The sequence below is a fragment of the Comamonas sp. 14P8.1.4 genome (assembly GCF_057799285.1).
In genome coordinates, this window is sequence record NZ_JBYOKN010000001.1 from 455229 (window position 1) to 683774 (window position 228546).

At 60.5% G+C, this 228546-nt stretch carries 206 protein-coding genes and 3 tRNA genes (1 of these 209 cut by a window edge); 129 read left to right on the forward strand and 80 right to left on the reverse strand.

Translation table 11 applies throughout. The features are described 5' to 3' along the window. The 19 genes from AC27VO_RS02115 to AC27VO_RS02205 all read left to right on the forward strand — a co-directional run. Positions 1-1186, forward strand: the 3' portion of a protein-coding gene (locus tag AC27VO_RS02115) for a glycosyltransferase family 4 protein (protein ID WP_488665051.1). It extends 62 nt beyond the left edge of the window; 1186 of the gene's 1248 nt are visible here — the last part of the coding sequence; its start codon lies off the left edge, out of view; it ends in the stop codon at positions 1184-1186. Beyond that, the gene (locus AC27VO_RS02120) at positions 1183-1821 is read left to right on the forward strand and encodes a sugar transferase (protein ID WP_488665052.1); all 639 of its coding nucleotides are present in this window, start codon (positions 1183-1185) and stop codon (positions 1819-1821) included. The genes AC27VO_RS02115 and AC27VO_RS02120 overlap by 4 nt, the downstream gene beginning before the upstream one ends. 216 nt (positions 1822-2037) lie before the next feature. Beyond that, positions 2038-2697 (forward strand): acetyltransferase, encoded by a 660-nt coding sequence (locus AC27VO_RS02125; RefSeq protein WP_488665053.1) that lies wholly within the window; start codon positions 2038-2040, stop codon positions 2695-2697. Positions 2698-2747: 50 nt separating this feature from the next. Then, positions 2748-3926, forward strand: a complete 1179-nt coding sequence (locus AC27VO_RS02130; RefSeq protein ID WP_488665054.1) for a DegT/DnrJ/EryC1/StrS family aminotransferase — start codon at positions 2748-2750, stop codon at positions 3924-3926. A 29-nt stretch (positions 3927-3955) separates the two neighbouring features. Then, positions 3956-5962, forward strand: coding sequence for a polysaccharide biosynthesis protein (locus AC27VO_RS02135; protein WP_488665055.1), 2007 nt, complete (start codon positions 3956-3958; stop codon positions 5960-5962). Positions 5963-6087: 125 nt separating this feature from the next. Beyond that, positions 6088-6978, forward strand: coding sequence for an acetylglutamate kinase (gene argB, locus AC27VO_RS02140; protein ID WP_488665056.1), 891 nt, complete (start codon positions 6088-6090; stop codon positions 6976-6978). Positions 6979-7175: 197 nt separating this feature from the next. Then, complete coding sequence (locus AC27VO_RS02145) at positions 7176-7898, forward strand: response regulator transcription factor (protein ID WP_488665057.1); 723 nt, start codon at positions 7176-7178, stop codon at positions 7896-7898. Between the two features lie 111 nt (positions 7899-8009). Beyond that, positions 8010-9083, forward strand: a complete 1074-nt coding sequence (locus tag AC27VO_RS02150) for an ATP-binding protein (RefSeq protein WP_488665058.1) — start codon at positions 8010-8012, stop codon at positions 9081-9083. Positions 9084-9173: 90 nt separating this feature from the next. Further along, the gene (slmA, locus tag AC27VO_RS02155; RefSeq protein ID WP_488665059.1) at positions 9174-9863 is read left to right on the forward strand and encodes a nucleoid occlusion factor SlmA; all 690 of its coding nucleotides are present in this window, start codon (positions 9174-9176) and stop codon (positions 9861-9863) included. 196 nt (positions 9864-10059) lie between these two features. Further along, positions 10060-10752, forward strand: a complete 693-nt coding sequence (locus tag AC27VO_RS02160; protein WP_488665060.1) for a TetR/AcrR family transcriptional regulator — start codon at positions 10060-10062, stop codon at positions 10750-10752. Positions 10753-10793: 41 nt separating this feature from the next. Further along, entirely contained in the window at positions 10794-12590 is a 1797-nt protein-coding gene (locus AC27VO_RS02165) for an acyl-CoA dehydrogenase C-terminal domain-containing protein (RefSeq protein WP_488665061.1), read from the forward strand. Between the two features lie 57 nt (positions 12591-12647). Further along, complete coding sequence (locus AC27VO_RS02170; protein ID WP_488665062.1) at positions 12648-13082, forward strand: DUF2147 domain-containing protein; 435 nt, start codon at positions 12648-12650, stop codon at positions 13080-13082. Between the two features lie 88 nt (positions 13083-13170). Beyond that, the gene (locus AC27VO_RS02175; protein WP_488665063.1) at positions 13171-15573 is read left to right on the forward strand and encodes a 3-hydroxyacyl-CoA dehydrogenase/enoyl-CoA hydratase family protein; all 2403 of its coding nucleotides are present in this window, start codon (positions 13171-13173) and stop codon (positions 15571-15573) included. 20 nt (positions 15574-15593) lie between these two features. Beyond that, complete coding sequence (locus AC27VO_RS02180) at positions 15594-16787, forward strand: acetyl-CoA C-acyltransferase (protein WP_488665064.1); 1194 nt, start codon at positions 15594-15596, stop codon at positions 16785-16787. 4 nt (positions 16788-16791) lie between these two features. Then, complete coding sequence (locus tag AC27VO_RS02185) at positions 16792-17811, forward strand: alpha/beta hydrolase family protein (RefSeq protein WP_488665065.1); 1020 nt, start codon at positions 16792-16794, stop codon at positions 17809-17811. 1 nt (position 17812) lies between these two features. Beyond that, on the forward strand, positions 17813-18670 hold the full coding sequence (locus tag AC27VO_RS02190; RefSeq protein ID WP_488665066.1) for an acyl-CoA thioesterase: 858 nt from the start codon (positions 17813-17815) through the stop codon (positions 18668-18670). A gap of 78 nt (positions 18671-18748) precedes the next feature. Then, positions 18749-19546 (forward strand): enoyl-CoA hydratase, encoded by a 798-nt coding sequence (locus AC27VO_RS02195; RefSeq protein WP_488665067.1) that lies wholly within the window; start codon positions 18749-18751, stop codon positions 19544-19546. A gap of 327 nt (positions 19547-19873) precedes the next feature. Further along, a complete protein-coding gene (locus tag AC27VO_RS02200; RefSeq protein WP_488665068.1) occupies positions 19874-20365 on the forward strand; it encodes a thioesterase family protein in 492 nt (163 codons plus the stop codon). Positions 20366-20538: 173 nt separating this feature from the next. Further along, a complete protein-coding gene (locus AC27VO_RS02205; RefSeq protein ID WP_488665069.1) occupies positions 20539-21114 on the forward strand; it encodes a bactofilin family protein in 576 nt (191 codons plus the stop codon). Positions 21115-21225: 111 nt separating this feature from the next. Here AC27VO_RS02205 and AC27VO_RS02210 read toward each other — a convergent pair whose 3' ends face one another. Beyond that, positions 21226-21678: an acyl-CoA thioesterase gene (locus AC27VO_RS02210; RefSeq protein ID WP_488665070.1), complete on the reverse strand. Its 453-nt coding sequence runs from the start codon at positions 21676-21678 to the stop codon at positions 21226-21228. A gap of 43 nt (positions 21679-21721) precedes the next feature. Between AC27VO_RS02210 and AC27VO_RS02215 the strand changes: the two genes are divergently transcribed. The 3 genes from AC27VO_RS02215 (at position 21722) to AC27VO_RS02225 (ending at position 26498) form a co-directional block, all read left to right on the forward strand. Then, positions 21722-23542 carry an ABCB family ABC transporter ATP-binding protein/permease gene (locus AC27VO_RS02215; protein WP_488665071.1) on the forward strand — a complete coding sequence of 607 codons (1821 nt, stop codon included), beginning with the start codon at positions 21722-21724 and terminating at the stop codon, positions 23540-23542. A gap of 43 nt (positions 23543-23585) precedes the next feature. After that, positions 23586-24527 (forward strand): 2-hydroxyacid dehydrogenase, encoded by a 942-nt coding sequence (locus AC27VO_RS02220; RefSeq protein ID WP_488665072.1) that lies wholly within the window; start codon positions 23586-23588, stop codon positions 24525-24527. Positions 24528-24665: 138 nt separating this feature from the next. Continuing rightward, positions 24666-26498 (forward strand): Na/Pi cotransporter family protein, encoded by a 1833-nt coding sequence (locus AC27VO_RS02225; RefSeq protein ID WP_488665073.1) that lies wholly within the window; start codon positions 24666-24668, stop codon positions 26496-26498. Between the two features lie 71 nt (positions 26499-26569). Here AC27VO_RS02225 and AC27VO_RS02230 read toward each other — a convergent pair whose 3' ends face one another. From AC27VO_RS02230 to AC27VO_RS02245, 4 genes are all read right to left on the reverse strand, one after another. Continuing rightward, a complete protein-coding gene (locus AC27VO_RS02230; protein WP_488665074.1) occupies positions 26570-27067 on the reverse strand; it encodes a hypothetical protein in 498 nt (165 codons plus the stop codon). 324 nt (positions 27068-27391) lie between these two features. After that, positions 27392-28429, reverse strand: coding sequence for a DctP family TRAP transporter solute-binding subunit (locus tag AC27VO_RS02235; protein ID WP_488665075.1), 1038 nt, complete (start codon positions 28427-28429; stop codon positions 27392-27394). A 165-nt stretch (positions 28430-28594) separates the two neighbouring features. After that, positions 28595-29893, reverse strand: a complete 1299-nt coding sequence (locus AC27VO_RS02240) for a TRAP transporter large permease (protein ID WP_488665076.1) — start codon at positions 29891-29893, stop codon at positions 28595-28597. Next, complete coding sequence (locus tag AC27VO_RS02245; protein ID WP_488665077.1) at positions 29890-30447, reverse strand: TRAP transporter small permease; 558 nt, start codon at positions 30445-30447, stop codon at positions 29890-29892. Before AC27VO_RS02245 ends, AC27VO_RS02240 begins: the two co-directional genes overlap by 4 nt. Positions 30448-30645: 198 nt before the next feature. Here AC27VO_RS02245 and AC27VO_RS02250 point away from each other — a divergent pair, with 198 nt between their 5' ends. The 5 genes from AC27VO_RS02250 to AC27VO_RS02270 all read left to right on the forward strand — a co-directional run bounded on the left by AC27VO_RS02250 (position 30646) and on the right by AC27VO_RS02270 (position 35120). Continuing rightward, the gene (locus tag AC27VO_RS02250) at positions 30646-31596 is read left to right on the forward strand and encodes a LysR substrate-binding domain-containing protein (protein ID WP_488665078.1); all 951 of its coding nucleotides are present in this window, start codon (positions 30646-30648) and stop codon (positions 31594-31596) included. Between the two features lie 318 nt (positions 31597-31914). Then, positions 31915-32811, forward strand: a complete 897-nt coding sequence (locus AC27VO_RS02255) for an amino acid ABC transporter substrate-binding protein (RefSeq protein ID WP_488665079.1) — start codon at positions 31915-31917, stop codon at positions 32809-32811. Positions 32812-32916: 105 nt separating this feature from the next. After that, a complete protein-coding gene (locus tag AC27VO_RS02260; RefSeq protein WP_488665080.1) occupies positions 32917-33672 on the forward strand; it encodes an amino acid ABC transporter permease in 756 nt (251 codons plus the stop codon). 3 nt (positions 33673-33675) lie between these two features. Further along, positions 33676-34347 (forward strand): amino acid ABC transporter permease, encoded by a 672-nt coding sequence (locus AC27VO_RS02265; RefSeq protein ID WP_488665081.1) that lies wholly within the window; start codon positions 33676-33678, stop codon positions 34345-34347. Between the two features lie 32 nt (positions 34348-34379). Beyond that, positions 34380-35120 (forward strand): amino acid ABC transporter ATP-binding protein, encoded by a 741-nt coding sequence (locus AC27VO_RS02270; RefSeq protein ID WP_488665082.1) that lies wholly within the window; start codon positions 34380-34382, stop codon positions 35118-35120. A gap of 140 nt (positions 35121-35260) precedes the next feature. Here the strand turns inward: AC27VO_RS02270 and AC27VO_RS02275 are convergent, their stop codons facing one another. Further along, on the reverse strand, positions 35261-36043 hold the full coding sequence (locus tag AC27VO_RS02275) for a siderophore-interacting protein (protein ID WP_488665083.1): 783 nt from the start codon (positions 36041-36043) through the stop codon (positions 35261-35263). Between the two features lie 86 nt (positions 36044-36129). Between AC27VO_RS02275 and pyrC the strand changes: the two genes are divergently transcribed. The 6 genes from pyrC (at position 36130) to AC27VO_RS02305 (ending at position 41554) form a co-directional block, all read left to right on the forward strand. Further along, positions 36130-37182: a dihydroorotase gene (pyrC, locus tag AC27VO_RS02280; protein ID WP_488665084.1), complete on the forward strand. Its 1053-nt coding sequence runs from the start codon at positions 36130-36132 to the stop codon at positions 37180-37182. Positions 37183-37532: 350 nt separating this feature from the next. Further along, positions 37533-38207 (forward strand): hypothetical protein, encoded by a 675-nt coding sequence (locus AC27VO_RS02285; RefSeq protein ID WP_488665085.1) that lies wholly within the window; start codon positions 37533-37535, stop codon positions 38205-38207. A gap of 55 nt (positions 38208-38262) precedes the next feature. After that, a complete protein-coding gene (locus AC27VO_RS02290) occupies positions 38263-38661 on the forward strand; it encodes a hypothetical protein (RefSeq protein ID WP_488665086.1) in 399 nt (132 codons plus the stop codon). 122 nt (positions 38662-38783) lie between these two features. After that, positions 38784-39653 (forward strand): NYN domain-containing protein, encoded by an 870-nt coding sequence (locus AC27VO_RS02295; protein ID WP_488665087.1) that lies wholly within the window; start codon positions 38784-38786, stop codon positions 39651-39653. Between the two features lie 224 nt (positions 39654-39877). Then, positions 39878-40753 carry a protease HtpX gene (gene htpX / locus AC27VO_RS02300; RefSeq protein WP_488665088.1) on the forward strand — a complete coding sequence of 292 codons (876 nt, stop codon included), beginning with the start codon at positions 39878-39880 and terminating at the stop codon, positions 40751-40753. A 150-nt stretch (positions 40754-40903) separates the two neighbouring features. Continuing rightward, positions 40904-41554, forward strand: a complete 651-nt coding sequence (locus tag AC27VO_RS02305) for a YXWGXW repeat-containing protein (protein ID WP_488665089.1) — start codon at positions 40904-40906, stop codon at positions 41552-41554. Positions 41555-41651: 97 nt separating this feature from the next. Here the strand turns inward: AC27VO_RS02305 and AC27VO_RS02310 are convergent, their stop codons facing one another. Next, positions 41652-42569 (reverse strand): LysR family transcriptional regulator, encoded by a 918-nt coding sequence (locus AC27VO_RS02310; RefSeq protein WP_488665090.1) that lies wholly within the window; start codon positions 42567-42569, stop codon positions 41652-41654. Positions 42570-42695: 126 nt separating this feature from the next. On the opposite strand from AC27VO_RS02310, the gene AC27VO_RS02315 reads away from it, so the two are divergent. From AC27VO_RS02315 to AC27VO_RS02360, 10 genes are all read left to right on the forward strand, one after another. Further along, complete coding sequence (locus AC27VO_RS02315) at positions 42696-44810, forward strand: 3-hydroxyacyl-CoA dehydrogenase NAD-binding domain-containing protein (RefSeq protein ID WP_488665091.1); 2115 nt, start codon at positions 42696-42698, stop codon at positions 44808-44810. Positions 44811-44999: 189 nt separating this feature from the next. Then, complete coding sequence (locus AC27VO_RS02320) at positions 45000-46196, forward strand: acetyl-CoA C-acyltransferase (protein ID WP_488665516.1); 1197 nt, start codon at positions 45000-45002, stop codon at positions 46194-46196. A 23-nt stretch (positions 46197-46219) separates the two neighbouring features. Then, positions 46220-47416 carry an acyl-CoA dehydrogenase family protein gene (locus AC27VO_RS02325; protein ID WP_488665092.1) on the forward strand — a complete coding sequence of 399 codons (1197 nt, stop codon included), beginning with the start codon at positions 46220-46222 and terminating at the stop codon, positions 47414-47416. A 24-nt stretch (positions 47417-47440) separates the two neighbouring features. Continuing rightward, on the forward strand, positions 47441-48577 hold the full coding sequence (locus AC27VO_RS02330) for an acyl-CoA dehydrogenase family protein (protein ID WP_488665093.1): 1137 nt from the start codon (positions 47441-47443) through the stop codon (positions 48575-48577). Positions 48578-48704: 127 nt separating this feature from the next. Further along, on the forward strand, positions 48705-49493 hold the full coding sequence (locus AC27VO_RS02335) for an oxepin-CoA hydrolase, alternative type (protein WP_488665094.1): 789 nt from the start codon (positions 48705-48707) through the stop codon (positions 49491-49493). A 41-nt stretch (positions 49494-49534) separates the two neighbouring features. Beyond that, a complete protein-coding gene (locus AC27VO_RS02340; RefSeq protein ID WP_488665095.1) occupies positions 49535-50776 on the forward strand; it encodes a CaiB/BaiF CoA transferase family protein in 1242 nt (413 codons plus the stop codon). A 107-nt stretch (positions 50777-50883) separates the two neighbouring features. Next, positions 50884-51885 carry a Bug family tripartite tricarboxylate transporter substrate binding protein gene (locus AC27VO_RS02345; RefSeq protein WP_488665096.1) on the forward strand — a complete coding sequence of 334 codons (1002 nt, stop codon included), beginning with the start codon at positions 50884-50886 and terminating at the stop codon, positions 51883-51885. Positions 51886-51914: 29 nt separating this feature from the next. Next, on the forward strand, positions 51915-52898 hold the full coding sequence (locus tag AC27VO_RS02350) for a Bug family tripartite tricarboxylate transporter substrate binding protein (protein WP_488665097.1): 984 nt from the start codon (positions 51915-51917) through the stop codon (positions 52896-52898). 129 nt (positions 52899-53027) lie between these two features. Beyond that, positions 53028-53777: an electron transfer flavoprotein subunit beta/FixA family protein gene (locus AC27VO_RS02355; protein ID WP_488665098.1), complete on the forward strand. Its 750-nt coding sequence runs from the start codon at positions 53028-53030 to the stop codon at positions 53775-53777. 20 nt (positions 53778-53797) lie between these two features. Continuing rightward, positions 53798-54730 carry an electron transfer flavoprotein subunit alpha/FixB family protein gene (locus tag AC27VO_RS02360; RefSeq protein WP_488665099.1) on the forward strand — a complete coding sequence of 311 codons (933 nt, stop codon included), beginning with the start codon at positions 53798-53800 and terminating at the stop codon, positions 54728-54730. A 256-nt stretch (positions 54731-54986) separates the two neighbouring features. On the opposite strand, the gene AC27VO_RS02365 is transcribed toward AC27VO_RS02360, so the two are convergent. Together AC27VO_RS02365 and AC27VO_RS02370 are read right to left on the reverse strand one after the other, a co-directional pair. Beyond that, positions 54987-56069 carry a porin gene (locus AC27VO_RS02365; protein WP_488665100.1) on the reverse strand — a complete coding sequence of 361 codons (1083 nt, stop codon included), beginning with the start codon at positions 56067-56069 and terminating at the stop codon, positions 54987-54989. Between the two features lie 153 nt (positions 56070-56222). Continuing rightward, entirely contained in the window at positions 56223-57200 is a 978-nt protein-coding gene (locus AC27VO_RS02370) for a GMP reductase (RefSeq protein ID WP_488665101.1), read from the reverse strand. 288 nt (positions 57201-57488) lie between these two features. Here AC27VO_RS02370 and AC27VO_RS02375 point away from each other — a divergent pair, with 288 nt between their 5' ends. Further along, complete coding sequence (locus AC27VO_RS02375) at positions 57489-59927, forward strand: UvrD-helicase domain-containing protein (protein WP_488665102.1); 2439 nt, start codon at positions 57489-57491, stop codon at positions 59925-59927. Between the two features lie 76 nt (positions 59928-60003). Here the strand turns inward: AC27VO_RS02375 and AC27VO_RS02380 are convergent, their stop codons facing one another. The 3 genes from AC27VO_RS02380 to AC27VO_RS02390 all read right to left on the reverse strand — a co-directional run bounded on the left by AC27VO_RS02380 (position 60004) and on the right by AC27VO_RS02390 (position 62364). Continuing rightward, a complete protein-coding gene (locus AC27VO_RS02380; protein ID WP_488665103.1) occupies positions 60004-60846 on the reverse strand; it encodes a BPSS1780 family membrane protein in 843 nt (280 codons plus the stop codon). 138 nt (positions 60847-60984) lie between these two features. Beyond that, entirely contained in the window at positions 60985-61956 is a 972-nt protein-coding gene (locus AC27VO_RS02385) for a homoserine kinase (RefSeq protein ID WP_488665104.1), read from the reverse strand. Between the two features lie 69 nt (positions 61957-62025). Continuing rightward, complete coding sequence (locus AC27VO_RS02390; RefSeq protein ID WP_488665105.1) at positions 62026-62364, reverse strand: hypothetical protein; 339 nt, start codon at positions 62362-62364, stop codon at positions 62026-62028. A 148-nt stretch (positions 62365-62512) separates the two neighbouring features. Here AC27VO_RS02390 and polA point away from each other — a divergent pair, with 148 nt between their 5' ends. From polA to AC27VO_RS02410, 4 genes are all read left to right on the forward strand, one after another. Further along, positions 62513-65335 (forward strand): DNA polymerase I, encoded by a 2823-nt coding sequence (gene polA, locus AC27VO_RS02395; protein ID WP_488665106.1) that lies wholly within the window; start codon positions 62513-62515, stop codon positions 65333-65335. A gap of 189 nt (positions 65336-65524) precedes the next feature. Further along, positions 65525-66199 (forward strand): AzlC family ABC transporter permease, encoded by a 675-nt coding sequence (locus AC27VO_RS02400; RefSeq protein WP_488665107.1) that lies wholly within the window; start codon positions 65525-65527, stop codon positions 66197-66199. Further along, positions 66196-66501 carry an AzlD domain-containing protein gene (locus AC27VO_RS02405; RefSeq protein ID WP_488665108.1) on the forward strand — a complete coding sequence of 102 codons (306 nt, stop codon included), beginning with the start codon at positions 66196-66198 and terminating at the stop codon, positions 66499-66501. Before AC27VO_RS02400 ends, AC27VO_RS02405 begins: the two co-directional genes overlap by 4 nt. 191 nt (positions 66502-66692) lie before the next feature. Then, on the forward strand, positions 66693-67532 hold the full coding sequence (locus AC27VO_RS02410; protein WP_488665109.1) for a ZIP family metal transporter: 840 nt from the start codon (positions 66693-66695) through the stop codon (positions 67530-67532). Between the two features lie 82 nt (positions 67533-67614). Here the strand turns inward: AC27VO_RS02410 and AC27VO_RS02415 are convergent, their stop codons facing one another. Together AC27VO_RS02415 and AC27VO_RS02420 are read right to left on the reverse strand one after the other, a co-directional pair. After that, complete coding sequence (locus tag AC27VO_RS02415) at positions 67615-68394, reverse strand: LytR/AlgR family response regulator transcription factor (RefSeq protein ID WP_488665110.1); 780 nt, start codon at positions 68392-68394, stop codon at positions 67615-67617. A gap of 30 nt (positions 68395-68424) precedes the next feature. Further along, the gene (locus AC27VO_RS02420; protein WP_488665111.1) at positions 68425-69414 is read right to left on the reverse strand and encodes a sensor histidine kinase; all 990 of its coding nucleotides are present in this window, start codon (positions 69412-69414) and stop codon (positions 68425-68427) included. A 142-nt stretch (positions 69415-69556) separates the two neighbouring features. Here AC27VO_RS02420 and argH point away from each other — a divergent pair, with 142 nt between their 5' ends. The 4 genes from argH (at position 69557) to AC27VO_RS02440 (ending at position 78808) form a co-directional block, all read left to right on the forward strand. Next, the gene (argH, locus tag AC27VO_RS02425; RefSeq protein WP_488665112.1) at positions 69557-71014 is read left to right on the forward strand and encodes an argininosuccinate lyase; all 1458 of its coding nucleotides are present in this window, start codon (positions 69557-69559) and stop codon (positions 71012-71014) included. Positions 71015-71317: 303 nt separating this feature from the next. Beyond that, positions 71318-72241, forward strand: coding sequence for a Bug family tripartite tricarboxylate transporter substrate binding protein (locus AC27VO_RS02430; RefSeq protein WP_488665517.1), 924 nt, complete (start codon positions 71318-71320; stop codon positions 72239-72241). Between the two features lie 279 nt (positions 72242-72520). After that, a complete protein-coding gene (locus AC27VO_RS02435; RefSeq protein ID WP_488665113.1) occupies positions 72521-78424 on the forward strand; it encodes an alpha-2-macroglobulin family protein in 5904 nt (1967 codons plus the stop codon). A gap of 81 nt (positions 78425-78505) precedes the next feature. Continuing rightward, the gene (locus AC27VO_RS02440; RefSeq protein ID WP_488665114.1) at positions 78506-78808 is read left to right on the forward strand and encodes a YciI-like protein; all 303 of its coding nucleotides are present in this window, start codon (positions 78506-78508) and stop codon (positions 78806-78808) included. Between the two features lie 120 nt (positions 78809-78928). On the opposite strand, the gene tenA is transcribed toward AC27VO_RS02440, so the two are convergent. Further along, positions 78929-79591 (reverse strand): thiaminase II, encoded by a 663-nt coding sequence (gene tenA / locus AC27VO_RS02445; protein WP_488665115.1) that lies wholly within the window; start codon positions 79589-79591, stop codon positions 78929-78931. A gap of 147 nt (positions 79592-79738) precedes the next feature. Between tenA and AC27VO_RS02450 the strand changes: the two genes are divergently transcribed. The 9 genes from AC27VO_RS02450 to AC27VO_RS02490 all read left to right on the forward strand — a co-directional run bounded on the left by AC27VO_RS02450 (position 79739) and on the right by AC27VO_RS02490 (position 94303). Then, positions 79739-80641 (forward strand): endonuclease/exonuclease/phosphatase family protein, encoded by a 903-nt coding sequence (locus tag AC27VO_RS02450; protein ID WP_488665116.1) that lies wholly within the window; start codon positions 79739-79741, stop codon positions 80639-80641. A 218-nt stretch (positions 80642-80859) separates the two neighbouring features. Further along, positions 80860-83022 (forward strand): penicillin-binding protein 1C, encoded by a 2163-nt coding sequence (gene pbpC, locus AC27VO_RS02455; protein ID WP_488665518.1) that lies wholly within the window; start codon positions 80860-80862, stop codon positions 83020-83022. A 71-nt stretch (positions 83023-83093) separates the two neighbouring features. Further along, on the forward strand, positions 83094-84995 hold the full coding sequence (locus AC27VO_RS02460; RefSeq protein ID WP_488665117.1) for a bifunctional diguanylate cyclase/phosphodiesterase: 1902 nt from the start codon (positions 83094-83096) through the stop codon (positions 84993-84995). Positions 84996-85114: 119 nt separating this feature from the next. Next, positions 85115-86293, forward strand: coding sequence for an alpha-hydroxy acid oxidase (locus AC27VO_RS02465; protein ID WP_488665118.1), 1179 nt, complete (start codon positions 85115-85117; stop codon positions 86291-86293). Positions 86294-86453: 160 nt separating this feature from the next. Beyond that, positions 86454-87575: a YidB family protein gene (locus AC27VO_RS02470; protein WP_488665119.1), complete on the forward strand. Its 1122-nt coding sequence runs from the start codon at positions 86454-86456 to the stop codon at positions 87573-87575. A gap of 385 nt (positions 87576-87960) precedes the next feature. Next, positions 87961-88893 carry an EamA family transporter gene (locus AC27VO_RS02475; RefSeq protein WP_488665120.1) on the forward strand — a complete coding sequence of 311 codons (933 nt, stop codon included), beginning with the start codon at positions 87961-87963 and terminating at the stop codon, positions 88891-88893. 63 nt (positions 88894-88956) lie between these two features. After that, positions 88957-90159 carry a DNA polymerase IV gene (gene dinB / locus AC27VO_RS02480; protein ID WP_488665519.1) on the forward strand — a complete coding sequence of 401 codons (1203 nt, stop codon included), beginning with the start codon at positions 88957-88959 and terminating at the stop codon, positions 90157-90159. Positions 90160-90374: 215 nt separating this feature from the next. Continuing rightward, positions 90375-91931 carry a methyl-accepting chemotaxis protein gene (locus AC27VO_RS02485; RefSeq protein WP_488665121.1) on the forward strand — a complete coding sequence of 519 codons (1557 nt, stop codon included), beginning with the start codon at positions 90375-90377 and terminating at the stop codon, positions 91929-91931. Between the two features lie 104 nt (positions 91932-92035). After that, a complete protein-coding gene (locus AC27VO_RS02490; RefSeq protein WP_488665122.1) occupies positions 92036-94303 on the forward strand; it encodes a hypothetical protein in 2268 nt (755 codons plus the stop codon). Positions 94304-94367: 64 nt separating this feature from the next. Here AC27VO_RS02490 and AC27VO_RS02495 read toward each other — a convergent pair whose 3' ends face one another. The 8 genes from AC27VO_RS02495 to AC27VO_RS02530 all read right to left on the reverse strand — a co-directional run bounded on the left by AC27VO_RS02495 (position 94368) and on the right by AC27VO_RS02530 (position 105065). Then, positions 94368-95423 (reverse strand): hypothetical protein, encoded by a 1056-nt coding sequence (locus AC27VO_RS02495; RefSeq protein WP_488665123.1) that lies wholly within the window; start codon positions 95421-95423, stop codon positions 94368-94370. A gap of 194 nt (positions 95424-95617) precedes the next feature. Then, entirely contained in the window at positions 95618-96703 is a 1086-nt protein-coding gene (locus AC27VO_RS02500) for a ribonucleotide-diphosphate reductase subunit beta (protein WP_488665124.1), read from the reverse strand. Between the two features lie 132 nt (positions 96704-96835). Next, positions 96836-99724 (reverse strand): ribonucleoside-diphosphate reductase subunit alpha, encoded by a 2889-nt coding sequence (locus tag AC27VO_RS02505; RefSeq protein WP_488665125.1) that lies wholly within the window; start codon positions 99722-99724, stop codon positions 96836-96838. A 496-nt stretch (positions 99725-100220) separates the two neighbouring features. Next, on the reverse strand, positions 100221-100811 hold the full coding sequence (ampD, locus tag AC27VO_RS02510) for a 1,6-anhydro-N-acetylmuramyl-L-alanine amidase AmpD (RefSeq protein ID WP_488665126.1): 591 nt from the start codon (positions 100809-100811) through the stop codon (positions 100221-100223). Continuing rightward, the gene (locus AC27VO_RS02515; RefSeq protein WP_488665127.1) at positions 100801-102258 is read right to left on the reverse strand and encodes a sigma-54-dependent transcriptional regulator; all 1458 of its coding nucleotides are present in this window, start codon (positions 102256-102258) and stop codon (positions 100801-100803) included. The genes ampD and AC27VO_RS02515 overlap by 11 nt, the downstream gene beginning before the upstream one ends. Positions 102259-102266: 8 nt before the next feature. After that, the gene (locus tag AC27VO_RS02520) at positions 102267-103994 is read right to left on the reverse strand and encodes a sensor histidine kinase (protein WP_488665128.1); all 1728 of its coding nucleotides are present in this window, start codon (positions 103992-103994) and stop codon (positions 102267-102269) included. A 28-nt stretch (positions 103995-104022) separates the two neighbouring features. After that, the gene (locus AC27VO_RS02525) at positions 104023-104253 is read right to left on the reverse strand and encodes a PP0621 family protein (RefSeq protein WP_488665129.1); all 231 of its coding nucleotides are present in this window, start codon (positions 104251-104253) and stop codon (positions 104023-104025) included. Next, positions 104250-105065, reverse strand: a complete 816-nt coding sequence (locus AC27VO_RS02530) for a cytochrome C assembly family protein (protein ID WP_488665130.1) — start codon at positions 105063-105065, stop codon at positions 104250-104252. Before AC27VO_RS02530 ends, AC27VO_RS02525 begins: the two co-directional genes overlap by 4 nt. A gap of 247 nt (positions 105066-105312) precedes the next feature. On the opposite strand from AC27VO_RS02530, the gene ffh reads away from it, so the two are divergent. From ffh to AC27VO_RS02545, 3 genes are all read left to right on the forward strand, one after another. Beyond that, on the forward strand, positions 105313-106704 hold the full coding sequence (gene ffh / locus AC27VO_RS02535; RefSeq protein WP_488665131.1) for a signal recognition particle protein: 1392 nt from the start codon (positions 105313-105315) through the stop codon (positions 106702-106704). A gap of 195 nt (positions 106705-106899) precedes the next feature. Then, on the forward strand, positions 106900-107478 hold the full coding sequence (locus tag AC27VO_RS02540; RefSeq protein ID WP_488665132.1) for a C40 family peptidase: 579 nt from the start codon (positions 106900-106902) through the stop codon (positions 107476-107478). A gap of 74 nt (positions 107479-107552) precedes the next feature. Continuing rightward, the gene (locus AC27VO_RS02545; RefSeq protein WP_488665133.1) at positions 107553-107966 is read left to right on the forward strand and encodes a hypothetical protein; all 414 of its coding nucleotides are present in this window, start codon (positions 107553-107555) and stop codon (positions 107964-107966) included. 58 nt (positions 107967-108024) lie between these two features. On the opposite strand, the gene AC27VO_RS02550 is transcribed toward AC27VO_RS02545, so the two are convergent. The 6 genes from AC27VO_RS02550 to AC27VO_RS02575 form a co-directional block, all read right to left on the reverse strand. After that, a tRNA-Met gene (locus tag AC27VO_RS02550) sits at positions 108025-108101 on the reverse strand. Positions 108102-108107: 6 nt separating this feature from the next. Continuing rightward, positions 108108-108184: transfer RNA gene (locus AC27VO_RS02555), tRNA-Met, on the reverse strand. A gap of 26 nt (positions 108185-108210) precedes the next feature. After that, on the reverse strand, positions 108211-108990 hold the full coding sequence (locus AC27VO_RS02560) for an enoyl-CoA hydratase (protein ID WP_488665134.1): 780 nt from the start codon (positions 108988-108990) through the stop codon (positions 108211-108213). Between the two features lie 66 nt (positions 108991-109056). Continuing rightward, the gene (locus AC27VO_RS02565) at positions 109057-110811 is read right to left on the reverse strand and encodes a M61 family metallopeptidase (RefSeq protein WP_488665135.1); all 1755 of its coding nucleotides are present in this window, start codon (positions 110809-110811) and stop codon (positions 109057-109059) included. An 89-nt stretch (positions 110812-110900) separates the two neighbouring features. Then, entirely contained in the window at positions 110901-111614 is a 714-nt protein-coding gene (locus AC27VO_RS02570; RefSeq protein ID WP_488665136.1) for a DsbC family protein, read from the reverse strand. A gap of 79 nt (positions 111615-111693) precedes the next feature. Further along, a complete protein-coding gene (locus AC27VO_RS02575) occupies positions 111694-112833 on the reverse strand; it encodes an FAD-dependent monooxygenase (protein WP_488665137.1) in 1140 nt (379 codons plus the stop codon). A 108-nt stretch (positions 112834-112941) separates the two neighbouring features. Between AC27VO_RS02575 and AC27VO_RS02580 the strand changes: the two genes are divergently transcribed. The 4 genes from AC27VO_RS02580 (at position 112942) to AC27VO_RS02595 (ending at position 116540) form a co-directional block, all read left to right on the forward strand. Next, the gene (locus AC27VO_RS02580) at positions 112942-113835 is read left to right on the forward strand and encodes an MOSC domain-containing protein (protein ID WP_488665138.1); all 894 of its coding nucleotides are present in this window, start codon (positions 112942-112944) and stop codon (positions 113833-113835) included. Between the two features lie 50 nt (positions 113836-113885). Further along, positions 113886-114191: a hypothetical protein gene (locus tag AC27VO_RS02585; protein WP_488665139.1), complete on the forward strand. Its 306-nt coding sequence runs from the start codon at positions 113886-113888 to the stop codon at positions 114189-114191. A gap of 330 nt (positions 114192-114521) precedes the next feature. Beyond that, complete coding sequence (gene ychF, locus AC27VO_RS02590; RefSeq protein WP_488665140.1) at positions 114522-115616, forward strand: redox-regulated ATPase YchF; 1095 nt, start codon at positions 114522-114524, stop codon at positions 115614-115616. A gap of 15 nt (positions 115617-115631) precedes the next feature. Beyond that, complete coding sequence (locus AC27VO_RS02595; protein ID WP_488665141.1) at positions 115632-116540, forward strand: NUDIX hydrolase; 909 nt, start codon at positions 115632-115634, stop codon at positions 116538-116540. 68 nt (positions 116541-116608) lie between these two features. Here the strand turns inward: AC27VO_RS02595 and AC27VO_RS02600 are convergent, their stop codons facing one another. Continuing rightward, positions 116609-117139 carry a YqaA family protein gene (locus AC27VO_RS02600; protein ID WP_488665142.1) on the reverse strand — a complete coding sequence of 177 codons (531 nt, stop codon included), beginning with the start codon at positions 117137-117139 and terminating at the stop codon, positions 116609-116611. A 60-nt stretch (positions 117140-117199) separates the two neighbouring features. Between AC27VO_RS02600 and AC27VO_RS02605 the strand changes: the two genes are divergently transcribed. The 7 genes from AC27VO_RS02605 (at position 117200) to AC27VO_RS02635 (ending at position 124103) form a co-directional block, all read left to right on the forward strand. Continuing rightward, positions 117200-117748 (forward strand): M15 family metallopeptidase domain-containing protein, encoded by a 549-nt coding sequence (locus tag AC27VO_RS02605; protein WP_488665143.1) that lies wholly within the window; start codon positions 117200-117202, stop codon positions 117746-117748. A 138-nt stretch (positions 117749-117886) separates the two neighbouring features. After that, complete coding sequence (dusB, locus tag AC27VO_RS02610) at positions 117887-118942, forward strand: tRNA dihydrouridine synthase DusB (protein ID WP_488665144.1); 1056 nt, start codon at positions 117887-117889, stop codon at positions 118940-118942. Further along, positions 118939-119187, forward strand: coding sequence for a helix-turn-helix domain-containing protein (locus AC27VO_RS02615; RefSeq protein WP_488665145.1), 249 nt, complete (start codon positions 118939-118941; stop codon positions 119185-119187). Before dusB ends, AC27VO_RS02615 begins: the two co-directional genes overlap by 4 nt. Positions 119188-119271: 84 nt before the next feature. Next, complete coding sequence (gene purH, locus AC27VO_RS02620; protein ID WP_488665146.1) at positions 119272-120870, forward strand: bifunctional phosphoribosylaminoimidazolecarboxamide formyltransferase/IMP cyclohydrolase; 1599 nt, start codon at positions 119272-119274, stop codon at positions 120868-120870. Between the two features lie 233 nt (positions 120871-121103). Continuing rightward, positions 121104-121553, forward strand: coding sequence for a c-type cytochrome (locus AC27VO_RS02625; RefSeq protein ID WP_488665147.1), 450 nt, complete (start codon positions 121104-121106; stop codon positions 121551-121553). A gap of 301 nt (positions 121554-121854) precedes the next feature. Then, a complete protein-coding gene (locus AC27VO_RS02630) occupies positions 121855-123330 on the forward strand; it encodes an amino acid permease (protein WP_488665148.1) in 1476 nt (491 codons plus the stop codon). A 167-nt stretch (positions 123331-123497) separates the two neighbouring features. Next, entirely contained in the window at positions 123498-124103 is a 606-nt protein-coding gene (locus tag AC27VO_RS02635; RefSeq protein ID WP_488665149.1) for a DNA-3-methyladenine glycosylase I, read from the forward strand. A gap of 57 nt (positions 124104-124160) precedes the next feature. Here AC27VO_RS02635 and hemL read toward each other — a convergent pair whose 3' ends face one another. Further along, positions 124161-125465 carry a glutamate-1-semialdehyde 2,1-aminomutase gene (gene hemL, locus AC27VO_RS02640; RefSeq protein WP_488665150.1) on the reverse strand — a complete coding sequence of 435 codons (1305 nt, stop codon included), beginning with the start codon at positions 125463-125465 and terminating at the stop codon, positions 124161-124163. Next, complete coding sequence (gene thiD / locus AC27VO_RS02645) at positions 125449-126438, reverse strand: bifunctional hydroxymethylpyrimidine kinase/phosphomethylpyrimidine kinase (protein WP_488665151.1); 990 nt, start codon at positions 126436-126438, stop codon at positions 125449-125451. The genes hemL and thiD overlap by 17 nt, the downstream gene beginning before the upstream one ends. A 109-nt stretch (positions 126439-126547) precedes the next feature. Between thiD and AC27VO_RS02650 the strand changes: the two genes are divergently transcribed. The 15 genes from AC27VO_RS02650 to arsC all read left to right on the forward strand — a co-directional run bounded on the left by AC27VO_RS02650 (position 126548) and on the right by arsC (position 143788). Then, positions 126548-126700: a rubredoxin gene (locus tag AC27VO_RS02650; RefSeq protein ID WP_488665152.1), complete on the forward strand. Its 153-nt coding sequence runs from the start codon at positions 126548-126550 to the stop codon at positions 126698-126700. A 62-nt stretch (positions 126701-126762) separates the two neighbouring features. Then, on the forward strand, positions 126763-127161 hold the full coding sequence (locus AC27VO_RS02655) for a response regulator (protein ID WP_488665153.1): 399 nt from the start codon (positions 126763-126765) through the stop codon (positions 127159-127161). Between the two features lie 28 nt (positions 127162-127189). Continuing rightward, on the forward strand, positions 127190-127561 hold the full coding sequence (locus AC27VO_RS02660; protein WP_488665154.1) for a response regulator: 372 nt from the start codon (positions 127190-127192) through the stop codon (positions 127559-127561). Between the two features lie 11 nt (positions 127562-127572). Continuing rightward, positions 127573-128115 (forward strand): chemotaxis protein CheW, encoded by a 543-nt coding sequence (locus AC27VO_RS02665; protein ID WP_488665155.1) that lies wholly within the window; start codon positions 127573-127575, stop codon positions 128113-128115. 24 nt (positions 128116-128139) lie between these two features. Further along, positions 128140-130374 (forward strand): methyl-accepting chemotaxis protein, encoded by a 2235-nt coding sequence (locus tag AC27VO_RS02670; RefSeq protein ID WP_488665156.1) that lies wholly within the window; start codon positions 128140-128142, stop codon positions 130372-130374. 56 nt (positions 130375-130430) lie between these two features. Continuing rightward, positions 130431-136409: a hybrid sensor histidine kinase/response regulator gene (locus AC27VO_RS02675; RefSeq protein WP_488665520.1), complete on the forward strand. Its 5979-nt coding sequence runs from the start codon at positions 130431-130433 to the stop codon at positions 136407-136409. A gap of 189 nt (positions 136410-136598) precedes the next feature. Then, complete coding sequence (locus AC27VO_RS02680; protein WP_488665157.1) at positions 136599-137198, forward strand: YqgE/AlgH family protein; 600 nt, start codon at positions 136599-136601, stop codon at positions 137196-137198. A 53-nt stretch (positions 137199-137251) separates the two neighbouring features. Then, the gene (ruvX, locus tag AC27VO_RS02685) at positions 137252-137668 is read left to right on the forward strand and encodes a Holliday junction resolvase RuvX (protein WP_488665521.1); all 417 of its coding nucleotides are present in this window, start codon (positions 137252-137254) and stop codon (positions 137666-137668) included. Next, positions 137665-138174: a bifunctional pyr operon transcriptional regulator/uracil phosphoribosyltransferase PyrR gene (gene pyrR / locus AC27VO_RS02690; RefSeq protein ID WP_488665158.1), complete on the forward strand. Its 510-nt coding sequence runs from the start codon at positions 137665-137667 to the stop codon at positions 138172-138174. The genes ruvX and pyrR overlap by 4 nt, the downstream gene beginning before the upstream one ends. Before the next feature lies 1 nt (position 138175). Further along, a complete protein-coding gene (locus AC27VO_RS02695; protein WP_488665159.1) occupies positions 138176-139138 on the forward strand; it encodes an aspartate carbamoyltransferase catalytic subunit in 963 nt (320 codons plus the stop codon). 216 nt (positions 139139-139354) lie between these two features. Next, complete coding sequence (locus AC27VO_RS02700) at positions 139355-140650, forward strand: dihydroorotase (RefSeq protein ID WP_488665160.1); 1296 nt, start codon at positions 139355-139357, stop codon at positions 140648-140650. A gap of 62 nt (positions 140651-140712) precedes the next feature. Further along, positions 140713-141516 carry a lysophospholipid acyltransferase family protein gene (locus AC27VO_RS02705; protein WP_488665161.1) on the forward strand — a complete coding sequence of 268 codons (804 nt, stop codon included), beginning with the start codon at positions 140713-140715 and terminating at the stop codon, positions 141514-141516. A gap of 46 nt (positions 141517-141562) precedes the next feature. After that, on the forward strand, positions 141563-142978 hold the full coding sequence (locus AC27VO_RS02710; protein ID WP_488665162.1) for a dihydrolipoyl dehydrogenase: 1416 nt from the start codon (positions 141563-141565) through the stop codon (positions 142976-142978). Between the two features lie 73 nt (positions 142979-143051). Continuing rightward, positions 143052-143426 (forward strand): DUF423 domain-containing protein, encoded by a 375-nt coding sequence (locus AC27VO_RS02715; RefSeq protein WP_488665163.1) that lies wholly within the window; start codon positions 143052-143054, stop codon positions 143424-143426. A gap of 11 nt (positions 143427-143437) precedes the next feature. After that, positions 143438-143788, forward strand: a complete 351-nt coding sequence (gene arsC, locus AC27VO_RS02720) for an arsenate reductase (glutaredoxin) (RefSeq protein WP_488665164.1) — start codon at positions 143438-143440, stop codon at positions 143786-143788. Between the two features lie 164 nt (positions 143789-143952). Here the strand turns inward: arsC and AC27VO_RS02725 are convergent, their stop codons facing one another. The 6 genes from AC27VO_RS02725 to ureE all read right to left on the reverse strand — a co-directional run bounded on the left by AC27VO_RS02725 (position 143953) and on the right by ureE (position 147988). Further along, positions 143953-144417, reverse strand: a complete 465-nt coding sequence (locus AC27VO_RS02725) for a hypothetical protein (RefSeq protein WP_488665165.1) — start codon at positions 144415-144417, stop codon at positions 143953-143955. A 116-nt stretch (positions 144418-144533) separates the two neighbouring features. Then, positions 144534-145607: a DUF697 domain-containing protein gene (locus AC27VO_RS02730; RefSeq protein WP_488665166.1), complete on the reverse strand. Its 1074-nt coding sequence runs from the start codon at positions 145605-145607 to the stop codon at positions 144534-144536. Between the two features lie 72 nt (positions 145608-145679). Further along, positions 145680-146342, reverse strand: a complete 663-nt coding sequence (gene ureG / locus AC27VO_RS02735) for an urease accessory protein UreG (RefSeq protein ID WP_488665167.1) — start codon at positions 146340-146342, stop codon at positions 145680-145682. Then, complete coding sequence (locus AC27VO_RS02740) at positions 146339-147046, reverse strand: urease accessory protein UreF (RefSeq protein WP_488665168.1); 708 nt, start codon at positions 147044-147046, stop codon at positions 146339-146341. The genes ureG and AC27VO_RS02740 overlap by 4 nt, the downstream gene beginning before the upstream one ends. Positions 147047-147050: 4 nt before the next feature. Continuing rightward, the gene (locus tag AC27VO_RS02745) at positions 147051-147377 is read right to left on the reverse strand and encodes a DMT family transporter (protein WP_488665169.1); all 327 of its coding nucleotides are present in this window, start codon (positions 147375-147377) and stop codon (positions 147051-147053) included. Continuing rightward, positions 147374-147988, reverse strand: a complete 615-nt coding sequence (gene ureE / locus AC27VO_RS02750) for an urease accessory protein UreE (protein ID WP_488665170.1) — start codon at positions 147986-147988, stop codon at positions 147374-147376. Before ureE ends, AC27VO_RS02745 begins: the two co-directional genes overlap by 4 nt. 87 nt (positions 147989-148075) lie before the next feature. On the opposite strand from ureE, the gene AC27VO_RS02755 reads away from it, so the two are divergent. Next, positions 148076-148555 carry a gamma-glutamylcyclotransferase family protein gene (locus tag AC27VO_RS02755; protein ID WP_488665171.1) on the forward strand — a complete coding sequence of 160 codons (480 nt, stop codon included), beginning with the start codon at positions 148076-148078 and terminating at the stop codon, positions 148553-148555. Here AC27VO_RS02755 and ureC read toward each other — a convergent pair. From ureC to AC27VO_RS02775, 4 genes are all read right to left on the reverse strand, one after another. Continuing rightward, positions 148540-150258 (reverse strand): urease subunit alpha, encoded by a 1719-nt coding sequence (gene ureC / locus AC27VO_RS02760; protein WP_488665172.1) that lies wholly within the window; start codon positions 150256-150258, stop codon positions 148540-148542. The genes AC27VO_RS02755 and ureC overlap by 16 nt on opposite strands. Beyond that, the gene (locus AC27VO_RS02765; RefSeq protein ID WP_488665173.1) at positions 150258-150563 is read right to left on the reverse strand and encodes an urease subunit beta; all 306 of its coding nucleotides are present in this window, start codon (positions 150561-150563) and stop codon (positions 150258-150260) included. The genes ureC and AC27VO_RS02765 overlap by 1 nt, the downstream gene beginning before the upstream one ends. Positions 150564-150719: 156 nt before the next feature. Next, on the reverse strand, positions 150720-151337 hold the full coding sequence (locus tag AC27VO_RS02770) for a HupE/UreJ family protein (protein ID WP_488665174.1): 618 nt from the start codon (positions 151335-151337) through the stop codon (positions 150720-150722). Between the two features lie 49 nt (positions 151338-151386). Then, complete coding sequence (locus tag AC27VO_RS02775; protein ID WP_488665175.1) at positions 151387-151689, reverse strand: urease subunit gamma; 303 nt, start codon at positions 151687-151689, stop codon at positions 151387-151389. Between the two features lie 353 nt (positions 151690-152042). On the opposite strand from AC27VO_RS02775, the gene urtA reads away from it, so the two are divergent. From urtA to urtE, 5 genes are all read left to right on the forward strand, one after another. Next, complete coding sequence (urtA, locus tag AC27VO_RS02780; RefSeq protein WP_488665522.1) at positions 152043-153311, forward strand: urea ABC transporter substrate-binding protein; 1269 nt, start codon at positions 152043-152045, stop codon at positions 153309-153311. A 104-nt stretch (positions 153312-153415) separates the two neighbouring features. After that, positions 153416-155020, forward strand: coding sequence for an urea ABC transporter permease subunit UrtB (gene urtB / locus AC27VO_RS02785; protein WP_488665176.1), 1605 nt, complete (start codon positions 153416-153418; stop codon positions 155018-155020). 171 nt (positions 155021-155191) lie between these two features. Then, positions 155192-156337 (forward strand): urea ABC transporter permease subunit UrtC, encoded by a 1146-nt coding sequence (urtC, locus tag AC27VO_RS02790; protein WP_488665177.1) that lies wholly within the window; start codon positions 155192-155194, stop codon positions 156335-156337. Next, complete coding sequence (urtD, locus tag AC27VO_RS02795) at positions 156334-157206, forward strand: urea ABC transporter ATP-binding protein UrtD (RefSeq protein ID WP_488665178.1); 873 nt, start codon at positions 156334-156336, stop codon at positions 157204-157206. Before urtC ends, urtD begins: the two co-directional genes overlap by 4 nt. A 287-nt stretch (positions 157207-157493) precedes the next feature. Next, a complete protein-coding gene (urtE, locus tag AC27VO_RS02800) occupies positions 157494-158186 on the forward strand; it encodes an urea ABC transporter ATP-binding subunit UrtE (RefSeq protein ID WP_488665179.1) in 693 nt (230 codons plus the stop codon). 46 nt (positions 158187-158232) lie between these two features. Here the strand turns inward: urtE and AC27VO_RS02805 are convergent, their stop codons facing one another. The 7 genes from AC27VO_RS02805 to AC27VO_RS02835 all read right to left on the reverse strand — a co-directional run bounded on the left by AC27VO_RS02805 (position 158233) and on the right by AC27VO_RS02835 (position 163916). Beyond that, entirely contained in the window at positions 158233-158481 is a 249-nt protein-coding gene (locus AC27VO_RS02805) for a putative hemolysin (RefSeq protein ID WP_488665180.1), read from the reverse strand. A 108-nt stretch (positions 158482-158589) separates the two neighbouring features. Next, positions 158590-159204: a M48 family metallopeptidase gene (locus AC27VO_RS02810; protein WP_488665181.1), complete on the reverse strand. Its 615-nt coding sequence runs from the start codon at positions 159202-159204 to the stop codon at positions 158590-158592. Between the two features lie 406 nt (positions 159205-159610). After that, the gene (locus tag AC27VO_RS02815) at positions 159611-159982 is read right to left on the reverse strand and encodes an Hsp20/alpha crystallin family protein (RefSeq protein WP_488665182.1); all 372 of its coding nucleotides are present in this window, start codon (positions 159980-159982) and stop codon (positions 159611-159613) included. 276 nt (positions 159983-160258) lie between these two features. After that, positions 160259-161248, reverse strand: a complete 990-nt coding sequence (locus AC27VO_RS02820; RefSeq protein ID WP_488665183.1) for a TauD/TfdA dioxygenase family protein — start codon at positions 161246-161248, stop codon at positions 160259-160261. Positions 161249-161280: 32 nt separating this feature from the next. Continuing rightward, positions 161281-162333 carry a Bug family tripartite tricarboxylate transporter substrate binding protein gene (locus AC27VO_RS02825; protein WP_488665184.1) on the reverse strand — a complete coding sequence of 351 codons (1053 nt, stop codon included), beginning with the start codon at positions 162331-162333 and terminating at the stop codon, positions 161281-161283. Positions 162334-162471: 138 nt separating this feature from the next. Beyond that, on the reverse strand, positions 162472-163302 hold the full coding sequence (locus AC27VO_RS02830; protein WP_488665185.1) for an urease accessory protein UreD: 831 nt from the start codon (positions 163300-163302) through the stop codon (positions 162472-162474). A gap of 38 nt (positions 163303-163340) precedes the next feature. Next, positions 163341-163916, reverse strand: a complete 576-nt coding sequence (locus AC27VO_RS02835; protein WP_488665186.1) for a nucleoside deaminase — start codon at positions 163914-163916, stop codon at positions 163341-163343. A 641-nt stretch (positions 163917-164557) separates the two neighbouring features. Here AC27VO_RS02835 and AC27VO_RS02840 point away from each other — a divergent pair. Further along, a complete protein-coding gene (locus tag AC27VO_RS02840; protein WP_488665187.1) occupies positions 164558-164731 on the forward strand; it encodes a hypothetical protein in 174 nt (57 codons plus the stop codon). Further along, positions 164728-165885 carry a hypothetical protein gene (locus AC27VO_RS02845; protein ID WP_488665188.1) on the forward strand — a complete coding sequence of 386 codons (1158 nt, stop codon included), beginning with the start codon at positions 164728-164730 and terminating at the stop codon, positions 165883-165885. The genes AC27VO_RS02840 and AC27VO_RS02845 overlap by 4 nt, the downstream gene beginning before the upstream one ends. A gap of 274 nt (positions 165886-166159) precedes the next feature. Here the strand turns inward: AC27VO_RS02845 and AC27VO_RS02850 are convergent, their stop codons facing one another. From AC27VO_RS02850 to AC27VO_RS02860, 3 genes are all read right to left on the reverse strand, one after another. Further along, positions 166160-166936: an ABC transporter permease gene (locus tag AC27VO_RS02850; RefSeq protein WP_488665189.1), complete on the reverse strand. Its 777-nt coding sequence runs from the start codon at positions 166934-166936 to the stop codon at positions 166160-166162. Positions 166937-166951: 15 nt separating this feature from the next. Then, positions 166952-167779, reverse strand: coding sequence for an ABC transporter ATP-binding protein (locus tag AC27VO_RS02855; protein ID WP_488665190.1), 828 nt, complete (start codon positions 167777-167779; stop codon positions 166952-166954). A gap of 67 nt (positions 167780-167846) precedes the next feature. Further along, positions 167847-168875 (reverse strand): ABC transporter substrate-binding protein, encoded by a 1029-nt coding sequence (locus AC27VO_RS02860; RefSeq protein ID WP_488665191.1) that lies wholly within the window; start codon positions 168873-168875, stop codon positions 167847-167849. A 247-nt stretch (positions 168876-169122) separates the two neighbouring features. On the opposite strand from AC27VO_RS02860, the gene AC27VO_RS02865 reads away from it, so the two are divergent. After that, complete coding sequence (locus AC27VO_RS02865; protein WP_488665192.1) at positions 169123-169572, forward strand: acyl-CoA thioesterase; 450 nt, start codon at positions 169123-169125, stop codon at positions 169570-169572. A gap of 102 nt (positions 169573-169674) precedes the next feature. Here the strand turns inward: AC27VO_RS02865 and AC27VO_RS02870 are convergent, their stop codons facing one another. Then, the gene (locus tag AC27VO_RS02870) at positions 169675-171054 is read right to left on the reverse strand and encodes an 8-oxoguanine deaminase (protein ID WP_488665193.1); all 1380 of its coding nucleotides are present in this window, start codon (positions 171052-171054) and stop codon (positions 169675-169677) included. 192 nt (positions 171055-171246) lie between these two features. Here AC27VO_RS02870 and AC27VO_RS02875 point away from each other — a divergent pair, with 192 nt between their 5' ends. Both AC27VO_RS02875 and AC27VO_RS02880 read left to right on the forward strand, forming a co-directional pair. Further along, positions 171247-171756 (forward strand): MarR family winged helix-turn-helix transcriptional regulator, encoded by a 510-nt coding sequence (locus tag AC27VO_RS02875; protein ID WP_488665194.1) that lies wholly within the window; start codon positions 171247-171249, stop codon positions 171754-171756. After that, positions 171753-173123: an MATE family efflux transporter gene (locus AC27VO_RS02880; protein WP_488665195.1), complete on the forward strand. Its 1371-nt coding sequence runs from the start codon at positions 171753-171755 to the stop codon at positions 173121-173123. Before AC27VO_RS02875 ends, AC27VO_RS02880 begins: the two co-directional genes overlap by 4 nt. Before the next feature lie 86 nt (positions 173124-173209). Here the strand turns inward: AC27VO_RS02880 and AC27VO_RS02885 are convergent, their stop codons facing one another. The 8 genes from AC27VO_RS02885 to AC27VO_RS02920 all read right to left on the reverse strand — a co-directional run bounded on the left by AC27VO_RS02885 (position 173210) and on the right by AC27VO_RS02920 (position 183577). Next, positions 173210-174232, reverse strand: a complete 1023-nt coding sequence (locus AC27VO_RS02885; RefSeq protein ID WP_488665196.1) for a patatin-like phospholipase family protein — start codon at positions 174230-174232, stop codon at positions 173210-173212. Positions 174233-174380: 148 nt separating this feature from the next. Further along, positions 174381-174455, reverse strand: a tRNA-Arg gene (locus AC27VO_RS02890). Positions 174456-174523: 68 nt separating this feature from the next. Continuing rightward, complete coding sequence (locus tag AC27VO_RS02895; RefSeq protein ID WP_488665197.1) at positions 174524-178597, reverse strand: translocation/assembly module TamB domain-containing protein; 4074 nt, start codon at positions 178595-178597, stop codon at positions 174524-174526. A gap of 4 nt (positions 178598-178601) precedes the next feature. Beyond that, positions 178602-180461, reverse strand: a complete 1860-nt coding sequence (locus AC27VO_RS02900; protein ID WP_488665198.1) for an autotransporter assembly complex protein TamA — start codon at positions 180459-180461, stop codon at positions 178602-178604. Positions 180462-180465: 4 nt separating this feature from the next. Further along, positions 180466-181653 carry a vWA domain-containing protein gene (locus AC27VO_RS02905; RefSeq protein WP_488665199.1) on the reverse strand — a complete coding sequence of 396 codons (1188 nt, stop codon included), beginning with the start codon at positions 181651-181653 and terminating at the stop codon, positions 180466-180468. 71 nt (positions 181654-181724) lie between these two features. After that, on the reverse strand, positions 181725-182351 hold the full coding sequence (locus AC27VO_RS02910) for a GNAT family N-acetyltransferase (RefSeq protein WP_488665200.1): 627 nt from the start codon (positions 182349-182351) through the stop codon (positions 181725-181727). An 11-nt stretch (positions 182352-182362) separates the two neighbouring features. Continuing rightward, entirely contained in the window at positions 182363-182611 is a 249-nt protein-coding gene (locus AC27VO_RS02915) for a hypothetical protein (RefSeq protein WP_488665201.1), read from the reverse strand. 123 nt (positions 182612-182734) lie between these two features. Then, a complete protein-coding gene (locus AC27VO_RS02920; protein ID WP_488665202.1) occupies positions 182735-183577 on the reverse strand; it encodes an AAA family ATPase in 843 nt (280 codons plus the stop codon). Positions 183578-183685: 108 nt separating this feature from the next. Between AC27VO_RS02920 and AC27VO_RS02925 the strand changes: the two genes are divergently transcribed. After that, a complete protein-coding gene (locus AC27VO_RS02925; protein ID WP_488665203.1) occupies positions 183686-184339 on the forward strand; it encodes a c-type cytochrome in 654 nt (217 codons plus the stop codon). Between the two features lie 76 nt (positions 184340-184415). On the opposite strand, the gene AC27VO_RS02930 is transcribed toward AC27VO_RS02925, so the two are convergent. Beyond that, positions 184416-184853 carry a DUF1841 family protein gene (locus tag AC27VO_RS02930; protein ID WP_488665523.1) on the reverse strand — a complete coding sequence of 146 codons (438 nt, stop codon included), beginning with the start codon at positions 184851-184853 and terminating at the stop codon, positions 184416-184418. Positions 184854-184969: 116 nt separating this feature from the next. Here AC27VO_RS02930 and AC27VO_RS02935 point away from each other — a divergent pair, with 116 nt between their 5' ends. Beyond that, a complete protein-coding gene (locus AC27VO_RS02935; RefSeq protein WP_488665204.1) occupies positions 184970-185608 on the forward strand; it encodes a LysE family translocator in 639 nt (212 codons plus the stop codon). A gap of 150 nt (positions 185609-185758) precedes the next feature. Beyond that, positions 185759-186241 (forward strand): MaoC family dehydratase, encoded by a 483-nt coding sequence (locus AC27VO_RS02940; protein WP_488665205.1) that lies wholly within the window; start codon positions 185759-185761, stop codon positions 186239-186241. A 24-nt stretch (positions 186242-186265) separates the two neighbouring features. Here the strand turns inward: AC27VO_RS02940 and trmL are convergent, their stop codons facing one another. Further along, positions 186266-186748 carry a tRNA (uridine(34)/cytosine(34)/5-carboxymethylaminomethyluridine(34)-2'-O)-methyltransferase TrmL gene (gene trmL, locus AC27VO_RS02945; protein ID WP_488665206.1) on the reverse strand — a complete coding sequence of 161 codons (483 nt, stop codon included), beginning with the start codon at positions 186746-186748 and terminating at the stop codon, positions 186266-186268. Between the two features lie 41 nt (positions 186749-186789). Continuing rightward, positions 186790-187515 carry a ComF family protein gene (locus tag AC27VO_RS02950; protein ID WP_488665207.1) on the reverse strand — a complete coding sequence of 242 codons (726 nt, stop codon included), beginning with the start codon at positions 187513-187515 and terminating at the stop codon, positions 186790-186792. A 71-nt stretch (positions 187516-187586) separates the two neighbouring features. On the opposite strand from AC27VO_RS02950, the gene AC27VO_RS02955 reads away from it, so the two are divergent. The 7 genes from AC27VO_RS02955 (at position 187587) to AC27VO_RS02985 (ending at position 194178) form a co-directional block, all read left to right on the forward strand. After that, on the forward strand, positions 187587-188495 hold the full coding sequence (locus AC27VO_RS02955) for a class I SAM-dependent methyltransferase (protein ID WP_488665208.1): 909 nt from the start codon (positions 187587-187589) through the stop codon (positions 188493-188495). A gap of 481 nt (positions 188496-188976) precedes the next feature. Then, positions 188977-190563 (forward strand): cytochrome c oxidase subunit II, encoded by a 1587-nt coding sequence (coxB, locus tag AC27VO_RS02960; protein ID WP_488665209.1) that lies wholly within the window; start codon positions 188977-188979, stop codon positions 190561-190563. 35 nt (positions 190564-190598) lie between these two features. Further along, the gene (gene ctaD, locus AC27VO_RS02965) at positions 190599-192245 is read left to right on the forward strand and encodes a cytochrome c oxidase subunit I (RefSeq protein WP_488665210.1); all 1647 of its coding nucleotides are present in this window, start codon (positions 190599-190601) and stop codon (positions 192243-192245) included. A gap of 31 nt (positions 192246-192276) precedes the next feature. Then, complete coding sequence (locus AC27VO_RS02970; RefSeq protein ID WP_488665524.1) at positions 192277-192405, forward strand: cytochrome oxidase small assembly protein; 129 nt, start codon at positions 192277-192279, stop codon at positions 192403-192405. Positions 192406-192420: 15 nt separating this feature from the next. Then, the gene (locus AC27VO_RS02975; protein WP_488665211.1) at positions 192421-193041 is read left to right on the forward strand and encodes a cytochrome c oxidase assembly protein; all 621 of its coding nucleotides are present in this window, start codon (positions 192421-192423) and stop codon (positions 193039-193041) included. Positions 193042-193082: 41 nt separating this feature from the next. Beyond that, positions 193083-193241, forward strand: a complete 159-nt coding sequence (locus tag AC27VO_RS02980; protein WP_488665525.1) for a DUF2970 domain-containing protein — start codon at positions 193083-193085, stop codon at positions 193239-193241. A 55-nt stretch (positions 193242-193296) separates the two neighbouring features. Then, positions 193297-194178, forward strand: coding sequence for a cytochrome c oxidase subunit 3 (locus AC27VO_RS02985; RefSeq protein ID WP_488665526.1), 882 nt, complete (start codon positions 193297-193299; stop codon positions 194176-194178). Between the two features lie 152 nt (positions 194179-194330). On the opposite strand, the gene AC27VO_RS02990 is transcribed toward AC27VO_RS02985, so the two are convergent. Next, positions 194331-194552, reverse strand: a complete 222-nt coding sequence (locus tag AC27VO_RS02990) for a DUF2909 domain-containing protein (protein WP_488665212.1) — start codon at positions 194550-194552, stop codon at positions 194331-194333. 24 nt (positions 194553-194576) lie between these two features. On the opposite strand from AC27VO_RS02990, the gene AC27VO_RS02995 reads away from it, so the two are divergent. The 4 genes from AC27VO_RS02995 (at position 194577) to AC27VO_RS03010 (ending at position 198601) form a co-directional block, all read left to right on the forward strand. After that, the gene (locus tag AC27VO_RS02995; protein ID WP_488665213.1) at positions 194577-195341 is read left to right on the forward strand and encodes an SURF1 family protein; all 765 of its coding nucleotides are present in this window, start codon (positions 194577-194579) and stop codon (positions 195339-195341) included. After that, entirely contained in the window at positions 195331-196026 is a 696-nt protein-coding gene (locus AC27VO_RS03000; protein ID WP_488665214.1) for a hypothetical protein, read from the forward strand. Before AC27VO_RS02995 ends, AC27VO_RS03000 begins: the two co-directional genes overlap by 11 nt. 76 nt (positions 196027-196102) lie before the next feature. Continuing rightward, entirely contained in the window at positions 196103-196717 is a 615-nt protein-coding gene (locus AC27VO_RS03005) for an SCO family protein (protein WP_488665215.1), read from the forward strand. Positions 196718-196837: 120 nt separating this feature from the next. Next, positions 196838-198601 carry a putative bifunctional diguanylate cyclase/phosphodiesterase gene (locus AC27VO_RS03010; RefSeq protein WP_488665216.1) on the forward strand — a complete coding sequence of 588 codons (1764 nt, stop codon included), beginning with the start codon at positions 196838-196840 and terminating at the stop codon, positions 198599-198601. Positions 198602-198667: 66 nt separating this feature from the next. Here the strand turns inward: AC27VO_RS03010 and AC27VO_RS03015 are convergent, their stop codons facing one another. Both AC27VO_RS03015 and rpoH read right to left on the reverse strand, forming a co-directional pair. Continuing rightward, positions 198668-199672, reverse strand: coding sequence for a Bug family tripartite tricarboxylate transporter substrate binding protein (locus AC27VO_RS03015; RefSeq protein WP_488665217.1), 1005 nt, complete (start codon positions 199670-199672; stop codon positions 198668-198670). A gap of 126 nt (positions 199673-199798) precedes the next feature. Continuing rightward, positions 199799-200743 (reverse strand): RNA polymerase sigma factor RpoH, encoded by a 945-nt coding sequence (rpoH, locus tag AC27VO_RS03020; RefSeq protein WP_488665218.1) that lies wholly within the window; start codon positions 200741-200743, stop codon positions 199799-199801. Between the two features lie 328 nt (positions 200744-201071). Between rpoH and AC27VO_RS03025 the strand changes: the two genes are divergently transcribed. From AC27VO_RS03025 to AC27VO_RS03035, 3 genes are all read left to right on the forward strand, one after another. Then, on the forward strand, positions 201072-203453 hold the full coding sequence (locus tag AC27VO_RS03025) for a membrane-bound PQQ-dependent dehydrogenase, glucose/quinate/shikimate family (RefSeq protein WP_488665219.1): 2382 nt from the start codon (positions 201072-201074) through the stop codon (positions 203451-203453). A 192-nt stretch (positions 203454-203645) separates the two neighbouring features. Then, on the forward strand, positions 203646-204692 hold the full coding sequence (locus AC27VO_RS03030) for a porin (RefSeq protein ID WP_488665220.1): 1047 nt from the start codon (positions 203646-203648) through the stop codon (positions 204690-204692). 264 nt (positions 204693-204956) lie between these two features. After that, entirely contained in the window at positions 204957-206207 is a 1251-nt protein-coding gene (locus AC27VO_RS03035; RefSeq protein WP_488665221.1) for a CaiB/BaiF CoA transferase family protein, read from the forward strand. A gap of 25 nt (positions 206208-206232) precedes the next feature. Here AC27VO_RS03035 and AC27VO_RS03040 read toward each other — a convergent pair whose 3' ends face one another. Further along, the gene (locus tag AC27VO_RS03040) at positions 206233-206922 is read right to left on the reverse strand and encodes a GntR family transcriptional regulator (protein WP_488665222.1); all 690 of its coding nucleotides are present in this window, start codon (positions 206920-206922) and stop codon (positions 206233-206235) included. A gap of 159 nt (positions 206923-207081) precedes the next feature. Here AC27VO_RS03040 and AC27VO_RS03045 point away from each other — a divergent pair, with 159 nt between their 5' ends. Further along, positions 207082-207978: a DMT family transporter gene (locus AC27VO_RS03045; RefSeq protein ID WP_488665223.1), complete on the forward strand. Its 897-nt coding sequence runs from the start codon at positions 207082-207084 to the stop codon at positions 207976-207978. A gap of 88 nt (positions 207979-208066) precedes the next feature. Then, positions 208067-208405 carry a divalent-cation tolerance protein CutA gene (gene cutA, locus AC27VO_RS03050; protein ID WP_488665224.1) on the forward strand — a complete coding sequence of 113 codons (339 nt, stop codon included), beginning with the start codon at positions 208067-208069 and terminating at the stop codon, positions 208403-208405. 129 nt (positions 208406-208534) lie between these two features. Here cutA and ftsY read toward each other — a convergent pair whose 3' ends face one another. Further along, on the reverse strand, positions 208535-209695 hold the full coding sequence (gene ftsY / locus AC27VO_RS03055; protein WP_488665225.1) for a signal recognition particle-docking protein FtsY: 1161 nt from the start codon (positions 209693-209695) through the stop codon (positions 208535-208537). Between the two features lie 27 nt (positions 209696-209722). Between ftsY and AC27VO_RS03060 the strand changes: the two genes are divergently transcribed. From AC27VO_RS03060 to coaD, 4 genes are all read left to right on the forward strand, one after another. Then, complete coding sequence (locus AC27VO_RS03060; RefSeq protein ID WP_488665226.1) at positions 209723-211186, forward strand: M16 family metallopeptidase; 1464 nt, start codon at positions 209723-209725, stop codon at positions 211184-211186. 7 nt (positions 211187-211193) lie between these two features. Next, positions 211194-212546, forward strand: a complete 1353-nt coding sequence (locus tag AC27VO_RS03065; RefSeq protein WP_488665227.1) for a M16 family metallopeptidase — start codon at positions 211194-211196, stop codon at positions 212544-212546. Further along, positions 212546-213268, forward strand: a complete 723-nt coding sequence (rsmD, locus tag AC27VO_RS03070) for a 16S rRNA (guanine(966)-N(2))-methyltransferase RsmD (protein WP_488665228.1) — start codon at positions 212546-212548, stop codon at positions 213266-213268. The genes AC27VO_RS03065 and rsmD overlap by 1 nt, the downstream gene beginning before the upstream one ends. 122 nt (positions 213269-213390) lie before the next feature. Further along, a complete protein-coding gene (gene coaD / locus AC27VO_RS03075; RefSeq protein ID WP_488665229.1) occupies positions 213391-213885 on the forward strand; it encodes a pantetheine-phosphate adenylyltransferase in 495 nt (164 codons plus the stop codon). A gap of 82 nt (positions 213886-213967) precedes the next feature. On the opposite strand, the gene AC27VO_RS03080 is transcribed toward coaD, so the two are convergent. The 5 genes from AC27VO_RS03080 to AC27VO_RS03100 form a co-directional block, all read right to left on the reverse strand. Continuing rightward, positions 213968-215056 (reverse strand): zinc-binding metallopeptidase family protein, encoded by a 1089-nt coding sequence (locus tag AC27VO_RS03080; RefSeq protein WP_488665230.1) that lies wholly within the window; start codon positions 215054-215056, stop codon positions 213968-213970. A 117-nt stretch (positions 215057-215173) separates the two neighbouring features. Next, a complete protein-coding gene (locus tag AC27VO_RS03085; protein ID WP_488665231.1) occupies positions 215174-215494 on the reverse strand; it encodes a BON domain-containing protein in 321 nt (106 codons plus the stop codon). An 85-nt stretch (positions 215495-215579) separates the two neighbouring features. After that, complete coding sequence (locus AC27VO_RS03090; protein WP_488665232.1) at positions 215580-216017, reverse strand: hypothetical protein; 438 nt, start codon at positions 216015-216017, stop codon at positions 215580-215582. Between the two features lie 62 nt (positions 216018-216079). Continuing rightward, a complete protein-coding gene (locus tag AC27VO_RS03095) occupies positions 216080-216247 on the reverse strand; it encodes a DUF1328 domain-containing protein (protein ID WP_488665233.1) in 168 nt (55 codons plus the stop codon). Between the two features lie 233 nt (positions 216248-216480). After that, the gene (locus AC27VO_RS03100; RefSeq protein WP_488665234.1) at positions 216481-217848 is read right to left on the reverse strand and encodes a CHASE3 domain-containing protein; all 1368 of its coding nucleotides are present in this window, start codon (positions 217846-217848) and stop codon (positions 216481-216483) included. Positions 217849-217998: 150 nt separating this feature from the next. Here AC27VO_RS03100 and AC27VO_RS03105 point away from each other — a divergent pair, with 150 nt between their 5' ends. Further along, the gene (locus AC27VO_RS03105; protein ID WP_488665235.1) at positions 217999-218631 is read left to right on the forward strand and encodes a response regulator; all 633 of its coding nucleotides are present in this window, start codon (positions 217999-218001) and stop codon (positions 218629-218631) included. A gap of 80 nt (positions 218632-218711) precedes the next feature. Here the strand turns inward: AC27VO_RS03105 and AC27VO_RS03110 are convergent, their stop codons facing one another. The 4 genes from AC27VO_RS03110 to gpmA form a co-directional block, all read right to left on the reverse strand. Further along, the gene (locus tag AC27VO_RS03110) at positions 218712-219080 is read right to left on the reverse strand and encodes a response regulator (RefSeq protein ID WP_488665236.1); all 369 of its coding nucleotides are present in this window, start codon (positions 219078-219080) and stop codon (positions 218712-218714) included. An 89-nt stretch (positions 219081-219169) separates the two neighbouring features. Beyond that, positions 219170-219919: a HesA/MoeB/ThiF family protein gene (locus AC27VO_RS03115; RefSeq protein WP_488665237.1), complete on the reverse strand. Its 750-nt coding sequence runs from the start codon at positions 219917-219919 to the stop codon at positions 219170-219172. A 138-nt stretch (positions 219920-220057) separates the two neighbouring features. Next, on the reverse strand, positions 220058-221509 hold the full coding sequence (locus tag AC27VO_RS03120; protein ID WP_488665238.1) for a S41 family peptidase: 1452 nt from the start codon (positions 221507-221509) through the stop codon (positions 220058-220060). 104 nt (positions 221510-221613) lie between these two features. Continuing rightward, positions 221614-222354, reverse strand: a complete 741-nt coding sequence (gpmA, locus tag AC27VO_RS03125) for a 2,3-diphosphoglycerate-dependent phosphoglycerate mutase (RefSeq protein WP_488665239.1) — start codon at positions 222352-222354, stop codon at positions 221614-221616. 141 nt (positions 222355-222495) lie between these two features. Here gpmA and AC27VO_RS03130 point away from each other — a divergent pair, with 141 nt between their 5' ends. The 4 genes from AC27VO_RS03130 to AC27VO_RS03145 all read left to right on the forward strand — a co-directional run bounded on the left by AC27VO_RS03130 (position 222496) and on the right by AC27VO_RS03145 (position 224956). Then, positions 222496-222903: a rhodanese-like domain-containing protein gene (locus AC27VO_RS03130; RefSeq protein WP_488665240.1), complete on the forward strand. Its 408-nt coding sequence runs from the start codon at positions 222496-222498 to the stop codon at positions 222901-222903. Between the two features lie 99 nt (positions 222904-223002). Then, positions 223003-223260, forward strand: a complete 258-nt coding sequence (grxC, locus tag AC27VO_RS03135; RefSeq protein WP_488665241.1) for a glutaredoxin 3 — start codon at positions 223003-223005, stop codon at positions 223258-223260. Between the two features lie 114 nt (positions 223261-223374). Beyond that, positions 223375-223830 (forward strand): protein-export chaperone SecB, encoded by a 456-nt coding sequence (secB, locus tag AC27VO_RS03140; RefSeq protein ID WP_488665242.1) that lies wholly within the window; start codon positions 223375-223377, stop codon positions 223828-223830. A 109-nt stretch (positions 223831-223939) separates the two neighbouring features. Beyond that, entirely contained in the window at positions 223940-224956 is a 1017-nt protein-coding gene (locus tag AC27VO_RS03145; protein WP_488665243.1) for an NAD(P)H-dependent glycerol-3-phosphate dehydrogenase, read from the forward strand. 201 nt (positions 224957-225157) lie between these two features. Here the strand turns inward: AC27VO_RS03145 and AC27VO_RS03150 are convergent, their stop codons facing one another. After that, the gene (locus AC27VO_RS03150) at positions 225158-227218 is read right to left on the reverse strand and encodes a TonB-dependent receptor domain-containing protein (RefSeq protein ID WP_488665244.1); all 2061 of its coding nucleotides are present in this window, start codon (positions 227216-227218) and stop codon (positions 225158-225160) included. Positions 227219-227411: 193 nt separating this feature from the next. Continuing rightward, on the reverse strand, positions 227412-228443 hold the full coding sequence (locus AC27VO_RS03155) for a helix-turn-helix domain-containing protein (protein ID WP_488665245.1): 1032 nt from the start codon (positions 228441-228443) through the stop codon (positions 227412-227414). Positions 228444-228546: the final 103 nt, after the last annotated feature.

The following is a 228546-nucleotide window of genomic DNA, read 5'->3' on the forward strand; positions in this document are numbered from 1 at the left end:
TCACTTTCACTTGGCAGAGTATTTGCAAAAGTTTGGCTGGCAGGCGACGGTGATTGCTGCCAGTGTGGAGCACCAAAGTGGACATCAGCGGCTACAAGCAGGGGAAGAGCAGCGCTGTGATGACTTCAATGGAGTGCCGTTTTTATGGGTTCGTACACCAGAGTACCGTGGTAACGGCGGAGGCCGCATGCGCAATATGCTGCACTACACATGGCGTGTGATGTTGCCTCGTACGACGCGTGCGCTCCGTAGCCCGGATGTGATCATTGGCTCTAGCGTTCACCCTTTTGCTGCGGTTGCAGGTGCCTTGCTGGCGCGGCGGTTCAAGGTACCGTTTGTTTTTGAAGTGCGTGACTTGTGGCCGCAAACGCTGGTGGATATGGGTCGGCTGCGGGACGATGCCTTCGTCACCAAGGTGTTGCGCAAACTAGAAGTTTGGTTGTACCGGCGTGCGGCACGCACGATCGTGCTGCTGCCGCAGGCTTGGCAATACATCGTTCCACTGGGTATAGCCAGGGAGCGCGTGGTGTGGATTCCAAACGGGGTGGACTTGTCGCTGTTTCCACGTTTGAATCCAAGCGTGGATCGCCCCGACAAGGGTTTTACCCTGATGTATTTTGGCGCACATGGGCAAGCCAATGGACTTGATAACGTGCTGCAGGCGATGCAGCTTGTGCAGCAAAGTGCTGCTGGATCAGGTATTGGGCTGCGCTTGATTGGTGATGGGCCTTTGAAGCCCGAATTGCAAGCCCGGGCGGCGGCTATGGGCCTGAGCAATGTGACGTTTGAACCCTCAGTTCCCAAGAGTCAGATTCCGGCTTTGGCCGCGCAGGCGGATGCATTTGTGATTGCAGTGCTTGATTTGCCGCAGTTATATCGCTTCGGTATCAGCATGAACAAGTTATTTGATTATCTGGCGGCGGAGCGCCCCATCTTGATTGCCTCGAACGCTGTGAACAACCCTGTTGCGGATGCCAAGGCTGGCATTTCAGTGCCAGCAGGCCAGGCTGATGCGCTTGCTGGCGCAATTTTGAAATTAGCGGCAACACCCCTGGAGGAGCGAGAGCGCATGGGGCGTGCAGGGCGTGAATACGTGGAGCAAAACCATGGCTTTGAGCAGCTTGCCGGGCGATTGGCCATGACGCTAGACGCTGTGCATGCAGAGCAGGCGGCGGGGCATTCATGAAACGTTTGTTTGACTTTGCGGCGGCATTGCTGGGCTTGATGGCTTTAGCGCTTCCACTGTGCGTCCTGGCATGGCTGGTGCGGCGCAAGCTGGGCAGCCCTGTGCTTTTTCGGCAAGTACGCCCTGGCTTGCATGGGCAGCCGTTTGAGATGGTGAAGTTTCGCACCATGACAGATGCACGTGGCCCAGATGGCGCGCTACTGCCTGACGCTGAACGCATTACGCTTTTTGGCCGTTTTCTGCGTGCCAGCAGCTTGGATGAATTGCCCGAATTGTGGAACGTCCTCAAAGGCGATATGAGTTTGGTGGGGCCGCGGCCATTGCTCATGGAGTATCTGCCGTTGTACACGCCAGAGCAGGCGCGTCGGCACACGGTGCGTCCAGGAGTGACAGGCTGGGCACAGGTCAATGGCCGCAATGCGATCAGTTGGGAAGAGAAGTTCGCGTTGGATACGTGGTATGTGGATCACCAGTCTTTGGTGCTGGATATCAAGATTTTGTGGCTCACGGTCAAAAAGGTGCTGGTGCGCGAAGGTATCAGTGCAGTAGGTGAGGCAACCATGGGTAAGTTCACTGGGAGTGCGAGGGCGGGAAATCAGGCGCAGCCTGGAGCGAGCACAGGGCCGTTGCCTTAGAGTCGTGCCTGTCCCCTGGTACGTCGTTGCTTCACCTTGCAGTACTTTGGTGCTGTATTTGCGCCTCGTTTCAAGCGCATATCTTCAATTGCCTGCTCGTGTTGAGCGCTCTTAGGCTCTGGCAATACTTTCTTCGTATGGCTGAGTACTTTGAATGAAAAATGACTTCTGTGATTATTCAGTCAGCGTAACTAGCTATTTTTAAAATATCTAACCATGCAACAAGAATTGTTTGCTGTTTACGGTGTCAGTGGTTGCGGCCGTGGGGTAATGCCATTGGCGCGCGCCCAACTGGCGTGCAAGGGCGTAGCACCGGAGCAGTTGGTGTTTGTGGACGACGCGCCGGGGCCAGCACTGGTCAATGGGCAGCGGCTACTGACCTATGCCCAGTTCTTGGCAGAGCCAGCCAGCAATCGTCACGCCGTTCTGGCGATTGCCAATAGCGCCGTGCGTGCAAAGTTGGCGCTGCGTCTGACACAGGATGGTGTGCAGCCCTGGACGGTGTCTGCTGCCAACGCTGTCACCATGGATGCCGTAGAACTTGGTGAAGGGGCAATTTTGAGTCCATTTGTTACATTGACCAGCAATATCCGAATTGGTCGATATTTCCATGCCAATCTCTACAGTTATGTGGAGCATGATTGCGTAATTGGTGATTTCGTCACCTTTGCACCGGGCGTACAGTGCAACGGCAATATCGTGATTGAAGACCATGCTTACATTGGCGCCGGTGCCGTCATCAAGCAAGGGCAGCCGGGGTGTCCGCTGATCATCGGGCGCGGCGCGGTGGTGGGGATGGGGGCAGTCGTGACTAAAAGCGTAGCACCAGGAACGACAGTGGTTGGCAACCCGGCCAAACCTTGGATGAAGTCATAAAAAGCCCGGGCCTGTCGCTGAATGCGCGCCTATTTTTTAGAAATACAAAGATGTTGAATACCCCTTTTTCACCTTGGCCCAGCTTTACTGAGCAAGAGGCCAACGCTGTGCGCGATGTGCTGCTGTCTAACAAAGTGAATTACTGGACGGGACAGGAATGCCGCATTTTTGAAAAAGAATTTGCAGCGTGGGTGAATGCCCGCTATGCGGTTGCACTGGCCAATGGCACGCTGGCACTGGATCTTGCCTTGAAGGCACTGGGTATTGGCCCAGGTGACGAAGTTGTAGTGACACCCCGGACTTTTATTGCCAGCATTTCCTGCGTGGTGAATGCCGGGGCCGTGCCTGTGTTTGCGGATGTGGAGCTGGATAGCGGCAACATTTCTGCAGAAACCATTGCCAAAGTGCTGTCACCACGAACGCGCGCTGTCATTTGTGTGCATCTGGCCGGATGGCCTTGCGATATGGATCCCATCATGGCGCTGGCTGCACAGCATGGGCTGAAGGTGATTGAAGACTGTGCCCAGGCGCATGGTGCCCAATACAAAGGGCGTAGCGTAGGGAGCATCGGGCATGTCGGGGCCTGGAGCTTTTGCCAGGACAAGATCATGACCACGGGGGGGGAAGGGGGCATGGTCACGACCAATGACGAAGCCTTGTGGCGTGCCATGTGGAGTTTCAAAGACCACGGCAAAAGCTACGCCGCCGTGTACGAGCGTGAGCATGCACCGGGCTTTCGCTGGCTGCATGAGAGCTTTGGCACGAACTGGCGCATGTTGGAGATGCAGGCGGCGGTGGGGCGCATTCAACTGCAACGCATGGCCGAATGGACGGCTACACGCACACGCTATGCAGAGCAGATCAGGGCTGTTTGCGGCGGTTGTCCAGCGTTGGATGTTCCCGCAGTCCCTGCCGATGTGCGGCACGCGCACTACAAGTGCTACGCCTATGTGCGCCCGAACAAATTGGCTGAAGGCTGGAACCGTGACCGCATCGTTGCTGAGATCAATACTCTGGGTGTTCCGTGTTATCAGGGCAGTTGTTCTGAGGTTTACTTGGAAAAAGCTTTTGATGGCACCGGCTGGCGGCCTGCGGCCCCCTTGCCCACAGCGCACGTCCTGGGCGCGACAAGCATGATGTTTCTGGTACACCCGACGCTGACGCAGGCCGAAGTGAAAAAAACCTGTACGGTGATTACACAGGTCATGGCACAAGCGACTGCCGTGTAATCCGGCTGAGCTTTTATTTAGAGTAGGCCATGTCTGTGAAAACTCTTCTCGCGCCAGTGCTCTCCTGGTCACGCCACGCCAAACAAGCTCTGGCTTTGCTGGCGGATGTCCTGGTGGCCCTGGTCGCCGTCTGGATAGCGTTTTACCTGCGTATTGAACAAGTGGGTATGCCCGTCCAGCAACAGCTGAATGCCTATGCAGCAGCCTTGCTGTTTTTGCCCATCTTCATCCGGCTGGGGCTGTACCGGGCGGTTTTTCGGTACACCGGTATGCGGGCGCTGGCGACTACGGCTCTGGCCATCGGGATCTATGGCTGTTTATTTTTTGCTCTATTACTAGTAGCCCACTGGCCTGGGGTACCGCGTAGTTTGGGGCTGATTCAGCCGCTGGTGTTTTTGCTGCTGGCCGGGGGCTGGCGCGTACTCGCCCGGTACGGGCTGCTCCAAGTGGCCGGATCAGGGCAAGAAAGGGGCAAAGGGCAGTTATTGATTTACGGCGCTGGCGCAGCAGGGGTGCAGACTGCTTTTGCCATGAGCGTGATGCGCGAGTTTGTCGTGCGCGGTTTTGTCGATGACGATGTGCAAAAAATTGGCCGATCGATTAACGGTCTGCCCATCATTGCCCCCAATGGCCTTGAAAATTTTGTGCAACGGCATAGCATTACAGATATCTTGCTGGCCATTCCGTCCCTATCGCGCCAGCAACGTCACGCCATCATTGCCCGGTTGCAGCCTTTAACCGCCCATGTGCGTACTTTGCCGGGCATGGTGGATCTGGCTTCCGGGAAAGTATCGGTAACGGATTTTCAGGAACTGGATATTGAAGACTTGCTAGGCCGTGCGCCCGTGCAGCCTGATACTGCCTTGCTGGCCAGGAATCTGCGCGGCAAAGTGGTACTGGTCACAGGTGCTGGCGGCAGCATTGGCAGCGAACTGTGCCGACAGATTGTTCAGGAACAACCGCGCCAATTGGTCTTGCTGGAACACAACGAGTTTGGTTTGTACGCCATTCACCAGGAGCTAAGCGTCCTTTGCGCTCAGCAGGGGCTGACCGTCGAGCTTTTGCCCAAATTGGCGAGCATTCGCAATCTGCGCCGTTTGCGGGCCGTTTTTACACAGTACCAGCCGCAATCGGTATTCCACGCCGCAGCGTACAAACATGTGCCTTTGGTCCAAAGCAATCCTTCCGAAGGAGTGCTGAACAATCTGTTTGGTACCTTGAACGCTGCACGAGTGGCAATGGAAGTGGGGGTGGAGAATTTTGTTCTGATCTCCACCGACAAGGCCGTGCGCCCGACCAATGTTATGGGTGCTACTAAGCGCATGGCAGAACTTGTCTTGCAATCCCTGGCCGATGCCCAAGCCGTCAACTTCAGTGCCATTGATGAAACGCAGGGGCGCCCCCTTACCTTCAACCGCACGCAGTTTTGCATGGTGCGCTTTGGCAATGTACTGGGCAGTAGTGGCAGCGTCGTGCCTTTGTTTCGGAAGCAGCTGCGCCAGGGGGGGCCGCTGACCGTGACCCATGCTGAGGTGACACGCTACTTTATGACCATCCCCGAAGCCGCACAGCTGGTCTTGCAAGCCGGGGCCATGGGGCAGGATGGCGAGGTGTTCGTGCTGGACATGGGGCAGCCCGTAAAAATAATTGATCTGGCCCGGCGCATGGTCGAGCTTTCCGGCTTGCAGGTGCAGGATGCCAGCCACCCTGAAGGTGATATCGCCATTGAAGTGGTGGGACTTCGCCCTGGTGAAAAGCTCTACGAAGAGTTGCTCATTGGTAATAACCCTGAGACGACATCGCACCCACGGATCATGAAAGCCCATGAGCAGTTTTTGACATGGGATGATTTGTTGCCGCATCTGCTGACTTTGCGTGCGGCTGCGAAGGCAGCAGATAGCCAAGCCATCAATGATGTATTGGCACAGCTTGTCAGCGGCTATGTTCGATCCGATGAGGTTGATGCGCTGCGCCAGGGATCAAGCGCAACCCAGCAGTTGATGATGGGACGAGGCGGCCTTGGCCATACGCAGTGAAACGCGGCAATGACTTGCTCCCTGATTTAGTTGAGGCAGAATTTGCCTTCTGAGCAAGGCCGCTAAAAAAAACGGCCTTTCCATATTTAATTTGCACCTGGCCTGTAGCTCAGGCGTTGATATCCATGACCACTCTCTCCCACATCACTCCCCGTGACAAAGCCGAAATCCTGGCTCAGGCATTGCCCTACATTCGCAAGTTCCATGGCAAGACCATGGTCATCAAATATGGCGGTAACGCCATGACCGATCCTGCGCTGCAGGCAGACTTTGCGGAAGATGTGGTGTTGTTGAAGCTGGTGGGGATCAACCCGGTAGTGGTGCACGGTGGGGGGCCGCAGATTGAGACCGCTTTGAACCGATTGGGCAAGAAGGGCGAGTTCATCCAGGGCATGCGTGTGACGGATGCCGAGACCATGGAAGTGGTTGAGTGGGTGCTGGCCGGCGAGGTGCAGCAGGACATCGTGGGCTTGATTCACCAGGCGGGCGGCAAGGCGGTGGGCCTGACCGGACGCGATGGTGGTTTGATTCGTGCCCAAAAGCTGAAGATGCTGGATAACAAAGATCCATCGATCGAACACGACGTGGGTCAGGTGGGTGATATCGTGGCGATTGACCCGAGTGTGGTGAAAGCGCTGCAAGATGACGCCTTCATTCCGGTGATTAGCCCCATCGGCTTTGGCGAAGAGAACGAGAGCTACAACATCAACGCCGACGTGGTGGCTAGCAAGCTGGCGACCGTGCTGCAGGCTGAAAAATTGGTGCTGCTGACCAATACGCCCGGCGTGCTGGACAAGAGCGGCAGCTTGCTGACCGATCTGACTGCGCGCGAAATTGATGGCTTGTTTGCGGACGGCACCATCTCTGGCGGCATGCTGCCGAAGATTTCCGGTGCACTGGATGCGGCCAAGGCGGGCGTGAATGCGGTGCACATCATCGACGGCCGCGTGCCGCACGCGATGCTGCTGGAGATTTTGACGGACCAGGCCTACGGCACCATGATCCGTAGCCACTGATCGCCCACAACGTTGAGAGCCCCAAGCCTCAGCGTTTTTTTATGCCTGGGTGCTGAACACGCTGGCGGCTGCGGTCACAAAAAGTCACTAATATGACTGCAGAGATAGATACGAGAGGCAGTTCCGCGTGCGGATTGCACCATCTGAGGCAAATGCAGCGCTGGGCACAGACACCGGCGCGCATAAGGGGGCATGGGATGCGGCTTTTGCTGGTTGAAGATGATTTGATGGTGGCCAGTGGCATGAAGCTGGGGCTGACCGATGCAGGCTACGCCGTGGACTGGGTCAGCAGCGCTGAGCGGGCGCTGGAAGTGCTGGGCCAAGAGTCTTTCGATATTGCAATATTGGACATTGGCCTGTCGGGCATGGACGGGCTGGAGTTGCTGCACCGCATGCGCGGCAAAGGCATGGTCTGCGCCAGCATGCCGGTGCTGATGCTGACAGCGCGCGATGGCTTGCACGACCGGGTGCGTGGGTTGGACTTGGGCGCAGATGACTACATGGTCAAACCCTATGAGCTGCCAGAGCTGCTGGCGCGCCTGCGCGCCTTGCTGCGCCGCTCACAGGCCGCCAATAGCGCGCTGTTGAGTTTTGGACCGCTGGCGCTGGACACGGCAGCCCGCAGTGCCGGTGTGTGGGCAGGCGGGCAAGAGGGCGTGGGCGAGCTGCAGAACATTGACCTGGGTCCGCGCGAATGGACGGTGCTGGAATATCTGCTGATTCACGCTCCCAAACCCGCCAGCAAAGACAAGCTGCTGCAGGCGTTGACAGGCTGGGACAAGGAGATCACCCCCAATGCGGTGGAAGTCTATGTCTCGCGCCTGCGCGCCAAGCTGGAGCCGCACGGCGTGGCTTTGCGCTCCATTCGTGGTTTTGGTTACCGCCTGGATTTGCTGGTGCCAGAAGCAGTCGCTGATTAATCGCTCTTTTTTTTAATAGCTGCCAGCGCTTGATAAATCTATGTTTGGAAGTGTAAACATGGTGAATATCAAGATAATCAAGCGCTGCTAGCTCTACTTTTTGAATTTCCCATGCAACTGCCTGTGCGCAAGCGCCTGCTCACTTTGATGTGGCCCATGCTGCTGCCGGTGCTGGGGTTGGTGGTCGCTGCGGCGTGGCTGGGCTACAGCGTGGCAGCGCAGATTGCGCTGCACCCGGGGCAGCCGCCCAGGCTGGGCGATGTGCTGGTGGCGGCTTTGCCGGCGTTGGTCATGCTGCTGCTGTTGGCGGTGATGGCGCACCTGGCGGTGAGCAAGGCGCTGGCCCCGTGGGTGACATTGGCGCAACTGGTGCAGTCGCGCTCACCCAAGGACTTGCAGCAGATCACGATTGCGCCCGATGCGCCCACCGAGGTGCGGGCCATGGCCGATGCGCTTAACCGCCTGTTTGCGCGCGCTACTGCCGAAAGCGATACCCAGCAACGCTTCATTGCCGATGCCGCACACCAACTGCGCACGCCGCTGGCAGCGCTGCAGTCGCAGGTGGAAGCCTGGGCCCTGATGGCACAGGCCGCACCGGAAAAAAGAATTCAGCTACCTGCCCACCAGGTGGACCAGCTGCGCAAAGCCACGCGCCGCACCACCCAGCTGGCCAACCAGCTGCTGGCACTGTCGCGCATTGACAGCGGCTTGGGGCAGGGCGAGAGCGCACAGCGTGTAGATCTGAAAAGCCTGTGCGAGACGCTGCTGACGTCTTTTCTGGACAGCGCATTGGCCAAAAATTTGGACTTGGGGCTGGAAGCCCAAGTGGCACACGTCACGGGTCACGAGTGGCTACTGCGTGAATTGATAAGCAATCTACTGGATAACGCTATCAAGTACACCCCCAGTGGCGGGCAAATTACCTTGCGATGTGGCAAACGCATTTCGGATGAGTGGGGGATGCGTGCCTATGTCGAAGTCGAAGATGATGGCCCCGGTGTGCCTGTTTGTGAGTACACACGCTTAACCCAGCGCTTTTACCGTGTGCCTGGGGCGCTGGCGGAAGGCACTGGTCTGGGGCTGGCGATTGCCGAAGAAATTGCCCAGGAGCATGGCGCCGCCTTGCGTTTTGCCCAGGGTGCAGACCAGCGCGGATTGAAAGTGCAACTCATATTTGCTGAGTAGCATCTTTTGATTCTCTGGGTCTGACAAACGGTTACTTGCGCGATTCTCTGTGAGAGAATGAATCGGTTTACCTGTTGATTTGCTTGCCCTATGTCCGAATCTGAAGTTCTGAGCCCTCTGACCGAAACAGCCGAGACCGTAGTTGCTAACGCTACGTTGGAGGAGCAACCTCGTACGCGCAAGCGCCCTAAACCTGGCGAGCGTCGCGAGCAGATTCTTCAGGCACTGGCTGCCATGCTGGAAAAGCCGGGTAGCGATCGCATCACCACGGCAGCCTTGGCGGCCAACCTGTCGGTCAGCGAAGCTGCCTTGTACCGCCACTTTGCCAGCAAGGCCCAGATGTTTGAGGGGCTGATCGACTTCATCGAACAATCCGTCTTCACCCTGGTGCAGCAAGTGGCAGGCCGCGAAGGCGAGGCCATCGCGTTCTCACCCGAAGACGGCCCACGCCGTGCGGCGCGCATTGTTTCCCTTGTGCTGCAGTTTGGCGAACGCAATCCTGGCATGGTGCGTGTGCTGGTGGGCGATGCGCTGCTGCTGGAGCACGACCGCCTGCAGGCGCGCATGAACCAATTCTTTGACCGCATTGAGTCGACACTGCGCCAGTGTCTGCGCCCAGCAGCCGGTGCACTGGGCTCGGCCACCCCGACGGTGGACGCTCAGGTGGCTGCCAGCGTGCTGATGTGTTTTGTGCAAGGCCGCTTGCAGCGCTTTGTGCGAACAGGCTTCCGCCGCCAGCCTACCGAGCATCTGGAGGCCAGCCTGGCCATGATGATCTGAGCGTCCGCACAGAACCTACACCTCGCAAGGGTGGCAGCATGGCTGTCACCCTTTTTTATTGGTGTAGCAACGGGTGAGGTGACAGCGGCAGTACGGTTGAAAAAACCGCAAAGTCAAGGGTTTGCACCTATGCTCAAAGTCAAGGGATGTTTTTACGATTAAAAAAGAACGAACGTTCGTTTTTAATTGGTAATGCATGTCCTTGACACCCCATCTTTTCCCCACGGTTCCCACTTCTTCATCGCTGACGCGCAAACAGCGCGGCGCAGCGGCGGGGCACCGTGTTTCCCCCAAAGGCAAGCAGACCAAGGCGCACATCATTGATGCAGCCTTGCAACTGGCCATGCACAACGGGCTGGAAAGCCTGTCGATCGGCGGTTTGGCCGAAGCCACGCAGATGAGCAAATCGGGCGTGTTCGCCCATTTTGGCTCGCGCGAAGAGCTGCAGATCTCCGTCATCCGCGAATACCACCAGCGCTTCGAGCAAGAGGTGTTCTACCCCGCGCTGCAAACCGGGCGGGGCTTGCTGCGCCTGCGCGCGCTGTTTGATAGCTGGATGAAGCGTACCAGCATTGAGCTGGATTCGGGCTGTATCTATATCAGCGGTGCGATTGAGTTCCAGGACAACATCGGCCCCGTGCGCGAGGCCTTGGTCAACTCTGTGGCCACCTGGCATGCCGCATTGCGCCGCTCCATCGGTCAGTGCAAGGAGCTGGGGGACTTGCTGCCCCAGGCTGACGAAAACCAAATCCTTTCCGAAATTCACGGCCTGATCCTGGTGCTGCATTACGAGGCGCGTTTCATGCGCAGCCCTGGTGCCATGCAGCGCGCCCTGACAGGTTTTGAAAACATTTTGCTGCGCTATGGCGCACACCCCGCCAAGGCGTAAGCCACACCTAACTTTGATCACTGATTCACGAGGAGACAACCATGCCCAGCTATAACCCGCCACTGCGCGACATGCAATTTTTGATGCACGAAGTATTCAAGTTGGAAGAGGAATACAAAGTGTTGCCCAAGCACGCAGAGGTGGATACCGACACCATCAATGCCGTGCTGGAAGAGGCGGGCAAGTTTGCTGCCAACGTCACATTCCCGCTGAACATCAGCGGTGACGAAGAAGGCTGCCAGCTGGACAAGACCACGCACGAAGTGACCACACCCAAGGGTTACAAAGAGGCTTACCAGCAGTTTGTGGAAGGCGGCTGGCCTGCGCTGTCGTGCGACCCCGCCTATGGCGGCCAAGGCCTGCCTTTTGCCATCAACTCCGCGCTGTATGAAATGCTCAACAGCGCTAACCAGGCGTGGACCATGTACCCCGGCCTGTCGCACGGCGCCTATGAAGCCCTGCATGCCCATGGCTCGCCCGAGCTGCAAGCCAAGTACCTGCCCAAGCTGACCAGCGGCGAATGGACCGGCACCATGTGCCTGACCGAACCCCATTGCGGTACCGACCTGGGCCTGTTGCGTTCCAAGGCAGAACCCCAGGCCGATGGCACGTACAAGATCACCGGCAACAAGATCTTCATTTCGGCGGGTGAGCATGATTTCACCTCCAACATCGTGCACCTGGTGCTGGCGCGTCTGCCCGATGCACCGGCTGGCTCCAAAGGTATCAGCTTGTTTGTGGTGCCCAAGTACCACGTGAATGCCGACGGCAGCCTGGGTGGCCGCAACGGCATCTACTGCGGCGGTCTGGAGCACAAGATGGGCATCAAGTCCAACGCCACTGCACAGATCGTCATGGAAGACGCCGTCGGTGAGATGGTGGGCCAGCCCAACAAGGGCCTGCAAGCCATGTTTGTGATGATGAACGCCGCCCGTCTGGGTGTGGGAAACCAGTCGCTGGGCCTGACCGAAGTGGCCTACCAGAACGCACTGGCCTACGCCAAGGACCGCCTGCAAATGCGCAGCCTGTCGGGCACCAAGGCGAAAGACAAGCCGGCTGACCCCATTATCGTGCACCCCGATGTACGCCGCATGCTGCTGACTGCCAAGGCCTATGCCGAAGGTGGCCGTGCGCTGTCGACGTTCTGCGCACTGCTGATCGACAAGGAACTGAACCACCCCGATGAGAAGGTGCAAAAAGACAGCGGCGAGCTGGTGGCCCTGCTGACGCCCATCGTCAAGGCTTTCCTGACCGACAACGGCTGGATCTCCACCACTGCAGCGCAGCAAGTGTTTGGCGGCCACGGCTTCATCAAGGAATGGGGCATGGAGCAGTACGTGCGCGACAACCGCATCAATATGATCTATGAAGGAACGAACGGCGTGCAGGCGCTGGACTTGCTGGGTCGCAAGGTGCTGGGCAACCAAGGTGCCACGCTGCGCAAGTTCGGCAAGCTGGTGGCGCAGCTGGTGGAAGAAGAGGGCGTGAACGAGAAGATGGCCGAGTTCATCAACCCGATCGCCATGCTGGGCGACCAGATGACCAAGTTCACCACCGAAATCGGCTTCAAGGGCATGCAAAACCCCGACGAAGTAGGCGCTGCTTCGGTGGACTACCTGCGCGTGGCTGGCCACCTGGTGTTTGGTTACCTGTTTGCCCGCATGGCCCAGGTATCCCTGCGTGCGATTGCGGCGGGTAACACCGATCCGTTCTACGTGGGCAAGCTGCAGACGGCACGTTTTTACTTTGCCAAACTGTTCCCAGAAACCGTCACCCTGATGCGCACGGCCCGTGCTGGCAGCAAGGTGTTGATGGATACCGATGCTGCTCTGAGTTGAGTAGCTGATTGCGTGCGTATTTCCTTCAGTGTGAAAGACTTTGATACGGAGGTTCTTATGAATAAAGCGTTAGCAGCTCTGATTTTCGTAGCTTTCGGTGCGCCTGCCATGGCACAGATGTCGCCGGTCGGGTTGTGGAAAAGTCTGGATGACAAGACCCAGGCGCCCAAATCGGAAGTGCGCATCACCGACCACGGTGGTGTGCTGACTGGCAAGGTGGAGCGCGTGCTGCGCGAGGGTGCAGACCCTCAGGCGGTGTGCGACAAGTGTGCCGATGACCGCAAGGGCAAGCCTGTGGTGGGTCTGGAAATCATTCGGGGTGCCAAAAAGGCCGAAGGCAAGGACGTCTGGGAAGACGGCAAGATCCTCGACCCCGAAAACGGCAAGACCTACACCCTGCGCCTGACCCCCGTGGAAGGCGGCAGCAAGCTGGAAGTACGCGGCTCCATCGGCCCCTTCGGTCGCACCCAAACCTGGGTGCGCGTGCAGTAAAGAAGAACAACGCTGACCCGGCCTGCACGGCGCTATCCTGGTGGGGCGCTGTGCAGGCCTGTGGGGTCAGCATTCCATGGAACATCTCATGTCCCGATTCAATGTGAAGAAAGTCGCCGTGCTGGGCGCCGGCGTGATGGGTGCGCAGATTGCGGCCCATCTGGTGAACGTGAAAGTGCCGGTTATTCTGTTTGACCTGCCCGCCAAAGAAGGCCCCAAGAGCGCGATTGCCGAGAAGGCGATTGCCAACCTGAAAAAACTCAAGCCATCGCCGATTGGCGTGGCGGAAGATGCCGACCTGATTCAGGCGGCCAACTACGAAGAGCACCTGAAATTGCTCAAGGGCTGCGACCTCGTCATCGAGGCGATTGCCGAGCGCATGGACTGGAAGCTCGATCTGTACACCAAGATCGCACCGTTTGTCGCCAAGCACGCGCTCGTCGCTTCCAACACTTCGGGTCTGTCGATCACCAAGCTGTCTGAAGCGCTGCCTGAAGCCATCAAGCCACGCTTTTGCGGCATTCACTTCTTCAACCCACCGCGCTATATGCCGCTGGTGGAGTTGATCAACACACCCACCACGAACCCCGAGGTGCTCGACCAGCTGGAAACTTTTGTGACCAGCGGCCTGGGCAAGGGTGTGGTGCGCGCCAAAGACACGCCCAACTTCATCGCCAACCGCATCGGCATTGCCGGCATGCTGGCCACCATGAAGGAAGTGGAAAACTTCGGCCTGACCTATGACGTGGTGGACGATCTGACCGGTAAAAAGCTGGGCCGTGCATCGTCGGGCACCTTCCGCACCGCCGACGTGGTGGGCCTGGACACCATGGCCCATGTGATCAAGACGTTGCAAGATACCTTGAGCGCCGAGACCGATCCTTTCTACGACAGCTTTGGCACGCCACCCGTGCTGAAAAAGCTGCTGGAGCTGGGCTATCTGGGCCAGAAAACCAAGGGCGGTTTCTACAAAAAAGTGGGCCGCGATATTTTGCAGTTTGAGCTGGACAGCGAAGACTACGTGCCCGGTGGCCAAAAGGCCGACGAGGTGTATGCGCGCATGCTCAAAAAGCCTGCGGCAGAGCGCTTGAAACTGCTGCGCAACGCGGAAGGCGCGCCGGGCCAGTTCCTGTGGGCCATTCTGCGCAACAGTTTCCACTACGCCGCCGTGCATCTGGAGACCATTGCCGAATCCGCTCGCGATGTGGACCAGGCCATGCGCTGGGGCTTTGGCATGAAGCAAGGCCCTTTCGAGCTGTGGCAAGAAGCGGGCTGGCTGGAAGTGGCCAAGATGGTGCAAGAAGACATCGATGCCGGCAAAGCGCTGTCCAAAGCGCCGCTGCCCAAGTGGGTGTTTGAAGGCCCGGTGGCTGCAGCCGGTGGCGTGCACACTGCCGAAGGTTCGTGGAGCCCTGCGCTGGGCAAGTTTGTGGCTCGCCGCGTGCTGCCCGTGTATGAGCGTCAGCTGTTCCCAGAGGCACTGCTGGGTGAAACCAGCCTGCCAGACTGGAAGACCGCGGGCACCACGTTGTTTGAATCCAAGGCACTGCGCACCTGGACGTTGGATGGCGAAGTGCTGATTGCCAGCATCAAGAACAAGATGCACGCCATCAGCCCTGAAGTGATGGAAGGCCTGATGGAAGCCGTCGACACGGCCGAGCAAGACTTCCAGGGCATGGTGATCTGGTCCGGTGATGCCCCGTTCAGCGTTGGCGCTGATTTGGAAGCCACCATGCCTGCTTTCCTCGTGGGTGGCGCAGATGCCATCGATAGCATCGAAAGCGAGCTGCAAAACCTGATGATGCGCATCCGCTATGCGCAAGTGCCTGTGGTGGCTGCCATCCATGGCATGGCCCTGGGCGGTGGTTGCGAGCTGGCCGTGTACTCGGCCCGCCGCGTGGCGCACATGGAAAGCTATATCGGTCTGGTGGAAGTGGGCGTGGGCCTGATCCCTGGCGCTGGTGGCCTGACCTATATTGCCCGCCGCGCTGCAGAAAACATGGCCAAGAGCACAGGCAAAGATGTGCTGCCGTTCCTGACCGAAGGCTTCACGGCTGCGGCCATGGCCAAGGTGGGTACCTCGGCGATTGAGTCGCGCAAGCTGGGCTATTTGCTGGAGAGTGACCTGATCGTTCCGCACAAGGACGAAGTGCTGTTCACGGCCATCAACGAAGCCAAGAGCATGGCTGCGAGCGGCTGGCGTCCCCCGCTCAAGCGCACCTTCCCCGTAGCCGGTCGCAGTGGCATTGCCACCATCAAGGCCCAACTGGTGAATATGCGTGACGGTGGCTTTATCAGCGCGTACGACTTCAAGGTGTCGGTGCTGATTGCAGAGATCGTGTGCGGTGGCGACGTGGAAGCCAATTCACAGGTGACCGAGGAATACCTGCTGGCGCTGGAGCGCAAGGCGTTCTGCCATCTGATTGGTCAGCCCAAGACCCACGAACGTATCTTGGGTATGTTGAATACCGGCAAGCCAGTGCGCAACTGATCGGCCAGGAGAGAAGAACTATGAAACAAGTACAAGACGCGTACATCGTTGCCGCAACACGCACGCCCATTGGCCGTTCGGGCCGCGGTTATTTCAAAAATACCCGCCCGGATGATCTGCTGGTCTCGGCCATCCAATCGGCCATGACGCAAGTGCCAACGCTGGACCCTAAGGCGATTGAAGACGCCATCATTGGCTGCTCCTTCCCCGAAGGTGAGCAGGGCATGAACATGGCGCGCATTGCGGTGGGCTTGGCCTTCAACCACCCGGTGGGTGGTATCACGGTCAACCGCTTTTGCGCCTCGGGCATTTCTGCCATTCAGATGGCAGCAGACCGCATCCGTGTGGGTGAAGCCGATGTGCTGATTGCCGGTGGTGCCGAGTCCATGAGCATGGTGCCCATGGGCGGCAACAAGCCTTCGTTCAACCCTGCCGTGTTTGCGCAGGATGAGAACGTCGGTATTGCCTACGGCATGGGCTTGACCGCTGAGAAGGTGGCGCAGCAGTGGAAAGTGACGCGCGAGCAGCAAGATGCGTTTGCGCTGGAGTCGCACCTGCGTGCTATCAAGGCGCAGCAAGCCGGTGAGTTCACCGATGAAATCACACCGATTGAGATCGTTGAACGTTTCCCGAACCTGGCCAATGGTGGCGTCATCACCAAGACCCGCACGGTCAATTTGGACGAAGGTCCGCGCCCCGATACCTCGCTGGAAGGTCTGGCCAAGCTGCGCCCTGTGTTTGCCGCACGTGGCTCGGTCACGGCAGGTAACTCCTCGCAAACCAGTGACGGCGCAGGCGCGTTGATTCTGGCCAGCGAAAAAGCTGTCAAGCAGTTCGGCCTGACGCCTCTGGCGCGTTTTGTGAGCTTTGCAGCACGTGGTGTGCCGCCCGAAATCATGGGTATCGGTCCTATCGAGGCGATTCCTGCCGCGCTACGCTATGCCGGCATCAACTCGCAAGACATTGACTGGTACGAGTTGAACGAAGCGTTTGCGGCGCAATCGCTGGCCGTGATGAAAACGCTGGGTCTGGACCCTGCCAAGGTCAACCCCATGGGCGGCGCGATTGCGTTGGGTCACCCCTTGGGCGCGACGGGGGCGATCCGTGCAGCGACCGTGGTACACGCACTGCGTCGTCACAACCTGAAGTACGGCATGGTCACCATGTGCGTAGGTACAGGTCAGGGCGCTGCCGGTATCTTCGAGCGCGTGTAAAACCATGGCTGATGTGACAGCGGGCCGCGTGGTCGAGGTGCGCTGGCAAGCGTCAGCCCTGGAAGTTGCAGGTGCCGCAGGGCCATTGGCGCTGCGGCATTGCTTGCCGGTGGACCTGCCGGTAGATGCACAGGTGGTGATTGCGCCAGCGGTGGGGGTGCCGCAGCGCTTTTACACGGCATTTGCACAGTGGCTGGCGGCCCATGGCTATGCGGTCACCATGTTCGACTACCGAGGGCATGCCGAATCCTTGCACGGCCCTCTCAAACACGCACAAGCCAATTTGCTCGATTGGGCGGCCGATTGCGCAGCAGTCGCTACCCAGCAGCGGTTGCAGATGCCAGGCTTGCCTCTGTACTGGATCGGGCACAGCGTAGGGGCTCAGCTGCCGGGGGTCGCTGCGTTGCCGATTGATGGTTTGCTGGCGATTGCCAGCGGCAGCGGCTACTGGCGTGACAACGCGCCGCCCACGCGCCGCAAGGTGCTGCTGTGGTGGTATTTGATTGTCCCGGTGGTGACGGCGCTGTATGGCTGTCTGCCTGGAAAAAAATGGGGGCTGGTGGGTGATTTGCCAGCGGGGGTGGTGTGGCAATGGCGGGCCTGGTGCCTGCACCCGAACTATGGCATCGGTGTGGAGGGCGAAGCTCTGCGCAAGGCCTATGCGGCAGCGCGCTACCCCTTGCATGCGTTCTCGGTTGAGGACGACGAGATGATGTCCTGGCGTTCCACGGCATCGCTGGTCAGCTGGTACCGCAACAGCCCACAAAGCATTGAGCGTGTGCGCATGCTGGAGGCTCCGGGGCGGCGTATTGGGCACTTTGGTTTTTTTCGCAGTGAGATGGAGTTCTCGCTGTGGCCACGCGCACTGGCGGTGCTGGAGCGCTGGCGTGGCGTGGGGATGCCACTGACACCTAAGGGTCAGCGATCTACGGGCCCCGGCGCTACATTCACTAAGATGGAACGCAGAGCCGTGGCAGCGCCCCCGCAGCCCGGGCAAGGTGAGCTTTTCTCGGAGATCCCATGATATGAGCGCCCCTCAAGACTCTCACAAGGATGCAGTGGCACAGAACCACCCACTGGACGTGGCTGTGCGCATGACCCCGCAGCACGATGGCAGCGTGCAGACCCAGGCGCCTGCCGCATACTGGAACATGGTCGGCCCTTATGGCGGCATCACCATGGCGCAAATGCTGCAGGCCGTGCTGCAGCACCCCGAACTGCTGGGAACGCCGGTCTCCATCACGGTGAACTTTGCCGGCCCGGTTGAGGCGGGTGATCTGCGCATTGAAGCCACACCGGTACGCACCAACCGCTCCACCCAGCATTGGAGCGTGGTCATGGGCCAGCGTACGGCAGAGGGAGAGCTGGTGGTTTGCACCACCGCCACTGTCATCACTGCGGTGCGCCGCGAAACTTTCAGCCAAGACGACGTCACGCACCCGGCCATGCCTGATCCGGAGCGCTGCGAGCGCTTTGACACGCGCGGAGCCATGGAGTGGCTGCAGCGCTACGACATGCGGGTGGTGCAGGGTGCAATCCCCAAAACCTGGGATGACAGCGAGCACGAAACACTGTCGCAGCTGTGGGTGCGCGATGAGCCGCCACGGGCGCTGGATTTTCCGGCACTGGCGGCACTGTGCGATGTGTTTTTTCCACGCATCTGGTTGCGCCGTGCACGCCGGGTACCTGCGGGCACGGTAGGTATGACCGTATATTTCCATGCTGACGCTGAGCAACTGCTGGGCCAAGGTGACCGTCACCTGCTAGCGCAGGCCAGCGGCCAGGCTTTTCGCAATGGCTACTTCGACCAGACCGCCCAGCTGTGGGATGCCGAAGGCAGCTTGCTGGCGACCAGCCACCAAATCGTTTACTACAAGGAATAAGGCGGCACGCGCTGCATGCCCGGTGCATGGTCACCGGGGCAGCGCTGCGTCGCCGTGCCTTCATTCGCAGGAAATTACATGACCGAAACCGCCAACCAAGACATTCTGGTGCACACCGAAGCGGGTGTGCGCACCATCACGCTCAACCGCGTGGACAAGAAAAACTCCATCACCCAGGCCATGTACGGCGCCATGGCTGCAGCGCTGACCAGCGCAGTAGATGATGCAGCCGTGCGCGTCGTGGTGCTGCAGGGCGATGCCACCGTGTTCAGCGCGGGCAACGACATTGGCGACTTCTTGGCCCGTGGCCAAGGCGCTGCGACCGAAGGTTTGCCGCAGCACAGTCCCGTGTTCCAGTTTTTGCATGCCTTGGCAGACTTTCCCAAGCCACTGATTGCAGCGGTGGCAGGCCCCGCCGTAGGCATTGGCACCACCATGCTGCTGCACTGCGATTTGGTCTATGCCGGCGATAACGCTGCCTTCGCTTTGCCGTTTGTGAATTTGGGTCTGTGCCCGGAAGCTGCATCCAGCCTGCTGCTGCCCCGCCTGATGGGCTACCAGCGCGCTGCTGAGGCATTGTTGCTGGGCGAGCCCTTCATGGCCGAAGCGGCGCTGGAAGTGGGGCTGGTCAACCGCGTGGTGCCGCCCACCGAAGTGAATGGTGTGGCGCAGGCCCAAGCCGCCAAACTGGCTGCCAAGCCGCTGTCGGCTTTGATCGAAACCAAGCGCCTGATGAAGGGCGGTCAGCGTGCCGAAATCAAGGCCCAGATGGCTGAAGAAGGCCAGAGCTTTGGCAGCATGCTGACCCAGCCGGCCGCCCGTGAAGCCTTCACCGCGTTCATGGAAAAGCGCAAGCCAGACTTCAGCAAGTGCTGAAGTCTCTAGCACGGCATAGCGGTGCAGCGGAGCAGGCGAGCGCTTGGGCTAAAAGCGTCAGCCCAGCTTCCGTAACGGCTGAAGCCTGGGCCGAGATCGTCTGCGCCGTAGCACCCGGCGCTGCGGGTTTCAGTCCGAACCACAAGCCACAGCGTGTTTTGCGCTGCGGCGCCGTGTACCGGTGCATGCCCCCGCAGACACAGACGCTGTGGGTGCTTGATTAAAAATAAGAGCTGTTTGCGCTTGATTCCATTGAGTTTCTGCTTGTTTTTAATTGGAAATGAAAGCAAATCAAGCGTTGATAGCTCACTTTTTTGGTGATTCTGTATGTCCCCCAAGCCCTCTGTGCCTGCTGCTGAGTTTCAGTTTGAGCCCGAATTCATGGCCGTCCTGCAGCACGTGACGGAAGAGTTCATCCCTTTCAACAAGTTGCTGGGGCTGAAGCTGGAGAGCGCCAATGCCACCACCGTTACCGCTCGGTTGGAGATGCGGCCGGAGCTGGTGGGGCATGCCACGTACAACCGCATACACGGCGGTGTGATCAGTGCTGCGCTGGATGCCATGGCCGGTGTGGCGGTGATGTGCGCCATGGGCGCCAAGCACATGGACGAGCCCGTGGCCAAGCGCGCGGAGCGCATTGGGAAGCTGGGTACGATTGATCTGCGTGTGGACTATATGCGCCCCGGCATTGGGGAGCGCTTTGTGGTGCGCGCAGAAGTGCTGCGCCTGGGTTCGCGCGTGGCCACCACGCGCATGGAGTTTTTAAGTGAGCAAGGCGAGGCGCTGGCGGTAGGCATGGCGGCCTATATCACCTCCTGAAAACGGTGCCGCACCGATCGGATCAGGGCCGCGACAGCGGCCCTTGTTGTGAATGCTGGCAACAGACGTAAGCAGACGCCACAAAAGACGTTTTTGCTTACGCATGTTGCGAAACGAGGGCAAAGGTATCTGCCGTGGCTTTCTAAGCTCATGACTTTCAATCTGGAGGATGCATGGCCGTGAACAGTCCCTTTTTTACCAAGCGTGAGCCGCAAACATTTTCAACCCGTCCCAGCACCCCTGTAGGTGGTTTGGGCAGTACCAGCAGCACGGCATCCAGCAGCGATACGGCCAGCAGCACCAGCGTGCGCCCCGTCGAAACCGCCAGCACAGCGGCGGCCTCCAGCACGACCACCACCACCGAGCATGGCGGCAGCAAGCTGACCGTGGGTCCCAACATCAAGCTCAAGGGCGTGGAGATCACCGATTGCGACACCTTGGTGGTGGAAGGCACGGTTGAAGCCACGATGGACTCGCGCGTGATCCAGATTGCGCAGCAGGGCGCGTTCCACGGCTCGGCCGAGATTGATATTGCCGAGATCCATGGTGAGTTTGAAGGCTCGCTCACCGTGCGCCAGAAGCTGGTGATTCACAGCACGGGCAAGGTCAGCGGCAAGATTCGCTACGGCAAGATCGTGATTGAAGAGGGCGGCCAGCTCTCCGGCGAAATTGAAGTGGGTGTCGGCACCCGCAGCAGCAAGTCGGCATCGTCGTCGTCCAACACATTGTCCACCGCAGTGGCTGCGTGAACGCATCGGCGTGTGCCAGCTGCGCACCGCACAAAAAAGCCCAGTCACTGCCGTGCTGGGCTTTTTTTATGGGCAGCATGGCGGCCACCCGCACAGGGCAGCGCGCGTGGCTCAATCCTGCTGGGGCAGGATGGACGTTGGCTCTTCTTCCGGCGCAGGCGTATTCAGCGGGCGGGGATTGCCTTCGGCATCAATGGCCACATAGGTCAGCACCGCCTCGGTCACCTTGACGTATTCGCCTTGGCGGATCATGCGTTCGGCAAACACCTCGATATCGACCGTCACCGAGGTGCGGCCCACGCGGGTCACGCAGCCGTACAGCGACACCACGTCGCCCACGCGAATGGGCTGCTTGAACACAAACTCTTTCACCGCCACAGTGGCCATGCGGCCGCCAGCCAGGCGCATGGCCAGGGTGCAACCGGCCAAGTCCACCTGCGACATGACCCAGCCGCCAAAAATGTCGCCATTGGCATTGCAGTCGCCGGGCATGGGGACCACTTTGAGGATCAACGCCTTGTCGGTGGGCAATGCGACGCTGGGCAGAACGGGAGAACGGGGCATGGGAGACAATCCGGGCAACTAAAACAACCCAGAATTGTCCCCCATGCGACGCAGCGGTGAAGCACATTCTTCAGAACCCTCAGCAGCGAACGTGGCTAATGCCGCCGAATGGTCGGCGCTGCGCCGTTTATTGCCCTATCTGTGGCACTACAAGTGGCGGGTGCTGGTTGCGCTGCTGCTGATGGTGGGGGCCAAGCTGGCCAATGTGGGCGTGCCCCTGCTGCTCAAGCAGCTGGTGGACGCGCTGGATGTGAAAGCGGGTGATCCCACAGCCCTGCTGGTGGTCCCCGTGGGGTTGCTGCTGGCCTATGGCGCGCTGCGCTTTGCCACCTCGCTGTTTACTGAGCTGCGCGATCTGGTGTTTGCCAAGGCCACGCAGGGCGCTGCGCGCTCGATTGCGCTCACCACCTTCCGGCATTTGCATGCGCTGAGTCTGCGGTTTCACCTGGAGCGCCAGACCGGCGGCATGACGCGTGATATTGAGCGCGGTGTGCGCAGCACCGAATCGCTGGTCTCGTATTCGCTCTACAGCATCTTGCCCACGCTGATTGAAATGGTGCTGGTGCTGGGTATTCTGGCGTTCACCTTTGATGAGGGTTTTGCCGCCATCACGGCCGTGGCGCTGCTGTGCTACATCACCTTCACCGTGAAGGTGACCGAGTGGCGCACGCAGTTTCGCCGTGCGGCCAATGTGCAGGACTCGGCCGCGCACAGCAAGGCGGTGGATGCGCTGCTGAACTACGAAACCGTCAAATACTTCAACAACGAAGACTTTGAAGCGCAGCGCTACGACGAAAACCTGCGTGAGCTGCGCCGTGTGCGCCTGAAAAGCCAGCGCACGCTGAGCATGCTCAACAGTGGCCAGCAGCTCATCATCGCCACTGCGCTGGTGGCCATGCTCTGGCGTGCCACGCAAGGCGTGGTGGCCGGTGAGATGACGCTGGGTGACTTTGTCATGGTCAACGCCTTCATGATCCAGCTGTACATTCCGCTGAACTTTCTGGGCACGCTGTACCGCGAAATCAAGCAAAGCATGGCCGACCTCTCGCGCATGTTCACGCTCATGGACAAAGAGCGTGAGGTGGCTGACGCACCTGGCGCGCAGCCTTTGCAGCTGCAGGGCCAGCCCAGCGTGCGTTTCGAGCATGTGGCATTCGCCTATGATCCGGCACGCCCCATCTTGAAGGGCTTGAGCTTTGAAGTGCCCGCAGGCAAGACCGTGGCCGTGGTGGGGGCCTCGGGGGCCGGCAAGAGCACGCTGGCGCGGCTGCTCTACCGTTTCTACGACGTACAGGGCGGGCACATCACGATCGCGGGCCAGGACATCCGCGAGGTCAGCCAGGACAGCGTGCGCCGCGCGATCGGCATCGTGCCGCAGGACACGGTGCTGTTCAACGACACCGTGGCCTACAACATCGCCTATGGCCGCAGCGGGGCCACCCAGGCGCAGGTCGAGGCCGTAGCCAAGGCCGCGCGCATTCACGACTTCATCGCCTCCACCCCGCAGGGCTATGGCACCAAGGTGGGTGAGCGGGGCTTGAAGCTCTCAGGCGGTGAAAAGCAGCGTGTGGCCATTGCGCGCACCTTGCTCAAGAACCCCCCGATTCTGATTTTTGACGAAGCCACGTCAGCGCTGGACAGCCGGACTGAGCGCGCCATCCAGCAAGAACTGGCCAGTGCTGCGGAAGGCAAAACCACGCTGGTGATTGCCCACCGCCTGTCTACCGTGGTGGATGCCAACGAGATTCTGGTCATGGATGCCGGGCAGATTGTGGAGCGCGGCACACACAGCGCTTTGCTAGAACAAGGCGGCCGCTATGCCGAAATGTGGGCACTGCAGCAAAGCGCAGAGGCCACAGAATAAGCCTTCACCTCTTTTGAATATTTGATAGCTGAAAGCGCTTGCCATGTCTGCCTCTAAACCCGATTTGTTGGTTTTGCATGTTTTGTCCACCGAGCACCTGGCGCAGCTGAGTCAGCAGTTCGTGGTGCACTACGCCCCCACGGCGGCGCTGCGGGCGCAGGCGGTGGCGCAGCACGGTGCCAGCTTTCGGGCGGTGCTCACCGTGGGCGCGATCGGTCTGACGGCGGCAGAGATTGATGCCATGCCACAGCTGGGCTGGATCGGCTCTTTGGGTGCCGGCTATGAAAATATCGACGTGGCCCATGCCAAGGCCCGCGGCATTGCCGTGAGCAACGGGGCGGGCACGAACGACCACTGCGTGGCTGACCACGCGTTTGGGCTGGTGATCGCTGCCGTGCGCGGCGTGGTGCGTCTGGACAAGCTCACGCGCCAGGGCGTGTGGCGCAATGACATTCCGCTGCCGCCCAATGTGTCGGGCAAGCGCCTGGGCATTCTGGGCCTGGGCACCATTGGCCAAAAGATTGCCCGCCGTGCCGAGGCGTTTGACATGCCCGTGGGCTATCACAACCGCCAGCCTAAGGCTGGCATGCCTTACCCTTACTTCGACAGCCTGCTGGCGCTGGCCCAATGGGCCGATGTGTTGGTGGTGGCGACACCGGGCGGTGCAGGCACCCGGCATCTGGTGAACGCGCAGGTGCTGGAAGCGCTGGGTCCCCAGGCCTATGTGGTGAATATTGCGCGTGGCTCGGTCGTCGATACGGCGGCGCTGGCTGCCGCACTGCATGACGGCCGCTTGGCCGGCGCAGGGCTGGATGTGTACGAGAGCGAGCCGCTGCCGCCTGCTGCGCTGCTGGACAGCGACAAAGTCGTGCTCACCCCGCATGTGGCGGGATGGTCGCCCGAGGCCGTGCAGGCCACCGTGGATTTGTTCCTGGACAACGCTTTGCACTATTTCGCCGGCCAGCCCCTGGTGACCCCGATTTAAAAACGGCCTGCGCCCTACACTGCGAAGCTTTGCGACGTAGAGGGCTTGAACACCGGTGCACACCTGCGGGGAGCGGGCGGCGGCGGCCAAGAGCGGCGTCGCACTCGCTTCAATAACGTTTCATTGCAGAGGTGCGACGTGCTCAGCCCCGTCTATTCCAAACACTCCTTGGTGCTGCTGGCCTTTGCGGCGCTGGCCTGGTCATTCTGGTACAGCACCGGCTGGCTCGTGCTGTGTGCCGGTCTGGCCTTATTTCTGTTTGGCATGCAGAACCTGGAGCATGGCCTTAAAAGCCTGGCGGGTGGCAAGCTGGAGCAATGGCTGTCCCGCAGCACGGCCACGCCGTTCAAAGGTTTGCTGTTTGGCATGGTGGCCACATTCGTGTTGCAGTCCAGCACCCTGGTGTCACTGCTGACCATTGCGTTTCTCAGCACTGGTTTGATCACCCTGGTGGGCAGTATTGCGGTGCTGCTGGGGGCCAATCTGGGCGCGACCAGTGGTATCTGGCTGCTGGCATTGGCCGGGCAAGACATCAGCATGGCCAAGCTGGCCATGCCACTACTGGTCTTTGGTGTGCTGCTGGGTTTTTCGGGCGACAAGGGCAAGGCCATTGGCCGTTTGCTGCTCGGTATTTCGCTGATCTTTTTCGGCATTGACCAGATCAAAGAAGGTTTTTCCAGCTTCGGTGATCTGCGCCTGGACCGCTACAGCGCTGAAGGCACGCGCGGGGTGCTGCTGTTTATTGCCGTGGGCACGCTGATCACCGTGGTGCTGCAGTCCAGCCACGCCACCTTGATGCTGACGCTGGCCGCCTTGGCCAGCCAGCAGCTGGAGCTGACGCAGGCGCTGTCGATTGCGATTGGCTCCAACGTAGGCTCGGCCGTTTCTACCGGTGTGATGGGCATGATTGGCAGTGCCCGCAGCGGTCAGCGCCTGGCCGTGGCGCATGTGGTGTTCAACGGCACCACGGCGGTGATTGCGTTTTTCCTGCTGGCACCCATGACGTGGGCGGTCACGCTGGCCACGGGCTGGATGGGCATGGGCCACAACACCCTGATTCAGCTGGCCATGTTTCACACGCTGTTCAACCTGATGGGAGTGCTGGTGTTCTGGCCTTTCCAGCCGCAGCTGGCGCGGGCGCTGGAGCGCTGGCTGGCCGATACGCAGGAGCCCGCCGTGCTGATTGCCACGGGCAGCCCCCAAGTGGCGCACACCACGCGGGCCCGCTACCTGCAGCCAACAGCGCTGCAAACCGTGGAAAGTGCCAGCAGTGCCGTCTCTAAAGAGCTGCAGCATATGGGGCGGCTGGCCCTGGAGGTCGTGGCGCATGCGGTGTACGCACCGCATACGGCTCTCGGCACGCTGGAGCGCGAAGATGCCCAGCTGCGTATCCGCCTGCAGCAGCAGGCCATCAACGCCGATGTGCTCTACCAAACCCACATCAAAGGCGTGTATGCCGATCTGCTGGAATTCATGGGCAGCATGGTGCAGCCGCTGGATGGGGCGCAGCAGGCGTTCTGGCAGCGCAGCCAGGTGGCCGCGTTTCAGCTGGTGGATGCGGTCAAGGATGCACACCGCTTGCAGCGCAATATGCACCGGTTTTTGCAAGCCCCTGATGATGATGCCGCGCGCAGCAGCTACCTGGAGCTGCGCATGTACATGTTGCAAACCTTGAAGGACATGCGTGTGCTCAGCGTGTCAGAGCTGCCGCAGGCGCAGTGGGCACTGGAGCTGCAGGCCCTGGATGCCTCGGTGGCGGCTTTTGAGTCTCAGTTCCGCAAGCACCTGTTTGCGTCGATTCGGGGTGGTTTGCTCGACGGCCTGACGGCCAGCTCACTGATGAACGATCTGGGCTTTGCCCAGACCATCATTCAGGGCCTGCGCCAGGTGCTGTTGCTGGGCGAAGGCCACGAGTTGGCGCGCCAGCAGCAGTTGCTGATGGGCGATGCGCCGCTGATTCAGCCGCTGTGAAGTGCGGGCACTGGGTTCAGTGCCCAAAGAAGCTGTCAGCGCTTGTGTATCAAGCGTAGGCAGCTATGGTTTTAGTGGTCCAGCAAGCTGCGCGACGCCGATTGGTGGGCACCAAACAGTGACACCGGGCGCTGTGGGGCAGCGCGCACAGTGCTGGGCGCGGGCGTGCTGGCGGACGCCGTGTGAACGGGCGCAGGCACGCGCGTGGCAACTGCTGAGGGGTGGCCCCAGAACGCATGCAGCTCCCAGGGCTCCTCATCCTCGGGCATGAGGGGTAGTCCAGCATGCAGGCTGTGCGCATGGGGCTGTGTCTTGCGCTGGTATTTTTTCAGCGCCCAGGCACCCAGCCCAAACCACAGCGGCATGGCCAGCATGGCGACATAGGACAGCAGCACCATCTCATTGCTCAGCTGCGGCGCATAGCCGACACCGAACAACGCCACCAGTGCCAGCGCACAGCCCACCATCAGATACACCGCCAGCAGGGCCGACGAGGTGAAGCGGCCCTCTTGCAGCGCACGCTGGGGTGCAGGAGACGCGGTGGTGATGGGGGACGGGGCGGAAGACATCCAGAACTCTCAGAACAGGGGAACAAACACCGCGCCAGACGCCAAGCGGGGGCGATGCCACTGCGGGAATGCAGCACTGGGGGGTTGATGTATATCCGGCATGGGAGCGAAACTATAGTGAATATAGGTAAATACCCTTGTTTGTAGGGAGATGCATGCGCGATGGCGTTCGAAGCCGTTATGCATGAAAAGTGGCGCAAGTCTTGGTGCAGCAAGCGCTACCAGCTACGGTTATTGCGGCAGCAGTCCACCGAAGCCTCGGCTTGCCACGGGTGAAAAAAAGGGAGCCAGAAGGCTCCCTTGTCTGTGTGGCGCTGTGCGCAATTACTTCTTGCGCCCAGCAATGGCTTTCTCGGCCATATCGACCAGGTTGGTGCCAATCTGGGGCTTCCACTTGGTGTAGACGCCCTTGGTGGCATCGGCAAATGCCTTGCGCTGTTCGGCGTTCAGGTCGGTCACCTGCACACCCAGGCCGGCCAGGTCTTTGATCAGCGGCTTGTCAGCTTCCATCGTGCCCTTGCGCGAAATGGCGATCTGCTCCTTGGCGGCATCCAGCGCGGCTTGCTTGACGATGGCCTGGTCTTCCGGTGTCCAGCTGGCCCACACGTCCTTGTTCACCACGTAGATCAGCGGGTCGTTCATGTAGCCCCACAGGGTCATGTATTTTTGACCCACGGTGTTGAGCTTGGCGGCCATGTACACGGGCACGGGGTTTTCCTGGCCGTCGACAGCACCGCTGGCCATGGCGGGCTGCGCATCGGCCCAGCTCATCTGCGTGGGGTTGGCGCCCAAGGCGGTGAAGGTGTCCAGGAACAGTGGCGAACCGACCACGCGGATCTTCAGGCCCTTCAGATCTTTAGGCTTGGCAATCGCGTGCTTGGAGTTGGAGATTTCGCGGTAGCCGTTCTCGCCCCAGGCCAGTGGCAGCACACCCGCCTTGTCGATGGTCTTGAAGATTTCCTGGCCGACCTGGCCTTGCACCACGGCGTCTACTGCCGCGTAGTCGGGGAACAAGAAGGGCAGCGAGAAAAGATTCAGCGCCTTCACCTGGGGCGACCAGTTGATGGTGGAGCCCACGGCCATGTCGATCACGCCCTGGCGAATGGCGCTGAATTCGCGCGTCTGGTCGCCCTGTACCAGCGAGGTGCCGGGATAGAGCTTGATGTTGATGCGACCCTGGGTACGCTCACGGACCTTGTTGGCCCAGATTTCTGCGCCCTTGCCCCAGGGGAAGGCCGTGCCCAGCACAATGGACAGGCGGTATTCGCTCTTGTACTTGGCCTGGGCGTGCGCTGCGGGCAGGCCGAGCGTGAGCAAGGTGGCAGCTGCCGCCGTAGCGGTCAGAAAGGTACGCAGTTGCATGGGGGTCTCCTGGGTTAAAAATCGTTGTGTTGCGTGAAACCACGGCACGGAAAAGTACGGCGGCCCCTTCGCAGACACCGCGCCAGGGCCGCCCCGTTGCGCTGGTGTGAACCCTCTACCGCGTGCGAGGCAGAGGGCACGGTTCAATCGATCCATCGCGGTGGCTCAATAGCCCAGTTGGGCTGGCAGCCACAGCGCCAGTTGCGGGAAGGCAATCACCAGCAGCATCACCACAAACATGGCCAGCAGCATGGGGATGACCCAGCGGATGGTGGACTCCATCTGCACATTGGCAATCCGGCAAGACACCATGAGGTTCACCGCCAGCGGCGGGGTGAACTGGCCCAGCGCCACCTTCAGCGTGAGGATGACGCCAAACCACACGGGGTCCCAGCCGTAGTGCTGCATGATGGGCAGCAGCAGCGGCACAAAGATCAGGAAGATGGAGATGCCGTCCAGGAACATGCCCACGGTGATGAGCAGCAGGATCAGTAGCATCAGCACGCCGTATTCGCCCAGACCGGAGTTGACGATGGCCTTGGCCACCGGGTCGATCACGCCCAGGGTGGACAGTGAGAAGGCAAAAATACCGGCCAGCGAGACCACCAGCAAGATCACCGCCGACAGCTCGCCCGCCTCGCGCAGGATGGGAAACAGATCACGCACTTTGATGGTGCGGTGAATCACCATGCCCACAAACAGACCGTAGAACACGGCGACCACTGCGGCCTCAGTCGGGGTGAACCAGCCGGCGCGCATGCCGCCCAGAATCAGCACCGGTGCGGTCAGGCCCCAGATGGCTTCCTTGAAGCTTTTCCAGAGCGCAGGGCGGGGCAGGGAAGCCTCCAGCGCGCCCATCTTGTGACGGCGCGACATCCACACAGCGGGAACGATCAACGCCAGGCCCGCGAGCACGCCGGGAATCATGCCCGCCGCAAACAAGGCCGGCACGGAGGCCCCTGGCACCAGCACCGAGTAAATGATGAAGGCCACCGAAGGTGGAATCAGAATATCGGTGGCCGCTGCTGCGCCCACCACGCTGGCCGAGAAGCTGTTGGGGTAACCGGCGCGTGCCATGGCCGCAATCATCACCCCGCCCACGGCAGCGGCATTGGCCGGGCCGGAGCCCGAAATACCGCCCAGGAACATGGCCACGGCAATCGCCACCAGCGGCAGCATGCCCGCACCACGGCCCACAATCGCAATCGCAAAATTGACCAGCCGCGCGGCGACGCCCGAGCGGTCAAAGATGGAGCCCACCAGCACAAACATGGGAATGGCCAGTAGCGGGTACTTGCCCAAGCCTGCGTAGAAGTTCTGCGGCACGGCCAGCAGACCGAACCACTGCACATCGGCATTCGCCAGCGCGATACAGGCTGCGCCGGCCAGGCCCAGGGCAGCGCCGATGGGCACGCCCAGAAACATCAGCACCAAAAAGGCAACAAACAGCAGCGTGGCGATCATGCTTGCTCCTTGTCGGTGGCGGTGTCCGTGTCTTCCACGGTGTCTTCGTACGTGGCACGGCCCTGGCGCAGCCACAACCCCAGTGCGCGCGCGGTGATGGCCAGCGAGCAAATGGGCAGCCAGATGGAATACCACCACTGCGGCACGCCAATGCCGGGCGAGCTCTCCTCATGGCGCCAATCGTCCCAGACGATGCGCGCGCTGAGCACCGCAATCAATATGAAAAGCAGAGCTACCATCGCAGAGCCAAGGCGGGCTAGCGCCTTTTTTCGTGCTGCACTGCCGCGGCGTGTCAGAAATTCGATGCGGATGTGCAGATCGCGCGCCACAGCGGCGCCACCGGCCACCATGGCCAGCAAGATCATGAGGAAGATGGAGATTTCTTCGGTCCACGCAAACGAGGCGTCGGTGAAATAGCGGACCAGTACGTTGGCAAACGTGATCAAGGCCAGCAAGGCCATGATGATGACGGTGAGCCAATCTTCAATGCGCAGGGCACGTGGCTCGTCAGCGCCTTCGGCTTCAGGAGCCGGGCTGGGTGTGGGATGGGGCATGTCGCGGAATCGGTAACAGAAGCAATACGGGAAGCTAGTGCGATTCCGGAACAGGTGGTGTTGTGCACGCGCCGCCGGACGCTGAGCCCTAGCACGGATGGGTGCCAGAACGCGTAATGCATTATTGGAGCTTTCCTTGACCTTGCCTATGCGGAACGTCCCCAAGCGTCAGATTGCGGCAAGGCGATAATCTGCGGTATGGAAACAAAATGGCTTGAAGACTTTGTCAGTCTGGCTGAAACGCGCAGTTTCAGCCGCTCCGCCCAACTGCGCCATGTGACGCAGCCCGCGTTCTCACGCCGTATTCAGGCGCTGGAAGCATGGGCGGGCACCGATCTGGTGGACCGCAGCTCTTACCCGACGCGTCTGACGTCTGCGGGAAAGACCATGTACGACCAGGCCCTGGAGATGCTGCAGTCGCTGCAAAGCACGCGCTCGATGCTGCGTGCCCACTCCAGCAGCGACAAGGGCATGGTCGGCTTTGCCGTGCCGCATACGCTGGCCTTCACCTTCTTTCCCTCTTGGGTGTCACAGGTGCAGGAGCAGTTCGGTTCGTTCAAAAGCCGCCTGATTGCGCTGAATGTGCACGACGCCGTAATGCGCCTGGTGGAAGGTGGCTGTGACCTGCTGATTGCCTATCACCACAGCTCACAGCCTTTCCAGCTGGACACCTCGCGCTATGAAATGGTGCGCCTGGGTGAAGAGCTGCTGGCACCGTATGCCAAACCGGATGCCCATGGGCAGCCCATGTTCATGCTGCCGGGTACGGCGGGTGAGCCGCTGCCCTTCCTGGCTTACGGCCCTGGCGCCTATCTGGGGCGCTTGACAGAGCTGCTGCTGAAAGAAGCCGACATGCCGGTGCACCTGGAGCGTGTCTATGAAACCGACATGGCCGAAGGCCTGAAGGCCATGGCCATCGAAGGCCACGGCGTGGCATTTCTGCCTTACAGCGCCGTGCGCAACGAATTGGCCAGCGGGCGCCTGGTCAGTGCCGTGCCAGCTGGCTCCAGCAAGTTCCAGCTGCCCATGGATGTGCTGGCGTACCGCGAAAAGCCCACCGGCAAAGACGCCGCCAAGACCGTGGTTGAGGCGCTGTGGAGCTTTTTGCAGCAACTGGCGGCGGAGCAGGAACAAGGCAAAGCCAGCTAGCTGGCACAAAGCTTGCAAAAGCTGGGGTATACCCCTCTCTGGCACAGCGACTTCCCGAGGCGATTGGGAGGTCGCTTTTTTTATGGCCCGGTGTTTGGACAGAAAAAATGCGCCAACCAAGGGTTTGTACGGAGCAAACTTGTGCGTGAAACAAGTTTGAACCTTTTACGATGGAAGTCATTCCGCTTGGCGATGTGAGAGGGCGGTAATTCCTGTCACACATATGACAATGTGTGGCAGATTATGTACAACATGCATGACCCTATGCTGCGAGCGCAGGGCCGGCTGGTTCACCAAGATTGATTTGAGGAGCACTGTATGAAGAAACATTTGCTGGCTGTAGCTGTGATGGCACTGGCAACGGGTAGCGCCATGGCGCAGGCGAATGACACGCTGGCCAAGGTCAAGGGATCTGGCAGCATTTCGCTGGGTGTGCGTGAATCCTCGGGCGCGCTGGGTTACACCCTGGGCGATGGCAAGTACGTGGGTTTCCACACGGAAATGGCCGAAAACGTGGCTGCGGACATCGCCAAGCAACTGGGCGTGAAAGTGGAGAAGAAGTACCAGCCCGTGACTTCGCAAAACCGTATCCCCCTGGTGGTGAACGGCACGGTGGATCTGGAGTGCGGCTCCACCACCAATGACCTGAATCGCCAAAAGGATGTGGACTTCGCCAACACCACTTATGTGGAGCAAGTGCGCATTGCTGTGAACGCCAAGTCGGGCATCAACGATGTCAAGGACCTGAACGGCAAGACCGTGGCCACCACCACAGGCACCACATCGGTGCAACTGCTGCGCCAGAACAAGCGCGCTGAAGGCATTGAGTTCAAGAACATCATGGGCAAGGACCACGCCGACAGCTTCCTGCTGCTGGAAACAGGCCGTGCCGATGCGTTTGTGATGGACGGCTCCATCCTGGCGGGCAACATCTCCAAGTCCAAGAACGCCAAGGACTTCAAGATCGTGGGCGAGCCGCTGTCCACCGAGCCAATCGCTTGCATGGTGCGCAAGAACGACCCCGCTTTCCTGAAGGCCGTGAACGATTCGATCGCTCGCCAAGTCAAGGATGGCACGCTGGCCAAGCTGTGGGACAAGTGGTTCATCCAGCCTATCCCTCCAGCGAACGTGGCGGTGGGCCTGCCTTTGTCGGAAGCGACCAAGAACGCCTGGAACCATCCCAACAACAAGCCTAAAGAAGATTACAACCAGTAATTTTTGATCCGCTGAACGCCCCGACTGCTGCTCTGCGGGTCGGGGCGTTTTCTGTTGGACGGCATGTCCCCACATGCTGCTGCTGGGTAATTGGAAGGAAATCCTATGAATTGGGATTGGCAAATGTTCTGCCAGGACACGCTGGACCGCGAATTGCGCGAAGGCTGCTTTGGCAAAGATGGCGACATCACCTATTTGGACTGGATGTTGTCGGCATGGGGCTGGACGGTATCCGTCTCGCTCCTGGCCTTGATTTTGGCTTTGGTCACGGGTGTGGTGATTGGTACGCTGCGTACCCTGGAAAACCGCCCCTGGACGGTGCGTTTTGGTAATGCGTGGGTGGAGTTCTTCCGCAACATTCCATTGCTGGTGCAAATTTTTATCTGGTACCACGTGGTGCCAGCGATCTTCCCGTCGATGAAGTCCGTCTCGGGCTTTACGCTGGTGGTGATTGCGCTGGGTCTGTTTACGTCGGCACGTATTGCGGAGCAGCTGCGCTCGGGCATTCAGGCACTGCCACGTGGCCAGCGCTATGCGGGCATGGCCATGGGCTTTACCACCTGGCAAACCTACCGCTATGTGCTGCTGCCCAACGCGTTTCGCATCATCATCCCGCCGCTGACCAGCGAGACGATGAACATCTTCAAGAACTCATCGGTGGCGTTTGCCGTGTCGGTGACGGAGCTGACCATGTTCGCCATGCAGGCACAGGAAGAGACTGGGCGCGGCATTGAGGTGTATCTGGCGGTGACGGGTCTGTACATCATCTCGGCCTTCACCATCAACCGCATCATGGCCTTCATTGAAAAACGCTCGCGCGTGCCCGGCATGGTTGCACCGACTGCGTCGGGAGGTCACTAAGCCATGAACTTCTCTTTAGATTGGTCTTTTTACAACTGGGACCTGATCAGCAATTTCGTGATCAAGGGTCTGGGTTTCAGCGTGATGCTGACGGTGATCGCCACCTTGGGCGGCATCTTCTTTGGCACGTTGCTGGCACTGATGCGTTTGTCGGGCAAGAAGTGGCTGGATGTGCCCGCCACCATCTATGTCAACGGCATGCGCTCCATCCCGCTGGTGATGGTGATTCTGTGGTTCTTTCTGCTGGTGCCGCTGGTCATTGGCAAGCCCATCGGGGCGGAGCTGTCGGCCATCATCACCTTCATCGCCTTTGAGGCGGCGTACTTCTCCGAAATCATGCGCGCGGGCATCCAGTCGATTCCGCGTGGTCAGGTCTATGCAGGCCAGGCCATGGGCATGACGTATGGCCAGAACATGCGCTTGGTGATCCTGCCCCAGGCTTTCCGCAACATGCTGCCGGTGCTGCTGACGCAGACCATCATCTTGTTCCAGGACACATCGCTGGTGTATGCGATTGGCGCTTACGACATGCTCAAGGGCTTTGAAGTGGCGGGCAAGAACTATGGCCGCCCCATGGAAGCGTATTTGGCTGCCGCTGTTATTTACTTTGTGATCTGCTTTGCCCTGTCGTATCTGGTCAAGCGGCTGCACAAAAAGATCGCCATCATCCGTTGATGCGCGCGGTCTGAAAGATTGAGGATTTATTCATGATCGAACTCAAGAACGTCTCCAAGTGGTACGGCAACTTCCAGGTGCTCAATGACTGCTCCACCAACATCCAAAAGGGTGAAGTGGTGGTGGTGTGCGGGCCTTCGGGCTCGGGCAAGTCCACGCTGATCAAGACCATCAACGCGCTGGAGCCTATCCAGCAAGGTGAGATCTGGGTCAACGGCACGGCTGTGCATGACACCAAGAAAACCAATCTGCCCCAGCTGCGCTCCAAAGTGGGCATGGTGTTTCAGCACTTTGAACTGTTCCCCCACCTGACGGTGACGGAGAACCTGACGATTGCGCAGATCAAGGTGCTGGGCCGCTCGGCCGACGACGCCAAGGTGCGTGGCCTGAAGATGCTCGACCGCGTGGGCCTGACGGCGCACAAGGACAAGTTCCCCGGCCAACTCTCCGGCGGTCAGCAGCAGCGCGTGGCGATTGCCCGTGCGCTGTCCATGGACCCCATCGTTATGCTGTTTGACGAACCCACATCGGCCCTGGACCCCGAAATGGTCGGCGAAGTGCTGGACGTGATGGTGGGCCTGGCCAACGAAGGCATGACCATGATGTGCGTGACGCACGAAATGGGCTTTGCCAAGAAGGTGGCCAGCCGCGTGATCTTCATGGATGTGGGTGGCAAGATTCTGGAAGATTGCACCAAGGAAGATTTCTTTGGCAAGCCCGACGAGCGCCAGCCGCGTACCAAGGACTTCCTCAGCAAGATTCTGCAGCACTGATCGCTGCGGTCATCGCGCAAAAAAGCCGCTGGAGTCAGCGGCTTTTTTATGCATCAAATTGGCTGTTAGCGCTTGTGCAGCAAGTGCTCATAGCTATGAATGCAGTAGTTGATGCGGCGCAGCTGCACGCGTGGCGTGGCTTACCCCTGCTCGGCCAGCTCTTCGTGGTGATCGGCAGCGCCGTGCTTCCAGTAGGCCGAAATGCGCATGACCTTGGGCGATGCGCCCTTGGCCACCACAATTTTGCGTAGCGCAGCCATGTCGCTGTGCTCGCCAGCGGCCCAGATGAAACCGGGCGTTTGCGGCAGGCTCAAGGCATCAGCCGCTGCAGTGAGCGCGTCGACCCATTGCAGATCCACCTGTGCTTCAGAGGGCAGGGCGCGGCGGTCGGCCTCGGGTACGGCCAGGCGCACGGTGACCTGGGCACTGGCAGGCAGCTCAGCCAGTGCACGCTCAACGGCGGGCAGACCGCTGCTGTCGGCCAGCATCCAGTACCAGTCAAAGTCTTTGCGGATCACCATGGAGCCGCGTGGGCCGGCCACGCCCACCCACGAGCCCATGGGTGCAGTGCGGGCCCATTCGGTGGCGGGGCCCTGCTCATGCAGGGCAAAGTCGACGGTCAAGGTGTTCGTGGTCCAGCGCAGCGGGGTGTAGTCGCGCATGGCAGGGCGAGGGCCATCGATGAAGGGCTTGCCATCCATCATTTCGGGCAGCAGCGGCTTGTCGTAGCCTGGTTGGGGCAGCAGCAGTTTGAAGTGATCGTCGAAACCGTCACTGGCAAAGTCGCGCAGCTCACCCACCAGGGTCAGGCGCACCAAGTTGGGGCTGATTTGCTCGCGCGAGAGCAGCTGCAGGTGGCGCGCCTTGAAAGGGTGGCGCACGCGTTCAAACGCGGGGGCGGTGTGATGGTTGGCTGTTGTCATATGTAGTTTTTTTAAATGAGAGTATTTCTCATTATGCACAGACTCGCGCAGCTTGCAGGCTGTGCAGTCAATGGGAAAATAGGGGCATGACTGCCACCACGACCCCCACCACCCTGACGATCACCCGCCCCGATGACTGGCATTTGCACGTGCGCGATGGCGAAGCCATGCGCTGCGTGGTGCCCCACAGCGCACGCCAGATGGGCCGCGCCATCATCATGCCCAACCTCAAGCCGCCCGTCACCACGGCTGAGATGGCGCTGGCCTACCGCGAGCGCATTCGCTCGGCGGTGCCCGCAGGCAACCGTTTTCAGCCCCTGATGACGCTGTACCTGACCGACAAGCTGGGCCCCGATGAGATCGTGCGTGCCAAGGCCGCAGGTGCCGTGGCTTGCAAGTTGTACCCTGCCGGTGCGACCACCAACTCCGACCACGGCGTGACGGATCTGCGCAAAATTTACCCCACGTTGCAAGCCATGCAGCGCGAAGGCCTGGTGTTGCTGGTGCACGGCGAAGTCACCGACCCCAGCGTTGACCTGTTTGACCGTGAAGCCATGTTCATCGAGCAGCAACTGCAGCCGCTGCGCAAAGATTTTCCGGAGCTGAAGATCGTCATGGAACACGTGACCACCAAGGACGCAGCCGAGTACGTGGCCGCCGCCGACGGTTTTCTGGCTGCCACCATCACGCCCCAGCACTTGCTGTTCAACCGCAATGCCATCTTTTTGGGCGGCGTGCGCCCGCACTTTTACTGCCTGCCCGTGCTCAAGCGCGAAACCCACCGTGTGGCCCTGGTGCAAGCGGCCACCAGCGGCAGCAAGAAGTTCTTCCTGGGCACCGACAGTGCACCGCATGCAGCCCACCTGAAGGAAGCGGCCACGGGCTGCGCCGGTTGCTACAGCGCGCATGCGGCCATCGAGATGTATGCCGAGGTGTTTGACGGCGTGGGCGCGCTGGACAAGCTTGAAGCCTTTGCGGCGTTCAACGGCGCAGACTTCTACGGCCTGCCGCGCAACACCGACACCATCACCCTGGTCAAAGAAAGCTGGACGCCAGCCGTGAGCTTTGAATACGGTGAAGGCGCCCAACTGAAGCCGCTGCGCTTTGGCGAAGCCCTGCCATGGAAGATGCTGGATTAAAAACAGGAGCGGCATGCGCTGGATGTGTAAGAACTTCCATTGCAAATCATGCCGAGATGCCGAAAGGAGCTGCGCAAGCAGCTCCTTTTTTTATTGCGCAGCCATAAGGCACGACAGCCTATCTGAGCGTCAAAGGGCTGCTTCTGCATGGTAGGAGTAATTGTGAGCGAATGTTAAAAAAGACAGTGAAAGCCGTCTTTCTGTCTAAGATGCCGCGATTCATCTGTTGCTGAATGGGCTCTCAACCGCTGGCGGGGCTGGTTGCATGGGCTTTCCCGGGGCCAGATCTGGCACCGAGGCTCAGCGCAGCCCTTGGCCTGCTTTGCGCAGCGCACTCCGAAAGACCCGAGATGCAACTTTCTACCGTGGTTCTTGCTGCAGCCTGGCTGTTTTTTGCCGGGGTAAGTTGGGCGCAGGCGCCGGTCCATCCCCAGTCTGTGCAGCCCCAAGGGGAATATGCGCAGATTGACATGCGCCTGAGCCGGGCGTCGCTGGCCTTGCTGGCAGAAGGTACGCCGCAGGATCAGCAGGATGTGCTGGCTTTGCTGCGCACGCAGCCGTCCAAGTTTCAGCCGCCGGTGCTGTATGCGGCTTCGCAGACCTTGTGGCAAGCGGGGGAGAAGGACGAGGCAGCTTTCTGGTTCTATGCGGGCCAGCTGCGCGCGCGCATGGATGCCAACCTCAGCGCAGACCGCAGTGCGGCTCAGGCCGTTTCGGTTCTCAATGGCCGTTATGGGCAACCCATCAACCAGCATGTGCTGCAGGACCTGGACAAGGCCGAGCAACTGATGGCGCGTGTGCAAAAGTGGGATCTGCAAACCCCTTATGGCTACGACCGACGCTGGATCAATCTGCATGGCATGCAGGCCATGATGGCATCCATGAACCCGGGCCAAGCGACCCAGCCACTGAGCCAGCCGCAGGAGCAGTGGGCGGCCATCATTGCGCAAACGCGCAGCGACTACTTTGAAGGCTTTCAGGCGTCTTTGGCGCAGTTGCGCGCTGCGTCTGAGGCCCAGCGCTGAGGCACGCCCAGAGCGCCTTCAGCAACTATTTTCTACAACGGAGAAGGAGAAGAGAGTGAACGTTCGTACTATGAGCACAGCCTTGGCGCTGACAGGTCTGCTGGCAGCCACGGCCCACGCAGCAGCACCGGATGAGACATCCGTCAAACTCATCGGTCTGTCCGCATCCATGAATGAGATGGCCATCGCCTGCGGCCATATGTCGGCCAGCGACGTGGCCGCAGCGCAGGTCAAGCAGCGCCAGGCCATGCTCGACCAAGGCGTGGGCGCCAAGGAATACGACAAGACCTACGCCGATGCCCGGACCAGCGTTTTGAAAAAGTGGGAGGGCGTGAGCAAGCAACAGCAGCAAAGCTCTTGCGCACAGCTCAAGGCCTACGGCGAACAAGCCGCAGCGACCGCACGCAAGCTGGAGCAGCAACTCGACGCGGCGACAGGCAAGCCTGCCAAGTAAGGGGCGAGTGCCTTACGGGTACAGCGGGCTCATGCCTGTGGGCGGGAACTTGTTTACCATGGTGGTGCGCTTGCGCAATGACCATGGTGAACCGGTTTCCAGTGCCCGCTTCAGGAGATTGCATGCCCACAGATGCCCAGCCCCGTATTGCCTTGCTGATTGATGCTGACAACGCGCCGGCGGAGATGATTGATGAGATCCTCACGGAGTTGTCCACCTTCGGTGTGATCAATACGCGCCGGGCGTACGGCAACTGGACCAAGTCGGGCTTGCATGGCTGGCAGAACAAGCTGCTGGAATACGCCATCCGGCCGATGCAGCAGTTTGACTATTCCAAGGGGAAAAACGCCACCGATATGGCCATGACGGTGGATGCCATGGAGCTGCTCTACACCGAGCAGCCCGACGCATTTGGCATCGTGTCGTCGGACGCTGATTTCACCCCGTTGGTCATGCATTTGCGCTCCAAAGGCGCCGCCGTGTATGGTTTTGGTGCCGAGCAAACACCCAAAGCCTTTGTGAATGCCTGCTCCCGCTTTCTGTATTTTGATGCGCTTTTGGAGCTGGGTGACGGCATTACCAGCCGCAGTGACCGCCGTGACTCCGCGGAAGTGATTGCGGAGCCCAAGCCGCCAGCGGCATTGCCGCAGCCGTCAGCGCCCCATACCTCTGTGGCCAATGGCAAGGTGCCCGGTGGAACAGGAACGGCTGCGCCTTCGGTCTTCAGCTTGCGTGTGCCCACGCATATGTTGCGTGAGGACAAGCCACTGCTGTCCATGCTGTGTGATGCAGTCAAAGCCACGCAGGACGAAACCGGCTGGGCGCGCGTGGCGGCGGTTGGAACGCACATTGGCAACAAGCTGTCTTTTGATGCGCGCAACTATGGCTATGCCACGTTGACCAAGCTGCTGGCCGCAACCCAGGCGTTTGAGTTGCGCGATGAAGGCACGCCGCGCGTGTCTGTGCGCGATCCCTCGTGCGGGGCGACCTAGGCCGCAGCCCCCGCGAGCCTGGGAACTTCCTGCAGCGGCAGCTGCTCCAAGGCAGCATTGCCATCTATGATGGCAGCCGTATTAGTAGCGCGCACCCCGATACAACTTGAATGAATAACAGCCGGGGTGTGGCAGGTGACAGCGCTTGAATCCGCAGGCTTGGCCCTCATCTTGCAAGCTGAGGCCATGAACCTGTTTTTTCCCCACTGTGGAGAAATCCAAGAATGAAACGTATTGCTCTGTTTTTATTGACCAACATTGCCGTGGTGGTGGTGTTGGGTATCACGGCCAGCTTGCTGGGTCTCAATCGCTTTATTGGCCCCAATGGCCTGAGCATGGGCTCGCTGCTGGGCTTTGCCTTCATCATGGGCTTTGGCGGCGCCATCATTTCGCTGCTGATCTCCAAGCCGGTGGCCAAGTGGTCGTCGGGCGTGCACGTGATTGAACAACCCCGCAATGCCGATGAAGCATGGATTGTGGACACCGTGCGCAAGTTTGCCGACAAGGCCGGCATTGGCATGCCTGAAGTGGGTATCTACGAGGGTGAGCCCAATGCATTCGCAACAGGCGCCTTCAAGAACAGCGCGCTGGTGGCGGTGTCCACCGGTTTGCTACAGGGCATGACCCGGGAAGAGGTGGAGGCCGTAATCGGCCACGAGGTGGCCCACATTGCCAATGGCGACATGGTTACCATGACGCTGATCCAAGGCGTCATGAACACCTTTGTGATCTTCCTCTCGCGCATCGTGGGTTACGCCGTGGACAGCTTTTTGCGCAAGGGTGATTCGGAGAACTCCGGCCCAGGCATTGGCTACTACGTGACCACCATCGTGATGGATATCTTGCTGGGCTTTGTGGCGGCCATCATCGTGGCCTGGTTCTCGCGCCAGCGCGAGTTCCGCGCCGATGCAGGTGCTGCCCAGCTCATGGGCCGCAAGCAACCCATGGTGAATGCGCTGGCCCGCTTGGGCGGCATGGTGCCGGGCGAGCTGCCCAAGAGCATGCAAGCCATGGGTATCACGGGTGGCATTGGCAAGCTGTTCTCCAGCCACCCCCCCATCGAAGAGCGTATTGCTGCGCTGCAAAACGGCCAGCAGTAAGCGCTGCGCGGTGGCGCAGTAGGTGGCGGCCTACTTTGTCACAACTTGCGCAGCTTCTTTACCCTTGCTTTACCGCCAAGATCAGAACCCCGGTCAACATTTGGCCGGGGTTCTTCGTTTCTGGAAGCATGGCCCCTCAAAGGAGTTGCAATGCCATTCACTGTGTCTAATTTTCAACATCGCATCAGCCCCCGTATCTGGGCGGCTGTCGTTGCTGTGGGTGGCGCTTCCGCGCTGAGCGGCTGTGTGGTGGCACCCATGGATGATGGTTATGCCGATTACGGCTACACCAGCACCACGGTGTATACCAACTATGGCTATCCACCGGCGCCGCGGGTGGAGTACCGCACGGTGGCACCTTCGCCCTATCACGTGTGGGTGGGGGGCGACTGGTTCTGGCCGGGTGGCCGCTATGACTGGCGCCCTGGCCGCTGGGCGCAACCGGGCTATCGCCCCGCACCACCACCGCCACGGCCGATGGTGCAGCCCCCTCGGCCGCCCCAGATGATGCCCATGCCCCGGCCGGACAGGCCCATGGTTCGGCCCCCAGAGAACCGGCCCGATCGCCCACCCATGGCACGTCCGGATCCCCGGCCACAGCCCCCCGGAATGCGCCCGGATGGTGGGCAGCGTCCACCCCAGATGCGTCCGGATCAGCCACGTCCTCCGCAGCAGGCGCGCCCTGACCGGCCAGACCGGGATCAAGCCCGTCCGCAGCCGCCGCAGCGCGCAGATGGCGGACAGCGCCGCCCACCGCCACCGCAGCAGCGGGATCGTGAGGACGAGCGCCGTCGCCCTTGACGGGTGGCACGGGAAAGGGCGTGGCCGTGGTTACGCCCACTGTGCAGAGCCTGTGGTGCTCGGCATGCGCACATTCAGCCCGCGACAGCGGGCTTTTTTATGCCGGTGCCATGGCTGGGGCAGCCAGCGCATCGCCGCGCGCTTTGGCGAGCAAAAAATCAATGCAGGTGCGCACGGCCCGGGTCTGGTGGCGATTGGGCAGGTAGAGCAAATACATGTGCGTGCCGAAAATGCTCAGGCGGTAGTCCTGCAAAGTGGTCAGCACCTCCCCGCTGGCCACCTTGTCCTGCACCACGTAGTCGGGCACCAGGCCCACACCCAGGCTGGCCAGAATGCCCTGGCGCAGAAAGGGGAAGTGCTCGGAGATGATGGTCGGCTCCAGCGTTACTTCCTGGCGCTCCAGGCCCTGGTAAGCCGCCAGACGCAGCTGGCGGCCCATGACGCCTGCGGTAATCAGCGGGCTGCCGTGCAGCTCCATCAGTGTTTGGGGCAGACCGTGCTGCTGAGCGTATGTGGCGGAGGCGCAGGCCACATAGCGCACATCGCCCAGGCTGCGTGCCACTACGGACAGCGGGGGCTCCTGCATCACGCGAATGGCAATGTCCACCTCATCGCGCAGATTGTCGGCACGGTTTTCAAACAGCACGTCCAGCACGATGCCTGGGTACAGCCGTTTGAATTCGATCAGCCAGTCGCTCACCACGATCTGCCCGTAGCCACTGGGAACGCTGATGCCTACGCGACCGCGCAGCTCTTGCCCCAGGCTGGTGATGGTTTCGCGTGCGGCCAGGATTTCGTTGTGGATGTTGCGCCCGTGTTCGTACAGGCGAAGCCCCACCTCGGTGGGCTCCACCCGGCGCGTGGTGCGCTTGACCAGTTGCACGCCCACAGACTTTTCCAGTTGCCCCAGGTGGTAGCTGACATTGGCACGTGTCATCTTCAGTTTGCGGGCCGCCTGGCTGAGGTTGCCGCTGTCGATGATCTCCACCAGCAGGGTGAGTGATTGCAGGTCCATCGAGGGTTTTCCCTTGGTATTGTTCAAAGTTATTTGACGGTCTGTCAATTTTTTGAGGAATTGTAAAGAAGCATTGTCGTAGTAAAAACGGCTTTTCCTATCCAAGAACATCCGGAGATACGCGCCATGAGTTCCGCAAGCAGCACTTCCGTCGTACAGACTCGCCTTGATGGTGAGGTTTTGGTGGTCAGCATCAACAACCCGCCAGTCAACGCATTGGGCCAGGCGGTACGCGCTGGTTTACTGGCAGCGGTTGAGCAGGCGGCGGCAGATGCGGCCGTCAAGGCCCTGCTGATCGTGGGTGAAGGCAAGGCCTTTATCGCTGGCGCGGACATCCGTGAGTTCGGCAAGCCTGCCGTGGCGCCTTCGTTGCCCGAGGTGTGCAACGCCATCGAAGCCAGCAACAAGCTGGTGGTGGCCGCCGTTCACGGCTCCGCACTGGGCGGTGGCTTGGAAATCGCTTTGTCGGCCCACTACCGCCTGGCGCTGCCCAAGGCATTGCTGGGTCTGCCCGAAGTGAACCTGGGCTTGCTGCCCGGCGCCGGTGGCACCCAGCGCGCACCGCGCGTGATGGGTGTGAAGGCTGCCACCGAGCTGATGCTCAGCGGCAAGCACCTGAGCGCCAAGGCCGCTGCTGCCGCCGGGTTGGTAGACAAGCTGGTGGAAGGCGATGATGTCGCTGCCGCTGGTTTGGCCTACACCCGTGAATTGCTGGCCGCTGGCACGGCCGTGCGCCGCACCCGTGACATTGAGATCACTGACAAGGTCACCGCGTTGGCGGACCTGGAAGCGCTGGCCATCGACACCGCCAAAAAGGCGCGAGGCCTGTTCTCTCCGCTGAAGATCATTGAGTGCGCCAAGGCTGCAGTGACCCAGTCGTTCGAAGAAGGTCTGGCCACCGAGCGTGCGTTGTTCCTGCAGTGCCTGGAAAGCCCCCAGCGCCAGGGCCTGATCCATGCGTTCTTTGCTGAGCGTGAAACCGCCAAGATTCCCGAAGCCAAGGCTGCAGCACCGCGCGACTTCCGCACGCTGGCCATCATTGGTGGCGGCACCATGGGTGCGGGCATCACCGTGGCTGCCCTGGATGCTGGCTACCCCGTGATCATGGTCGAGCGCGATGCCGAATCCATCGCCCGTGGCCAGGCCAATGTGGAAAAGGTCTACAACGGCCTGATCGCCAAGGGCCGCATGACCGAAGAAGGCAAGGCCGCCATCATGGCGCGCTACACCCCTTCGACCAGCTACGACGACCTGAAGGAGGTCGACCTGGTGATCGAAGCCGTGTTTGAAGACCTGGAAGTCAAAAAAGCGGTGTTCAAGGAACTGGACCGTGTGTGCAAGCGCTGCGCCGTGCTGGCCACCAACACGTCCTACCTGGACATTGACGCGATTGCCAATGCCACCGCACGCCCGCAAGACGTGATTGGCCTGCACTTCTTCAGCCCCGCCAACATCATGAAGCTGCTGGAAATCGTGGTGCCCGCCAAGGTGAGCGCCGACGTGGTGGCCACAGCCTTCGAATTGGCCAAGAAGCTGAAAAAAGTGCCGGTGCGCGCTGGTGTGTGCGATGGCTTCATCGGCAACCGTATCTTGGCGGTGTACAAGCAGGCGGCCGACTACATCATGGAAGACGGCGCATCGCCCTATGAAATTGACGAAGCCGTGCGCGGTTTTGGCTACCCCATGGGCCCCTTCCAAGTCACCGACTTGGCTGGTGGCGACATTGGTTGGGCCACCCGCAAGCGCCGCGCTGCCACACGCAACCCTGCAGCGCGCTATGTGGAAGTGGCAGATCGCATCTGTGAAAACGGCTGGTTTGGCCAAAAGACCCAGCGCGGTTTCTACCTGTACCCGCAAGGTGCGCGTGTCGGTCAGCCTGACCCCGAAGTGCTGGCGATTGTCGATGCCGAGCGCGCTAAAAAGGGCGTGACGGTGCGCAAGTTCACCCCCGAAGAAATCATCCGCCGCTACATGGCCAGCATGGTCAACGAAGGCGCCAAGGTCGTGGAAGAGGGCATTGCCCTGCGCCCACTGGATGTGGACGTGACCTTTATCTCCGGCTACGGCTTCCCCCGTTTCCGTGGCGGCCCCATGAAGTGGGCGGACATGCAGGGCCTGGACAAGGTGCTGGCCGATATCAAAGAGTTTGAGCAGGAAGACCCGCTGTTCTGGAAGCCCGCAGCCTTGCTGGAAAAGCTGGTGGCTGAAGGCAAGAACTTCGATACCTTGAACAAGGCCTGATTCACAGTTTTAGCGTGAAACCGCAGCGCACCTGGGGTGCGCTGCGTGCAGTACCTCACGGTGCTGCATCAAATAAAGAAGCTGCCAGTGCTTGATTTGCATAGCTTTCAAATAGAAAAGACTGTGAATCAAAGGCATAGCCAGCGCTAGCAGCTATCAAAAACATTTACCGAGACAAACACCATGAGCATGCGCGAAGCCGTCATCGTTTCCACCGCCCGCACCCCGCTGGCCAAATCGCACCGTGGCGAATTCAACGTCACGCCGGCGGCGCAGTTGGCCGCTTTCTCGGTCAAAGCGGCGGTAGAGCGCTCGGGCGTGGACCCCGAAATGATTGAGGATCTGATCCTCGGTTGCGGCAACCCCGATGGTTTCCAGGGCCGCAATCTGGGTCGCCAGACCGTGATCCGTGCCGAGCTGCCATTGAGCATTGCCGGTACCACCATCACGCGCTATTGCGCCTCGGGTCTGCAGTCGATCGCGATTGCTGCGGGCCGCGTGGTGGCAGAAGGTGTGGACGTGATGCTGGCCGGTGGTGTGGAAACCATTTCCGGCATCCGCGCGGGCAACAACTTGCCCACGGACATGGACCCCTGGTTGGTCGCCAACAAGCCCGACTTGTTCATGGCCATGATCGACACGGCCGATGTGGTGGCCAAGCGCTACAGCATCAGCCGTGAAGACCAGGATGCGTTCTCGCTGCGCAGCCAGCAACTGACCGCCGCCGCGCAAGCTGCGGGCGTGTTTGACAACGAAATCATTCCTTGCGCCACCCGCATGGCGGAAAAGAACAAGGAAACCGGCGAAGTCACCTACCGCGACGTCGTCGCCACCCAAGACAACTGCAACCGCGCCAGCACCACGCTGGAAGGTCTGGCCAAGCTGGAGCCCGTGAAGGGCGCGGACAACTTTGTGACGGCGGGTAATGCCTCGCAACTGTCGGATGGCTCCAGCGCCTGCGTGGTGATGGAAGCCAAGCTGGCCGAGCGCCTGGGCCTGCAGCCACTGGGTGCTTTCCGCGGTTTTGCTGTGGCCGGTTGCGAGCCTGATGAGATGGGTATTGGTCCTGTGTTTGCCGTGCCCAAGTTGCTCAAGCGCCACGGCCTCTCGGTGGATGACATTGACCTGTGGGAGCTGAACGAAGCGTTTGCCTCCCAAGCGCTGTACTGCCAGCGCCAGCTGGGCATTCCGCTGGAGCGCCTGAACGTCAACGGCGGTGCCATTTCCATCGGTCACCCCTTTGGCATGACCGGTGCGCGTCTGGCCGGTCACATCCTGCTGGAAGGCCAGCGCCGCAAGGCACAGGGCCAACGTGTCAAGTACGGCGTGGTCTCCATGTGCATCGCCGGTGGCATGGGCGCGGCGGGTCTCTTCGAAATTTTCTGATCTAGTTTTTCCGAGGTATCGAGATGGATCTTCAATTCACTCCCCAAGAACAAGCTTTCCGTGCGGAAGTGCAGGCCTTTTTGCAGGCCAATCTGAAGCCCGAGCTGGCCGCCAAAGTGCGCGGCGGCCAAATTCTGAACAAGACCGACCTGCAAGGCTGGCACGACGTGCTCAACAGCCGTGGCTGGCTGGCCAACCACTGGCCCGAGCAATACGGTGGTCCAGGTTGGGGCGCTGTTGAGAAGTTCATCTTCGAAAACGAATGTGCGCTGGCCGGTGCGCCGCGTCTGGTGCCGTTTGGCGTGAACATGTTAGGCCCCGTGCTCATCAAGTACGGCAATGAGCAGCAAAAGAACTACTGGCTGCCACGCATCTTGAACGGTGCCGACTGGTGGTGCCAGGGTTATTCGGAGCCCGGTTCGGGCTCGGACCTGGCTTCTGTGAAGACCACGGCGGTGCGCGATGGCGACCACTACATCGTCAACGGTCAAAAGACCTGGACGACGCTGGGTCAGCACGCCAACATGATTTTCTGTCTGGTGCGCACCAACAAGGACGTCAAGGCGCAGGCCGGTATCAGCTTCTTGCTGGTGGACATGAACACTCCCGGCGTGGAAGTGCGCCCCATCATCACCCTCGATGGGGAGCACGAAGTCAACGAAGTGTTCTTCACCGATGTGAAGGTGTCGGTGGAAAACCTGGTTGGCGAAGAGAACAAAGGCTGGACGTACGCCAAGTTCCTGCTGACCTATGAGCGCACCAACATTGCGGGCGTGGGCTTCTCGGTGGCTGCGCTGGAAAAGCTCAAAGTGGCTGCCAGCCGCGCCATGTACAAGGGTAAGCCCCTGTCGCAAGACCCGCTGTTTGCCGCACGCATGGCCAAGGTCGAAATCGATCTGGAAAACATGAAGACCACCAACCTGCGCGTGATCGCTGCGGTGGCGGGGGGCGGCGTGCCCGGTGCGGAAAGCTCCATGCTCAAGATCAAGGGCACCGAGATTCGCCAAGAAATTCTGTCGCTGATTCGCCGTGCCATGGGCCCCTATGCCCTGCCGTTTGAAGAGGCGGCCATGCATGGCCAGAACACTGAGCCGACGGTCGGCCCCGACGAAGCGTTCTCGGCCGCAGCGGCTTATTTCAACTATCGCAAGCTGTCGATTTTTGGCGGCTCCAACGAAATTCAAAAGAACATCATCTCCAAGATGATCCTCGGTTTGTAAGCAGAGCAAAGAAGGAACAAGACCATGAACTTCGAACACACCGAAGACCGCCGTATGCTGGCGGACACCTTGAACCGCTTTGTGTCTGAGCAATACGGTATCGAGCACCGCAACCACATCGCTTATGGCGAAGAAGGGCACAGCGCCGAGCTGTATGCCCAGTTTGCCGAGCTGGGCGCCATTGGCGCGCTGTTCAAAGAAGAAGACGGCGGATTTGGCGGCGCAGGCTTTGACATCAGCGTGGTGTTTGAGGCGCTGGGCCGTGGCTTGGTGGCTGAGCCTTTGCTGGGTGCACTGGTGGTGGGCCAGGCCCTGATCGCAGCAGGTACTGAATCGCAAAAAGCCAAGCTGGAAGACATCGTGGCGGGCGGCGTGATTGCTGCCTTGGCGCACGATGAACCGGGCAGCCACTATGAGCTGAATAACGTCAAGACCACGGCCACCAAATCGGCCACGGGCTGGACGCTGAACGGCGCTAAGGGCGTGGTGGCATTTGGTGCCAAGGCCGATTTGCTGTTGATCTCGGCGCGTACGTCGGGCAACCAGTACGACCAGGACGGCATCAGCCTGTTCTTGGTGGACGGCAATGCCGCCGGCATCACCAAGCGTAGCCTGCAGCGCTTTGAAGGCGGCCGCGTGGCGGAGCTGACGTTGAACAACGTGCAGTTGCCTGGCGATGCGCTGCTGGGTGCAGAAGCCAAGGGCCATGCTGTGCTGGAGCGTATCAGCGGCTATGCCCTGCTGGCGCTGTCCGCCGAATCGGTGGGTGCCATGGATGTGGCCAAGCAGCACACGCTGGAATACCTGCAAACGCGCAAGCAGTTTGGTGTGGCGATTGGTACGTTCCAGGCGCTGCAGCACCGCATGGCCGATGTGCTGCTGGAAATCGAGCAAGCCCGCTCTGCAGTCATCAACGCCGCCGATGCGATCGACAACGCCGAAGGCGCGGCACAGCAAAAAGCACTGTCTGCGGCGAAGTACACCGTGGGCTATGTGGGCACTTTGGTGGCCGAAGAAAGCATTCAGCTGCACGGCGGTATCGGCATGACTTGGGAATTGCCACTGGCGCACTACGCCAAGCGCCTGGTGATGATCGACCACCAGTTTGGCGATGAAGACCACCACCTGGCGCGCTTTGTTGCGCTGGGTCACAACGGCTAAATCAGTGTGCAGCGTTGTGCTGGCCCTGGTGCAAGGGGACGGAACATCGCTGCGTGGCAGCCCTTGCTTGGCATCTGCTGGGCGGTGGGCTGCACCTGAACCATGAGAACAATGAAGGAGATCTGCCGTGAGTGAACCCCTGTTGATGCGCCGTGAAGGTGCGTTGCTCATCCTCTCCAACAACAACGTGGCGGCACGCAATGCCCTGTCGCCTGCGTTCTATGCCGCAGTCACGGCTGCCTTGCAGCAGGCAGCGGCTGACCCCAGCGTAGGGGCCATTGTCCTGACGGGTGAGGGCGGTCACTTTTGTGCGGGTGGTGATTTGCGTCAGCTGGCCAAGCGCCGTGAACTGCCGGAGTCAGAGCGCCGCGCCAAGCTCGAAGGGTTGCATGACCTGATCCGTGCTGTGCGCGATTGCCCAAAACCAGTGATTGCTGCCGTAGAGGGCGCAGCGGCGGGTGCCGGTCTGTCGCTGGCATTGGCGTGCGACATGCTGGTGGCTGCCAAGAACAGTGTGTTCTCGGTTGCTTATGTGAAGGTAGGCTTGACGCCCGATGGAGGAGCCACGGCCTTCTTGGCCGAATACGTCTCCCGCCAGGTATTGACCGAGTTATGCCTGACGGGTGAGCGCATTAGCGGTGAACGCATGCACCAGCTGGGTGTGGTGAACCGCCTGACTGATGCTGGACAGGCGCTGGAACAAGCTTTGGTGTTGGCGCAGCGGATTGCACAAGGCCCGGAGCTGGCCATGGCCCGTATCAAAGACTTGTGTCGCCAAGCGCCGCGCAACACCTTGGACGCGCAGCTGGAGCTGGAAGCCCAATACATGGTGCGCTCACAAGAGAGCGAAGAAGCGCGTGAAGGCATTGGTGCATTTCTGGAAAAGCGCAGCTCGCAATTTCGCAGCGCGCAATAAACGCAGCTGCGAATCAACAACAAGGCTCAAGGAGACAAAAAATGACGATATCCACATTGCCAGAAGGCCAGGATTTCCCGCTGGAAGGTGTGCGCGTACTGGATTTGTCACGCGTGTTTGCAGGTCCCTTGTGTGGGCAGGTACTGGCCGATTTTGGTGCCGATGTGGTCAAGGTCGAACACCCGGGCCGTGGTGACGATACCCGTGACTGGGGCATGCGCATCGGCAAGACCGAGACCACCTACTACAACAGCATGAACCGCAACAAGCGTTCGGTCACGCTGGATTTGCAAAGCGCCGAAGGCGTGCAAATCATTTATGACTTGTTGCCGCAGTTTGACGTGGTGATTCACAACTTCAAACACGGTGGCGCTGACAAGCTGGGCCTGGGTTACGAAAAGCTCCGGTCCATCAAGCCTGACCTGATCTACTGCAGCGTGGCCGGCTACAACAGTGATACCCCGGAAGCCAAACGCCCGGGTTACGATCTGGTGATCCAGGCTGAAGCAGGCCTGATGGCCATCAATGGCGAACAGGGTACCCCTCCTTTGAAATTTGGTGTGGCCGTGGTCGATTTGATGACCGGCATGTACGCCGCACAAGCTGTGCTGGCAGCGCTGTACCGCAAAAGCCGTAATGGCCGTGGTCGTCAAATTGAATTGGCGCTGTACGACTGTGGAGTCACCATCAATGGCTACTACGCGCTGGATGCCATGCTGTTGGGGCACGATACACAGCGCTATGGCAATGCACATCCGTCGATCGTTCCCTATGGTTTGTTCGATGCAGTCGACGGCCCCTTGATCATTGGTGTGGGGAATAACCGTCAGTACGAGGCGTTTTGCCGGAAGGTGATTGAGCGCCCAGATTTGTTTGAAGATCCACGTTACGCAACCAATGTGGAGCGTGCAAAAAATCGGCATGAGATCTTGCCGCTGCTCAAACAAGTCATTGCGATCCACCCGCGGAAACAACTGCTCGAACGCATGCAGGCCTGTGATATTCCCTGCGGGGAGGTGGCGGGCTTGCACGAGGCGTTGACCAGTGAGCGCACGCAGCAAACAGGCATCTTCCAGCAGATGCCACACCCTGTGGCAGGGCAGACATGGGTGTTTGCACCGCCATACCGCATGGATGGTCAGCGCCTACCCATTCGTCACACACCACCCACATTGGGTGCGGCAACCCGCGAGGTGCTGCAAGAGTTGCTGTCTATGAGTGACGAGCAACTGCAAGCATTGAAAGATAAAGGCGTACTCACGTTGCCAGAACAACAGACTTGATTGAGCAGCGCAGCCTTTTGTGCAGCAAGCCCCCAAAGAGGGGTTCATGCAGGAGGTGAGTTGCGGATTTTTTTACATCCAACCCGTTATTTCAGGGAGACAACAACATGGATAGCACTCAAACAACGCGTCGTCACATCATGGCCGCGGCTGCTGCGGCAGTAGGTAGTAGCCTGATCGGCTTGCCTGCTTGGGCCAAGGCCAACTATCCAAACAAGCCCATTCGTTTCATCGTGCCATTCAACCCGGGTGGCGCGACGGACATCGTCGCGCGCGTGCTGGCGGAGGCAATGTCTAAGCAGTTGGGCCAACCCATCATTGTGGAAAACAAAGCGGGTGCTGCTGGCATGCTAGGCACAGACCAAGTCGCAAAAGCAGTGCCTGATGGCTATAACGTGGTGCTGTCGCTGAGCACGTCGTTACTGATTAATCAGTACCTCTACACCAAGATGGCCTACAACCCCCAAAAGGACTTGTTGATGCTGTCGGAGCTGGCTTCAGCCCCAGTGACTTTGGTCGTGCACCCTTCCGTGCCCGCCAAGAATATGCAAGAGCTGTTGGCGTGGGTGAAAAAGAACAAGAGCAAGGTTTCGTACGGTAGCTGGGGCGTAGGTTCCTATGCACACTTAGGTGGTGCATACATGAGCAAGAGCATGGATGCAGATATGAGCCATGTGGCTTACCGCGGTGAAGCGCCCATGATTCAAGAACTCATTGGCGGGCAACTGCAGCTGTGCTTCTCCAGCGCACAAAACACCAAACCTTTTATTGATAGTGGCCGTTTGAAAGCCATTGGCGTGACCGGTAAAGAGCGTATGACCGTCTTGCCGAATGTACCCACAATTTTTGAGCAGGGCGTGACCGATGATGCCTATGCCATCGCTGGTTTTGTCGGTATGGCTTTACCGATAGGCACGCCCAAAGACGTGGTGGATGCACTGTCTGCTGCGATTCAACAGGCAGCCCAAGACGCCAAAGTCAAAGAACGGATTGATGGTGCAGGTTTCCTGCCTGTATTTAGCAGTCCAGATGCATTTGCCAAGACCTATGCCCAAGCCGCACCTGTGTGGAAGCAGCTGATTGAAGTAGCAGAAGCCAAGGTCGATTAACTACAAATTCACAAGAGATGAGAGACAAAATGAACAACTTCCGTATGACCCGCCGTGTACTCTTGGCCGCCGCTTCAACTGTTTTGGCCAGCACCGCATGGGCGCAAACAGCATGGCCTAGTAAACCAATTACGTTGGTCGTGCCGTTCCCTGCCGGAGGCCCTACCGATGTGGTCTCGCGCATTGTGGGTAAAGAGTTGTCGGACCGACTTAAGCAGCCCGTGATTGTGGAAAATCGTGCAGGTGCATCAGGCTCCATCGCTGCAACGCAGGTCAAGCGTGCAGCACCGGATGGATACACCTTGATGACGCTGGCCACGCCCACATTGTTTGCACCTTTGTTTTACAAAGGTGCTGGCTACGATGTGACCAAGGATTTCACACCGATTTCCATGATCTATGACCTGCCCATCGTGATGGTGGTCAATCCTTCCAAGCTCCCCGGTGTGCATACCTTGCCTCAACTGATTGAGAAGGCGCGTGCGCAAAAAGATCCACTGAACTACACCACCAGTGGCGCTGGTAGCTTTGGCCATATGAGCATGGAGCTGTTGAAAGATTTGGGCAAATTCGACATGCAGCACGTAGCCTACAAGGGCGGCGTGCCGGCAATCACTGACACCATTGGCGGGCAAGTACCGATCATGTACGCCGATTTGGTAGCAGCACTGCCGCACATCAAGTCTGGGAAATTGGTGGCGGTGGCCGTAGGTTCGCCCGAGCGAGTGTCGGTGGTGCCGGAGGTCAAAACCATTGCCGAGCAAGGCATTGACGGTTTTGCCGCCGTGTCGTTGGGCGCACTGTTGGGGCCTAAGGAAATGGATCCTGCGGTCGTACAGCGCTTGAATAAAGAACTGAAAGAAATTTTGGCCAAACCCGATGTGCAAGAGCGTATCTTGGGCGCGGGAGCCATTGCCAACTTCATCCCTGCGGTTGAGCTGAAAAAGAGTTTGGAAACAGACTATGCCAAATGGAGCAAGGTGGTGAAGGAGAAGGGGATGGTCGCTGAGTAATGAGTTTTGCTCCGCGCACTTCCATATTGGCTAAGTCACAATTCTGAATTACTGAATTCATAGCTGCTAGCGCTTGTTGTATAAGCGCTAGCGAACGTTTTAATCAACAATCTCTGAAAGAACAAAGCCATGAAGGTATTGGTTCCAGTCAAGCGCGTGGTGGACTACAACGTCAAAGTCCGCGTGAAGTCCGATGGCACGGGTGTGGACATCGCCAACGTCAAGATGAGCATGAACCCCTTTGACGAAATCGCCGTTGAAGAAGCCGTGCGCTTGAAGGAAAAAGGCGTGGTCACGGAGGTGATCGCTGTGTCTTGCGGCGTGACCCAGTGCCAGGAAACCCTGCGCACCGCGATGGCCATTGGCGCTGACCGTGCCATCCTGGTGGAAACCGATGCCGATCTGCAGCCCCTGGCCATTGCCAAGCTGCTCAACGCTCTGGTGACTAAAGAGCAGCCTGGCCTGGTGATTCTGGGCAAGCAAGCCATTGATGGTGACAACAACCAGACAGGTCAGATGCTGGCTGCGCTGGCCGATCTGCCCCAGGCCACCTTCGCCTCCAAGGTCGAAGTCGCTGGCGACAAGGTCAATGTGACCCGCGAAGTCGACGGCGGCCTGGAAACCCTCAGCCTGAGCACTCCTGCGATCATCACCACCGACCTGCGCCTGAACGAGCCCCGCTACGTCACCTTGCCCAACATCATGAAGGCCAAGAAAAAGCAGCTGGACATCGTCAAGCCGGAAGACTTGGGCGTGGATGTGGCTCCCCGCATCAAGACCTTGAAGGTCGCTGAGCCCGCCAAGCGCGGTGCTGGCGTGAAGGTGCCCGACGTTGCCACTTTGGTGGACAAACTGAAGAACGAAGCCAAGGTCATCTAAGCGTCTAGGAGAGAAGAATCATGTCCGTACTCGTTATTGCTGAACACGACAACGCCTCCATCAAGGGCGCAACCCTGAACACCGTGACCGCTGCCAAGGCTTGCGGTGGTGATGTGCACGTGCTGGTCGCTGGTGAGAACGCCGCCGCCGCTGCTGCCGCTGCAGCCCAGATCGCTGGCGTGTCCAAAGTGATCCACGCCGACGGCGCTTCCCTCAAGGATGGCCTGGCTGAGAACGTGGCCGGCCAGGTGCTGGCCATTGCTGGTAACTACAGCCACATCCTGTTCCCTGCCACCGCTTCCGGCAAGAACGCCGCCCCTCGCGTGGCCGCCAAGCTGGACGTGGCCCAAATCAGCGACATCACCGCCGTGGTGTCGGCTGACACGTTCGAGCGCCCCATCTACGCCGGTAACGCCATTGCCACCGTGCAATCGAGCGACGCCACCAAGGTCATCACCGTGCGCTCCACAGGCTTTGACGCCGCTGCTGCCACCGGTGGCTCTGCGGCGGTGGAAACCGTGGCTGCTGTGGCCGACTCCGGCAAGAGCGCCTTCGTGGGCCGTGAAGTGACCAAGAACGACCGCCCCGAGCTGACTGCTGCCAAGATCATCGTCTCCGGTGGCCGTGCATTGGGCTCTGCAGAGAAGTTCAACGAAGTGATGACCCCCCTGGCAGACAAGCTCGGTGCAGCCATTGGTGCATCCCGCGCAGCTGTCGATGCAGGCTATGCACCGAACGACTTGCAAGTGGGTCAAACTGGCAAGATCGTAGCACCTCAGCTGTACATCGCAGCGGGTATCTCTGGTGCAATCCAGCACTTGGCTGGTATGAAAGACTCCAAGGTGATCGTTGCGATCAACAAGGACCCTGAAGCCCCGATCTTCTCGGTGGCCGATTACGGCCTGGAAGCCGATCTGTTCGCTGCTGTGCCTGAGATGGTGGGCAAGCTGTAAAGACGTTGCAGCAGCACCGCTAAAAGCACAAAAGGAGCCTTTGGCTCCTTTTGTTTTTTTATAGCTGTAATCGCTTTCTGATCAAGCCTTACAGGTTGATTGGATGGTGATTGCTAGGGGCCGGCCATAGATCGCAAACGCAGGAAAAAACGCTGGTCTGCTTGTATTAGTCCCTGGGAGCCAGACTTTATGCATGAAAAAAGGAGCCTCAAAAGGCTCCTTTCATAACAGGTTTCTCTGTTTTGGCCGATGCGGCTTAGAAGGTATGACGCACGCCGATTTGCACACCGTGTTGTTTGCCGTCTTCGTCCGTGGGGACGCCGTTCATGGACAGACCCAGGTTGGCGCCGCCGTTGTCCTTGTTCTTCAGGTAAGAGTAGGTGCCGTACAGCGCGGTGCGCTTGGAAAGGTTGTGCTCATAGCCCAGGGAAATCTGGTCGGCCTTGAGCTTGTCACCACCGGCCAGCACTTCGCGTTCATAGCGGTTGTACGAGGCCTTGACCACGCCTGCTGCACCCACGGGGGCTGCCAGGCCCAGCATGTAGGTGTTGCCCTTCAAAGAGCCCGTGGTGTCGCTTTGCAAACGGTTTTGGCGATAGGCCCCCGAGACTTTCATGCGGCCAAAGTCATAGCCCAGACCGGCTGAGTAGGCTCGCTCCTTGAAGTTGGTGTCGACAGCAGGCACGCCCAGCGGCACGTTGATGTCGTTTTGCTGCTCTGCAGTCAAGGCCGCGCTCCAGGGGCCGTTGTCGTAGCCCAGGGCCAATCCCCAGTAGGAGCCGTTTTTCCAGGTTTCGGTGGACTTTTCACCGAAGGCGTAATTCACGCCCACGTTAAAGCCGCCCCAGTTGGGCGAGTAGTAGGCCACAGCATTGTCTTTGCGCTTGGCGTCATAGAAAGGTGCAGTGCTGTTAAAGCCGTCAGCCCACATGCGGGTGCCGCCAATGCCGGCGTTGTTGAAGACGTCAAAGCGTTTCATGCTGCGGTAGGCGGCGCTTTCGTCACGGCCCAGGCGGATTTCACCGAAATTCCCCAGCAGGCCGACGGTCGCGCGGCGCTTGAAGTCCAGGCCACCGCCGGAGTCGCCGGTACCTTGGTCGGTCAAGATGCCTGACTCCAGCCAGAACTGGGCTTTCAAGCCGCCGCCCAGGTCTTCCGTGCCGCGAAAGCCAAGATGGCTGTCCATATTGCCGCCCGACTGCAAGCCGGACCAGTTGTTATCGCCGCGGATGTAGGTCACCGCTTCGTCAACGGTACCAAACAGCGTGACCGAGGATTGTGCAAAAGCAGTGCTGCCCAGGGCGATGAGCGGTAGCGTGGCCAACAGTTTTCTCTTCATTTCAAAACTCCAATCAAAAGCAAAAGTGAGTAATTGCTATTGTTATGAGTATTGATTTTGTGTGGTGTAGGACGAGCGGTGCTACACATTTTGTTGCGGCATGGCGAAAAAAAAGCTGCACAAGGCAGCTTTTTTGATAGCGATGAACGGTGATTACATCAACAGGTGTTCACCGGCGTTGTCGCCGCCCAGGATCACGTAGTTCACCTTGCGGATGTCCATCAGCTTGGTGCCACCGGCATAGCTGATGGAGGACTGCACGTCTTGCTCCATCTCGATCAGCGTGTTCTTCAGCGGGCCCTTCACAGGTTCCAGAATGCGCTTGCCTTCGACGTGCTTGTACTCGCCCTTGTTGAAGTCAGAAGCCGAGCCGTAGTATTCCTTGAACAGCTCGCCGTCCACTTCCACGGTCTTGCCGGGCGACTCTTCATGGCCGGCAAACAGCGAGCCAATCATCACCATGGTGGCGCCAAAGCGGATGCTCTTGGCAATGTCACCGTGGCTGCGAATACCGCCATCGGCAATGATGGGCTTGGTGGCCACGCGGGCACACCACTTCAGCGCCGACAGCTGCCAGCCGCCCGTGCCAAAGCCGGTCTTGAGCTTGGTGATGCACACCTTGCCGGGGCCCACGCCCACCTTGGTGGCGTCTGCGCCCCAAGCTTCCAGATCGATCACGGCTTCGGGCGTGGCCACGTTGCCGGCAATCACAAAGGCCGCAGGGATCTTGGCCTTCAGGTACTGGATCATGTTCTTCACGCTGTCGGCATGGCCATGGGCGATGTCGATGGTGATGTATTCGGGGCAGATGTCTTCGGCCACGAAACGGTCGACCGTGTCGTAGTCACCTTGTTTGACGCCCAACGAGATCGAGGCAAACAGGCCTTGCGACTGCATGGCCTTGGTGAAGGCCACGTTGTCGATGTCAAAGCGGTGCATCACGTAGAAGTAGCCGTGCTGCGCCAAAAACTTGCAGATCTTCTCGTCCAACACAGTCTTCATGTTGGCAGGCACGACAGGCAGGCGGAAGGTGCGGCCACCCAGCTCCACGCTGGCGTCACATTCCGAGCGGCTTTCCACGCGGCACTTGCGGGGCAACAGCAGGATGTTGTCGTAGTCGAAGATTTCCATGATTTTCCAAGCTCCAGAAAAAGGTCATGGTGGGAGTCTCACCCACCTCAATTTTTCAAAAGAAAGGCGCTTGGCTTGGTGCCCGGATTTTTGGCGTTGGAAAATTTTGGCCAAAAAAAACCGGACCACAAAAACTTGGGCCCGGTGATTGATTCTATAGGTCAGGGCATACCCGTAGTAACCGCCACTTTGAATGAACGGTATATGACTAGGCATATACCGCCACGGTGTGACCGGCATGCACCGGCGCCAGCGATGGGTGTGCCGCACTTCCTACAATGGAGGGCTATGTTCCCCATCGACTTGCTTGACGGTGCCAACGCTGGCACATCGCCCTCCCAGAACTCGCCCTTGCTGCAAGGTCTCAATGACGAGCAGCACGCCGCCGTAACCCTGCCGCAAGGCCATGCGCTGGTGCTGGCGGGAGCAGGCTCGGGCAAGACGCGGGTGCTGACCACGCGCATTGCGTGGCTGCTGCAGACCGGACAAGTTTCGCCCGGCGGCATCATGGCCGTGACCTTCACCAACAAGGCCGCCAAGGAGATGAACACCCGCCTGTCGGCCATGCTGCCTTACAACGTGCGCGGCATGTGGATTGGCACCTTCCACGGTCTGTGCAACCGCTTGCTGCGCGCCCACCATGTGGCTGCCGGACTGCCTGCGACGTTCCAGATTCTGGACACGCAAGACCAGCTCTCCGCCATCAAACGTTTGTGCAAGCAGTACAACGTGGACGATGAGCGCTTTCCGCCCAAGCAGCTGAGCTGGTTCATTGCCGGTTGCAAGGAAGAGGGCATGCGCCCCAAAGACGTGGTGGCCGCAGACCCCGACACCAAGAAGAAAGTGGAGCTGTACCAGCTGTACGAAGAGCAATGCCAGCGCGAAGGCGTGGTGGACTTTGGCGAGCTGATGCTGCGCAGCTTTGAGATGCTGCGTGACGACGTGCACCTGCGCCAGCATTACCAGCGGCGCTTTCGCTTCATCTTGGTGGATGAGTTTCAGGACACCAACAAGCTGCAGTACGCCTGGCTCAAGCAATTGGCGGGTGAGATGGTGGGCGGCCAGTTGCAAGGCACAGCCAGCGTGCTGGCGGTGGGGGATGATGACCAGAGCATCTATGCCTTTCGCGGCGCTCGCGTGGGCAATATGAGCGATTTTGTGCGTGAGTTTGGCGTGCAGCAGCAAATCAAGCTGGAGCAAAACTACCGCAGCTACGGCAACATTCTGGACAGTGCCAATGCGCTGATTGAGCACAACAGCGAACGGTTGGGCAAGAACCTGCGCACCGACCAGGGCGCGGGCGAACCAGTGCGGGTGATGGAGTCCCCTACTGATCTGGATGAAGCCAGCTGGATGGTCGGCGAGATCAAAGATCTGGTGCGCAACGACGGCTACAGCCGCCAGGAAATCGCCGTGCTGTACCGCAGCAATGCGCAAAGCCGGGTGATTGAAAGCAAGCTGTTCAACGCTGGTATTCCGTACCGCGTGTATGGCGGTATGCGCTTTTTTGAACGCGCGGAAGTGAAGAGCGCGCTGGCCTATCTGCGCTTGATTGAGAACCCGCACGACGAAACCAGCTTCCTGCGCGTGGTGAACTTCCCCGCACGCGGCATTGGCGCGCGCAGCATTGAAACGTTGCAGGAAGCCGCCCGCGCATCGGGCTGCTCGCTCAGCGATGCGGCCACGCTGGTCAGCGGTGCCGCAGGCACCAAGCTGCAAGGCTTTGTGGCCAAGATGGAAGTGCTGCGCGAAGAAACCGAAGGCAAAACCCTGCGCCAGACCATTGAGCGCGTGCTGGAAGTCAGCGGCCTGATTGACCACTATGTGAACGAAAAAGAAGGCCAAGACCGCATTGAAAACTTGAAAGAGTTGATCAACGCGGCCGAGAGCTTTGTCACCCAGGAAGGCTTTGGCAAAGACGCCGTGGCGCTGCCCATTGATGAAACCGGTGCACCGCTGACGCAAAGCCCCGTCAGCCAAGGCATTGATAGCAGCTTGCCCATGCTGGACCTGCCTTTGGGTGGTGTGGGAGGTACGGATGCTGAAACCGGAGAAACACTCTCGCCCCTGCAAGCCTTCTTGGTGCACGCTGCGCTGGAAGCGGGCGACAACCAGGCCCAAGCCGGGCAAGACGCGGTGCAATTAATGACGGTGCACGCCAGCAAGGGGCTGGAGTTTGACTGCGTGTTTATCGGTGGCCTGGAAGAAGGCCTGTTCCCCCACGAAAACGCCATGAGCGACCGGGGCGGGCTGGAGGAAGAGCGCCGCCTGATGTACGTGGCCATCACCCGGGCGCGCAAGCGTCTGTACCTGAGCCACTCGCAAAGCCGCATGCTGCACGGGCGCACCACGTTCAACCTGCCCAGCCGTTTCCTCGATGAGCTGCCCGAAAGTGCGCTCAAGTGGATCAGTGCCAAAGGTGGTTTTGGTAGTTTTGCACCTAAAAGTGGAGCTGGTAGCGCTTACGGATCAAGCCCTAGAGGTCAATTTGGTGCTTATACGCCCAAGGGCCCTGAAGTCTTCAAAAGCCCGGAAGTGCCGGTGCAAAAAACGGTGCCCGGCCACGGCATTGTCAAAGGCATCACCGTGTTCCACGCCAAGTTTGGTGAAGGGAAGGTGCTGTCCGTCGAAGGCACAGGTGACGATGCGCGTGCGCAGATCAACTTCCCACGTCACGGCACCAAATGGCTGGCGCTGGCGATTGCCAAGCTGACCATCGTGGACTGAGCCGCGCAAGCGCGCTGCAGGCATAAAAAAGGGACGCTGTCAGCGTCCCTTTTTTATGTGGTGGCATGCGTGCGGCTTACTTGTAGTCGTACGTCACATCATCGACATGCAGCGTGCGCTCGTGGTCTGGGGGCGAGAAGCAGTCGCGGAATGTAAAGACCGCCGAAGTCAGAAACATGGTGACCAGCCCCATGCCGAGCATGACGGTCAGGATGCTGGTGGCCAGGGCCGTGCCTGCGCCCAGCAGTACTGAAAGAACCAGGGTGATCAGCGACAGGACCAGGCCTGCTGCCAGTGCCAGGCCCAGCCAGCCCAGGGCATACATGAAGAAAGCGCGGAAGTTGCGCACACAGGCAATCACGCTGAAAAAGATCGCCTTGACGGGCGACACGCCGTGCCAGTGCACCAGGGCGGGGGCATGCCACATCAGCATGGCCAGCACGTTGTACAGCGCAAAGCCACCCCACAGGGCGATCTGAAAGCCAGGTTGCTGCACCAGCTCTTCGGCGCGCTCAGGCGTCATGGGCTCATTGCCCAGCGACATCTGGGCCAGGGTGCCGTCATCAAACACAGAGGTCAGCAGTGTGATCAGCACAATACCCACGCCGTAGAACAGGCCCAGGATCAGCAGGGCCTGCAGACGAGACTTGCCTGCCCGAAACGGGGTCAGCAGCAGACTGGGGCGTGGCGTGCGGTCGTGGGCGGCTTCGGAGGCGCCCAGCATCATGACCAGGAACACGGTGGGCATCAGCATCAGCGCGATGTAGGGCCCAATGATGGGGAACATGCCGATCAAGGACACGGCCGCCATGCTCAGAAATAGCAGCGCGGTCAGCGCCATGGGCTGGTGCCAGAAGGTTTGCATGCCCAGTTTGACCCATTGCAGGCCGGTACTGGCAGGAACGATATGAAGTTTCATGACGGTGGGGGAAGGCTGGCACAAGCTGCGAAGGGCAGCCATTGCAACGCGCTGAATGTACCCCACACCTCCCTGGCATAGCGGGGTGTGGGGCTGCTGCGTTGCCAAAGTCGCACAGGCGCGTGCCTGCTGCGGGGGTTAGGCCGTGGCGGCGGACTCCAGCGCCATGGGGTAGGCCACGCGCTGGCGCAGCACGCGCTCGAAGTGCGTAGGGTCGTGCGGCACCAGCATGGAAGCCTCGCGTGGCAGGTAGAAATCCCACAGGCGAGAGATCCAGAAGCGCAGCGCTCCGGCGCGCAGCATGGCGTTGAGCAACTGGCGCTCGGCAGCCTCCAGCGGGCGCACGGCCTGGTAGGCGGCCAGCATGGCTTGCGCCTTGGGGGCATCGTGCGCGCCGGTGGCGTGGTCAATGCACCAGTCGTTCAGGCACACGCACAGGTCGAACAAGAAGGTGTCGCAGCCGGCGAAGTAGAAGTCGAAGAAGCCGGTGAGGGTGTCACCGTCAAACATCACGTTGTCGCGGAACAGGTCGGCATGCACGGGGCCACGCGGCAGGGCCTTGTAGGCGCTGGAGGCGGCGGTGTGGTTCTGGAACGCCAGCTCGGCCTGCAGCAAGTCGGCAGCTTCCTGCCCTAGGTGCGGCAGGACCACGGGAACGGTTTCATTCCACCAGGGCAGGCCACGCAGATTGGGCTGCTCACGGTCGTAATCACGGCCGGCCAAGTGCATTTTTGCCAGCATGTCGCCTACGGCAGCGCAGTGCACGGCCTGGGGCTGCAGCTGGCTCTTGCCGTGCAGTTTTTGCACGATGGCTGCAGGCTTGCCGCACACCTTGTGCAGGATGTCGCCCGTCTTGGCATCGGCCTGCGGATCGGGCACAGGGATGCCCTGGTGGGCCAGGTGCTTCATCAGGTAGAGGTAAAAAGGCAGTTGCTCAGCCTTTAAACGTTCAAACAAAGTTAGCACCCACTCTCCTTGATCGGTTGTCAGAAAGTAGTTGGTGTTTTCAATGCCACCTTGAATGCCACGCAGCTCGGTGAGTTGGCCCAGGGGAACGCGGCGCAGCAATTCGCGCGCGTCTTTGTCGGAGACTTCGGTAAAAACGGCCATGCTCAGGCTCAAAAAAAGACAAACCTGCTGCAGCGTTGGTGCGACAGCAGGTGAAAGTGGGGGGCGGGTTTAGAACTGCAGCGCGCGCCAGACACGGCGACCATTGGTGCCGTCAGCGCCTTCGGTGTTCTGGGGCTGTACTTCGTAGGCGGGCAGGTTGCCCACCTTGGGTTGCACGGTGATGTTCTTGGTTTCACCGCCGACGCGCAGCTCATCCACACGGCTGCCGCCGTCTTCCACACGAATGCGCTCAATGCGCTGGTTGCGCTTATCGCCTTGCTGCTGCTCTGTCTTTGGAAGCTGCTCGGGTGCTTGTGCACTGGGTTGGGACGAGTTTTCGCCCTTGTCCTGTGCCAGCACGGGGCTGGTGAGCAGGAAGGAGGTGAGGAGGAGGGTGGCTGCGCGCATGCCGCCATTGTATTTCTGTTACCGGGCGTAGGCTACGCATGCACGCGCAATTGCTGAGGCTGGAGGGTATGGCGCACGCTGTGCGGTTGGTGTGCTGGCAAGACCATGAGATTCCAGCCAGGCGGCGCGGCAGGCACAATGGGCCGCTATGAGCAATTCCAAGACATTGGTGCTGGTAGACGGCTCCAGCTACCTCTACCGCGCCTACCATGCCATGCCCGATCTGCGGGCCGTACCGGGTGACCCCTCCAGCCCCGCCACGGGCGCCATCCGCGGCATGATCAATATGATGCAGGCGCTGCGCAAAGACGTGGTGGCTGACTATGCGGTGTGCGTGTTCGACACCTCTGGACCGACCTTCCGCGATGCCATGTACGACCAGTACAAGGCCACGCGCTCGCCCATGCCTGATGACTTGCGCAGCCAGATTGAGCCCATTCACCAGGTGGTGGACCTGCTGGGCTGGAAAGTGGTGGCCGTGCCCGGTGTGGAAGCCGATGACGTCATCGCCACGCTGGCGCACATGGCGGCTGGGCAAGGCATGGAAGTCATTGTCTCCAGCGGCGACAAGGACTTGAGCCAACTGGTCAATGAGCGCATCACCATCATCGACACCATGAACGGCAAGCGCCGCGATGTGGCTGGGGTGACGGCTGAGTTTGGGGTGCCGCCGGCCCAGATGATCGACTACCAGGCTCTGGTGGGCGATACCGTGGACAACGTGCCCGGCGTGACCAAGGTCGGCCCCAAGACCGCTGCCAAGTGGCTGGAAGAACATGGCTCATTAGACAATTTGATAGCTAATGCCGACGCTATCAAGGGCGTTGCAGGCCAAAACCTGCGTGATGCCATTGCCAGCGGCCAGTTGGCGTTGAGCCGCCAGCTCGTCACCATGAAGACCGATTGCGAACTGGCCGACTACATTCCCGGCCTGCCCGCACTGGACGACATCACCCTGGATGAACCCGATGCTGCCGGCCTGCTGCCGTTTTACGAGCAATACGGTTTCAAGGGCCTGGCCCGCGCCATCGGTGGCGCGGCAGCAGCCGAAGCACCAGCGCCCAGGGCCGACAAGGCCACCAAGCCGGCCCTGGCATCGCCGCAAGGCGATATGTTTGATGCGGACGATGCGGCGGCCACCGAAGTGGCTGTTGCGGCGCAGCAACAAGACGTGGTCTACACCACCATCCTGTCCGAGGCGCAGTTCCATGAATGGCTGGCCAAGATCAACGCAGCCGAGCTGACGGCCATCGACACCGAAACCGATTCGCTCGACGAAATGGTGGCGCAGATTGTGGGCATCAGCTTGAGCGTGGCTGTGGGTGAAGCGGCTTACATTCCGCTGCGCCACGAAGGTATGGATGTGCCCCAGCAACTGCCCATGGACTGGGTGCTGGCGCAGCTCAAACCCTGGCTGGAAGACGCTTCCAAGCAGAAGCTGGGCCAGAACGTGAAGTACGACCAGCATGTGCTGGCCAACCACGGCATCACCGTGCGCGGCTATGCGCACGACACCATGCTGCAGTCCTATGTGCTGGAAGTACATCGCCCGCACAACCTGACCAGCCTGGCGCTGCGCCACGTGAACCGCACTGGCACCACCTACGAGGACCTGTGCGGCAAGGGCAAGAGCCAGATTCCGTTTGCCCAGGTGCCCGTAGATAAAGCGGCGGCGTACAGCTGTGAAGATTCGGACCAGACCCTGGATGTGCATGGCGTGCTGTGGCCGCAAATTCAGGCCAACTCCGGTCTGCTGCACATTTATGCGCTGGAAATGCAGACCAGCGAGGCGCTGTTCCGCATCGAGCGCAACGGCGTGCGCATTGACGCCGGTGAGCTGGCGCGCCAGAGCAATGATCTGGGCGCACGCATCTTGCAGCTGGAAAACGAGGCCTACGAGATTGCCGGTCAGCCCTTCAACCTGGCATCACCCAAGCAGCTGGGCGAGATCTTCTTCGACAAGCTGGGGATGCCCGTGGTGAAGAAAACCGCCACCGGCGCGCGCAGCACCGATGAAGAGGTGCTGGAGAAACTGGCCGAAGACTACCCGTTGCCCGCCAAGCTGCTGGAGCACCGCAGCCTCTCCAAACTCAAAGGCACGTACACCGACAAGCTGGCGCAGATGGCGCTGCCACGCACTGGCCGCGTGCACACGCACTATGCGCAGGCCGTGGCGGTGACCGGGCGCTTGTCCAGCAACGACCCCAATCTGCAGAACATTCCCGTGCGCACCCCGGAAGGCCGCCGCGTGCGCGAAGCCTTTGTGGCCCCCGAGGGCAAACTGATTGCCAGCGCCGACTACTCGCAAATCGAGCTGCGCATCATGGCCCACCTGTCGGGCGATGAGGCCTTGCTCAACGCCTTCAAACACGGCCAGGATGTGCACAAGGCGACCGCCGCCGAGGTGTTTGGTGTGAGCGTGGATGAAGTCAGCAGCGAGCAGCGCCGCTACGCCAAGGTGATTAACTTTGGCCTGATCTACGGCATGAGCAGCTTTGGCCTGGCCAAGAATTTGGGCATCGAAACCAAGGCCGCTGCGGCCTACATCGACAAATACTTCCAGCGCTACCCCGGTGTGAAGCGCTACATGGACGAAACCGTAGAGCTGGCGCATGCCCAGGGCTATGTGGAAACGGTGTTCGGTCGCCGTCTGTATCTGCCTGAAATCAACGGCGGCAGCGGCCCTCGCAAGAAAGCAGCCGAGCGCGCGGCGATCAACGCGCCCATGCAAGGCACGGCGGCGGACCTGATCAAAAAAGCCATGGTGGCCGTGCAAGCCAAGCTGGATGCGGAAAAGCCAGAAATCCAAGTCATCATGCAGGTGCACGATGAACTGGTGTTTGAGCTGCCCGCCAGCGAAGCCGACTGGTTGCGCACCCACATCCCGGCCGTGATGGCCGAGGTGGCGCAACTGTCGGTGCCGCTGCTGGCCGAAGTGGGCCTGGGCGAGAACTGGGAAAAGGCGCACTGACGCGACATCTGAGGCTGTCGCTGTCGATTCTCCTGTGGGGAAATTATAAAAAGTGAGCGGCTAGCGCTGGTTATTTATAGGTTTCATCGTGTTTTCTACTTGAAACCTAGATTTTTCAAGCGCTGGCTGCTCTTTTAAAAATATGAGGGACATGTGATTCATCCGTCTTCATGGACGCCAGCAGTACGCATGGGGCTGTCCATCTCGGTGGCCACGGGGCTGTACGGCATCTCTTTTGGGGCGCTGGCCGTGGCGGCGGGGATGAGTGTGTGGCAAGCCATGGCGCTCAGCGCATTGATGTTTACCGGCGGCTCGCAGTTTGCATTCATCGGCGTGATTGCGGGCGGTGGTGCAGGCTCTGCGGCCTTGGGCGCGGCTTCGCTGCTGGGCGTGCGCAACGCAGTCTACGGCATGCAGATGAACCGCATGCTGCAGCCCGTGGGCTGGCGCAAGCTGCTGGCGGCGCACGTGACGATCGATGAGTCCGCAGCCACTGCATCGGGTCAGGTGACGGCGGTGGAGCAGCAGCGCGGTTTTTGGACGGCCGGTGTGGGTGTGTTTGTGCTGTGGAATGCGTTCACCCTGCTGGGGGCGGTGCTGGGCGATGCGCTGGGTGATCCGCGCCAGTGGGGCTTGGATGGCGCGGCCGTGGCGGCCTTTTTGGGCCTACTGTGGCCACGCCTGCAGCAGCGTGAACCCGTTGCGCTGGCGGTGTTGTGCGGCGTGGTGACCATGCTGGCGGTGCCTTTGCTGCCCCCTGGGTTGCCTATTTTGGTGGCGGCTGTGGTGGGGGCTGCATGGGGGCTGTGGCGCAGTGCACGGCTGGCGCGGGATGCGCAGTCCGCACCGGAGGCCAAGGCATGAGTCTGTGGTACTGGATCGCAGGGGCCTGCTTGGTGGCCTGGCTGACCAAATGGCTGGGCTATGCCATTCCGGCGCGTTTTCTGCAAAACCCGCGCATGACGCAGGTGGCAGCATGCATGACGGTGGCGCTGCTGTCGGCGCTGACGGTGATGAACACTCTGGCGGTGGGCACGGCCCTGGTGCTCGATGCCCGGCTGGCTGCGCTGGGTGTGGCAGCTGTGGCCCTGTGGCTGCGCCTGCCATTTTTGCTGGTGGTGGTGCTGGGGGCGGTGAGTGCGGCGCTGGTGCGCTGGCTGCTGTAGTGCTGGCGCATACCATGGAGCCCCAAGTGACCCCTTGACAGCTTGTGTACGCTGTTCTGTGAAGTTGTTCCATGGGGGCTTGAGCATCCACGTGAACAACTCAGGCTGCCGCAAGGATTGCAGCACTGCTTGCGGGGTTTAGAGAAAATGCTGGGCAGTTAGGGCATCAGGCCCGAGAGAAAACATTCGCTATGACATTGGTCGCCATTATCTTGGCCACCCTGGCTTCTGGAATCGGAAGCGTGTGGGTGGCTAACTTGCTTTTGACAGTGGGCTTTGGCAAAAGCCAAAGTGACCGTGCCCAACAAGGCTTGCTGAGCCTGGCGGCAGGCGCCTTGCTGGCCACGGCTTTCATGCACTTACTGCCAGAGGCTTTCAACAGCGAGGCCAGTGCGCACGATCTGTTCATGACGCTGCTGATCGGGGTGGTGTTCTTTTTCCTGCTGACCAAGGCAGAGCTGTGGCACCACGGCCATGAGCATAGCCATGGCGGACACGCGCATGGTGCACACGATGCGCATCACGCCCATGAAACCCATGAACACGCAGACCATGACCACCACCATGGCGCCAAAAGCAGTGGCTGGTCGCTGCTGACCGGTGACAGCGTGCACTGTTTTGGCGATGGCATCTTGATTGCTTCGGCCTTTGTGGCGGATATGCGCCTGGGTTTGATTGCTGCGGTGTCGGTGCTGGCACACGAGGTGCCACACCACATTGGTGATCTGGTGGTGTTGCGCAACAGCAAGCACCGGAATTTGGCGCTGCTCAAGGTCTCATTGGCTGGCGCGGTGACGGCGTTGGGCGGTGTGGTGGGCTACTTCCTGGTTGGACATATGGCGGAGTCGTTGCCTTATTTCCTGGTGGTGGCCTCCAGCAGCTTTGTGTATGTGGCGCTGTCGGACCTGATTCCGCAGCTGCAAAAGCGCCTGTCGGCCCCGGAAAGCCTGGTGCAGGTGGCATGGCTGGTGACGGGGATTGTGCTGGTGACCGTGGTCAGCGGCTTGGCGCACGGCGGGCATGCGCACTGAGTAGACAGCGCAATCGAATCTCCATAAGCAAAACGGCACCGAAAGGTGCCGTTTTTGATGCGGAGTGCAGTGGCGGGCCGTGTCAGGCGGTTTCTGTCTGCTGTGGCTCTGCGCGGCGCAGCACGCCTTGAATGGCTGCACGCACGGAGGAAAGCTGGCGGCGCGAGACCTGCAGAACTTCTGGCACGCTGTGCAGGCGCATGGCCCAGCATTCACCTTCTTCGTCGGTGTAGTGCTTCTCCAGCACACGCATCTGAGAAGGGTTGACCAGGGCGTTGCGGTGAATGCGCACGAACTGGTTGGGGAAACGGTTCTCCAGCTCGCTCAAGGAGCTGTCCAGGATGTAAGTGCGCGTGATGGTGCGCACCGTCACATACTTTTGTTCGGCTTTCAGGTACACGATCTGGTGCAGGGGCACGCGCTCTGCGCGGCCGCGGTCACGAATGACCAGTGCGGGGGCGGTGTCTGTACCGGTGCTGCCGTCCAGGGGGCGCGCACGGCGTACCTTGGCAATGGCTTGCTGCAGGCGCTCCAGGCGCACAGGCTTGGTGAGGTAGTCCACCGCATCCACTTCAAAAGCACCTGCGGCGTACATGGAGTGGGCGGTCACAAAAACCAGCGCAGGGGGCTGGGGAAGGTTGCGCAGTGTTTGCGCGAGCACCATGCCGTCGGGGCCGGGCATTTGGATGTCGAGCAGCACGAGATCGACTGGCACTTCGCTGCGTTGCAGAAATTCTTGCGCCTGTGCCACGTTGGCAGCTTCTTCGATCGTGAAGGGTAAAGAGGGGTCTTCGCATTCGCTGAGTAAAACGCGCAAACGATTACGAGCCAGCAGTTCATCATCAACGATCAGTACATGCATTTTTTATCTCCGGATAGTTTTGGTTTGCACTTAACTGGACGGTAGTGAAATTCGGACTTCAAATACTTCCTCTTTTTGCGTGGCACTGAATGTGGCTTGCACATCGTGCAGCAGGCGCAAACGCCGCTCTACGTTGGCGAGAGCCATGCCCTGACCTTTGCGGGCGGGGGCTTTGTCTCCGGGGTGTTTGTTGGAACTCAGTGTATTGGTGACACGTAACAAAATGAATTTTTTTTGAGTGAGTTGTGCGGAGATTGTTACTTTTGCGCCAATTTCTGAGGGTTCCACCCCATGCTTGACAGCGTTTTCTACCAAGGGCTGCAAGAGGAGTGGGGGCAAACGGACATGCAGTGCAGCAGGCTCCAAATCCCATTGCACTTGCAATCGTGTACCAAAGCGTATTTGCTCAATGTCCAGATAGCGCTGGGCCAGCTCGATTTCTTCGGCCAAAGCGATGGTGCTGCGCGGGTCCTGCAGGGTGGCGCGGAACAGATCACTCAAATCTTCCAGCAGGCGCTCAGCCTTGGAGGGCTCTTCACGCACGAGGGCAATCGCGCTGTTGAGGGCGTTGAAGAGAAAGTGCGGGCGGATATGGGCTTGCAAGGCGGTGAGCTGGGCTTTGGTCGCAGCCGGGGTTCTGCCTTCGGCGCGCAGCAGCAAATAGCCCACCAGCACTGCGGCAAGCAAACCGCCAGTGATGGCATTGGCCAACCAGTGCAGCCGTGCCACTTCACCTGTCATGGCCAGCATGGCTGTGGCGTAAATGCCCGCAACCACCCCCAAGGCAATCCCGATGGCGTACTGGTGGGGGCCATCCATGCGGTGCAAAACGCGTTTGAGGCTGCAGGCCAGTAGCAGCCACACCAGGGTGCCTGGCAAGCCGCCACTGGTGAGCCAGGCGGTGTGCAGCAGCCATTCCCAGGCGTTGGGGCTGGTGTAGAGCGCGGCAACGGCCAGGGTGATTTCGACGCCAAGTACGGCGCGCAGCACCACGCCGAGGTGGCAGGCATCAAAGATCAAGAGGGGGAGCGCTGCAGTAGGCTGAGGGGTTGTCGTGTCCAAAGACTCGGCAGATGGCGATTGGCTCGATAAAATTTGCGGCTTGTGCATAGGGCATCCGGGTGTTCCGGGTGTCTGTCGTAACTGGAAATTCTGCCCTCCCATGTCTGATAACACCACCACCCAGCCCTCCCACAACCAGCTCGACACCAAGGCGCAGGCGTGGTCAGCGTTGTTTTCTGAGCCAATGAGCGATTTGGTCAAGCGCTATACCTCCAGCGTTTTCTTTGACAACCGCATGTGGAAGGCTGACATCACCGGCTCTTTGGCCCACGCGGAAATGCTGGCCACCCAGGGTGTGATTGGTCAGGATGACTATGCGGCCATCCAAAAAGGCATGGTGCAGATCAAGCAAGAGATTGAGTCCGGCGCGTTCGAGTGGAAGTTGGATCTGGAAGATGTGCACCTGAATATCGAGGCACGCCTGACCGCCTTGGTGGGTGATGCCGGCAAGCGTCTGCACACTGGCCGCAGCCGCAACGACCAGGTGGCCACCGACGTGCGCCTGTGGTTGCGCGATGAAATTGATCTGATCGAAGGCCTGCTGAAAGAATTGCAGCTGTCGCTGGTGGAAGTCGCCGAAAAGAATGTGGATGTGATCCTGCCTGGCTTTACCCACCTGCAAGTGGCACAGCCCGTGAGCTTTGGTCACCACATGCTGGCCTATGTGGAAATGTTCAAGCGCGACGCCGAGCGCATGCTGGACGTGCGCAAGCGCGTGAACGTGCTGCCTTTGGGCTCCGCTGCTTTGGCTGGCACTACCTACCCACTGGACCGTGAGCGCGTGGCCAAGACGCTGGGCATGGAAGGTGTCTGCCAGAACTCGCTGGACGGTGTGTCCGACCGCGACTTCGCCATTGAGTTCAGTGCCGCCGCCTCACTGTGCATGGTGCACGTGAGCCGTCTGTCGGAAGAGTTGATCATCTGGATGAGCCAGAACTTTGGCTTCATCAAGATTGCTGACCGCTTCACCACCGGCTCGTCCATCATGCCTCAGAAGAAGAACCCCGATGTGCCCGAGCTGGCCCGCGGCAAGACGGGGCGTGTGGTCGGTCACCTGATGGGCCTGATCACCTTGATGAAGGGCCAGCCTCTGGCCTACAACAAGGACAACCAGGAAGACAAGGAGCCACTGTTCGACACCGTGGATACCTTGAAGGACACGCTGCGTATCTTTGCCGAAATGATCGGCGGTCAAGTGAATCCCGCCACCGGCACCAAGGATGGTGGCATCACCGTGAATGCCGCGAACATGCGTGCCGCCGCTTTGAAGGGCTACGCTACGGCCACCGACTTGGCAGACTACCTGGTCAAGAAGGGTTTGCCTTTCCGCGATGCGCATGAAACGGTGGCGCATGCGGTCAAGCTGGCTTCGCAAAAGGGCGTGGACTTGAGCGAGCTGCCTTTGGAAGAGCTGCAATCGTTCAATCCCAATGTGCAGGCCGATGTGTTTGAGGTGCTGAGCCTGGAAGGCTCTCTCAATGCACGCAACACCTTGGGTGGCACCGCGCCAGCGCAAGTGCGTATTCAGTTGAGTAAGCACCGCGCACGTCTGGGCTGATACCGATTGCCGCAACCCTGCGGTTGATCGCAGGAAGATTAAAAAAGGACGCTTCAAGCGTCCTTTTTTTGTGCCCGCAGCAACCCGCCGTGCAGTTGGTGGCGCCGTGAAATTGGCGATGTGGTGCATCGTCAATTGCTATGATTTTTTAAGAAATTTCTGTGTTTTTTGCTGATAAGCTGGCAGATGGCCGTGTATGGCTGCTTTTATTTTTAACTGTTGGAGAAATTTGTGACCCAAGCATCACGTCGTCGATTCCTGGCCCAAACTGCGCGTCAAGCGGCGGTACTGGCAACTGCCAGCATGGCGGGTTGGCGTGGCGTGTGGGCCTACGAAAAGCCGATTCGCATCCTGGTGGGTTTTCCCCCAGGGGGTGGCTCCGATGTGATTGCCCGTTTGTTGCAAGACCCCTTGAGCCAGCGTCTGGGGCGTACGGTCATAATCGAGAACAAGCCGGGCGCAGGTGGGCAGATTGCGGCGCAGCTGCTCAAAGCTTCGCCCGCCGATGGCAGCACCTTGTTCTTGACGCATGACCACACCATTTCGATCCTGCCGCAGGTGGTGCGCCATGCTGGTTTTGATCCGGTGCAGGACTTTGAGCCGGTAGGTGGTTTCGCCTCCTTTGTGAATACCTTTGCCGTGCCGGCGCAGCACCCCGCCAAGACTTTCCAGGAGTACGTGGACTGGGTGCGCACCGCGTCGGGTGCCCGCAGTGCGGTGGGTATTCCGGCCCCGGCTTCCACGCCTGAGTTTCTGGTCAAGCAGTTGGCCACACGCTATGGGCTGGATTTGATTGCCGCGCCCTACAAAGGCAGTGCACCCATGATTGGTGACATGCTGGGCCGCCAAATTGAAGCTGGGATTGGCTCGGTGCAGGATTTTGTGAACTACCACCATGAAGGCAAGCTGCGCGTGCTGGCGGTGCTGGGTGGCAAGCGCCAGCCCTTGTTGTCCGAGGTGCCCACGTTCTCGGAGCTGGGCATGAAGGGGTTGGAAGATATGCCTTACTACGGCATCTACGCGCCCAAGGGCGTACCTGCGGATTTCACCCAGCGTTTTGCCAAGGCGCTGGCCGAAAGTGTGCAGGAGCCAGCCATTCGCAAGCAGCTGGAAGCCCTGGGCCTGGTGGTGGATGCGATGTCTCCCGCGCAGTTGCACCAGCGTGAGCGCGCTTACACCGCAGCCTGGAAGCGCATCATTGATGACAGTGGCTTCAAGCCGCAGTAAAGGCACGCTTTCCACGGGAATGACCTTCGCAAGCCGCAGCACTGTGCTGCGGCTTTTTTGTTGCTTAACGTAAATGCATGTATCTCCGGTGCAAGGCGCCAAGCGCGCAATGCTAGGCTATGCAGCATTTCAAAAAAACAAAGAACAGCTGACGCAGTCTCTGAGATGTCTTGTGGCGCACTTGCTGGGGTATGGGGTCTTGGCGCTGCATGGCATCACTCCCGCCTCAGGGAGATGACAGGGGCGGTGTGGGCGTTTCTCTAAAACAGAGGCATGCGCATGCATACAAAATTATGGTGGGCCCTTGTGGCTGCGGGTGCGGGCATCGGCGGTGCTGCGCACGCGGTGTCGATCAGTCAGGTGACGCCCCAAGGCAGCGTCAACGAGGTGCAGCAGGTGGTGGTGCAAATGGCGTCAGACGCCAGCCGCATGGGCAATGCACAAGCACCAGCCCCTGTGCGCGTGCAGTGCAGCCCCGAACAAGCGGGTCAAGGCTCGGGCCGCTGGAATGGTCCGCGCGAATGGGTCTGGCAGTTCAACCAGACCGTGGTGGCGGGGACACGTTGCCAGGTGCAACTGGAAAAATCATTCAAATCGCCTTCTGGCGAAGCATTGACAGGCACAAGTAGCTATCAATTTGAGGTGGCTGGACCGTCGGTGGTGCAAACGTGGCCGGCAAGCTACGAGGCCGTGGATGAGGCGCAGACCTTTGTGCTGCAGCTCAACGGGGCAGCCACGCCGCAGAGCCTGCAGCAGCATGTGCATTGCCGCGCGGAAGGCGTGGGCGAACGTATTCCTGTGCGCGTGCTGGAGGGTGGCAAGGCGCAAGAGATTCTCAAAAACCTGGGTGTGTCCAGCAAAGGCCATTACGTGGCCCTGGAGTGCAACCGCCGCCTGACAGCGGGCAGCCAGATGCAACTGGTGTATGGCGCCGGGGTGCAGATGGCCGGTGGTGTCACCAATAAAAACACCAAGGTGCTGGATTTCAATGTACGCGAGGCATTTACCGCAGAGCTGCACTGCCAGCGCGAGCGTGCCAACGCCGGCTGTTTGCCGATTCGTGATGTCGTGCTTTCGTTCAGCGCGCCCGTCAGTGAGGCGCAGGCCAAGCAGGTGCAGCTGGTGCTCAATGGCAAAAAAATTCAGCCCGTGCTCGATAAGGAATCGACAGCCACATTCAATGAAGTGCGCTTCCCAGGGCCTCTGGAGCCGCTGGGCAAATACCAGCTGGTTTTGCCTGACAACTTCCAGGATGACGCCGGCCGTACGCTGGTCAATGCCAGCGCCTTCCCCATGACGGTGGCCATGGGCGATACGCCACCTCTGGTGAAGTTTGCCGCTGCCCCGTTTGGGGTGCTGGAGCGTTTTGCGGAAGGCGAGGATGGCACGGCGATCTTGCCGTTGACCGTGCGCCAGGTCGAGGGCATGGATGGCGAGAAAGCCACCTCGGGCGCAGGTGCGCAGGTGCGCAATCTGCGCCTGACGCGGGACACCGACATCATCCGCTGGTGGGGCATGGTCCAGCGCTATGAGCGCGGCTGGATGAGTCGCAAAGAAGCGCAGCGTGATGTGAAGTCTGCATTGCCCAAGCCTGTGGATGACAACGACCGTGACTCCATTGCACCGCGCACCGTATCGCTGCTCAAAGGGCAGCCGGGTGTGCAGGCGCTGAGTCTGCCCAAAGCCAAGGATGGCGATCCACGTCCGTTTGAAGTGGTGGGTATCCCATTGGCTGAGCCCGGCTTCCATGTGCTGGAGGTGGAGTCCCCCCGCCTGGGCGCAGTGTTGCTCGATGAGCGCATGGGTACGCCCCGCAGCATGTTCGTGCGAACGTCGGCATTGGTGACCAATCTGGCGGTGCACCTGAAGTTGGGGCGCGAAGGCTCGGCGGTGTGGGTGACTTCGCTGGACAAGGGCAAGCCCGTGGCACAAGCCCAGGTGCAGGTGTCGGACTGCCGTGGCAAGGTGCATGCGTCCGGTCAGACCGATGCGCAAGGCGTATTGCTGCTGCCAGCCTTGGGCAAGGAGGTGCCGCGCTGTGAAAACCACGATGCCAGCGGCGAGTGGTTTGTCAGCGCGCGCCATGCCGACCAAGGTGTGGAAGACATGGCGTTTGCCTGGAGTGGCTGGCAGCGCGGCATTGAGCCCTGGCGCTTCAATGTGCCCACCACATGGGGCAATGAGCCCGAACTGGTCGCGCACAGCGTGCTGGATCGCAATTTGGTGCGCACCGGCGAGCAGGTGTCGATGAAGCACTTTGTGCGCACCCAGACTGCGCAAGGCCTGGCCCTGCCCAAGAGCTGGCCGGTCGAGCTGGTGATCACCCATGTGGGCAGCGGTCAGCAGTACAAGCAGGCGCTGCAGTGGAGCAATACGCACAACGGGGGGCGCAACGCGGTCAGCAACTTCCAGGTGCCAGCCGCCGCCAAACTGGGGCTGTACACGGTAGAGCTGCGCTGGTCGGAGGCTGCCGATGGTGGGCAGCGCGTGCTGCAGTCGGGGGAGTTCAGGGTGGAAGCCTTCCGTCTGCCCGTATTTGCCGGCAGTGTGCAACCCACGCAAAAAGGCGCATTGGTGCAACCGAAAGAGCTGCCCGTGGCGGTGGCGCTGAACTTCATCAATGGTGGTGCAGCCAATGGGCACAAGGTGCAGGTCAGTGCCTTGCTGCGTGAACAGGGTGTCAGCTTTGAGCGCTGGTCAGGCTACAGCTTCAGTGCCCCGCGCGCTCCCGGTGAAGTGGATCGTGACACCGAAGACAGCAGCAGCGATGGTGCGCGCCTAGTGGCAGACAAGTTGCCGGTGACCTTGGACGCACAGGGCCAGGGACAGGTGAAATTGCCCGCATTGCCTGCCATCAAAGTGCCGCAAAGCCTGGTGCTGGAAGCCAGTTTTGCCGACCCCAATGGCGAGATTCAAACGCTGCGCAGCAGCCAGAGTGTGTGGCCTTCGGCGGTGCTGGCCGGGATTCGTACAGAAGGCTGGATGTCGGTAGGCCGCAAGATGCGCCTGCAGGTTGTGGCGGTGGATGCCCAAGGCCATCCACAAGCCGGAGTGCCCTTGAAGGTGCAAGCCGTGCAGCACACCACCACCACCACGCGCAAACGCCTGGTGGGCGGTTTCTACAGCTATGACAACCAGCGCAGCAGCAAAAATCTGGGCGAAGTGTGCAGCGGCAAGAGTGATGCACGTGGCCTGCTGCTGTGTGAGGTGCAGGTCGTCGAGGCGGGTGAGGTGGAACTGATTGTTTCGGCACAGGATGCGCAGGGGCACACGGCCCAGGCCGCAGACACCGTCTGGGTCACGGGGCAGGGTGAGCTGTGGTTTGGCGGCCAAGACCATGACCGCATGGACGTGCTGGCCGAAAAAACCAGCTATGCGCCGGGTGAAACGGCCAAGTTGCAAGTGCGCATGCCCTTCCGTGAAGCCACAGCCCTGGTCAGTGTGGAGCGCGAAGGTGTGCTGCACACCCAGGTCATGCAGCTGGAGGGCAAAGACCCAACGATCGAGCTGCCCGTGCAAGCCGGTTGGGGCCCCAATGTGTATGTGAGCGTGTTGGCTCTGCGGGGTCGCCTGTATGAAGTGCCTTGGTACAGCTTTTTCACCTGGGGCTACAAGGCGCCGCGCCAGTGGTGGAATGCTTTCTGGTACGGCGGTAAAGAGTATGTGGCGCCCACAGCGATGGTGGACTTGAGCAAGCCAGCGTTCCGTCTGGGTGTGGTCGAGCTGCAAGTGCAGGACAAGTCCCAGCAGCTGACTGTGGCCGTCCAGGCCGACAAGGGCAACTACAAGATTCGAGAAACCGCCAAGGTCACGATTCGTGCCACCTTGCCGGACGGCAAACCTGCAGCCCATGCCGAGGTGGCGGTGGCTGCTGTGGACAAAGCCCTGCTGGAGCTGTCACCGAACCGCAGCTGGGATTTGCGTGCTGCCATGTGGCAGCGCCGTGGCTGGTCGGTCGACACGGCCACTGCACAGATGGAAGTGGTGGGGCGTCGTCACTATGGCCGTAAGGCGGCCGCACCTGGCGGTGGTGGTGGTCAGGGGGCGCCGACGCGTGAGTTGCTCGATACCTTGCTGCTCTGGAATCCCAGGGTGCAGCTGGATGCGCAGGGCCAGGCGGAGGTCAATGTGCCGCTCAACGATGCCTTGACCAGCTTTGCCATCGTGGCTGTTGCCGATGATGGGGTGCAGCGTTTTGGAATCGGCAGTGTGGACATTCGCACCAGCCAGGATTTGCAGCTCATCAGCGGCCTGCCGCCGGTGGTGCGTGAAGGCGACAAATTTCGCGCCATGCTGACGGTGCGCAACAGCACCGCGCAGGCTATGCAGGTCAAGTTGCAGCCCAAGGCCGAAGGGGCAGAGCTGGCGGCGCAGACCGTGGAAGTGGCGGCCCAATCTGCGCAGGAGGTGGCCTGGGATGTCACCGCACCAACCAGTTTGGCGCAGGCCGCGCAAGGCGAATGGCATTGGCAGCTGGAAGCCCAGGATGCGAAGACCGGGGCCAAAGACAGCCTGGCCTTCAGCCAGCGCTTGCTGCCGGCAGTGCCACTTGCGGTGCAGCAGGCCAGCATTCAGCAAATCGATGGCCGCTGGGAACAAGCCATGAGCTGGCCTGAGAACGCCGTGCCCGGCAAGGGCGGCGTGCGTCTGTCGTTCAGCGACAAGCTGGCCGACAAGGAGCAAGGCGTACCAGGCTTGCGCGATTGGTGGGCCGCTTATCCGTATGCCTGCCTGGAGCAAACCGTGGGCAAGGCGATTGGCATGGGCGATACAGCGCTGTGGCAGAGCACCATGGCGCAGCTGCCGACCTATCTGGATGACGATGGCTTGGCCATGTACTTCCCGCCCCAAGACAACCGCCGGGCACAAGGCAGTGACAGCCTGACGGCCCATTTGCTGGCAGTGAACCACAGCCTGCAAGCGGTCGACAAACGGCTGCAGCTGCCTGCGGCTGAGAAGGCGCGCATGGAGTCCGGCCTGATCGCCTTTGTCGAAGGTCGTATCGAGCGCAAGCACTGGAGCCCGCGCCAGGACCTGGATGTGCGCAAACTCTCCGCCATTGCCGCGCTGGCCCGCAGTGGCAAGGCTCGCCCTGCGATGCTGGAGAGCATTCGCCTGGTGCCACAAGAGTGGCCCACCCATGCGGTGATCGACTGGCTGGGCATCTTGCAGCAGATGCCGCAGCTGCCTGGGCATGAGACACGCCTGGAAGAGGCGCAGCAAGTGCTCAAAACCCGCCTGTCCTACCAGGGCTCGCAAGTGGGCTTTAGCACCGATGCGCAAGACCAGTGGTGGTGGCTGATGCAGGGTGTAGACGTGAATGTGGCGCGCCTGCTGCTGACGACCATGGACGACCACGCCTGGGATGCGGAGCGCATTCGCCTGGTGACCGGCCTGCTGGCACGCCAGAAGCAGGGTTCCTGGGGCACGACGACGGCCAATACCTGGGCCGCTCTGGCGCTGCGCCAGTTCTCGCAACGCTATGAGCGCGATGAGGTCACTGGCAACACCACGGCCTTGCTGGGTACAGCCACCCAAACCGTGCACTGGGATGCTGCCGCGCAGCCCGCAGAACCCGCTGGCGCATTGCCCACAGGCAGCGCGGTGGCAACCAGCAGCGAAGGCCGCAGCGTGTTCCTGCCTTGGGGCGAGCGCCGCATGGGGCAACTGAGTGTGCAGCACCGCGGTACCGGCAAACCCTGGGTGGGCCTGCAGTCGATGGCGGCAGTGCCGCGCACGCAGCCACTGAATGCGGGCTATGTCCTGAAAAAGACGGTGACGGCCGTTCAAGGGGGCAACAGCCAGAGCTGGAAGCGTGGCGATCTGGTGCGCATTCGCCTGGAGATCACGGCCAGCGCCGATATGACCTGGGTGGCGCTGAATGACCCCATTCCTGCGGGTGCCACCATTTTGGGCAATGGCCTGGGGCGTGATTCAGAGATTGCGCAGCAGGGCGAGGGCCAACACACCGAGGGTGTCTGGCCTGCCTTTGTGGAGCGCGGACAAGACAGCTACCGTGTGTACTGGGACTATTTGCCCAAGGGGACGGCGTCGATGGAATACACCGTGCGCCTGAACAATGCGGGCGACTTTGCCTTGCCACCTTCGCGTGCTGAGGCCTTGTACGCCCCGGAAATGTTTGGCGAGCTGCCCAACGCCCGCTGGAAGGTGGCGCAGCCCTAAGCTGGGGTGAGGGCGGTGGTGGGGCAGCGGGTGCGGCCCTGCCACCGTTCACTACTTATGGAACGCAGGAGCATCCAAGGTATGCATTACTTGTTGACTTACGAATACACCGAAGATTACTTGGCGCGGCGCAGCGAGTTTCGCAGCGCGCACTTGTGCCAGGCGTGGGAGTGGCAAGCGCGTGGCGCACTGCTGCTGGGCGGTGCAGTCGGGGACCCGGCAGACAGCGCCGTGCTGGTGTTTGACTGTGACAGTGCCCAGATGGTGGAGCAGTTTGTGCAGACCGATGCCTATGTCCTCAACGGTTTGGTGCGCAGCCACAGCATTCGGCCGTGGACGACGGTCGTGGGCGCGCAGGCGAGTACGCCGGTCTATCCCGATTAAAGCGATCAGCACCTTGGTGCTAAAAAAGATAGCTGTTTGCGTTTGGATTGCAATGGTTTCACGGTGTTTTGTGCCTGAAACCAAAGTTTAGCAAGCGCTAGTAGCTATCTTTTTTACAGGTCAGCAGGGCCACATCGCCATACGGTAGGCGCTGTCCCAGAACATCCATTCCAGGCGGGCCGCATCGGTATAGGCGGTGTGCATGGCGGCAATCGTGTGGGCATCTGCTTGCGCAGCCACGCTGTCGACCGTCTGGCGCACGGCCCGCACATGGGCGTGGAATTCCTCGCCCCCATAGGTATCAATCCAGCTCTGGTAGGGATTGCCCGGCACGCTGTGTTTTTGCAGCAACACCCCGACTTCGGCATAAATCCAAAAGCACGGCAGCAAAGCCGCCAGGGCAACGGGGTAGGGCCGGCTCCAAGCGGTCGACTGCAAAAAATGGCAATAGTGGTGGCATGTGGGCGTCAGCGGCGTGTTGCGGAACTGCTCTGCGCTGACGTCGTAGGCGCGCATAAAGCTGTCGTGCAGCGCCCGCTCAGCCACCACCGCCTCTTGGGCGGCTGCGGCAAATTGCACCACCCCCTGTGCATCGTCGGCCTTGCCCGCTGCCACGGCCAGCGCGCGGCCAAAGGCGACGAGGTAGTGGGCATCCTGAATCATGTAGTGCTGAAACACATCGCGGGGCAGGCTGCCGTTGGCCAGTGCCTGGTTGAAGGGCAGGGCCGTCGTGGCTTGGAACAGGGGCAGGTTGCGCTGCCAGGCTTGGTCACAAAATTTCATGATTCAGATGATGTGGGACAAGAGAGAATCCGGAAGTACGTGGCACACGCACGAAGGGCTCGGTTGTACGCTAGAGGCGGCAAGACGGCTGCCTCGCCACCCAGAACTGCACGTTGAACCCCGTCATGCGGACGGAGAGAGTTTGTTATGCGTTTGATCACCTGGAACACCCAATGGTGCTGCGGCTTGGATGGCGAAGTTCGCCCTGAGCGCATTGTGCAAACCATTCAGTCCATGGGGGAATGCGATGTGCTGTGTTTGCAGGAAATCGCCATCAACTACCCCCAGCTGCGTGGCGGTGCACACAACCAGCTGGCGCAGTTGCAAGCCCTGCTGCCCGGCTGGACCGTGCTGTTTGGCCCAGCGGTGCAGGAGTGGACGGCCGCAGGCGTGCAGCAATTTGGCAACCTGATTGCCACGCGCTTGCCGGTGCTGCAGGTGCAGCACTACCCCTTGCCTTACCCCGCGGACGACCATGTGCGCACCATGCCGCGCATGTGCACGGTCGTCACCGTGCAAGACCCGACACTGGGCCAGGTGCGGGTGATGACCACGCATCTGGAGTATTACTCCAAGCGCCAGCGCATGGCCCAGGCGCGCTATCTGCGGCGGATGCATTTTGAGGCGCTGTCGCAGGCGTTTGCGCCTCCAGCACCGTTCCAGGATGGGTCGCCCTTTCAGACCAAGCCGCACACGCAGCATGCCGTCTTGTGCGGGGATTTCAATCTGGAGCCGCATGAACTGGAGTATGCAGCGCTGGGCTCACCGGCCGCAGTGATCGAGTGCCTGGAAGCGGGCTGGCCTGAGGGTGTGGTGGGCGCGCGTTGGAACGATGCCTGGCGCGTGCTGCATCCTGATGCGCCGCAGCCTGACACTTTCCGCGTCTTTGACCGCCAGTTTGGTCCCGAACCAGGTGCTTGTGACTTTGTCTGGGTCAGCGACAGCTTGCGTGCGCAAGTGCGTAGCTTTGAAGTGGACCAGCAGACCCAGGCGTCGGACCACCAGCCTGTGCGCGTGGTGATCGGCGAAGGCTCGTTGCCGCTCTTTTAAGCCGGTATGGCTGCACCGTACCTTTGCACAGCTGGGTCATAGGCGCGGGGGCCGTCGCTGGGTGGTCCACAGCGCTTGAACCTTGCGGCTGCAGGCTGGGACATAAAATTGCTCCATAGCGTGGTGATGCGTGGCGATACAGGGGGCAACAAGTGCGTGGTGTGCAGGTCTTGAACACAGTGGAAAAGTGCCTGCGCAAGCTGGTGGTGCCCGGCGTGATGTGCTTGCCGTTGCTGGCCTGGGCACTGCCCACGCCGCAGGAGGTGCGCAGCAGCTTTCGTTCATCGGAGACGTACATCCTCTCGCGCGAAGGTGATGTGCTGCAGCGCGTGCGCACCGATCTGGCCGTACGTCGCGGTGCATGGGTGGCGCTGAGCGAGGTCTCATCCGCGCTGAGACTGGCCCTGCTGGTCAGCGAAGACCAAGATTTTTATGCACACAGTGGTGTGGACTGGAAAGCGGTCTCTGCGGCGGCCTGGGGCAATTTGTGGAACAGCAAAACGCGTGGAGCCAGCACCATCACCATGCAACTGGCGGGACTGTTGGATGAAGACTGGCGCTCCAGCAACGGTGGGCGCAGCCTGGGGCAAAAACTGGGCCAGGCTTTGGCCGCCACCCAATTGGAGCGGCGCTGGCGCAAAGACCAGATTCTGGAGGCCTACCTGAACCTTTTGCCCTTCAAGGGTGAGTTGGTGGGCATTGATGCGCTGAGCCGCACCCTGTTTGGCAAAGCTGCACATGGTTTGGACGACACGGAAGCGGCGATCACGGCGGCCCTGGTGCGTGGCCCGAACGCCAGCCCCGCAGTGGTGGCGCAGCGTGCCTGCGGTGTGTGGCAAGAGCTGGCGCGCCAGCAGATGCAGCCTTCTGCAAGCGATTGTTCGGTCATGCAATGGCGAACCGAACAAGCCTTGCGTGCGCGATTGTGGCCGGCCAGCGAAGGTGTGGCTTCGCACTGGGCGCAGCGGGTGTGGAGTGGCTATGACAAGGCGCAGCCTGTGCCGGCGCAAGGAATCACCACCACTTTGAGTGCCAAAGTGCAGCAACTGGCGCTGGAGAGCTTGCAGCGCCATTTGCGGGAGTTGCAGGGCCGCAATGTGCAAGATGGCGCGGCGGTGGTGTTGGACAACCGCTCCGGGGAGGTACTGGCCTGGGTGGGTTCTTCCGGTGCGTTGAGCCAGGCCAGTGAGGTGGACGGTGTGCTGGCATGGCGCCAACCGGGCTCCACGCTCAAGCCATTTTTGTATGCCCAGGCGCTGGACGAGCAGCGATTGACAGCGGCCTCGCTGCTGGAGGATTCCTCGGCGCAAATCACGACTACTTCCGGGCTCTATATCCCGCAGAACTACGACCGGCGTTTCAAGGGCTGGGTGTCGGTGCGCATGGCGCTGGCGGCTTCTTTGAATGTGCCGGCTGTGCGCACGCTGGTGATGGTGACGCCAGATGCGTTCTTCAACCAGCTGCGCGAACTGGGGCTGCCGCTGCGTGAAAACGCGGGGTACTACGGCTACAGCTTGGCGTTAGGCAGCGCAGAGACGCCTTTGCTGCATCTGAGCAATGCTTACCGTGCGCTGGCCAATGGTGGCAAGTTCTCGGCTGTGGCGCCATTTGTGCCTGCGCTAGCAGGTGCGGCAAAGCCAGCGCCAGCGGTACAGGTCCTGTCGCCGCAGGCAGCGTTTGTGATTGCCGATGTGTTGTCGGATGCGCAGGCCCGTGCCGTCACCTTTGGTCTGGACAATGTGCTGTCTACCCGGTTTTGGACGGCGGTGAAAACGGGGACCAGCAAAGACATGCGCGACAACTGGGCGGTGGGCTGGTCACAGCACTACACCGTGGGGGTATGGGTTGGCAATGCCTCGGGTGAGGCCATGCACAGTGTCAGCGGCAGCAGCGGTGCAGCCCCCATCTGGGCAGACATCATGGCGGGGCTGCATGCGCGCCGATCCAGCCGACCTCCTATGCCGCCGGCAGGCGTGGTGCATCAGCCCGTGACGTTTGTGGCAGCGTCGCCTGTCGGGCGCCTGGAGCCAGACCGTCAGGAGTGGTTTGTTGCAGGCACCCAGCAGGACCAGTTTCATGAGCCTGTGGCTGCAAGTCATGTGCAACCCGCATCCACGGTGAGGGCGCGTATCGTGGCACCTGCGGATGGCACGATTTTGGCGTTAGACCCTGATATTCCCCCGCAACAGCAAAAACTGCAGTTGCAAGCCACGCGCCAGGATGTGCGCTGGTTTTTGGGGGAGGAAGCCCTGGGGCAGGGGCAGAAAGTGCAGTGGCAACCATGGCCTGGGCGCTATGTCTTGCAGCTCAAGGACCTGAAAGGGCTGTTGCTGGATGAAGTGGCGCTGGAAGTGCGTGGCGCAGGGGTGAAAGCGCGATAACGGGTGTATTGATCTAGCGCGGTGCTTGGGTGGATGGCGCTTCATACAATGCACGTCTTAAGCCTAAGTTTATGATCTACCGATTCTTTTCACACCGCGTGGCATGGCTGGCATTGATTGTCTCGCTGGGTATTGGCGCATTGTTTGCGCACACCATGTGGTCCATGCACAAAGAGCATTGGGACTACCAGCTCAGAACCAACGCCAACCTCAGCAGTACCCTGGCCAAAGGCCTGGAATGGTCGCTGGATGCCATTGACCTGTCGTTGCAAAAAACAGCGATTGCCTTGAATGAGTCACAGGTGCTGGAAGAGGAGCACAGCAACGATCAGCGTGCGGTGCTGGATTCTCTGTGGCGCGATATCCAGAACAGCGATTTGTTGGTGCTCAACAGCCAAGGGCAGGTGGTGCACCGTGCCAGTGGTGTGCAAAGTGTGGGCAAGCAGTTCATCGGCCACGACTTCTTCCAAGCTTTTCGGATACACCAGCACCCCGGGGTTTTTATTGGCCAGCCCACCAAAGACTTGCGCATGGGCGAGTACGTGCTGCCTGTGGCGCGCGCAGTCCGTGGCAAATATGGCATCTTGGTCGGGGTGGTTGTGGGCACCTTGCGGATGCAAGACATCAATGCCTGGTTGAGCACCATGGACTTGGGGGCACACAGCGGCGTGAATGTCATCCGCGAGGATGGCTTGGTGCTGACGCGTTTCCCGTACCAGTCGATGTCCGCCTCTGCCAGTTTGGCAGGCTCTTCGAACTTGGCGCAATTTGTGGCCACCCCACAAGGGAGCTTTGTGGGCACGGCGGTGATTGATGGTGTGGAGCGCTTGTACACGCACAACCGCGTGGGGCATTTCCCGGTGGTGGTGAATGTGGCCCAGTCCACACGCACGATCTTCCAGGCCTGGCGACGCAATGCCTGGCAATTGGGGGCTTTTGCAGCGCTGCTCATGCTCAGCTGCTTCGGGTTGGCCGTGTTGTTTGCGCGGGAGCTCACGCGCCGAGAAACGACAGAAACCGATCTCTTCACAGAGAAAGAGCGCATGCGCCTGACCTTGCAGGCCATTGGTGACGCGGTGGTCTGTACCGATGCGCAAGGGCACATCACGTATTTGAACCCTGTGGCACGCCAGATCACGGGGCTGGAGCTGCGTGAGGTGGAGCACCACCCCATCGAAGTCTTTCACGCCTTGCCGTATGCCGTTGCAGGTGGCGCCCAAGCCTCTGCGCTGCGCAGAGCGTTGGAGACAGGGCAGTCCGTAGACCGTTCGCGGACGACCTTGCTGCACCGCGGTGGCGGCGTGCTGATGGAGATGGAAGAGTCTGCCAGCTTGGTGAAATCGCTGGATGGGACGGTGCTGGGGGCGGTGGCGGTGCTGCGGGACGTGACCCAGGCCGCAGCGCATGAGGCACGGATGCAGCGTTTGGCTTTTCACGATGTGCTGACGGGTCTGCCCAACCGTACGTTGCTGCAAGACCGGGGGCGCCAGGCCATGGCACACAGCAAGCGGGCCCAGGACATCATGGCCGTGCTGTATTTGGATCTGGATGGCTTCAAGCAGATCAATGACAGCCTGGGACATCAGGCGGGCGATGCAGCCCTGGTGCATGCCGCCAAGGTTTTGCAAAGCTGTGTGCGAGAAAGCGATACCGTGTGCCGCTTGGGCGGGGATGAGTTTGTGCTGCTGCTGTGTGAGTTGACGTCGCAGGATCACCTGCAAAGCATTGCCCAGAAGATTCAGCAGGCCTGCTCGACGCCTTTTGTTTGGCAGGGCCGTGCGTATGTGTTGCAAATCAGTGGCGGCGTGGCGTTGTACCCCCAACATGCGCAGCAGTGGAAGGCGTTGCTGCATTGTGCAGATACGGCGATGTACACCTCCAAGCAGGCAGGTCGCCATCAGATACGGCTGTACCAGCCGCAGGGACAGGCGTCGCTTTTGGCTCAGGCACAGGTTCCCGAAGGCGTGGACTGAGGGGTTGTACCCGGTGGGCAGCGGCCAAATTTCAAGCCCACACAAAATTCATTCACGCAGCGCACCTGTGGCTCAGACTACGATATGCGCCGTTATTCAGAATGAGTGAGGGCTGACCCGTGGCTGACCTGTCCAAAATTACCTGTATCGAAGATCTGCGTGTGATCGCCAAGCGCCGTGTGCCGCGCATGTTCTACGACTATGCCGACTCGGGCTCTTACACCCAGGGCACTTACCGTGCCAATGAAGAGGAACTCCAGAAGATCAAGCTGCGCCAGCGCGTGGCGGTGAACATGGAAGGGCGCAGCACGCGCACCACCATGATTGGTCAGGATGTGGCCATGCCGGTAGCGATTGCGCCCACCGGACTGACGGGCATGCAGCACGCGGACGGTGAAATCCTCGCAGCCAAAGCCGCCAAGGCCTTTGGTATCCCATTCACGTTATCGACAATGAGCATTTGCTCGTTGGAAGACATTGCCGAGCACACGGACAACCACCCTTTCTGGTTCCAGCTGTACGTCATGCGAGACCGGGGCTTCATGGAGCGCCTGATTGACCGCGCCAAGGCCGCCAACTGCTCGGCACTGCAGCTGACCCTGGATCTGCAAATCTTGGGGCAGCGGCACAAAGACATCAAGAATGGTCTGTCCACCCCGCCCAAGCCCACGCTGATCAACCTGATCAACCTGGCCACCAAGCCCCGCTGGTGCATGGGCATGCTGGGTACCCAGCGCCGCAGCTTTGGCAACATCGTCGGTCACGTGGATGGCGTGGCAGATATGTCGTCCCTGTCGTCGTGGACGGCGGATCAGTTCGACCCGCGCTTGAACTGGGGTGATGTGGAGTGGATCAAGAAACGCTGGGGCGGCAAGCTGATCCTGAAGGGACTGATGGATGCGGAAGATGCCCGTTTGGCGGCACAAAGTGGCGCCGATGCGCTGGTGGTGAGCAACCACGGCGGGCGCCAGCTGGACGGTGCACCATCTTCCATCGAGGCATTGCCCAGCATGGTGGAAGCAGCCGGCAAGGACATCGAAGTGTGGATGGATGGTGGCATTCGCAGCGGTCAGGATGTGCTCAAGGCACGCGCGCTGGGTGCGCAAGGTACGTTGATTGGCCGTAGCTTCCTGTACGGCCTCGGGGCTTTTGGCCAGGAAGGTGTGAGCAAGGCGCTGCAGATCATCCAGAAGGAACTGGACACCACCATGGCGTTCTGCGGGCACACCAACATCAACCAGGTGGGTCCAGAGATTCTGTTGCCAGGCACCTACCCCAAGCCTTTCCCCAAGGCATGACCGCATTTGGCTGCAACTGTGTAGCTTTGTAAGGTCAAAGAAGTTACAAAGCGCGGGCGGGCACGTCCTACAGGTTTTACGCAAGGCTTACGCCTAAATGGCACCAGGGTTCCATCCTGCGAAGGGTGGTGGTTCAAGTGCCTATTGAAGGAGTAATCACATGCTGGATACCTTGGTACGTGAGATCAGTGCACGCTGGGGCTTGGCGGAGCAAGGCCGCCCTCTGGTGCAGATGCTGGTTGCGGCAATCAGCAATCCCGCCACGGGCGGTCTGCCCGGTTTCTTGGATAAGTTTCGCCAAGCGAGCTGGGGCGAAATGGTCAACAGCTGGGTGGGCAGCCAGACCGTCTCCCATGCACCCACCACGGCGCAGGTCGAAAAGGTACTGGGGGCAGAAGGGGGCTTGCTGCGGCAGCTGTCCTCGCACCTGGGGCTGCCGTACGACAAGGTGAGTGCTGCAGTGACGGGTATTTTGCCCATGCTGGTGGAGCGCATGACACCCGATGGCTCCATTCCTGCCGTGCTGCCTGCGGAGTTTGCCAGCTACGCCCAGGAAGGGCAGAACTTGCTGGGCATGGGCGCTGCCGCCTCGGCGGCGGCTTCCGGCGCTGGTCGTACCGTCGCTGGTGCGGCAACAGCCGCCACTGCGTCTGCGGCGTCTGCCAGCAGCGGAACTCTGGGTAAATGGCTGCCTTGGTTGATTGCGGCTCTGGTGGTGATCTTCGGCGTGAGCTACTGCAGCAAGAGCAAAGACCCGGTGGTGGCAGTGGCCCCTACGACAGAGCCAACGCCCGCACCTGCGCCTGCCCCGGAGCCTGCGCCAGCAGTCACTCCCGCGCCTGAACCCGCACCTGCACCTGCCGCGAGCGATGCCAGTAACGCAACGACCAGCAACGGCCCAGCGGGGGATGTCGCCATAGCCGCGCCGGATGGCGCCGGTGTGCTGGATGGCATGCACGACGGCATGCCGGTGCTGCGGGTGTTCTTTGACACCGGCAAGACGGATGTGGCAACGGCCTTCGCAGACAAATCCAAATCGCTGGTTGAGTTTTTGCAGGCCAATCCTGATGTGAAGGCGGTCATCTCCGGTTTTAACGATCCCACGGGAGACCCCGCGCGCAATGCAGAGCTGTCCAAGCAGCGTGCTCAAGCCGTGCAAAGCGCCCTGCTGGCGCAGGGCGTGGCTGCGGATCGCACGGTGCTGGAAAAACCGGCAGAAACCACCGATGCTGCTACCAGCAATGCTGCGGCACGGCGTGTAGATGTGATGCTGCGCCGTTAGCCCGGCAGCGCGCCCTTGCGTATCCGTGGCAAGGGCATGTTCTGTGATGGTGTGGCTTCAGCAACGGTGACAGCGGTTGCTTGCAGTCACACCCAAAGTACCAAGTCAGCCAACTGCGGCTTGGTACTTTTTTTGTCCGTGCCCGCGGTGCTGGTTACGCAGTACTTATTAATTTAAGAGCAAGTAGCGCTTGATTAGTAATGGATTTGAATAGTTTTATTAATGAAATGATTTTTGGGTCAGCGCTGACAGCTATTGAATTTGAGGGCGTGCACATCACGCATCGCTGAAGAGCGCGCCCATCTTCGTGATTGTGCGGGGCGCAGCGGCTGGGCCGTGGCTATGCTTCGCGCACACAGCAGTGACGCTGGTTATGGGTTGGGCTATGTCTTTGTCTCTTCAAGAAATCGCTTGGTTGTGGGTGCCGTTTACGCTGTTTGCAGCGGTGGCTCAAACCGTGCGCAATACGGCGCAGCGCTCGCTCACGCAGCAACTGGGCACGTTGTCTGCCACCTTGGTGCGTTTTTTGTATGGTCTGCCGTTTGCCGCCGTTTTCCTGGCGCTGCTGTACGTGCTGCCCGCGCAGCCACCGGCGTTGCCGCACTTCAGCGTCGCCTACTTTGGCTGGATTGCCCTGGGTGCTTTCTTTCAGGTGGCCGCAACCGCTGCCTTGCTTCTGGCCATGAAAGAGCGCAACTTTGCGGTCGCGGTGACGTTGTCAAAAACCGAAATTTTGCAAGTGGCCTTGTTTGGGGCAGTGTTCCTGCACGAGCTGCCTACGTCCGTGGCGCTGCTGGCGATGGTGATTGCAACGCTGGGCGTGCTTTTGCTGTCATTGCCGCCCCGGGGGCAGATACTGTCGATTCAGGCATGGTTCAGCAAGTCAGCGCTGTACGGTCTGATTTGTGGTGCGTGCTTTGCGATTGCGGTGATTGGCTTTCGCGGCGGTGCCCTGGCCTTGAATGCGCAGACCCCCTGGCTGTCCGGCGGCTGGGGCGTGTTGGTGGCGCAGGCGCTGCAAAGTATTTTTCTGGGCGCGTGGGTGGCGTACAAAACACCGCAGGGCATCATGCCGATTTTCCGTGCGTGGCGGGTGTCGCTGCTGGCGGGCTCCATGGGGGCCGCAGCTTCGCTGGCTTGGTTCACCGCCTATGCCATGCAAAGCGCGGCAGCCGTGCGTACGCTGGGAATGGTTGAGGTGGTGTTCAGCTATTTGGTCTCGCGCCGTCTGTTCAGTGAGAACTTCAGCACCGCAGAAAAGCTGGGCATGGCATTGATGGTGCTGGGCCTGGTGCTGATTTGTCTGCAAGGGGTGTAAAGCTTCTTTCACAATAGCGGGGTGACACGCACAGAATTGCCCCGTCGTATTGCCCACCTGGATATGGATGCCTTCTTTGCATCCGTAGAGCTGTTGCGTTATCCGCAGCTTCAAGGCCTGCCGGTGGTGATTGGCGGCAGCCGCCATACGCCCGAGCATGAGGCCGCCTTGATCGCGCAGTGGGGCGCACTGGAACGCATTCCGCTGGACGCATTTCCCCGCCTGGGGCGTTATGTGGGCCGGGGTGTCATCACGACAGCCACGTATGCCGCGCGCCAGTTTGGGGTCGGCTCAGCCATGGGCATGATGAAGGCCGCACGTTTGTGCCCGCAGGCCATCTTGTTGCCCATCGACTTTGTGCGCTACCGCCATTACTCACGCACCTTCAAGGAGGTGATCCTGGCGCGCGCACCGTGCATGGAGGATCGCGGCATCGATGAGGTCTATATTGATTTCACTGAAGTGCCTGGTGGTCAGGAGGCCGGAGGCCGTGTGTTGGGCGCGCAGCTGCAGCAGGCGATTTGGGAAGCTACGGGGCTGACGTGCTCGGTTGGCGTGGCACCGAACAAGCTGCTGGCCAAGATGGCCAGTGAGTTCCACAAACCGCAAGGGATTTCGATTGTTCAGCCGCAAGATTTGCAGGCCCAGATCTGGCCGCTGCCGTGCCGCAAGATCAATGGCATCGGGCCCAAGTCGGGTGCGAAACTGGAGGCGCTGGGCATTGTCACTATTGGGCAATTGGCGGCGCAAAGCCGGGTATGGCTGATGCAGCACTTTGGTGCGTCGTATGGCGCATGGTTGCATGCGGCTTCCCACGGTCACGATGAACGGCCGGTGGTGACCGAGAGTGAACCTGTGAGCATGAGCCGTGAGACCACCTTTGCCCGGGACTTGCATGCGGTGGAAGACAAAGCTGAACTCGGCGCCATCTTCACCCTGCTGTGTGAACGTGTGGCGCAGGATCTGCAGCGCAAGGGGTATGCCGGGCGCACGATTGGTATCAAGCTGCGCTATGCCAATTTCAAGAGCGTGACGCGGGAGGTGACGGTGGATGCGTTGACGCAGGATGCCCAGGTCATTCGCCATGTGGCCGGGCAGTGTCTGAAGCGGGTGCCTTTGACGCAAAGTATCCGGCTGCTGGGGGTGCGCGTGGGGAGCTTGGTGCACTGGGATGCGCAAGCAAAGCAGGCTCAAGGTGTTTCGCTTGGAAATGCGCGCAAGTCCGCACAGCACGGGGATGGGGTCTCGCTGCCGCTGTTTGAATGAGCCGATGCCGCGCTGGGGTGCGTAGCGCGGTGAAAAAATCAAGTACCTACGCGTCTGGTGATTGCTTGCTGCGGCTGCTGTGTATTTTTGGTGCTGCGGGAATACTCGATTAATTGATGATTGTCAGCAAATGCAACTTGGTTATGGGATGATCGCCCGTTTCCCTTTGCTGCATCACCCTGGTGCAAAAAAGGCAGGTCAGCTTGGAGATGCGAGTGCGAGCCAACTTCCCCGTTACACAAAATAACTACGATTTCCCGGGCGATGAATTGCTGGTCTCTGTGACCAACACCAAAGGTGAAATTACCCATTGCAACCCCGCATTTGTGCGTGTAAGTGGCTTTGAGTATGAGGATTTGCTGGGCCAGCCCCACAACCTGATTCGACACCCCGACATGCCGGCTGCGGCATTCAAGGACATGTGGCGCACGATTGCGCATGGCTATCCATGGACGGGAATTGTGAAAAACCGCCGCCGCAACGGTGATCACTACTGGGTGCGAGCGAATGTGACGCCCATCATGGAAGGTGGCAAGCCAAAGGGCTATTTGTCGGTGCGCACCAAGCCCAGTGCTGCCGATGTGCAAGCCGCCGAAGCCTTGTATGTCGAGATGAATGCCCAGGCCCAGGCGGGCCAGGAAACCATGCGCTTGCGCGCGGGTGAAGTGCGGCCTCTGGGGTGGCGGGGTCTGTGGGCGCAACGCAGCGATGTGGGTTTGCTCGCGCGCATGGTGCTTATGCTGGTGGTGGTTGCAGCAATCACCATGTGGCCTGACGTGCAGGGCTGGCAAGGCCCTGCGGCTTGGGGCATGCGCTTGGCAGCGTTGGTGCTGGGCGGCGCATGGATTGCCTGGCGCTTCCATTCTCGTTGCACCAGTGGCATTGAAAAGGCCAACGCTTGGGCGGCCCAGATGGCCAGCTGTAATTTGTCCAGCGCTTGCACACACGATTACACCGGTGAGATGGGCACGCTGATGGCCCGCTTGCAGCAAATTCAAATCAATTTGCGTGCCGTGGTGGGGGATGTGCTGATCGAGGTGGGTGGCTTTAACAGCATGTCCAAGGAGATCTCGAACAGCAGCCTGGATCTGTCCAAACGTACGGAGTTGCAGGCGTCCGATCTGGAGCAGACTGCGGCTTCCATGGAAGAGATTGCTGGCACGGTGCTGCAAACGGCAGATACCGCCCAGCAAATGGAGCTGGAGAGCAACCAAAGCAAGGCGGTGGTCAGCCGCAGTGGTATGGTGATTCAGGAAGTGGGTGAGGCGATGGAGCGTATCCGCCACTCGTCCACGCGCATGCGGGAGATCATCGGGGTCATTGAAAGCATCGCGTTTCAGACCAATTTGCTGGCGCTCAATGCGGCCGTGGAAGCGGCCCGTGCGGGCGAGCAAGGCCGGGGGTTTGCGGTGGTGGCTGGCGAAGTGCGTGCGCTGGCGCAGCGCAGTGCGACTGCCGCCAAGGAAATTGGTGGCTTGATCAACAACACGGTCGATGGCATCAGCGAAGGCAATGCGCGCATGCAGGCGGCCGGAAAAACCATTGAAGGCATGGTGCAAGCGGTTGAGCGTGTGAGTGAGCTGGTACACCAGATCAGCTTGGCCACGCGTGAGCAATCTATTGGTATTGCACAGGTCAATGAAGCGGTGGCGTCCCTGGATTCGATGACCCAGCAAAATGCGGCCATGGTGGAAGAATCCTCCAGCGCAGCAGATGCGCTGCACACACATGCTTTGCGCTTGCAGCGTTCCGTTTCGTTCTTCAACGTTTAATCCTGGGAACAGTCGCGTAAAAGCAGCCTACTGGCTGCTTTTTTTATGGCCTTTTGTGCAACAACAAAGCGTGTGAAAGTCGCAAGCTTGGTTAGCATGCAGGGATGCAAGTTTTGTTTATCGTTTTGGCGATCATTGCACTGCTGTTGTGGGGCATAAGAAGTTATCGTCCCAAAAAGCAGACACCGCCACGTACCAAGGTACCACCGGCGGCAGCGGTCGCCTCCAAACCTGAACCGGAGCCAGAAATGGCGCCAGGCATCAGCAGTGATGTGAAATTTCGGATGCTGGGTGAGCGTGGTATGGGCGGTCCCATCTATGGCGATGTGCTTTGCCACGATGGTGTGTATTTGCCGCATGTGTGGGAGTCTGACTTTCACACGTCGTTCGATGGTCGCTGGATTCGCACGGGTTCTTACGGTGAGTCGAAACCTCGCTTGCTGGACCGTAAAAGCCGCCGCTCTTGGTTGCTGAGTGTGGCTGAAGCCAGTTTGGTGGACGACTTGCACTGGCGCTTGCCACGCTGGAGCGGTGAAAGCGAGGGCGGTAATGGCGTCGCAGCGGAAGGGCACAACGTGCTGTCCGATACCGCCTTTGATACCTGGATGACCAAGCACGTAGCGGCCAAGGCTGAAGCCCTGACAGGGGTTTGTGATTTGTGGATTCCAGCGGATTGCGTGCCGCAGGAAGCCCAGGCAGTGCCTCCCAACATTCCCCAGCAAGACAATGCCGTGGCGCAAGTCACGGTGCAGCGCCACTGGCCAGCTTTGCTGCGTGAGCTGGACAACCCTCTGGAGCCCTTGTATCACCCGTACTGGCAATTGCAGCTCAACGGGGATGCACACTCATGGATCATTGACGACGACAGCGCTTTCATCTGGCGCCCGGATGGCCAAGCCTTTGCCTGCTACGGCTACCCCGTCACGGATAGCGCTCGCCAGGCCGGTCTGCGCTTGGGGGTGTGGAGTCTGGCATTTGGGGGGCAACAATGGTCGGAATGGCTTCCGCAAGATCGCAAGCTCTGGGCGGTATCAGTCGCTGAGCCACAAGATTCCGAAACGACTTTGCCAGCTTTGCGCTGGGATGGCATTGACCTGTTGCAATCCATGGAAATGGATACACCCGAGTTGGAACGCTTGCACGATGGCCGCAGCTTAAGCAGCGTGATGAGCGCGTTGTACGCCCCTTCCAAGCACCGTGAAGATGGCCGTTTACTGCTGAAAAAGATTCCTGTCCGCCAGTTTTTTTGGCGCCGAGATTTGCACAACCCTACACGCTGGACCGCGCAAAGTGCACCTGTTGCGGGTGAACCTTTGATTTGGGATCTGGTGCATGAGGCAAAGGATGAGCTGGGCGCTACCGCCGCGTACTCGGTGCAGTGCGGAGAGCATCAGCTACCTGGGCTGTGGGAGCTGGAGCATGTGGTGGTGGATGGGCAGTGGGCCATTTTGTGCCCTTGGGGCACGTCTGCGCTGCAAGGTGGCAAGCCTGTGCCGCAGGTTTGGGATGGCAAACAACTGAATGCGCTGAACGTCCACTGGCCGGTATTGCGCATGCGCCCCCATGTTTTGCCGGGCCATGCGCAGTTGCTGGTGGTAGTGGGCTGTGGGCCGGACAACAGCAATTTGGCCAGCAGCGGCTTGTGGCGCTGGCCCTTGCAAGTGGCCGATGAAACCAACCTCACAAAAAATGGCTGGACACCGGCTTACGAATGGCGTGACATTGCGGTGGATGCACAGGGTGTTTGGCAACTGCTGCCGCGCTGGCGCGAAGTACAGCAAGTGCAGCATCCTTCGGCAGATGGTGACTACGTCTGGCGCCACAAGGTGGCACAAGATGCACTGTGGTGGTGGGGTGGTCTGCACAATCAGATGAACAACAACTGGCGTCCCAAGGCGCCACGCTGTGAAGGCGTTTTGGTGACTCAATCCGGGGCTGTTTTGTGCGGTGTGGGTCCAGTGGCATGTCCCCACCATGCGGGGGATGGATGGCTCTCGTTGGAATGGCTGGCTCGCGGCGCCAGTGATACAGAAGCCAATCATTGGAAGCTGCATTGGCTGCGCCCCCACAAGCATGAGGTCTGGACTTTGGAGCTGCGTGCCTTCATGCCTGTGCTGCAGGCCTGGGATGCAACCCAAGGTGTGCAGTGGGTGGATGTGGAAGTGCCGGCCGCAGAGGACGGTGGGCCTGTACAGACCACGCAGCACATCATTGCGCCGATGCGTTGGGAAAGCGCGCAGCTGGATGTGCTCAAACAAAGCCCTGTGGGCCTGTGGGTACGCAAGCAGGATGCGGTCTATGCTGATGCCATTGCACTGCGGGATGATTGGCCGTGGGAGCGACCTCAAGTGACCTCCGCGCAGCGCACATAAAAAAACCGGCCTTGGAGCCGGTTTTTTTATGTGCATGCAACGCATGCGTTGCATGGCGGCCTGATTAAGGCTTGTTGCCAGTTGGGAAGGGCCAAGCAGCTTGTGGAGCCAACACAGTTTTGGCCACAGGCGCTGTGGTTTCTGCAGCAGGAGCAGCGGCCTTCTTGGCAGGAGCAGCAGCCTTCTTGGCAGGAGCAGCAGCCTTCTTGGCAGGAGCAGCGGCCTTCTTGGCAGGAGCAGCAGCCTTCTTGGCAGGAGCAGCAGCCTTCTTCGCAGGAGCAGCGGCCTTCTTCGCAGGAGCAGCGGCCTTCTTCGCAGGAGCAGCGGCCTTGGCAGTCGTTGCAGCCTTCTTAGGCGCAGCGGCCTTGGCAGTGGTTGCCGCCTTCTTAGGCGCAGCAGCCTTGGCAGTCGTTGCCGCCTTCTTAGGAGCAGCAGCCTTCTTCGCAGGAGCAGCGGCCTTGGCAGTGGTTGCAGCCTTCTTAGGCGCAGCGGCCTTGGCAGGAGCTGCAGCCTTCTTCGGTGCTGCGGCCTTGGCAGTCGTTGCCGCCTTCTTAGGCGCAGCGGCCTTGGCAGGAGCTGCAGCCTTCTTCGGTGCTGCGGCCTTGGCAGTCGTTGCAGCCTTCTTAGGCGCAGCAGCCTTGGCAGTGGTTGCCGCCTTCTTAGGAGCAGCGGCCTTGGCAGTGGTTGCAGCCTTCTTAGGAGCAGCGGCCTTGGCAGTGGTTGCAGCCTTCTTAGGAGCAGCGGCCTTGGCAGTCGTTGCAGCCTTCTTAGGCGCAGCGGCCTTGGCAGTCGTTGCAGCCTTCTTAGGTGCAGCAGCCTTGGCAGGAGCAGCAGCCTTGGCAGGAGCAGCAGCCTTGGCAGGAGCAGCAGCCTTGGCAGGAGCAGCAGCCTTGGCAGGAGCAGCAGCCTTTTTAGGTGCAGCGGCCTTGGCAGGAGCAGCAGCCTTTTTAGGTGCAGCGGCCTTGGCAGGAGCAGCAGCCTTTTTAGGTGCAGCGGCCTTGGCAGGAGCAGCAGCCTTTTTAGGTGCAGCGGCCTTGGCAGCAGGAGCTACCTTCTTGCTTGCTTCGGTCTTGGTTACGGGGGCAGCCTTTTTATCAGCCGCTTTCTTTGCAGTTGCCATCGTTTTCTCCTTCATCAATTTGCACACAGCGTTTGCGTAATCGAGCTTAAAGAGCGATTACGAGCCATCGCGACGTGGAGTGGTTCGACGCATGGACACACAAACGCCCCATGCCATCACCTGTAGAAATAATTTGTGATGGCATGGGCGCATTATGAATTCCATTGCAGGAGTTTGCGAGGCTTTATAGCGACTTAATCCCAAGAAAGTGCGCCGCCGGATTGGTATTCGATCACGCGTGTCTCAAAGAAGTTACGTTCTTTCTTCAAATCGATCATTTCACTCATCCATGGGAACGGATTTTCTTCACCAGGAAAAAGCTCTTCGAGCCCGATCTGTGTCGCGCGCCGGTTGGCGATGTAGCGCAGATAGCCTTTGAACATGGATGCGTTCATGCCGAGCACGCCGCGTGGCATGGTGTCTTCGGCATAGGCGTATTCCAGGTCCACGGCTTGGCGAAACAGCGCGTTGATTTCTTCTTTGAACTGCGGTGTCCACAGGTGTGGATTTTCGAGTTTGAGCTGGTTGATCAAGTCGATGCCAAAGTTGCAGTGCATGGACTCGTCACGCAGGATGTACTGGTACTGCTCGGCAGCGCCCACCATCTTGTTTTGGCGGCCCAGTGCCAGGATCTGTGTGAAGCCCACATAGAAGAACAGTCCCTCCATCAGGCAGGCGAAAACAATCAGCGACTTCAGTAGGGTCTGGTCGTTTGCGGCAGTGCCCGTGTGGAAGTGCGGGTCCATGATCGCTTCGATGAAGGGGATCAAAAACTCGTCCTTGTCGCGGATCGATTTGATCTCGTTGTAGGCATTGAAAATCTCGCCTTCATCCAAGCCAATCGACTCCACGATGTACTGGTAGGCATGCGTGTGGATGGCTTCTTCAAACGCTTGGCGCAGCAGAAACTGACGGCATTCGGGCGCGGTGATATGGCGGTAAGTCCCTAGAACAATGTTGTTCGCAGCCAACGAGTCGGCCGTTGTAAAAAAGCCCAGGTTGCGTTTGACGATGCGTCGTTCGTCCTCGGTCAGGCCATTGGGGTCTTTCCACAGCGCGATATCGCGTGTCATGTTGACCTCTTGCGGCATCCAGTGGTTGGCGCACGTTGCGAGGTATTTTTCCCAGGCCCATTTGTATTTGAAGGGCACCAGTTGGTTCACATCGGTCTTGGCGTTGATGATGCGTTTGTCCGCCGCATTCACGCGTTGCTGGGTGCCTGCTGGCGCGGTAGATACGGCAGTCGATGGGGATGTGGTTTCGTCATCAAAACTCAGCATGTGGTACTCCCTGTGGTAAGCAAAGGTGCAAAAAAGTGAGCTGGCTGCGCTTGCTGTGCTAAGGGTTTTAAGCAGTGATGCCTTGAACCCTTGGTGCTTTGCGCGCTGGCTGCTATGAAATCAATGAACGCTTTATTGGCAGGCTTCGCAGCCTGGGTCATCGATGGCGCAGAACTTCACGTCGGTTGCTGTAGCGCCGGTGCTGGCCCGCGCTGCGGCGGCGGCCCGGTCCAGCGCGCTGGAGGTCTCGACCGCAGCGGGTGACACCGCATTGAGCGCACGGCTTTGCACTGTCGATTTCTCTGCCGCTGTGGCGCTGGTGGTGCGCAGGTAATAGGTGGTTTTCAGGCCGCGCAACCAAGCTAGCATGTAGGTGTCGTGCAATTTCTTGCCGGAGGCCCCGGCTATGTAGATGTTCAAACTCTGGGCCTGGTCAATCCACTTCTGGCGGCGTGCAGCGGCTTCCACCAGCCAGCTCGGCTCCACCTCAAACGCGGTGGCATACAGCTGTTTGAGGTCCTGCGGCACGCGGTCGATGGCGCGCAGCGAACCATCGAAGTGCTTGAGATCCATGACCATCACGCTGTCCCACAAGCCCAGTTGCTTCAGGTCACGCACCAGGTGCTGGTTGATGATGGTGAATTCGCCCGAGAGGTTGGATTTGACCGACAGATTGCCAAACGAGGGCTCAATCGACGCATCCACACCGACGATGTTGGAGATGGTGGCCGTGGGCGCAATGGCGACGCAGTTGCTGTTGCGCATGCCATCGGCCTGGATTTTCTGGCGCAGCAACGCCCAGTCCAGGCGCTGGCTGCGGTCCACATCAACATGGCCGCCGCGCTGCTGGGACAGCAGCTCCAGCGAGTCCAGCGGCAAAATGCCTTGCGACCACAAGGAGCCGGCGTAGCTGGAGTAGCTCCCGCGTTCCTTGGCCAGCTCGGTCGATGCCCAGTAGGCGTAGTAGCAAATGGCTTCCATGGATGTGTCGGCAAATGCCACGGCGGCATCGCTGGCGTAGGGGGTGCGCATGGCATACAGCGCATCCTGAAAACCCATCAAACCGAGGCCCACCGGGCGGTGGCGCAGGTTGGCATCGCGGGCCTTGTCCACCGCGTAGTAGTTGATGTCGATGACGTTGTCCAGCATGCGCATGGCCGTGGTGATGGTCTTGCGCAGCTTGGCGTGGTTCAGCTGCCCTTTTGTAATGTGCTGTGCCAGATTGACGGAGCCGAGGTTGCACACCGCGGTTTCGCTCTCGCTGGTGTTGAGCGTGATTTCCGTGCACAGATTGGACGAATGCACCACACCGACATGCTGCTGGGGGCTGCGGATGTTGCAGGGGTCTTTGAAAGTGATCCAGGGGTGGCCGGTCTCAAACAGCATTGAGAGCATCTTGCGCCAAAGGTCCATCGCCGGTACGGTTTTGAAGAGCGGTAGCTGTCCGTTCGCTGTCTGGGCTTCGTAGGCGGTGTAGGCCTTGGCAAAGTCCTGGCCGTAGCGATCGTGCAGATCGGGAACGTCGCTCGGGCTGAACAAGGTCCATGTCCCTTTTTCCATCACACGCTGCATGAACAGATCGGGAATCCAGTTGGCCGTGTTCATGTCGTGCGTGCGGCGGCGGTCGTCGCCCGTGTTTTTGCGCAGCTCCAAAAACTCTTCGATGTCCAAGTGCCAGGTTTCCAGGTAGGCACAGACCGCGCCTTTGCGCTTGCCGCCCTGGTTGACGGCGACAGCGGTGTCATTGACCACCTTCAGGAAAGGCACCACGCCCTGTGATTCGCCGTTGGTGCCTTTGATACGGGCCCCCAAGGCGCGCACCCGCGTCCAGTCATTGCCCAGGCCACCCGCATATTTGGACAGCAAGGCGTTTTCTTTGAGTGCGTCATAGATGCCGCCCAGGTCGTCCGATACCGTGGTCAGGTAGCAGCTTGAAAGCTGCGAACGCAGCGTGCCGCTGTTGAACAGCGTGGGCGTGGACGACATGAAGTCAAAGGACGACAGCAGCTCGTAAAACTCGATGGCGCGGGCATTGCGGTCGTCCTCATGCAGTGCCAGGCCCATGGCCACGCGCATGAAGAAAGACTGGGGTAGCTCAATGCGTGTTTTACGCACATGCAGGAAGTAGCGGTCATACAGGGTCTGCAGGCCCAGATAGTCGAATTGCTGATCGCGCTCAGCCTTCAAGGCGGCAGCAAGCCGTGGCAGGTCGAACTGCAGCAGCGCGGGGTTGAGCAGCTCGTTGTCTACGCCTTTTTGTACAAAGCCGGGGAAGTAGTCGGCATAGGCGGTGGGCATGTCTGCGGGCTGCACATCGCGCTCCAGCACTTCGCGCACGATGGTGTGCAGCAGCAGCCGGGCGGTGACATAGGTGTAATCCGGGTCGCGTTCAATCAGGGTGCGTGCCGCCAGAATGGCCGCCTTGTAGACCTCGGCCAGCGGCACCCCGTCGTAGAGATTGCGCAAGGTTTCTGCCACGATGGGCGCGGGGCTGATGTCGGCGTTCAGGTCGTGGCAGGCGGCGGCGATCAGTGCTTGCAGGCGTGCTTGATCCAGCGGCAGGCGCTGGCCGTGATCGGTCACGTGCAGCGTGGGGCGAGGGGCTGCTGCCGCTGCGGCCTCTTCAGCGGCTTTGTGCTTGGCGGCCGCACGTTCTTGGTTGCGTGCTTCGCGGTAGAGCACGTAGGCGCGGGCGACATCCTGATGGCCGCCGCGCATCAGTGCCAGCTCCACGTGGTCTTGCACGTCTTCAATGTGGAAGGTGCCGCCTTCGGGGCGCGAGCGCAGCAGCGCGCGAACGACGGTATTGGTCAGCGCCTCCACCGTTTCACGGATGCTGATGGATGCAGCGCCTTGTGGGCCACGCACGGCCAAAAAGGCTTTGGTGACCGCGATGGCAATTTTCTGGGGCGCAAACGGCACCACATCGCCGCTGCGGCGAATGATTTGGTAATGGTCAATCACCGCAGGGATGCCGGGTGTGGCGAAGTCAGCGTGCGCGCTATCCAGAGAGTGGTGCATGAAAGGCCTCTTGGTGCTGGTCTGGTGCAGCGGCAGGTGTCTGCACACATGGAGAGAAGCACAGGCAGTGAAAAATCTACCTGTGGTGTTTTGTGTTTATTAAAAACACCATGGGTAGTATTTGTGCGTTGTTTAAAAAACGCAAAGTGGCGTTTCAGCTACCCGGCCAGAGTTGCAGTTGACAGGCGTGCAGGCGTTGCAGGTGGCGCGTTTGTGCCGCCAACGTCAGCGTGCATGGGGCCTAACGCAGGAAAGTGGCGTGCAGGCCTTGTGTGGTGCGACAGACCCAGACGCAAAAAACATAAAAACCCAGTGCGCTGATATGGTTATAAGCGCTATATGTATGTGTTTGTTTCTTTTTATAACGCTATATCTAGTGTTTTTTTTGTGTGGTGCATGCCCATGGAAATTCAAAAAAAAGAGCGCTTTGCGCGCTCTGTGGAAGGTTTTTGAATCTATTACTGCATCAAGCCCACTGTTTCTGGGTGCTAGCTGCTCATGTTTTGGATGGAAGCTGCAATTTCAATCCATGCAGCAAAGTTTGCAGCTTGGGCCAGTCAAAACCAGGGCCGGGGTCTTGCTTGCGGCCAGGGGCAATGTGCTCATGCCCGGCGATCTGGGTAACGGGGTATTGCTTTGCCAAGGCATGGCACAGCTGGCTCAGTGCCTGGTACTGCGCTGATTCAAACGTCAGCCCTTCAAGGCCTTCCAACTCGATACCGATGGAGAAGTCATTGCAGTTGGTGCGCCCGTTCCACTGCGATTGGCCGGCGTGCCAGGCACGGTCATCACAGCTGACAAACTGCCAGACCACACCGTGGCGGGTGATGAAAAAGTGGGAAGACACCTCCAGCCCCCGAATGCCTTGAAAGTAAGGGTGGGCATCCCAGTCCAATTGATTGGTAAACAGCTGTTGCACGCAGCCGGTGCCGAACTGCCCCGGCGGCAGGCTGATGGAGTGCACCACGGCCAGATCCACGCAGATGCCCGCAGGACGCGGCCCGAAGTTGGGCGACGGCAGGTGCTGGGCACTGGAGAGCCAGCCTTGCTGCCAGGTGGGGGAGGGGGTCTCGGTGTTACGCGTCATACAGCGCATTGTCGCTGGATGACTCGCTGTCTTCGGGGGAGAGTGAAATATTGAGGCGCGCGATACGGTAGCGAATCTGGCGCAGGCTGATGCCCAGGCGTGCCGCAGCCGCGGTGCGGTTGAAGTTGCACGCTTGCAGGGCACGCAGCAAGATGGCGCGCTCTTGCTGGTCCAGCCAGGCTTGCAGATCGCTGGGCAACGGCTCGCAGGTCTGTGTGTGGACGGTGGTGGGTGGAATGGGAGATTCCTGCTCGGTGTTGGCCGAGGTGGCGATCTCTTCATTCAACGCGATGGAGCGGTGCAGCAAATTCTCAAGTTCGCGCACATTCCCCAGCAGCGGTTGTTGCTGCAACTGGGCCAGCACCTGCTCGGACAGCGGCAGCGGGGCCGCCATGCCATCACCTGCGATGCGTTGCAGCAGGGCGCTGCACAGGGCTGGCAAATCTTCGCGCCGCTCGCGCAGCGGCGGGATGGGGATGTCGATCACATTCAGGCGGTAGTACAGGTCCTGGCGAAAACGCCCAGCTTGTACATCGGTGGCCAGGTCGCGGTGGGTGGCGCTGACAATGCGCACATCCACCGGCTCTTCCTGCGTGGTGCCCAGTGGGCGCACGCAGCGCTCCTGAATGGCGCGCAGCAGCTTGGCCTGCATGGGCAGTGGTAGCTCGCCAATCTCATCGAGGAACAAGGTGCCGCCGCGTGCGGCGCTGAAGAAACCTTCGCGATCGGTGGTGGCGCCGGTGTAGGCACCCTTGCGTGCGCCAAAAAACTCGGCCTCCAGCAGATGTTCCGGAATGGCGCCGCAGTTCACGGCCACCCAGGGGGCGTGGGCACGGTGGCTGCATGCATGCAGCGCACGGGCCACCAACTCTTTGCCAGTGCCGGACTCGCCCGTGATCAGTACGGGGGCCATGCTTTGGGCCACCTTCTGGATGCGTTGTTTGACTTGCTGCATGGCCACCGAATGGCCCACCAGCCGGTCCAGTGCTGCCGAGGCATTCAGCAACTCTCCCGTGCCGCCGCTCGGAGGCTGGGTGGCGGTGGAGGGTGCCGCTTGCGGCGCGGCAGCGGCAGCCTCGCTTTGCACGGCCGACGCCACCACGGTGCGGAACTGCTTGAGGTCCACCGGCTTGGTCAGGTAGTCGAAGGCCCCATAGCGCAGGGCCTCGACCGCGTTCTCGGCAGAGCCGTAGGCGGTCATGACAATCGCACGCTCCTTGCGGCGTTGCTCACGCAACTCGCGCAGCAACTCCATCCCCATGCCGTCGGGCAGGCGCATGTCTGTGATCAAGACATCAAACCGGCAGATTTGCAGCTGCGCGCGTGCCTCGGCCAGGGTGCCGGCTGTCTCGACGCGATAGCCTTCGCGCAGCAGTGTCAGCTCATAGAGCGTGCGCAGATCCGGCTCATCGTCAACAACAAGAATGGTGGCGGGGGAGGTTCGCATGCCCCAGATCAGATCACAACCGGATCAAACAGGGAAGCGTTGGCTGAGTGCAGCACTCGGCCACGAAAGTGCACGGTGAAGGCATTGCCAGATTGCATGCCACGGGCTGTCAGGCGGTCGATGCGGCTGTAGCTGATGTTGCCGCCGTGGCGTTGGCACAGCTCGCGGCAGATATACAGGCCTAGTCCGGTGGAGCGGCTTTGCGAGGAAAAAAAAGGCTCAAACAAGTGCTTTTGCACCGAGGCTTCTACGGCAGGTCCTTCGCTCCAGACCTGAAACCAGAATTGCTCATCGGGGCCCATGCCCGAGAGCAGTTGCAGCGCATCTTCATGAAGGCCCTGGCAATGGCGGGCCGCGTTATCGAGCAAATTCACCGCCACGCGGCGCAGGTGCTCGCTGTCAAATGCAACATAGGCGTGTGCACATTGGGGGCTGAAGACACCCTGTGTACATGCAGTGTGCTGCTGGCGCCACTCTTTCCAGATGTGCTCCAGCTCCTCATCCAGTGCCAGGGTGCGGGAGTCGCTGTGCTGGATTTGCTGCTGTACGCGCGCAATGTCCAGCACATCTTCGGCAATGCGTGCCAGGCGCTGGGCATTCTGTTCCACCATGTGGCTCAGGCGTTGCTGGGGGGCTTGCGTGAGTTCTTCGGCCAGCAAAGCGTTGGCCTGCACGATGGCCGCCAGCGGGTTGCGGATTTCATGCGCCACGGCGGCTGACATGCGGCCCATGGCCGCCATTTTTTCGGTGCGCAGGCGCGCCTCGACTTCCCGCAGATCATGCAGGAACATGACGCACAACCAGGCGTGCGGCGCCAGGACACTGTCCGGGGTGTTGTCATGCTCCAGCTCAGGTATCAGCACATCGTGGTCGAAGTGCGTGGTCAGCCAGGTGCGTACATACAGCCCGGTCGGGCTTTGACCGGCGGGCATGAGGTGAATGTGCTGGCTCAGCGCCTGGCCGCAGGCATAGGTTTGATCCACCAGGTCCCGCAGGGGCTGCCAGTCGCCATGCTGCAAATTGTGCAGTCCCAGAGGTGCGGGCACCCCCAGCAGCTCACAAGTGGCGGGGTTGGCCATGCGGACCTGGTATTGCTTGTCGACCACCAGCACACCTTCGGAGAGGTTGGCCACAATCAAGCTATTGACCTGGGCCTGGGTCAGTGCAGCCTGGCGGTTGGCACGTGCTTGGCGCTCTTGGTAGGCCAGGCGCTGGGCCAGCTGGCGCGTCAGGTAGGCCACGGCAAAAAAGCCCGCGCACACCAGCGCGGTCTGCATGTACTCCTCGCTGGTGGTGCTGCCCGTACGCAGGGCGTGAAGAATGTCGATGCCTAGCAAGATCAAGGTGATGCCGGCGGTGGTGGCCAGTGCAAGGCGCATTGTGCCAAGCACCGCCACGGTCAAGATGGGCAGCGCCAGCAAAGGCGTGTAATGCATCTTGCCGGTTTGCATTTCTTGCAAAAAGCAGATAGCCAGCACATCGGAGGCCAGCAGCAGCAGCCATGGCCAGCGCCAGTACGTGGCCGGGGGCTTTTGGTGCAGCACCACCCAGCCCAGCAGGGCGATGACCAAATAGCCGGTGGTGAAAAGCCACAGCCAATGCGTGCTGGGCGGCAGGCCGGTGGACGTCCAGGTCTGGGTGGCGAGCAGTGCGATCAGCAGGGTGGCAACCAGGACCCGTGCTGAAAGAAAAGCCTGCCAAAGCCGGCGTGCACTGTGAAGGGGAAGTGTGGTCACGTGAGGCAGGCAGGTGAGGTGGTAAGAACTAGCGCGGGCCGAGGTGGCGGTGCTCGGTGCTGCAATAGTGATTGCGGTCCGGGCTGGTGATGGCATCGCTGGCAGGCAGGTGCAGCCCGCAGTGCGCGCAAGTCACCATGTCTTCGGGGTTGCGCAGGCGCGGTTTGGGGGCGGGCGTGGGTGGCGTCACCTTGCGGCGGTTATTGCGCCAAATGCCGATGGCGATGATCACGACCAGCGCAACGATTAAATACTTCATGACAAGCGCCCCAGCATGACGACTTCCAAAACAAAACGTGAGCCCGCATAGGCCAGCAGCAACAGCGCAGCCCCAGCGTAAATCAGGTGCACAGCATGGCGGCCGCGCAGGCCAAAGCGTGAGCGACCGATCAGCAGACCGGCAAACGCGATCCAGGCCAGCAGCGAAAAGACGGTTTTATGGTCCCAGTGCCAGGCGCGGCCATACAGCGACTCGCCAAACAGCCAGCCAGCCAGCAAGGTGGCGGTGAGCAGCACAAAGCCCGCAGTTACAAAACGGAAGGTCAGGCGCTCCAGCATCAGCAGGGGCATGCCGTTTTCGTCATTGACGGCGCTGCGCATGCGGCGTTCGGCGCGGGACATCAGGCCTGCATGCACCACGGCAGCGGCGCACAGTCCATACGAGGCAATACCCAGGGCCAGGTGCAGCGGCAGCCATGCCGAGACGTGCACGGCTATCGGTTTGCCCGGGAACAGCTGCGACAGCAGCACGGCGATGGCGCCAAGCACCGAGAGCACGCCCACCGCGCGCATGCGGGGGTAGAGCTGTTGCTCAATCGCATACATGGTCAGCATCAGCCATGCCGTCATGGACAAGGCCGGGGCAAAACCAAAGCGCGCCGGGGTGGCGATCAGCCCTGCGGCCACGGTCAGCAAGTGCAGGATCCAGGCGGAGCGCATGGCGATGCGCGTGTGGCCCTCTGCCAAGCGCTGGGCACCAAAGGCGGGGACGAGGTAGGCCACGATTGATGCCAGGGCCAAAGCCATGGCCCAAACCGGTGTGCCGACGAAAAATTGGGTGGAAGACTCCATGTCTGCAATCATAGCTGCCCGCCTGCGTGCTGCAGCAGCTGTTGCGTGCAGACCTTGCTGGGTCATCGTGCGTGTGTACTTGTCGGGGGACAGGGCGTGCCGCGTGGGCAGCGGGTAGAATTGACAGCTTGTTTGTACAGGGCTGCCCGCGGCGGGCAGTACGGGCTTGGCCCCCTGCCCCAGGCGCCGGGCCCACCGGGTTCAGCCGCACACGGCGCACAGTTTCTCTCTTCGGACACATCTGCTTATGGCATCCGCACTCACCGACAAACTCTCGCGACTCGTCAAGGAGATGCGTGGCCAGGCCCGCATCACCGAATCCAATGTGCAAGACATGCTGCGCGAAGTGCGCATGGCCTTGCTGGAAGCGGACGTGGCCTTGCCCGTGGTGCGTGATTTCATCGCCCGGGTCAAGGACAAAGCGCTGGGCCAGGAAGTGCTGGGCAGCTTGAAGCCTGGCCAGGCACTGGTGGGGATTGTGAATGCCGAGCTGGCCGCCACCATGGGCGAAGGCGTGGCAGACATCAACCTGAATGCACAGCCCCCCGCCATCATCTTGATGGCCGGTCTGCAAGGTGCCGGTAAGACCACCACCACGGCCAAACTGGCCAAACACCTGATTGAAAAGCGCAAGAAGAAGGTGCTGACCGTCTCGGGTGACGTGTACCGCCCTGCGGCGATTGAACAGCTCAAGACCGTCACCGCCCAGGCCGGTGCGGAATGGTTCCCCTCTACGCCCGACCAAAAACCGCACGACATCGCGGTGGCTGCCCTGGACTACGCCAAGAAGCACTACTTTGATGTGCTGCTGGTGGATACGGCGGGCCGTCTGGCCATTGACGAGCTGTTGATGGCCGAAATCAAAGATTTGCACGCCACCCTGAACCCGGTGGAAACCTTGTTTGTGGTCGATGCCATGCAAGGTCAGGATGCGATCAACACCGCAAAAGCTTTCAAGGAAGCGCTGCCGCTGACTGGTATCGTTTTAACAAAGCTGGACGGTGATTCGCGCGGTGGTGCTGCGCTGTCTGTGCGCCAGATCACCGGTGCGCCTATCAAGTTTGCCGGTGTTTCTGAAAAGCTCGATGGCTTGGAAGTCTTCGACGCCGAGCGCCATGCGCAGCGCGTGCTGGGTATGGGCGACATCGTGGCCTTGGTGGAGCAAGTCACCAAGGGCGTGGACATGGAAGCCGCGCAGAAGATGGCCGAGAAGCTCAAGAGCGGCGACGGTTTTGACCTGAACGACTTTTTGGCGCAATTGCAGCAAATGAAGCAAATGGGTGGTCTGTCCAACCTGATGGACAAGCTGCCGTCCGAGATGATGGAAAAGGCTGGAGCCGTTGACATGGACAAGGCCGAGCGCGAAGTCAAGCGCAAGGAAGGCATCATCTGCTCCATGACCATGAAGGAGCGCAAGCGCCCCGAGATCATCAAGGCCACCCGCAAAAAGCGCATTGCTGATGGCGCGGGCGTGCAGGTGCAAGAGGTCAACCGCCTGCTCAAAGAGTTTGAGCAAATGCAGACCATGATGAAGAAAATGAAGGGCGGCGGCCTGATGAAGATGATGAAGAAGATGGGCGGCATGAAAGCCATGAAGGGCATGATGGGCGGCGGTGGCATGCCCAAGCTGCCTTTCTAAAGCATTGCCGCACGGCCCCTGTAACCGCATCGCTTCACAGCCATGCGGTTTTTTTTGCCCGTTCATTAAAAAAGAGAGCTGCTGGCGCTGGTGAAATCTGTGGTTTGCATCGATTTGTATCTGAATGGCTGTATGCATCAGTGCAAGCAGCTCTTCTTTTTTACTTTTCCAAGGCATTTGCCCATAATGCAACGCATGCACGCACCATCTTCTTCTGACCCACAGCCACTGTCTTTGCGCCGTACCTGGTTGTTGCTGGGGGCGGCGGCCGTGCTGGCCGGTTGCGCCAGCGGGACGCGTGAAAGCGGTGCACGGCGCAGCAGTGCAGCAACGTCGGGCACGCGCAGCGCTGGCTCGCGCTTGCCAGTAGGCGCGGATGCCTTGCAACTGCATGGCGATCTGCGCGAAGCCATGCTGGCGCGCACCATGCTGGTGGTGAATACGCCGTACACCTACGGTGGCAACTCGCCCGAAGGTGGGTTTGACTGCAGTGGGTTGATTCAATGGGCCGTCAAAGGCATTCATGAAGGGCGCCTGCCGCGTACCACCTCGCAGTGGGCGCAGTCCAGCGCGCCAGTGCAGGGCCGGGGCCTGGAGCGTGGCGATTTCGTGTTCTTCAACACCTTGGGCGGTGCGTACTCGCACATGGGCATTTTTGTGGGCAATGGCCAGTTTGTGCATGCCCCCTCCAAAGGCGGCACCGTGCAGCGTGTGCGCATGGACAACGTCTACTTCGCCAAGCGATTCACCGAGGCGCGCAGCATCTTTGCATAGGTCCCGCTTGCGGTATTGCCTGACAGACAGGGCAATGCGGCATGGTCAGCATGTCCTTTTTGGAGGATTGAGCCATGCCTGTGAAACAAGCCATCCATCGACCTGTCCTCGGCATTGCCGCCGCGCTGGCCCTGCTGTCGGGTTGTGAAGATACGGGTATTCAAATGCGTGCAGATACCTTCCCCATGGGGCAGGCCGCGCATTTTGATCAGCCACCGCCGACCCAACCGATATTCGGCTCGAACAAGTTCTTGCGCAGCAGCGATGTGCTGCCGCTGGCCAAGGCTGACATTCGGGAGCCCCTGCCTGCGCTGGTGCCTTTGCCGGCAGCGGTGGCCAATCAGCCCGTGGTACAGCCCCAGGCCAGTACGGCAGAACCTGCAGAAAAGCAGGGTGGGGTGACCCCAGCAGCGGGCATGGCGGCTGTCATCACCAATGCCCAGGGCGACGGGGAAAAGAACAAGCTGGACGGCGGTGTCACCAAGTAGCGCCCCAGCAGGCAAAGAAAAACCCCGCAGCGTTTGCACACTGCGGGGTTTTATGTTTTGGTGGTCATAGTGGGACTTGAACCTACGACATCAGCATTATGAATGCTGCGCTCTAACCAACTGAGCTATACGACCGAACTCTGGTGGTCGTAGTGGGACTTGAACCTACGACATCAGCATTATGAATGCTGCGCTCTAACCAACTGAGCTATACGACCAAGAGAACGCGATTATATATCAAGTTTTAGAGGTGAACGAAGTTCGCGGGGCGCTTATTCACAAATGCGTCCATGCCTTCCTTTTGGTCTTGGGTGGCAAACAGTGCGTGGAACAGGCGGCGCTCAAACATGACGCCATCGTTCAGGCTGCCTTCAAAGGCGCGGTTGACCGATTCCTTGGCGGCCATCACAGCGATTTGGGAGAAGCCGCTGATGGTGATGGCGGCGCCCAGGGCTTCGTCTGCCAGCTTGTCAAAAGGCACCACGCGGCTGACCAGTCCGGCGCGCTCGGCTTCGGTGGCATCCATCATGCGGGCCGTCAGGGCCATGTCCATGGCTTTGGATTTGCCTACGGCGCGCGGCAGGCGCTGGGTGCCGCCGGCACCGGGGATCACGCCCAGCTTGATTTCTGGTTGGCCAAACTTGGCGTTGTCGGCGGCAATGATGAAGTCGCACATCATCGCCAGCTCGCAGCCGCCGCCCAGCGCAAAGCCGCTGACAGCGGCAATCACGGGCTTGCGGATGCTGCGAATGGTTTCCCAGTTGCGGGTGATGTAGTCGCCCTTGTAGGCATCGGCAAAGCTGTACTTGGCCATGGCGCCGATGTCGGCCCCTGCTGCGAAAGCGCGTTCGCTGCCGGTGATGATCATGCAGCCGATTGCTTCATCGGCATCAAAGGCCTGTAGGGCCGCGCCCAGCTCGTTCATGAGCTGGTCGTTCAAGGCGTTGAGTTGCTTGGGGCGATTGAGGGTGATGATGCCCACTTTGTCCGCTTCCACGCGGACTTCGATCGTTTCGTATGCCAAGGCTTGTCTCCTAATAGTCATGGGTGTGGCACACATGACTATACCCAAGCACTTGGCAAGCCAGGCTTACAGCACCAGCCAGTGGTCGACCGCGGCAGCGTCCGAGATTGTGAGCTTGTAATTGGAGATGGGCGCTTCGGCGCCGGGCAGCGCCAGGGGCAAACGCAGCAGCTGGCGGTCGCGTGCCACCAAGGCGGTGATCGCGGGTGTGCCTTGCGCGACATACAGGTCCAGCTCTTCCAGTTTGGTCAAGCGCCACGCGGTGGGCGTGTCTGGCAGCTCGATGCCGTACCACTCGTCGCCCGCCATGAAGCCTGCTTGCTCGGCCAAACCACTGCGCAGCACCTGTTTGATGAGAACACTGTGGCTCTCCTGCACACGCAGCCCCAGCGCTTGTGCTGCTGCGGGTTTGTCGGTCTGGGCCTGCACGCCATGGGCAGCCAGCAGCTCGGGCAGCGGCAGCTCTTGCGTGCCGTGCACCCATGCCTGAATTTCGGCTTCCCAGCTGCGGCCAGTCTGTGCTTGCAGCACGGCCAGCACATCGGCTTCGGTCATCGCACTGCCTTGGCAGTGTGCCCACAGACCCCGCATGAAGGCGTCCAGTGTGGTCTGGCCTTCTTGGCGCAGCTTCAGATCCAGGCACATGGCCACCAAAGCGCCTTTGGTGTAGTAGCTGACGGTGGCGTTGGCGGTGTTCTCGTCCTGGCGGTAGTACTTGACCCAGGCATCAAAGCTGGATTGGGCCACGCTTTGCACCTTGCGCCCTGGGGTTTGCTGAACCTGGTTGAGGGTTTTGGTGATCAGCTTGAGGTAGCTGGCGTTGTCAATCAGGCCAGCGCGGCGCAGCAGCAAGTCGTCGTAGTAGCTGGTAAAGCCCTCGAAGAACCACAGCAGCTGGGTGTAGTTCTCCTGGTCATAGTTGTACGGCACCAGTTCGGCGGGGCGCAGGCGCTTCACATTCCAGGTGTGGAAGTACTCATGGCTGATTAGTCCCAGCAACTGGGTGTAGCCATCGCTGGCTTTGTCGACGCCGCGGCGAGGCAAGTCCGGGCGACTGCAGATGAGGGCGGTGGAGTTGCAGTGCTCCAGTCCCCCATAGCCGTCGTGCGTGACGTTGAGCATGAACACATAGCTGGCATGCGGTGCCACGCCCCAGAAATGGATTTCTGCTTCACAGATCTTCTGGGTATCGCGCAGCAGGCGCTCTCCATCGAACGAGGCGGGCGCGCCGGCCACCACAAAGCGGTGGGGTACCCCGCTGGCCACAAAGTTGCCGCTCCAGAAATCACCCATCTCCACAGGGCAATCCACCAACTGGTCGTAGTGGTCGGCCGCATAGGTGCCAAAGCCGCGTTCGTCGATGGCGATGGCACTCAGGCCGGTGGCCAGCTGCCACTGTGGAACCTGGGCCGATGGCTGAATTTGTAGGCGATGTGGCTGCGCTTCTTGTCCGTGTACACGCAGTAGCAAGCTGGTGCCGTTGAAAAAGCCGCGGCGTTGATCCAACCAGGCCGTGCGCACCGACGTGTCATAAGCGCTGACTTCGTACTCCAGCACCAGCGGTTGGGCTGCATCGCAGCGCACTTCCCATTGGTGCTTGCTCAGTTGCTGCAGTGGCACGGCTTGCCCGTCTTGGAGCGCGTGCAGATGCTGCAGATTCTTCGCAAATTCACGCACCAGGTAACTGCCAGGAATCCACACCGGCAGCGAAACGCGTTGCTGGGCACTGGGCTGTGCAATGGTGAGCGTGACGCGGTACAGGTGCGCATGCAGGTCATGCAACTGAACGCGGTAGTGAAGGGCAGAGCTGGTGTGGAGCATGGTGGTGTGGGTGGAGAAGCAATCCACGGGATGCCGGGCGGTCATGCCGCAAATTAAACAGGCTGCCGAGGCAGCCTGTGGTGGTCACATTATTTTTTGTGGGCCGCGTTGAGGTATTTTTCCACTTCGCTGGCGGGAATGGCTCCCGGCACGCGGGTGTTGTCCGCAAAGATCAAAGTGGGGGTGCCCGTAATCTTGTGCTTGCGGCCCAGCGCCAGATTGCGCTGGATGGCATCGATATCGCAGCTGGCCGCTGCAGGCGCCTTGTCGCGCAGCATCAGGTCATGCCATGTCTTGGCGCCATCCTTGGCGCACCAGATATTGCGCGACTTCTCAGCCGAGTCACGGCTCAGGATGGGGTAGAGGAAGAGGTAAATCGTGACGTTGTCCACATTCTGCAGATCGCGCTCAAAGCGCTTGCAGTAGCCGCAGTTGGGGTCTTCAAACACCGCCAGCTTGCGCTCGCCCTTGCCATGCACGATCTTGATGGCGTCTTTCAGGGGTAGGTTCTTGAAGTCGATGGCCGTGAGCTGGTTGATCCGGTCTTCGGTCAGGTTGCGCTGGGCCTTGGTATCGATCAACTCGCCTTGGATCAGGTAGTCACCGGTTTCGTTGGCGTAGAACACATCGGTGCCCACGCGCACTTCGTACAGGCCCTTCATTGGGGTGGATTTGACCTCATCCACTTGCTGCAGCTGGGGAATACGCTCCGCCAAGGTCTTGGTGATTTGGTCTTGGGGTTGGGCAGCGATGGCGCAGCCCCAAGCAGCAGTGGCCAGCAATGCCGCGGCAAACAATTTCATGGCAGAGATTTCCAGTGATAAATACAAACAGGGGTTGGGTTCGCCGGAGAGGGAAAGGTTCCCCGGCGTGTCAAAACGCTCAGCGCTCCAGGCCCATGGCCTGGCGTGCCGTCCAGTCCTTGAGCAAGCCACTGCGCTCAAAGCCGCGCAGCCCCCAGTTTCGCAGGGTCTGCAAAGGGGCTTCAGGGCGGGTGAACAGTTGTTGCAGGCCATCCATGGCCAAGCCCAGGGGGGCCAGGCCAGCCTTGCGCTCGCGTTCGTAGCGGCGCAGCAGCTTCAAATCACCGGTGCTGCGCCAGTCGCCGCGGCTTTGCAAAATGCGCGACAGCACTTGCACATCGGCCAGGCCAATGTTCAGCCCCTGGCCCGCCAGGGGATGTACGTTGTGTGCCGCATCCCCCGCCAGTACCCAGCTGGTGGGGTTGCGATCTGCGGCAGTGCCCGGAAATGGGCCGCACCAGCGCTTGGCCACGGCCTGCTGCAGCGGCCAGGACATGCGGGGGCCTTGCAGGCTGAGCTGGCCCAGGCTGCCCTGGCTGATGTCCATCAATGCCTGGGTGAAGCGGGCTTCATCGGCCTCAAGCCATTGCGGGGCATCGGCTTGAGCGACCGACCACACCACGGCCACGCTGTGGCCGCCTTCGCCTTCTACGGGCAAAAAGGCCAGAATGCCTTGCGGTGAAAACCACTGGCGTGCCACTTGGTGGTGGGTGAGCTCACAGCGCAGTCGGGTGGCAATCGCATGCTGCCCGTAGGGGGTGATGTCAAAGTCCACACCAAATTCGGCACGGGTCGCACTGGCGCGGCCCTCGCAGATGGCGGTGAGCGGGGCTGCGACCGGGGCCTCCACGACTTCCACCTGCGGCTGGTAGCGCACGGCTTCCGCCAGGCGCTGCTCCAGCGCAGGGACATCAACAATCCAGGCGAGGGAGTCAACGCCTTGTGCGGCGGCATCAAAGTGCACGCTGCCGTCCACATCGCCATGCACTTCCATGTGTTTGACGGGAGTGGCGTGCTGGGCATCAGGCCAGGTGCGCAAGGATTCCAGCAATTGCTTGGAGCTGGTGTTGAGTGCGTAGGCCCTGACATCCGCTTGTGTGGATGCAGCGCGTGGTGCTGCGACCAAAGCGACGCGCAGCCGCTCGCGAGCCAATAAAAGTGCCAGGGTGCGGCCGACAATGCCGGCTCCGCGGATACATACGTCAAAGGTTTGCGCCATGCTGTGCATTGTAGGAGGCCTGGGGTCTGCCTTGCGGCAGGACGGTTTCCTGCCTGTCAGCCGGTGCGGAATGCGCGGGGCGCACATTCCGCGCGTCACAATAGGCGCATGACCGTTTCTCCGATTGATCAAGCCGATGTCACGGGCACCATTGGTGCGCTGTGGGTGTTCCCCATCAAGTCCTGCGCGGGTATTGCAGTGCAGCAGGCCACTTTGCTGGCCACCGGTCTGGAGTGGGATCGAGCCTGGATGGTGGTGGATCCGCAGGGGGTGTTCATTACCCAGCGTGAGGTGCCGCAAATGGCCCTGATTCAACCGCGCATTGATGCCGAAGGCGGGCAGCTGCACCTGCAATGCCCGGGGCTGGAAGATTTCAGCGTGCCGCTGGCGTTGCCTTTCATGGACAGTGCGGCCTCGCAACGGCCCGTACAGGTCTGGAACAGCCAGGTGCAGGCCTGGGACATGGGTGAGGCGGCCGCGCAATGGTTCAGCCAGGCCTTGCAGCGCACATGCCGCCTGGTGCGTTTTGATCCGGCGCAGCAGCGCTGGTCCAGCACGAAGTGGACAGGGGGCATTCAGGCGCCCAATCAGTTTGCCGACGGCTACCCCTTGCTGGTCACCACCAGCGCGGCCTTCGAGGCGCTGAACGACAAGCTGCAAGCCCAGGGCCATGCCGCTGTGGATGGCTTGCGCTTTCGTGCCAATGTGGTGCTGGATGGACTGGCCGAGCATGAAGAAGACTTTATCGACACGCTGTGGGTGGATGCGACAGAGCCGGTGGCCATTCGTCTGGGCAAGCCCTGTTCGCGCTGTCCCATTCCAAACATCGATCCGGCCACGGCCCAGTCCAGCCCCGAAGTGGGGAATGCCATTGCAAGCTACCGCCAGGATTCCCGCCTGGGTGGCGCCATCACTTTCGGGATGAATGCTGTCGTGGCGCAGGGCGCGGGCCAGGTGTTGCGCGTAGGGCAAGTTGTAGGCGGGCAACTTAAATTTGACTAAAGCGCGCAGCTCTTCGTTAAGATGCCGCTCAATTTTTGGAGGAGTTCACCATGAAATACCTATTGTTGGCAGCGACCGCTGCACTGGCTCTGGCAGGTTGTGCCACACAGGGGGCCGTGGACACGACGGCCAAGGAAGGCGCACCTTACGTGGCCAAGCCTGACTATGAGCACGCCATGGTGTGCGACACGCGTTACGACGACCTGCAAAAGTGCGAAGCCACCATCAAGCAGCTGTGCGGAGACCGCGGTTTCCTCGATCTGCGCATTCGTCCCCTGCGTGAACCAGGTGCCAGCGTCGACAGCTCCACGCACCGCTTGCTGCAGCTGCAGTGCAAGCCCCGCGCAAGCAAATAATAAGCACCAATCGCTAAATTGGTAGCTGCTAGCGTTTGCTGCGTAAGCGCTGGAGCTGCTTTTGATGCTTGAAGGTCAACCAGGCGGGCTTGGTTGGCCTTTGTTTTTGGGGTGGACATGCGCGCGCCGCAATCTGCCCCGCACCAGCAGAGATTCGCTGATCATTACAATCGGCATAGTTTTTCGTGACAAAACGGGCACAAAACTCTGCAAAAACAGAGCGTCCACGTCACATCTGCCCCAGAACACCGAATACGCCTCAATGCGGATCGGGCACTTCCACCACGGCTGTGTGGTGCCAGATAGTGCATTGATATTTAAGGAATTTCCATGAGCCTCAAATGCGGCATCGTGGGCCTGCCCAACGTCGGCAAGTCCACCCTTTTCAACGCGCTGACCAAGGCTGGCATCGCCGCCGAGAACTATCCCTTCTGCACGATCGAGCCCAACACCGGTGTGGTGGAAGTGCCTGATCCGCGCCTGACCCAGCTGGCCGACATCATCACGCCCGAGCGCGTGGTGCCCGCGATTGTGGAGTTTGTGGACATTGCTGGCCTGGTGGCGGGTGCCTCCAAGGGTGAAGGCCTGGGCAACCAGTTCCTGGCCCACATCCGTGAAACCGATGCCATCGTCAACGTGGTGCGCTGCTTTGAAGACCCCAACGTGATCCACGTGGCCAACAAGGTGGACCCGATTGCCGACATCGAAGTGATTCAGACCGAGCTGTGCCTGGCCGACTTGGCGACGGTGGACAAGGCTCTGAACCGCTACTCCAAGGCAGCCCGCTCGGGCAACGACAAGGAAGCGGCCAAGCTGGTGTCCTTGCTGGAGCCTATCCAGGCGGCCCTCAATGAAGGCAAGCCTGCGCGCGTGGTGCCCGTGTCCAAGGAAGACGCACCGCTGCTCAAGCCTTTCTGCCTGATCACCGCCAAGCCCGCCATGTTTGTGGGCAATGTGTCGGAAGACGGTTTTGAAAACAACCCGTTGCTGGACCAGCTCAAGGCCTATGCCGACGCACAAGGTGCCCCAGTGGTGGCTATTTGCGCGAAGATCGAAGCCGAAATGTCCGAGATGGACGATGAAGACCGCGACATGTTCCTGCAGGAACTGGGTCTGGAAGAGCCCGGTCTGAACCGCCTGATCCGCGCTGGCTTCAAGCTGCTGGGTCTGCAAACCTACTTCACCGCTGGCGTGAAGGAAGTGCGCGCCTGGACCGTGCGCGTGGGTGCTACCGCGCCCCAGGCTGCTGGCGTGATCCACGGTGACTTTGAACGTGGCTTCATCCGTGCGCAAACCATTGCATTTGACGACTTTATCGCCTTCAAGGGCGAGCAAGGCGCCAAAGATGCCGGCAAGATGCGTGCAGAAGGCAAGGAATACATCGTCAAAGACGGCGATGTGATGAACTTCCTGTTCAACGTCTAAACGACTGCCACCCGCATGCAAGGTGTGCACGCCGAGTTGGTGGCGGTGCTGGCAGCGGTCAGCCAGGGCAGCCCTCGGGTGCTCACCACCCGCGGTGGGCAGGCCCTGCCTGCGGGGCCTTTCCAGATGGTGCACCGCTCGCTGCAGGCGGGCCTGCGTGCTTGGGTGGAAACCCAGACCCAGCACAGCCTGGGCTATGTGGAGCAGCTCTACACCTTTGCCGACCGCGAGCGGCAGGAAGCGGCCCATGTGCTGTCCATCAGCTACCTGGGGCTGACGTGTGAGCCCGAGCAGCCGCCGCAAGGCGACACCAGTTGGCAGGACTGGTACAGCTACTTTCCATGGGAAGACTGGCGCGAAGGCGCCCCAGCCGTGCTGGCTGACTGCATTGCCCACCTGCAAGCCTGGGCGGATGAAGCCTCGAACAAGGCTTTGAAGCAATACCGGCAAGCGCGGGTAGCTATTAATTTTGGATTGAAAGACCAGGTCTGGAACGAAGACCTGGTGCTGCAGCGCTACGAGCTGCTGTTTGAAGCCGGGCTGGTGGAAGAGGCTACGCGCCGTGGCATCATGGCCCGGGCGGTCTTGCCGGGGCGCGCCATGCAGCACGACCACCGCCGTATTCTGGCCACCGGCATTGCGCGGCTGCGCGCCAAGATCAAATACCGCCCCGTGGTGTTTGAGCTGATGCCGCCCGCCTTCACGCTGCTGCAGCTGCAGCAGACCGTGGAAGCGCTGGCAGGCCGTGATCTGCACAAGCAGAACTTTCGCAGGTTGATGGAGCAGCAAGCCCTGGTCGAAGAGACAGGGCAGCTCACCGCAGGTGCTGCGGGGCGCCCGGCCAAGCTGTTTCGCTTTCGCAGCGATGTGCTGCAGGAGCGGGCCACGGCGGGCAGCAAGCTGCCGCTGGCGCGTGGTGCGTAGTCGCTGATAAAAACAAGAGCTGAAAGCGCTTGCTGTATCTAGGCTAGAGCCGGAAATCGCTCAAAGTCTCACAGCGGCGATGGCAGCGCCCAGAGGATGGCGCTGGTCATCAGCAAATAGCGCAGGAACTTGCCAATCGCCATATAGAACACGCAGGGCCAGAACGGCAGCTTCAGCCAGCCCGCAACAGCACACAGCGGATCGCCCACCACGGGCAGCCAGCTCAGCAAACAGGTTTTGGCCCCCCATTTGCGCAGCCAGATGCGGGCACGCCGCTCGGCGCGGCTGAGTGTGCGGGGAGGCTGCTGCCCTTGCAGCGGCGGCAGTCCCTGGCGGCGACGCTGGCGCGCCAGGTTCCAGGCCTGGTGGGCACCACGGCCCATCCACCAACTGATGGCACCGCCGATGGTGTTGCCCGCCGTGGCTACGCCAATCGCGGGCCAGAACAGTTCGGGGTTGAGCTGCAGCAGACCGACCACCGCTGGTTCGGAGCCCAGGGGCAGCAAGGTGGCAGACACCAGTGCCACCACGAACAAAGTGCTCAGACCAAACTGCGGCAGTGCCAGCCATTGCAAAATTTCTTGAAACCACGCTTCCATCCCCGCAGTGTAGGGGGCTGTCTGCTGGCGCGCGGCAGAGGCTTAGCCTAAGCTGGGGGTATGAACATCGCATTTACAAGCAGGAATGGTGCGGCGCAGCAAGTCGGTGTTGCGCTGTGTGTGGTGCTGACCATGGGCTGCAGCGCCATCGCCAAAGACAGCACCATGCCTTCGCCGGCAGAAGCACGGCATATCGCTGAAGATTGCGCGCCCTTGCTGGGGCAGTCCAACGCCCGGCATGCTCTGCAGCTGGTGAGCGTGCTGGTGCAGTCGCAAGGCATGCGTCTGGTGGCGCAAGCCTGCCCCTTTGTGCAGACAGCGGGAGGGCAGATGCAGCAGGTGCTGGATGTGCGGGTGCAGGTTGTCGACAGTGAAACGGCCTCTAATTTCGTGCGCGGCCCCCTGGCGGATGGCGAAGAGGTGGACATGGGAGATGTACACATGGCCTTGCCCGCCCTGGCGCACAAAGCCGCCGCAGCCCAGGAGGAGGATGTCTCCCCCGATGTGCAGTTCAACCGCAGCTGGCTGGCTGGCGTCATGCGGGGGCGCGGCTGGAATGGGGTGAGCGGGCACTGGTGGGCTTTTGTGCCTGCGGCCACCAGCCGGTGAATGCCTTGGCGCGTGCGCACACGCGCTTTTACCTGATTCTTTGCTAGTGTCTTTGTAGCGCGCTGGTGTGCTCATTTTTTGAGCAGCTACAATACTTCGCTTTCCCTGCCGCGCCTCTTTTCTTCGCCTGCCTTACCCATGACTGCGCTTCGCATTGGTCAGCACACCCTGACGAATAACCTGTTTGTTGCCCCCATGGCGGGCGTGACGGATCGGCCGTTTCGCCAGTTGTGCAAGGCGCTGGGCGCCGGTTACGCGGTTAGCGAGATGGTCACCAGCCGCAAGGATTTGTGGAACAGTCTCAAGACCAGTCGCCGCGCCAACCATGCGGGCGAGCCGGGCCCGATCTCGGTGCAGATCGCAGGCACGGACGCGCCGATGATGGCCGAAGCCGCCATCTACAACATCGAGCGTGGCGCGCAGATTATCGACATCAACATGGGCTGCCCTGCCAAGAAGGTCTGCAACAAGTGGGCGGGTTCCGCTCTGATGCAAAACGAGCCCTTGGCCGTGGAGATTGCCCAGGCGGTGGTGGAAGCTGCGCGCCCCTTCAACGTGCCCGTCACTTTGAAGATGCGCACCGGCTGGTGCGATGCCCATAAGAATGCCGAGCTGCTGGCCCGCCGTTTTGAGGATGTGGGCATCCAGATGCTCACCGTGCATGGCCGCACCCGCGAGCAAGGCTACAAAGGCTTTGCCGAGTACGACACCATTGCCGCCGTCAAACAGGCCGTGCAAGTGCCGGTGGTGGCCAATGGCGACATCACCAGCCCGGAAAAAGCCCGTGATGTGCTGGCCTACACCGGCGCAGATGCCGTCATGGTGGGCCGTGCTGCGCAGGGCCGCCCGTGGATTTTTCGCGAGATCAGCCACTTTCTGGCCACGGGCACGCACCTGGCACCACCCTTGGTGACCGAGTTGCGCACTTTGCTGCTGGATCACCTGCAAGACCACTACAGCCTCTACGGCGAGCTGACCGGCGTGCGCAGTGCGCGCAAACACATTGCGTGGTATTTACGCGCTTTGCCGGGCGGGGAAGAATTTCGCAAACACATCAACACCATCGACGACTGCCAAGTGCAGTGGCAGGCTGTGGCTGACTATTTAGCGCAGCTGGGCCAGCAGATGGAGCGTCTGCCCGCAGTGATTGCGGCAGCAGATGCAGAGCAAGAGATTGAGGAATTGGCTGCATGAGCACCCAAGCAAACAACAACCAAAGCATTGAAGAATGCGTTCGCGCCAGTCTGGAGAGCTATTTCAGCGATCTGGGTGGCGAAACCCCCAGCAACATGTATGACATGTTGCTGCGCCTGGTGGAAAAACCACTGCTCGACGTGGTCATGCAGCAGTCGGACAACAACCAGTCGCGTGCCGCCCAATGGCTGGGGCTGAACCGCAACACATTGCGCAAAAAGCTGCTGGAACACGAGATGCTTTGAAGCATCGAGGGTTCCTGTATTGATAGCTGTCAGCGCTTGCTAGATAAGCGCTGAGTAACGATTTCATCATTATTGAGTTGCACCATGAAAGCACTGCTCTCCGTCTCCGACAAGACCGGCATCGTTGAATTTGCACAAGCTCTGCACGCCATGGGCGTACAGCTGCTGTCCACCGGTGGCACCGCTAAGCTGCTGGCCGACAAGGGCCTGCCTGTGACTGAAGTGGCCGAAGTCACCAAGTTCCCTGAGATGTTGGACGGCCGCGTCAAGACCCTGCACCCCATGGTGCACGGTGGTCTGCTGGCCCGTCGTGATTTCCCCGAGCACATGGCTGCACTGAAGGAACACGGCATTGAAACCATCGACCTGCTGGTGGTGAATCTGTACCCCTTCGAAGCCACCGTCGCCAAGGCCGGTTGCACACTGGCTGACGCCATTGAGAACATCGACATCGGCGGCCCCGCCATGGTGCGCTCTGCGGCCAAGAACTGGAAAGACGTGGGTGTGATCACCGCCGCTGACCAGTACGACGCTGTGCTGGGCGAGCTGAAGGCCAACGGCAAGCTGTCCAACAAGCTGCGTTTTGAGCTGTCGGTGGCGGCATTCAACCGCATCAGCCAGTACGACGGCGCGATCAGCGACTACCTGTCGAGCGTGACGTTCGAAGACGAAAAGCTGAGCGAAGAATACGTGCCTGAGCGCACTGCTTTCCCGGGCCAGAGCAACAGCCAGTTCGTGAAGATTCAAGACCTGCGCTACGGTGAAAACAGCCACCAGCAAGCCGCTTGGTACCGCGATCTGTACCCCGCACCGGGCTCGCTGGCGACCGGCGTGCAACTGCAGGGCAAGGAACTGAGCTACAACAACATTGCCGACGCTGATGCGGCCTGGGAATGCGTCAAGAGCTTCGAGACCCCCGCTTGCGTGATCGTCAAGCACGCCAACCCCTGCGGTGTGGCCCTGGGCGCGAATGCCTTTGAAGCCTATTCCAAGGCCTTCCAGACCGACCCCACCAGCGCGTTCGGCGGCATCATCGCCTTCAACCGCCCTGTGGACAAGGCCGCTGCCGAAGCGGTGTCCAAGCAGTTCGTCGAAGTGCTGATGGCCCCTGAGTTCAGTGCTGAAGCGCTGGAAATTTTCAAGGCCAAGGTCAATGTGCGTCTGATGAAGATCGCCTTGCCTGCAGGCGGTGACACTGACTGGGCCAATGGCCGCAACGCCGTGGAATCCAAGCGCATTGGCTCTGGCTTGCTGCTGCAGACTTCGGACAACCACGAACTGAAGCTGGCCGACCTGAAGGTTGTGACCGTCAAGCAGCCTACGCCTGAAGAGCTGAACGACCTGCTGTTCGCCTGGAACGTGGCCAAGTTCGTCAAGTCCAACGCCATTGTGTTCTGCAAGAACGGCATGACCATGGGCGTGGGCGCAGGCCAGATGTCGCGTCTGGATTCGGCCCGTATTGCCTCCATCAAGGCCGAAGCGGCCAAGCTGTCGCTGCAGAACACCGTCGTCGCGTCGGATGCATTCTTCCCCTTCCGCGATGGTCTGGATGTGGTGGTCGATGCAGGCGCTACCTGTGTGGCACAGCCCGGCGGCTCCATGCGTGACCAGGAAGTCATTGACGCCGCCAACGAGCGTGGCGTAGCGATGGTGTTCACCGGCGTGCGTCACTTTCGCCACTAATCAGATTTTTTAATCTAGCCCTTGATACTTCGTTGCAAGGCCTTGCCGTAGCGCTGCTACTGCCTGTGGCCTTGCGCCTCGTTTCAACCGCCCATCTGCGATGGGCTGGGCTATCTCAAAAAATCTCGCTGGCACAGCAAACGACCTTGTTGAAGCTAAGTTGAGCAAGGGCGCGCACACTCGGCATGGTTGTTTCGGCGCCATGCCGTTTTTTTTGGCGAAAGGATTGTTTCATGCAGGATTACGACGATGAACCCGTACAGCGGCCCAAGTGGCTGGGCTGGGTCATCATCATTGGCATGATTGCCGTGGTGCTGGGTCTGATGAATCTGGGGATTCGCCTGTATGTGGGCACCCCTGCAGACCAGAGCACGGCAGAGCGGGTGCAGGACATGGTGCAAAAGCGCCCTGAGCTGGCCATCGGACAGCGCTATATGGATGCCAGCGACTGCATGCGCTGCCACGGCATTGATCGCAAGTTTGTCGGGCCCAGCTTTCTGCAGGTGGCTGACCGCTATCGCGATCAGAGCGAAGCGCAGGCTTACATCGCCCGCAAGATCCGTGAGGGCAGCGTTGGCGTATGGGGCGAGACCATCATGCCCCGCCACCCCCAGGTGACGCAGGAGCAGGCGCAAGGCATGGCCGACTGGATTTTGGCGCTACCGCCCACCAACGCGCCTTAAGCCCATCGGTGCTTTCAACCCATGCAGCCGAGTCAATGCACGTTGACTCGGTTTTTTTGCGCAGTTTTCATGATCTGTGCAGGATGCTTGCGCGATGCATCATGCGGCGCATGTTTGTTGATGCAGCATATCGCTATCGAGATTGACCAGGTTGTGCAAGCACAGTGCACGCAAAGCAAGCGTTGCAACGGGTGTTAGCGCACGCTTATGGCGAAGATGGCGGGTTATCCCTAGGATCAACGCTTTGAAACGATAGCCTGGGCCGCGCAGTGCGCGTGGCGTGGGCTGACAAAGGTTGGACATGCAGTGGTTAAGAACAAAAACCGTCGCTCAGGCATTGGCCGATGCGGATGAACCCGGTCACCAGCTCAAGCGGACGCTGGGTACGTTTGATTTGATGATCATGGGCCTGGCCGTGGCCGTGGGCGCAGGTATTTTTTCGGTCGGTGCCCGTGCGGCGGGTACGTTTGCCGGGCCTGCGGTGATCTTCTCTTTCATCATCGCCGCCTTCACCTGCGCGCTGGCCATCATGTGCTATGCGGAGTTTGCTTCCAACGTGCCGGTCACGGGCAGCGCCTATACCTATACCTATCTGACGCTGGGTGAGGGCCTGGCCTGGATCATTGGCTGGAATCTGCTGCTGGAGATGATCTCGGCCGGCGCCGTGATTGCCAAGTACTGGGGCATTTATCTGTCGACGGTGTTTGCCACCGTGGGCTGGGACATTCCGCAAACACTGCAGCTGGGCGGCCTGACGCTGAACTGGGGGCCGTTCTTCATCGTCTCGGTCTTTACGCTGCTGCTGATGGCGGGCACCAAAGAGTCGGCCAAGGTGAACAACTTCTTTACGTTGGTGAAGCTGGCCATTACGCTGTTTGTGATTGTGGTGGGCTTTACCTATATGAACACCGACAACTTCACGCCGTTTATTCCACCGGCACAAGCGCCTGTGCTGGGGCATGGCGTCAGCGGAGATGTCTGGGGCCAGCCCATGCTGGCCTGGCTGTTTGGCGCAGCACCGAGCCAGTACGGCTGGCTGGGGGTGATCTCTGGCGCGGCGCTGGTGTTTTTCGCCTTCCTGGGCTTTGACATTGTGGCCACTTCGGCCGAAGAGGTGAAAGACCCGCAGCGCACGCTGCCGCGCGGTATTTTGGGTGGCTTGGCACTGGTGACGGTGCTGTACATCCTGGTCACGCTGGCGCTGACTGGCATGGTGCCCTACACCGAGCTGGCTAAGGCGCAGAACCCTTCATTGGCCACAGCGTTCATGGCGGTGGGCGCAGATTGGGCTGCGCAGGTTATTTCGATCGGCGTGCTGATTGGCATGACCACGGTGGTGATGGTGCTGCTGATGGGCAGTGCCCGCGTGTTGCTGGCGCTGAGCCGCGATGGCCTGCTGCCCCGCAGCTGGGGTGTGACGTCGGCCACGCGCAAAACCCCGGTGCGTCTGCAGATTGTGGTGGGCGTGGTGGTGGCCATGCTGGCGGGCTTTACCAATGTGGAAGCGCTCGAAGAGATGATCAACATTGGCACCCTGTCCGCCTTTATCCTGGTGAGCATTGGCGTGCTGGTGCTGCGCAAGAAAAACCCGCAGGGCACTGGCTACCGCGTGCCGCTGGCACCGTGGCTGCCCATCTTGTCAGCGCTGCTGTGTGTGTACTTGATGATGAATCTGACCACGCTGACCTGGGTGCGCTTTCTGCTGTGGATGGCGCTGGGTGTGCTGATCTATGTCTGCTATGGCATGCGCCATTCGCGCCTGGCCCAAAAGCAGTAAAAATGAGAGCGGCTAGCGCTTGCAATAACTTGTTTTCAATATCTAAAGTGATTGAAATGTAGGATTTATTAGCGCAATCAGCTATCTTTTTTAAAACCCGGTGTCGGTAACGCACCGGGTTTTTTTGTGACCGGCTTCCTTTACAGTGGCTGGCAAGGAGTGCTTTGATGATTCCCACCGCCACGGGCCCCGACGGCCACATCCGCTGCCAATGGTGCTTGTCCACCGACCGCTATGTGCGCTACCACGACTTGGAATGGGGCTTCCCTGTGGCCGATGACCGCAGGCTGTTTGAGAAGATCAGCCTGGAGGCTTTTCAGTCGGGCTTGAGCTGGTACACCATCTTGCAAAAGCGCGAGAACTTTCGCGCAGCGTTTGCGCAGTTCGATTTTCAGCAGGTGGCGCAATTTACCGAGGTCGATGTGCAGCGCCTGCTGCAAGACGCGGGCATTGTGCGCCACCGCGGCAAGATTGAAGCGGTCATCCACAACGCCAGCCGCGCAGTGGAGATGGTGGCGCAGGAAGGTTCTCTGGCGGCCTTCTTCTGGCGCTTCGCCCCCGTGCAGACCGCTGCGGCGCAGCAAGTGCTGGCGCAAACCCCAGAGTCGCAAGCGCTGGCCAAGGCGCTCAAAACCAAAGGCTGGAAGTTTGTCGGGCCAACAACCTGCTACGCCTTCATGCAATCCATGGGCATGGTGAACGACCATGCCCAGGAGTGCGTGACACATGCCGAGGTGGAGCGGGTGAAACGCACATTTCAGCTGCCGCGCTAAAAAAAGCCCCGCAGGCGCGAACGCGTGCGGGGCGGGCAGAGTGTGCTGAAAAAGTGTTTACAGCGTTTTGAATACGGCACGTGCCGCGTCAATCGTTCGGTCGATATCGGCTTCGGTGTGAGCGGCGCTCACAAAGCCCGCTTCGTACAGCGCAGGCGCGAAGTAGTGACCGCGCTCGAGCATGCCGTGGTAGAACTTGTTGAACAGCGTGCCGTCGGTCTTCATCACCTCGTGGTAGGTGGTGGGCAGTGTGGGCAGCAGGTAAAAGCCGAACAGGCCGCCTTGCCAGTCAATGCTGAAGGGGATGCCAGCGGCATCGGCTTCGGACTTCAGGCCCTGCATCAGCATGCCGGTTTTCAGGTGCAACTCGGCGTGGAAGCAGGGCTGGCTGATCAGCTCCAGCGTCTTGAGGCCACAGGCCGTGGCAATCGGGTTACCCGACAGCGTGCCAGCCTGATAGACGGGGCCCAGGGGCGAGAGCTTTTCCATGATGGCGCGGCGGCCACCAAAGGCGGCCATGGGCATGCCGCCACCAATCACTTTGCCCATCACGGTCAGGTCGGGCGTGAAGCCTTCAATCTTTTGCGCATACAGGCTCTGGGCGCAGCCCAAGGCCACGCGGAAACCGGTCATCACCTCGTCGTAAATCATCAGCGCGCCGTGCTCTTGCGTCAGCTCACGGATGCGGCGGGTGAATTCCACCGAAGCACGCACAAAGTTCATATTGCCCGCGATGGGCTCCATGATCACGCAGGCAATCTCGCTGCCCATCTTGGCGAACGCTTCTTCCAGCTGGGTCACATCGTTGTATTCCAGCACGATGGTGTCTTTGACCACATCGGCGGGCACACCAGCGGAAGACGAGCTGCCAAAAGTGGCCAGGCCCGAGCCGGCCTTGACCAGCAGCGAATCGGCGTGGCCGTGGTAGCAGCCGTTGAATTTGATGATGGTGTTGCGGCCGGTGTAACCACGGGCCAGGCGCAGGGCGCTCATGCCGGCTTCCGTGCCGGAGGAGACCATGCGCACCATTTCCATGGAGGGCACGAGTTCACGAATTTTTTCGGCCAGCACGACTTCGCGCTCGGTCGGTGCGCCAAAGCTGAAACCTTCGAGCACGGCGGCCTGCACGGTTTGCAGCACTTCAGGGTGGCCGTGGCCCAAAATCATCGGGCCCCAGGAGCCGATGTAGTCGACAAACTGCTGGTCGTTGGCATCCCAGAAGTAGGGGCCTTGCGCACGTTTGACAAAGCGTGGTGTGCCGCCAACGGCATTGAACGCACGCACGGGCGAATTCACGCCACCGGGGATGACGCCCTTGGCGCGTTCGAACAAGGGTTGATTCAGGTCAGTGTTTGGTGTCATGGGAAGGCATCACAAAGCCCTCAAGGGGCGGTAGATGCCCCTCGTCGGAGGGGCGTTCAGACAGTGTTGGGCCGGTATCTTCGCTGCTTTCGCTCGCTTCGGCACCTTCTTCGGGCTGCGCCCAAAACATGCGGTCGGGTATGAGTTGACCCATACCGGGGCGAAAGCCGCTGCCCAAGCTGCGGTCTAAATATTCCAGTGCTTCCTGCGCTGCCGCACCGAGGTCGTTGCCGGCCGCCAGCAAGGCGGTCAGAGCGGCAGACAAAGTATCGCCAGCGCCGTTGAAGCTGCCATCAAACAGCTCGAACTTGCTGCTGCCGATGACGGCTTCGGTCGAGGATAAAACGTTGTCAATGTGCTGCTCGGGCAAGGGAATACCCGTCACCAGCACAAAGGGTACGTCCAGGGCTTCGGCCGCTTTGGCAATGTCGCGTGCGGTGGGTGGGCGGCTTTGTTTCCAGTCGGGCAGCAGCCAGCGGCTGAGCGTTCCGTGGTTGCCAACCAACACGGATGTTTGAGGCATCACAAGTGCCTGGAAGGCATCCAGGTATTCTTCGAGGCCATCGCCTTGCCACCAGGACAGGTCGGGCATGTAGCTGACAAGCGGTATGTCGGGGTAGTCGCTGGACAGCTCGGCAATCGCAGCCAGATTGGCAGGGCTGCCTGCGAAACCCACTTTGATGGCGCGCACCGGAATGTCTTCCAGCACCGTGCGGGCCTGGTCAGTGACGGTTTCATCGTCCATGGCCGTGTGTGAGAACACGTGGCTGGTATCGCGTACCACCACGCCTGTCACCACCGCCACAGGGTGACCACCCACCGAAGCAATGGTGGTGATGTCTGCCGTCAGGCCGCCCGCGCCACTGGGGTCGCAGGCGTTGAAACACATCACGCACATTGGTTGTGCGAGAACGGTCTCTGTGTTTTCGGGGGTGTTTTTCGCAGCTGGAGCTGCTGGGGGCTGAAATGCCATGCGTTGTCCCAATGACCGCCTCTCTGTCAAGGGGCTTGGTAAGTGCCTAGATACAATCATTGCATTCTATTGGAAGCGACTTTAAGCTGTGGCAGACCCTAAAACTTGGATGTGTTTGATTTGTGGCTGGATGTATGACGAATCGGTGGGCGACCCCGATCACGGCATTCCAGCAGGTACGCGTTGGGAAGATGTTCCAGAGGACTGGACGTGCCCTGAATGCGCGGTGGGCAAATCGGACTTTGAAATGGTTGAGATTTGAGAGGGTGACAGGCGCTGTATGGCCCTGTTTGGGACTTCTAATAACCCAAGGGGCATTTCAAATTGAGTACAGCAGGAGCATCTTTCAAAGTGTTGGTGGTGGACGACAGCAACACCATTCGACGCAGTGCTGAAATCTTCCTCAAGCAAGGTGGCCATGAAGTGCTGCTGGCGGAAGATGGTTTCGATGCACTGGCGAAAGTCAATGACTTTCAGCCACAGCTGATTTTTTGCGACATCCTGATGCCGAAGTTGGACGGCTATCAGACGTGCGCCATCATCAAGCGTAATGCACATTTTGCAGACACACCCATTGTCATGCTGTCTTCCAAAGACGGTGTTTTTGACAAGGCGCGGGGGCGCATGGTGGGGTGTCAGGAATATCTCACCAAGCCGTTTACCAAAGATCAGCTGCTGCAAGCGGTGCAGCAGTTTGGCAAAGCGTCTTCTGCCGTGATTTAAATCTAATACAGCGAGAGAGGAGAGGGCCATGGCCATTCAAAAGGTACTGGTGGTGGATGACTCGAAAACCGAGTTGATGTTTTTGACAGACCTGCTGCAAAAGCAGGGTTACCAGGTGCGCACCGCAGAAAACGCCCAAGAGGCGATGGCGCGTTTGGGCGAGGAAAAGCCTGACCTCATCTTGATGGATGTGGTAATGCCTGGTCAAAACGGCTTTCAGCTCACGCGTGCCATTGCGCGTGACACCAAATACGCGGATGTGCCGATCATCATGTGCACCAGCAAGAACCAGGAAACCGATCGGGTCTGGGGTTTGCGCCAGGGTGCTAGTGACTACATCACCAAGCCTGTCGATCCCACGGAGCTGCAAGCCAAGATCGCGGCCCTGCACAACGCTTGAGCTGAGGCGCTATGGCTAATCGACAAGCGCTGCGTGAACTGCAGTCACGCTTGGCTGACCGCTTGCAAGCAGCGCGTACCAATACGTCCCAAGGGGCGAACTGGCTCGCGGTGCAAGTGGGCGGCTCTAACTACTTGTTGCCCCTAGAGCAGGCGGGCGAAATCTTCTCCTGGCCAGGCGTGCTGCGCGTGCCCTATACCAGCGCATGGTTCTGGGGGGTGGCGAACTTGCGCGGCAGCCTAGTGGGGGTGGTCGATCTGTGTGCTTACCTGGGGCATCCCGTCGAGCGTACGGAGCAGTCCTTGCATGAGGTGAGCTTGCTGGCGATCAACCCTGGCTTGCAGGTCAACGTCGCTTTGGTCGTTGATCGCTTGTTGGGTTTGCGGGGCAGTGAAGACTTTATCTCCACGCCCGTTGAGCCAGCGCAGGATGCAGCGCAGACGCTGCCCGGTATGGTGGGGGCCAGCTATACCGATAGTGCGGGCAGTGTTTGGCAAGTTCTGCAATTGCACCAGCTGGTGCAGTCGCCGGAATTTCTGAGCATTCGCATCTGATCTTTTGATTTTTCGAGGTTGAGCATGTCTTTAGTCCAGCAGGTCAGCAACATTTTTCGTCGTCCTTCGCGCGGCAAAGATGACAGAGTGGATGGGGTTGGTGCAGAGGATTCCACGCAGCAGACGCTGACCGCGGATACGCTGCAAAGCGTTCAGGACACCGATTTGATGGATGACCTGCTGGTTGAGCAGGGCACCATTGATTTGCCGTTGATGGGGCCAGCGCCTGCTGCCACCCATCAGCGTCGTTTGCTGACCATGCTGGCGCTGGGTGTGGTGCTGCTGGCGTTGGTGGCGGGCTGGGTGCTGCAGCAGGCAGACCGCTCTGCCAAACAGCTGGCCGCTACGGGCCAGTCACTGATGCAGTCGCAGCGTTTGGCCAAGTCGGTGACGCAGGCGTTGCTGGGTAAAGACCCTGCATTCGCCGAATTGAAAGACAGTGCCACCGTGCTGGGGCGCAATGTGCGCGCCCTGACGCAGGGTGACGTAGAGCTGGGTGTGCAAAGCGTCGATGCCTCTTTTGAGCAGGACCTGGGCTCGGTCAGTACGCTGGCCCAGCGCGCAGAAAAAAATGCCCAGGCTGTTTTGGCACAAAAAGCGGTGCTAACCCAGGCTGGTGATTCGCTGCGTGCTATCAATCGTCAGTCGTCCAGCCTGCTGGAGTTGGCAGAGGCGGTGGCCAATACCAAGTTGCAGTTCGGTGCCTCGGCGACAGAAATTGCGGCTTCGAGCCAGCTCTTGATGCTGACGCAGCGTATTGGTAAGTCTGCCAATGAGTTTCAGACGATTGACGGCGTCAGCCCTGAAGCGGTTTTCTTGCTGGGGCGTGACTTGAACTCTTTCAAGGAGCTGGCGGACGGCCTGCTCAAGGGCAGTGCGGAATTGCGCCTGCCAGCGGCACGCGACCCCCAGGTGCGTGAGCAACTGACGGCCATGCTTGAAGAGTACGAGCAGACCCGTGCCCAGGCGACCTCGATTTTGAGCAATTTGCAGGGCCTGGTCGCAGCGCGTGAAGCGCAGAACTCGATCATTGGCGACAGCGAACCTTTGCGTTCGCAGCTGGAAAACCTGCAAAACAAGCTGTCGGGGCTGGCCGGTATTTCGGCTGGGCAGATGGCGCTGCTGGTGCTGCTGGGCTTGTTTGTACTGGTGTGTGGCGTGGGCATTTCCCGCGTGCAACTGCTGGACAGCCGTCAGCGCCAGGTACTGGCGGAGCAGCAGCAGCGTGATGCACGCCACCAAGAGCAAGAAGCCAAGCGGGTGAATGACGCCAACCAGGCGGCGATTTTGCGTTTGATGAATGAACTGCAAAACGTGGCGGAAGGCGATTTGACGCAGGAAGCCACGGTGACGGAAGACATCACGGGCGCAATTGCCGACTCGGTGAACTACACCGTGGAAGAGCTGCGTTTGCTGGTGGGCAGCGTGCAGAACACGGCGCAGCGAGTGGCGAAAACCACCGCCCAGGTGGACAGCACATCTTCGGAGCTACTGGCGACATCGGCGGAGCAACTACGCGAAATTCGCGAAACGGGTCAGTCGATTCTGGATATGGCGACACGTATCAATACGGTGTCGAGCCAGGCGCAGGAGTCGGCCACGGTGGCCCGTCAGTCGCTGCAAGCGGCAGAGCAAGGTCAGCAGGCGGTACAAAACACGATTGGCGGTATGAACGCCATTCGCGATCAGATTCAGGAAACCTCCAAGCGCATCAAGCGCCTGGGTGAGTCGTCCCAAGAAATTGGCGAAATTACCGAGCTGATTTCGGACATTACCGAGCAAACCAACGTGCTGGCTTTGAACGCCGCCATTCAGGCGGCATCTGCGGGCGAAGCAGGGCGCGGCTTCTCGGTGGTGGCGGAAGAAGTGCAGCGGCTGGCGGAACGCTCGGCCGATGCGACGCGCCAGATTTCGGCGCTGGTGAAAACCATTCAGACGGATACCCAGGATGCGGTGGCGGCGATGGAGCGCTCCACCCAGGGTGTGGTGGAAGGCGCACGGCTTTCGGACTCTGCGGGTACCGCGCTGACAGAAATTGATAGCGTTTCGCGCAGACTGGCTGTGCTGATTGAGCAGATTTCATACACCACCCAAAGCGAAGCTGCGCTGGCCAATGATGTGGCTGGCAATATTCAGCACATTTTTGCGGTGACAGAGCAAACAGGTGACAGCACGCGCAGCACGGCGGAGCAAGTGCGTGACTTGGCGCACATGGCGGAAGAATTGCGCCAGTCGGTCTCTCGATTCAAGATTGGTTGAGCCTCAGCCTCTCGATAGCACACAGGATTGCGGCTGAAACATGCCAAGGATGGATGATGTCACCCACTGAAGTCACAGCAACAACGGGCCAGGCCTTTCACGGAGAACAAGACTTAGGCCCATTGGCATGGGTGTTGGAAGAGTTGCGCAAATCATTGGACGGAGCGGTCAAGGCCACACGCCGGTTTGTGCGCGAGGCCGAGGAAGTGCGCGATTCGGATCTGGCGGCGCTCGACAGCAGTCCCTTGCGTCTGGCCAAGCAGCAGTTGCACCAGTCCAGCGGTGCGCTGGAAATGGTGGGCATGCCGCAGCCTGCATTGCTGCTGCGCGCCATGGAAACGGCGCTACAGCACTATGTGCAAAACCCTGCCGACTGCACCGAAGCCGTGGTGCAAACCATTGAGAAATCCAGCTTTGCTCTTCTCGAATTTCTAGAAGCCACCTTGGCTGGCAAGCGTATTTCTGCGGTGGCACTGTTCCCGCAATACCGCGATGTGCAGGCGCTGTATGGCCATGAAGGCAAGGTGCACCCTGCCGATTTGTGGCCGATTGAGCGTCGATTGCGCGATCCGGAACTGTCGCGGCAAGTGGCACCGCTGAGCTACAGCCCTGAGCAGCGCCAAGTGCTGGATGCTTCGGTCCTGCAAATTGTCAAAGGCCAGGATGTGGCAGCGGCCAGCAGCCGCATGTGTGATGTGTGCCTGGGCTTTGCACAGGCACAGACGGAATCTCCGCTGCGTATCTTCTGGAAGGTCGCCGCTGGCTATTTCGATGCCATGGGCCACGGCTTGCTCAAGGCGGATATCTATACCAAGCGCGTAGCGTCTCGGGTGCTGATGGTGTCTGCGGCGTTGGCCAAAGGCGATCCTGTGGCCCCTGAACGCCTGCTGCAGGACATGCTGTTTTTCTGTGCCCAGGCAGGTGCAGACCCAGACATCACGCATGGCGCGACTGTGTGGCAGGCGGTCTATACGGCCTTTGGGCTGCAGCGTCACAGTGCGGTGAACTACGAGCAGCCGCGGTTTGGTCGTTTTGATCCGGCGCTGCTGGCCCAGGCGCGCAAGCGCATTGCCTCGGCGACGGAAATCTGGTCATCCCTGGCAGGTGGCGATGTTCACAAGATCAAGCCAGCAGTCGATCAGTTCACCTTGGTGTGCGACTCTCTCACGAAACTGCACCCGGAAAGCCAAGCCTTGGCCACTGCCTTGATGCAGGTAATGCAGAGCGTGGCGTCTCGCGGGCAGCCTCCTTCTGCGGAAGTGGCCATGGAAGTGGCAACTTCGGTGCTGTACCTGCAGGCCGCCTTCGCATCGCTGGATTTGGCGGATGAAGCCATGGTGGCGCATGGCGCTACGTTGGCACAACGGCTGGTTTCGGTGCTAGAGGGTTCTGCTGCGCAGCCGCTGGAGCCGTGGATGGAGCAGCTGTACCGCCAGGTGAGCGATCAGCAAACCATGGGCAGTGTGGTGGGGGAGCTTCGTGGCACGCTGGCAGAGGCTGAGAAACTGCTGGATCAGTACTTCCGCAACCCCAGCGATGTCTCCATGCTGGGCGCAGTGGGCGCCCATTTGACGCAAATGCGCGGGGTGCTGTCCGTTCTGGGGCTGGATCAGGCCGCGCAAGCCATGGTGCGTATGCGGCAAAACGTGGAGCGTTTGCTGCAAGGCGATGTACCAGACGCTGAGCAGCGCGTGCTGTTCGAGAAAATGGGCAACAGCTTGGGCGCTCTGGGCTTTTTGATCGACATGCTCAGCTACCAGCGCAACATGGCGCGCAAGCTGTATGAGTTTGACGAGCAGGAAGGCGAGCTCAAGCTGCTGATGGGCCGCGTGCGTGTACGCGCTGGCGATGGTGCGGCCAACAAGCCAGTGGCCGAAGTGGTGCAGGAGCGGGTCGAGCAGATTGTCCAGCCTGTGATCTTGTCCAGAGCCGCCGCGCCTGCCGCTGTAGCCGAGGCGCCACAGCCCTCCAGCGACCTGGTTCAGGAAGCGCGGGAAATGCCTGCGGCGGTGGCACCCGTGGCTGCGGAAGCGGCTGCGCCCGCCGAGGCAGTGCTGCAGGTTGAGTCGGAAGATACCGATAGCGAGTTGCTGGGCATCTTCCTGGAAGAAGCCCGTGAGGTGGTGGCCAATGGTCGCATCGCGTTGCAAGCCTTGGCTGAGGAACCCGCCAATTTGAGCGAGCAGACTGTGCTGCGCCGTGCGTTCCATACGCTCAAAGGCAGCTCACGCATGGTGGGGCTCGATGATTTTGGGCAGGCAGGCTGGGCGATGGAGCAAATGCTCAATGCCTGGCTGGCAGAGCAGAAAGCCATGTCCGCGCCCATGCAGGATTTGTCGCTGCAAGCCTTGAATGGTTTTGAGGCTTGGGCCAATGCCATTGAATCCAATGTGGCACAGCAGTGGCAATCGGCGCCTTTCCGCGCCAGTGCTGATGCGATGCGCCTGGACAATCGCTTCATTGCGCTGGATATGGCTGCGGTGCAGGGCACCACAGCTTCCGATGTGGCAGCGCCTGTGGCCGCGCTGGAAGAAGCGCAGCAAGTGGCGGCTGATGCACTGTCGATGGTCGACGACGCAGCGCTGGCTGCCGATGTGCAGTTCGATGCGGGCGCGTTGGCCGGTGAGATGCTGCCTGCTGATGTGGCACCCCTGGTGTCTACGCCTGTAGCAACGGATGCCGGGCTCGAACTGGATTTCAACCAGCTCGAACCTGCAGCACCTGCACCAGCCGATGCGGATGCGGATGGCGCCTATGCGAGTGTGTCAGCGGTTCCTGAGGCAGAAGAAATCAGCTTTGATGAGTTTGATGCCTTGCTGCAAGCTGCTGGAGATGGCGTTTCCGCGCCCATTCTGCCGCCTGCAGACACCGCTTTGGTAGCCGAGGCAGCAGTTGCGGCCCCTGCGGTAGAGGAAGCACTGGTGCACGATGACGTGCTGCCTACGGAGACAGTGGCTTCGGAGCAGCCAGCTGCGGAGCCTGTAGCGCCTGCGCAGCCAGAGCCCGAAGTGCAGTCCAAGCAAATTGGCAATCTGTCCGTGCCTTTGCCGCTGTTCAATGTCTATTTGAGCGAAGCCGAAGGCTGGTCCTACCGTTTGCTGGATGCGTTGACCGCATGGCAAGAAAACGTGGACGAGGCGCAGCCAGAAATGGTGGAAGCGTGGGCTCATTCACTGGCGGGCAGCTCTGCCACCGTGGGTTTCACCGCACTGTCTGGTCTGGCGCGCCAGCTGGAGCATGCGCTGCAGCACGTTGCTCCGCAGAGCCGGGGTGTGCCGGAGCAGGTGCAATGCTTTGTGCGCGCTGCGGACGAAATACGTGGCTTGCTGCACCAGTTTGCGGCGGGTTTCTTGTCCAGTGCATCCCAGCAGGTGCAGGACGCGTTGCAGCACATTCTGGATACCGAGCCGGGTAGTTTGCCTGTGGTGGCTGCAGACGCAGCGCCGGCGGTAGAGTCGCCAGCGGCAGCGCCGGTGCAGGAATACACAGCGCCTGCGCCGCAACCGGAGTTGGATGCGATTGATGCCGCCATTGCCAAGGCCATGGCCTTGGGAGAGGCGGAAGACGACGACATTGATGCCTTTGACGTCATCGACCCCGATCTTTTCCCGATCTTTGAAGAAGAAGCCATTGAGCTGCTGCCCACTTTGGGCGCGGCCATGCGCGAGTGGGGCACACACCCCACGCGCCTGGAAGCGCGCAGCACCTTGTTGCGTGCCTTGCACACGCTCAAGGGCAGTGCACGCCTGGCAGGTGCCATGCGCCTGGGCGAAATGGCGCACCGGCTGGAGTCCGCGCTGGAAGCGCTGGACGTAGACACCGTCACCACCGAGCAGATCGAGCCGCTGTTTACGCGCCTGGATGCCATGGAGGCGGACTTCAACGTGCTGCGTGCCGTGGGTGTGCAGGCCGAAGGAGAGCCCCTGCGCGTAGAGCCAGCCGCTGTGGCGGTGGCGCCAGAGCCCACAAACGGAACCCCCGTGGCTTCTGTGCCCGTTCCGGTGGAGATGGCTGCGGCGGCAGACCCAGTGCCCCGTCTGGCACCTGCGGCATTGCCTGCGAGCGACACAGCCAAGCCAGCCGTGGTGGGTGGCGTGCGCCAGCACACGCAGCAAACCGTGCGTGTGCGTTCGCAGCTGCTGGATCGATTGATCAATGAGGCCGGCGAAGTGATGATTGCCCGCTCGCGCCTGGATGAGCGGGTGGCGGGTATCAAGACGTCGCTGTCGGACCTGACCAACAACCTCGACAAATTGCGCCAGCAACTGCGCGATGTGGAGGTGCAGGCCGAGTCCCAAATGCAGTCGCGCATGCAGCTGTCCAAAGAGGCAGGCGCTGACTTTGATCCGCTGGAGTTTGACCGTTTCACGCGGGTGCAAGAGCTCACGCGCATGATGGCTGAGTCGGTCAACGACGTGGCCACTGTGCAGCGCAATTTGCTGCGTGACGTGGCTGGCGCTGAAGATGACTTGATTGCGCAGGGCCGCCAAGCGCGAGAGCTGCAGCGCGATTTGCTGCGCACGCGGATGGTGGAGTTCGACTCGATCTCCGAGCGGCTGTACGCGGTGGTGCGCCTGGCGTCCAAAGACACGGGCAAACAGGTCAAGCTGGGCTTGGCAGGCGGCACCATCGAGATGGACCGTGGCGTGCTGGAGCGCATGGTGCCTGCGTTTGAGCACTTGCTGCGCAACTGTGTGGACCACGGCATTGAGCTCCCCGCGCAGCGCCAGGAGGCGGGCAAATCGGCGACAGGCACCATCAGCATTCAGGTGCAGCAAGAGGGTAACGACGTTGCGGTGACTTTCCACGACGACGGTGCCGGCCTGAATGTGGCGCGCATCCGCGATAAAGCCCTGTCTTTGGGCTTGGTGACGGCGGATGAACTCGTGGATGCCGCGCGTGCTGCGCAACTGGTGTTCATGCCTGGCTTTACCACCGCGCAGCAGCTGACGGGGGTGTCGGGCCGTGGTATCGGCATGGATGTGGTGCGCTCCGAGGTGCAGGCGCTGGGTGGCCGTATTGAAACCCAGTCCGAAGAGGGCAAGGGCTCGGCATTCCGTCTGGTGCTGCCGCTGACCACCGCGGTGACGCAGGTGGTGATGCTGCGCGCTGGCGAGTTCTCGGTCGGTGTTCCTGCCAGCTTGGTGGAGGTGGTGCGCCGCGTCAGCCTGTCTGACCTGGAAGCCGCCTACCGCAACGGCGCGCTGGTGGATGGCGATGAGCGCATTCCCTTCTTCTGGGCCGGCGCTGTGTGGAGCCAGTCGCCCCGCAGCCTGGATGTGGGTGTGGGTAAAACCCGCCCGGTCGTCATTTTCCGCAGCGCTTCGCAGCGCATTGCGCTGCACGTGGACGAAGTGTTGGGTCACCAGGAAGTGGTGGTCAAGAATCTGGGGCCACAGATGTCCCGCTTGCCGGGCTTGACCGGCATGTCGGTGCTGGCATCGGGCGCGGTGGTGCTGATTTACAACCCGGTTGCGCTGACAGCGGTGTATGGCGACAGCATTCAGCAATTGGGCGAAGGCTTGCCTGCGCTGCTGGATGCGCAAACGGCCAAGCAGCTGCAACGTGATGCGGCACCGACGGAGCCCGCATCCGGCATGGTGTCGGCCAGCCAGGTGCCACTGGTGATGGTGGTGGATGACTCGATCACCGTGCGCCGTGTCTCGCAGCGCCTGCTGCAGCGCGAAGGCTACCGCGTGGTGACCGCTGCCGATGGCTTGCAGGCACTGGAAAAGCTGCAGGATGAAGTGCCTTGCGTGGTGCTGTCCGACATCGAAATGCCCCGCATGGACGGCTTTGATTTGCTGCGCAACATTCGTGCGCAGGCGAACTTGCAGCAGCTGCCCATCATCATGATCACTTCGCGCATTGCGCAAAAGCACCGCGATCACGCCATGGAACTGGGCGCCAACCACTACCTGGGCAAGCCCTATTCCGATGAGGAATTGATGGGGTTGGTGCACCACTATGCAGTGGGCAAGGCCTTGCCCCAGGCTAAGCCGCAAGCACCGAGCGAGGTGCTGGGCGCTGAATAATTCTCTGCGCCCTCAAAAAAGAGAGCTGCCAGCGCATGTGATTTCTGGGTTTGAGATGTAAAACATCTTTAAACCAAGAGTTATCAAGCGCAGGCAGCTCTTTTTTTATGTGCACTCCAGGGTGTGAGCCGCCAGGGGTCAATATCGCAGCGTGAGCAGGCGCGCTGTTCGCCGCTAAAATACCCAGTTATGCCCGCTGAATCTGCGCCTATCAATTTGACGCACCATTTTCTGATCGCCATGCCCGGTCTGGAAGATGAGTCCTTTTCTCGCAGCGTGGTGTATTTGTGTGAACACAATGAGCGCGGTGCGCTCGGGCTGATCATCAACAAGCCTTCCACGCTGAGCCTGCAATCCCTGCTGAGCAAGATCGATCTGCCCCTGGGGCGTGAAGATCTGCAAGATGACCTGGTCATGCGCGGTGGCCCCGTGCAAACCGACCGTGGTTTTGTGCTGCACGACCCCATCATCATCGAAGACGCCGAGGACGACGAATCGGCCTATGCCTCCACGCTGGCCATTCCGGGCGGCCTGGAGATGACCACGTCCAAAGACGTGCTCGAAGCCATCGCCCATGGGGCGGGCCCACGCCGCGTGGTGGTCATGCTGGGCTACGCCTCCTGGGGCGAGGGGCAGCTGGAGTCCGAGCTGGGCGAGAACGCCTGGCTGACTGTCGATGCAGATCCCCAAGTCATCTTCGACACCCCCGTTGAAGAACGCTACAACAAGGCCATGGGCCTGCTGGGGCTGCAGCCCTGGATGCTCTCTCCCGAAGCAGGACGCGCATGAATTCCGAAACTTCTTCCACACGGCCCAGCCCCGCTGCTGCGCAGGCCGTGGATATGTCTGCGCCTGCCGCCCCGTTCCCGGCGCACATTCAGCAGTTCCTGGCCTTTGACTTTGGCACCAAGCGCACCGGCTGTGCTTCGGGCAACCGCGTGTTTGGTGGTGCCAGTCCGCTGCCCACCATCAAGGCCGAAGGTGCGGATGCGCGCTTTGCAGCGGTCGAAAAACTGATCAAAGAGTGGCAGCCGCACGCCCTCGTCATTGGTGTGCCCTACCACCCCGATGGCAATCCGCATGAGAACACCGCCAAGGCGCTGAAGTTTGGTCGCCAGCTGCGCGGGCGTTTCAATCTGCCTGTTTACGAAGTCGATGAACGCTACAGCACCACCGAAGCCCTGGCTGGTGGTGCCAAAGATGCCGATGCCGCATCGGCCTGCATCATCTTGGAGCAATTTTTGAGGAGCATTGCATGAGTCTTTCCGCTGGTTCTTTGGTGCTGGATGCCGAAGCCTTGTACAAGGAGCTGCTGCGCGGCGTGCGCAGCCTGATGGGCCCGAATACGCAACTGGCGGGCGTGGCCTCGGGTGGTGCATGGCTGGTCGAGCGCCTGCACAAGGATCTGGGCCTGGCTGGCAAGCCCGGCGTGCTGTCCTCGGCCCTGCACCGCGATGACTTTGCCCAGCGCGGCATGGCGCAAAGCGTGCAGACCCAGCTGGACTTCGATGTGAACGGCGCTGACATCCTGGTGCTGGACGATGTGCTCTACACCGGCCGCACGGTGCGCGCCATCCTCAACGAGTTGTACGACTATGGCCGCCCCGGTTGCGTGCGCCTGGCCGTGCTGGTGGACCGTGGTGGCCGTGAGCTGCCTGTGGCCGCCGAATTTGCCGCCGCACGCGTGGCGCTGCCAGCCAGCCAGCAGCTGGCCCTGGCACGCACAGAAGACGGTACCTTCCAATTTGAAGTCAAAGAGGCATAACGTGCTGTACAAGCGCAACCCCCAACTGAACAAGAACGGCGAGCTGATTCACCTGCTTTCCACCGAAGGGCTGTCCAAGGACATCCTCACGCAGATTCTGGATACGGCCGACAACTTCGTCAGCGTCAACGACCGCGAAGTCAAGAAAGTGCCGTTGCTGCGTGGCAAGAGCGTGTTCAACCTGTTTTTTGAAAACAGCACCCGCACGCGCACCACGTTCGAGATTGCGGCCAAGCGTCTGTCGGCCGACGTGTTCAATCTGGACATTGCCCGCAGCTCGGCCAGCAAGGGCGAGACGCTGCTGGACACCATCGACAACCTGTCGGCCATGGCCGCGGACGTGTTTGTGGTGCGCCATAGCGAATCGGGCGCGCCTTACTTGATCGCCCAGCACGTGGCACCGCATGTGCACGTGGTCAATGCCGGTGACGGCCGCCACGCCCACCCCACACAGGGTCTGCTGGACATGTACACGATCCGCCACTACAAGAAGGATTTCTCCAACTTGCGCGTAGCGATTGTGGGCGACGTGCTGCACTCGCGCGTGGCGCGCTCGGACATTCACGCACTGACCACGCTGGGCGCGGCCGAAGTGCGTGTGGTGGGCCCCCGCACGCTGGTGCCCGCAGACATGGCGGCCATGGGCGTGCGCGTCTTCCACAACCTGGAAGAGGGCATCAAGGACTGTGACGTCATCATCATGCTGCGCCTGCAAAACGAGCGCATGAGCGGCGCGCTGCTGCCGTCCAGTCAAGAGTATTTCAAGAGCTTTGGCCTGACCGAAAAGCGCCTGGAGCTGGCCAAGCCCGACGCTATCGTCATGCACCCAGGCCCTATCAACCGCGGTGTGGAGATTGACTCTGCCGTGGTGGATGGCCCGCAGGCCGTGATCTTGTCGCAGGTGACATTCGGGATCGCCGTGCGGATGGCCGTGATGTCGATTGTTGCGGGCAACGAAGCCTGATATGTCAGGCCATCCCTCTGAGGCGCTGTGCGCCTTTCCCCTTCTCTCGCTGCGCGCAGCGGGAAGGGGGACGACACCGTCGCTGCGGGGCGGCCCTTGCTCGGTGTCCCCTGCGAAAGCTGGCTGTGCCAGCGCAGGTGGTGCTCGGGTGGAAGATATTTTTATAGCTGCTAGCCTTAGTGAAATAAGGGCTAGCAGCCAATTTGGTGATTAACCATGAAAATCTTGATTCAAAACGGCCGCGTGATTGATCCAGCGCGCGGATTCGATCAGGTGTGCGATGTGGCGGTGGCTGCGGGCCGTGTGGTGTCGATCGGCCAAGCCCCGGCAGGCTTTGCGGCAGACCGGGTGATTGACGCCTCCGGTCAGTGGGTGTTGCCCGGTTTGGTGGACTTGGCCGTGCGCCTGCGTGAGCCCGGCCATGAACACGAAGGCATGCTGGCCTCGGAAATGGCCGCCAGCGTGGCCGGCGGCGTGACCAGCCTGGTTTGCCTGCCCGATACCGACCCCGTGCTCGATGAGCAAGGTCTGGTCGAAATGCTCAAGTTCCGAGCCGAGAAGCTGCACCAGTCGCGCCTGTTCCCCATGGGGGCGCTGACCAAGGGACTGCAGGGCGAGACCCTGACCGAAATGGCCGAGCTGACCGAGTCTGGCTGCGTGGCTTTCGGCCAGGCCGATGTGCCGCTGCCCAGCATCACCACGCTCAGCCGTGCGCTGAGCTATGCCAACACTTTCGGCTATGCCGTGTGGCTGCGTCCACAGGACAAAGATTTGGGTAAAGGCGTGGCAGCCAGCGGTGCGCTGGCCACGCGCATGGGTCTGGCTGGCGTGCCTGTGGCGGCAGAAACCATTGCGCTGCACACCATCTTTGAGCTGATTCGTGGCTCGCAAACGCGTGTGCACCTGTGCCGCATCTCCAGCGCTGCCGGGGTGGAGCTGGTGCGCAAGGCCAAGGCCGAAGGCCTGAACATTACGGCCGATGTGTCCATCAACTCGCTGCACCTGACAGAAACCGACATCGGCTACTTTGACAGCAGTGCCCGCCTGATTCCACCGCTGCGCCAGCAGCGCGACCGCGATGCGCTGTCTGCTGCACTGGCCGATGGCACCATCGATGCATTGGTCTCTGACCACTGCCCCGTGGATGACGATGCCAAGGTGTTACCGTTTGCCGAGGCAGAAGCCGGAGCGACGGGCGTGGAGCTGCTGCTGTCGCTGGCGGTGAAGTGGTCGCAAGATGGCAACGTGTCTTTGGCGCGTGCGCTGGAAGTGGTGACTGCTGCGCCTGCACGCTTGCTGGGCGCATCACTGGGTACCCTGCAGGCCAGCCTGGGCCAATTGGTCGAAGGCGGTGCGGCGGATCTGTGTGTGGTCAACCCACAAGCCGCCTGGACAGTGGGCGCATCAGAGCTGGTCAGCCAAGGCAAGTGCACACCGTTCAACGGCTATGAGCTGCCCGCCCGCGTGCAATGGACGCTGGTGAATGGCCACGTGGCGTTCGCGCGCGCCTGACCGTGCGGCTGCGGTTGGCTGCCTGGGAGATATCAACGTAATTGCAAGGGAGGATGGGCCTGATGGCGGGAACTTGGCGTGCAATGCGGCGCTTGGCGCAGATGGTGTGGCATTCCCTCAAAGGGGTGCATCTGGCGCGCCATGGGTTCAACCAGCTCGATGGCGCCAGCCAGCACCGCATGGTGGAGCGCTGGGCCCGTGAATTCTTGGCTACGGCGGGTATTACCTTGCGCGTTGAAGGCCAGCCCCTGATGCAGGGGCCTGTGCTGCAGGTGGCCAATCACCAGTCATGGCTGGATATTCCCACCCTGCATGCGGCGCAGCACTGCCGCTTCATCTCCAAGGCTGAAATTGCCCGCTGGCCGCTGGTGGGCCACCTGGCGCGTGCGGCAGGCACGCTGTTTGTGCAGCGCAGCTCGCGCCGTGACACACAGCGCACCGTGCAGGCCATGGAGGCTGCGCTGGCGCAAGGCGACATCCTGGCGGTTTTTCCTGAAAGCACTGTGGGTTCCGGGCGGGAGTTGCTGCCTTTTCACGGCAATATGCTGCAGGCTGCGATTGATGCCGATGTGCCCGTGCAACCCGTGGCCATGACTTTTGTGGATGCGCGCACGGGGCAGGTCTCGCTGGTGCCCTGCGAGGCGTATCTGGACGAAGCCATGTTGCGCAGCCTGTGGCGCACCATTGCTACCGATCATCTGGTGGCGGTGGTGCACTATGGTGCTGCGCAAAAAGCCAATGGGCGCGACCGGCGTACCTGGGCGCAGGATCTGCAGGCCAGTGTTCAAGCCCTGCGTTGGACCGAAGCCGGGCAGTGCCAGGAAACGCAGCCGCAGACCTTGGACAAGGCGGTTGCCGCCAAGTAACAACCCGGTGCCCCAGCATGGGGTCACTATTTGCAAAGGGGCGCGTATGACGGCCTTGGTGGTTGAAGTGGATGTCGCCGTCATCGGCGCTGGTACAGCAGGCATGCACGCGTTCAGCACAGCGCGCCGAGCGGGCGCGCGTACGGTGATGATCGATCACGGCCCTTTGGGCACTTTGTGCGCACGCGTGGGGTGCATGCCCTCCAAGGCGGTGCTGCATGCCGGCCAACGTTGGAGCACGCTGCAAAGTCTGTTGCCTGCCGGTGGTGTGGCGCAGCTGCCTGCAGGCCACACCACGCCGCAGCAGCTGTGGCAAGAAGCGTTGGCCGTACGTGACCAGCTGGTGCAAGGCAATGTGCGGCAGGTGAGTAAGCTGGGCGGCGATGATTTGCTGCACGCCAGCGCACGCTTTATCGCCCCCGATACCTTGGCGCTGGATGACGGACGCCAGGTCAAGGCACGGGCTTTTGTGGTGGCCACGGGCTCGCAGGCGGTCAAACCTGCCGATTTGCAGGCCAGCCTGGGTGATGCGCTGATTACGACCGACGAGCTGTTTTACCTGCCCGAGCTGCCGCGCAGCGTGGCAGTCATGGGGCTGGGCGCCATTGGGCTGGAGATGGGGGTGGCCTTGTCGCGCCTGGGTGTGCGTGTGGTGGGGGCAGGGCGTTCTGCGGTGCTGGCCAAGCTGTCAGACCCGGAAGTGGCAGCCGTTGCCCAGCATTATTTTTCGCAGCAGTTGCCGCTGGCGCTGGGTGCGCGGCAGATGACTGTGTCGAGGGCGGAGGGCGGCACCGTGCGGCTGCAAGCCGGGGATCTGGAGCACCAGGCGCAATATCTGCTGGCTGCCTTGGGGCGTGTGCCCCGCTTGCAAGGGCTGGAGATCGCTCAGGCCGGTGTGCAGCTGGATGCCCAGGGTCGTCCGCAGATGGAAGCGGGGCAGCTGCGCTGCGCAGGCAGCATGGTGTTTTTGGCTGGCGATGCAGCGGCCGGGCGCAGCCTGATGCATGAAGCTGGGCATGAAGGCACGCTGGCAGCACAGCAGGCCTTGCTGGCGCTGGGGGATGGGCCATGGGCACAACTGGCCCCCCGCCACCGGACCGTGCCCATGTCCATCGTGTTCAGCGACCCTGATCTGGCCGAGGTGGGACTGCGTTTTGACCAGCTGCCCCAGGGTGCCATCATTGGTACGGTGCGTGGCACCGACAGCGGCCGCTCCAAACTCATGGGGGCCGCGCATCATCAGCACATGGTGCGCATCTATGCAGAGCCTGGCACGGGGCGTTTGCTGGGCGCCAGCCTGATGTGCGCGGCGGGTGAGCATCTGGCGCACCAGCTGGCCTGGGCCATCCAGCGTGAAGAAACGGTCGAGCGCATGCTGGAGCTGCCTTACTACCACCCGACGCTCGAAGAAATGATTGACACCGCACTGCGGGACATGCGCCGGAGCCTGCGTGCGGCATGACCGAGGCGGTCGCCCCACTTGGGGCTCCCACTGTGAAAGGACACGCTTTCTGATGCGTAAATTTTGGATTCCTATGGCCGCGTTTTTGGGTATGACGGGCGTTGGCATGGCCGCGTATGCATCGCATGGCTTGGGCTTTATCGCCGATGCTGCCGTGCGTGAAGCCACGCGTGGCACGCTGCAGATGGCGGTGCAGCAGCAAATGTTCCATGCACTGACCCTGCTGGGGTTGGGCATTGCAGCGCTCAAGGGGCTGGGTAACCGCTGGCTGTGCGCTGCAGGCGGTTTGTGGGTGCTGGGCGTGCTGCTGTTCAGTGGCCTGATTTATCTGCGCACCTTCACGGGCGTGGAGGCTTTGCGTCCCCTCGTTCCTTGGGGCGGAAGCTGCTTGATGCTGGGCTGGCTGGCCTTGGGCCTGGGCGGCTGGAAAGCGGCGCGCAGCGCCTAAACTTGCGGCTTATGAGCGACATCACCATCTTTCACAACAACCGCTGCAGCAACTCGCGCGGCGCTTTGGAGATTCTGCGCGCGCGCGGGATTGAACCGAATATCGTGGACTACATCGCCACGCCGCTGACCGCCGCAGAACTGGCGGAGCTGGTGGCCCACTTGGGCGTGCCCGTGCGCGAACTGCTGCGTACCAAGGAAGCGGCCTACAAGGAGCTGGGGCTGGACAACCCCAGCGTCAGCGATGCGCAGATCTTGCTGGCCGTGGCACAGCACCCGGCGCTGCTGAATCGCCCGATTGTGGTCACCCCCAAGGGCGCAGCGCTGTGCCGCCCGCCAGAGAAGGTGCTGGAGCTGCTCTAGGCTTGGCCTTGGGCGGCATGCACCTCGCTGGCTTGACAGCTGACAGCTGGCAGCCACGGCGGTGTGGGCCACCGCACAGCGTTGTTGTGCCATTGCGCTGATTGCGGTTGTGTGCCGCAGCGCAGCAATCCTGCGAAGAATGCTGAGGGGGTGTTGGCGTGGCGTTAGCAGCCCGCGCTGAATTGCCTGTCTCGGGCGCTCTGGCGCTCTTCGCGCAGTTTTTCCATCTTCTGTGCGCTACCGCCTTTGCGCGCCAGTTCGTCGATCTTTTGAATGCGTCGGCTGGTCGCCTCGCACTCCGCGCGGTTCTTGCCGGCCTGGCGCTGTGGCGGGGTGTTGGCTTGCGCCTTGTCCAGTTCACGCTCGGTGCGCTCCCAGGCTCTGGCGTCGCGCTCTTCCTGGCTCCGTGCGTGTTTGCGCTGGCGCGTCTTGGTGAGGTCCGTGTCTGCGGTCGTGGCGGAGGCGCCTGTGGCCGCCTCTAGCGCAATGGTGCTTCCGCCTGGGCAGGGCTGGCTGCTGTAGCTGCTGCCGCAGCGGTAAACCTGCGCGTGGCTGGGGGGGGAGAGGAGCGCCAGCCAGAGCAGGGCTGCCAGCGCGGCAGTGGTGGTTGTCGTAGGAAGGTGCTGCATGCGGACCATGCTAGAGCCAGGTGGCCATCCCTACAAGCGATCTCATCAAGAATTTTAAAAAGAGAGCTGAAGGCGCTTGATGGGTAAGGGTTAGAGGCAAAAAAAGACTGAAACACTCAAGGTTTGTCTTTGGGTTGCAGCGACTGCTGCAGTCGCTGCGTGGCAGATGCTGTGCTTCCACGCACTTGCGCTACTGCCTGGTTCAACCCTTGTGCCGTGGCTTGGTAGGCCGATTGCGTGGCATCACTGACGCTGCGGCCGGCCTGCTTGACGCTGTCGGCCGCCGATTGGGCCGTGCTCACAATGCTGTGCTTGATGCGGCCATACACCGCCTGTGTGATGTGGCTGCCGCAGTCTTTGACAATGCTGCCCAGCAATTGTGCGGCCCGGTGGGTGGCGCTGTGCTTGATGGCCTGGCGCTGCGGCGATTGTTCAGGCGCGCAGTAGGCATCGGCAATCAAGCCCACACGCAGGGTCAAAAAGGCATTGGCAGCTCCACTGGCCAGGCTGTTGGTCAGCAACTGACCCATGCCCCCCAGCCCGGGAATGCTGCCCATGGCGGCCGGTGTGGCCGATTGCACAATGGGCGCCGTCAGCTCGGCAAAGTCCACATCATCGATGCTGCTGGCCACCAGCACGCTGGCGCCCACATTGCCATACAGATAGGTCATTTGCCGCAGTGAGGGGCGCAGGCCATAGATGCGTGCAATGCGCCACACCAGCTGAATCTGGCTGACCAGTACCACCAAGCCGTCCAGGCGCCCGTTTTGCAGCAGTGCCGTGCTGGTCAGCACAGCAGTGGCGGTGCGGCGGGTTTCCTGCTCTGCGGCGGTGCGCAATTGGGCCAGTGCGTGGTGCACATCGTCCTCGCTGGCCAGGGCCACGTCTGCCAAGCGTGGGTTGCGGGCCAGATGCAGACGCAGGTGCTGCTGGTAGTCTTGCACGGCCTGTGCATCTGCCAGCGCAGGCCAGCGCAGTGCCGCAGGCATGCGCAGCAGCCATACGGTGGGCAGCACCACGGTGGCGATCAGCAAGCCGATCAGGCACCAAAACACCGGCTGGCCTGCACCAGCATGCAGGCGATCTGCGGCATCGGCCAGCTGGCTGACCATGGCGGCAGCAACCACCGCACTCCAGATCACGAATGCGCTGGCAACCATCCAAAGCAGGCGAGAGGTAAAGCGTGACATGGGCAAGCGCTCCAAAGCAAAACGGCACCCAGTGTGCCTGAGTGCCGTTGGTACTGCTGGGAGTCACGCCATTTAGCCGGCCACCAGCAAGCCTTGTTTTTCAATGATGGCGATGACCTCGTCCAGACCCTCCAGGGTTTTGAGGTTGGTCATCACAAACGGCTTGAGCCCCTTGGACGTGGTGCGCTGCTGGATGGTGTCGCTGCGCATGATGTCCAGGTTGGCGCCCACGTGCGGGGCCAGGTCGGTTTTGTTGATGACAAACAGATCGCTCTTGGTGATGCCTGGGCCACCTTTGCGCGGAATTTTTTCACCGGCGGCCACGTCGATCACGTAAATCGTCAAGTCACTCAGCTCGGGGCTGAAGGTGGCGGCCAGGTTGTCTCCGCCGGATTCAATGAAGATGATGTCGGCGTTGGGGAAGTCTTTGAGCATGCGGTCAATCGCTTCCAGGTTGATCGAGGCATCTTCGCGAATGGCCGTATGCGGGCAGCCACCGGTTTCCACGCCCATGATGCGCTCGGGCGGCAAGGCGCCGCTGATGGTCAGCAGGCGCTGGTCTTCCTTGGTGTAGATGTCATTGGTGATGGCCACCAGGTCCCATTTGTCGCGCATGGCTTTGCACAGCATTTCCAAAATGGTGGTTTTGCCCGAGCCAACAGGCCCGCCAATGCCCACGCGCAAGGGGGGCAGTTTCTTGGTGCGGTGGGGGATGTGATGCAGTGCAGTGCTCATGATCTGAAAAGGCGTGAGTATTGGTGTTCATGCCGGGCCGACAAAATGGCCAGCATGGGAGAGAAGGCCTGACGCTGCGCATCGGGCAGCGCCAGGGCGTGTTCTACGGCCTGGGGAATGCCTGTGGTCAGCCGCGCCAGAATGCGTTGCCCCGCGCTTTGCCCGAGCGGCACGGCCTTGATGGCGGCCTGCACCATGTTTTCGGCCCAGCCAAAGGTGTAGGCCAGCAGGGCATCGCGTGCGCTGGCCCCCGTGAGGTGTGCGGCCAGGGCAAACGCCAGCGGGTAGCTCGCATCTTGTGCGGCCAGCCAGTGGATGCGCTCGAGCGCCTGGGCGTCGTCGGCATGGCGGTTTTTCAGCCACTCCATGAGGGAGCGGCCCATCTGCTCGGTTTGCAGCCGCAGTTCGCTGCTTTCACGCGTGCAGCGCACCCAGTCATTCAGTGCAGCCAAACGGCAGCAGTCATTGCTGGACCATGCTGGCATGGCCTGGGCAATGGCCGCCATGTCACCGCGTGACTGTGTCAGGTGCAACTGCGTGTTCAGCCACTCGGAAGCTTCAGATTCGGTAGCTACCAGCGCAGCATTGACGGCGGATTCAAGCCCTTCTGAGTAGGAAAAACCGCCGATGGGCAAGGCTGGTGAAGCCAGCCACATCAGCTGCAGAAAGCTGCTGGACGACAGGTGCAGTGCGGGCGCAGTCATCGGCTTACTCCGCACGCAGGCTCAAAAACTTCAGGCCGACAATGCCCATGATGATCAGTCCGAAGCAGGCCATGCGGGCCACGCTGCGGTCTTCATCCAGCATCAGCATGCCGTAGACGGCGGTGCCAACCGCACCAATGCCCACCCAGACCGCATACGCTGTTCCTACGGGAATGGTGCGCGTGGCCAGCGACAGCAAATACATGCTGGCCGCAATGAAGGCGCCACAAAACAGGCTCGGCCACAGCTTGGTAAAGCCTTCGGTGCGGGGCATGGCCGCGGCGTAGAAGATCTCGCACAGGCCCGCAGCAATTAAATACAACCAACTCATCCGCAGCAGCCCTTGTGGTGGTCATGCCCGCAATGGGGGTGGTCGTGGTGATCGTGATCATGGCTATGCCCACAGCTACCATGGTCGTGCCCATGGTCATGGGCGTGGGCATGGCTGTTTCCGTGGTGATGGTGACTGTGGCCGTCATTGGTCACGTGGCCGCCATAAGCGCCGCCTTCAGGCTCAAACGGCAGATCGGCCTCCACCACGGTCATGTGCATGCTGCGCAGCATGTCGGCCAGCACATGGTCGGGCTCGATCTTCAGGTGATCGGGCTGCAGCTCTATCGGCACATGGCGGTTGCCCAGGTGGTAGGCCGCACGCATCAAATCAAACGCCGTGCCGTGCGCGGCACAGGCGGTGATGTGCAGCACGCGTTGCGGTGCGGCAATGGCGCGGATCATGGTGCCGTCTTCAGCCACCAGGACGTCACCGCCGCGCACGGCCTGGCCACGGGGCAAAAAGATGGCCAGTTCGCGGCCCTGGCTGTCGGTGGCGGCAAAGCGCGATTTCTGGCGCACATCCCAGTCCAGCTCCACGGTGGCAGCGCGCTGCAGCAGCACACGGGCCAGGCCCTGGCCTTGGGGAAGGAGTTTGTTGACGGTCAACATAAGCGGTTCTACTTTCAAAAAGGGAGCTGGAAGCTGGCGCGAATCGTGCATTCCACACGTTTTCGTTCACTTGTTAGCATGACAGACATGTCAACCCCTTTTGCACATTCTTCGTCGGTGGTCACCGGCTGGCAGCCTTGTGGCGCCAGCCATGTGGCTGTGTATGGCACGCTGCGTGCCGGTGGTGTCAATGACATCGCGCGTCTGCGTGATGGCAGGGGGATCACAGGTCGCACCACCTTGGTTGGCACCCTGTACGACATGGGCTGGTACCCGGGGCTGAGCCTGCAAGGCACGCAGCAGGTGCTGGCCGAGGTGTACCCGCTGGATGCCGCTTTGGAGCAGGTGCTGGACGGCTACGAAGGCATCTGGCCGCAAGACACGGGCGAATACACCAAGCGCATCCTGACCGTGCCCGTGGCGCTCACCGGTGGCAGCACCCAGATGCTGGCCGTGCTGGTCTATGAAGCCTTGCCCACCGCAGTCACCCACTGCCCCGTGATTGAGGCAGGGGACTGGCTGGCTTGGTTCAACACCCACAAGGCGCATCTTCAGAACAAAAAGTAGCGCTGCGCCATCGGCAAGCTGGTGGCGGGCTCGCAGGTCAGCAAGTCACCATTGGCGCGCACGGCGTAGGTCTGGGCATCCACTTCCATGCGTGGCGCCAGATCGTTGTGAATCATGTGCTGCTTTTGCACACCGCGAATACCTTTGACGGCCGACAGCGTCTTGTGCAGACCAAAGCGCAGGCCAATGCCGGCAGCCAGACCCGCTTGCGACACAAAGGTGAGTGAGGTCTTGGCAATCGCACCACCAAATGCACCGAACATGGGCCGGTAGTGCACGGGCTGCGGCGTGGGGATGGACGCATTCGGGTCGCCCATGGCCGCCATGGCGATAAAGCCGCCTTTCAAGATGCACGCGGGCTTCACGCCAAAGAACGCGGGCTTCCAGATCACGATATCCGCCCACTTGCCCACTTCCAAGCTACCCACTTCATGGCTGATGCCGTGGGCAATCGCGGGGTTGATGGTGTACTTGGCGATGTAGCGCTGGACGCGGAAGTTGTCGTTGCGCGCGCCGTCGCCCTGCAATGGCCCGCGCTGCTGCTTCATCTTGTGTGCTGTCTGCCAGGTGCGCAAAATCACCTCGCCGACACGGCCCATGGCCTGGCTGTCGGAGCTGAACATGCTGATCGCGCCAATGTCATGCAGGATGTCTTCGGCCGCAATCGTTTCCTTGCGGATGCGACTTTCGGCAAAGGCCAAATCCTCGGCAATGCCCGCATCCAGGTGGTGGCAGACCATCAGCATGTCGACGTGCTCATCGAGCGTGTTGATGGTGTAGGGGCGTGTAGGGTTGGTGGAGGACGGCAGCACATTGGCTTCACCCACCACTTTCAGAATGTCGGGCGCGTGGCCGCCGCCCGCGCCTTCGGTGTGGAAGGTATGGATGGTGCGGCCTTTGAAAGCGGCCACTGTATCTTCCACAAAGCCGGATTCGTTCAATGTGTCGGTGTGGATGGCCACCTGTGTGTCGGTCTCTTCGGCCACATCCAGGCAGTTGCTGATGGCCGCTGGCGTGCTGCCCCAGTCCTCGTGCAGCTTCAGGCCAATGGCGCCGGCACTGATTTGCTCATGCAAACCATGCGGCAGGCTGGCATTACCTTTGCCCAAAAATCCCAAGTTCATCGGGAAGGCATCAGCCGCTTGCAGCATGCGCTCCATATTCCAGGGGCCGGGCGTGCAGGTGGTGGCAAAGGTGCCGGTGGCCGGTCCGGTGCCGCCGCCAATCATGGTGGTCACGCCACTGGTGAGCGCTTCTTCAATCTGCTGAGGCGCGATGAAGTGGATGTGGGTGTCGATGCCGCCTGCGGTGACGATATTGCCTTCGCAGCTAATGATCTCGGTGCCCGGGCCAATGATAATGTCCACGCCCGGTTGGGTGTCGGGGTTGCCGGCTTTACCGATGGCGGCAATGCGGCCGTCTTTCAAGCCAATATCGGCTTTGACGATGCCCCAGTGGTCAACGATCAGCGCGTTGGTCAGCACCGTATCCATCGCCCCTTGTTCGCGGCTGCGTTGGCTTTGCGCCATGCCATCGCGAATGGTCTTGCCGCCGCCAAACTTCACTTCCTCACCATAGCCGCCAGCGGCCAGCGTGAAGTCTTTTTCCACCTCGATGATGAGATCGGTATCGGCCAGCCGCACACGGTCACCCACGGTGGGGCCAAAGGTCTCTGCGTAGGCGCGTTTGTCCATCTGAGCCATCACAAGTTCCCCTGTACTAGGCCGCGAAAGCCGTAGATTTTTCGATCGCCGCCAATGTCGACCAGCTCTACCGTGCGCTGCTGACCGGGCTCAAAGCGCACGGCCATGCCGCTGGCAATGTTCAGGCGCTTGCCGTGGGCAGTCTGGCGGTCAAATTCCAGTCCGGCGTTGGTTTCGGCAAAGTGGTAGTGCGAGCCGACCTGGATCGGGCGGTCGCTGGCGTTTTTCACCAATACGGTGACGCAGGGACGGCCGGGGTTGAGCACGTGTGCACCCTCGTCGACCAAGATTTCTCCGGGGATCATTTCATATCTCCTTGGGTGGTGCCTCTGCATATGCCAAAGCGCACTACATGGGGCATTGCACGACGCAAACGCAGAGGCAGCGAGCAAGGGCCGCCCCGCAGCGAGGCTGTCGTCCCCCTAGAGGGGGAAGGCGCGTAGCGACTCAGGGGGGGCATATCAAGCCAGCCGGGTCAGCATGAACGCACCCAATGCGGCGGTCACGCCACCGGCCAGCTTGGCCAGCACGGCGTGGCGTTGCATCACTTGGTGGCCCAGCACCATGCCGCTGAGGTGCAGCAGGGCAGAACCTGCTGCCATGCCGATGACGGCGGCCAAGGCGGTGGGCAAGGTGTTGGCCGCCAGCTCCTGGCCGTGCGCAGCACCGTGGAAGAAGGCAAACACACCGGCCAAGCCTGCGGCGGCGCCCATGGCCATTTTTTGCTGTGCCATCACCAGCAGGCCCAGCACCAATACAGAGGCAGCAATCATGGGTTCCACGGCAGGCACTTGCAGGCCGGCGAAGCCCGCCAGGCAACCTGCGACCAGCAAGGCCACAAAGGCGGCCGGTGCCGTCCATTGCTTGCCCGAAGACTTGAACGCCAGTGCGCTCCACGCGCCCACGGCCAGCATGGCGGCCAGGTGGTCGGTGCCACCAAAGGGGTGGGCAAAGGCGTGGGTCAGGCTGTCCAGAAAGTTGTGGTGGCCACCGCCATCAGTGCCTACATGGGCCAGGGCAGACAGGGGCAGGGTGGCCACAGTGGCAACGGAAGTGGCGATCAGTTTCTTGGTTTTCATAGCTGTAAGCGCAGGTGAAATAAGGGCTGGAGGCCAAAAAGGCTTGCAATCAAATAATCGGTTCGTGCACGGTCACCAGCTTGGTGCCGTCAGGGAAGGTGGCTTCCATCTGGATGTCGGGAATCATCTCGGGCACGCCGTCCATCACGTCGTCGCGCGTCAGCACGGTGCGGCCTTCGCTCATCAGCTGGGCCACGGTTTTTCCGTCGCGCGCACCTTCCATCACAAAGGCGCTGATCAGGGCCACGGCTTCGGGGTAGTTCAGCTTCAGTCCACGGGCCTTGCGGCGCTCGGCCAGCAGGGCGGCGGTAAAGATCAGCAGCTTGTCTTTCTCGCGCGGAGTTAATTCCATATTCGTTTCCTCAATCAGGCCGCGCGGGGTTCAGTCCAAGGGTGTTGCTGGGTCAGCGCGCTGTATGCCGGTGTGGGATTGCAAGAGACGTGCCAGTGCTGGCTGTGGTGCAAGCGCTGCGCCTTGTTTTGGTGCTGCCGGACTGCATCGCAGCAGCAGCCGCTGAACGCTTTGGGGCGTTGCGCGGCTAAAACGGTGCGCCCGTGCCGTTCATCGTTGTTTGCTGCACCTTTGTGGTGATTTCGGATGCCTGTCGAAAAAGTGGCACATGGCTTGCATTGGGCTGGTGACACCGCCGCAACTTTCCCCATGGCGGGCACGTTCAATCCGTCCTTTGAGGAGCACTTTTCATGATTCAGCGCCGTTTTACTCTGAAGACTTTGGCTGCCACAGCTGCTGTGGCCAGTCTGGGCTTTGCCGGCATGTCGGTCCACGCGGCGGACACCATCAAGGTGGGCGTGCTGCACGCGCTGTCGGGCACCATGGCCATTTCGGAAACCGCGCTCAAAGACATGGCGCTGATGACGATCGAAGAGATCAACGCCAAGGGCGGCGTGCTGGGCAAGAAGCTCGAGCCCGTGGTGATTGACACAGCCTCCAACTGGCCGCTGGCGGCGGAAAAGGCCAAGCAGCTGGTCAGCCAGGACAAGGTAGCAGTCACTTTTGGCTGCTGGACTTCGGTGTGCCGCAAGTCGGTGCTGCCGGTCTATGAAGAAACCAATGCGCTGCTGTTCTACCCTGTGCAGTACGAAGGGGAAGAGCTGTCCAAGAACGTGTTCTACACCGGCGCTGCACCCAACCAGCAGGCGATTCCTGCGGTGGAATACCTGATGGGTGAAGACGGTGGATCGGCCAAGCGCTGGGTGCTGCTGGGCACTGACTATGTCTACCCCCGCACGGCCAACAAAATCCTGCGTGCCTTCTTGAAGGCCAAGGGTGTGGCCGACAAGGACATCATGGAAGCCTACACACCGTTCGGCCACAGCGACTACCAGACCATCGTGGCTGACATCAAGAAGTTCGCCGCCGGTGGCAAGACGGCAGTGGTCTCCACCATCAATGGCGACTCCAACGTGCCGTTCTACAAAGAGCTGGGCAACGCCGGCATCAAGGCGACCGATGTGCCTGTTGTGGCTTTCTCGGTGGGGGAGGAAGAGCTGCGTGGCCTAGATCCCAAGCCGCTGGTGGGTCACCTGGCATCGTGGAACTACTTCATGAGCGTGAAGAACCCGACGAACGACGCCTGGATCAAGCAGTGGAGCGCCTACGCCAAGGCCAAGAACCTGCCCGGCCAGTCCACCAAGCCTTTGACCAACGACCCGATGGAAGCCACTTACGTGGGCATTCACATGTGGAAGCAGGCGGTGGAAAAGGCCAAGTCCCTGGAGTCTGACAAGGTCATTGCGGCGATGGCTGGCCAAACCTTCAAAGCACCCAGCGGCTTTACGCTGACCATGGACCCCAAGAACCATCACCTGCACAAACCCGTGCTGATTGGCGAAATCAAGGCCGACGGCCAGTTTGACGTGGTCTGGAAGACCAAGGGCCCCATCAAGGCGCAGCCCTGGAGCCCCTACATCGAAGGCAACGACAAGAAAAAGGACGAGCCCGAGAAAAAGTAAAGCAAGGGGGAGCTGGCACAACAGTTGCAACGGTTGGGCCAGTACCGGAACCTTTGTTGCAAGGGCCCGTCCGGAGTGACGGGCTTTTTGTTGATGGGATGCTTATGTTTTCACCTTTCTTGCTCCGATGCAGGCCCTGGTTGGGGGCGGTGCTGGCCGCTAGCGCCCTGTGCTGGCAGCCCGCTGCCCAGGCCTTAACGGCCGAACAGGCGCTGGCCATGGCCGATGGCGATAACAACAGCCGCATTGCCGCGATACAAGCGGCAGTGGCCACAGGCGAAGCAGCCCGCGTGGCTGACTTTTTGAATGCGCTGCGCGACGGTGAGGTGCAATACACCGCAGAGCGCGCTTTTATTGTGCGTGGTGCTGAGGCGATGGACCCGGTCACCGGCCAAGCCACGGCTTTGCCTGAAGGTGCAGAAGATGCCAGCACCAACAACCGCATGCGCCGTGAAATTGCCCAGGCACAAGCCGCTTTGTACTTGCTGGTGGGCGATGATGCCGAACGGCTGGAAGCCGCCAAGGCCATGCTTCAGGGCGCCAGCGCAGAGCGCTTGCCGCTGCTGGAAAAAGCGCTGGCCCAAGAAACGAATGCAGCGGTGAAGACCGAGCTGGAGATGGCCAAAGCGGCCGCCCTGCTGGGCAGCGCAGACGCTCCCGCGCGCATCACCGCCGCGCAGCAACTGGCGCAGCGCGCCACGCCCGCGACGCGCTTGCTGCTCAATGAACAGCTGAGCCAAGAATCTGACGAGAAAGTGCAAGCCGCGCTCAAGCGTGCGCTGGCCGAAGTGCGCGACAAGCTGGCCTGGGGGGAGCGGCTGGGTGTGGCTTTTACGGGCATCAGCCTGGGATCCATCTTGCTGCTGGTGGCATTGGGCCTGGCCATCACCTATGGGCTGATGGGTGTTATCAACATGGCCCACGGCGAGCTGATGATGATTGGTGCCTACGCCACCTTTGTGGTGCAAGGCCTGTTTCGCAACTATCTGCCCAATTACTTCAACTGGTATTTGCTGGCGGCGGTGCCGGTGTCGTTCATGGCATCTGCCTTGGTGGGCGCGATCATGGAGCGCGGCGTGCTACGCTTTCTCTACGGTCGCCCGCTGGAGACGTTGCTGGCCACCTGGGGCATTAGCTTGGTGCTGATGCAGCTGGTGCGCACCACGTTTGGTGCGCAGAACGTGGCGGTGGAAAACCCCGTGTGGATGAGCGGTGGCCTGCAGGTGCTGCCCAATTTGATGCTGCCGTGGAACCGCGTGATCATCATCGCCTTTGCCTTGGCGGTGCTGGCGGGGGTGGCCTACATCATTGCCAAGACCCGCATGGGGCTGTTTGTGCGCGGCGTCACGCAAAACCGCCCGATGGCCTCCTGCATGGGGGTGAACACAGCACGCGTGGACACCATGGCCTTTGCTTTGGGCAGCGGCATTGCCGGTCTGGCGGGTTGCGCGCTGAGTCAGGTGGGCAATGTGGGGCCGGACCTGGGGCAAAGCTACATCGTGGATTCGTTCATGGTGGTAGTGCTGGGCGGCGTGGGTCAACTGGCAGGCACAGTCTATGCCGCGCTGGGGCTGGGCATTCTCAACAAGTTCCTCGAAGGCTGGACGGGTGCGGTGCTGGCCAAGATTGCCGTGCTGGTGTTCATCATTGCTTTCATCCAGAAGCGTCCTCAGGGCATCTTCGCAATGAAAGGCCGCAGTGCGGAATGACCATGAAGCAATCCCCTGTGCGGCTTCGCCGCTTCCCCGCTTCCCCGCTTCCCCGCTTCCCCTTTCTCTCGCTGCGCGGGAAAGGGGGCAACAGCCTCGCTGCGGGGCGGCCCTTGCTCGCTGTCTCTGGCGAAAGCGGGCTTTGCACACGCTCTGTGAAGGATCACAGCAATGACTAGTTCTGTATTGAAATCGAATGTGTTCGTGCCCGTGGAGTTGCCCCGGCGCAAACCGCTGTTGACCAAGGTGGGCTGGTCCGCCTTCATGGTGGCGCTGGTTGTGGTGTGTGCGCTCGCGCCGTTGCTCAATTTATGGGTGCCTGAGGGCAGCGTGCTGCACCTGTCGGACTACGGGGTGCGGCTGCTGGGCAAGATCATGTGCTTTGCCATCTGCGCGCTGGCCATGGATTTGATCTGGGGCTACACGGGCATTTTGAGTCTGGGCCATGGCCTGTTCTTTGCGCTGGGCGGCTATGTGATGGGCATGTACCTGAGCCGCGAAGCTGCAGGCCCTGATGCCTTGCCCGCCTTCATGGTGTTTTTGGACTGGAAGACGTTGCCGTGGTTCTGGAAGTTGTCGGACAGCTTTGCCGCCACCTTCATCCTGATCTTTGCGGTGCCAGGCATCGTGGCCTTTGTGTTTGGCTGGTTTGCCTTTCGCTCGCGCATCAAGGGCGTGTACTTTTCCATCATCACGCAGGCACTGACCTACGCGGCCATGCTGCTGTTTTTTCGCAATGAAACCGGCTTTGGTGGCAACAACGGCTTTACGGATTTCAAACAGATTCTGGGCATGCCGCTGGCTACGCAAGAGATGCGTATGGCGCTGTTTGTCATCACCGGCTGCACGCTGCTGGGCTTCTTTTTGCTGGCGCGCTGGCTGGTACGCAGCAAGTTTGGCCGCGTGCTGCAGGCCATTCGCGATGCAGAGTCGCGCGTCATGTTTTCGGGTTATGCGCCGCTGCCGTACAAGCTGACCATCTGGGTCATCAGCGCCATGATGTGCGGTGTGGCGGGCGCACTCTATGTGCCGCAGGTGGGCATCATCAACCCGGTGGAGATGTCCGCTGCCAGCTCGATTGAAATGGCCGTGTGGACGGCCGTGGGCGGGCGCGGCAGCCTGATTGGCCCCATCGTGGGAGCATTTGCAGTCAACGGCGCCAAGAGCTGGTTGACGGTGGCTGCGCCAGAGTTCTGGTTGTACTTTCTGGGTGCCTTGTTCATTGCGGTGACGCTGTGGATGCCCCACGGTATCGTTGGCGTGGTGCGCAAGCTGCGCGGCAAATTCCAAGCGAAGAAAGAGGGAGGTGCGGCATGACCCCCGACCTGATGGAAGCGGGTCGCCAGCGTATCCAGGCGGCGGCCCAAAAGGCGGCAGAAAACACCGAGTCCGGAGGCCGCAGCGCCAGCATGGCGCGCATTGCCACGCCGGGTGTCGTGGATGTAACGCATGGCCGCATCCTGTACCTGGAAGATGTGCATGTCAGCTTTGATGGCTTCAAAGCCATCAATGGCTTGAACTTAGACATTGCCCCTGGCGAGCTGCGCTGCATCATCGGCCCCAATGGCGCGGGCAAGACCACGATGATGGACATCATCACCGGCAAAACACGGCCCGACAAAGGCTCGGTGTTTTTCGGCTCCACCATCGATTTGCTGCGCCACAACGAGCCACAAATCGCGCAGCTGGGCATTGGCCGCAAGTTCCAAAAGCCCACGGTGTTCGAGCAGCTCACGGTGTTCGAGAACCTGGAGCTGGCACTCAAGACCCACAAAGGGGTCAAGCACAGCATGTTCTTCCGGCTGGACAGCGCGCAAAGCGACCGGCTGGCACAGGTGCTGCACACCATCCATCTGGCGGGCAGCGTGAACCGCATGGCTGGCGAGCTGAGTCACGGGCAAAAGCAGTGGCTGGAGATCGGCATGCTGCTGATGCAAGAACCCAAGCTGCTGCTGTTGGACGAGCCCGTGGCCGGCATGACCGATGACGAAACCGCGCGCACGGCCGAGCTGTTCTTGAGCCTCAAAGGCCAGCACAGCCTGATGGTGGTGGAGCACGACATGTCGTTCATCAACACCATCAGCGAGAAGGTGACGGTGCTGTGCGATGGCAGCGTGCTGGCTGAAGGGACGTTGGCCCAAGTGCAGGCCGATGAGCGCGTGATTGAAGTCTATTTGGGTCGGTAGCGATATGCACATCAGCCTTGATACGTTGTTGCAAAGCCTTGCCGTAGCGCTGCTACTGTCTGCGGCTTTGCGCCTCGTCTCAACCGCACCTCTATGAGGTGCTGGCTGATCTACATATCTTGCGGGAGTTTAAAAGTTATAGCTGCTAGCGCTTGTGATTCAATGGTTTTATGTGGTTATTTGCTTGAAATTAAAGAAACACAAGCGTTAGCAGCTATCAAGATTGAAAAGCGGTTTTCTAAAAAGAGAGCTGCTTGCGCAGGCCAGATCTGCGCTGGAGGCCAAAAATGCTAAAAGTTGAAAACCTGCACCAGTACTACGGCGGCTCCCACATCCTGCGTGACGTGAGTGTGCAGGCGGAACCCGGCAAAGTCACCGTGCTGCTGGGCCGCAATGGCGTGGGCAAGACCACGCTGCTGAAAAGTTTGATGGGGCTGGTGCCCATCAAAAGCGGCACTATCGAATGGAAGGGCCAGCCCATCGCAAAGCTCACCCCCTACGAGCGTGCCCGCGCAGGCATCGGCTTTGTGCCGCAAGGGCGTGAGATTTTTGGCCGCCTCACGGTGGAAGAAAACCTGCGCATGGGCTTGGCTTACTGCAAAGGCAGCACGCCGATTCCGCCGGATTTGTACGCACTGTTCCCGGTGCTGAAACAAATGCTGCATCGCCGTGGCGGTGATTTGTCAGGTGGCCAGCAGCAGCAGCTGGCCATTGCCCGGGCTTTGGCACCGGCGCCGGGGCTGTTGATTCTGGATGAGCCCACCGAAGGCATTCAGCCCAGCATCATCAAAGACATTGGTCGCGTGATCCGCATGCTGGCCAAGGAGCGCGGCATGGCGGTGCTGTTGTGCGAGCAGTACTACGACTTTGCCGAAGAGCTGGCCGATGACTATGTGGTGATGGAGCGCGGCGAGGTGATTGCCGCAGGACCGGGCGCCGAGATGAAGGACAAGCAAATCCAGAAGCTGGTGGCCATTTGATGCCGCAGTGCAGCCTGCGTGTGGGCCAGCCGTGCCTGCCCTGCATTCATGGGGCGGTGGGGTGGTTCTTGCGAAAGTACTCCCATTCCTCAACTTCTTGCCCGTTGGGTAAGATGCACATGGCATGTGTGCCTTGCGCGGTGTGTTCCATGCGCAGCTTGCCGCCTTGCTGAATGCAGTAGACCGAGGCCGGGTTGGCAATGCCCACAGCGTGTGCGGGTGGCTGTGCCGGGGGGGATGCGCTGCAGGCGCTGAGCAGGAGGGTGGCCATGGCCATGGTGGTGCGGGTTTGCATGAAATGCTCCTTGGGGACTGGACTGCCGTTGCTTATACGGGCAGTCGCGTGGGCAGTGTGGCCGCCACCGAGGTGGCTGGGTGGGCATGGCGTGCTATGGCCTGCCGTTTAACGCTTGGGGTGCTGGGGGCGTTTGGCCGCCAGCGCCGCCTCATACAGCGGCAGTGCCTTGGGCACATAGGCGTCGAGTTCGCTGATGCGCTTCTCGCCAGCCGGGTGGGTACTGAGGAATGCAGGGCTGCTTTTTTGCGCCACTTGCTGCATTTTTTTCCAAATCGACGAAGCATTGCGTGGGTCGTAACCCGCGCGGGCCATCAGCTCCAGGCCAATGATGTCAGATTCCAGCTCCATGGCGCGCGAGTTGGGCAGGTGCACCAGCATCTGAGAGCCCGCATTCATCAAGTCACCGGGCATGCCGGTGGCAAGGGATACGGTGCTGGTAATCAGGCTGGAGATGGTTTTCTGGGAGGCCTGCTCGCGTGAGTGTTCACGCAAGGCATGGGCAATTTCATGCCCCATGACGGCCGCGATTTCGTCATCCGTGAGCTTTAGCTGGTTGACGATGCCGGTGTATACACCAATCTTGCCGCCAGGCGCGCAGAAGGCGTTGATCTTATCGGATTCGAACACATTGATTTCCCAGGCCCAGTTTTTGGCATCGGGGCGAAATGTATCGACGTGGGCAATCAGGTCGTACCCAATGCGGCGCACGCGCTGCGTCATGGCTGCATCGGTGTTGAGCTTTTTCTTGGCCTGTGCGTCGGCCGTGAGTTGCTGAAAGCCTTGGGCGGCCTGGGCATTGATGACGTCGCTGGAAACCAGCAGCAGCTGGCTGCGCTCCAGCCCAATGGCGCCGGATTGGGTGGTGTTGGCGCAGCCTTACAGCACGGCGAGGGTGAGCAAGGTGCTGCCGATGCGGCCCAGCCAGCGGAAGGCGGTGTCAAAAACCATGGGTGTGCGAGTGCGGAGCAATGAAGTCGGGGAAGACGGATGCATCTGATTCAATCACAGTTGGGCCACCATTTCTCAGTGGTTCACTGTGCACCAGGCCACACAGAAACAGCCAGGCCGTATGGGGCAAGATGCTCCATACGGCCTGGCTGCTGCCCCACGCGCGGGGCGGGGTGTATTACTGAATGTTCAGTGTGGTGGTCTTGTCCACGGGCTGCAGGCGCTGCAGTTGCAGCGTCAGCACACCCAGCTCCAGCTTGGCGGTGGATGCGGCGGCATCAATCGGGTGGGGCAGCTCCCAGCTGCGGCGGACTTGGCGAGGGGCGCCTTCCACGCTGTTGAGGTGCACCATGTGTTCTTCAATACGCAGCTGCAGCTGCTCGCGGGTCAGGCCTGGCACATCCACGCTCAGCACCGTGGCAGCTTCGGTCTGGCTGACCTGAAAGTCCGCATTCAGCTGCTGGGTGGCGTTGGTAGCGGCTTGCATGAAGCGCTGCAGGGCGGCATCGGGACGGATAGCGTGGCGGATGATGGGGGTAGCCAAAAACATGCGAAAACTCCTTGGTGTTGAGTGGCGCTGTCTGCGCCTGGATGTCTCTCAAATGCGCACCCTTCACCGCTTTTCAAGGCATTTTTTTCAAGAATAAATTTCGCCAACAACCCTTGAAAAATGCTTTTCTGTCTTTATCGCGCGCAATTGATGGGGGTCGCCGTGCCTTCGCCTGGGCCACAATGTGCCAAAAAAAGGCGCTGCATGTGCAGCGCCCGAACCTGCGGTATCTGGGGTCAGTACCGAGGAGACAAACCGGAAGATGATCTGTGCCGCTCAGAAAGCGGCGCTGTGTGCGGCCAGCACAGGGTTGCCTTGCAAGGCCGTGGAGCTGCGCCCGTCTGCACCCTCAGGCACGGTGCCGACCAAGGTGGTGCGATAGAGCTGGCGGTCAAAGTCGAGGTCAAAAATGTCTTGCGGTGCGACGTGGGCGGTCGAGCGGTTGTCCCAAAACGCGATGGAGCCGCTCTCCCACTTGAAGCGCACGGTGAATTCGCTGCGCACCGCGTGTTCCCACAGCAGCTCCTGCAGCACGCGGCTTTCGCGGGTGCGCAGGCCCGAGATGGTTTTGAGGAAGCTGGGGCTGATGAACAAGACTTTTTCCCCGGTTTCCGGGTGCAAGGTGACCAGCGGGTGTTCGCTGACGAGCGTGTTTTCTTGAATCAGCGCCAGGTATTCGGCGGTGGGGTTGGCACCTGCCGGGGGGCTGAAGCGGTGCTCACCACGCAGGGTGTGCAAAAACGCTTTCAGCGGCTCAGACAGCGCTTCATACGCGGCCACCAGATTGGTCCATTGGGTATCGCCGCCATAAGGGGGAATGGTCACGCCACGCAGAATGGAGCCTGCGGGTGGGTTGACGGCAGCGGTCACATCGGTGTGCCAGCCTGTCCAGGGGCGGCGTTCGGGCTCGCTGCCATAGCTGTTGGCCCGGCGGTGTTTCGCGATGGAGTACAGCGCAGGGTGGCCATCCACATGGCCAAACACCGGGTGGCCAATGGTCAGCTCGCCAAACTGGCTGGAAAACGCCACATGCTGTTCATGGCTGAGGTGCTGCTCCCGGAAAAAAACCACTTTCCATTGCAGCAATGCCGAGCGAATGGTGTGCACCTCGGCCGTGGTCAGCGGCTGGCGCAGATCCACACCGCTGATCAGCGCGCCAATATGCGCCGATTGTGGGGTGACGGTGAGGTGGGGTGTGGCGCTCTGGGCATCCTGCAGGCGTTGCTGCAGCAGTTGGCGTGGTGCAAGGTTCAAGGGGGCATTCATGGTGGGGCTCCAGTCATCAAAAAATGGGGGGCTTAGCGTGGGTTGGCTTGGGCCACGCGCTGGGTGGTGGCGGGCAGCAGGCCCAGTTCGCTCAGCAGGGCATGGTCTGCCGTCACCTGCTTGCGCACCAGCTGGGCTGTGGCTTCCGGGCCCTGGAACCACGGCTCCCACTGGTTCAGGCGCACAAAGTCCAGCCATTCCTGGCTGGCGGTGACCTTGCGCAGGGCCTGCAGCCAGTAGGCCCGTTGTGCGGGCGTGGCACCGGGGGCGGTCAGCACGCCCTGGAACGATTCGCTGACGTAGTTCACGCCTTGTTCTTTCCACGTGGGGGCGTCGGCAAAGTAGCCGCCCAGGCGCTGGTCGGCAGCAATCGCCAGTACACGCACGCGCTTGGACTGCAGATAGGGCAGCAGATTGGGGGTGGTGGCAGACACCACATCCAGGTGCCCCCCCACCAGCGCATTCATGGACTCTGCCGAGGATTTGTAGGGCACGATGCGCAGCCCCAGAATGTCAACGCCAGCTTGCTTGAGCGGCTGCGCTGCACCCAGGTGGATGTGGTTGCCCAAGGTCTGCGCAATGCCAATTGAGTACTTGGCCGGGTCTTGCTTGAGGGCATCAATCAGATCCTGGGCGGTGTGCAGCGGCGAATCGGCGCGCACCACCACGGTGACAAATTCTCGGAACAAGGTGGCAACGGGCTGGGCTTTTTGCAGATGGGCGGGCAGCGCGTTTTGCGCCAAGCTGTTGCCGTAGCCGGTGCTCAGCGTCATCAGCGTATGGGCATCTGCGCTGGAACGGTGCAGGGCCTCCAGCGCCACAATGCCGTGCGCCCCCGATTTGTTGGTGACCACAAAGCTGGGGGCATAACCGTCCCGGATCAGCAGTTCAGTGAGTTTGCGCGCCGCCACATCCAGGGCGGCGCCCGCCCCGCTGGGGACGATGAATTCCGGCGTCTTGGTGGGTTTCCAGTCTTGCGCCTGGGCGGTCTGCCAAGGCAGTGCCAGCGCGCAGGCCATGGCCACGCAGCCCAGGCTGCGGCGCAGAAAAAGGTGGTGGGTGAATGGGGTGGGCGTGGCATGCATCGAGCGGTTCCTTTGTGTTCACAACACAGCACATTGCTGCTGAAAACAGACTGTAGAAACCGCGCTGCATTAAAGGAACGAATGTTTTCGCATGTCCAAGCGCGTAAACCGCCTAAGCCAGATTGCTTATTTGCTTGTTCACATAGTCCATATGCGCGGGGCGGTGCCGCTCAGGCACCAGTGCTGTTCGCGCCAGCACACGCGCACCTGTTGCCACAGCTGCATCAGGGGCTCGACCACTGGTGCCAGGCCGCGCAGCACCAGCATGTGGTCATTGGGGGCGGTAATGCCGCACCAGGCCCCTTGGGGGTGCGCATCCAGGACGGCACGGGTGGCATCCAGCAACTGCTCACGCTGCGGGCGCGACAGCGGGGTACCGCAGGCCAGCAGCATGCTGCCCATGCAGCGCTGGCCTGCCAGGCCCAGCGCACCGTCCATCAGCAGGGCATCGTCTGCGCGCACGCTGCCGTGCTCCAGCCAGCGCCCTGGCCATTCCATGTGCTGGGTGAAGGACCCTTGCACAAAAGGCTCGTTGGCGTGCGGCAGGCCAAAAGCGGTGATGTCCCAGGCGATCAGCTCGGCCCCTTCGGCCAGATCCAGGTTCAGCCGATTGTGGGCATCGCACTGGGTGTAGGCAATGGCTTCCAGGGGCAGCCATTCCAGCTTGGCGCCGGCTTCCAGCTGCAGCCGGGTTTGCTGGGTGGCCGGGGCACCGCTGGATTTGTAAAAACGCGTGGCACCCGGTGTGGTGACCAGTGCGTGGGCACCGGCTTGCACGCGCGCAGTGATGTCCAGCGTGTCGCCACTGACCAGCCCCCCCGGTGGGTGGACCAGCACGTTGTGGCAAATGCCATCACCTTCCGGGTAGAGGCTGCGCAGCACGCGCAGGGGGCCGTCATGGCGAAAGTGCACGCGTGTGCGTGCAGCATGGAGGGAGTAGTCGAGATCGAGTTGAGCAAGCCAGGGCATGGCAACAGCCAAGCAAGAAATGCGCCTGTTGCACCAAATCAGGGCGGTGCGTGGGCGCTGCGCTGGTGCCGGTCATCGGGGGAGAACCAGCTGTCCTCATACACCGCCAGGGCCTCGTCCACCAGGCAGGGGCCTGCGCATTCCACCGCCTGTGCAGCGCTGGCAAACACGTCGTGGCAGCTCAGCTGAATGGGGCGCAGGTCGGGCCGAATGTGCTGCAGGCGCTGCCAGTCCAGCCCATAGACCACGCGGCGCAGGCCGACGGCGCAGATGGCGCTGGCACACATGGCGCAGGGCTCTGCGCTGCAGTACAGCGTGGCGTGGGCCAGCACTTCGGCGGGCAGGCGCGCTGTGCCCAGCTGGCGCACCGCATTCATTTCGGCGTGGCCGGTGCTGTCACCGGTTTCCTGGGTGTTGCTGAAGGCCTCGGCCAGGATGCGGCCGTTGTCTGCCACCACGATGGCGCCAAAAGGCCGGTTGCCGCGAATGCGTGCGGCATTGGCCCAGACAAACGCCTGGCGCAACCAGTGGCTGTCAGGCTCGTTCAAGGGGAGTTCGTCTTCCGGGGGCATCTGGTCGGCGTGGCTGTTGGACTGGAAAAAGCGAGCGTGCATGGTGGCCTTTCCTGAGGGGGGAGCTGCGCGTGGCCACCGTGCACCCGCTGTGGGTGCTGCACCGTGGCCTTTGCTGCCATCAATGCACAGGCCGTGCCAGAGACGATGGCCCAGCGTAGGGCGGTGTGGTGGAAATTTGTAAGCTGATGTGAGACACCCTGTCGGCGCTGGCCCAGTCATGCAGCGCAAGGCCTGTTCATGCACGTTGTGTCATTGAAAAAGAGAGCTGCTGGCGTAGGTGCATCAAGCGCTAGAGGCCTTTTTTATCAATATGGTGCAGCGGATGCTCGCCACCGGTGCGCAGTGTGTAGATACGGCGAAAAGGTGGTGCAAGGCCGGCTGCGTATTGGCCGCTAATCTATTCGGCGTTGGCTTGGCAAAAGCAACAACAATTCGCGTGCCAAGCCAGTCAGGGATGGGGATCTATATCGTCAATTGGGTGTGATGCAACCACATAGAACTTAGCGGCCAGGTCAAAGGTCATCGAGGCGGCATGTCACAAAACGACCCGCTTCGGTCATTCAGCCAAGGAATGCATCATTCGGCGCGTAGGCACTCTTCAAAATACATGCACATCCTGCCTTGCATCCGTGCACTGCAGACTTACCAGTAAACTCCGCCTAGCTTCACAGGAGAGAACATTGAACCTCGAAAACGTCTTTGGTGTCAGTCGTGATCAAATCGCCACCTACATTGAGCGTGAGCATGTTGATAACGCTCTGAAGTCGGCTCTGAAAGATACCCGTCAGATCCTTATTTACGGGTCGGGAAAACTTCCCTTCTGCACCGGCATGTTGCCTCAGAGCAGCGTGTGACTGTTCATTGTGGTCCCACGACAACCGCTGAAGACATTTATCGGTCATTTTTGCGTCAACGTGGTGTTGAGATAGTTACAGAGAAGTCGTCTGGGTCATCGCGCGATATGGGCGTCACAATTTCCGCCAAATTCACTGCAATGATCCCGCTTTTTGGTAATGGGAGTGCCGAATCTAAAGGTGAAGTGAGGGCTGGTGCCAAGCAAGATGAGAAGCGTAAGGCAATCGAGTTCAACCTAGCTAACGCTCAAGATGTTGGCGAATTGCTGCACCAAGTCCCTGGATCGAGTGATTTTTTCTACGTGCTCGAAAACTTTCACTACCTTACGGACGTTGTTCAGCGCCAAATGGCATTTGATCTTCGCACTTTCGAGGAAATGGGGATTCGCTTCATTATTTTGGGTGTTTGGCGCGAGCGCAACCGAATGGTTCAATACAACGGAGATCTTCAAGACCGCATCGCAGAAGTGCCAGTGGAGCCTTGGGAGATACCGGACTTTCAGCACATTTCAGACGTGGGCTCAAAAATATTGCGAGTTACTTTTTCACGTGAAATCAGTGATCGAATCTTCACTGAAGCTCATGGTTCCGTGGCTGTAGTTCAGGAGCTATTGAAGAAATTGTGTGAAAAGGCTGGGGTCACAGAATCCATAGCCCAACACCAACCTGTGAATAGTATTGATGACAATGCCCTGCTTGACGCTGCAATTGAAGACAAAGTTTCAGAATATTCGGCGCGCCATGTTCGGAGTCTCGAATCAATAGCTGCCGGTTCCCGTGCGCGTCGTGCAACAGACGATACTGCGGCCCTTTTTCTTCCTTATCACCTCGTGCGTGTGATGGTACATCGCTCGTACAACGAACTGAAAGACGGTATTGAGCGCAAGACTCTTCAGCAGTTGATCCAAGAGCAGCATAGGACGCCTGACAATGTAAGGACGTCAGACGTCACTGGTATGTTGTCCCGCCTAGCAACGCTTCAAGCGAATCAGAATATTGTCCCGCCGCTTTTCGACTTTGATCCTGGGACGCGCCGGGTCAAGGTGGTTGACTCGACACTGTACTTTTTCATCGACAACTGCAGCCCAGAAGATGTTATGTCAGAGATACCTCACCCAGATCCCGAGCCTGAGATCAATCCGGATGTAGCGTGAAGCCTTTGATTGGGGTTGGGAGTTAAATAACAACGACTGCTTCTGGCCGATAGCTGCCAGAAGCAGTTGCAACAGCGCAGCGGTTCAAATGTGCAGTGCTGCCATCGCGTTCCAGCATTCACAGCCTGATCCACTGCGTAATGAGGTGGTGGATGTGAGGTGGTACCCTGCGAGCGCTTGGTGAATGGGGCACATCCACCGCAGACAAAAAAAGGCCTGCACAAGGCAGGCCAAAGTCGAGGTAAGAGGAGGCGGCCATGCCGCCAGCGATGCCTTAGTGGTTGTTGGAGCCGCGGTGGGCCCAGCCGGTGGTGCGTTTTTCTACCCAGCTGAACAGTTCGTACATGGCCATGGCCATGACACCGACCACCAGCAGACCCGCAAAGGCCAGGCCCATTTGCATGGACGAGCCCGCCGAGATCAGCAAATAGCCAATGCCTTCGTTGGCGGCGGTCATCTCCGAGACGGTGGTGCCCACAAAAGCCAGGGTGATGGCCACTTTGAGCGAGCCGTAGAAGTAGGGCAGCGAGCGGGGCAGGCCGACCTTGATCAGTACATCCCAGCGCTTGGCGCCCAGCACGCGCAGCACGTCTTCCAGCTCAGGCTCTAGCGTGGCAAGGCCGGTAGCAATGTTGACGGTGATGGGGAAGAAACTGATCAGGAAAGCCGTGAGGATGGCCGGGCCCACACCAATACCGAACCAGACCACCAAAATGGGCACGAACGCGGCCTTGGGCAGGGCGTTGAAGGCGGTCATCAAGGGGTAGACGGCGGCATAGGCCAGGCGCGAGCTGCCAATCAAAAAGCCCAGCAGCACGCCCACCACAATCGCCAGACCAAAACCGGCCATGGTGACCCAGAAGGTGCGCCAGGCGTGGGCAGCAATGACGGTGTGGTATTCGAAGAAGTCTTTGAGAATCAGCGCCGGGCTGGGGAAGATGAAGGGCGAGACCTGAAAGGCCGCGCACAGCACCTGCCACAGCAGCACCACGGCCAGCAGCAAGATCCAGGGCGACCAGCGCTCCAGCTGTTTGTTGTTGAGCTTGTACATCGTTGTTTCCTGCCCTTATTGGTTGATGACGGCGCCGTCTCTGCGCATGGCACCAATGTGGCCGCGCAGCTCCAGCACGATGTCGGTGAACGTCTTGGTGTAGGTCAGCTCCAGATCGCGGGGGCGAGGAAAATCAATGTCTCGCTTGACGACAAAGCGGCCCGGGCTTTTGCTCATCACGTAGACGGTGTCGGCCAGAAACACGGATTCGCGCAGGTCGTGCGTCACCAAAATCACGTTGAACTGCTGCTCGGCATGCAGGTCGCGCAAGATGCACCACAGCTCTTCACGCGTGAAAGCGTCGAGCGCGCCAAAGGGCTCGTCCAGCAGCAGCATCTTGGGTTCGTGGATCAGCGCGCGGCAGATGCTGGCGCGCTGCTGCATGCCGCCCGACAGCTGCCAGGGGAATTTGTCTTCATAGCCACCCAGCCCCACTTTTTTGAGCAGGTTGCGGGCGCGCTCTTCGTATTCTTTGCGCTTGGCTTTGAACTGGCTGCGGTGGGGTTCCACAATTTCCAGCGGCAGCAGCACGTTGTCGACCGTGGTGCGCCAGGGCAGCAGCGAGGGCGACTGGAAGGCCATGCCGGAAATCTTCAGCGGGCCCGTTACCGGCTGGCCATCAATCAAAATTTTGCCCATGGAGGGCATGCGCAGGCCGGTGGCCAGCTTCATGAACGTGGATTTGCCGCAGCCCGAGGGGCCGACGATGGCGATGAATTCGCCTTGCTTGACCTGCAGGTCAATGGCTTCGACGGCAAAGTGATTCTGTGCCAGCAACTCGTCGTTGTAGGCCAGCCAGACATCACGGAAATCTACGAAAGGGGATTCGGCAGCGCTGTGCATGCGTTCTCTTCACTCAGTGCGCCCGCCCGCCAGGGCAGCGGCGGTGGGCGCAGGGTTGGGGTGTGGCTTACTTCTTGGGCAAGATGTCCAGCTCTGTCGCTGGGGGCAGGAAGCTGTCGTTCCACACCACGCTGGGGTTGATGCGGGTCTTGGTGCCGTAGGCGTCCGAGACTTCCGAGGCCATCAGCGACAGGCGGCTGCTGTTCAGGCGGCCAAAGCCTTCCTTGCGGGCGTCGGCGCTGTTGACCACGGTGTCAATCGCCAGCTGCAGGCGGCGGGTTTCCAGCGCTGCATTGGCGATGCCGTCACGCGCTTTCACGTACTGGATGGCATCGGCCGGCTTGGCAATGACTTCCTTGGAGCCCTTGGTGAAGGCCGACAGGAATTTCTTGATCGCTTCAGGGTTTTCTGCAATCAGCTTGGGGCTGGCAATGATGACGTTGCCGTAGTGCTTGACGCCGTGGTCGGCGTACTGCATCAGCACCACGTCTTCGGCCTTCACGCCGCGCGCTTCAATGTTGAGCAAGCTGGTGAAGGTAAAGCCGGTGATGGCGTCCACATCGCCGCGCACCAACATGGTTTCACGCAGCGGTGGGTCCATGGAGGTCCAGGTCACGTTGTTGATCTTGTTGGCCTTGGCAAACGTGGGGAAGGCTTTGCGGCCCGCATCAAACACGGGGGCGCCGAGTTTTTTGCCGCTCAAGTCCGCCACGGTTTTGATGCCGCTTTTCTTGAGTGCCATGACTGCAGCAGGCGTGTTGTTGTAGACCACCATCACGGCTACGGGCTTGTTGGGGGCATCGACGTTGTTTGCATGAAACTCCATCAGCGAAGCCATGTCGGCAAAGCCCATGTCGTAGGTGCCCGAGGCTACGCGCTGCACGGCAGCACCCGAGCCGTTGCCCGCATCGATCGATACATCCAGGCCCGCTTGCTTGAAGTAGCCCTTGGCTGCGGGCTGCAGGAACAGGGCCGATGGACCTTCAAAACGCCAGTCCAGCAGGAATTTGATGGGGGTGCTTTGGGCGTGGGCCACGCCGAAACTGCCGGCCAAAGCCAGGGCAGCGGTTGCTTGCAAGAAAGTGCGTTTTTGCATGAAGACTCCTGGGGATGCAAGGTGGTTGAACACTGCCGCTGCGTTGCCACGTTCAACAGGGCGCGGCGGGGTGGTGCCCAGGGAGTGAGCAAAAGCTGTGCCTGTTTTTTGTATGCACTTTTTGTATGGGGATAGGGCGGGTGTGCCAGCACTTGGTGCAGGCTGCACCAAGGTGACAGCGCAGCAGGTGCAAACCCTTAAAAATGGTGCAATGCAGCAAGTGGCTGCACCCTTGTGAGACACGCCCATGGCACGCATTCAGCTTCCTGACTTTGATGACGCAGTGTTTGGCACCGTTTTGGTGTGCCCGCCGCCGCTGCACCCCGGTGCGCATACGGACAACGTACAGCTGCTGCAACTGGCATCGGTGGCGCGCTTTCGGTTTTTTGAATGGCTGGGTTACCGCGAAACCGATGTGGAAGGCGCCCAGATTTTTGTGGGCGACCAGGCCGTGCAGTACCGGGCTGAGGCATTCCCGCAGCAGACGGTCGAAGTGCAGATGGCCGTGCGCGATGTGGCGGGCAAAGGGTTTGATCTGGTCTACCGCCTGGTAGATGCCACCAGCGGCAGCCTGATCAGCCTGGGCAAGATCGGCATCGTCTGCGTGGACCCACAGAACCGACGCCCCTGCGTGGTGCCCGCCGCTTTCACGGCACGACTGCTGGATCTGGAGCCGCTGGCGCTGTTGCCCGTTTAAGCAGAATTCATAAAAAGAGAGCAACTAGTGCTGGTTGAATATGCTGTTCAGGTAGAAAAGAATCTGAAGCGCAATCAGGACGAGCGCTAGCTGCTCTGGTTTTTAATGTGCCTGTGCCCAAAGCGCATCTGCCATGCGGCGGTGGGTGTGAATGATGTGTTGCAAATCCCCGGTCTGCAGCTGCCCGCCGGCCACCACCACGCGCCCGTTGATCACGCTGGTGTGTGCATGGGTGGGGGTGCAGAACACCAGGGCGGCTACCGGGTCGTGGCCTGCGCCAGCGTAGCCAATCTGCTGCATATCGAAGGCCACCCAATCGGCCGACATGCCCGGTGCCAGCGCACCAATATCGTCCCGGTTAAGTACCTTGGCACCACCCAGCGTGGCAATCTCCAGCGCTTGGCGCGCCGTCATGGCGGCGGGGCCGTGGCCCACGCGCTGCAGCAGCATGGCCTGGCGCACCTCGCCCAGCATGTGCGCGCCGTCGTTCGATGCGCTGCCATCTACCCCCAGGCCCACGGGCACCCCGGCATCGCACATGCGGCGAATCGGTGCAATGCCCGATGCCAGCCGCATGTTCGAGCACGGGCAGTGCGCCACGCCCGTGCCCGTGCGCGCAAACAGGCGAATGCCGTCTTCATCCAGCTTGACGCAGTGCGCGTGCCACACGTCAGGCCCCACCCAGCCCAGGCTCTCGGCATACTGCGCCGGGGTTTGGCCAAATTTTTCGAGCGAGAAGGCTACGTCGTTGTCGTTCTCTGCCAAGTGCGTGTGCAGTGATACACCATGCGCACGCGCCAAGGTGGCGGATTCGCGCATCAGGTCGCGCGTGACGGAGAACGGCGAGCACGGTGCCAGCACCACGCGCAGCATGGCGTGGCGGCGGTTGTCGTTGTATTGCTCAATCAAGCGCAGGCTGTCGCGCAAGATGGCGCTTTCCTCTTCCACCACGCTGTCGGGCGGCAGGCCACCCTTGCTGCGGCCCAGGCTCATGGAGCCGCGTGCTGCGTGAAAGCGCATGCCCATGGCGCGGGCAGCATCGATGGCATCGTCCAGCCTGGCGCCGTTGGGGTACAGGTACAGGTGGTCGCTGGTGGTGGTGCAGCCCGAGAGCATCAGCTCAGCCATGGCGGTTTGCGTGCTGGCGTAAATCATCTCTGGCGTCAGGTGTGACCACAGCAGATACAGGTTTTGCAGCCAGCCAAACAGTTCCGCATCTTGCGCGGCGGGTACGGCGCGCGTGAGGCTTTGGTACATGTGGTGGTGGGTGTTGACCAGGCCCGGTATCACCACCTTGCCGCGCATATCCAGCACCTGCGCGCTGCCATCATCGATTAACGCTTGGTAGTGCGCGGGCAGTTCGTTGCTGGGGCCCACCCACTGCACGGCGGGGCCGTCAGTCACCAGGGCTCCGTCTGGGATTTCGCGCCGCTGCGCATCCATGGTTACCAGTACATCTGCATGCAGTGCGATTACGGTCATTGCTCTTTCCTTAGGCGGTTCAGTGCGTGTACATGGTGTACACCGTGTGTATGCACATGGGCAAGCAAGAGTTGCGCCATTGGTAGTGGCCACGGGGGAGGGGGCAAGGGGTCGCGCGCATGACATGGCACAAGCAATACGTGCATCTACACTGATTTGCGCACCTGCCCATTGCGGGTGCAGGAGACATGCATGCCCCGCCACGCCCCCACAACCACCTCGGCCAACCCGCAGGCCGCCCCCGCACAACCGCGCAGCACCGATGTGCGCTGCACCTGCTTTATGGTGCGCAGCCTCTCGCGCAAGATCACGCAGCTGTATGACGACACACTGGCGCCCAGCGGCCTCAAAGGCACGCAGTTCAGCCTGTTGCTGCAGGCACGCACCCGGCGCGGTCAGGCGCCGCTGACGGTGTCTGCTCTGGCCGCTGTGCTGCATACCGATCGCACCACCATGACGCGCAATCTGCGCACGCTGGAGCAAGCAGGCTGCATCACGCTGCAAGCGGGGGCTGATGCGCGCAGCCGCTGTGTGGTGGTGACAGCGGCGGGCGAGGCAGCCTTTCGCCAGGCACTGGGCCTGTGGAAGCAGGCGCAGGCCCAGATTCGCACCCTGTGCGGGGCCGAGCAAATCATGGCGCTGGAGCAGCTGGTCGATCATTTGCTGCCGCGCATGGCCGCTGTGCAGGAGGCCGCGCAATGAGCGCTAGTGCGGCCTTGCCCGCCGCCAGCCACCCTTTGCTGCGCGGCGCGATTTTGCCCACGCTGCTGCGCTTATCGATTCCGAACATGGTGGCCATGGGCATGGCCGTGCTGGTGGCGGTGGCCGAGACGTATTACGTGGGGCGTTTGGGCACCTCATCGCTGGCGGCCATGGCGCTGGTGTTTCCGCTGGCCATGCTCACGCAAATGATGAGCAACGGCGCCATGGGCAGCGGCGTGTCTTCGGCCATCAGCCGTGCCCTGGGGGCGGGCGATAAGGACAAGGCCTCGGCGCTGGCCGTGCACGCCATCGTGATTGGTGGCGTGGTGGGCCTGTTGTATGCACTGCTGTTGGTGCTGTGCGGTGGCGTGTTTTACCGCTGGCTGGGCGGGCAAGGCGAGGTGCTGTCGATTGCCACCGGCTTTGGCCGTGTGCTGTTCAGCGGTGCGGTGCTTGTGTGGCTGTGCAACACGCTGGCTTCGGTGGTGCGTGGCACGGGCAATATGCAGTGGCCTTCGGCGGTGATTTTTGCCGCGTCCATCGTGCAGATTCTGGTGGGCGGTGGTCTGGGGCTGGGCATCGGGCCGCTGCCGCGTTGGGGCATGTCGGGGGTCGCGCTGGGCAACATCGTCGCCATGCTGCTGGCAGTGCTGGGGCTGGCCTGGTTTTTATGCTATGGGCAAGACAAGGTGGTGCTGCGCTGGCGTGCCACCCCGCTGTCGTGGCCGATGTTCCAAGACATCCTGCGTGTGGGCGCGTTTGCCTGCATTTCACCCGTGCAGACCTCGCTGGCCGCGCTGATTTTTACAGGCATGGTGGCGCGCCTGGGGCCGCAGGCGCTGGCGGGCTATGGCATTGGCCAGCGGCTGGAGTTTTTGCTCATTCCCATCGCCTTTGGCGTGGGCGTGGCGGCGGTGCCCATGGTGGGTATGGCCATGGGGGCAGGCCAGGTGCAGCGTGCCCGCCGTGTGGCGTGGACCGGGGGCTGGCTGGCCGCCGCCATCTTGGCGCTGCTGGGCGTGGGCGCGCTGCTGTGGCCCAGCGCCTGGTCGGCCATCTTTGCCAGCGATGTGCAGGTGCTGCACTACGCCAACCTGTATCTGCGCAGCCTGGGCCCGGTGTTTGGCCTGTTTGGCATGGGGCTGGTGCTGTACTTTTCGTCGCTGGGGGCGGGCTATGTACGTGGCCCGGTCTTGGCGGGCAGTGTGCGTTTGGCGCTGGTGGTGGGTGCCGCCGTGTGGCTGGCTGTGGGCGGCAGCACCAGCGTGCAGGGGCTGTTCCTGCTGTCTGCCTTGGCCATGGCGCTGTATGGCCTGTGTACGGCTTGGGCGGTGTACCGCACGCCCTGGCACGTGCAACAACGATAGTGGCCAGCGCCCAAAGAAAAAGGGTTTCAGCCACAAAGTGAACTGAGACCCTTGATTCAAAAGCGCAGGCTGCTACTTTTTACGTATTAAGGCTGGCTGCAAGAGCTATCCAGCCCCGCCATGCCGGCCATTTTTTGCAAGCTGCTGCGCTGCTGCAAGCAGGTCTGCAAACGTGCTTGCTCGGCTTGCTGCTGTGCCAGTTGGGCGGCCTGGGCGCGCTGCATCTGTAGCTTGGCCACTTTGTCGCGCAGCTGTGGCATCACGGCCAGAGCGGCTTTCTCGCCTTCCACAATGGCTTGGGCGCGCTGGGTAAAGTCGGCGGCGCCAATGTCCAGTACCTTGGGGCGCACGGTGATGTCGGCGCGGGCCAGCTCGGCCTGACCGAGCTTGTGCCCCATGATGGCCAAAGACTGGTTCATGGTGCCCAGCATGTTGCTGGGCTTTTGGCCACGCGGTTTGTCCGAAATGTCGACAGCAATCACGATGTCGGCGCCCAGCTCTCTCACCGCATCCACGGGCACCGGGCTGACCACGCCGCCATCCACATAGTGCTGCTCGCCGATCTGTACGGGCTCAAACACCCCGGGAATGCTGCTGGAGGCGCGTACCGCCTGGCCCGTGTTGCCCTTGGCAAACACGGTGCGCTTGCCGTCTTCCAGCCGGGTGGCGATGGCCACAAAAGGCTTGCTCAGCTTGTCCAGGGGCTGGTTTTTCACCTGGGCGTTGACATAGTCCTGCAGCTTCTGGCCTTTGACCAAACCGCCGGTGGACCACTGCAAATCGCGAATGCTGGCTTCATCCAGGGCCACGGCCTTCTCTTGCAGCTCAAAGGCATTCATGCCGCTGGCATACATCGCGCCCACCACGCTGCCTGCGCTGGTGCCCGCCACCACCTCGGGCGTAAAGCCATTGGCTTCCAGCATCTTGATCACGCCAATGTGCGCAAACCCTTTGGCCGCACCGCCGCCCAGCGCAATGCCAATGCGCAGGGGCTGCGTGGCGGTCGATGCGCTGGGGCTGGCGTTGGGCTTGCTGGGCACACTGCCGCAAGCGGCCAGCAGCAATGCGCTGGCACAGGCCAAGGGGCGAAGGAAATTCTGACAATGCATGGCGAAATCTTGCATAAAACCCGGATGCTGCACGGCACATGCCCTGAAAAACGCTGCTGGCCTTGTGTGCTTGTGTCCATGAAAAAACCCGCAATCTCCAGAAAGAAAGCGGGTTTTAGAGATTTTTAAGAGCGCTTGGCTGCTGGATTGGTCCCCTCGACAGGAATCGAACCTGTATCTGACCCTTAGGAGGGGCCCGTTCTATCCATTGAACTACAAGGGGACGCGGGCGCTATTGTAAGTGTTGCACGCGAGGCAGCAGATAAAGCGCTGGCTGCCAGCCTCGCGGGTTCAGTCCTTGGTCTTCGTGTAGATCAAATCCACCGCCGTTTGCACGCCGGTCTGGCCGCGCAAGGTCAGGCGCTTGGACAGGTCGTAGAAGATGAAGAGCGTACCCATAGCCCCCGAGAGGCTTTGCTCATAGACCACATACAAGTCCTTGGACAAGCGCTTGCCCACGCTGACTGCTGCGTCCTGGGTGCCGTCTTCGCTGGGGCCTTTAAGGCCCACTTCATCCAGACCCAGCTGGCCGGCAAAGTTGCCGCCCGCCCCGCCGCCGCTGAGCAGAGCCAGCGCGGCTTGTTGCAGCAGTGCGGTTTCAGCACCGCCTGCGGCGGCGCTGCGGCCCATGACGATCCAGGACAGTTTTTCCGCATCTGACATTTCAGGTTCAGAGAACAGCGCAACACGTGGGGCGTTGGCACTGCCAGTGACTTTGACGCCAGCCCGCACCTCGATATTGGGGCGGATGGCAATGATGTCGATGGCAGGGTTGGCATAGGGGCCGCTGAAGCGGATGGTGCCGCTTTCCACGTCCAGCGATTGGCCCCAGGCGCGGTAGCGGCCGTTGACGGTGTGAATCTCACCCGTAATGCGCGGACCGTTGGTGACCTGCAACTGGCCTTCCAAACGTGTGGTGATGCCATAGCCTTGCAAGGCAAAGTCATTGCCCAGGTCCAGGTTGACCTGAATGTCCGGGGGCTTGACCGCTTGCACCGAGCCTGAGGCCTGCGCTGCCGCCTTGTCGGCCTTTTCCTGCGCCGCTTTGCGGCTGGCCGCAGAGGTGACGTGCACGTCGGAATCCAGTGAGGGGGCGGAGCTGTCAGCCAGCATGATGGCGGCGCGATCGACCTTGAGGTCACCGCGCAGGCTGACCTGGCCCTCATGCATGGCGGCATTCAGGTCACCGCTGACGCTCAGTTGCCGGTCGGCACGCACCAGCACCTGCAGGCGCTGGGCCACGGCGCGGATATCCATGCGAATGCCGGAGCTGCCTTCGGGCGCGTGCGGGTCAAACTCCACAAACCCGGTGCCGGTCAGCGTGCCGCCGTCCTTGGGGGCCGCGGTCAGGTTGCCGCTTTGGCCGAGGATGCGGGTGCTGCTGCCTTCACCACCTTGGAAATACAGCTCGGTAATGTCCAGGCGCGAGCCTTGCAGGTGTGTGCGCAGGCGGCCGGCTTTCAGGTCCACACCGTCCAGCAAAGACAGGATGCTGAGCGCATCGGCGCTGAGCTGGCCATTCCACTGCGGGGCGCTGCGGGTGCCGGAGATGGCGATGTCGGCGTTGAAGGTGCCGCCCACGCGCCAGCCAGGGGGGGCAAACAAGGCCCAGATGCCGATGTTGGGCAGGTTGGCTTTGACGTTGCCCGAGATGGCGGCGTTTTGCGGCCAGGCCCAGCCCTGCTTGCCGTGCTGCACCTGGCTGCGCAACTGGGCCTGCACTTGTCCAGCGCGCTCGGAGTTCCAGACCAGTTGTGCTTGCAAGTCATTGCCTTGGGCACCGATTTGCAGCTTCAGATCTTGCAGGCGTGCACGCATGCCGCGGTTGCTGCTGACAGCGCGCGAGCGTGCCTGCTGGGTGTCGGCATTGACTTCGCTGGCCCCCGAGCTGCGCACGGCGGTCACCGGCGGTGCGTCTGCGTCTTCGGCAGACAGGCGGATGTCACCGCTGGCGCGTTTCAGCAGCACATCGGCGCGCAATTGGCGGCCGGTGTTGTCAATGTCCCATTGGCCTTGCAACACCAGGTCACCACCGATGCCAGCGCTGGCCAGCAGGGCTTGCGTGGGGTCTGGATTGATGGCGTCTACCCATGCCAGTGGCACGTTCTGCAGGCGGCCCTTGGTTTGCAGGGTCCAGCCTCCATCACCGGCTTTGCGCAGTACCAGGGGTTCCCACTGCGCGCTGGCGTTTTGGCTGCCTGCGCTGGCAGGGGGCGTGATTTGCAGATGACCGGCGCTGGCTTGCAAGCGCGTATTGCGCACCGGGTTGCCCGTGGTGTGCTGACTGAGTGTGACCGGAGCTTCCAGCTGCGCACGCCAGGAGGTGGCGGCAGAGCCTTGCGGGCTCCACTGAGCGGTCAGCTGGTGAATCTGTGTTTGCCAGTCCGTGGCAGAGGCACCTTTTTGCGTCAGCAGGCCAGCGGTCAGGTGGGTGTCCAGTGCCATGGTCTGCGCATCGATCTGCGCTTTGCCTTGCAGGCGCAGGTTCAACGCTTCGGGGCTGCCCGTCGCTTGCAACTGCAGTGCCTGCAGCTCGGTGGCTGCACCGCTTGCAGGCAGGTAGCGCAGCTGTGGCGACTGCACCTTGGCCGTGATTTGCAGTCCGCTGGCCTGGATGGGGGCCGCCGGGTTTTGCAGGCGCTGCAGCAGGTGGCTCCAGCCGCCGCGCCATTGCAACTGGGCCGTGGCGCTGCCTTGCAGCTTGGCACCTGCCAATGGATCACCGCCCAGTGGCAAGCGCGTCAGCCACTGGCCCAGCTGCTCTGCGGAGGCCAGGTTCAGTGCCACATCCCCCTTGCCTGCCTGCGGGCCAGCATCCACGTCGATATCTACCTGGGCGCCGGGCACCTGGGCATGCAGCTTGCCTTGCATGGTCTGGGTCTGGGTGTCAAAGCGCAGGGCAGGTGTTTGCAGCTTGGCTTGCAGCGCATGGACGGACAGATTGCGCAGTTGCAGCAGCGGTGCCTGCCATGTGCCTTCAGCCTGGGCGGACTCCAGACGCAGCGCTTGGGCGGAGCGTGCCTGGCTGGCTTGCAGCTTGAGCTGGAATTGCACGCGCTGCTCGGCATCCGTTTCGGCCTGCAGGCGGCCGGAGATGGGTGCTGCATCGAGCGTGCTGTAGAGGTCTGCTGGGTTGACGGCTTGCAGGTCCGCCTGGCCTTGGACGGCCTGCGTTTGTGCGTTGAAGCTACCTTGGGCTTGCAGATGGGCATCGCCACGGGCGCCGAAATTCACGCGGGCGTTGTGCAGTGCCCAGGTCTGTGCCCCGTCGAAGCTGGCGTGTGCCGTGATGCTGCGCACGGGCAGGGCTTGCTTGTCCCAAGGGCCTGGAATGGTGTTGGCAAGGTCGGCATCCAGTTTCCAGCCACTGCCTTCAGGACCGGCCTGCACCGTGCCATTCAGGTCGGTGCGGGGCCCGCCGGGCATGAACAGCGCGGCATCAACATGGCGCAATGCGGCATGTGCCTGCTCCAGCGGTTGTGCCAGCCAGGGGCGAACCATTGCGGTGATATCTGCCGACAAGGCATCGCTGCGCGCAGCGGGTTGTGCGTCCGCATCGCCCTGGGTGTGCGCCTGTGCGCTCAGGTTCAGGCGGGCAGCTTCTGTGGCCAGTGTGCCTTCGACAGTGGCCTTGGCGGTGATGTCGAGCATCTGCTCCGGCTGGTTCGGCAAGGGCGCGCGGATGGCGCCTTCTACTGCGGCTTGCAGCTGCATGGGGGCTGCGGCCTGTAATTGCAGCTTGGCGCCATACAGCCCTTCGGCGTAGCGCAGGCTGCTGACTTCCAGCTCATGGTGGGTGCCGTCGTAGTGATAGCGGCCGTAGAGTTCGGTCACGACGGCTTCCGGTGGGCCTTCCCAGACCAGACGTTCGATGCGTACGGGTACATCCAGGCGCATCGGCAGCAGCAAGGACTGCAGAGGCTCGGTCGGGGTGTCTTCTTTGGGCTGGGGGGTGCTGCGAATGCGCAGCTCATCCATGTTCACACGACCAAAGCGCAATTCCCGGGAGAGCAGGGGTTGCAGGCGCCAGGCAATGTCTGCCCCTTTGATTTCCACCTGCAGCGCAGGGCTGGTCCAGCGCAGCCATTCGATGCGGCCACCAGCGCGCAGACTGCCTTCAATGCCGTTGGCTTCGAGCTTTTGGTCGGCGGGCATCCAGCTGGCGACGCGTGCCAGGGTGCGGCTGAGAGAGTCGGCCTGGCCTGCCCACCACCATGCCACGCCCAGCAGGCAGCACAGAGCAATCAGCAGCAGGGCTGTGCTCATCATCAGCCAGCGTAGCCAGCGCCGGCGGCGGCGTGGCTGCGCGGCAGCAGGGGCGGGGGACGTGGAAGTCTCCAGTTGAGGTTCTTGACGTTCTTGCATGAAATCAGAAATTGAAGCCCAAGCGCAGATGCAAACGTATCTTCTTGGTTTCGAGGCCGTAGGCCAGATCCGCTTGCAGTGGGCCGACAGGGCTGCGCCAGCGAATGCCCGTACCTACGCCGACAAATATTTTGTACACATCCAGGGAGTCGGTGACCGTGCCTGCATCGACAAAGAGGGCGTGTTCCCAATCATTGCGGTTTCCCGCAATGGTGATGGGGCGCTGCCATTCCAGGCTGCCGGAGGCCATGTAGCGGCCACCAATGAGCTTGTCGTTATCGGTACGAGCCCCCAGGCTTTGGTAGCTGTAGCCACGCACCGTGGTGTCACCGCCAGAGAGAAACAGCTGCGTGATGGGCACGACGGCATCGTCGCGCGCGATGACGGCACCGCCATTGGCGCGCAGGGCCAGGCGGCTGCGCCGGCCGGTTTCTCCTTCGGCGCGTTCAAACGGCAGGAAGTACAACCAGCGTGCTGCCAGGCGGGTGAAGGGCTCGCGCGCGGGGGTCAAGGTAGTACCTGCACCCGCTTCCCAGCCTAGGCCGTAGCCGCGTGTCGGGTTGGTCGGGCTGTTGAAGTAGCGGCCCGTCCAGCTGTAATTGACTGTCAGGGATGAGCTGGAAGGGGGGGCACCTTCACCCTGCGCTTTGGCAATGTCGTACTGCAGAAAGTAGCTGCGGTCGATCTTGTCTTCGTTTTTGCTGCGGCCTCCCAGGACGGTCAGGCTGTTGGCGGTGTAGTCGGCCAGTTCTTCGCGCGCGGCTTTGCCGCCGAAGAAGTAGTTCCAGCCGCTGTAGTCCGGCAGCGAGGTGACGCGCGTGGAGATCAGCGGGTTCTTCTTGTCGAGCTGCAACTTGCTTTGTGCGCGCCAGTCCAGGTAGGGTACGCGGTTGTGCGTGTGGTCAATGGAAAAGCGTGCACCCGTGTCGGTGCTGATGCCCAGGCCATAGACCCATTTCTGCAATTTAGCCTCGCGCACCTCGGCGATTACCGGGGCGTGTACCTCGGTCTCGCCGGGTTGGGCCACATCGGTGGCCAGGGTCAGGAAGACGGAGTCGTAGTACCCGCTGTTGGCCAGGCGTTGCTGCGCATCCAGCAAGGTGGTCTGGCGGTATTCATCCCCCACGGGCAGGCGGGCTAGGCGAATCAAGCCGGCAGGGTTGTAGCGTTCAGCCCCTTCGATGACCAGGGGGCCGAAGTAATAGGCCGGGCCAGGTTCGTACGTGGCCTTGACCTGGGCTTGCTGCGTGTCGGTGTCGATATCGGCGCGGCTATCCACCAGGCTGGCTGTGGGGTAGCGGCGGTTTTGCAGGCGGCGCACGCCATCGTTCTTGGCACTGCTCCAGTCCGATTGCGTGAATTGCGCATCCACAGGCAGGCCCCAGTTGCGGCGAATGCTCTCGCGCATGTTCAGGCCCTTGGGGTCATCGGCGTTCACACCACTGAAATCGACCTCGGCGCTGGCAATCTTGGTGGGCTCCCCCGGGTCGACCTGCACCAGGACCTTGCGCGGGGTGTCTGTGTTCTCGGGGGTTTCGATCAGTTGCAGCTCGATGGTGGGCGAGAAGTAGCCCATGGTGCCCAGCAGGCTGCGGATATTGCCGTCGGCCGCGCTCAGCAGGCGGCTGAGTTCGTTGCGGCGCAGATCGCTGAGCTGGCGGTAGCGCTGCAGCTCCATGTGCTGCTCCAGCAGCTGGCGCACATCTTTGGGGGCCTCGACTTCCAGCGTGAAGCTGGGCGGGCCATTGCTGGCATCGGCATGGGGATCTTTGGACAGCACGCTGCAACCGCTGAGCAGCAGGGCACTGGCCAACAAAGACGCCGACTGCAAGGCCGGCGTCTTTGTGAGGAGGGGCTTAAGCATGGATTTATTTTGACAGCAGCCTCATGGTTTCTTCCAAACCTTTTAGAGTGAGGGGGTACATCCGCCCGCCCATCAGCTGGCGAATGATGTCAATACTTTGGCGGTATTCCCACACGCCTTGCGGTTCGGGGTTGATCCACGCATGGTGTGGAAAGGCATTGGTCAGTCTTTGCAGCCATTCTGCGCCCGGCTCGTCGTTGTTGTATTCCACGCTGCCGCCAGATTGCAATATTTCGTAAGGGCTCATGGTGGCATCGCCGACAAAGATCAATTTGTAATCTTTGTTGTACTTGCGAATGATGTCCCAGGTGTCGAACTTTTCAGCAAAGCGGCGGCGGTTTTTCTTCCACATGAAGTCATAGACGCAGTTGTGGAAGTAATAAAACTCCAGGTGTTTGAACTCGCTTTTGACGGCCGAAAACAGCTCTTCCACGCGCTGGATGTGGTCGTCCATGGTGCCGCCCACGTCCATCAGCAGCAGCACTTTCACGTTGTTGTGCCGCTCGGGCACCATCTTGATGTCCAGCCAGCCGGCATTGGCGGCCGTGCTGCGGATGGTGTCGGGCAAGTCCAGCTCCAAGTTGCTGCCTTGGCGCGCAAATTTGCGCAGGCGGCGCAGGGCGACCTTGATGTTGCGCGTGCCCAGTTCCTGGGTGTCGTCATAGTCGCGGTAGGCGCGCTGCTCCCACACTTTGACGGCGCTGCGGTTTTTGCCCGGGCCGCCAATGCGCACGCCCTGCGGGTTGTAGCCGCCGTGGCCAAAGGGGCTGGTGCCGCCGGTGCCAATCCATTTGTTGCCGCCTTCGTGGCGCTCTTTTTGCTCTTCGAGGCGCTTTTTGAGCGTCTCCATGAGCGTGTCCCAGTCCATTTTCTCGATGGCGGCTTTTTGCTCGGGCGTCAGTTCCTTGTCCAGCAGCTTGCGCAGCCATTCTTCGGGCAGCTCTTTCTTGAAGTCGGCCACCATCTCCACGCCCTTGAAGTAGGCAGCAAAGGCACGGTCAAACTTGTCGTAATGCTTTTCGTCCTTGACGACGATGGTGCGGGCCAGGAAGTAAAAGTCGTCCAGGCTCCAGCCGTCTTCGCTGCGTGGGCCCACCACGCCAGCTTCCAGCGCCTCCAGCAGCATAAGGTATTCCTTGACCGATACCGGCAATTTGGCAGCGCGCAAGGTGTAGAAGAAATCGATCAGCATGGAAGATACATCTAAAAAAGAAGCTGCTTGCGCTTATGCAATAAGGGTTTGAAGGTGTTTTATGCCAGATATCAAGTACTGGCAGGCGCTGGCTGCTTCAATTTTTCAAGCAGGCGCTGTTGTGCGGCAGGCCATTCACTGGCCAGCATGCTGTACATGACGGTGTCACGCACCGTGCCATCCCAGCGCTGGGTGTGGTGGCGAATGATGCCGTCCTTGTGCGCGCCTAAGCGTTCAATGGCTTGCTGGCTGCGGGTGTTGAGAATGTCGGTGCGCCAGCCAATCACGTCGCAACCCAGGGTGCCAAACGCATGCTGCATGAGCAGCAACTTGGCGGCGGTGTTGACATGGCTGCGCTGCGCGCTGGCGGCGTACCAGGTGTAGCCAATCTCCAGCCGGCGCGCGCCGGGCACGATGTCGTGGTAGCTGGTGGTGCCCAGCACCTGCTGTGTTTGCGCATCCAGCACCACAAACGGGCAGCGCGTGCCTTGGGTCTGCATGTCCAGCGCTTTGTGGATATAGGCCTCGGTTTCATCGTGCGCAGGCACCCAGGTCACGTGCAGATTCCATTGCTCGCCATCGGCGGCGGCTGCCTGCAGCCCGGCCGTGTGGGCCAGACTCAGCGGTGCCAGATGGATGCCCCAGCCCTGCAAATGGGTGGGAGGGGCAAAGCATGGTGCAGGGGTTTGAGCAGACATAGCCACAGAGATTAATCGGCCTCAGGCGTTGACAGCTTGTTTTTTGCCTGCTGGCGGCCTCGCCAAATACGAGCGATGTGCAGCCCGGCGCCGCCGCCCAGGCCCACCATCAGGATGCCGATCATGCTGGAGCCGCTGTAGCCATCGGCAAAGATGTCGATGCCCACGGCCTGTGCCAGGCCGTAGCCCGCCAGGGCCCCCAGCATGAAGCACACGGCATCGGACACCCCTTCGAGCAGCATTTTTTGGGCAGAAGCCATGGTTGATCTCCCTGATTCTTGGTGGTGAAACCTGCAAAGCTAGGGCAAATGCAGGCTTTGCGCATTGGGGCAAGCCTGCAAAACCGCTGTCAGCACGGTGTCAGAGCCGCCATCTTGGCGTCATCAGCGGTTGCGCTGGTTCATGAAGACCAGTTTTTCAAACAGGCTCATGTCTTGCTCGTTTTTCAGCAGCGCGCCCACCAGCGGTGGTACCGAGACTTTCTGGTCCGCCGATTGCAGCGCCTCCAGCGGAATGTCTTCGGCCACCAGCAACTTCAGCCAGTCGATCAGTTCGCTGGTCGAGGGCTTCTTTTTCAGACCGGGCAGATTGCGCACGTCATAGAACGTTTTGAGCGCAGCCGTGAGCAAATCGCCCTTGAGTGTGGGGAAGTGCACGTCCACGATCTGGCGCATGGTGTCTGCGTCCGGGAACTTGATGTAGTGGAAAAAGCAGCGGCGCAAAAAGGCGTCGGGCAGCTCTTTTTCGTTGTTGGAGGTGATGAACACCAGCGGGCGGTGCTTGGCGCGAATCATTTCGCGCGTTTCGTAGCAGTAAAACTCCATGCGATCGATTTCGCGCAACAAGTCGTTGGGGAACTCGATGTCGGCTTTGTCGATTTCGTCAATCAGCAGGGCCACGGGCTGGTCGGCGGTAAAGGCCTGCCACAGCACGCCCTTGACGATGTAGTTGCGAATGTCTTGCGTGCGCTCGTCACCGAGCTGGCTGTCGCGCAGGCGCGAGACGGCATCGTATTCGTACAGACCTTGCTGCGCCTTGGTGGTGGACTTGATGTGCCACTGCAGCAGCGGCATGTCCAGTGCGGCGGCCACTTCTTCGGCCAGCATGGTTTTGCCGGTGCCGGGCTCGCCCTTGACCAGCAGCGGGCGCTGCAGTTGGATGGCGGCATTGACGGCCAGCATCAGATCCTGGGTGGCTACGTAATTGTCGGAACCTTGGAATTTCATGGGCGTGATATCAGCGTAAACATTGATGTGGGTGCTTGACGACTGCTCTGATAATGAATTTTCAAAAGCAGATCCCAGCTGAACTTTGCAAAGGATTTTGTGCACAAAATGATCAAAACATGGACCGCGGTGTTTGCAATGTTTGTCGCTTGTGCGACGTCGACCGCCTCAGCGCAAACGCTGCAGGGCGATATCAAAGCAGGTGAAGGCAAGGTGGCCATGTGTATCGGCTGCCATGGCATTCCAGGCTATCAAGCCAGTTTTCCTGAAGTGCACAAGGTGCCGATGATCTCTGGGCAGTCTGCCGCATATATTGCCGCAGCGCTAGATGGCTACCGAAAGGGCGGCCGTCGCCATCCCACCATGCGGGCGGTGGCAGAGCCATTGACGGACCAGGATATTGCAGATGTATCCGCTTACTATGCGGCGCACGAAGTCAAGTCCCAGGCGGCGCAGCCCCACGATCCACCGGCCCAGGTGGCTGCATTGATTGAAAAAGGGGCGTGTTTCAGTTGCCATGGCCAGAACTTTGCCAAACCCATCGATGCCAGTTACCCGAAAGTGGCGGGCCAGCATGCGGACTATGTGTATGTGGCCCTCAAGGCCTACCACACAGTGGGTAATCCCATTGTGGGGCGCGACAGCGGCATCATGGCTCCGGTGATTGCGCAGTTCAGCATGCAGGAGCTGAAATTGCTGGCCAATTACATCGGCAGCCTGCATGGAGAGCTGGCGACTGTGCCGCAGTCACCGTTTCGTTGAAGGGTGAGTAATTGCTTTTAAAAAAAAGGCCCGCAACTGCGGGCCTTTTTGTGTCGATGGGCTGCTGGGCTGGTGCTCAGTCGCGGGTGGCGCGGCGCTGCACCGCAGCCACGTACTGGTTGCCATCAGGTGGGTAGCCGTTGCGCTGGCTGTCTGCCAGCATCTGACCCAGGCATTCCATGACCTCATGGTGGACCTTGTGCAGGTCACCCCGGCGTTTGGCCAGCAATTCGACCGCCTGGCGAATGCCGCGCGGCTGGTCAATGCTGCACTGTTCACTGATGGACAGGTGCATGGACAGGTGCAAAAAAGGGTTGGTGCGCTCGGGTTCCAGGTCGTAATTGCGCTTGACGGCAGCCTCCACGTCGTCCAGCTCGGCAAAGTACTCGGGGTGTTCATCAATCCACAGGCTGGCCAGTGTCTCAATCGCCTCCATGGGAGCGTTTATTTTCATTTTGCTGCGCACGCTGCAGAAAAAACGGCGCACGTCAGCTTGGGTCGGGTTGAAAAGCATGATGCCTGCCAGCGTAGCATGCCCGCCGCCTTCCGGTCGCCAAGGTGGCAATCGCCATGCCATGGGGCCAGCGTAAGATCACGCGCTTCGGGCGTTTGGCCTTGGGATGGTGGCAAATGGATTTTTCGACTTGGGTTGCATTTTTTTCGGCGTGTGTGTTCATTGCCATCTCTCCGGGCTCAGGGGCGGTGCTGTCCATGAGCCATGGTCTGGCTTACGGTGTGCGCCAAACCTCGGCCACGATTGGTGGCTTGCAGCTGGGTTTGTTGCTCATTCTTTTGATAGCAGGTGGCGGTGTGGGAGCGGTGCTGATTGCCTCGGACATTGCCTTCACCCTCGTCAAGGTGCTGGGGGCCGGCTATTTGATGTATCTGGGCTGGAGCCAATGGCGCAGCGTGGGTAATGGGGTGGATGTGGGGGATTTGCAGGCAGCCCCCATGCCTTGGAAGCAGCGCACCTTGGCAGGCTTTCTGACCAATGCCACCAACCCCAAGGGCATCATCTTCATGGTGGCCGTCTTGCCCCAATTTCTGTCAACGCAGCGTCCGTTGTGGCAGCAATTGCTGATCATGTCTGTGACTTGCCTGGCGGTGGATACCGTGGTCATGCACGGTTACGCGGCCAGTGCCAGTGCCTTGCGCCGTTGGATGCGCAGCCCGGAAGCGATGCGCTGGCAGAACCGCATTTTTGGCGGCGTGCTGATGCTGGTGGGGCTGGGGCTGTTTTTTGTGCAGCGTACCGGCCAGCAAGGGTAATCCTTGGGAGTGTCTGGTGGTGTGCTGAAAGCATAGCTGCTAGCGCTTTAAGCATAAGGGCTAGAGGCTGATTTTATTGTGAAATACCTAGGGCCAACCCCTGTCGCTGTTTCGACAGGTGCAGGCCTTGGGGCTTTCTACATTGAAGGCATGAAAACCTTCCACGCCTATGCCGAACTGCGCGACTGCGCAGGCCAAGAATTTGCCGTGACGGACTGGGTCACGATCACCCAGGAGCAGGTCAACCTGTTCGCAGACGCCACAGGAGATCACCAGTGGATCCACATTGATCCGGAAAAAGCCGCACAGGGCCCGTTTGGTGCACCGATTGCCCACGGGTTTTTGTCGCTGTCGCTGCTGCCCCTGTTTTTCAGCCAAGCGGTGCACATCGAAGGCGCCACCATGGGGGTGAACTATGGCTTGAACAAGGTGCGCTTTCCGGCCCCTGTGCTTGTCGGGAGCCGGGTGCGCGCCCGGGTGGGGGTGCAATCGGTAGAGCCTGTGGGCCCCGATAGCGTGCAAATCACCTGGGCGGTGACGGTCGAGCGCGAAGGGGGCGACAAGCCCGTGTGTGTGGCGGAATCCCTGTCGCGCAGCTATGGCGCTGCCATGGGTACATGGGCGGCCGCGTAAGCGGCGCAATACACAGGCTGGCGCTTAGTGCGCGGGGCCGATCGGCGTCATGAACCCATTTTGGCGCCAGGCTTCAAACACCGTGACTGCCACGGCGTTGGACAGGTTCAGGCTGCGCTGGCCTTCCAGCATGGGCAGGCGCAGGCGCTGGCTGGTGGGGAATGATTCACGCAATTCGGGAGCCAGACCACGTGTTTCACACCCGAAGACAAACCAGTCACCCGGCTGAAACTGCAACGCGTGTGCAGGCTGGCTGCCGTGCGTGGTCATGGCAAACATGCGGCTACGGTCGGGCTGCATGATGTCCAGAAAAGCTTGCCAGTTGGCGTGGCGGCGCGTGCTGGTGTATTCGTGGTAGTCCAAGCCCGCGCGGCGCATCAGGCGGTCTTCCATCGAAAAGCCCAGCGGCTCGATCAGGTGCAGCTGGCAGCCGGTGTTGGCAGCCAGGCGAATGATGTTGCCTGTATTCGGTGGAATTTCAGGCTCTACAAGAACGATATGGAACATGGCGGCGTATTGTCCGCTTTTGGGCTTGTCCTTGTCGTGACTTACGGCGTTCGTGCCATGCACAGCACGTGCACCTGCGCAGCCCCCGCTTGCAGCAGGCAGCGGCTGGCTGCGGTGAAGGTGGCGCCAGTGGTCATGACATCATCGACCAGTAGGACGTTCTTGCCTGCAATGTGGTGGCGCTGTGTGGGAGGTACGGCAAATGCGTGGCGCAGATTGCGCAGCCGCTGGGCACGGGTCAGCGCACTTTGGGCGGGGGTGTCATGCAGGCGTTGCAATGTAAGAAGTTGGCGCTTGCTTTGGTTAAGGTTTTGTACCAGCTGCGCTGCGGGGTTGTAGCCCCGCTCGCGCATGCGTTCTTTGGACAGCGGGATGGGAATGAGTACATCCGCCCTATGCACGGCGTGCTGTACCTGCGGCGCTTGCTGCATCCAGCGGGCGAAATGCTGGGCCAGTGCGGGTTGCTGCTCAAACTTCCAGCGGGTGATCAAGGCGTTCCAGGGGTAGGCGTAATCCACCCAGGCTTGTGCCTGCTGCCACACGGGGGTGCGTTGCAGGCAGGTGCCGCAACGGGGCCGCTCGGCGTTCAGGCCGGGCAGTGCCAAGGCGCAACCTGTGCAGCGCCAGGGTTGCTGTCCAAAGCGCTGTTGGCAGTGCAGGCACAGCACATCGGTACTGGGCCATGCATGGCAGGCCAGGCACTGGCTGGGCAGTGTCAGTGACCATTTCGCAGAATGGGATAGCCATGTCGGCCAGCGCAGGGGCATGAAATCAATATACTGCCGCAGCACCTGCCTCTGCCATGCCGTGTGGCGGAGGGGTGGCTGAGTGATTTTTCATGTCTGAGAACCTTCCCCCCACCATCGATCCTGTGGCTGCCGCGCGTTGGCAGCAGTCTGCGCCTGCGCAGTCGCCTTGGTTGCATGAGGAGGTGGGGCGACGCATGCAAGAGCGCCTGCAATGGATTTGCCGCAGCCCCAAGACCTGGTGCGACTGGCAGCCTGTGCGTGGCGGGCTGCAAACCCATGGTTTGATCGCCCAGCGTTACCCTCAGGCGCAAGCCTATGTGGTGGAAACAGCAGCCCATCTGCAGGCTGTGGCCAAGGCGCAGTGGGACAAGCCATGGTGGAGTCCTGCACGTTGGACGGGGCCCTCCACCACCGTGGAAATGCCTGCGGCGGGCAGCGTGGAGATGCTCTGGGCCAATATGCTGCTGCACAACCAGGCGCAGCCCATGCAGATGCTCAAAGCCTGGCATGAGGTGCTGGCAGTGGATGGCTTTGTCATGTTCTCGTGCCTGGGTCCTGACACGGCCAAGGAAATGCGTGCGCTGTATGCGCAGCAGGGCTGGTCGGCGGCAGGTCACAGCTACACCGATATGCACGATTGGGGTGACATGCTGGTGCAGGCGGGTTTTGCCGAGCCCGTGATGGATATGGAAGCCATCACGCTGACCTTTGTCACGCCTGAGCGCTTGCTGCAGGAGCTGCGCGAGCTGGGCTGTAATTTGCATCCACAGCGTTTCGCGGGATTGCGTGGCAAGGCATGGCTGGCGCAGCTGAAGGCTGCCATGAACGATGCCCTGCGTGTGGATGGCAGCGAAGGCCAGCTGGCCATCACTTTCGAGCTGGTCTACGGCCATGCTTTCAAGCCCACGCCACGTGTCGCTGTAGAGAGTGAAAGTGCCGTGTCTTTAGAGCAGATGCGCAGCATGCTCAAGAAAGGCCGGGAGCAGGGTTTGCGATAGGCGAAAACCTGCTTTTGCAGCTTTGATTTAGAACAAAGCGCACTACAATTTTTTCAAACTACTGATAGCAAGCACTCACGGGTTCAAGAGCCTGTGCGGTGCAAAGCCAAAGGTCAATCAGGCCTTCAGAGGGAGACAAAATTGGTGTGCCGCTATGCCTTGCAGGCAGGCTGGACCGCAAAGCTTGCGTCAGCCTGCAGTGTGTTGCTTTCTTTGTGCCTTGCATGGCTGCGTGCATGCGGGCTACGTTCCCATCGGTTGAATTCTGCCCGGCGTCCTACAAGGGGTTGTCGCAGTTTGGCCATTTCCTGCTTGAAATCCCTGTACGCATTGGTGTGCCGTTCTTGCAAACTGCAAGTGTGGCGGTCTGGTGCTGCGTGCCAGGTTCCCTGATTTCCCCATTTTCTTGGCAAGACTCCGCACGGCACTGCACAGGCAGGCGTGCCATGGAATCCCGGAGGCTCAGACGCAAGTGAGAACTATGAAAAGCAGTATTTCCCCACTGGTTTCTTGGTGTACGGCAGCGGCAGCATGGATGGCGTGCACGGCACACGCGGTGCAGAACTTGCCAGGTGGTCCCGCCGTCAAGCAATTGAACTTGCACCCGCCAGTTACGCGGATTGCGCAGGAGCAGCATTTTCTGCACTGGATGATGCTGTCGATTTGCGTGGTGATCTTTGTGGCTGTGTTTGCGGTGATGTTCTATTCCATCTGGAAGCATCGCAAATCCCAGGGTGCGAAGGCCGCCAACTTCCATGAGTCCGCCACAGTGGAAGTGGTGTGGACGGTGATTCCTTTCATCATCGTGATTCTGATGGCCTTGCCCGCGACGAAAGTGCTGGTGGCGCAAAAAGACACCACCAATGCGGAATTGACCATCAAGGTCACGGGCTACCAATGGAAATGGGGCTACGACTATTTGAAGGGCCCGGGCGAGGGGCTGAGTTTTCTGTCGACGATCGATAGCAGCCACCGGGTGATGTCCAACAGTGGTGATGTGAGCAATGCGCCCAATGATTACCTGCTGCGAGTGGACAACCCGCTGGTTGTGCCGGTGGGCAAAAAGGTGCGCATCATCACCACGGCCAATGACGTGATTCACAGCTTCATGGTGCCGGCGTTCGGTATCAAGCAAGACGCTATTCCTGGCTTTGTGCGCGACACCTGGTTTAAGGCGGAAAAGCCTGGTGACTACTATGGCCAGTGTGCGGAGCTGTGTGGCAAAGAGCATGCGTACATGCCTATCCACGTGAGGGTGCTTGACAGTGCCCCCTATGCGGCATGGGTGGATGAGCAGCTGAAGCTGGCTGCCGCGAAAAAAGACGACCCCATCAAGGAATGGAAGCTCGATGAGCTGGTTGCACGTGGTGCCAAGGTGTATGCGGCCAACTGTGCCGCGTGTCACCAGGCCACAGGCAAGGGGGCAGGGGCCATCAAGCCCCTGGATGGTAGTGCGCTGGTACGAGGCTCTTTGGCAGACCCCATGCATGTGGTGCTTGAAGGCCGCGCGAATGGTGCCATGCCGTCGTGGAAGCAGCTCAGCGACGTCGAACTGGCTGCTGTGCTGACCTATGTGAAGAACCACTGGAGCAATCAAACCGGGCAGCTGATTCAGCCTGCGCAGTTCACCCTGGCGCGCAAAGGCCAATTCCCCGAAGGCGGTGCCGCACCAGCGCCTGCTCCGGAAGCTGCAGCACCTACGTCGGCAGCCCCAGAAAAATCTGCGGAGCCGGCTGTGGCCACCCAGGTGCAGATGCCTGTGCGGGTTTTCTTCGCCACGGGGCAAAGTGCTTTGGATGACAAGGCGCAGGCTGCCATCCTGCAAGCAGCCCAATCGTTGAAAGAGCACACCGATGTGAAGATCGCCTTGTCGGGCTATGTGGATGCGACGGGCAGTGCACAGGTGAATGCGGAACTGGCCAAGCAGCGTGCCCAGGCCGTGGCGAAAGCCTTGACGGATGCAGGTGTAGCTGCCGAGCGTATCGAGCTGCGTAAACCTCAAACCATTACGGACAGCACAGGTGCCGATGAACAGGCGCGCCGTGTCGATATCGTGGCTGCGCAGTGAGCGCATCGAATAGAAAGAGCAAGGGAGACCCGCACATGAGCGCCATTTACCCACCTTCTCACGACGCGCACGGCACGGATGCCCACGACGATCACCACGATGATCATCACCACGCTACGCCCAAAGGATGGCGTCGCTGGCTCTATGCCACCAACCACAAAGACATTGGCACGCTGTATCTGCTGTTCAGCTTCACCATGCTCATGGTGGGCGGCATTCTGGCGCTGTTGATTCGCGCTGAGCTGTTTCAGCCAGGCTTGCAGCTGGTCAACCCCGAGCTGTTCAATCAGCTCACCACCATGCACGGTCTGATCATGGTGTTTGGCGCCATCATGCCGGCCTTTGTGGGCTTTGCGAACTGGATGCTGCCGCTGCAAATTGGCGCGTCGGATATGGCTTTTGCACGCATGAACAACTTCAGCTTCTGGCTGATGGTGCCTGCGGGCATCATGCTGGTGACTTCGTTTTTCATGCCCGGTGGCGCCCCGGCGGCAGGCTGGACGCTGTATGCACCGCTGACGCTGCAAATGGGCCCGTCCATGGACACCAGCATCTTTGCGATGCACATCATGGGTGCCAGCTCCATCATGGGGTCGATCAACATCATCGTCACCATCTTGAACATGCGCGCGCCCGGCATGACGCTGATGAAGATGCCCATGTTCGCCTGGACGTGGCTGATTACGGCATACCTGCTGATCGCCGTGATGCCTGTGCTGGCCGGTGCCATCACCATGACGCTGACGGATCGCCACTTTGGCACCAGCTTCTTCAACCCTGCGGGGGGCGGTGACCCGGTGATGTACCAGCACATCTTCTGGTTTTTTGGGCACCCTGAGGTGTACATCATGATCTTGCCGGCTTTCGGCATCATCAGCCAGATCGTGCCGGCCTTCAGCCGCAAGAAGCTGTTTGGCTATGCCTCCATGGTGTATGCGACCAGCTCCATTGCCATCCTGAGTTTCATTGTCTGGGCGCACCACATGTTCACCACCGGCATGCCGGTGACAGGGCAGCTGTTCTTCATGTATTCCACCATGCTGATCTCGGTGCCGACGGCCGTGAAGATCTTCAACTGGGTGGCCACCATGTGGCGTGGTTCCATGACGTTTGAGACACCGATGCTGTTCTCGGTCGGCTTTATCTTCGTGTTCACCATGGGGGGCTTTACCGGACTGATTTTGTCCATGGCCCCGATCGATATTCAGCTGCAGGACACTTATTACGTGGTGGCGCACTTTCACTATGTGCTGGTAGCGGGCTCGCTGTTTTCCATGTTTGCGGCCTACTATTACTGGGCGCCCAAGTGGACTGGGGTGATGTATTCCGAAACCCGCGGTCGTATTCACTTCTGGGGGTCGTTGATTTTCTTCAACGTCACCTTCTTCCCCATGCACTTCCTGGGTCTGGCGGGCATGCCACGCCGCTATGCCGACTACCCCATGCAATTTGCCGATTTCAACGCGGTGGCTTCTGTGGGAGCCCTGGGTTTTGGCTTGATGCAGGTGTATTTTTTCCTGGCAGTGGTGATTCCCGCCATGCGTGGCCGCGGTGCCAAAGCCCCGCAAAAACCGTGGGAAGCCGCTGAGGGCTTGGAGTGGGAGGTGCCATCGCCTGCGCCATTCCACACGTTTGAAACCCCTCCCAAACTGGACAGCACGGCCACCCGTGTGATTGGATAACACCATGATTCATCCCAAACACAGCAACTCCATGCCAGGCCGCACCGAGGCATGGCAGCTGCAGCGTCAGCGCAATGTGCGTATGGCCCTGGTGCTTGCTTCGATTGCCGTGACGTTTTTCGTCGGTTTCGTGGCCAAGATGGCGCTGCTGGGCGGTTAAGGCACAGGCACCGTCATGAGCTTGCACAAGCGCCGCGCCAATCTGCAGATGGTCACCAAGTTGCTGGTGATCACGGTGGGCATGTTTGCGTTTGGGTATGCATTGATCCCAATCTACAAGCATGTGTGTGAGGCGCTGGGCATCAACATTCTCAGCATCTCGGAGCGGCAGGTGCCTGGCAACGGTGTGGTGGGCAAGCTGCCTGCCAATACGCAGGTGGACACCAGCCGCACGATTACGGTGGAGTTTGATGCGAATGCGCGTGGGCCTTGGGACTTCAAGCCCGAAACCGTTTCCATGCAGGTGCACCCAGGTGAGTTGGCCACGGTGATGTACGAATTTCAAAACGTGCAGGACCGCGCCATGGCGGCGCAGGCCATTCCCAGCTATGCACCACGCAATGCAGCACCGCACTTCACCAAACTGGAATGTTTTTGCTTTAACCAGTATGAATTGCAGCCTGGTGAGAAAAAGGAATGGCCGGTGGCATTTGTGATTGACCCCAAGTTGCCCAAGGATGTGACCACCATCACCCTGAGCTATACCTTCTTTGAAGTCGGGGGGCGTGTGCCTGCAGCGCCGCAGACGCCGGTGGCGGCCAGTGCAGCCAAGGCTTCGGAAGGGTCGCGCTCTTGACCGCGCCAGAGGAGCCCCGTCCGCCTTCGCTGTGGCGTTCCATGGTGGCCATGGCGTGGGCTTTTTTGGGGGTACGCAAGGGCAGCGAGTGGCACAAGGATGCGGCGCAGATTAAGCCGCTGCAGATTGTGGCGGTGGGGTTGGTAGCGATTTTTGGATTTGTGTTGTTATTGATTGCAGTCGTGAATTGGGTGGTTTAGCGCGCAGCGCTGGGCCGATCGGTAATGGTTGAGATGCGTGATGACAGGAGCTGACATGGGTACACCGCAGACAGCAAGCACCCCTTATTACTACGTTCCAGCAGAGTCGGGCTACCCCATCTGGGCTGCCGCCGGATTGTTCTTTGTGGTGCTGGGCGCAGGCATGTGGGTCAATGGCCACCAGTGGGGCATGTGGAGTTTCATTCTGGGACTGTCGTGGTGGCTGGTGGTGCTGTACCGCTGGTTCAGCGAGGCCGTGGCCGAGAGCGAACGCGGCCTGCTGGGGCGCAAGATTGATCTGTCTTACCGATGGAGCATGAGCTGGTTCATCTTCTCGGAAGTGATGTTTTTCGGCGCCTTCTTCACCGCACTGTGGTGGGGGCGGGCGCACTCGGTGCCTGCCCTGGGGAGCCTGGACAACGCCTTGATCTGGCCGGGCTTCAGCGCGGTCTGGCCCAGCGTGCAGGCGGGGGCGACCGCGTCTCCAGCTGGTACGGTCGAGGCATTTCAGACCGTGGGACCATTTTGGTTGCCCACCATCAACACGGCCTTGCTGCTGACATCTGGCGTCACGCTCACCATCGCCCACCATGCCCTGCGTTTGGGGCAGCGTGCCAAAACGATTGGCTTCATGTGGGTGACCGTGCTGCTGGGGATCATCTTTTTGTGTGTGCAGGGCTATGAGTACTTCCACCTCTACACCGAACTGAACCTGAAGCTGTCCTCCGGCATCTTCGGCTCCACCTTTTACATGCTGACGGGCTTCCACGGCTTCCACGTGTTTATCGGCATGTTGATACTGCTGTTCATCACCTTGCGGCTGCAAAAAGGTCATTTCACCGCAGAGCGCCACTTTGGCTTTGAAGGTGCCGCCTGGTACTGGCACTTTGTGGACGTGGTGTGGCTGGGCCTGTACATCCTGGTCTATTGGATGTGAGCGGTGGCCACGGCATATGGCCTGAATGCGGGGATTGTGGGGGAGTGAGGCGTGAGTAAAAGAGAGCGGCTAGCGCAGGTGAATACTGGGTTTCAATATCAAATCGTATTGAAGCTGAGGGTATTCAAGCGCGGGCTGCTCTCTTTTTTATTTCAGCGTGCTACAGGCAAGCTGCTGGGCTGGATGTACCCGAGCTTCCATGCCAGCAGCAAGCACACAAAAAGCACCACCGACAGCAGCACGCGCAGCGTGAGTGCGCGCGCCATGGACTGGCTGCGCGCGGCATCGCTATCGCTTTTGCGCAGCATGAAAAAGCCTGCTGCTGCCAGGCAGGCCACGATGGCCAGCAAGAAGAGGGCAATGGCATATGTCATGCAGCCCATTATGGGGTGCTGCGCATGACACGCAAGCGGGTCAACCTGCGGTGGTGGATAGCCACGGTGGTGGCTGTGCTGGGCGTGTGTCTGGGTGTGGCGCTGGGCTGCTGGCAGCTGGATCGCGCAGCGCAAAAGCAGCAGTTGCACGATGCCCGGCAGCAGCAGTTTGCCGCACCCGCGCTGGATGCACAGGCCGTGCACGATCGCTTGAAGCAAGGCGAGGCGGCAGTCGCTACGTGGTTGCACCGCCCTATTCAACTGCAGGGGCAGTGGCTGCCTGCGCACACGGTGTACCTGGAAAACCGCCAGATGCAAGGGCGCCCCGGCTTCTTTGTGCTGACCCCGCTGCAGTTGGCGGGCGGTGATGTGGTGCTGGTGCAGCGCGGCTGGATTGCCCGCAATTTTCAAGATCGCCTGGCGTTGCAACCGGTGGAGACGCCCACTGGAGTGGTCGGGGTGACCGGCCGTCTGGCCGCTGCGCCTGCCCGCTTGTATGCCTTGGGGGATGAGGCGGCTGCAGATGCCCCCACGCACATTCGCCAGAACCTGGATGTGAAGGCATATGCCGCCAGCAGTGGCTTGCCACTGTGGCCAGTCACGGTGGTGCAAACCGGCGCAGCCAGCGAAGGCCTGTTGCGTGATTGGCCACAGCCGGGCAGCGGCATTGCCACGCACCACGGTTATGCCTTCCAATGGTTTGCCATTGCCGCAGTGCTTGCTGCCATGCTGCTGTGGTTTCAATTTTTGCAGCCTGCTCGCAGAGCCCGACAACGCCATGCCGCCTGAAACGACCGACTTGCAGCCTTTAGGCCTGACCATCCATAGCCCGCCCAGCATGCAGAGCCTTTCGCAAAGCGTGCAAGACAGCGCAAGCCGTCGGCGTGGGCGCTGGAAAATGCTGGCGGTGCTGCTGGTGTGTGCAGCGCCGGTGGTGGCGTCGTACTTCACCTATTACGTGATTCGCCCGGAAGCGCGGCGCAGCTTTGGGGCGCTGATTGCGCAGCAACCGGCCATTCCGGCATCGCTAATGGGCACCACACTGACGGGGCAGACACAGCCACTGACCGCGTTGCAAGGGCAGTGGCTGCTGGTCAGTATCTCCAGCGGCGCCTGCAATGCAGCGTGTGAAGCCCATCTGTATCTGCAGCGTCAACTGCGGGAAGGGCTGGGGCGGGAGAAAGAGCGCCTGGACTGGGTCTGGCTGATTGACGATGCACAGTCCCCGGCGCCAGCACTGGCCCCTGCGTTGCAATCGGTCCAGGTGCTGCACGTGCAGCGCGATGCACTGCAGCAGTGGCTGCAGCCGGAAGCGGGCCATGCACTGGAAGACCACCTGTATGTGGTTGACCCACAAGGCCACTGGATGATGCGCTTTCCGGCCAGTTTGGATGCGGCCAGTGCTTCGCAGGCCAAGCGGGATCTGGAGCGTTTGCTGCGGGCGTCTTCCTCCTGGGACCAGCCAGGTCGCTAGCTGGCACAACCTGCGGATGAGGTGGCATTTACCTTTGCGGTTATGGTTGTGCCATTGATGATTGAATGAGAAAGCCATGCGCAGAAGACACGCTTTGCATACTTTGATGGTGGGCGCCACCAGCATCACCGCTGCAGCCTTGTTGGCAGGTTGCAAACCCGAGAAGATTCGCCTGGAAGGCGTAGACATCACCGGGGCGCAGTACGGGAAAGACTTCCCTTTGCCTGATGCCCATGGCAAGCAGCGCTCGGTGCAGGAGTTTGCCGGTCAAGTGGTGGTGGTCTTTTTTGGCTATACCCAGTGTCCAGATGTGTGCCCGACGACCTTGCAGGAGTTGGGCGAAGCCAAATCCATGCTGGGTGCGCAGGCGGATCGTTTGCAGGGTGTATTTGTGTCGCTGGATCCGGAGCGTGATACGCCGGAAGTGCTGCGTGCATATGCGCAAGCGTTTGATCCCCAGATGGTGGCGCTGACGGGCACCCCTGAGCAGGTGGCCGCTGTGGCCAAAGACTTCAAGGTGTTCTTCAAAAAGGTGGAGGGCAAGCAGCCGGGTAGCTACACCTTGGACCATTCGGCGGGCTTGTATCTGTATGACCCCAAGGGGCAGTTGCGTGTGTACCACCGCTACGGCCAAGGTGCGCAGGCGTTGGCCAAGGATGCCAAGGCCTTGCTGGACGAAGCCGCCGCCTGAGCGTGGTTGATGTTGTAGAGACTTGCGCTAAAACAGTCGGTACGTGGGGTGCATGCGGTAGCATGGGCCGCCCGAGCCGCTTTCATTGGGTTGGCGGTGCTTGGCATTGTTAATGCACGCATGAACACCTCAGCCCCTAGATCCCCGATCGAACCACCCTCTGCACCTGTGGCGCAGCGACCATCGTTCATGGGGGGGCAGGAGGTGCCAGCGCCGCACACAGCCCTGTGGGGCGATTGGGTGCGCGAGGCTTGGAATGCAGCCCCCGACGGCATTTTGCTGGTGAATAGCGAGGGCACCATCGTCGCCAGCAATGCAGCGATGGGCTTGATTTCTGGCTTTGCACCCGAGGAGCTGGAGGGGCAGTCGGTCGAAATGTTTCTGCCAGCGAGCCTGCATGCCTCGCACCAGATGGATGTGCGCCAGTTCTTTTTGCAGCCGCGTCGTCACAGCATGGGGCAGGGGCGCACGCTGTGGCTGCAGCGCAAGGATGGTGCGCAAGTTCCTGTGGATATTGCGCTGGGAAATTTTGACCGGGCAGGCGCCCCCCTGGTGGTGGCCTTTGTGCGGGATGTCACGGAAATGCGGCGCATGGAAGAGCGCATGCAATACCAGGCGGCCTACGACATTCTGACGGGCCTGCATAACCGCTGGACCTTTACCCAGCGCCTGCAGGAGAGCCTGCAGCACGCGCAGGCGCAAGGCGACCCTGTGGCCTTGCTGCTGCTGGACCTGGATAACTTCAAGGCCATCAATGATGGCTATGGGCATGCGGCGGGTGACCACGTGCTGCAAGAGGTGGCCAAGCGCCTCAAATCCGTCATGCGCAATCAGGGCGTGCTCTCGCGTTTGGGCGGGGATGAGTTCACGGTGCTGCTACCGAATACGGATGCTGCCCAGGCGCAGGCGTGGGCGGAGCAGATTTTGCATGCCATGTCTGCGCCATGCCGCTGGGGCCATGCGCAGCTGGACTTCGGTGCCAGCATTGGCATCGCGCTGTCTCCGTTCGATGGTCGAGACCCGTCCACACTGCTGCGTTATGCGGATATGGCGATGTACCGGGCCAAAGAGCATGGCCGGGGCAACTTTGTCTTTTATGACGACAGCATGGGCCATGAGATGGCTGAAAAGGTGCTGCTGTCTGAGCGCTTGCGCCTGGCTCTGGGCTATGAGGGCATGAAGCTGTATTACCAGCCGCAAATCGATATCCGTACCGGCCAGGTGTGTGGGGTCGAGGCATTGTTGCGCTGGACAGATCCTCTGCTGGGGGAAATTACACCTGACCGGTTCATTCCGGTGGCGGAGTCCTCGGGTCTGATCATCAGGCTGGGTAACTATGTGCTGGATGCCGCCTGCAAGCAGATTGGTCTGTGGTTGGGGCAGGGGCAGCCCATGCGGATTGCGGTGAACCTCTCGGCCCAGCAACTGCGGCATTCCAGTCTGGTGCAGCAGGTGCGCGAGGCCTTGGAGCGCCACGATGTGCCCGCTCAATGGCTGGAGCTGGAAGTGACAGAGTCACAGGCCATGCAGGACCCGGAGCATGCATGCCGCATCCTGGCTGAGCTGGCGGGGCTGGGGGTGAGTCTGGCGCTGGATGATTTTGGCAATGGCCACTCTTCACTCGCGTACCTGCAGCATCTGCCGGTTCAGCGCTTGAAGCTGGGCAAAGACTTCATGCGTGAAGGTCGCTTGGGGCACAAATTGCTCGGCGCGATCATTCAACTGGGCCATGCCCTGGATATGCAGGTGGTGGCCGAAGGGGTGGAAACCGAAGCCCAGCGCAGCCAGCTGGAAGCGCTGGGGTGCGAGTGTTATCAAGGCTGGCTGTCTTCCAAAGCGATGACTGCCTTGCAGTTCGAAACCTGGCGAAGCCAGCGCCAGTAATACGCGAGCAGCTATAAAAAAAACCACCGCTTGCGGTGGTTTTGGGTGTACCGTGCGCGGGGCGTATCACTGATTGCGGATATTTTGTTCCTTGATCAGGCGGCTCAGCTCTTCAGTATCTTTCTTGACGCGATTGGCCAGCCCTTGGGGCGAGGTCGCCACCATTTGCCAGCCTTGCTGGAAGAGTTTTTCGCGGACTTCAGGGGTGCGCGCAATTTCGATCAGCAGCGTGGCCAGCTTGGTGCGAATCGCCTCGGGCATGCCGACTGGCGCTGCGAACGCGTTCCACATCTGCAAGTCAAGGTTCACGCCCAACTCGGCCATGCTGGGAACGTCGGGCGCCAGGGGGCTGCGGCCATTGGAGGTCACGCCAATCAGGCGCACCTTGCCCGCTTGTGCCTGAGAGTGGGCCAGTGCAGGGGGAAGCATGGCCATTTGCAGCTGGCCGCCAGCCATGGCGGTGGCGACTTGTGGGTAGCTGTTGTAGGGCACATGCAAGGGGTTGATGCCGCTGCGGGTCTTCAACAATTCGGTGCCCAGGTGGCCGATGGTGCCAATGCCCGGGGTGCCGTAGCTCCACTTGTCGCCAGCGGCTTTGGCGGCCGCAAAGAAAGCCTTGCCATCCGCATCTTTGGGAACGCCGGGTTGCTCCACCGGTGCCGTCAGCACGAGTGGCGACACGCCCACCAGTGTCAGCGGGGCCAGATCCTTGAGGGGGTCATACGGTGCGGCAGGGTTGAGGATTTTGGCAATCGTCATGTTGCCGTTGATCATCAGTCCGATGGTGTGATCGTCCTTGGCGCGCGCCACTTCGGCGGCGCCAATATTGCCGCCAGCACCGGCCTTGTTTTCCACAATCACAGGCTGGCCCAGCAGCTTGGACAGCGGCTCGGAGAAGGTGCGCGCTGTCAGGTCAGGGGAAGAGCCACCAGGGAAACCCACCACAATGCGCACCGGCTTGGTGGGCCATGCGCCGGCAGGTGATGCAGCGAAAACAGATGTGGTTGCGGCTGCAGCAACCAATGCTGTACTTGCAGCCAATACCGTGCGGCGAGTGATGGTGAGTTTCATAGTCTGTGGTGCAGAAAAATTGCAAGAAACAAAAATTTCTCGCAGGAAAAAAGAAAGCCCGGAGATTATCCGGGCTTGTATATGCATCAATCTGGCATTTTTTTACCGGACAGCGCAGGAACGTTCTTACGCGAACTCGGTCAACGCTTTTTTCATCTTTTTCATGGCAGCCACTTCAATTTGGCGGATGCGCTCGGCGCTCACCCCATATTCGGCAGCCAGCTCATGCAGCGTCATGCCGCCAGAGCCATCATCGTTCACTTTCAACCAGCGCTCTTCCACGATGCGGCGGCTGCGATCGTCCAGCATTTCCAGCGCCTGGGCGATGCCGTCGGACGCCAGGGCATCACGCTGGCGGTTTTCGAGCATGCTGGTGGGCTCGTGCGCTGCATCAGACAGGTAGGCAATGGGGCCAAAAGCGTGTTCACCGTCGTCGCTGGGGCTGGGGTCCAGCAGCACATCACCGCCGGACAGGCGCGTTTCCATCTCCATGACTTCTTCGCGCTTGACGTTCAGCTTGGCGGCCATGGCGTCAATTTGCTGCGCAGTCAGCGTCTCACGCAGGCTCAGTTCGTCATCCATGGCGGCATCTGCCTGCATGCCTTGTTTGAGCGAGCGCAGATTAAAGAACAGCTTGCGCTGCGCCTTGGTGGTCGCCACCTTGACCATGCGCCAGTTCTTCAGGATGTATTCGTGAATTTCGGCCTTGATCCAGTGCATGGCGTAGCTGACCAGACGTACGTTCTGGTCGGGATCAAAGCGTTTGACGGCCTTCATCAGGCCGACATTGCCTTCCTGGATCAGGTCGCCGTGGGGTAAGCCATAGCCCAGGTACTGGCGCGAGATCGAGACCACCAGACGCAGGTGGGACATGATCAGACGCCCAGCGGCGTCCAGGTCGTTGTGTTCTTTGAGTTTGCGGGCGTAATCCTGCTCTTCCTCTTGGGTGAGCATAGGCAAGCGATTGGCCGCTGTGATGTACGCGTCCAAATTACCCAGTGGCGGCACCAATGCCCAAGGATTCGCAGGTGCCAAGGCCGAAGCAGCAAGGGTGCTAGTTGGGTTTGTCATTGCACTCATCCTTTCATCCATCACTTCATATTAGCACTCTATAAGAGGGAGTGCTAAGTCATAAGTTCCGCAGCGCTGTGTCAGCAGATGTTGACGATGGCTGGTGTGAGCTGGATGTGGGCTTTTTCGTGTGTATGCAAATGTTTTTTTGAAGGCAAACAATGCACGATGATTTGCTGTATTTCTTCATTTTTCTTTAGATTTCAGTAATTTCTGAAATTTAAAATGCCTTAAGTTATTGATTTTAAATATTATTATTTACTATTGTGGTTAAGTCTTATAGAAGTTAAAAAATATATAATTTCGCCTTTCATTCTGAAAAAACATCATGTCTAGTTCTGAAAATACGACATCGCGCCACCTGTGGCCGCGTGTCTTCGGTGCGGTGCTGGCCCTCGTAGGCCTGGCGCTGCTGATCGGCGGTATCCGCCTGGCCACTTTGGGTGGCTCTTGGTACTACCTGATTGCTGGTGCTGCCATCGTGGCATCTGGCGTCATGCTCGTGCGTGCCAAGCCACAAGGCGCTCTGCTGTTCCTGGTGGTGGTGATTGGTACCGCTTTGTGGACCGTCGCCGAAGCGGGTGGCCAGTTCTGGGGCTGGGTGCCTCGTATGGCTCCCATGCTGGTGCTGGGCCTGATCGCTGCCCTGGCACTGCGTTCGCTGAAGCCTTCCGCTAAAAAGCTGGCTGTGCCCGCTGCCGCAGTGCAAGCTGTGGTGATCGCCGCTGGCGCCGTGGGCGTGTTCACGCCCCACAGCGAAGTGTTCAACGCCAAGGTCGATCAGATCGTCAAGGACGTTCCCGTCGTGACCGATCCCAAGAGCGCTGCCAACAACTTCACCCAGTTTGGCCGTGACCATGCAGGCACCCGCTTTGCACCTCATGACCAGATCAACGCCAGCAACGTGAACAAGCTGGAAGTGGCTTGGACCTACCGCACTGGTGCAACCCTGGGCTTCCCGAACGAAGACGTGGGCGCACCTATCCAGGTGGACGGCACCATGTACCTGTGTACACCTCAGAACAAGGTGATCGCAGTGGACGCGACCAGCGGCCAGGAAAAGTGGACATTTGACCCCCAATCCAAGCAGACCAAGCACTGGCAGCGTTGCCGCGGCGTGGGCTACTACGAAGTGCCTGAGTCCGAAAAGCGTGCTGACGGCCATTGCAATGCCCGCATCATCACCACCGACAAGCAAACCCGCCTGTGGGCTGTGGATGCCAAGGACGGCAAGCTGTGCGAAGGCTTCGGTGACACCGGCAAGGGTTACTCGGACCTGAGCGTGGGCATGGGTGACTACAAAGAGTGGTACTACATGCAGACTTCGCAGCCTCTGGTGGCTGACGGTCGCGCCATCGTTGGTGGCTGGGTCTGGGACGGTAAGGAGCTGAACGAGCCTTCCGGCGTGATCCGCGCTTACAACCTGAAGGACGGTTCGCTGGACTGGGCCTGGGACTTGGGTAACCCCGAGATCACCAAGCTGCCTCCCGAAGGCCAAACCTACACCAAGGGCACGCCCAACTGGTGGACCCACGGCGCCTATGACGCCAAGCTGGGCCTGATCTATCTGCCTTTGGGCAACCCTACACCTGACTTCTCGCTGAACCACCGCACCGAAGCGATGAACAAGTATTCGTCCTCCGTGGTGGCACTGGATGTGAAGACCGGCCGCGAAGCCTGGCACTTCCAGACGGTTCACCTGGACCTGTGGGACTACGACAACGCGACCCCTCCCACACTGGTGGACATGCCTGACGGCACGCCCGCTCTGGCCATGGGTACCAAGACCCACCAGCTGTTCCTGCTGGACCGCCGCACGGGTAAGCCTTTGGCAGACGTGACAGAAGTCCCCACACCTGCTGACAACGACACGCTGGCTCCCGGGGAACTGCCTAGCGCCAAGTCGCAACCTTGGTCGACTGGCATGCCTCAGTTGAGCAAGATGGTGCTGACCGAAGCCGACATGTGGGGTACCACCATGTTCGACCAGCTGTACTGCCGTATCAAGTTCAAGCAATTGAACTACGAAGGTCCTTACACCCGCATCGGCACCAAGCCCACACTGTCCTACCCTGGCTACTACGGCGGCTTTAACTGGGGCGGTCATGCCCACGATCCACGCACGAACATGCTGATCGTGAATGACATGAGCATTCCCCAGATCGTGTTCTTGGCTCCCCAAGAAACTGCTGCTCAGACCGTCAAGGATATGAACGCTGCGGACATCACCAAGGCTGGTTGGAAGAATTCGCACGGCCAAGCGGGCACGCCTTACCAGGCCATCCGTGGTGTGTTCAATTCCTTCCTGGGCGTTCCTTGCAACATGCCTTCCTGGGGCAATGTGGCCGGTATCGACTTGAACACCAAGAAGATTGCCTGGATGAAGCCTCTGGGCACCGTGGAAGATACTGCGTTCATGGGTATCAAGACCAATCTGCCAGTGCCTTTGGGCATGCCTACGCTGTCGGGTCCTTCGACCACCGCTGGTGGCCTGACCTTCTACGCTGGTACGCAAGACTACTACGTGCGCGCCTTTGAAACCGCGACCGGCAAGGAAGTGTGGAAGCACCGCCTGCCCGTGGGTTCGCAAGTGGCTCCTGTGAGCTACCTGGGTCAAGACGGTCGCCAGTACGTGGTGGTGGTGGCCGGCGGTGCCCGCCAGTCGCCTGACCGTGCTGACTATGTGATGGCTTTCGCACTGCCTAAGTAATTAGCGGTGCCAGAGGGTGGAGGCGTGAAACACCTCCACTTTCCCTGAAGCGATTCGGGGAAAACTTGACGCCAACGTTTCTGGAAAAGCAACTGGAGACCCAGTTGCTTTTTTCATGCCAACAAGCCTCCCGCCTGGTGGGGAGGCATGGTTGAACTCTCTTTTTTTCTCAAAAAAATCATGAATCAAAAAATGACCAAGCTCGCCTTGGCCACAGCTGCGCTGTTGCCATTTTTCGCCCACGCACAGTCGCAAGTGAACCTGTATGGTTTGGTGGACATGGGTGTGAACCGCGTGAGCAATGTGCAGGGCCAGAACCTGACAGAGCTGCGCAGCGGCAACATGCTGGCATCGCGTTTTGGCATTCGCGGCCAAGAAGACCTGGGCGCTGGCACCAAGGTGGCTTTCCAGCTGGAAGCGGGCTTGGGCGCTGACACCGGTGCAATGGGCAATTCAGAGGCGTATTGGAACCGCCAATCCTGGCTGGGTCTGTCGCAGCAAGGCGTGGGTGAATTGCGCTTGGGCCGCCAGCTGACCGTGATGAACGATGCGTTTGGCACCTACGGCGCTTCGACCTATATGGGCACCCAGACAGCGGCTGTCGAAGGTACGGGCTCTAAAGACTCTGCAGCGGGTAACTACAACGCCATGCTGAGCGGTACCCGCCTGAGCAATATGGTGAAGTTCAACAGTGCAGACATGGCCGGCTTCAAGGTGCGTGCCATGGTGGCACTGGGCGAGCAAGCAGGCTCTGACAAGGCAGGCCGCGCAGAATCTTTGGGCGTGACTTACGCCAAGAACCAGATCGAAGCGGGTGTGGTGTACCACGTGACCCATGGCGCTGACTCTGCGCTGCAAAACAGCGATCGCGTCTGGGGTGTGGGTGCTTCCTACAAGTTCCTTGATGGCGCACGCGTGGGCTTTACCGCCACACAGGAAAAGAACGCCAAGCATGTGGTGGGCAACGATGCCAATACCTATGCCGTGTTGGGCCTGCTCCCCATCAAGCAGTGGACACTGATGGCCAGCTACCAAAAGCTGGACGACAAGTCCGTGCGTGACCACGATATCAACCAGCTGAACCTGGGCGTGAAGTACGCACTGAGCAAGCGCACAGAGGTGTACTCCCTGTTCTCGCTGCAAAAAGTGGACAACGGCGGTGTGGCTGGCATGTTCAGCAAGACTTCCAGCAACGACAAGCAAAACCAGTTCAACGTGGGCATGCGCCACGCGTTCTAAGCGGTACTCCGCTGTGCTGTAGCGCACAGCTTGCTAAAAAGTGAGCTGGCAGCGCTCAATATCAAAGGGTTTGCATCTACTTTGTGATGAAAACCCTTTATTTCATGGCGCTAGGTGCTTCTCTTTATGAAGCGCGCCGGGGATTTACAGCCGCGGGGTGTGGGAGATGTCAGTGTCCAGGCACAGCGGCACTGCAACGCTGAGAAAATCAGGTGCCGCGTGGCGCTTGCATAGAGCGGGCCATGCCCTCGCTGGTGTTTAGGAGTGACTGTGTCATCTGGTTTGTCTCGTCCGTTGGAAGGTATTCGCGTGCTGGATCTCACCACCGCGCTGGCAGGGCCCCAGGCCTCTTTGATGCTGGCCGGCATGGGTGCCGAGGTGATCCATATCGAAGCACCGCAAAGCCGCGATGGCGCACGCAACAGCCCGCCTTTTTTCGGCCCACGCGGCTGGAACCATGGGGCGCCGCTACCCGATGAGGTGTCGCTGTCGGTCATTGACCGCGCACGCAACAAGCAAAGCGTGACCCTGAACCTCAAGAGCGCGCAGGGCCGGGCGCTGTTCATGGACCTGGTGCAAGTCAGCGATGTGGTGCTGGAAAACATGAGCACGGGCACCACGCAGCGCCTGGGGGTGGACTATGCCAGCGTGCATGCGGTGAACCCGCGCGTGGTGTATGCATCCATCACCGGCTTTGGCGACAACCCTGCATTCCAGGGCCTGAAGGGCACGGACATCCTGGTGCAGGCCTTGAGTGGCTTGATGCATGTGACGGGGGCAGCGGACGGTCCGCCCACGCGTGTGGGCATTCCGATTGCTGATCTGGTGACTCCGCTGTACGCCGTCAACGGCATGTTGGCGGCGCTGATTCAGCGCGGGCGCACAGGGCAGGGCCAGCACGTGCAAGTGGCCATGTTGGACTGCATGGTGGCCATGCTGGCGGCCGAGCACCTGGACCTGGCCGCACAGGCCGGGCTTGCCCTGCGCACGGGCAATTCGCTCGATCGGCTGGTGCCTTTTGGCGTGTATGCCTGCCAGGACGGGTATGTGGCGCTGGTTGCCAACCAGGCGGAAAAGTTTGCGGCCTTGGCTCAGGCCATGCAGCACGCGGAGATGATGCACAACCCGCAGTACCTGGATCTGGGCTATCGCCAGCAGCATGCTGCGCAGATCAACGCTTGGATTGAAGCTTGGACATCACAGCGCACCACCGCGCAAGTGGTGGATGCGGTCTACACCCAGCGCGGCATTCCGGCGGCAGCGGTGCGCACCCCGCAAGAGGCACTGGCCGATCCGTATTTGCTGGCCCATGGCGCTGTGGGCCAGCTGGCGGCTGCCGCTTGGGGGAATGTGCTGCCGACCGGGGCAGGCAACCCGATTCAGTTCTCCGGCGCGCATGCCCAGTTCGATCAACCGGCGCAGGCCCTGGGGGCCAGCAATGCGGCGGTGTACGGACAGTTGCTGGGCCTGACGGACACGCAGCTGCAGCAGTTGCAAAGCGCTGGCGTGATCTGAGCCGCTGGCACCAGACCTTTGGGGATCAGGCCTTGGTGGCTGTGGCGCTTGCGTTGGCTTGGCGCTGGCGCTCCAGCATGCTCAGCAAATTCTTGCCGCCGTTGAGGATGTGCTGAAACATCAGGGCACGCACCGATTCCACATCTTCCAGGCGCAGCGCCTTCAGGATCAGCGGGTGGTAGTCCACGGCATCATCCACCTGGCCCTCGATGTTGGTGTAGAAGCGGTTGGACATTTGCTTGGCCAGCGATCCCATCAGCGTGGCCAGCCGCGGGGAGTTGGCAGCCAGATTGATCATGCGGTGAAACTGGTGGCCGGTGTGGTCCATGGTTTCGCGGTCGTGCATTTGCTGGGCTTGCTGGTACTGGGCGTTGAAGGTCTCCAGCTGATCCAGCTGCTGGGCGCTCAACTGGCCCGTGGCGCGGGCGGCCAGTTCTGCGCCGACAGTGGCTTGGGCCCAGAACAGGTCCATCACGTCGCCCTCGTCGAGGCCAGAGACCATGAAGCCACGGCGTGGGATGAGCTTGACCAGGGCCTCGCTTTGCAGAATCAGCAAACCTTCGCGCACGGGCGTGGTGCTGACATTGAGTGTCTTGGCGATGGCGTCGATGCGCAAAAAACTGCCGCAGGCGATTTTTCCGGAAATGATTTGTTCGCGCAGGTGGGCGGCCACAGTTTCAGACAACTGCTTTTGCCCTTGTTTGGCTTTGGGCATGTGCCAGAACCTCAGGGAATATGTGTGGGGATAGAAATTGTAGAGTGGGGCGGCTGAAAAAAGTTTCCACTCAGGCATACACATGACTGTCGCATGCGTCAGCAGCGCGGGGCTTTCGCCCTTTTATGATCGGCCCGACTGTTCTGTTGGGATCTGACTGTGCATCCACCCTCCCGGTTTGTGGCCTCCCTCTGCCTGGCTTTGAGCATGGCGCTGGTGGGCAGCTATGTGGCGCTGTCCAAGCCGCTGGCAGCGCTGTTCCCGGTGCTGCTGCTGGCATGGTTGCGTTTTGGTATTGGGGTGGTGGCCATGGCGCGCTGGTTGCGTCCTGCGCCAGGTGAAGCCCCTTTAAGCCGCCGCACCCGGCAGCTGCTGTTTCTGGAATCTTTTTTCGGTAATTTTCTGTTCACGCTGTGCATGGTGACCGGCGTCAGCCTGACCAGCGCCGTCACAGCCGGGGTGACCATGGCGGCCATTCCGGTGGCGGTGGCCGTGCTCAGCTGGCTGGTGCTGCGCGAGCAGATTGCGCCCCGCACCTGGGCGGCGGTGGCCCTGGCGGTGGCGGGCATTGCCTTGTATGCCGCTGCCAAGCCGCAGCAGGCAGAGGGCACACCCCATGCCTGGTTGGGTCAGCTGTTGCTGCTGGCCGCAGTGCTGTGTGAGGCGGCCTATGCCGTGATTGGCAAGCGGCTCACGGCCAGCGTATCGCCTAAGCGCATCAGCGCCCTCATCAACCTTTGGGGTTTTGCACTGTCCACCCCACTGGGGGGGTATTTGGCCTGGCAGTTTGACTTTGGCACCGTGGCGCTGCCGATGTGGGGCTTGTTGCTGTTTTATGCACTGGCCGCCTGCGTGTGGACGGTGTGGCTGTGGATGACGGGTCTGCGCGCGGTGCCTGCTGCGCAGGCGGGGGTGTTTACGGTCTTGCTGCCGATCAGCGCGGCGCTGGTGGGCATGCTGGTGCTGGGTGAGCAGATCAGCACGCTGCAACTGCTGGCCTTGGGCATTGCCCTGCTGGGGGTGCTGGTGGCGACCTGGCCCAGCCCGCGCGGTTGATGCGTGGCTGAGCCGCTCTATTCCGCGCCGTGGTTGGTGCAGGGGCAGATGCAGATTCCATCATGCAGATGGCCGTACCATCGGCACGATGGAATCTGCTTTGTTTTTACACCCGATTGCTGTGGTCACCACCACGGTGGGCAGCCAGGCCGAAGCGCAGCAGCTGGCGCAGGGCACGGTGCAAGCGCGCTGGGCGGCTTGCGCGCAGGTGGAGGCAGTGGCCTCGCACTATGTCTGGCAAGGCGCGTTGGAGCAGGCGGCCGAATGGCGCGTGGTGTTCAAGACGCTGCCCGAGGCGGTCGAGCCGCTGTGGGCCTGGTTGAAAGCGGCGCACCCTTACGAGACCCCCCAGCTGCTGCTGCGCACCGAACACGCCGACCCGGCCTATGCCGCGTGGGTGGCCGATGGGGTGCATGCACAAAAGTGAGCGTGTAGCGCTGGTGAAATCAGCGTTTCAATGTGAAAAGCAGGGGAAAGCCTTTTTCAACGTGCGCTGCCTGCTCCTGAAATAAAAAAGCCCCGCAGTGCGGGGCTTGGTAGGCGGGCCGTGGCAGGCTCAGGCCAGCAAGGCCTGCGCAAATTCCTTGGCGCTGAAAGTCTCCAGGTCTTCCACCTTCTCGCCCACGCCGATGAAGTACACGGGGATGGGGCGCTCCTGCGCAATCGCCGCCAGCACGCCGCCCTTGGCGGTGCCGTCCAGCTTGGTGACGATCAACCCGGTTAGGCCCAGTGCTTCGTCAAAAGCCTTGACCTGGTTGAGCGCGTTCTGGCCGGTGTTGCCGTCGATGACCAGCAACACCTCGTGCGGGGCCGAGCCATCGGCCTTGCTGACCACACGCTTGATCTTTTTCAGCTCTTCCATCAGGTGCAGCTGGGTGGGCAGGCGCCCGGCCGTATCGACCAGCACCACATCTTTCTTGCGCGCCTTGCCAGCGCTGACGGCGTCAAAGCTGACGGCCGCTGGGTCGCCCCCGGCCTGGCTGATGATTTCCACCGTGTTGCGCGTAGCCCACACGCCCAGCTGCTCACGCGCCGCAGCGCGGAAGGTGTCAGCAGCCGCCAGCAGCACGGACTGGTCGTTGTCGGCCAGGTGCTTGGTCAGCTTGCCAATGGAAGTGGTCTTGCCTGCGCCATTCACGCCCGCCACCATGATGACGGTGGGCGTGTGCTGGCCAATCACCAGTGGCTTTTCCAGCGGCTGCAGCAAATCGGCCAGGGCCTCGGCCAGCAGCGCTTTGACGGCGGCGGGCTCGGTGACCTTGTTTTCTTTGACGCGGCGCTTGAGGTCGTCCAGCAGGTGCATGGTCGCCTTGACGCCGGTGTCGGCCATCAGCAGCGCATCTTCCAGCTCTTCGTACAGGGCATCATCAATCTTGGTGCCAGTGAAGACGGTGGTGATGCTGGTGCCCGTCTTGCGCAGGCCTGCCTTGAGGCGGTCCATCCAGCTGCCACGGTCGGTGGCGGCTTCCGGTTTGGCCTGGGGTTCGGGGGCTTGCTCGAAAACTTCCGGTTCTGGTGCGACACTGGCAGGAACTTCTTCCTTGTCGCCCATTCCGAAGGTATTGCGCAGCCAACCACCTACGGAAGGTGTCTTGGCGGCAGGGGTCGAAGTCTCCGCTTCTACGGTGGAAGCGGCGGCGGGTGCGACGGTCTCAGACTGCACTTCGGCAGGAGTCGTGTCGGCTGGTTGGGCTTTTTTCTTGAAAAAACTGAACATTGGCGGGTTCTTAGAATCCTGCATTCTATGAAACGAACTTTATCCCTTCTAGTGCTGGTGGCCAGCCTGAGTGCTGCGGCCGAGAATTCGGTGCCTGCGGGCACGTTGTCGTCGTCTCTGGCTGACTGGGCCAGCACCTCCCAAGCCAGTGCGGCCACGGCGGTACAGCAGTTCACCTTGAGCAATGGTATGCAGTTGATCGTGCAGCCGGATCGCCGTGCGCCCACGGCGGTGCACATGCTGTGGCTGCGTGTAGGCGCCATGGACGAGGTGGACGGCACCACGGGCGTGGCGCACGCGCTGGAACACATGATGTTCAAGGGCAGCGAAAAGTTGGCGCCGGGCGAGTTCTCGCGCCGGGTGGCGGCACTGGGCGGCCAGGAAAACGCCTTCACCAACCGCGACTACACGGGCTACTACCAGCAAATTCCGTCCAACCGCCTGCGCGATGTGATGGAACTGGAGGCCGACCGCTTTGCCCACAACCAGTGGCCCGATGCCGAGTTCAAAAAAGAAATCGAGGTCATCAAGGAAGAGCGCCGCATGCGCACCGAAGACAACCCGCGCGGCATGCTGTTTGAGCAGCTGTCGGCCGCCGTCTTCATGGCCAACCCCTATGGCCGCCCCGTGGTGGGCTGGATGAACGATCTGGACGCCATGACGGCCGATGACGTGCGCAACTTCCACCGCAACTGGTATGTGCCGGCGAATGCTGCGGTCGTGATTGCGGGCGATGTGGATGTGGCACAGGTCAAGACCTGGGCCGAAGCCACGTATGGCCAGATCCCTGCGCGGCCATCTGCCGTCAGCAAGCCCCGCGAAGAGCCGCAGCAAATCGGTGTGCGCCGTATTGAAGTCAAGCAGCCAGCCGAACAGGCCTTTGTGGCCATGGCCTACCGCGTGCCGTCGATCCGCAATGTCGAGAACCTGACGGCACAAGACAAGGATGCGCTGGCGCTGCTGGTGCTGTCTGCCGTGCTGGACGGCTATGACGGCGCGCGCCTGGAGCGCGCCCTGGTGCAGGGCAAGGACCGCGTGGCCGACAGCGCCAGCAGCTCTGCCGGCATCATGGGCCGCGGCCCTTCGCTGTTCATGCTGTCGGGCGTTCCTGCCAAGGGCAAAACCACGGCACAGCTCGAAAAAGCCTTGCATGCGCAGATTGCCCGCATCGGCAAAGACGGCGTGAGCGCGGCGGAGCTGGCGCGCGTGAAGACACAGTGGATGGCCTCCCAAATTTATGAGCGTGACTCTGTCATGGGCCAGGCGCAAGGGCTGGGCAGCTACTGGGTGATGGGCATGCCCACCAATGCGGATGACTTGCTGGTCAAAGCGCTGATGCAGGTGAGCGCGGCCGATGTGCAGCGTGTGGCGCAGCGCTATTTTGGTGAAGACCAGCTGACCATCGGCACCCTGGTGCCGCAGCCACGTGCGGCCGATCAAACCCCTCGCCCGGCCGCTGCCGCCGGTGATGCCAACACGCTCCAGCACTGAAAGTTTGATGATGAAAGCAAAAACAATAGCTGCTAGCGCTTGGCTGGCTTGTACTTTGACAGGTTTTGGTGTGAATTCTGCTTGTGCAATCTTGCCCATCCAGCACTGGCAGCAGCCTTCGGGGGCCAAGGTCTGGCTGGTGGAAAGCCCCAGCATTCCCATGGTGGACATCCAGGTGTCGTTCGATGCCGGATCACGCCGCGAGGCCCCCGAGCAAGCTGGGCTGGCCACGGCGCTGAGCATGATGAACAGCAAGGGCATTCGTGCCGATGGCTCTCTGCCAGCCATGGACGAGAACGCCCTGGGCGAAGCCTGGGCCGATCTGGGCGCCGGGCTGGATGCCAGCGCCAGCAAAGACAGCTTCAGCTTTGCCCTGCGCAGCCTGACGGTGCCCGATTTGCTGCAACGCGCAGTCACCCTGGCATCGCGCCAAATTGCTGAGCCCAGCTTGCCTGCCGATGTGTGGCAGCGTGAACGTGCACGCTGGAGCGCCGCGATTGCCGAGTCCAACACGCGCCCAGGCACGGTGGCGGGCCGCGCCTATACGCAGGCCGTGTTTGGGGACCATGCTTATGGCCGCCGCAGCACCGAGCAAACGCTGGCGCACATCAATGTCAAGGATTTGCAGGCGTTTCAGCAACGCATGTTCCAGGCCTGCCGTGCCAAGGCGAGCGTGGTGGGCGCCGTCGACAAGGCGCAGGCCGATGCGCTGGTCACGCAGCTGCTGGCACGCTTGCCCAAGGACGATGGCAAGGGTTGCCAGCCCCTGCCGACGGTGGCGGAGGTGGCGGCCTTGAAAGAGGCCAAAGACATTCGCATTCCCTTCCAGTCGGCCCAGGCACAGGTGCTGATTGGCCAGCCGGGCATCAAGCGCAACGACCCCGACTTTCTGGCCTTGCTGGTGGGTGACCACATTCTGGGTGGCGGCGGTCTGGTTTCGCGCCTGATGGAAGAGGTGCGTGAAAAGCGGGGCCTGACCTATGGCGTCTCCAGCAGCTTCTCGCCCGGGTTGCATGCGGGGGCGTTCACCGTCAGCCTGCAAACCCGCCCCGATCAGGCCGAACAGGCGCGCCAGGTGGCGCAGGAGACGTTGGCCAAATTCGTGGCCGAAGGCCCTACGGAGCAAGAACTGCGCGATGCCAAGGACAATCTGATTGGCAGCTTTGCGCTGCGCATCGACAGCAACCGCAAGCTGCTGGGCAATGTGGCCAATATCGCTTGGAACGATCTGCCCTTGGACTATCTGGACCACTGGACCGCCAAGGTAGAAGCGCTGACGGTGGCCGATGTGCGCAGCGCCATGCAACGTGTGCTCCAGCCGGAGCGCATGGTGACCGTGGTGTTAGGGGAAAAGAAGTAATGGGTCGCAACAGTTATCGCAATATTGAAGAAGCGCTGGCGCTGGAAGCCCGCCTGAAAAAGCGGGAGGCTTACAAGCAGGCTGAGGCAGAAGCTGCCGCGGTGGCCGCAGGCAAAAAGCCCGGCAGCAAAGTACAAAAGCCCGCCAAACCTGGTCCCGGTGGTGCGGGAGAGGTGCGCATCATTGGCGGTCAGTGGCGCCGCACGCGCCTGGCGGTAGCGCAGCGCCCGGGCCTGCGCCCCACGCCCGATCGGGTGCGTGAAACCCTGTTCAACTGGCTGGGCCAGGATTTGGGGGGCTGGCGCTGTATGGATGTGTTTGCCGGCACTGGCGCTTTGGGCTTTGAGGCTGCATCGCGCGGCGCAGTCCAGGTGCGTTTGGTGGAAAACGATGCCGGCCTGGCACAGCAGCTGGAGCGCTTGTCGCAGCAGCTCAAAGCCGAAGGCGTGCAAGTGCAACGCGGCGATGGTGTGGCTGCCCTGACGCAAAGCGCGCCCGGCCACTGGCATGCCATTTTTATCGATCCGCCATTTGGCGTGGAAGCCTTGTTTGCACCCGCAATCAAGGCCGCAGCCGTGGCCGTAGCCGATGATGGTTTGATCTATCTGGAAGCGCCCAAGCCTTGGACGGACGAAGAGCTGGCCGAGTTTGGCTTGCAGCAGCACCGCTACTTGAAGGCGGGCGCCGTGCATGCGCACTTGCTCAAAAAGATCGCCGCGTAAACTGCTGCATCTTTAAATTAATAGCTGCTAGCGCTTGTCAAATAAGCGCTAGCAGCTATTTTTATGCCTGAAACCTGCGCAGGCATAATGCGGCGCAACGCGATACAAACTTGGAGATTGTTATGGCTGCGCACGTAATAGCCGTCTACCCCGGCACGTTTGACCCGATCACGTTGGGGCACGAGGACATGATTCGCCGCGCCAGCGAGCTGTTTGGTGAGGTCGTGGTGGGGGTGGCCATGGCACACCACAAGAAAACCATGTTCACGCTGCAAGAGCGCATGGACATGGCGCGCGCCGTGTTTGCCGATGTGCCCAATGTGCGTGTTGAGAGCTTTGACGGCCTGGTGCGTGACTTTGTGGTGGCGCAGGGGGCGAAGGTGATGGTGCGCGGGCTGCGCTCGGGCACTGACTTTGACTATGAATTCCAGCTGGCGGGCATGAACAAGCATTTGCTGCCCACGGCGGAGACGGTGTTCCTCACCCCCAGTGCGCAGACCATGTTCATCAGCAGCACCTTGGTGCGGGAGATTGCCACGCTGGGTGGCGATGAGGTGCACAAGTTCGTCTCTGCCACCGTGCTAGAAGGCTTGCGGTCCAAGCTGGCATTGCGCTAAGTGCTGCAGCTGGCTGCCCAGGGCAGCCGCTGCGCACAAGGGACTGGATTCAGAGGGCGTAGCTGACTGCTGGGCCGCAGCCTTAGCGGCTGGCGTGCTGCCTGCGGTGCGCGGCCACCACGTCGTGAATAAAGCGCAGCTTGGCCACTGCACCGGTGGACAGGGCAAACGGATAGGCATCGTTGTGCCCCAGGCTGCGATTGAGGCTGTTGAGCATGAGCGTCAGGGGCACGCACTGCTGCAGAATGTGTTCGAACGTGGCTTGCGTGTCGGCAAATGGGTCGTCCAGGGGAGGCCAGCTGGCCAGGTGCCCCGGAAGGCGCAGCTGGACGCGGTAGCTGGCAGCGGTTTCCATCAGATCCATCATATGCAGATAGTGGGCCCAGGTTTCTGCCCAGTCTTCCCAAGGGTGGGCGGCAGCGTAGGCGCTCACATGGTGTGCAGCCCAGCCATCGGGGCCGGCAGGGCCACGCTCGTAATGCGTTTGCAGCGCCAGACCATAGTCTTGGCGCTCATCGCCAAACAGCGCGCGAAAGGGCTGCAGCCACTCGGTGTCGCGCACCAGCGCATCCCAGAAAAAGTGGCCTGACTCGTGGCGCAGATGCCCCAACAGGGTGCGGTAGGGCTCAAACATGGCCACGCGGCGGCGGGCGCGTTCGTCGTCATCGGCTTCGGCCACGTTCAGGGTGATGGTGCCGCTGTGGTGGCCGGTCAAAATCGGGGTCTGGCCGGGCAGGTCTTCCAGGAAGTCAAACAGCGGGGCCGGGAAGCCCTGTACCGACGTGAGTTGCAGGCACGACAGCGTGTAGAACAGATAGCGCTTGGCGTTTTCCACCTTGTTGGCACGCAGCACGTTCTGGGGATTGGCAAAGTTGGGCAGCCAGCGCGTTTGCCGGCACGATACACAGTAGGGCTGCGAGCCATCGGCATCGGTGGTGAAGTTGCAGGCGGCGCCTTCGCTGCTGCGGTTGTGGCACATGCGCAGATAGGGTGTGTCTGTCCGCGATGCCGGGGCGAGTGGCTCCCACACCTGGGCTGCTGTCGCAGAGGGCGCCAGCGCAACCATGCGCATGCGCTCCGGGACAAAAGCCAGGGTCGAGCCGCAGTGCACACAGGTGGTGTTTTCAAAAAACACCAGATGTCCGCAATGGTCACAAGTAAAAGCGCGCATGGGACAAGCTTAACGAGGAATGTGCACAAATAAAAATGCCGACCTTGGGAAAGGTCGGCATGGCTGCTCAAGCCCTAGTCCCAAGTGGGCGTCAGGGCTGAGCGATTGGCGTGCGACTCAAGGACGAACGACGATGCTGTTGCGCACAGCCGCTACGCCCTTCACATCGCGTGCGATGGTTTCTGCACGGTCTTTTTCGGCTTGGCTCTTGGCAAAACCAGACAGTTGTACGGTGCCTTTCAGCGTTTCCACGCTGATGGACGTTGCAGCAACGGCTTTGTCTTCTGCAAACTTGGCCTTCACAGCGGTGGTGATGCCTGCATCATCCACATACGAGCCCACAGTCTGCTGGTTGCGGGCCACCGAGCAACCCGTTGTACCAATGATGGTCGCGCCGACTAGAGTGGCAAAAGCAATCGCACGTGTGGTTTTCTTCATAAGTCTGCCTTTCAGCGGTGGTCGAAAAATGGTGCGCCGCGTTGGATGAAACGGCGTACCTCGGGGATTGGGGGTGGGCAAAGCCTTAGCGGCGGCGCCCCATGAGGAAGGCTGCGGCTACGGCAGCACCAGCTGCAGCGGCCATCAAAATGGACTTGCCTGGCTGTTCCACCACATAGCGCGTGGTGTTTTCCGCAGCCTGCTGGAACTGGCGACGGGCGCGATCAGAGCTGTCCGCGCAGAAATTGATGCTCTTGTTGCAGAACGCCTGGGCACGCGCGGTCAGGTCATCAATGGCTGGGGAGAGCTCTTGCTCCACCGCGCGCAGGCCATCCTGGGCCTTGTCGAAAGCATTGTTGGCCGCTTCACGCGTGGTTTTCATGGCTTCTTTGGCGGAGCTTTCGGCGTCTTGTGCAAATTCTTTGGCACTGGCCTTGGCGGTCGTTGCAGCGTCTTTCACTGCTTCTTTGGTGGCTTCCGCTGCATCAGCTATGGTTTTTTTTGTGTCTTCGGTATTGCTCATATCCATCTTTCTTAAAAATGAACGGCGCACCCGCAGGTGCGTGCGAGATCAAGTGTGTGAGGTCAGCCTTTTTTCTTCATCAAGCTCATGACAAAGGTGATCACGGCCATGATGACGAAGATGAAGAACAGGATCTTGGCAATGCCCACTGCACCTGAAGCAATGCCGCCAAAGCCAAATACAGCAGCAATCAGGGCAATGATGAGAAATACAACGGCGTAATGCAGCATGGCAGACCTCCTCAGGTGATGCAGCCGAAATGGCTGCGCGCTTGCAACAGAACTTTGACTGTAGGGATGTACTGGGCCGTGCTGTGCCAGTACCGCTTGCGCGTGGTTGTCAGTCCGGTGCTTGCGGCTTATGTGCGCCAAGGACTACAAGGAAAACAATCTGTTGCGATGTGCGTGCACGATGAAAAAAGCCACCGACTGGTGGCTTGATGAAGAGCGAGGTCTGCAGGCGCTCAGGCTATGGCCAGAGCCTCTGCTTGTGCGGGGCCGGTCGGAATAACGGCGGAGATGGTGGTGCCTTCACCGAGCGCAGAGTGGATGGTCAGCCGCCCGCCAGCCGCTTCTACCCGGTGGCGCATGCCGGCCAAGCCGTGGGAGTTGGGGCGAATAGAGGCCATATCAAAGCCTTCGCCGTTGTCCTGGATTTGGACGGCGACATAGGTCGGGTAGTTGTGCACACTGACTTCGATTTTGCTGGCCTTGGCATATTTGCCGATATTGGTCAGTGACTCCTGCACCAGTCGGTAGATCGTCAGCTCGGTGGCATCGGGCAGCTCGACCGTTTCCAGATTGGCATCTACGGCAATGCCAATGCGCTGTGAGAACTCATTGGTCAGAATCTCCAAAGAGGTGGACAGCCCTAAATTGGCCAGTGAAGAGGGGCGCAGGTCTTCCACAATGCGGCGCTTTAGGGCAATGCCGCTATTGAGTGTTTCGGTCAGATGTTTGACGCGGTCTGCCACCTCGGGGTTGCTCATCTCAATCTTGGACTTGAGGCGGGCCACATCCAGCTTGGCGGCTGTCAGCAGGGCCCCCAACTCATCATGCAGCTCGCGCGCCAAGTGGCCGCGTTCGTCTTCGCGCACTTGTTGCAAGTGGTTGGCAAGCTCTGTCAGCGTGGCCGTGCGTTCACGCACCAGTTGTTCCAGGCGGGTGCGCTCTTCAGACAGCAAAGCCTGTTCGCGTTGGTGCAAGCGCTCGACCATATTGTGCTGGCGTAGATAGAGGTAGAACGCCAGAACGCCGATCAAGGTGATGGTGGTAACGCCCACCCGGGCCCAGAACAGGGAGGATTCCACATCGGATTGGTAGCGCTGTGCTTCTTGCATGGCTACCTCATCCAACTGGCGTGACAGCGCGCGAATGCTGTTCATGTCGCTGTTGCCCATGTCGGTGAACATGACAAACTTCAAGGCATCTGCATTGCCTTCGCGAAACAGCTTGAGGCTCAAATCCATTTCCGCCGTTTTGCGACCAATGCTCTGGCTCAAAGGCATGAACAGATCTGTTTTGACACGGTCATGCTCAATGTTCTTGCGGATGTTTTCCAAAGACCGGTGAATGTCTTTGTTGGCTTCCTGGTAGGGCTCTAGATACTTGGGATCGTTGGTGAGCAAGAAGCCGCGCAAACCGGTCTCTGCATTCAACATGTCTTTCATCAATGCGCTGATCGATGTGCGAATGTCGTATGCGCGCGTCAAATTTGTCAGTAATTGGCTTGTTTGTTTGTAGCCATATTCGCTGACGCCAATCATGAGGCAAGCCGCAAGAATTGCCAGCGGCAAACTGATCGCCATACGGCGCAACTTGGTCCAGTTCACATTGATTCCTCCAACGGTTTGGCAGTTTGTGCCAGAAAGTGCACATAATCAAGAAGCTTTGAGACAGGGTTAGCGCTGTGTGCTGTAGGTATTTGTATTGCGAAACTAAGAACGTCTAGGGATGCGTCCCACAACAGGAAAGAGGCTTCGATGATCAAAGTAGGTATCGTGGATGATCACGCCATCGTGCGCTCAGGTCTGCGCCAGTTTTTATCTGAACATGTGGACTTGCGAGTTGCCGGTGAAGCAAGCAATGGCCGTGAGGCGATTGATCTGGTGCGGCAACAAGATATTGATGTGCTGGTGATGGACTTGTCCATGCCAGGGCAAAGTGGCTTGGATGCGCTGGCCATGTTGCGTGCCAAGGCACCAGACATGGGCATTTTGATTCTCAGCGGCTACCCTGAGGAGCACTATGCCATCAACCTGATTCGCCAAGGTGCCAGTGGCTATCTGAACAAGGAGTGCGAACCCAAGGAGATTGCCGAGGCCATTCGTACCATTGCACTGGGCCGTCGCTATCTGACGCCCACGGTGGCTGATTTGCTGGCACAGCAACTCAATCGCAAAGACGATGTGCCGCCGCACGAGCAGTTGTCGGAGCGTGAGTTTCAGGTATTCCTGAAGCTGGCCAAGGGAGAGACTGCGGGCGATATTGCCAAGTCACTGTCACTGAGTGTGAAGACGGTGAGTACTTACCGCACGCGCTTGATGGAGAAGATGGCCTTGTCTTCCAATAGCGATTTGACGTACTACGCATTGAAGAACAAGCTGATCGATTGATCAGCGAATGTTTCATGCATAAAAAAAGCTGAGCGGTGCTCAGCTTTTTTTATGTGCAACTGTTGTGTGTTTTTGTGCGCTCAGCTCATTTCCATGCAGAAATCCAACAGAGCATCAATCTCATTGGACTTGTCAAAAATGGCATCCACACCCAGCTCGGTACAGCGCTGGCGGACATCCAAAGTGGCATAGTTGCTCAGCACGATCACACGTTGCCCAGGCTTGCGGTTTTGGCATGCAGCCACTACGCCCAGGCCGCTGCCCTGGCGCAAAAATAAATCAACAATCGCCAGATCCCAATCATTGTCTGGCTGGGTGAGCCAGGCAGTTCCCTCTGCTTCTGTTTCGGCGTAGCCAGCGGGCTCGATGTCAGATAACTCGAGCAAAGTCTCAATCAAGTTTTCGCGAATCGTGGCGTTGTCTTCCACGAAAAAAGTCTTGAGAGTCACGGGGTGGTACGGTCAAAAGTGGGGTTGCTTGAAGGGGAAAGGGGCCATTGTGCATCCCTCGTGTAATAGGGGGTGTAGTCAATATCCTACTAACTGTTACCACAGACCAAACAGTCTGGGTTTCGGCTGGTGCGCATGCGTGACCACTCCATATTTCTGCCATCTAACATCAACAACTTACCGGCGAGTGACTCTCCAATGCCTGCGATCAATTTCAGCGCTTCAGCCGCCTGCATGGCGCCTATGACACCGACCAGCGGTGCCAGCACGCCCATGGTGGAGCACTGCACTTCCTCAAAGTTGTCTTCGGGCGAGAACAGGCAGGCATAACAGGCGGAAGTCTCTTGGCGTGGGTCAAACACCGTAATCTGTCCATCAAAGCGGATGATCGCGCCGGCTACCAAGGGCACCCGGTGTTGAACACACGCTGCATTCACAGTTTGCCGCGTGCGGTAGTTATCGCAGCAGTCCAGGACGACAGTGGCTTGTGAGACAAGTTCGTCGAGCAATGCCGCATCGGCACGCTTTGCAATGCAGCGCACTTGCACATCAGGGTTGATGGCGTGCATGGCCTGGGCTGCAGATTCCACCTTAGGCTGGCCCACGCGCGCGGTGGTGTGGGCAATCTGGCGCTGCAGATTGGTCAAGTCGACGTCATCATGGTCCACCAGGGTGATCTGGCCTACGCCGGAGGCCGCCAGGTACAGTGCGGCGGGTGATCCGAGGCCGCCTGCACCGATGATGAGTACGTGCGCATCCAGCATGGCTTCCTGGCCTTCAATGCCGACTTCGTCGAGCAGGATGTGGCGCGAGTAGCGCAGAAGTTGGTCGTCGTTCATCGTGTTTCCATGAAAAAAGCCGGGCATCGTGGCCCGGCTGGTTTCAAAAAAGAGAGTGGTTGGCGCTTGCCCTGGCGTCGTTTCAAACAGTTTTTGGCTTGAAACGACGAGTGGCTATGCGCTAGGTGCTCTCTTTATTTATTCGTCCTTGTCCTTTTTCTCAGGAGGACGCTCGGTCAAGGTCTTGCTGACTTTGACGGGCTGACCTTTGAGCTGGTTCAAGGCTTGCTGCAACTGGAAGTCTTTGGCCGAGCCAAATTCTGGCAGACGGCGTTCGGACACTGGCTTTTTCACATCTTCTTCCAAGCGCTTGCGGGCCTCTTCGCGCAGCTTCTCGCGCGCAGCAGAGGCTTCTTCTTCGGCCTTGGGATCGGTGGTGTTACCCAGGTGCTTTTCCAGGTCGGACTCACGCATGCGCAGTGCAGCGTACACATCGCCTTCGGCGGTTTCGTCCACCATCACGTCGGGCACGATGCCCTTGGCCTGGATGGATTTGCCGCTGGGGGTGTAGTACAGCGCAGTGGTCAGCTTCAGGCCGGTATCTGGGCCCAGAGGACGCACGGTTTGGACCGAGCCCTTGCCAAACGACTGGCTGCCCATGATGGTGGCGCGCTTGTGGTCTTGCAGTGCGCCAGCCACGATTTCGCTGGCCGAGGCCGAGCCTTCGTTGACCAGCACCACCAGTGGCACCTTCTTCAAGGCAGCAGGCAGGCGCTTGAGCGGATCACCAGAACCACGGCGTGCGTAGAACTCGGGCGACGCCTTGAACGTGGCCTTGCTTTCTTCCAATTGGCCATTGGTGCTGACCACGGTCACGTTCTCAGGCAGGAAGGCTGCAGAGATGGCGACTGCGGCATCCAGCAGTCCACCGGGGTCATTGCGCAGGTCCAGAACCAGACCCTTGATGGCGGGGTCTTCCTTGTAGATCTCTTCGACCTTGCGCACAAAGTCGTCGACCGTGCGTTCCTGGAACTGGCTCAGGCGCACCCAGCCGTAGCCAGGTTCAATGAGCTTGCCCTTGACGGATTGGGTCTTGATTTCTTCGCGGGTGATGGAGACGGGGAAGCTGCGGCTTTCATCCTTGCGCAGGATGGTCAGCTCCACCTTGGTCTTGGGCTCGCCGCGCATGCGCTTGACGGCTTCGTTGAGGCTCAGGCCCTTGACGGCCGTGGCATCAATCTTGGTGATCAGGTCGCCTGTCTTGAGGCCCGCGCGGTCTGCGGGAGAGCCTTCGATGGGCGAGACAATCTTGATCAGGCCATCTTCTTGCGTGATTTCAATGCCCACGCCCACGAAACGGCCCGAAGTGCCTTCACGGAATTCCTTGAAGCTCTTCTTGTCGAAATACTGTGAGTGGGGATCCAGGCTGGAGACCATGCCCGAGATCGCATCGGTGATGAGTTTTTTATCATCCACCGGGTCGACGTAATCCGTCTTGATGATGCCGAACACTGCCGACAGCTGCTGAATTTCTTCCAGGGGAAGGGGGGAGATTCCACCGCGCGCCACGGTTTGCAGTGACACCGTGGTCAATGCACCCGCCAGTACGCCCAAGGATACCCATCCAGCAATTTTGAGTTTTTGGCTCATAGAGACTTTAGTTATAGAACTGCGTCGACAAATATACACGCCGCTGCCTCACAGACGGTGGGCCAAAGGCCCAACCACCCGTAGGCAGGTAGGGTGTTACAAAATCAAGCCTTGCCTTGTGCGGCTACGGCGGCGGCCTTGGCGGCAGCTTCGGCATCGCCCAGGTAGTAGCTGCGGATGGGCTTGAGGTTTTCATCGAGCTCATACACCAGCGGAATACCGTTGGGGATGTTGACGCCAACGATAGCGTCGTCCGCAATATTGTCCAAATACTTGACCAGGGCGCGGATGGAGTTGCCATGGGCCGCAATCACCACGCGCTTGCCAGCCTTGACCTGGGGCGCCAGGGTGTCGGTCCAGAATGGCACCACGCGGGCCACGGTGTCTTTCAGGCACTCGGTCAGTGGGATCTGCTCGGGGCTCAGATCGGCGTAACGGCGGTCGCTGCGCTCGCTGCGCGCGTCGGTGGCTTCCAGTGCTGGTGGAGGCACGTCATAGCTGCGGCGCCATTGCAGCACCTGGGCATCGCCGTACTGCTTGGCCATGTCTGCCTTGTTCAGACCTTGCAGGCCGCCATAGTGGCGCTCATTGAGGCGCCAGTCTTTGTTGACGGGCAGCCAGGTGCACTTCATCTCGTCCAGCGCATACCACAGGGTGTTGATGGCGCGTTGCAGCACCGAGGTATAGGCCACATCAAACTCATAACCTTCGGCCTTGAGCAATTGACCAGCCTTCTTGGCCTGGGCGACGCCGGTAGGGGTCAGGTCTACATCGGTCCAGCCGGTGAAACGGTTTTCGAGGTTCCAGGTGGACTCACCGTGGCGGATCAGTACGAGCTTGTACATGGCTTCTTTCTGCGCAAAAACACAAATGGATAAGGGCGTAGCCCGCTATTTTAGGGCGCAGGCTTGCGCTGTACAGGGTGAGTTGTCTGGGGAGATCGCTGAACCCCTAAAATCGCAGGCTTTGCCAACCCAAGGACTGACGTGACTTTCATTGTTGAAAACTGGTATTTGATTTTGCTGGCAGTGGTTTCCGGCGGTCTGCTGCTTGTGCCTACGCTCAAGGGCGCAGGTGCTGGTTCATTGCAGCCCAACGACGCTGTGGCCAAGATCAACCGCGAAAAAGCGGTCATCGTGGATGTGCGTGAGCCTGAGGAATATGTGAAGGGCCACATCACCAACGCCAAGAACATTCCGCTGTCGCAGCTGGATGAGCGCCTGCCCCAAGTGGTCAAGAACAAGGCCTTGCCCGTGGTGCTAGTGTGCGAGAAGGGCCCCCGCTCGGTGCGTGCCCAGGCGCAGGCCAAGAAGCTGGGTTTTGACAATGCCCAGGCCCTAGCCGGTGGCATGAAGGCCTGGCGCGACGCGGGTTTGCCGGTCACTAAGGCCTAAGCCAGCTGGTTTTTTCCAACTGTCCTACCATCAAGGGGTCTGCAACCAGCGGCCCCTTTTTTGTGGCCGCTGGTTATTTGAAAGCAAAGGATTTCTCTCATGCAAGCCGTGAAGATGTACACCACCGCCGTCTGCCCTTACTGCGTGCGCGCCAAGCAAGTGCTCAAATCCAAGGGAGTGGAACAGATTGAAGAAATCCGTATCGACAGTGACCCTGCTGCGCGTGCGCACATGATGGAGATCACTGGCCGCCGCACCGTGCCCCAGATTTTTGTGGGCGACACCCACGTGGGTGGCTGCGATGACCTGATTGCACTGGACGCCAAGGGCGAGCTGGTGCCTTTGCTCAACGCCTGATATTTTCAATGTAGGCTGTGAGCCTGCATAATGGTCAGCTTAAGTGCCCGCTCACGCAGCAGCTGCCGGCGGGCCTTTTTATGACCGCTGCCTTGCGTAAGAAAGACTGACACCATGTCCGAACAAGCTACTCCCGTCTTCCAGATTCAACGTGTCTATCTGAAAGACCTGTCGCTGGAGCAACCCAATTCCCCCGCCATCTTGCTGCAGCAAGAGCAACCCAATGTCGACATCCAACTGGGCGTAGAAGCTACACCCGTGGCCGAAGGCATTTTTGAAGTGGCCGTGACTGCCACTGTGCAAACCAAGATCGAAGACAAGACCCTGTTCCTGGTGGAAGCCAAGCAGGCTGGCATCTTCGAAATCCGCAATGTCCCTGAAGAGCAGATGGGCGGCGTGATTGGCGTGGCTTGCCCCCAGATCGTCTACCCCTACCTGCGCGCTTCCGTGGCAGACCTGGTCACCCGTGCCGGTTTCCCCCCTGTGCACTTGGCGGAAATCAACTTCCAAGCCATGTACGAGCAGCAAAACGCCGCTGCCGCTGCACAAGCCGAAGGCACTGTGCAGTAAGCACTGTCCGCCGCGTGCCGCTGGGCATGCTACAAAAGAGGTTCCGCATGCGGAACCTTTTTTTATGCCTTTTTGGCCTTAAGGCCAATGGATACAAGCGCTAGAAGCTATGAATTTGATTGTGATTGGTGCCGGTGCCTGGGGCACGGCCTTGGCCATTGCTGCAGCGCGACACACGGCGGGCCACCAGGTCACGCTGTGGGCGCGCAATGCGCAGCAGGTGGCCGATATGCAGGCCGCCCGCAGCAACCCCCGGTATCTGCCGGACATGGCCTTCCCTACAGGGCTGCACGTCAGCGCGGCCCCGCTGGCGCAGGCCGTGCAGGGCATGGATCTGCTCATCATTGCCACCCCCATGTCGGCTCTGCGCAGCACGCTGCAGGCGCTGGCTGATGCCCAGGTGCATGCGCCGATTGCCTGGTTGTGCAAAGGCTTTGAAGCGGTGCCCGCTGGCCAGGCGGGCGTGGGCCTGATGCCGCACGAGGTATGCGCCCAGGTGGCGCCGCAGCTGATCAGCGGTGCGCTCAGTGGCCCCAGCTTTGCCCAGGAAGTGGCCAAGGGCCAGCCCACGCTGCTGGTGGCTGCCAGCCAGCACACGGCCGTACGCAAAGCCTTGCTGGATGCGTTCCACACAGGGCCGCTGCGCCTGTATGCCAACGAAGACATCGTGGGTGTGGAGGTAGGCGGTGCCGTCAAAAACGTGATGGCGATTGCCGCAGGCCTGTGCGATGGCCTGAACCTGGGGCTGAACGCCCGCGCGGCCTTGCTCACCCGTGGGTTGGCCGAGATGACGCGGCTTGGCGTGGCGCTGGGTGCCAAGCCCGATACCTTCATGGGGCTGAGTGGTCTGGGCGATTTGATGCTGACCGCGACGGGCGATCTGTCGCGCAACCGCAAAGTGGGCTTGCTGCTGGCCCAGGGGCTGACGCTGGCCCAGGCTGTGGATTCGCTGGGCCATGTGGCCGAGGGCGTGTACAGCGCCCGCACCGTGGTGCAGCGCGCCCAGGCGGTGGGCGTGGAGATGCCGATTGCCGCCACCGTGGTCGATTTGCTGGATGGCCGCATCAGCCCGCAAGATGCGGTGCAGCGCTTGATGGCGCGCGATCCCAAAAGCGAAGCTGTGTAAAAAGTAGAGCTGGAAGCGCTGATACAGCGGTGATTTAGGGTGTGAAAATACCTAAGGCCTATGTATACCGGGTGCTACATGCTATGAAAAAAGGAGCATCAGGCTCCCTTTTGCATTCTGCGCTCTGCATTTTGCGTTTTGGCATGCTGCAGCGGTGGCTGCTGGGCTACTTGCTGCAACCCAGCATGGCGGCGTGCAGCCTCAGAACTGCGCGTTCACGCCCAGCCACAGGCGGCGGCCTTCATCGACGATCCAGTTGCCATCCAGGCCGGTGTTGCGCCCGCGTTCATCCACGGCGACCTTGCGGTCGGTGACATTCAGCACGGCAAAGCGCAGATCTACCTGCTTGGTGAGGGCGTAGTTGCCACCCAGATCCATCGTGACCGCGCTGCCGCGGCTGCGGGTGCCCCGGGCGTAGTTGCGATAAGCGGCGTAGCGCGCACCGTCCGTGAAGTTCAGGCGGGTATACGTCTGCAGGCTGGAAGTGGCCTGCCAATCGAGCTTGGCGTTGAGGATGTGCTTGGGATTGCGCTCCAGTGGCTCCCCGTCCAGCGAGCTGCCATCGTAGGCCGTCTCCGAACCACCTTTGCGCTTGGATTGCATGTAGGTGTAGTTGGCATCCAGACTCACGGTGCGTGAAATCGGCATTTTCACGCCCAGTTCCAAGCCTCGGATGTTGACCTTGTCGACGTTGTCGTAGATGTAGATATTGTTTCTGCCCGTAGGGTCCAGCGGGTCACGCACGCCCGTGTCAAAGCTGACCACTTTGTTGCGGAAGTTGGTGTTGTAGAGAGTGGCCGTGAGCAGGTGCGAGGGCGCCCATTCGTAGCTCATTCCCACTTCCTGGGTCACGCTGGTTTCCGGCTTCAAATCGGGGTTGCCACACAGTGTGCCGGGCTGGTTGGTCGGGCCGCCGCTGCTCATGCAGTACGCCGCGCTGCTCTGGCGGATGGTGGGGGCCTTGAAGCCCGTGGTCACACCGCCGCGCAGCGTCAGCGCGTCAGTCGCCTGGTAGACCGCATACAGACGTGGTGACAAGTGGGTGCCTGAGCGTTCATCGTTGTCAAAGCGCATGCCACCCGTCAGCGTCAGCTGCTCTGTGAGCAGCCAGTCATCTTCCAGGAACAAGGCGTAATTGTTCAGAGAGATTTGGTCGGGGTTGGTGGGGTGGCCGGGCTGTGCACCGCCAGTTTCACTGACCAGCCCTTGGAGCTGCGAGCGCATGGCTTGACCGCCCAGGCGCACGATGTGCTTGTCAAACGGCATGGTCAGGCTGGCATCCAGCGTGGTGTTGGTGACCTCGCGCGTGGGTGCGGAGAGGCTCTTGTGCTTGGCATCTTCGGTGTACAGCGACACCTTGGTGTTGCCAAAGTCCCAGCGGCCGGTATGGGTCAGCCCATAGTTCTGGCGCGTGTGCGTGACCTGGGAGAAGCTGGCGCGCGGGCCTGGTGCGATCGACTGGCCGGGGGTCGACTCTGTCTGCAAGCGCTCCGTGCCGACATCCAGCACCACTTCCTGGCGGCTGTCGGGGCGCAGGGTGAGCTTGGCGCCCAGTCTATGCTGGTCTTGTCCGTTGGCGCCCTGGATTTCGGGGTAGTAGTGGCTGGCTTCGGTGCGATTGCGCGCTTTGCCTGAAATCTGCAGGCCCAGCATGTCGCCATGGATGGGGCCGGCCAGCCAGAACTCGCCTTCGCGGGAGTTGCCGAAGTCATCGTCGCTTTGCAAGGTGGTGGATGCGCCCACGCTGCCGCCCCATTGGGTGGGCACTTTTTTGGTGATGATGTTGATGACGCCGCCCATGGCCTCGGAGCCGTACAGCGACGACATCGGGCCACGCACCACCTCAATGCGCTCAATCGCAGACAGCGGGGGCAGTTGGTGCAATTGCACGCCACCTGTGCCGCGGTTCATGGTCTCGCGGGTGTTTTGGCGCATGCCATCGACCAGAATCAGCGTGTAGTCGCCAGGCAAACCACGGATGGAGATGTCAGAGGTGTTGGCGCTGTCACCCACGACCGACACGCCTTCGACGTGCTTGACCGCTTCGGCTACCGATTGGTAGTTGCCCTTTTTCAGGTCTTCCTGGGTCAGCACGCTGATGGAGGCGGGCGCTTCTTTGATGGCTTGCTGGGCACCGCTGGCGGTCACCACCACGGTTTCCATCTGGGTTTGGGCCGAAGCGGCGGCACAGGTCACAAGGCTTGCAACAGCAAGGGCGTGCAGCGGCGCTGGTAGGGCAGCATGGCGGCAAGAGAATTTCATGGCGATCCACAAGGGTGAAGCAAACATATTCAAGGCCTGACAGGCCGTGAACGCTCAATACAGCCAAGGATTGGAGCAGTTGCCTCTGGCGCCATGGTTTGCGTAACACGCGCAAACATTTGCGATGCAATCAATAATCATTCTTATTTGCTGGCGGCGCAACGTACTGGATGCGCGGCGGACAGGGTGTCCACTAGATCTTGCTGCGCACCAGCTTGGGGGAGATGCCGAAGTGGCGTTTAAACGCCGTGGCAAAGTTGGCGGCGCTGGTGTAGCCACTGGCGTGGGCCACTTCCAGCACATTGCAGCCGGTTTGTTCAAGCAGGGCGCGGGCATGTTCCAGGCGCTGGGTGCGCCGGTATTCGTCAATGCTGCTGCCGTAGGTTTGGCGAAAGTGCCGCTGCAGCGCGCTGGTGCTTAGCCCCATGTCGCGCGCTAGTGCAGAGACCGGGGCACCGCAGTCTTGTCGGGCATCCAGCATGGCTTTGAGCTTGGCCATGCGCAGGTGTTCGCGCAGATGCAGGGCTGGGCGTTCACTGGGGTTGGCATCAGGCTGCTGCTGAATGGCTTCATGCAAAAACTCCAGCGTACGGCTTTGCAGCAGCAGCGCTGCGCCGTCTTGGCTGAGCAGGTGAATGATTTGCTCGGCCAGTACCACAGCACGGGCAGAGGGTTGCCACAGGTGGATGCCCAGGTGCTGTGCCTGCACCTGCTGCAGATGGGTATAGCCGGGGGTCTGTGCCAGCGTCTGCAGCAGCCGTGGGTGCACGCGCAAGCTCAGCTTGCGCTCGAACTTGCCGGTGCGCCAGTTGCGCACAAACATTTCGGGGCGAGAGGTATGCACCCATGCACCTTGCGCCTGTGGCGCCTGCTGCGTTGGGGCCGCTTGTGCTGCACGTGTCGCCGGCGGCAATTGCAGTGCTTGGCTGCCAAATGCCACATCGACACTGCCCTCCAGCACGATCACGATATGCAGCCCCTGCTGCGCAGGTGCGCTGCTGGTGAAGGTGCGCAGATCGCAGCCTTCCACGGCATGCAGCCACAGGTCGGTTTGCACCTGGCGGGTTTTGATGTGTCCGTCGAGCAGCGGGTCTTGCTCCGTCACGCAGCCGTTGGAGAACTGGCATTGTGGATCGACAAAATCTGGTGCTTTGAGCGTACCCAGGCCGAGCCAGCGGGGCTGCTGGCGAACTTGGCGGGTGGTGCGATGGGGCGGGCGCTGCATGTCTGCTCGGACAGAAGAAGATGAGTTTGTTTGAGAATAATTATCGTTTATATCTTTGATGGCTGTGATTTGGCACCCGATGCCCTGCGATCGCAGCAGCTTG

Bases quoted from the DNA above. Each gene is read 5' to 3' on its own strand.
- AC27VO_RS02120 (WP_488665052.1), top strand. From the start codon at position 1,183: ATGAAACGTTTGTTTGACTTTGCGGCGGCATTGCTGGGCTTGATGGCT.
- AC27VO_RS02125 (WP_488665053.1), top strand. From the start codon at position 2,038: ATGCAACAAGAATTGTTTGCTGTTTACGGTGTCAGTGGTTGCGGCCGT.
- AC27VO_RS02130 (WP_488665054.1), top strand. From the start codon at position 2,748: ATGTTGAATACCCCTTTTTCACCTTGGCCCAGCTTTACTGAGCAAGAG.
- AC27VO_RS02135 (WP_488665055.1), top strand. From the start codon at position 3,956: ATGTCTGTGAAAACTCTTCTCGCGCCAGTGCTCTCCTGGTCACGCCAC.
- argB (WP_488665056.1), top strand. From the start codon at position 6,088: ATGACCACTCTCTCCCACATCACTCCCCGTGACAAAGCCGAAATCCTG.
- AC27VO_RS02145 (WP_488665057.1), top strand. From the start codon at position 7,176: ATGCGGCTTTTGCTGGTTGAAGATGATTTGATGGTGGCCAGTGGCATG.
- AC27VO_RS02150 (WP_488665058.1), top strand. From the start codon at position 8,010: ATGCAACTGCCTGTGCGCAAGCGCCTGCTCACTTTGATGTGGCCCATG.
- slmA (WP_488665059.1), top strand. From the start codon at position 9,174: ATGTCCGAATCTGAAGTTCTGAGCCCTCTGACCGAAACAGCCGAGACC.
- AC27VO_RS02160 (WP_488665060.1), top strand. From the start codon at position 10,060: ATGTCCTTGACACCCCATCTTTTCCCCACGGTTCCCACTTCTTCATCG.
- AC27VO_RS02165 (WP_488665061.1), top strand. From the start codon at position 10,794: ATGCCCAGCTATAACCCGCCACTGCGCGACATGCAATTTTTGATGCAC.
- AC27VO_RS02170 (WP_488665062.1), top strand. From the start codon at position 12,648: ATGAATAAAGCGTTAGCAGCTCTGATTTTCGTAGCTTTCGGTGCGCCT.
- AC27VO_RS02175 (WP_488665063.1), top strand. From the start codon at position 13,171: ATGTCCCGATTCAATGTGAAGAAAGTCGCCGTGCTGGGCGCCGGCGTG.
- AC27VO_RS02180 (WP_488665064.1), top strand. From the start codon at position 15,594: ATGAAACAAGTACAAGACGCGTACATCGTTGCCGCAACACGCACGCCC.
- AC27VO_RS02185 (WP_488665065.1), top strand. From the start codon at position 16,792: ATGGCTGATGTGACAGCGGGCCGCGTGGTCGAGGTGCGCTGGCAAGCG.
- AC27VO_RS02190 (WP_488665066.1), top strand. From the start codon at position 17,813: ATGAGCGCCCCTCAAGACTCTCACAAGGATGCAGTGGCACAGAACCAC.
- AC27VO_RS02195 (WP_488665067.1), top strand. From the start codon at position 18,749: ATGACCGAAACCGCCAACCAAGACATTCTGGTGCACACCGAAGCGGGT.
- AC27VO_RS02200 (WP_488665068.1), top strand. From the start codon at position 19,874: ATGTCCCCCAAGCCCTCTGTGCCTGCTGCTGAGTTTCAGTTTGAGCCC.
- AC27VO_RS02205 (WP_488665069.1), top strand. From the start codon at position 20,539: ATGGCCGTGAACAGTCCCTTTTTTACCAAGCGTGAGCCGCAAACATTT.
- AC27VO_RS02210 (WP_488665070.1), bottom strand. From the start codon at position 21,678: ATGCCCCGTTCTCCCGTTCTGCCCAGCGTCGCATTGCCCACCGACAAG.
- AC27VO_RS02215 (WP_488665071.1), top strand. From the start codon at position 21,722: ATGCGACGCAGCGGTGAAGCACATTCTTCAGAACCCTCAGCAGCGAAC.
- AC27VO_RS02220 (WP_488665072.1), top strand. From the start codon at position 23,586: ATGTCTGCCTCTAAACCCGATTTGTTGGTTTTGCATGTTTTGTCCACC.
- AC27VO_RS02230 (WP_488665074.1), bottom strand. From the start codon at position 27,067: ATGTCTTCCGCCCCGTCCCCCATCACCACCGCGTCTCCTGCACCCCAG.
- AC27VO_RS02235 (WP_488665075.1), bottom strand. From the start codon at position 28,429: ATGCAACTGCGTACCTTTCTGACCGCTACGGCGGCAGCTGCCACCTTG.
- AC27VO_RS02240 (WP_488665076.1), bottom strand. From the start codon at position 29,893: ATGATCGCCACGCTGCTGTTTGTTGCCTTTTTGGTGCTGATGTTTCTG.
- AC27VO_RS02245 (WP_488665077.1), bottom strand. From the start codon at position 30,447: ATGCCCCATCCCACACCCAGCCCGGCTCCTGAAGCCGAAGGCGCTGAC.
- AC27VO_RS02250 (WP_488665078.1), top strand. From the start codon at position 30,646: ATGGAAACAAAATGGCTTGAAGACTTTGTCAGTCTGGCTGAAACGCGC.
- AC27VO_RS02255 (WP_488665079.1), top strand. From the start codon at position 31,915: ATGAAGAAACATTTGCTGGCTGTAGCTGTGATGGCACTGGCAACGGGT.
- AC27VO_RS02260 (WP_488665080.1), top strand. From the start codon at position 32,917: ATGAATTGGGATTGGCAAATGTTCTGCCAGGACACGCTGGACCGCGAA.
- AC27VO_RS02265 (WP_488665081.1), top strand. From the start codon at position 33,676: ATGAACTTCTCTTTAGATTGGTCTTTTTACAACTGGGACCTGATCAGC.
- AC27VO_RS02270 (WP_488665082.1), top strand. From the start codon at position 34,380: ATGATCGAACTCAAGAACGTCTCCAAGTGGTACGGCAACTTCCAGGTG.
- AC27VO_RS02275 (WP_488665083.1), bottom strand. From the start codon at position 36,043: ATGACAACAGCCAACCATCACACCGCCCCCGCGTTTGAACGCGTGCGC.
- pyrC (WP_488665084.1), top strand. From the start codon at position 36,130: ATGACTGCCACCACGACCCCCACCACCCTGACGATCACCCGCCCCGAT.
- AC27VO_RS02285 (WP_488665085.1), top strand. From the start codon at position 37,533: ATGCAACTTTCTACCGTGGTTCTTGCTGCAGCCTGGCTGTTTTTTGCC.
- AC27VO_RS02295 (WP_488665087.1), top strand. From the start codon at position 38,784: ATGCCCACAGATGCCCAGCCCCGTATTGCCTTGCTGATTGATGCTGAC.
- htpX (WP_488665088.1), top strand. From the start codon at position 39,878: ATGAAACGTATTGCTCTGTTTTTATTGACCAACATTGCCGTGGTGGTG.
- AC27VO_RS02305 (WP_488665089.1), top strand. From the start codon at position 40,904: ATGCCATTCACTGTGTCTAATTTTCAACATCGCATCAGCCCCCGTATC.
- AC27VO_RS02310 (WP_488665090.1), bottom strand. From the start codon at position 42,569: ATGGACCTGCAATCACTCACCCTGCTGGTGGAGATCATCGACAGCGGC.
- AC27VO_RS02315 (WP_488665091.1), top strand. From the start codon at position 42,696: ATGAGTTCCGCAAGCAGCACTTCCGTCGTACAGACTCGCCTTGATGGT.
- AC27VO_RS02320 (WP_488665516.1), top strand. From the start codon at position 45,000: ATGCGCGAAGCCGTCATCGTTTCCACCGCCCGCACCCCGCTGGCCAAA.
- AC27VO_RS02325 (WP_488665092.1), top strand. From the start codon at position 46,220: ATGGATCTTCAATTCACTCCCCAAGAACAAGCTTTCCGTGCGGAAGTG.
- AC27VO_RS02330 (WP_488665093.1), top strand. From the start codon at position 47,441: ATGAACTTCGAACACACCGAAGACCGCCGTATGCTGGCGGACACCTTG.
- AC27VO_RS02340 (WP_488665095.1), top strand. From the start codon at position 49,535: ATGACGATATCCACATTGCCAGAAGGCCAGGATTTCCCGCTGGAAGGT.
- AC27VO_RS02345 (WP_488665096.1), top strand. From the start codon at position 50,884: ATGGATAGCACTCAAACAACGCGTCGTCACATCATGGCCGCGGCTGCT.
- AC27VO_RS02350 (WP_488665097.1), top strand. From the start codon at position 51,915: ATGAACAACTTCCGTATGACCCGCCGTGTACTCTTGGCCGCCGCTTCA.
- AC27VO_RS02355 (WP_488665098.1), top strand. From the start codon at position 53,028: ATGAAGGTATTGGTTCCAGTCAAGCGCGTGGTGGACTACAACGTCAAA.
- AC27VO_RS02360 (WP_488665099.1), top strand. From the start codon at position 53,798: ATGTCCGTACTCGTTATTGCTGAACACGACAACGCCTCCATCAAGGGC.
- AC27VO_RS02365 (WP_488665100.1), bottom strand. From the start codon at position 56,069: ATGAAGAGAAAACTGTTGGCCACGCTACCGCTCATCGCCCTGGGCAGC.
- AC27VO_RS02370 (WP_488665101.1), bottom strand. From the start codon at position 57,200: ATGGAAATCTTCGACTACGACAACATCCTGCTGTTGCCCCGCAAGTGC.
- AC27VO_RS02375 (WP_488665102.1), top strand. From the start codon at position 57,489: ATGTTCCCCATCGACTTGCTTGACGGTGCCAACGCTGGCACATCGCCC.
- AC27VO_RS02380 (WP_488665103.1), bottom strand. From the start codon at position 60,846: ATGAAACTTCATATCGTTCCTGCCAGTACCGGCCTGCAATGGGTCAAA.
- AC27VO_RS02385 (WP_488665104.1), bottom strand. From the start codon at position 61,956: ATGGCCGTTTTTACCGAAGTCTCCGACAAAGACGCGCGCGAATTGCTG.
- AC27VO_RS02390 (WP_488665105.1), bottom strand. From the start codon at position 62,364: ATGCGCGCAGCCACCCTCCTCCTCACCTCCTTCCTGCTCACCAGCCCC.
- polA (WP_488665106.1), top strand. From the start codon at position 62,513: ATGAGCAATTCCAAGACATTGGTGCTGGTAGACGGCTCCAGCTACCTC.
- AC27VO_RS02400 (WP_488665107.1), top strand. From the start codon at position 65,525: ATGGGGCTGTCCATCTCGGTGGCCACGGGGCTGTACGGCATCTCTTTT.
- AC27VO_RS02405 (WP_488665108.1), top strand. From the start codon at position 66,196: ATGAGTCTGTGGTACTGGATCGCAGGGGCCTGCTTGGTGGCCTGGCTG.
- AC27VO_RS02410 (WP_488665109.1), top strand. From the start codon at position 66,693: ATGACATTGGTCGCCATTATCTTGGCCACCCTGGCTTCTGGAATCGGA.
- AC27VO_RS02415 (WP_488665110.1), bottom strand. From the start codon at position 68,394: ATGCATGTACTGATCGTTGATGATGAACTGCTGGCTCGTAATCGTTTG.
- argH (WP_488665112.1), top strand. From the start codon at position 69,557: ATGTCTGATAACACCACCACCCAGCCCTCCCACAACCAGCTCGACACC.
- AC27VO_RS02430 (WP_488665517.1), top strand. From the start codon at position 71,318: ATGGCGGGTTGGCGTGGCGTGTGGGCCTACGAAAAGCCGATTCGCATC.
- AC27VO_RS02435 (WP_488665113.1), top strand. From the start codon at position 72,521: ATGCATACAAAATTATGGTGGGCCCTTGTGGCTGCGGGTGCGGGCATC.
- AC27VO_RS02440 (WP_488665114.1), top strand. From the start codon at position 78,506: ATGCATTACTTGTTGACTTACGAATACACCGAAGATTACTTGGCGCGG.
- tenA (WP_488665115.1), bottom strand. From the start codon at position 79,591: ATGAAATTTTGTGACCAAGCCTGGCAGCGCAACCTGCCCCTGTTCCAA.
- AC27VO_RS02450 (WP_488665116.1), top strand. From the start codon at position 79,739: ATGCGTTTGATCACCTGGAACACCCAATGGTGCTGCGGCTTGGATGGC.
- pbpC (WP_488665518.1), top strand. From the start codon at position 80,860: ATGTGCTTGCCGTTGCTGGCCTGGGCACTGCCCACGCCGCAGGAGGTG.
- AC27VO_RS02460 (WP_488665117.1), top strand. From the start codon at position 83,094: ATGATCTACCGATTCTTTTCACACCGCGTGGCATGGCTGGCATTGATT.
- AC27VO_RS02470 (WP_488665119.1), top strand. From the start codon at position 86,454: ATGCTGGATACCTTGGTACGTGAGATCAGTGCACGCTGGGGCTTGGCG.
- AC27VO_RS02475 (WP_488665120.1), top strand. From the start codon at position 87,961: ATGTCTTTGTCTCTTCAAGAAATCGCTTGGTTGTGGGTGCCGTTTACG.
- dinB (WP_488665519.1), top strand. From the start codon at position 88,957: ATGGATGCCTTCTTTGCATCCGTAGAGCTGTTGCGTTATCCGCAGCTT.
- AC27VO_RS02490 (WP_488665122.1), top strand. From the start codon at position 92,036: ATGCAAGTTTTGTTTATCGTTTTGGCGATCATTGCACTGCTGTTGTGG.
- AC27VO_RS02495 (WP_488665123.1), bottom strand. From the start codon at position 95,423: ATGGCAACTGCAAAGAAAGCGGCTGATAAAAAGGCTGCCCCCGTAACC.
- AC27VO_RS02500 (WP_488665124.1), bottom strand. From the start codon at position 96,703: ATGCTGAGTTTTGATGACGAAACCACATCCCCATCGACTGCCGTATCT.
- AC27VO_RS02505 (WP_488665125.1), bottom strand. From the start codon at position 99,724: ATGCACCACTCTCTGGATAGCGCGCACGCTGACTTCGCCACACCCGGC.
- ampD (WP_488665126.1), bottom strand. From the start codon at position 100,811: ATGACGCGTAACACCGAGACCCCCTCCCCCACCTGGCAGCAAGGCTGG.
- AC27VO_RS02515 (WP_488665127.1), bottom strand. From the start codon at position 102,258: ATGCGAACCTCCCCCGCCACCATTCTTGTTGTTGACGATGAGCCGGAT.
- AC27VO_RS02525 (WP_488665129.1), bottom strand. From the start codon at position 104,253: ATGAAGTATTTAATCGTTGCGCTGGTCGTGATCATCGCCATCGGCATT.
- AC27VO_RS02530 (WP_488665130.1), bottom strand. From the start codon at position 105,065: ATGGAGTCTTCCACCCAATTTTTCGTCGGCACACCGGTTTGGGCCATG.
- ffh (WP_488665131.1), top strand. From the start codon at position 105,313: ATGGCATCCGCACTCACCGACAAACTCTCGCGACTCGTCAAGGAGATG.
- AC27VO_RS02540 (WP_488665132.1), top strand. From the start codon at position 106,900: ATGCACGCACCATCTTCTTCTGACCCACAGCCACTGTCTTTGCGCCGT.
- AC27VO_RS02545 (WP_488665133.1), top strand. From the start codon at position 107,553: ATGCCTGTGAAACAAGCCATCCATCGACCTGTCCTCGGCATTGCCGCC.
- AC27VO_RS02565 (WP_488665135.1), bottom strand. From the start codon at position 110,811: ATGCTCCACACCAGCTCTGCCCTTCACTACCGCGTTCAGTTGCATGAC.
- AC27VO_RS02570 (WP_488665136.1), bottom strand. From the start codon at position 111,614: ATGAAATTGTTTGCCGCGGCATTGCTGGCCACTGCTGCTTGGGGCTGC.
- AC27VO_RS02575 (WP_488665137.1), bottom strand. From the start codon at position 112,833: ATGGCGCAAACCTTTGACGTATGTATCCGCGGAGCCGGCATTGTCGGC.
- AC27VO_RS02580 (WP_488665138.1), top strand. From the start codon at position 112,942: ATGACCGTTTCTCCGATTGATCAAGCCGATGTCACGGGCACCATTGGT.
- AC27VO_RS02585 (WP_488665139.1), top strand. From the start codon at position 113,886: ATGAAATACCTATTGTTGGCAGCGACCGCTGCACTGGCTCTGGCAGGT.
- ychF (WP_488665140.1), top strand. From the start codon at position 114,522: ATGAGCCTCAAATGCGGCATCGTGGGCCTGCCCAACGTCGGCAAGTCC.
- AC27VO_RS02595 (WP_488665141.1), top strand. From the start codon at position 115,632: ATGCAAGGTGTGCACGCCGAGTTGGTGGCGGTGCTGGCAGCGGTCAGC.
- AC27VO_RS02600 (WP_488665142.1), bottom strand. From the start codon at position 117,139: ATGGAAGCGTGGTTTCAAGAAATTTTGCAATGGCTGGCACTGCCGCAG.
- AC27VO_RS02605 (WP_488665143.1), top strand. From the start codon at position 117,200: ATGAACATCGCATTTACAAGCAGGAATGGTGCGGCGCAGCAAGTCGGT.
- dusB (WP_488665144.1), top strand. From the start codon at position 117,887: ATGACTGCGCTTCGCATTGGTCAGCACACCCTGACGAATAACCTGTTT.
- AC27VO_RS02615 (WP_488665145.1), top strand. From the start codon at position 118,939: ATGAGCACCCAAGCAAACAACAACCAAAGCATTGAAGAATGCGTTCGC.
- purH (WP_488665146.1), top strand. From the start codon at position 119,272: ATGAAAGCACTGCTCTCCGTCTCCGACAAGACCGGCATCGTTGAATTT.
- AC27VO_RS02625 (WP_488665147.1), top strand. From the start codon at position 121,104: ATGCAGGATTACGACGATGAACCCGTACAGCGGCCCAAGTGGCTGGGC.
- AC27VO_RS02630 (WP_488665148.1), top strand. From the start codon at position 121,855: ATGCAGTGGTTAAGAACAAAAACCGTCGCTCAGGCATTGGCCGATGCG.
- AC27VO_RS02635 (WP_488665149.1), top strand. From the start codon at position 123,498: ATGATTCCCACCGCCACGGGCCCCGACGGCCACATCCGCTGCCAATGG.
- hemL (WP_488665150.1), bottom strand. From the start codon at position 125,465: ATGACACCAAACACTGACCTGAATCAACCCTTGTTCGAACGCGCCAAG.
- thiD (WP_488665151.1), bottom strand. From the start codon at position 126,438: ATGGCATTTCAGCCCCCAGCAGCTCCAGCTGCGAAAAACACCCCCGAA.
- AC27VO_RS02650 (WP_488665152.1), top strand. From the start codon at position 126,548: ATGTGTTTGATTTGTGGCTGGATGTATGACGAATCGGTGGGCGACCCC.
- AC27VO_RS02660 (WP_488665154.1), top strand. From the start codon at position 127,190: ATGGCCATTCAAAAGGTACTGGTGGTGGATGACTCGAAAACCGAGTTG.
- AC27VO_RS02665 (WP_488665155.1), top strand. From the start codon at position 127,573: ATGGCTAATCGACAAGCGCTGCGTGAACTGCAGTCACGCTTGGCTGAC.
- AC27VO_RS02670 (WP_488665156.1), top strand. From the start codon at position 128,140: ATGTCTTTAGTCCAGCAGGTCAGCAACATTTTTCGTCGTCCTTCGCGC.
- AC27VO_RS02675 (WP_488665520.1), top strand. From the start codon at position 130,431: ATGTCACCCACTGAAGTCACAGCAACAACGGGCCAGGCCTTTCACGGA.
- AC27VO_RS02680 (WP_488665157.1), top strand. From the start codon at position 136,599: ATGCCCGCTGAATCTGCGCCTATCAATTTGACGCACCATTTTCTGATC.
- ruvX (WP_488665521.1), top strand. From the start codon at position 137,252: ATGTCTGCGCCTGCCGCCCCGTTCCCGGCGCACATTCAGCAGTTCCTG.
- pyrR (WP_488665158.1), top strand. From the start codon at position 137,665: ATGAGTCTTTCCGCTGGTTCTTTGGTGCTGGATGCCGAAGCCTTGTAC.
- AC27VO_RS02700 (WP_488665160.1), top strand. From the start codon at position 139,355: ATGAAAATCTTGATTCAAAACGGCCGCGTGATTGATCCAGCGCGCGGA.
- AC27VO_RS02705 (WP_488665161.1), top strand. From the start codon at position 140,713: ATGGCGGGAACTTGGCGTGCAATGCGGCGCTTGGCGCAGATGGTGTGG.
- AC27VO_RS02710 (WP_488665162.1), top strand. From the start codon at position 141,563: ATGACGGCCTTGGTGGTTGAAGTGGATGTCGCCGTCATCGGCGCTGGT.
- AC27VO_RS02715 (WP_488665163.1), top strand. From the start codon at position 143,052: ATGGCCGCGTTTTTGGGTATGACGGGCGTTGGCATGGCCGCGTATGCA.
- arsC (WP_488665164.1), top strand. From the start codon at position 143,438: ATGAGCGACATCACCATCTTTCACAACAACCGCTGCAGCAACTCGCGC.
- AC27VO_RS02725 (WP_488665165.1), bottom strand. From the start codon at position 144,417: ATGCAGCACCTTCCTACGACAACCACCACTGCCGCGCTGGCAGCCCTG.
- AC27VO_RS02730 (WP_488665166.1), bottom strand. From the start codon at position 145,607: ATGTCACGCTTTACCTCTCGCCTGCTTTGGATGGTTGCCAGCGCATTC.
- ureG (WP_488665167.1), bottom strand. From the start codon at position 146,342: ATGAGCACTGCACTGCATCACATCCCCCACCGCACCAAGAAACTGCCC.
- AC27VO_RS02740 (WP_488665168.1), bottom strand. From the start codon at position 147,046: ATGACTGCGCCCGCACTGCACCTGTCGTCCAGCAGCTTTCTGCAGCTG.
- AC27VO_RS02745 (WP_488665169.1), bottom strand. From the start codon at position 147,377: ATGAGTTGGTTGTATTTAATTGCTGCGGGCCTGTGCGAGATCTTCTAC.
- ureE (WP_488665170.1), bottom strand. From the start codon at position 147,988: ATGTTGACCGTCAACAAACTCCTTCCCCAAGGCCAGGGCCTGGCCCGT.
- AC27VO_RS02755 (WP_488665171.1), top strand. From the start codon at position 148,076: ATGTCAACCCCTTTTGCACATTCTTCGTCGGTGGTCACCGGCTGGCAG.
- ureC (WP_488665172.1), bottom strand. From the start codon at position 150,258: ATGGCTCAGATGGACAAACGCGCCTACGCAGAGACCTTTGGCCCCACC.
- AC27VO_RS02765 (WP_488665173.1), bottom strand. From the start codon at position 150,563: ATGATCCCCGGAGAAATCTTGGTCGACGAGGGTGCACACGTGCTCAAC.
- AC27VO_RS02770 (WP_488665174.1), bottom strand. From the start codon at position 151,337: ATGAAAACCAAGAAACTGATCGCCACTTCCGTTGCCACTGTGGCCACC.
- AC27VO_RS02775 (WP_488665175.1), bottom strand. From the start codon at position 151,689: ATGGAATTAACTCCGCGCGAGAAAGACAAGCTGCTGATCTTTACCGCC.
- urtB (WP_488665176.1), top strand. From the start codon at position 153,416: ATGTTTTCACCTTTCTTGCTCCGATGCAGGCCCTGGTTGGGGGCGGTG.
- urtC (WP_488665177.1), top strand. From the start codon at position 155,192: ATGACTAGTTCTGTATTGAAATCGAATGTGTTCGTGCCCGTGGAGTTG.
- urtD (WP_488665178.1), top strand. From the start codon at position 156,334: ATGACCCCCGACCTGATGGAAGCGGGTCGCCAGCGTATCCAGGCGGCG.
- urtE (WP_488665179.1), top strand. From the start codon at position 157,494: ATGCTAAAAGTTGAAAACCTGCACCAGTACTACGGCGGCTCCCACATC.
- AC27VO_RS02805 (WP_488665180.1), bottom strand. From the start codon at position 158,481: ATGCAAACCCGCACCACCATGGCCATGGCCACCCTCCTGCTCAGCGCC.
- AC27VO_RS02810 (WP_488665181.1), bottom strand. From the start codon at position 159,204: ATGACGCAGCGCGTGCGCCGCATTGGGTACGACCTGATTGCCCACGTC.
- AC27VO_RS02815 (WP_488665182.1), bottom strand. From the start codon at position 159,982: ATGTTTTTGGCTACCCCCATCATCCGCCACGCTATCCGTCCCGATGCC.
- AC27VO_RS02820 (WP_488665183.1), bottom strand. From the start codon at position 161,248: ATGAATGCCCCCTTGAACCTTGCACCACGCCAACTGCTGCAGCAACGC.
- AC27VO_RS02825 (WP_488665184.1), bottom strand. From the start codon at position 162,333: ATGCATGCCACGCCCACCCCATTCACCCACCACCTTTTTCTGCGCCGC.
- AC27VO_RS02830 (WP_488665185.1), bottom strand. From the start codon at position 163,302: ATGCCCTGGCTTGCTCAACTCGATCTCGACTACTCCCTCCATGCTGCA.
- AC27VO_RS02835 (WP_488665186.1), bottom strand. From the start codon at position 163,916: ATGCACGCTCGCTTTTTCCAGTCCAACAGCCACGCCGACCAGATGCCC.
- AC27VO_RS02850 (WP_488665189.1), bottom strand. From the start codon at position 166,936: ATGTACAAGCTCAACAACAAACAGCTGGAGCGCTGGTCGCCCTGGATC.
- AC27VO_RS02855 (WP_488665190.1), bottom strand. From the start codon at position 167,779: ATGCACAGCGCTGCCGAATCCCCTTTCGTAGATTTCCGTGATGTCTGG.
- AC27VO_RS02860 (WP_488665191.1), bottom strand. From the start codon at position 168,875: ATGCAAAAACGCACTTTCTTGCAAGCAACCGCTGCCCTGGCTTTGGCC.
- AC27VO_RS02865 (WP_488665192.1), top strand. From the start codon at position 169,123: ATGGCACGCATTCAGCTTCCTGACTTTGATGACGCAGTGTTTGGCACC.
- AC27VO_RS02870 (WP_488665193.1), bottom strand. From the start codon at position 171,054: ATGACCGTAATCGCACTGCATGCAGATGTACTGGTAACCATGGATGCG.
- AC27VO_RS02875 (WP_488665194.1), top strand. From the start codon at position 171,247: ATGCCCCGCCACGCCCCCACAACCACCTCGGCCAACCCGCAGGCCGCC.
- AC27VO_RS02880 (WP_488665195.1), top strand. From the start codon at position 171,753: ATGAGCGCTAGTGCGGCCTTGCCCGCCGCCAGCCACCCTTTGCTGCGC.
- AC27VO_RS02885 (WP_488665196.1), bottom strand. From the start codon at position 174,232: ATGCATTGTCAGAATTTCCTTCGCCCCTTGGCCTGTGCCAGCGCATTG.
- AC27VO_RS02895 (WP_488665197.1), bottom strand. From the start codon at position 178,597: ATGCAAGAACGTCAAGAACCTCAACTGGAGACTTCCACGTCCCCCGCC.
- AC27VO_RS02900 (WP_488665198.1), bottom strand. From the start codon at position 180,461: ATGCTTAAGCCCCTCCTCACAAAGACGCCGGCCTTGCAGTCGGCGTCT.
- AC27VO_RS02905 (WP_488665199.1), bottom strand. From the start codon at position 181,653: ATGCTGATCGATTTCTTCTACACCTTGCGCGCTGCCAAATTGCCGGTA.
- AC27VO_RS02910 (WP_488665200.1), bottom strand. From the start codon at position 182,351: ATGTCTGCTCAAACCCCTGCACCATGCTTTGCCCCTCCCACCCATTTG.
- AC27VO_RS02915 (WP_488665201.1), bottom strand. From the start codon at position 182,611: ATGGCTTCTGCCCAAAAAATGCTGCTCGAAGGGGTGTCCGATGCCGTG.
- AC27VO_RS02920 (WP_488665202.1), bottom strand. From the start codon at position 183,577: ATGAAATTCCAAGGTTCCGACAATTACGTAGCCACCCAGGATCTGATG.
- AC27VO_RS02925 (WP_488665203.1), top strand. From the start codon at position 183,686: ATGATCAAAACATGGACCGCGGTGTTTGCAATGTTTGTCGCTTGTGCG.
- AC27VO_RS02930 (WP_488665523.1), bottom strand. From the start codon at position 184,853: ATGCTTTTCAACCCGACCCAAGCTGACGTGCGCCGTTTTTTCTGCAGC.
- AC27VO_RS02935 (WP_488665204.1), top strand. From the start codon at position 184,970: ATGGATTTTTCGACTTGGGTTGCATTTTTTTCGGCGTGTGTGTTCATT.
- AC27VO_RS02940 (WP_488665205.1), top strand. From the start codon at position 185,759: ATGAAAACCTTCCACGCCTATGCCGAACTGCGCGACTGCGCAGGCCAA.
- trmL (WP_488665206.1), bottom strand. From the start codon at position 186,748: ATGTTCCATATCGTTCTTGTAGAGCCTGAAATTCCACCGAATACAGGC.
- AC27VO_RS02950 (WP_488665207.1), bottom strand. From the start codon at position 187,515: ATGCCCCTGCGCTGGCCGACATGGCTATCCCATTCTGCGAAATGGTCA.
- AC27VO_RS02955 (WP_488665208.1), top strand. From the start codon at position 187,587: ATGTCTGAGAACCTTCCCCCCACCATCGATCCTGTGGCTGCCGCGCGT.
- coxB (WP_488665209.1), top strand. From the start codon at position 188,977: ATGAAAAGCAGTATTTCCCCACTGGTTTCTTGGTGTACGGCAGCGGCA.
- ctaD (WP_488665210.1), top strand. From the start codon at position 190,599: ATGAGCGCCATTTACCCACCTTCTCACGACGCGCACGGCACGGATGCC.
- AC27VO_RS02970 (WP_488665524.1), top strand. From the start codon at position 192,277: ATGCCAGGCCGCACCGAGGCATGGCAGCTGCAGCGTCAGCGCAATGTG.
- AC27VO_RS02975 (WP_488665211.1), top strand. From the start codon at position 192,421: ATGAGCTTGCACAAGCGCCGCGCCAATCTGCAGATGGTCACCAAGTTG.
- AC27VO_RS02980 (WP_488665525.1), top strand. From the start codon at position 193,083: ATGGTGGCCATGGCGTGGGCTTTTTTGGGGGTACGCAAGGGCAGCGAG.
- AC27VO_RS02985 (WP_488665526.1), top strand. From the start codon at position 193,297: ATGGGTACACCGCAGACAGCAAGCACCCCTTATTACTACGTTCCAGCA.
- AC27VO_RS02990 (WP_488665212.1), bottom strand. From the start codon at position 194,552: ATGACATATGCCATTGCCCTCTTCTTGCTGGCCATCGTGGCCTGCCTG.
- AC27VO_RS02995 (WP_488665213.1), top strand. From the start codon at position 194,577: ATGACACGCAAGCGGGTCAACCTGCGGTGGTGGATAGCCACGGTGGTG.
- AC27VO_RS03000 (WP_488665214.1), top strand. From the start codon at position 195,331: ATGCCGCCTGAAACGACCGACTTGCAGCCTTTAGGCCTGACCATCCAT.
- AC27VO_RS03005 (WP_488665215.1), top strand. From the start codon at position 196,103: ATGCGCAGAAGACACGCTTTGCATACTTTGATGGTGGGCGCCACCAGC.
- AC27VO_RS03010 (WP_488665216.1), top strand. From the start codon at position 196,838: ATGAACACCTCAGCCCCTAGATCCCCGATCGAACCACCCTCTGCACCT.
- AC27VO_RS03015 (WP_488665217.1), bottom strand. From the start codon at position 199,672: ATGAAACTCACCATCACTCGCCGCACGGTATTGGCTGCAAGTACAGCA.
- rpoH (WP_488665218.1), bottom strand. From the start codon at position 200,743: ATGACAAACCCAACTAGCACCCTTGCTGCTTCGGCCTTGGCACCTGCG.
- AC27VO_RS03025 (WP_488665219.1), top strand. From the start codon at position 201,072: ATGTCTAGTTCTGAAAATACGACATCGCGCCACCTGTGGCCGCGTGTC.
- AC27VO_RS03030 (WP_488665220.1), top strand. From the start codon at position 203,646: ATGACCAAGCTCGCCTTGGCCACAGCTGCGCTGTTGCCATTTTTCGCC.
- AC27VO_RS03040 (WP_488665222.1), bottom strand. From the start codon at position 206,922: ATGCCCAAAGCCAAACAAGGGCAAAAGCAGTTGTCTGAAACTGTGGCC.
- cutA (WP_488665224.1), top strand. From the start codon at position 208,067: ATGGAATCTGCTTTGTTTTTACACCCGATTGCTGTGGTCACCACCACG.
- ftsY (WP_488665225.1), bottom strand. From the start codon at position 209,695: ATGTTCAGTTTTTTCAAGAAAAAAGCCCAACCAGCCGACACGACTCCT.
- AC27VO_RS03060 (WP_488665226.1), top strand. From the start codon at position 209,723: ATGAAACGAACTTTATCCCTTCTAGTGCTGGTGGCCAGCCTGAGTGCT.
- AC27VO_RS03065 (WP_488665227.1), top strand. From the start codon at position 211,194: ATGATGAAAGCAAAAACAATAGCTGCTAGCGCTTGGCTGGCTTGTACT.
- rsmD (WP_488665228.1), top strand. From the start codon at position 212,546: ATGGGTCGCAACAGTTATCGCAATATTGAAGAAGCGCTGGCGCTGGAA.
- coaD (WP_488665229.1), top strand. From the start codon at position 213,391: ATGGCTGCGCACGTAATAGCCGTCTACCCCGGCACGTTTGACCCGATC.
- AC27VO_RS03080 (WP_488665230.1), bottom strand. From the start codon at position 215,056: ATGCGCGCTTTTACTTGTGACCATTGCGGACATCTGGTGTTTTTTGAA.
- AC27VO_RS03085 (WP_488665231.1), bottom strand. From the start codon at position 215,494: ATGAAGAAAACCACACGTGCGATTGCTTTTGCCACTCTAGTCGGCGCG.
- AC27VO_RS03090 (WP_488665232.1), bottom strand. From the start codon at position 216,017: ATGAGCAATACCGAAGACACAAAAAAAACCATAGCTGATGCAGCGGAA.
- AC27VO_RS03095 (WP_488665233.1), bottom strand. From the start codon at position 216,247: ATGCTGCATTACGCCGTTGTATTTCTCATCATTGCCCTGATTGCTGCT.
- AC27VO_RS03105 (WP_488665235.1), top strand. From the start codon at position 217,999: ATGATCAAAGTAGGTATCGTGGATGATCACGCCATCGTGCGCTCAGGT.
- AC27VO_RS03115 (WP_488665237.1), bottom strand. From the start codon at position 219,919: ATGAACGACGACCAACTTCTGCGCTACTCGCGCCACATCCTGCTCGAC.
- AC27VO_RS03120 (WP_488665238.1), bottom strand. From the start codon at position 221,509: ATGAGCCAAAAACTCAAAATTGCTGGATGGGTATCCTTGGGCGTACTG.
- gpmA (WP_488665239.1), bottom strand. From the start codon at position 222,354: ATGTACAAGCTCGTACTGATCCGCCACGGTGAGTCCACCTGGAACCTC.
- grxC (WP_488665241.1), top strand. From the start codon at position 223,003: ATGCAAGCCGTGAAGATGTACACCACCGCCGTCTGCCCTTACTGCGTG.
- secB (WP_488665242.1), top strand. From the start codon at position 223,375: ATGTCCGAACAAGCTACTCCCGTCTTCCAGATTCAACGTGTCTATCTG.
- AC27VO_RS03145 (WP_488665243.1), top strand. From the start codon at position 223,940: ATGAATTTGATTGTGATTGGTGCCGGTGCCTGGGGCACGGCCTTGGCC.
- AC27VO_RS03150 (WP_488665244.1), bottom strand. From the start codon at position 227,218: ATGAAATTCTCTTGCCGCCATGCTGCCCTACCAGCGCCGCTGCACGCC.
- AC27VO_RS03155 (WP_488665245.1), bottom strand. From the start codon at position 228,443: ATGCAGCGCCCGCCCCATCGCACCACCCGCCAAGTTCGCCAGCAGCCC.